General features: G+C 66.9%; 196 protein-coding genes, 1 tRNA gene and 5 pseudogenes (1 of these 202 cut by a window edge). 121 read left to right on the forward strand and 81 right to left on the reverse strand.

From position 1 onward, the window contains the following. Both HPY32_RS10360 and HPY32_RS10365 read right to left on the reverse strand, forming a co-directional pair. Nucleotides 1-1,823, reverse strand: partial view of a hypothetical protein gene (locus HPY32_RS10360; protein WP_067590764.1) — the 5' portion only. The gene continues 337 nt to the left of window position 1, outside the view; the window shows 1,823 of its 2,160 coding nt (coding positions 1-1,823); it begins with the start codon at nucleotides 1,821-1,823; its stop codon lies off the left edge, out of view. Between the two features lie 71 nt (nucleotides 1,824-1,894). Next, nucleotides 1,895-2,485 carry a TetR/AcrR family transcriptional regulator gene (locus HPY32_RS10365; RefSeq protein WP_067590761.1) on the reverse strand — a complete coding sequence of 197 codons (591 nt, stop codon included), beginning with the start codon at nucleotides 2,483-2,485 and terminating at the stop codon, nucleotides 1,895-1,897. 78 nt (nucleotides 2,486-2,563) lie between these two features. Between HPY32_RS10365 and HPY32_RS10370 the strand changes: the two genes are divergently transcribed. From HPY32_RS10370 to HPY32_RS46800, 4 genes and pseudogenes are all read left to right on the forward strand, one after another. Beyond that, nucleotides 2,564-3,265: an NAD-dependent epimerase/dehydratase family protein gene (locus tag HPY32_RS10370; RefSeq protein WP_197696555.1), complete on the forward strand. Its 702-nt coding sequence runs from the start codon at nucleotides 2,564-2,566 to the stop codon at nucleotides 3,263-3,265. 50 nt (nucleotides 3,266-3,315) lie between these two features. Beyond that, entirely contained in the window at nucleotides 3,316-3,762 is a 447-nt protein-coding gene (locus HPY32_RS10375; protein ID WP_067596023.1) for a TIGR03667 family PPOX class F420-dependent oxidoreductase, read from the forward strand. A 60-nt stretch (nucleotides 3,763-3,822) separates the two neighbouring features. After that, nucleotides 3,823-4,980, forward strand: coding sequence for a glycosyltransferase family 87 protein (locus HPY32_RS10380; RefSeq protein ID WP_156674573.1), 1,158 nt, complete (start codon nucleotides 3,823-3,825; stop codon nucleotides 4,978-4,980). Between the two features lie 375 nt (nucleotides 4,981-5,355). Then, nucleotides 5,356-5,727 (forward strand): annotated as a pseudogene (locus tag HPY32_RS46800) (transposase); the annotation flags it as partial. 36 nt (nucleotides 5,728-5,763) lie between these two features. On the opposite strand, the gene HPY32_RS10390 reads toward HPY32_RS46800, so the two are convergent. After that, nucleotides 5,764-6,363: a cation efflux transmembrane domain-containing protein gene (locus tag HPY32_RS10390; RefSeq protein ID WP_082871886.1), complete on the reverse strand. Its 600-nt coding sequence runs from the start codon at nucleotides 6,361-6,363 to the stop codon at nucleotides 5,764-5,766. A gap of 703 nt (nucleotides 6,364-7,066) precedes the next feature. Here HPY32_RS10390 and HPY32_RS10395 point away from each other — a divergent pair. Continuing rightward, nucleotides 7,067-8,257: a serine hydrolase domain-containing protein gene (locus HPY32_RS10395; protein ID WP_082871564.1), complete on the forward strand. Its 1,191-nt coding sequence runs from the start codon at nucleotides 7,067-7,069 to the stop codon at nucleotides 8,255-8,257. A gap of 291 nt (nucleotides 8,258-8,548) precedes the next feature. On the opposite strand, the gene HPY32_RS10400 is transcribed toward HPY32_RS10395, so the two are convergent. The 3 genes from HPY32_RS10400 to HPY32_RS10410 are packed head-to-tail and all read right to left on the reverse strand — an operon-like array spanning nucleotide 8,549 to nucleotide 11,840. Further along, nucleotides 8,549-9,340: a DeoR/GlpR family DNA-binding transcription regulator gene (locus HPY32_RS10400; RefSeq protein ID WP_067590751.1), complete on the reverse strand. Its 792-nt coding sequence runs from the start codon at nucleotides 9,338-9,340 to the stop codon at nucleotides 8,549-8,551. Continuing rightward, complete coding sequence (locus HPY32_RS10405; RefSeq protein WP_231951734.1) at nucleotides 9,337-10,092, reverse strand: triose-phosphate isomerase family protein; 756 nt, start codon at nucleotides 10,090-10,092, stop codon at nucleotides 9,337-9,339. Before HPY32_RS10405 ends, HPY32_RS10400 begins: the two co-directional genes overlap by 4 nt. Before the next feature lie 38 nt (nucleotides 10,093-10,130). Beyond that, a complete protein-coding gene (locus HPY32_RS10410; protein ID WP_067590745.1) occupies nucleotides 10,131-11,840 on the reverse strand; it encodes a dihydroxyacetone kinase family protein in 1,710 nt (569 codons plus the stop codon). A 138-nt stretch (nucleotides 11,841-11,978) separates the two neighbouring features. Between HPY32_RS10410 and HPY32_RS10415 the strand changes: the two genes are divergently transcribed. Then, a complete protein-coding gene (locus HPY32_RS10415; RefSeq protein WP_067590743.1) occupies nucleotides 11,979-12,455 on the forward strand; it encodes a ribose-5-phosphate isomerase in 477 nt (158 codons plus the stop codon). 12 nt (nucleotides 12,456-12,467) lie between these two features. Here HPY32_RS10415 and HPY32_RS10420 read toward each other — a convergent pair whose 3' ends face one another. Continuing rightward, a complete protein-coding gene (locus tag HPY32_RS10420; RefSeq protein WP_067590741.1) occupies nucleotides 12,468-13,298 on the reverse strand; it encodes an alpha/beta fold hydrolase in 831 nt (276 codons plus the stop codon). A 77-nt stretch (nucleotides 13,299-13,375) separates the two neighbouring features. On the opposite strand from HPY32_RS10420, the gene HPY32_RS10425 reads away from it, so the two are divergent. Then, nucleotides 13,376-13,921, forward strand: a complete 546-nt coding sequence (locus tag HPY32_RS10425; protein WP_067590738.1) for a CGNR zinc finger domain-containing protein — start codon at nucleotides 13,376-13,378, stop codon at nucleotides 13,919-13,921. Between the two features lie 4 nt (nucleotides 13,922-13,925). Here the strand turns inward: HPY32_RS10425 and HPY32_RS10430 are convergent, their stop codons facing one another. The 6 genes from HPY32_RS10430 to HPY32_RS10455 form a co-directional block, all read right to left on the reverse strand. Continuing rightward, the gene (locus HPY32_RS10430) at nucleotides 13,926-25,565 is read right to left on the reverse strand and encodes a non-ribosomal peptide synthetase (RefSeq protein ID WP_067590735.1); all 11,640 of its coding nucleotides are present in this window, start codon (nucleotides 25,563-25,565) and stop codon (nucleotides 13,926-13,928) included. A gap of 141 nt (nucleotides 25,566-25,706) precedes the next feature. After that, nucleotides 25,707-25,991, reverse strand: coding sequence for a hypothetical protein (locus tag HPY32_RS10435; protein ID WP_156674572.1), 285 nt, complete (start codon nucleotides 25,989-25,991; stop codon nucleotides 25,707-25,709). 631 nt (nucleotides 25,992-26,622) lie between these two features. Continuing rightward, nucleotides 26,623-27,515 (reverse strand): IS5 family transposase gene (locus HPY32_RS10440; protein WP_231951732.1). Its coding sequence is split into 2 segments (ribosomal slippage): nucleotides 26,623-27,200 and nucleotides 27,200-27,515, totalling 894 coding nucleotides; the frame shifts between segments, so codons are not numbered across the junction. Between the two features lie 134 nt (nucleotides 27,516-27,649). After that, nucleotides 27,650-28,696, reverse strand: a complete 1,047-nt coding sequence (locus tag HPY32_RS10445) for a serine hydrolase domain-containing protein (RefSeq protein WP_171982775.1) — start codon at nucleotides 28,694-28,696, stop codon at nucleotides 27,650-27,652. 38 nt (nucleotides 28,697-28,734) lie between these two features. After that, nucleotides 28,735-29,586 (reverse strand): SMP-30/gluconolactonase/LRE family protein, encoded by an 852-nt coding sequence (locus HPY32_RS10450; protein ID WP_067590729.1) that lies wholly within the window; start codon nucleotides 29,584-29,586, stop codon nucleotides 28,735-28,737. Nucleotides 29,587-29,605: 19 nt separating this feature from the next. Then, on the reverse strand, nucleotides 29,606-30,184 hold the full coding sequence (locus HPY32_RS10455; RefSeq protein ID WP_197696554.1) for a hypothetical protein: 579 nt from the start codon (nucleotides 30,182-30,184) through the stop codon (nucleotides 29,606-29,608). A 164-nt stretch (nucleotides 30,185-30,348) separates the two neighbouring features. Between HPY32_RS10455 and HPY32_RS10460 the strand changes: the two genes are divergently transcribed. Together HPY32_RS10460 and HPY32_RS10465 are read left to right on the forward strand one after the other, a co-directional pair. Beyond that, the gene (locus HPY32_RS10460; RefSeq protein ID WP_171982776.1) at nucleotides 30,349-31,581 is read left to right on the forward strand and encodes a sensor histidine kinase; all 1,233 of its coding nucleotides are present in this window, start codon (nucleotides 30,349-30,351) and stop codon (nucleotides 31,579-31,581) included. Beyond that, nucleotides 31,574-32,260 (forward strand): response regulator, encoded by a 687-nt coding sequence (locus tag HPY32_RS10465; protein ID WP_067590727.1) that lies wholly within the window; start codon nucleotides 31,574-31,576, stop codon nucleotides 32,258-32,260. Before HPY32_RS10460 ends, HPY32_RS10465 begins: the two co-directional genes overlap by 8 nt. A gap of 7 nt (nucleotides 32,261-32,267) precedes the next feature. Here the strand turns inward: HPY32_RS10465 and HPY32_RS10470 are convergent, their stop codons facing one another. The 4 genes from HPY32_RS10470 to rox all read right to left on the reverse strand — a co-directional run bounded on the left by HPY32_RS10470 (nucleotide 32,268) and on the right by rox (nucleotide 35,611). Next, nucleotides 32,268-33,089 carry a class I SAM-dependent methyltransferase gene (locus HPY32_RS10470; RefSeq protein ID WP_067590725.1) on the reverse strand — a complete coding sequence of 274 codons (822 nt, stop codon included), beginning with the start codon at nucleotides 33,087-33,089 and terminating at the stop codon, nucleotides 32,268-32,270. Then, on the reverse strand, nucleotides 33,086-33,556 hold the full coding sequence (locus tag HPY32_RS10475) for a GbsR/MarR family transcriptional regulator (protein ID WP_067590719.1): 471 nt from the start codon (nucleotides 33,554-33,556) through the stop codon (nucleotides 33,086-33,088). The genes HPY32_RS10470 and HPY32_RS10475 overlap by 4 nt, the downstream gene beginning before the upstream one ends. Before the next feature lie 56 nt (nucleotides 33,557-33,612). After that, complete coding sequence (locus HPY32_RS10480; protein WP_067590717.1) at nucleotides 33,613-33,915, reverse strand: nucleoside triphosphate pyrophosphohydrolase; 303 nt, start codon at nucleotides 33,913-33,915, stop codon at nucleotides 33,613-33,615. A 262-nt stretch (nucleotides 33,916-34,177) separates the two neighbouring features. Next, on the reverse strand, nucleotides 34,178-35,611 hold the full coding sequence (gene rox / locus HPY32_RS10485) for a rifampin monooxygenase (protein WP_067590714.1): 1,434 nt from the start codon (nucleotides 35,609-35,611) through the stop codon (nucleotides 34,178-34,180). A 293-nt stretch (nucleotides 35,612-35,904) separates the two neighbouring features. On the opposite strand from rox, the gene HPY32_RS10490 reads away from it, so the two are divergent. Both HPY32_RS10490 and HPY32_RS10495 read left to right on the forward strand, forming a co-directional pair. Then, a complete protein-coding gene (locus HPY32_RS10490) occupies nucleotides 35,905-36,402 on the forward strand; it encodes a toxin-antitoxin system HicB family antitoxin (RefSeq protein ID WP_067590711.1) in 498 nt (165 codons plus the stop codon). A gap of 39 nt (nucleotides 36,403-36,441) precedes the next feature. After that, nucleotides 36,442-37,239: a DUF4097 family beta strand repeat-containing protein gene (locus HPY32_RS10495; RefSeq protein WP_067590709.1), complete on the forward strand. Its 798-nt coding sequence runs from the start codon at nucleotides 36,442-36,444 to the stop codon at nucleotides 37,237-37,239. A gap of 30 nt (nucleotides 37,240-37,269) precedes the next feature. On the opposite strand, the gene HPY32_RS10500 is transcribed toward HPY32_RS10495, so the two are convergent. Then, a complete protein-coding gene (locus HPY32_RS10500) occupies nucleotides 37,270-38,733 on the reverse strand; it encodes a xylulokinase (RefSeq protein ID WP_067590707.1) in 1,464 nt (487 codons plus the stop codon). A gap of 52 nt (nucleotides 38,734-38,785) precedes the next feature. Then, nucleotides 38,786-40,342, reverse strand: coding sequence for a PucR family transcriptional regulator (locus HPY32_RS10505; RefSeq protein ID WP_067596019.1), 1,557 nt, complete (start codon nucleotides 40,340-40,342; stop codon nucleotides 38,786-38,788). 147 nt (nucleotides 40,343-40,489) lie between these two features. Here HPY32_RS10505 and HPY32_RS10510 point away from each other — a divergent pair, with 147 nt between their 5' ends. Beyond that, a complete protein-coding gene (locus tag HPY32_RS10510; protein WP_067590704.1) occupies nucleotides 40,490-40,783 on the forward strand; it encodes a hypothetical protein in 294 nt (97 codons plus the stop codon). Between the two features lie 13 nt (nucleotides 40,784-40,796). Here the strand turns inward: HPY32_RS10510 and HPY32_RS10515 are convergent, their stop codons facing one another. Both HPY32_RS10515 and HPY32_RS10520 read right to left on the reverse strand, forming a co-directional pair. Continuing rightward, complete coding sequence (locus HPY32_RS10515; RefSeq protein ID WP_067590702.1) at nucleotides 40,797-41,369, reverse strand: TetR/AcrR family transcriptional regulator; 573 nt, start codon at nucleotides 41,367-41,369, stop codon at nucleotides 40,797-40,799. 132 nt (nucleotides 41,370-41,501) lie between these two features. Then, complete coding sequence (locus HPY32_RS10520) at nucleotides 41,502-42,314, reverse strand: DUF1460 domain-containing protein (protein WP_067590699.1); 813 nt, start codon at nucleotides 42,312-42,314, stop codon at nucleotides 41,502-41,504. A 192-nt stretch (nucleotides 42,315-42,506) separates the two neighbouring features. Between HPY32_RS10520 and HPY32_RS10525 the strand changes: the two genes are divergently transcribed. The 6 genes from HPY32_RS10525 to HPY32_RS10550 all read left to right on the forward strand — a co-directional run bounded on the left by HPY32_RS10525 (nucleotide 42,507) and on the right by HPY32_RS10550 (nucleotide 48,505). After that, complete coding sequence (locus tag HPY32_RS10525) at nucleotides 42,507-43,328, forward strand: 2OG-Fe(II) oxygenase (protein WP_067590696.1); 822 nt, start codon at nucleotides 42,507-42,509, stop codon at nucleotides 43,326-43,328. 1 nt (nucleotide 43,329) lies between these two features. Continuing rightward, nucleotides 43,330-44,025, forward strand: a complete 696-nt coding sequence (locus HPY32_RS10530) for a tRNA-dependent cyclodipeptide synthase (RefSeq protein WP_067590692.1) — start codon at nucleotides 43,330-43,332, stop codon at nucleotides 44,023-44,025. Then, complete coding sequence (locus HPY32_RS10535) at nucleotides 44,022-45,452, forward strand: MFS transporter (RefSeq protein ID WP_067590691.1); 1,431 nt, start codon at nucleotides 44,022-44,024, stop codon at nucleotides 45,450-45,452. The genes HPY32_RS10530 and HPY32_RS10535 overlap by 4 nt, the downstream gene beginning before the upstream one ends. 30 nt (nucleotides 45,453-45,482) lie before the next feature. Beyond that, the gene (locus HPY32_RS10540; protein WP_082871561.1) at nucleotides 45,483-46,265 is read left to right on the forward strand and encodes an acyl-[acyl-carrier-protein] thioesterase; all 783 of its coding nucleotides are present in this window, start codon (nucleotides 45,483-45,485) and stop codon (nucleotides 46,263-46,265) included. Between the two features lie 133 nt (nucleotides 46,266-46,398). Next, nucleotides 46,399-47,775, forward strand: a complete 1,377-nt coding sequence (locus HPY32_RS10545) for an IS1380 family transposase (protein WP_067590689.1) — start codon at nucleotides 46,399-46,401, stop codon at nucleotides 47,773-47,775. A 361-nt stretch (nucleotides 47,776-48,136) separates the two neighbouring features. Beyond that, entirely contained in the window at nucleotides 48,137-48,505 is a 369-nt protein-coding gene (locus HPY32_RS10550) for a hypothetical protein (protein ID WP_067590687.1), read from the forward strand. A 25-nt stretch (nucleotides 48,506-48,530) separates the two neighbouring features. On the opposite strand, the gene HPY32_RS10555 is transcribed toward HPY32_RS10550, so the two are convergent. Genes HPY32_RS10555 through HPY32_RS10565 form a run of 3 tightly spaced genes read right to left on the reverse strand, consistent with a single transcriptional unit; the run spans nucleotide 48,531 to nucleotide 52,817 of the window. Continuing rightward, entirely contained in the window at nucleotides 48,531-49,583 is a 1,053-nt protein-coding gene (locus HPY32_RS10555) for a MerR family transcriptional regulator (RefSeq protein ID WP_171982777.1), read from the reverse strand. 37 nt (nucleotides 49,584-49,620) lie between these two features. Next, a complete protein-coding gene (gene glsA / locus HPY32_RS10560; RefSeq protein WP_373686625.1) occupies nucleotides 49,621-51,423 on the reverse strand; it encodes a glutaminase A in 1,803 nt (600 codons plus the stop codon). Nucleotides 51,424-51,455: 32 nt separating this feature from the next. Continuing rightward, entirely contained in the window at nucleotides 51,456-52,817 is a 1,362-nt protein-coding gene (locus HPY32_RS10565; RefSeq protein WP_171982778.1) for an NAD(P)/FAD-dependent oxidoreductase, read from the reverse strand. Between the two features lie 109 nt (nucleotides 52,818-52,926). Between HPY32_RS10565 and HPY32_RS10570 the strand changes: the two genes are divergently transcribed. Both HPY32_RS10570 and HPY32_RS10575 read left to right on the forward strand, forming a co-directional pair. Then, nucleotides 52,927-53,637 (forward strand): MBL fold metallo-hydrolase, encoded by a 711-nt coding sequence (locus tag HPY32_RS10570; protein WP_067590682.1) that lies wholly within the window; start codon nucleotides 52,927-52,929, stop codon nucleotides 53,635-53,637. 33 nt (nucleotides 53,638-53,670) lie between these two features. Further along, nucleotides 53,671-54,708, forward strand: a complete 1,038-nt coding sequence (locus HPY32_RS10575) for a fatty acid desaturase family protein (protein WP_067590677.1) — start codon at nucleotides 53,671-53,673, stop codon at nucleotides 54,706-54,708. Nucleotides 54,709-54,738: 30 nt separating this feature from the next. Here the strand turns inward: HPY32_RS10575 and HPY32_RS10580 are convergent, their stop codons facing one another. The 9 genes from HPY32_RS10580 to HPY32_RS10620 form a co-directional block, all read right to left on the reverse strand. Then, on the reverse strand, nucleotides 54,739-55,527 hold the full coding sequence (locus HPY32_RS10580) for a bestrophin-like domain (RefSeq protein WP_067590675.1): 789 nt from the start codon (nucleotides 55,525-55,527) through the stop codon (nucleotides 54,739-54,741). Between the two features lie 40 nt (nucleotides 55,528-55,567). After that, on the reverse strand, nucleotides 55,568-55,843 hold the full coding sequence (locus tag HPY32_RS10585; RefSeq protein WP_067590673.1) for a hypothetical protein: 276 nt from the start codon (nucleotides 55,841-55,843) through the stop codon (nucleotides 55,568-55,570). 824 nt (nucleotides 55,844-56,667) lie between these two features. Further along, complete coding sequence (locus HPY32_RS10590; RefSeq protein ID WP_156674571.1) at nucleotides 56,668-57,435, reverse strand: bestrophin-like domain; 768 nt, start codon at nucleotides 57,433-57,435, stop codon at nucleotides 56,668-56,670. 2 nt (nucleotides 57,436-57,437) lie between these two features. Then, nucleotides 57,438-58,844 carry a family 2B encapsulin nanocompartment shell protein gene (locus HPY32_RS10595; RefSeq protein WP_067590670.1) on the reverse strand — a complete coding sequence of 469 codons (1,407 nt, stop codon included), beginning with the start codon at nucleotides 58,842-58,844 and terminating at the stop codon, nucleotides 57,438-57,440. Nucleotides 58,845-58,941: 97 nt separating this feature from the next. Beyond that, on the reverse strand, nucleotides 58,942-60,207 hold the full coding sequence (locus HPY32_RS10600; protein ID WP_082871884.1) for a delta-60 repeat domain-containing protein: 1,266 nt from the start codon (nucleotides 60,205-60,207) through the stop codon (nucleotides 58,942-58,944). A 309-nt stretch (nucleotides 60,208-60,516) separates the two neighbouring features. Continuing rightward, nucleotides 60,517-60,723, reverse strand: a complete 207-nt coding sequence (locus HPY32_RS10605) for a DUF397 domain-containing protein (RefSeq protein WP_067590664.1) — start codon at nucleotides 60,721-60,723, stop codon at nucleotides 60,517-60,519. 50 nt (nucleotides 60,724-60,773) lie between these two features. Further along, nucleotides 60,774-60,980 carry a DUF397 domain-containing protein gene (locus HPY32_RS10610; RefSeq protein ID WP_067590662.1) on the reverse strand — a complete coding sequence of 69 codons (207 nt, stop codon included), beginning with the start codon at nucleotides 60,978-60,980 and terminating at the stop codon, nucleotides 60,774-60,776. Further along, nucleotides 60,977-61,867, reverse strand: coding sequence for a helix-turn-helix domain-containing protein (locus tag HPY32_RS10615; protein WP_067590659.1), 891 nt, complete (start codon nucleotides 61,865-61,867; stop codon nucleotides 60,977-60,979). The genes HPY32_RS10610 and HPY32_RS10615 overlap by 4 nt, the downstream gene beginning before the upstream one ends. A gap of 470 nt (nucleotides 61,868-62,337) precedes the next feature. Next, on the reverse strand, nucleotides 62,338-64,134 hold the full coding sequence (locus HPY32_RS10620) for a phenylacetate--CoA ligase family protein (protein ID WP_156674570.1): 1,797 nt from the start codon (nucleotides 64,132-64,134) through the stop codon (nucleotides 62,338-62,340). On the opposite strand from HPY32_RS10620, the gene HPY32_RS10625 reads away from it, so the two are divergent. Next, a complete protein-coding gene (locus HPY32_RS10625) occupies nucleotides 64,108-65,475 on the forward strand; it encodes a hypothetical protein (RefSeq protein WP_156674569.1) in 1,368 nt (455 codons plus the stop codon). The genes HPY32_RS10620 and HPY32_RS10625 overlap by 27 nt on opposite strands. A gap of 88 nt (nucleotides 65,476-65,563) precedes the next feature. Then, nucleotides 65,564-65,839 (forward strand): hypothetical protein, encoded by a 276-nt coding sequence (locus tag HPY32_RS10630; protein WP_067590654.1) that lies wholly within the window; start codon nucleotides 65,564-65,566, stop codon nucleotides 65,837-65,839. Between the two features lie 7 nt (nucleotides 65,840-65,846). On the opposite strand, the gene HPY32_RS10635 is transcribed toward HPY32_RS10630, so the two are convergent. Further along, a complete protein-coding gene (locus HPY32_RS10635) occupies nucleotides 65,847-66,767 on the reverse strand; it encodes an NADP-dependent oxidoreductase (RefSeq protein ID WP_067590651.1) in 921 nt (306 codons plus the stop codon). 76 nt (nucleotides 66,768-66,843) lie between these two features. On the opposite strand from HPY32_RS10635, the gene HPY32_RS10640 reads away from it, so the two are divergent. The 3 genes from HPY32_RS10640 to HPY32_RS10650 all read left to right on the forward strand — a co-directional run bounded on the left by HPY32_RS10640 (nucleotide 66,844) and on the right by HPY32_RS10650 (nucleotide 68,559). After that, on the forward strand, nucleotides 66,844-67,407 hold the full coding sequence (locus tag HPY32_RS10640; RefSeq protein ID WP_067590648.1) for a TetR/AcrR family transcriptional regulator: 564 nt from the start codon (nucleotides 66,844-66,846) through the stop codon (nucleotides 67,405-67,407). 67 nt (nucleotides 67,408-67,474) lie between these two features. Continuing rightward, complete coding sequence (locus HPY32_RS10645; protein ID WP_067583944.1) at nucleotides 67,475-68,014, forward strand: winged helix-turn-helix domain-containing protein; 540 nt, start codon at nucleotides 67,475-67,477, stop codon at nucleotides 68,012-68,014. After that, nucleotides 67,924-68,559, forward strand: a complete 636-nt coding sequence (locus HPY32_RS10650) for a transposase (protein WP_082870394.1) — start codon at nucleotides 67,924-67,926, stop codon at nucleotides 68,557-68,559. The genes HPY32_RS10645 and HPY32_RS10650 overlap by 91 nt, the downstream gene beginning before the upstream one ends. Before the next feature lie 210 nt (nucleotides 68,560-68,769). Here the strand turns inward: HPY32_RS10650 and HPY32_RS10655 are convergent, their stop codons facing one another. From HPY32_RS10655 to HPY32_RS10670, 4 genes are read right to left on the reverse strand one after another with little or no spacing between them, the layout of a single operon-like run. Further along, nucleotides 68,770-69,672, reverse strand: a complete 903-nt coding sequence (locus HPY32_RS10655; RefSeq protein WP_067596014.1) for an aminoglycoside phosphotransferase family protein — start codon at nucleotides 69,670-69,672, stop codon at nucleotides 68,770-68,772. Between the two features lie 55 nt (nucleotides 69,673-69,727). Next, on the reverse strand, nucleotides 69,728-70,288 hold the full coding sequence (locus HPY32_RS10660; RefSeq protein WP_156674568.1) for a hypothetical protein: 561 nt from the start codon (nucleotides 70,286-70,288) through the stop codon (nucleotides 69,728-69,730). Between the two features lie 59 nt (nucleotides 70,289-70,347). Further along, the gene (locus HPY32_RS10665; RefSeq protein ID WP_067590637.1) at nucleotides 70,348-71,166 is read right to left on the reverse strand and encodes a TIGR03619 family F420-dependent LLM class oxidoreductase; all 819 of its coding nucleotides are present in this window, start codon (nucleotides 71,164-71,166) and stop codon (nucleotides 70,348-70,350) included. A 24-nt stretch (nucleotides 71,167-71,190) separates the two neighbouring features. Next, complete coding sequence (locus HPY32_RS10670; RefSeq protein ID WP_067590634.1) at nucleotides 71,191-72,186, reverse strand: NAD(P)H-dependent flavin oxidoreductase; 996 nt, start codon at nucleotides 72,184-72,186, stop codon at nucleotides 71,191-71,193. A 216-nt stretch (nucleotides 72,187-72,402) separates the two neighbouring features. Between HPY32_RS10670 and HPY32_RS10675 the strand changes: the two genes are divergently transcribed. From HPY32_RS10675 to HPY32_RS10720, 10 genes are all read left to right on the forward strand, one after another. After that, entirely contained in the window at nucleotides 72,403-73,194 is a 792-nt protein-coding gene (locus HPY32_RS10675; RefSeq protein ID WP_067590632.1) for an IclR family transcriptional regulator, read from the forward strand. Nucleotides 73,195-73,204: 10 nt separating this feature from the next. Continuing rightward, complete coding sequence (locus HPY32_RS10680; protein WP_197696551.1) at nucleotides 73,205-74,047, forward strand: PhzF family phenazine biosynthesis protein; 843 nt, start codon at nucleotides 73,205-73,207, stop codon at nucleotides 74,045-74,047. Nucleotides 74,048-74,135: 88 nt separating this feature from the next. Further along, nucleotides 74,136-74,438, forward strand: coding sequence for an ArsR/SmtB family transcription factor (locus HPY32_RS10685; RefSeq protein ID WP_067590631.1), 303 nt, complete (start codon nucleotides 74,136-74,138; stop codon nucleotides 74,436-74,438). Continuing rightward, a complete protein-coding gene (locus HPY32_RS10690) occupies nucleotides 74,428-74,946 on the forward strand; it encodes a YbaK/EbsC family protein (protein ID WP_067590626.1) in 519 nt (172 codons plus the stop codon). The genes HPY32_RS10685 and HPY32_RS10690 overlap by 11 nt, the downstream gene beginning before the upstream one ends. After that, nucleotides 74,943-75,377, forward strand: a complete 435-nt coding sequence (locus HPY32_RS10695) for a thioesterase family protein (protein WP_067590623.1) — start codon at nucleotides 74,943-74,945, stop codon at nucleotides 75,375-75,377. The genes HPY32_RS10690 and HPY32_RS10695 overlap by 4 nt, the downstream gene beginning before the upstream one ends. 142 nt (nucleotides 75,378-75,519) lie before the next feature. After that, entirely contained in the window at nucleotides 75,520-75,711 is a 192-nt protein-coding gene (locus HPY32_RS10700) for a hypothetical protein (RefSeq protein WP_067590620.1), read from the forward strand. Between the two features lie 129 nt (nucleotides 75,712-75,840). Beyond that, entirely contained in the window at nucleotides 75,841-76,044 is a 204-nt protein-coding gene (locus HPY32_RS10705; RefSeq protein ID WP_067590617.1) for a cold-shock protein, read from the forward strand. Nucleotides 76,045-76,118: 74 nt separating this feature from the next. Beyond that, the gene (locus tag HPY32_RS10710; protein ID WP_067590614.1) at nucleotides 76,119-76,412 is read left to right on the forward strand and encodes a hypothetical protein; all 294 of its coding nucleotides are present in this window, start codon (nucleotides 76,119-76,121) and stop codon (nucleotides 76,410-76,412) included. 190 nt (nucleotides 76,413-76,602) lie between these two features. Next, nucleotides 76,603-76,812, forward strand: coding sequence for a hypothetical protein (locus HPY32_RS10715; RefSeq protein WP_156674567.1), 210 nt, complete (start codon nucleotides 76,603-76,605; stop codon nucleotides 76,810-76,812). Nucleotides 76,813-76,843: 31 nt separating this feature from the next. Beyond that, entirely contained in the window at nucleotides 76,844-77,581 is a 738-nt protein-coding gene (locus tag HPY32_RS10720; RefSeq protein ID WP_171982779.1) for an aminoglycoside phosphotransferase family protein, read from the forward strand. Here HPY32_RS10720 and HPY32_RS10725 read toward each other — a convergent pair. The 6 genes from HPY32_RS10725 to HPY32_RS10750 all read right to left on the reverse strand — a co-directional run bounded on the left by HPY32_RS10725 (nucleotide 77,565) and on the right by HPY32_RS10750 (nucleotide 81,852). After that, nucleotides 77,565-78,122 (reverse strand): hypothetical protein, encoded by a 558-nt coding sequence (locus HPY32_RS10725; protein ID WP_067590610.1) that lies wholly within the window; start codon nucleotides 78,120-78,122, stop codon nucleotides 77,565-77,567. The two genes, HPY32_RS10720 and HPY32_RS10725, sit on opposite strands and share 17 nt — an antisense overlap. Continuing rightward, nucleotides 78,119-78,712, reverse strand: coding sequence for a TetR/AcrR family transcriptional regulator (locus HPY32_RS10730; protein WP_231951730.1), 594 nt, complete (start codon nucleotides 78,710-78,712; stop codon nucleotides 78,119-78,121). The genes HPY32_RS10725 and HPY32_RS10730 overlap by 4 nt, the downstream gene beginning before the upstream one ends. Before the next feature lie 102 nt (nucleotides 78,713-78,814). Continuing rightward, nucleotides 78,815-79,669 (reverse strand): GNAT family N-acetyltransferase, encoded by an 855-nt coding sequence (locus HPY32_RS10735; RefSeq protein ID WP_082871555.1) that lies wholly within the window; start codon nucleotides 79,667-79,669, stop codon nucleotides 78,815-78,817. Then, nucleotides 79,641-80,885, reverse strand: a complete 1,245-nt coding sequence (locus HPY32_RS10740) for an MAB_1171c family putative transporter (protein ID WP_082871554.1) — start codon at nucleotides 80,883-80,885, stop codon at nucleotides 79,641-79,643. Before HPY32_RS10740 ends, HPY32_RS10735 begins: the two co-directional genes overlap by 29 nt. A 4-nt stretch (nucleotides 80,886-80,889) precedes the next feature. Then, nucleotides 80,890-81,387: an ImmA/IrrE family metallo-endopeptidase gene (locus HPY32_RS10745; protein WP_171982780.1), complete on the reverse strand. Its 498-nt coding sequence runs from the start codon at nucleotides 81,385-81,387 to the stop codon at nucleotides 80,890-80,892. Nucleotides 81,388-81,447: 60 nt separating this feature from the next. Further along, on the reverse strand, nucleotides 81,448-81,852 hold the full coding sequence (locus tag HPY32_RS10750) for an XRE family transcriptional regulator (RefSeq protein WP_067590603.1): 405 nt from the start codon (nucleotides 81,850-81,852) through the stop codon (nucleotides 81,448-81,450). A gap of 167 nt (nucleotides 81,853-82,019) precedes the next feature. Between HPY32_RS10750 and HPY32_RS10755 the strand changes: the two genes are divergently transcribed. From HPY32_RS10755 to HPY32_RS10805, 11 genes and pseudogenes are all read left to right on the forward strand, one after another. Then, nucleotides 82,020-82,934, forward strand: coding sequence for a ParB/RepB/Spo0J family partition protein (locus tag HPY32_RS10755; RefSeq protein WP_067590600.1), 915 nt, complete (start codon nucleotides 82,020-82,022; stop codon nucleotides 82,932-82,934). 57 nt (nucleotides 82,935-82,991) lie between these two features. Continuing rightward, nucleotides 82,992-84,221: an MFS transporter gene (locus tag HPY32_RS10760; RefSeq protein ID WP_067590598.1), complete on the forward strand. Its 1,230-nt coding sequence runs from the start codon at nucleotides 82,992-82,994 to the stop codon at nucleotides 84,219-84,221. Nucleotides 84,222-84,230: 9 nt separating this feature from the next. Beyond that, the gene (locus tag HPY32_RS10765) at nucleotides 84,231-86,495 is read left to right on the forward strand and encodes a S9 family peptidase (RefSeq protein ID WP_231951728.1); all 2,265 of its coding nucleotides are present in this window, start codon (nucleotides 84,231-84,233) and stop codon (nucleotides 86,493-86,495) included. 2 nt (nucleotides 86,496-86,497) lie between these two features. Then, on the forward strand, nucleotides 86,498-87,730 hold the full coding sequence (locus HPY32_RS10770) for a metal-dependent hydrolase family protein (RefSeq protein WP_231951726.1): 1,233 nt from the start codon (nucleotides 86,498-86,500) through the stop codon (nucleotides 87,728-87,730). 173 nt (nucleotides 87,731-87,903) lie between these two features. Further along, nucleotides 87,904-88,709, forward strand: a protein-coding gene (locus HPY32_RS10775; protein WP_373686626.1) for an IS5 family transposase whose coding sequence is annotated in 2 segments (ribosomal slippage) — nucleotides 87,904-88,234 and nucleotides 88,234-88,709 — 807 coding nt in all. Because the reading frame shifts where the segments join, the coding sequence is not laid out codon by codon here. 21 nt (nucleotides 88,710-88,730) lie between these two features. Next, nucleotides 88,731-89,786, forward strand: a pseudogene (locus HPY32_RS10780) (MupA/Atu3671 family FMN-dependent luciferase-like monooxygenase); the annotation flags it as partial. Between the two features lie 14 nt (nucleotides 89,787-89,800). After that, entirely contained in the window at nucleotides 89,801-91,501 is a 1,701-nt protein-coding gene (locus HPY32_RS10785) for a fatty acyl-AMP ligase (RefSeq protein ID WP_171982781.1), read from the forward strand. Beyond that, nucleotides 91,485-91,808, forward strand: a complete 324-nt coding sequence (locus tag HPY32_RS10790; RefSeq protein WP_067590588.1) for an acyl carrier protein — start codon at nucleotides 91,485-91,487, stop codon at nucleotides 91,806-91,808. The genes HPY32_RS10785 and HPY32_RS10790 overlap by 17 nt, the downstream gene beginning before the upstream one ends. A 1-nt stretch (nucleotide 91,809) precedes the next feature. Then, nucleotides 91,810-98,076: a non-ribosomal peptide synthetase gene (locus tag HPY32_RS10795; RefSeq protein ID WP_067590584.1), complete on the forward strand. Its 6,267-nt coding sequence runs from the start codon at nucleotides 91,810-91,812 to the stop codon at nucleotides 98,074-98,076. 5 nt (nucleotides 98,077-98,081) lie between these two features. Further along, on the forward strand, nucleotides 98,082-102,629 hold the full coding sequence (locus tag HPY32_RS10800; RefSeq protein WP_231951942.1) for a non-ribosomal peptide synthetase: 4,548 nt from the start codon (nucleotides 98,082-98,084) through the stop codon (nucleotides 102,627-102,629). Between the two features lie 28 nt (nucleotides 102,630-102,657). Further along, entirely contained in the window at nucleotides 102,658-104,226 is a 1,569-nt protein-coding gene (locus HPY32_RS10805) for an MFS transporter (protein ID WP_067590575.1), read from the forward strand. A 106-nt stretch (nucleotides 104,227-104,332) separates the two neighbouring features. Here the strand turns inward: HPY32_RS10805 and HPY32_RS10810 are convergent, their stop codons facing one another. From HPY32_RS10810 to HPY32_RS10825, 4 genes are all read right to left on the reverse strand, one after another. After that, nucleotides 104,333-105,289 (reverse strand): AraC family transcriptional regulator, encoded by a 957-nt coding sequence (locus HPY32_RS10810; RefSeq protein WP_067596008.1) that lies wholly within the window; start codon nucleotides 105,287-105,289, stop codon nucleotides 104,333-104,335. 7 nt (nucleotides 105,290-105,296) lie between these two features. Beyond that, a complete protein-coding gene (locus HPY32_RS10815) occupies nucleotides 105,297-105,725 on the reverse strand; it encodes an SSI family serine proteinase inhibitor (protein WP_197696549.1) in 429 nt (142 codons plus the stop codon). Nucleotides 105,726-105,856: 131 nt separating this feature from the next. After that, the gene (locus HPY32_RS10820; RefSeq protein WP_067590571.1) at nucleotides 105,857-106,675 is read right to left on the reverse strand and encodes a maleylpyruvate isomerase family mycothiol-dependent enzyme; all 819 of its coding nucleotides are present in this window, start codon (nucleotides 106,673-106,675) and stop codon (nucleotides 105,857-105,859) included. A gap of 112 nt (nucleotides 106,676-106,787) precedes the next feature. Beyond that, a complete protein-coding gene (locus tag HPY32_RS10825) occupies nucleotides 106,788-107,144 on the reverse strand; it encodes a hypothetical protein (RefSeq protein WP_156674566.1) in 357 nt (118 codons plus the stop codon). Between the two features lie 165 nt (nucleotides 107,145-107,309). Between HPY32_RS10825 and HPY32_RS43840 the strand changes: the two genes are divergently transcribed. Beyond that, nucleotides 107,310-107,525: a hypothetical protein gene (locus HPY32_RS43840; protein ID WP_216675905.1), complete on the forward strand. Its 216-nt coding sequence runs from the start codon at nucleotides 107,310-107,312 to the stop codon at nucleotides 107,523-107,525. A 78-nt stretch (nucleotides 107,526-107,603) separates the two neighbouring features. Here the strand turns inward: HPY32_RS43840 and HPY32_RS10835 are convergent, their stop codons facing one another. The 3 genes from HPY32_RS10835 to HPY32_RS10845 form a co-directional block, all read right to left on the reverse strand. Then, on the reverse strand, nucleotides 107,604-108,062 hold the full coding sequence (locus tag HPY32_RS10835) for an SPW repeat protein (protein ID WP_067590569.1): 459 nt from the start codon (nucleotides 108,060-108,062) through the stop codon (nucleotides 107,604-107,606). A 31-nt stretch (nucleotides 108,063-108,093) separates the two neighbouring features. Further along, on the reverse strand, nucleotides 108,094-108,420 hold the full coding sequence (locus HPY32_RS10840) for a plasmid stabilization protein (RefSeq protein ID WP_067590568.1): 327 nt from the start codon (nucleotides 108,418-108,420) through the stop codon (nucleotides 108,094-108,096). A 316-nt stretch (nucleotides 108,421-108,736) separates the two neighbouring features. Next, nucleotides 108,737-109,051: a hypothetical protein gene (locus tag HPY32_RS10845; RefSeq protein ID WP_067590562.1), complete on the reverse strand. Its 315-nt coding sequence runs from the start codon at nucleotides 109,049-109,051 to the stop codon at nucleotides 108,737-108,739. Nucleotides 109,052-109,209: 158 nt separating this feature from the next. Between HPY32_RS10845 and mbp1 the strand changes: the two genes are divergently transcribed. The 9 genes from mbp1 to HPY32_RS10890 all read left to right on the forward strand — a co-directional run bounded on the left by mbp1 (nucleotide 109,210) and on the right by HPY32_RS10890 (nucleotide 115,639). Further along, the gene (gene mbp1, locus HPY32_RS10850) at nucleotides 109,210-109,455 is read left to right on the forward strand and encodes a microaggregate-binding protein 1 (RefSeq protein ID WP_067590559.1); all 246 of its coding nucleotides are present in this window, start codon (nucleotides 109,210-109,212) and stop codon (nucleotides 109,453-109,455) included. A gap of 13 nt (nucleotides 109,456-109,468) precedes the next feature. Continuing rightward, nucleotides 109,469-110,038 (forward strand): hemerythrin domain-containing protein, encoded by a 570-nt coding sequence (locus tag HPY32_RS10855; protein ID WP_067590556.1) that lies wholly within the window; start codon nucleotides 109,469-109,471, stop codon nucleotides 110,036-110,038. 146 nt (nucleotides 110,039-110,184) lie between these two features. Beyond that, entirely contained in the window at nucleotides 110,185-110,394 is a 210-nt protein-coding gene (locus HPY32_RS10860; protein WP_067590554.1) for a hypothetical protein, read from the forward strand. Nucleotides 110,395-110,636: 242 nt separating this feature from the next. Further along, nucleotides 110,637-111,137, forward strand: a complete 501-nt coding sequence (locus tag HPY32_RS10865) for a DUF6328 family protein (protein ID WP_067590553.1) — start codon at nucleotides 110,637-110,639, stop codon at nucleotides 111,135-111,137. A gap of 88 nt (nucleotides 111,138-111,225) precedes the next feature. Next, complete coding sequence (locus HPY32_RS10870; RefSeq protein WP_067590548.1) at nucleotides 111,226-111,654, forward strand: STAS domain-containing protein; 429 nt, start codon at nucleotides 111,226-111,228, stop codon at nucleotides 111,652-111,654. A gap of 62 nt (nucleotides 111,655-111,716) precedes the next feature. Further along, nucleotides 111,717-112,397, forward strand: a complete 681-nt coding sequence (locus tag HPY32_RS10875; protein WP_067590545.1) for a PAS and ANTAR domain-containing protein — start codon at nucleotides 111,717-111,719, stop codon at nucleotides 112,395-112,397. Between the two features lie 159 nt (nucleotides 112,398-112,556). Then, nucleotides 112,557-112,997: an ATP-binding protein gene (locus HPY32_RS10880; RefSeq protein ID WP_067590542.1), complete on the forward strand. Its 441-nt coding sequence runs from the start codon at nucleotides 112,557-112,559 to the stop codon at nucleotides 112,995-112,997. Nucleotides 112,998-113,063: 66 nt separating this feature from the next. Then, nucleotides 113,064-115,181, forward strand: a complete 2,118-nt coding sequence (locus HPY32_RS10885; RefSeq protein WP_067590535.1) for a catalase — start codon at nucleotides 113,064-113,066, stop codon at nucleotides 115,179-115,181. Nucleotides 115,182-115,219: 38 nt separating this feature from the next. Continuing rightward, nucleotides 115,220-115,639, forward strand: a complete 420-nt coding sequence (locus HPY32_RS10890) for a hypothetical protein (RefSeq protein WP_156674564.1) — start codon at nucleotides 115,220-115,222, stop codon at nucleotides 115,637-115,639. Here the strand turns inward: HPY32_RS10890 and HPY32_RS10895 are convergent. The 3 genes from HPY32_RS10895 to HPY32_RS10905 form a co-directional block, all read right to left on the reverse strand. Continuing rightward, the gene (locus HPY32_RS10895; RefSeq protein WP_067590531.1) at nucleotides 115,616-116,236 is read right to left on the reverse strand and encodes a dihydrofolate reductase family protein; all 621 of its coding nucleotides are present in this window, start codon (nucleotides 116,234-116,236) and stop codon (nucleotides 115,616-115,618) included. The two genes, HPY32_RS10890 and HPY32_RS10895, sit on opposite strands and share 24 nt — an antisense overlap. A gap of 40 nt (nucleotides 116,237-116,276) precedes the next feature. Further along, nucleotides 116,277-116,867: a TetR/AcrR family transcriptional regulator gene (locus HPY32_RS10900; protein ID WP_067596007.1), complete on the reverse strand. Its 591-nt coding sequence runs from the start codon at nucleotides 116,865-116,867 to the stop codon at nucleotides 116,277-116,279. 455 nt (nucleotides 116,868-117,322) lie between these two features. After that, complete coding sequence (locus tag HPY32_RS10905) at nucleotides 117,323-118,600, reverse strand: hypothetical protein (protein WP_156674563.1); 1,278 nt, start codon at nucleotides 118,598-118,600, stop codon at nucleotides 117,323-117,325. Nucleotides 118,601-118,888: 288 nt separating this feature from the next. Here HPY32_RS10905 and HPY32_RS10910 point away from each other — a divergent pair, with 288 nt between their 5' ends. The 4 genes and pseudogenes from HPY32_RS10910 (at nucleotide 118,889) to HPY32_RS10925 (ending at nucleotide 121,445) form a co-directional block, all read left to right on the forward strand. Further along, nucleotides 118,889-119,779 (forward strand): hypothetical protein, encoded by an 891-nt coding sequence (locus HPY32_RS10910; RefSeq protein WP_067590529.1) that lies wholly within the window; start codon nucleotides 118,889-118,891, stop codon nucleotides 119,777-119,779. A 406-nt stretch (nucleotides 119,780-120,185) separates the two neighbouring features. Next, nucleotides 120,186-120,464: pseudogene (locus tag HPY32_RS10915) on the forward strand (DJ-1/PfpI family protein); the annotation flags it as partial. A gap of 49 nt (nucleotides 120,465-120,513) precedes the next feature. Further along, nucleotides 120,514-120,843 carry a hypothetical protein gene (locus HPY32_RS10920; protein WP_309247512.1) on the forward strand — a complete coding sequence of 110 codons (330 nt, stop codon included), beginning with the start codon at nucleotides 120,514-120,516 and terminating at the stop codon, nucleotides 120,841-120,843. Next, the gene (locus HPY32_RS10925) at nucleotides 120,840-121,445 is read left to right on the forward strand and encodes a DUF3159 domain-containing protein (RefSeq protein WP_067590528.1); all 606 of its coding nucleotides are present in this window, start codon (nucleotides 120,840-120,842) and stop codon (nucleotides 121,443-121,445) included. The genes HPY32_RS10920 and HPY32_RS10925 overlap by 4 nt, the downstream gene beginning before the upstream one ends. An 803-nt stretch (nucleotides 121,446-122,248) precedes the next feature. Here HPY32_RS10925 and HPY32_RS10930 read toward each other — a convergent pair. The 9 genes from HPY32_RS10930 to HPY32_RS10970 all read right to left on the reverse strand — a co-directional run bounded on the left by HPY32_RS10930 (nucleotide 122,249) and on the right by HPY32_RS10970 (nucleotide 130,924). Further along, a complete protein-coding gene (locus HPY32_RS10930; protein WP_156674562.1) occupies nucleotides 122,249-123,052 on the reverse strand; it encodes a class I SAM-dependent methyltransferase in 804 nt (267 codons plus the stop codon). Nucleotides 123,053-123,260: 208 nt separating this feature from the next. After that, a complete protein-coding gene (locus tag HPY32_RS46515) occupies nucleotides 123,261-123,701 on the reverse strand; it encodes a lasso peptide biosynthesis B2 protein (RefSeq protein WP_082871551.1) in 441 nt (146 codons plus the stop codon). Then, on the reverse strand, nucleotides 123,698-123,946 hold the full coding sequence (locus tag HPY32_RS10940) for a lasso peptide biosynthesis PqqD family chaperone (RefSeq protein WP_197696548.1): 249 nt from the start codon (nucleotides 123,944-123,946) through the stop codon (nucleotides 123,698-123,700). The genes HPY32_RS46515 and HPY32_RS10940 overlap by 4 nt, the downstream gene beginning before the upstream one ends. A gap of 8 nt (nucleotides 123,947-123,954) precedes the next feature. Next, on the reverse strand, nucleotides 123,955-125,799 hold the full coding sequence (locus tag HPY32_RS10945) for an asparagine synthase-related protein (RefSeq protein ID WP_067590517.1): 1,845 nt from the start codon (nucleotides 125,797-125,799) through the stop codon (nucleotides 123,955-123,957). A gap of 39 nt (nucleotides 125,800-125,838) precedes the next feature. Continuing rightward, a complete protein-coding gene (locus tag HPY32_RS46120; RefSeq protein ID WP_171982783.1) occupies nucleotides 125,839-125,973 on the reverse strand; it encodes a lasso RiPP family leader peptide-containing protein in 135 nt (44 codons plus the stop codon). 327 nt (nucleotides 125,974-126,300) lie between these two features. After that, entirely contained in the window at nucleotides 126,301-127,140 is an 840-nt protein-coding gene (locus tag HPY32_RS10955) for a methyltransferase domain-containing protein (RefSeq protein ID WP_309247513.1), read from the reverse strand. Then, a complete protein-coding gene (locus HPY32_RS10960; protein ID WP_067590510.1) occupies nucleotides 127,137-128,798 on the reverse strand; it encodes a pyridoxal phosphate-dependent decarboxylase family protein in 1,662 nt (553 codons plus the stop codon). The genes HPY32_RS10955 and HPY32_RS10960 overlap by 4 nt, the downstream gene beginning before the upstream one ends. A 4-nt stretch (nucleotides 128,799-128,802) precedes the next feature. After that, complete coding sequence (locus HPY32_RS10965) at nucleotides 128,803-129,885, reverse strand: cupin domain-containing protein (RefSeq protein ID WP_067590508.1); 1,083 nt, start codon at nucleotides 129,883-129,885, stop codon at nucleotides 128,803-128,805. Between the two features lie 16 nt (nucleotides 129,886-129,901). Continuing rightward, nucleotides 129,902-130,924 (reverse strand): pyridoxal phosphate-dependent aminotransferase, encoded by a 1,023-nt coding sequence (locus tag HPY32_RS10970; protein WP_067590503.1) that lies wholly within the window; start codon nucleotides 130,922-130,924, stop codon nucleotides 129,902-129,904. Between the two features lie 509 nt (nucleotides 130,925-131,433). Here HPY32_RS10970 and HPY32_RS10975 point away from each other — a divergent pair. Further along, nucleotides 131,434-132,552, forward strand: a complete 1,119-nt coding sequence (locus HPY32_RS10975) for an AraC family transcriptional regulator (protein ID WP_067590501.1) — start codon at nucleotides 131,434-131,436, stop codon at nucleotides 132,550-132,552. Here HPY32_RS10975 and HPY32_RS45645 read toward each other — a convergent pair whose 3' ends face one another. Both HPY32_RS45645 and HPY32_RS46125 read right to left on the reverse strand, forming a co-directional pair. Beyond that, the gene (locus HPY32_RS45645) at nucleotides 132,553-132,870 is read right to left on the reverse strand and encodes a LysR family transcriptional regulator (RefSeq protein WP_269456517.1); all 318 of its coding nucleotides are present in this window, start codon (nucleotides 132,868-132,870) and stop codon (nucleotides 132,553-132,555) included. Between the two features lie 211 nt (nucleotides 132,871-133,081). Then, nucleotides 133,082-136,894 (reverse strand): WD40 repeat domain-containing protein, encoded by a 3,813-nt coding sequence (locus HPY32_RS46125; protein ID WP_067590497.1) that lies wholly within the window; start codon nucleotides 136,892-136,894, stop codon nucleotides 133,082-133,084. A 559-nt stretch (nucleotides 136,895-137,453) separates the two neighbouring features. Here HPY32_RS46125 and HPY32_RS10990 point away from each other — a divergent pair. The 6 genes from HPY32_RS10990 to HPY32_RS11015 all read left to right on the forward strand — a co-directional run bounded on the left by HPY32_RS10990 (nucleotide 137,454) and on the right by HPY32_RS11015 (nucleotide 141,252). After that, entirely contained in the window at nucleotides 137,454-138,053 is a 600-nt protein-coding gene (locus HPY32_RS10990; protein ID WP_067590491.1) for a hypothetical protein, read from the forward strand. An 8-nt stretch (nucleotides 138,054-138,061) separates the two neighbouring features. After that, nucleotides 138,062-138,478: a hypothetical protein gene (locus tag HPY32_RS10995; RefSeq protein ID WP_156674560.1), complete on the forward strand. Its 417-nt coding sequence runs from the start codon at nucleotides 138,062-138,064 to the stop codon at nucleotides 138,476-138,478. A gap of 93 nt (nucleotides 138,479-138,571) precedes the next feature. Next, complete coding sequence (locus HPY32_RS11000; RefSeq protein WP_156674559.1) at nucleotides 138,572-138,817, forward strand: hypothetical protein; 246 nt, start codon at nucleotides 138,572-138,574, stop codon at nucleotides 138,815-138,817. 184 nt (nucleotides 138,818-139,001) lie between these two features. Further along, a complete protein-coding gene (locus HPY32_RS11005) occupies nucleotides 139,002-139,592 on the forward strand; it encodes a DUF5819 family protein (protein WP_067590482.1) in 591 nt (196 codons plus the stop codon). Further along, the gene (locus tag HPY32_RS11010) at nucleotides 139,556-140,551 is read left to right on the forward strand and encodes an HTTM domain-containing protein (protein WP_269456516.1); all 996 of its coding nucleotides are present in this window, start codon (nucleotides 139,556-139,558) and stop codon (nucleotides 140,549-140,551) included. Before HPY32_RS11005 ends, HPY32_RS11010 begins: the two co-directional genes overlap by 37 nt. A gap of 158 nt (nucleotides 140,552-140,709) precedes the next feature. Continuing rightward, a complete protein-coding gene (locus tag HPY32_RS11015; protein ID WP_156674558.1) occupies nucleotides 140,710-141,252 on the forward strand; it encodes a hypothetical protein in 543 nt (180 codons plus the stop codon). Between the two features lies 1 nt (nucleotide 141,253). Here the strand turns inward: HPY32_RS11015 and HPY32_RS11020 are convergent, their stop codons facing one another. Both HPY32_RS11020 and HPY32_RS11025 read right to left on the reverse strand, forming a co-directional pair. Continuing rightward, complete coding sequence (locus HPY32_RS11020; protein ID WP_156674557.1) at nucleotides 141,254-141,418, reverse strand: hypothetical protein; 165 nt, start codon at nucleotides 141,416-141,418, stop codon at nucleotides 141,254-141,256. Between the two features lie 292 nt (nucleotides 141,419-141,710). After that, nucleotides 141,711-142,259 carry a DUF8020 domain-containing protein gene (locus HPY32_RS11025; RefSeq protein ID WP_067596005.1) on the reverse strand — a complete coding sequence of 183 codons (549 nt, stop codon included), beginning with the start codon at nucleotides 142,257-142,259 and terminating at the stop codon, nucleotides 141,711-141,713. A 1,071-nt stretch (nucleotides 142,260-143,330) separates the two neighbouring features. Here HPY32_RS11025 and HPY32_RS11030 point away from each other — a divergent pair. Beyond that, nucleotides 143,331-143,945, forward strand: coding sequence for a class I SAM-dependent methyltransferase (locus HPY32_RS11030; RefSeq protein WP_171982785.1), 615 nt, complete (start codon nucleotides 143,331-143,333; stop codon nucleotides 143,943-143,945). A gap of 256 nt (nucleotides 143,946-144,201) precedes the next feature. Here the strand turns inward: HPY32_RS11030 and HPY32_RS44530 are convergent. After that, nucleotides 144,202-144,441 (reverse strand): annotated as a pseudogene (locus HPY32_RS44530) (ISKra4 family transposase); the annotation flags it as partial. A gap of 99 nt (nucleotides 144,442-144,540) precedes the next feature. Between HPY32_RS44530 and HPY32_RS46520 the strand changes: the two are divergent. The 3 genes and pseudogenes from HPY32_RS46520 to HPY32_RS44540 all read left to right on the forward strand — a co-directional run bounded on the left by HPY32_RS46520 (nucleotide 144,541) and on the right by HPY32_RS44540 (nucleotide 145,785). Beyond that, complete coding sequence (locus HPY32_RS46520; protein WP_373686627.1) at nucleotides 144,541-144,837, forward strand: thioesterase, FlK family; 297 nt, start codon at nucleotides 144,541-144,543, stop codon at nucleotides 144,835-144,837. A 636-nt stretch (nucleotides 144,838-145,473) separates the two neighbouring features. Further along, nucleotides 145,474-145,545: pseudogene (locus HPY32_RS46525) on the forward strand (hypothetical protein); the annotation flags it as partial. 51 nt (nucleotides 145,546-145,596) lie between these two features. Further along, a complete protein-coding gene (locus HPY32_RS44540; RefSeq protein WP_231951721.1) occupies nucleotides 145,597-145,785 on the forward strand; it encodes a hypothetical protein in 189 nt (62 codons plus the stop codon). A 103-nt stretch (nucleotides 145,786-145,888) separates the two neighbouring features. Here HPY32_RS44540 and HPY32_RS11050 read toward each other — a convergent pair whose 3' ends face one another. Continuing rightward, nucleotides 145,889-146,749, reverse strand: a complete 861-nt coding sequence (locus tag HPY32_RS11050) for an aminoglycoside 6-adenylyltransferase (protein ID WP_171982786.1) — start codon at nucleotides 146,747-146,749, stop codon at nucleotides 145,889-145,891. Nucleotides 146,750-147,088: 339 nt separating this feature from the next. On the opposite strand from HPY32_RS11050, the gene HPY32_RS11055 reads away from it, so the two are divergent. Both HPY32_RS11055 and HPY32_RS11060 read left to right on the forward strand, forming a co-directional pair. After that, nucleotides 147,089-147,469, forward strand: a complete 381-nt coding sequence (locus tag HPY32_RS11055) for a hypothetical protein (RefSeq protein WP_067590452.1) — start codon at nucleotides 147,089-147,091, stop codon at nucleotides 147,467-147,469. A 208-nt stretch (nucleotides 147,470-147,677) separates the two neighbouring features. Further along, the gene (locus HPY32_RS11060) at nucleotides 147,678-148,766 is read left to right on the forward strand and encodes an IS630 family transposase (RefSeq protein ID WP_231951339.1); all 1,089 of its coding nucleotides are present in this window, start codon (nucleotides 147,678-147,680) and stop codon (nucleotides 148,764-148,766) included. A gap of 7 nt (nucleotides 148,767-148,773) precedes the next feature. Here HPY32_RS11060 and HPY32_RS11065 read toward each other — a convergent pair whose 3' ends face one another. Continuing rightward, nucleotides 148,774-150,762 (reverse strand): M61 family metallopeptidase, encoded by a 1,989-nt coding sequence (locus HPY32_RS11065; RefSeq protein ID WP_216675907.1) that lies wholly within the window; start codon nucleotides 150,760-150,762, stop codon nucleotides 148,774-148,776. Nucleotides 150,763-151,189: 427 nt separating this feature from the next. Then, entirely contained in the window at nucleotides 151,190-151,429 is a 240-nt protein-coding gene (locus HPY32_RS11070) for a hypothetical protein (RefSeq protein WP_067590446.1), read from the reverse strand. A 241-nt stretch (nucleotides 151,430-151,670) separates the two neighbouring features. Between HPY32_RS11070 and HPY32_RS11075 the strand changes: the two genes are divergently transcribed. The 3 genes from HPY32_RS11075 (at nucleotide 151,671) to HPY32_RS11085 (ending at nucleotide 155,740) form a co-directional block, all read left to right on the forward strand. Then, the gene (locus HPY32_RS11075; RefSeq protein ID WP_171982787.1) at nucleotides 151,671-152,870 is read left to right on the forward strand and encodes an IS110 family RNA-guided transposase; all 1,200 of its coding nucleotides are present in this window, start codon (nucleotides 151,671-151,673) and stop codon (nucleotides 152,868-152,870) included. 328 nt (nucleotides 152,871-153,198) lie between these two features. Continuing rightward, nucleotides 153,199-154,017, forward strand: a complete 819-nt coding sequence (locus tag HPY32_RS11080; RefSeq protein ID WP_067590443.1) for an amidohydrolase family protein — start codon at nucleotides 153,199-153,201, stop codon at nucleotides 154,015-154,017. 376 nt (nucleotides 154,018-154,393) lie between these two features. Continuing rightward, nucleotides 154,394-155,740, forward strand: coding sequence for a carotenoid oxygenase family protein (locus HPY32_RS11085; protein ID WP_067590440.1), 1,347 nt, complete (start codon nucleotides 154,394-154,396; stop codon nucleotides 155,738-155,740). A gap of 41 nt (nucleotides 155,741-155,781) precedes the next feature. Here the strand turns inward: HPY32_RS11085 and HPY32_RS11090 are convergent, their stop codons facing one another. After that, on the reverse strand, nucleotides 155,782-156,501 hold the full coding sequence (locus HPY32_RS11090) for a DUF8817 family protein (RefSeq protein WP_067590437.1): 720 nt from the start codon (nucleotides 156,499-156,501) through the stop codon (nucleotides 155,782-155,784). A 1,260-nt stretch (nucleotides 156,502-157,761) separates the two neighbouring features. On the opposite strand from HPY32_RS11090, the gene HPY32_RS11095 reads away from it, so the two are divergent. The 5 genes from HPY32_RS11095 to HPY32_RS11115 all read left to right on the forward strand — a co-directional run bounded on the left by HPY32_RS11095 (nucleotide 157,762) and on the right by HPY32_RS11115 (nucleotide 162,519). Next, nucleotides 157,762-158,052, forward strand: coding sequence for a hypothetical protein (locus HPY32_RS11095; RefSeq protein ID WP_067590433.1), 291 nt, complete (start codon nucleotides 157,762-157,764; stop codon nucleotides 158,050-158,052). Next, entirely contained in the window at nucleotides 158,033-158,401 is a 369-nt protein-coding gene (locus tag HPY32_RS11100; protein ID WP_067590430.1) for a hypothetical protein, read from the forward strand. Before HPY32_RS11095 ends, HPY32_RS11100 begins: the two co-directional genes overlap by 20 nt. A 1,263-nt stretch (nucleotides 158,402-159,664) precedes the next feature. Then, nucleotides 159,665-160,093, forward strand: coding sequence for a hypothetical protein (locus HPY32_RS11105; protein ID WP_067590427.1), 429 nt, complete (start codon nucleotides 159,665-159,667; stop codon nucleotides 160,091-160,093). A gap of 119 nt (nucleotides 160,094-160,212) precedes the next feature. Further along, complete coding sequence (locus HPY32_RS11110; protein ID WP_067590424.1) at nucleotides 160,213-161,595, forward strand: helix-turn-helix domain-containing protein; 1,383 nt, start codon at nucleotides 160,213-160,215, stop codon at nucleotides 161,593-161,595. Nucleotides 161,596-161,610: 15 nt separating this feature from the next. Beyond that, nucleotides 161,611-162,519, forward strand: a complete 909-nt coding sequence (locus HPY32_RS11115) for an NAD-dependent epimerase/dehydratase family protein (RefSeq protein ID WP_067590421.1) — start codon at nucleotides 161,611-161,613, stop codon at nucleotides 162,517-162,519. 21 nt (nucleotides 162,520-162,540) lie between these two features. Here HPY32_RS11115 and HPY32_RS11120 read toward each other — a convergent pair whose 3' ends face one another. Then, nucleotides 162,541-162,738 carry a hypothetical protein gene (locus HPY32_RS11120; RefSeq protein ID WP_067590418.1) on the reverse strand — a complete coding sequence of 66 codons (198 nt, stop codon included), beginning with the start codon at nucleotides 162,736-162,738 and terminating at the stop codon, nucleotides 162,541-162,543. A 399-nt stretch (nucleotides 162,739-163,137) separates the two neighbouring features. Continuing rightward, a protein-coding gene (locus tag HPY32_RS11125; protein WP_373686626.1) for an IS5 family transposase occupies nucleotides 163,138-163,943 on the reverse strand; the annotation gives its coding sequence in 2 pieces (ribosomal slippage) (nucleotides 163,138-163,613 and nucleotides 163,613-163,943; 807 coding nt in all). Nucleotides 163,944-164,235: 292 nt separating this feature from the next. Here HPY32_RS11125 and HPY32_RS11130 point away from each other — a divergent pair. The 25 genes from HPY32_RS11130 (at nucleotide 164,236) to HPY32_RS11250 (ending at nucleotide 181,267) form a co-directional block, all read left to right on the forward strand. Next, entirely contained in the window at nucleotides 164,236-164,454 is a 219-nt protein-coding gene (locus HPY32_RS11130) for a hypothetical protein (RefSeq protein WP_156674555.1), read from the forward strand. Then, nucleotides 164,451-164,603, forward strand: coding sequence for a hypothetical protein (locus HPY32_RS11135; protein ID WP_156674554.1), 153 nt, complete (start codon nucleotides 164,451-164,453; stop codon nucleotides 164,601-164,603). Before HPY32_RS11130 ends, HPY32_RS11135 begins: the two co-directional genes overlap by 4 nt. Continuing rightward, on the forward strand, nucleotides 164,600-164,911 hold the full coding sequence (locus HPY32_RS11140) for a hypothetical protein (RefSeq protein WP_067590412.1): 312 nt from the start codon (nucleotides 164,600-164,602) through the stop codon (nucleotides 164,909-164,911). Before HPY32_RS11135 ends, HPY32_RS11140 begins: the two co-directional genes overlap by 4 nt. Continuing rightward, nucleotides 164,908-165,267 (forward strand): hypothetical protein, encoded by a 360-nt coding sequence (locus tag HPY32_RS11145; protein WP_197696547.1) that lies wholly within the window; start codon nucleotides 164,908-164,910, stop codon nucleotides 165,265-165,267. The genes HPY32_RS11140 and HPY32_RS11145 overlap by 4 nt, the downstream gene beginning before the upstream one ends. Continuing rightward, nucleotides 165,264-165,734, forward strand: a complete 471-nt coding sequence (locus tag HPY32_RS11150) for an RRQRL motif-containing zinc-binding protein (protein WP_067590406.1) — start codon at nucleotides 165,264-165,266, stop codon at nucleotides 165,732-165,734. The genes HPY32_RS11145 and HPY32_RS11150 overlap by 4 nt, the downstream gene beginning before the upstream one ends. Next, entirely contained in the window at nucleotides 165,731-166,018 is a 288-nt protein-coding gene (locus HPY32_RS11155; RefSeq protein ID WP_067590403.1) for a hypothetical protein, read from the forward strand. The genes HPY32_RS11150 and HPY32_RS11155 overlap by 4 nt, the downstream gene beginning before the upstream one ends. Further along, nucleotides 165,988-166,518, forward strand: coding sequence for a hypothetical protein (locus HPY32_RS11160; RefSeq protein ID WP_067590400.1), 531 nt, complete (start codon nucleotides 165,988-165,990; stop codon nucleotides 166,516-166,518). The genes HPY32_RS11155 and HPY32_RS11160 overlap by 31 nt, the downstream gene beginning before the upstream one ends. Further along, complete coding sequence (locus HPY32_RS11165; protein ID WP_067590397.1) at nucleotides 166,515-167,219, forward strand: hypothetical protein; 705 nt, start codon at nucleotides 166,515-166,517, stop codon at nucleotides 167,217-167,219. The genes HPY32_RS11160 and HPY32_RS11165 overlap by 4 nt, the downstream gene beginning before the upstream one ends. A 4-nt stretch (nucleotides 167,220-167,223) precedes the next feature. Then, on the forward strand, nucleotides 167,224-168,075 hold the full coding sequence (locus tag HPY32_RS11170) for a hypothetical protein (protein WP_082871544.1): 852 nt from the start codon (nucleotides 167,224-167,226) through the stop codon (nucleotides 168,073-168,075). Beyond that, on the forward strand, nucleotides 168,072-168,362 hold the full coding sequence (locus HPY32_RS11175; protein WP_156674552.1) for a hypothetical protein: 291 nt from the start codon (nucleotides 168,072-168,074) through the stop codon (nucleotides 168,360-168,362). Before HPY32_RS11170 ends, HPY32_RS11175 begins: the two co-directional genes overlap by 4 nt. Next, nucleotides 168,359-169,417, forward strand: a complete 1,059-nt coding sequence (locus HPY32_RS11180; RefSeq protein ID WP_156674551.1) for a hypothetical protein — start codon at nucleotides 168,359-168,361, stop codon at nucleotides 169,415-169,417. The genes HPY32_RS11175 and HPY32_RS11180 overlap by 4 nt, the downstream gene beginning before the upstream one ends. 65 nt (nucleotides 169,418-169,482) lie before the next feature. Next, entirely contained in the window at nucleotides 169,483-170,280 is a 798-nt protein-coding gene (locus HPY32_RS11185; protein WP_067590388.1) for a helix-turn-helix domain-containing protein, read from the forward strand. Further along, nucleotides 170,277-170,672 (forward strand): hypothetical protein, encoded by a 396-nt coding sequence (locus tag HPY32_RS43845; protein ID WP_067590385.1) that lies wholly within the window; start codon nucleotides 170,277-170,279, stop codon nucleotides 170,670-170,672. The genes HPY32_RS11185 and HPY32_RS43845 overlap by 4 nt, the downstream gene beginning before the upstream one ends. Next, a complete protein-coding gene (locus HPY32_RS11195; protein WP_067590382.1) occupies nucleotides 170,669-171,442 on the forward strand; it encodes a deazapurine DNA modification protein DpdA family protein in 774 nt (257 codons plus the stop codon). Before HPY32_RS43845 ends, HPY32_RS11195 begins: the two co-directional genes overlap by 4 nt. Beyond that, entirely contained in the window at nucleotides 171,439-172,245 is an 807-nt protein-coding gene (locus tag HPY32_RS11200) for a hypothetical protein (RefSeq protein ID WP_156674549.1), read from the forward strand. Before HPY32_RS11195 ends, HPY32_RS11200 begins: the two co-directional genes overlap by 4 nt. Next, entirely contained in the window at nucleotides 172,242-174,476 is a 2,235-nt protein-coding gene (locus HPY32_RS11205) for a hypothetical protein (RefSeq protein WP_067590376.1), read from the forward strand. The genes HPY32_RS11200 and HPY32_RS11205 overlap by 4 nt, the downstream gene beginning before the upstream one ends. Next, nucleotides 174,473-175,048 (forward strand): hypothetical protein, encoded by a 576-nt coding sequence (locus HPY32_RS11210; protein ID WP_067590373.1) that lies wholly within the window; start codon nucleotides 174,473-174,475, stop codon nucleotides 175,046-175,048. Before HPY32_RS11205 ends, HPY32_RS11210 begins: the two co-directional genes overlap by 4 nt. A 71-nt stretch (nucleotides 175,049-175,119) precedes the next feature. Continuing rightward, the gene (locus HPY32_RS11215) at nucleotides 175,120-176,658 is read left to right on the forward strand and encodes a hypothetical protein (RefSeq protein ID WP_067590370.1); all 1,539 of its coding nucleotides are present in this window, start codon (nucleotides 175,120-175,122) and stop codon (nucleotides 176,656-176,658) included. Continuing rightward, nucleotides 176,655-177,317 (forward strand): hypothetical protein, encoded by a 663-nt coding sequence (locus HPY32_RS11220; RefSeq protein ID WP_067590367.1) that lies wholly within the window; start codon nucleotides 176,655-176,657, stop codon nucleotides 177,315-177,317. Before HPY32_RS11215 ends, HPY32_RS11220 begins: the two co-directional genes overlap by 4 nt. Further along, the gene (locus HPY32_RS11225) at nucleotides 177,314-178,012 is read left to right on the forward strand and encodes a DUF2786 domain-containing protein (RefSeq protein WP_067590364.1); all 699 of its coding nucleotides are present in this window, start codon (nucleotides 177,314-177,316) and stop codon (nucleotides 178,010-178,012) included. Before HPY32_RS11220 ends, HPY32_RS11225 begins: the two co-directional genes overlap by 4 nt. Further along, nucleotides 178,009-178,215 carry a hypothetical protein gene (locus tag HPY32_RS11230; RefSeq protein ID WP_067590361.1) on the forward strand — a complete coding sequence of 69 codons (207 nt, stop codon included), beginning with the start codon at nucleotides 178,009-178,011 and terminating at the stop codon, nucleotides 178,213-178,215. The genes HPY32_RS11225 and HPY32_RS11230 overlap by 4 nt, the downstream gene beginning before the upstream one ends. Beyond that, nucleotides 178,212-178,463 (forward strand): hypothetical protein, encoded by a 252-nt coding sequence (locus HPY32_RS11235; RefSeq protein ID WP_067590358.1) that lies wholly within the window; start codon nucleotides 178,212-178,214, stop codon nucleotides 178,461-178,463. Before HPY32_RS11230 ends, HPY32_RS11235 begins: the two co-directional genes overlap by 4 nt. Nucleotides 178,464-178,698: 235 nt before the next feature. After that, nucleotides 178,699-179,715 (forward strand): sigma-70 region 4 domain-containing protein, encoded by a 1,017-nt coding sequence (locus tag HPY32_RS43850; protein ID WP_197696546.1) that lies wholly within the window; start codon nucleotides 178,699-178,701, stop codon nucleotides 179,713-179,715. After that, nucleotides 179,712-179,966 (forward strand): helix-turn-helix domain-containing protein, encoded by a 255-nt coding sequence (locus tag HPY32_RS11245; RefSeq protein ID WP_082871543.1) that lies wholly within the window; start codon nucleotides 179,712-179,714, stop codon nucleotides 179,964-179,966. The genes HPY32_RS43850 and HPY32_RS11245 overlap by 4 nt, the downstream gene beginning before the upstream one ends. After that, nucleotides 179,966-181,267 carry a site-specific integrase gene (locus HPY32_RS11250; protein WP_067590355.1) on the forward strand — a complete coding sequence of 434 codons (1,302 nt, stop codon included), beginning with the start codon at nucleotides 179,966-179,968 and terminating at the stop codon, nucleotides 181,265-181,267. Before HPY32_RS11245 ends, HPY32_RS11250 begins: the two co-directional genes overlap by 1 nt. Before the next feature lie 578 nt (nucleotides 181,268-181,845). Here the strand turns inward: HPY32_RS11250 and HPY32_RS11255 are convergent. The 4 genes from HPY32_RS11255 to HPY32_RS11270 all read right to left on the reverse strand — a co-directional run bounded on the left by HPY32_RS11255 (nucleotide 181,846) and on the right by HPY32_RS11270 (nucleotide 185,064). After that, nucleotides 181,846-182,013, reverse strand: a complete 168-nt coding sequence (locus HPY32_RS11255) for a hypothetical protein (protein ID WP_156674548.1) — start codon at nucleotides 182,011-182,013, stop codon at nucleotides 181,846-181,848. Between the two features lie 949 nt (nucleotides 182,014-182,962). Beyond that, a complete protein-coding gene (locus tag HPY32_RS11260; RefSeq protein ID WP_156674547.1) occupies nucleotides 182,963-183,688 on the reverse strand; it encodes a beta/alpha barrel domain-containing protein in 726 nt (241 codons plus the stop codon). After that, on the reverse strand, nucleotides 183,673-184,224 hold the full coding sequence (locus tag HPY32_RS11265; protein ID WP_067590352.1) for a phosphotransferase-like protein: 552 nt from the start codon (nucleotides 184,222-184,224) through the stop codon (nucleotides 183,673-183,675). Before HPY32_RS11265 ends, HPY32_RS11260 begins: the two co-directional genes overlap by 16 nt. Nucleotides 184,225-184,230: 6 nt before the next feature. After that, a complete protein-coding gene (locus HPY32_RS11270; protein WP_067590349.1) occupies nucleotides 184,231-185,064 on the reverse strand; it encodes a P-loop nucleotide/nucleoside kinase family protein in 834 nt (277 codons plus the stop codon). Between the two features lie 293 nt (nucleotides 185,065-185,357). On the opposite strand from HPY32_RS11270, the gene HPY32_RS11275 reads away from it, so the two are divergent. From HPY32_RS11275 to HPY32_RS11330, 12 genes are all read left to right on the forward strand, one after another. Then, the gene (locus HPY32_RS11275; protein ID WP_067590346.1) at nucleotides 185,358-185,843 is read left to right on the forward strand and encodes a hypothetical protein; all 486 of its coding nucleotides are present in this window, start codon (nucleotides 185,358-185,360) and stop codon (nucleotides 185,841-185,843) included. Next, on the forward strand, nucleotides 185,840-186,106 hold the full coding sequence (locus tag HPY32_RS11280; RefSeq protein ID WP_067590342.1) for a hypothetical protein: 267 nt from the start codon (nucleotides 185,840-185,842) through the stop codon (nucleotides 186,104-186,106). The genes HPY32_RS11275 and HPY32_RS11280 overlap by 4 nt, the downstream gene beginning before the upstream one ends. Further along, nucleotides 186,106-186,297, forward strand: a complete 192-nt coding sequence (locus tag HPY32_RS11285; RefSeq protein WP_067590338.1) for a hypothetical protein — start codon at nucleotides 186,106-186,108, stop codon at nucleotides 186,295-186,297. Before HPY32_RS11280 ends, HPY32_RS11285 begins: the two co-directional genes overlap by 1 nt. Continuing rightward, complete coding sequence (locus HPY32_RS11290; protein WP_067590335.1) at nucleotides 186,297-186,929, forward strand: DUF2637 domain-containing protein; 633 nt, start codon at nucleotides 186,297-186,299, stop codon at nucleotides 186,927-186,929. The genes HPY32_RS11285 and HPY32_RS11290 overlap by 1 nt, the downstream gene beginning before the upstream one ends. 16 nt (nucleotides 186,930-186,945) lie before the next feature. Next, on the forward strand, nucleotides 186,946-188,253 hold the full coding sequence (locus HPY32_RS11295) for an FtsK/SpoIIIE domain-containing protein (RefSeq protein ID WP_067590332.1): 1,308 nt from the start codon (nucleotides 186,946-186,948) through the stop codon (nucleotides 188,251-188,253). Then, nucleotides 188,250-188,567: a hypothetical protein gene (locus HPY32_RS11300; protein ID WP_067590329.1), complete on the forward strand. Its 318-nt coding sequence runs from the start codon at nucleotides 188,250-188,252 to the stop codon at nucleotides 188,565-188,567. The genes HPY32_RS11295 and HPY32_RS11300 overlap by 4 nt, the downstream gene beginning before the upstream one ends. 2 nt (nucleotides 188,568-188,569) lie before the next feature. Further along, nucleotides 188,570-188,800, forward strand: a complete 231-nt coding sequence (locus HPY32_RS11305) for a hypothetical protein (RefSeq protein ID WP_156674546.1) — start codon at nucleotides 188,570-188,572, stop codon at nucleotides 188,798-188,800. After that, entirely contained in the window at nucleotides 188,797-188,979 is a 183-nt protein-coding gene (locus HPY32_RS11310) for a hypothetical protein (RefSeq protein WP_156674545.1), read from the forward strand. Before HPY32_RS11305 ends, HPY32_RS11310 begins: the two co-directional genes overlap by 4 nt. Beyond that, nucleotides 188,976-189,611 (forward strand): hypothetical protein, encoded by a 636-nt coding sequence (locus tag HPY32_RS11315; protein WP_067590320.1) that lies wholly within the window; start codon nucleotides 188,976-188,978, stop codon nucleotides 189,609-189,611. The genes HPY32_RS11310 and HPY32_RS11315 overlap by 4 nt, the downstream gene beginning before the upstream one ends. After that, nucleotides 189,611-191,287 (forward strand): replication initiator, encoded by a 1,677-nt coding sequence (locus HPY32_RS11320; protein ID WP_067590317.1) that lies wholly within the window; start codon nucleotides 189,611-189,613, stop codon nucleotides 191,285-191,287. Before HPY32_RS11315 ends, HPY32_RS11320 begins: the two co-directional genes overlap by 1 nt. Before the next feature lie 10 nt (nucleotides 191,288-191,297). After that, a complete protein-coding gene (locus HPY32_RS46530; protein WP_067590314.1) occupies nucleotides 191,298-191,513 on the forward strand; it encodes a helix-turn-helix domain-containing protein in 216 nt (71 codons plus the stop codon). Nucleotides 191,514-191,614: 101 nt separating this feature from the next. Then, nucleotides 191,615-192,718, forward strand: coding sequence for a site-specific integrase (locus HPY32_RS11330; RefSeq protein WP_231951720.1), 1,104 nt, complete (start codon nucleotides 191,615-191,617; stop codon nucleotides 192,716-192,718). Nucleotides 192,719-192,765: 47 nt separating this feature from the next. On the opposite strand, the gene HPY32_RS11335 is transcribed toward HPY32_RS11330, so the two are convergent. Beyond that, nucleotides 192,766-192,839: transfer RNA gene (locus HPY32_RS11335), tRNA-Pro, on the reverse strand. Nucleotides 192,840-192,970: 131 nt separating this feature from the next. Between HPY32_RS11335 and HPY32_RS11340 the strand changes: the two genes are divergently transcribed. The 3 genes from HPY32_RS11340 to HPY32_RS11350 all read left to right on the forward strand — a co-directional run bounded on the left by HPY32_RS11340 (nucleotide 192,971) and on the right by HPY32_RS11350 (nucleotide 195,377). Beyond that, on the forward strand, nucleotides 192,971-193,441 hold the full coding sequence (locus tag HPY32_RS11340) for an RrF2 family transcriptional regulator (protein ID WP_309247517.1): 471 nt from the start codon (nucleotides 192,971-192,973) through the stop codon (nucleotides 193,439-193,441). 81 nt (nucleotides 193,442-193,522) lie between these two features. Further along, the gene (locus HPY32_RS11345; protein WP_082871542.1) at nucleotides 193,523-194,737 is read left to right on the forward strand and encodes an NAD(P)/FAD-dependent oxidoreductase; all 1,215 of its coding nucleotides are present in this window, start codon (nucleotides 193,523-193,525) and stop codon (nucleotides 194,735-194,737) included. A 79-nt stretch (nucleotides 194,738-194,816) separates the two neighbouring features. Continuing rightward, the gene (locus HPY32_RS11350) at nucleotides 194,817-195,377 is read left to right on the forward strand and encodes a hypothetical protein (RefSeq protein ID WP_216675908.1); all 561 of its coding nucleotides are present in this window, start codon (nucleotides 194,817-194,819) and stop codon (nucleotides 195,375-195,377) included. 307 nt (nucleotides 195,378-195,684) lie between these two features. Here HPY32_RS11350 and HPY32_RS11355 read toward each other — a convergent pair whose 3' ends face one another. Together HPY32_RS11355 and HPY32_RS11360 are read right to left on the reverse strand one after the other, a co-directional pair. After that, on the reverse strand, nucleotides 195,685-196,917 hold the full coding sequence (locus tag HPY32_RS11355) for a cytochrome P450 family protein (protein ID WP_171982789.1): 1,233 nt from the start codon (nucleotides 196,915-196,917) through the stop codon (nucleotides 195,685-195,687). 11 nt (nucleotides 196,918-196,928) lie between these two features. Beyond that, nucleotides 196,929-197,913: cytochrome P450 family protein (locus tag HPY32_RS11360; protein ID WP_171982790.1), on the reverse strand; the 985-nt coding region annotated here is incomplete at its 5' end.

Here is a 197,913-nt window from a genome sequence, read left to right on the forward strand (position 1 = left end):
ACATCGGTGGCCAGCCAGGACAGCGAGCGGACGCCCGCGCCCGCCACCTCCGCCAGGCCGGGCGTGTGGGTGAGTACCCAGTCGGCGATCATCATGGCCTCGCCCTCGCAGGAACCGATGACCGCAACATGGCAGCGTCCCGCGCCCTTCATGGCCACGAAAGACGGTGTGCGGGAGTCTCTTTCGCGGCGATCGTCCAGCAGTGTAGCGGCGGCCCAGTCCAGCGAGGCGGTGCCGACGACCCGTCGCTCCTGGGTGTCGCTCGAGGTCGGAACGAGGACCGTGTGGCCCCGATCGGTGAGCGGAAGCGGGAAGGTGCCGGTGAGCACTTCGCTCTCGTCGATATGGACCTTCTTCGGCATGCCGAGTCGGCGCAGCCCGTCGTAGATGGCCGGTAGATCGGTCTCGTTGGTTGCCGAGAGTTCCAGCCTGCGAAGGCATTCCGCCGGTGTCTGGATGCCGAAGAGCTCGGTGTCGAGCAGTGCGCGCCAGATCACGTGCGGCCGGTCCGCCAGCAGCGTCGTCAGATGGTGTTCGGTGCGCCCGGCCGATACCGTCGGACGGTCGGCGCCCACGAGGATATCGAAACTGCCTGCGGTATCGGCGATTACGGCCTCCAGCGTGCACCATGCCCGGGTGAGATAGTCGTCGGCGTCGTCGAGGAGGATCGCGGTGCGGCCGAGGAACTGGTGTATCTCGGTCTCGCGCAGGTCCTGTTCGAACGCCTGCTGTTCGAGCGGGGTGCGGGGCTGCTGCGGCAGACAGCTGTAGTCGTACCAGACGAATACGCGGTCGAGCAGCCGGCGCAGCCGAGGGTGTTCCGCGACCAGGGTGCGCAGGCGGCCGAGATCGGCGTCGGCGTGACCGGCCAGTACGCCGCGGTCGGCGGTTTCCCGTTGCAGCGCAAGGATTTCCGAGTGCAACGCGGTGAGGCTCGATGCGTCCAGGCCGGGTCTGAGGACGTTCACGATGAGCGCCTCGGCGAGGTCCGAACCGAATGGGCCGAGCGGCACGTTCCCGAAGGTACTGATTCTGCGCGGCGTGTGCAGGCCGCGCTCGTGTGCCACGTAGACGGCTTCGCACAGGGCGGCGACGAGTTGCCAGGCGATCAAGCGCGCCTGTCGCCCGTCCGGGTCGGGCAGGGTCGGGGTGAGCCAGCGATGCGAGATGAAGCAGTAGTAGTTGCCGGGAGCCGTGTGCGGCACGAGGTCGGCGGTGATCTCCTGCATCCGCCCGAAACGGCCCGCGTCGATCAGCGCGGGCAGCGGCAGCCAGAATACGCGCGGCACGTTCTGCGGGGAATGCTGTGTCAGCAGCAGCGGTTCATCGCGATCGTCTGCGAGATCGAGAAGTTCCTTGGGCGGCGCACCGAGCGGGAACGACCACATCAGACCGTCGTCGGGCCGACCGGGTTCGGCCACCTGGGTGAGGTTGATCAGATCGTTTTGGATCGTGAATTTCAGTCGACCGTCCGGGATCGCCAGGGGCCGGTGCCGCAATTTCCGGGTCTGTGTCAGCATCAGATCCAGATCGGCCGGTGACGTTCTGCGACGCTCCCGCTCACTGTCCCGGCGCGCCTGAGCGAATGTCTGCAGCGGGACATATCCCTTGACCGGCGTCGCCGCCAGCCACCGAAATCCGATCTTGTCGTAGGGAATCCGACCGCGCAGCCGCGCATACCTCAGCGCCCGCGCGGCGGCGTCCCGCGCGGGAAAACCCCGCACCATCTCCGGGCTGCCCGCCAGTTGCTCCGCCGACAACGCGGGCCACACCCCGAGATCGATGTGCCCCACCGTGTCCCGCACGAAGTCCGCGCCACTCACACGTCCCTCACACCGCCTCCTCCCGAACGGACCGCGTACTACGCATCATGCCCGACGTATCGAGCGCGGTATCAGTTTTCGGATTTCGACGTCGTCGCCGGGGCGGTCGCGGAGAGAGTGCGCAGATCGTCGAAGGCTTGGGCCAGGTGGGTGTCCAGGCTCTGCGACGGGTCGTCGAGCCAGACTCGAGTCGCGTAATGGAATGTCGACCAACCGGTTTGGGCGGCCAGGTGGGCGAGCCGGTTGTCGATACCGCGCTGCCGCAGCGCCTCCGCCATGGCGTCGATCAGGGATGCGTGCTTGGCGAGTTCGCGTTCGCGCAGGGCCGGGGTCGCGGCGATGACGTGCATGCGGGGCTCGGAGAACGCGCGGTTGTCCTCGAGGATGCGCGCGGCTTTTCCGAAGGCGCGGAGCAGTATTTCGAGGGGCGGCAGATCGGCGGGCGCGTCGGCGACCGCTTGTGTGAGCGTGTCGCGCAGGGTGGCTTCGCCGTCGAAGAGCACCTCGCGCTTGTCCGGGAAGTGCCGGAAGAAGGTGCGCTCGTTGACGCCTGCCCGGGCGGCGATCTCGGCGGCGGTGGTCTGGTCGTATCCGCGTTCCCGGTACAGCTCCAGGGCCGCCTGTTGCAGGCGGCGGCGCGCTTCCAATCCGCTCCGTGGCACCCTCCGAGGCTATCGCGGACTCGGCAGTGAGCGGCATCACATTGCGCCAGTTACTGGCGTTAAATGGGAGAGTGTTCCATGCATGTCTTCGTTACCGGTGGTTCCGGACTGACCGGCCCCGCCGTCGTCGCCGAGCTCATCGCGGCCGGTCACACCGTCACCGGTCGGGCGCGCTCGGAGGTCGCGGCCGCTCGGCTGGAGTCGCTGGGCGCCACGCCGCATCGCGGCTCCCTGGATGATCTCGACAGCCTGCGGGCCGGTGCCGAGGCCGCGGATGGCGTGCTGCACATGGCTTTCGGCGATGACTTCGCCGATCCCGACGGCATGATGCGGCGCGATCGGACCGCGATCGAGACGCTGGGTCGGGTGCTGCGGGATTCGGGCAAGCCGTTCGTCGGCACCTCGGGCACGCTGGTCATGCCCGCCGGTCGGGAGAGCGCCGAGACCGACGAGCCCGACCCGGCCGGGATCGGCGGTTTCCGGATCGCGGGCGAGCGGGCCTGCCTGGACTTCGCGGCGCAGGGCGTGCGCGCGAGCGTGGTCCGGCTCGCTCCCACCGTCCACGGCCCCGGGGACTACGGCTTCATCGGCGTGCTCGTCGCCACCGCACGAAAGACCGGCAGGTCGGCCTACATCGGCGACGGCGCCAATCGCTGGCCCGCGGTCCATCGGCTCGACGCGGCCACCCTGTTCCACCTGGCCCTGGAGAAGGCTCCCACCCGACGCTGCTCGCCGACCTGGAGCACGGCGATTACTTCACCGCGTCCCATGCCCAGCTGATCCACTGATCGAACCCGGATGGACTCGCCGGGCAACTAGTGTCGGGGAGCATGGCAGACAGTGCGCTCCCCGACCCCAATACGTCGTTCGGCGAACGGGTTTGGCGTCGGTTACGCGAGGAACAGCTCATCTGGCTCACCACGGTCGGCAAGGACGGGACCCCGCAACCGAACCCGGTCGGGTTCGTCTTCCAGGACGACCATTCGATCCTGGTCTACAGCGCGCTCGGGGCGCGCCGACTCGACCACATCGCCGAGCGGCCCCGCGTCGCCCTGCATTTCGACGCGCGGTTCGTCCCCGATGGCACCGGGGGCGACATCGTGGTCTTCACCGGCACCGCGCGCCGCGCCGACGATATCCCTCAGGCGCACGAGAATCCGGCGTACCTCGCCAAATGTGGTGACGATGCGGCCCGGGTGTTCGGCAGCGTGGCGAAGTTCAGCGAGAGATTCCCGGTGCCGCTGCGGATCGAGATCACGCGGACACGAGGCCATTAGGGCGATGGCCTAGGCTGCGCCCCTGTGCGTGGGCTGTCGTCGGTGTCGAGGTTGTGGTTGGTGTGGGCGGTAACTCGGGTGCTGATGGTGGTGTTCACCGGGGTGACGGCACTGCCGCACAGCATGTGGGATGCTTCGGCCGCGGACCTGACGCTGTATCGGGGCTGGGCCGACCTGATGGTGCATCAGCACTCGTTCCCGCTGCACGACGAACAGTGGCAATATCCGCCCGCCGCAGGCGCTTTGCTGGTGGTGCCCTGGCTGCTCGGTGGCGGACACGCCTACAGCTGGTTCTTCTTCGCCCTGGTCGCCGCCGCGGACGCGACCGTTGCGAGCCTGCTGATCCGGGCCGCACGCCGCGACGGCGGCGTGGCGGCCCGCACCGGGCCGTGGATATGGACGGTGGGTGTGGCGCTGCTGGGCCGGGTCTGCTACGGCCGATTCGACGCCATCGTGGCGGCGACCGCCGTACTGGCCCTGCTGTGGACGGCGCGTCGCCCGATGGCGGCCGGTGCGGCCGCGGCGGCGGGCGTGCTGCTGAAGCTCTGGCCGATCGTGATCCTGCTGGGTTTGCGCCGTCCCGCGCTGCGCCGGGTGAGCCTGGCGGCGGCCGTCGTCGGAGCGGCCGCGACCGCGGCGCTGACGGCATGGGGCCCCGGCGCATGGTCCTTCCTCCGCTTCCAATCCGAGCGCGGGCTGCAAATCGAATCCACGGCCGCCACACCACTATTGGTAGCCCGGCTGACGCACGGCGGCTGGAACATCGCCCACCGCTACGGAGCCGAGGAACTGATAGGCCCGGGCGTATTCACCGTGGCCCGCGGCTGCCTGGCGGCCACCCTCCTCGGCGGTGTGATCCTCTTGCTCGCCTGGTGGCGAATGCGCCCTCCCGCAGCCGATTTGGCCCTCGCCGCCGTCCTACTGGCCCTGACAACCAGCAGAGTCCTCAGCCCCCAGTACGTGGTATGGGCCGTGGCGGTAGCCGCGGTCTGCGCCCTGAACCCCCACACCACCCAACGCCCAATCCTAGGGCTGATCCTGACAACAGCCCTTCTGACCCAAGTCGAATTCCCCTTCGTCTACGACCGCGTCGCCACCGGAAGTTGGCCGGGCGTAATAGTCCTGGCACTACGCAACGGCCTCCTGCTGTACGCCACGGTGTGGTCCGTCATCCGCCTATGGCGGGGAGAGAAAGTGTTCAGGTGGCAGTCAGCCTGACAGTGAAGATGGTTGGGTCGCGCGAGCGACGGAAACGCGGTCCTCGGCGGAGTGGATACTCACGCCGACACAGGCGGTTACCACGCTCTGCTGCGATGGCTGGAGTCGTTCGGGACCGTGACACACGTCGGGGTGGAAGGCACGGGTTGCTATGGCGCCGGACTCACCCGCTATCTGCGATCACGTTCGGTTTCGGTGGTAGAGGTCAACCGTCCCGATCATCCCGCTCAGGCCACGAAACTCGCGCTGCGCAACATCGGCCGCCGCATCCCCGCACTCACCGACGAGATCGACGCCGTGACAAAGCAATCGACCGCATTGCTGGAAGCGGTCGCATCCGCGACGATGGCGTTGTTCGGCGTGTCCACCGACCGCGCGGGCCAGCTGTTGGTCACCGCGGGCGGCAACCCCGACCGGCTGCGCTCGGAATCCGCGTTCGCCGCTCTGTGCGCCGCGAACCCGATCCCGGCCAGCAGCGGCAAAACCCGCCGTCACCGGTTGAATCCCTTCGGCGACCGTGACGCCAACGCCGCCCTGCCTATGATCGCGGTCGTCCGCATGCGCCACGACCCGGCGACCCGCGCCTACGTCGCCAGACGCACCACCGACGGCTTGTCCAAACGCGAAATCATCCGCTGCCTCGAGCGCTCCATCGCCCGCCAAGCCTACCGAGCCATCATGACCGATCTAGCCCATCCGCAGACCCAACCGGACAACCATCAGCAAACTGCAAGACGCACGCGATAGGCGGCAATTGAGGATGTTTCGGGTGCGCCGCAGTGATCAGTGATCTCCGGAGAAGATCTCTTTCACCTCTCGCAGCGCGTAGAACACGAGCACGTATCCGGCTACCGGGTCGGCCCACCACCAGCCGAGCAGGCTGTTGAGTAGCAGGCCGATCAACACGGCGGCGGCGAGCAGGCCGTCTATCAGGGTCACGCGTCCTTCGGTGGTCAGCACCGGGTTGTCGAGTGCCGCACCGGTACGGGCTTTGCCCACCGACAGTGCGAACATCACCGCCGCTGTTACCGCGGTCCACCCGATGCCCAGCGGGGAATGCGCGGGATGAAATGCGGTGGCCAGCACGACGGTCGACTGGGTCAGCAGATAGACCGCCAGCGCGGCGAACCCGGCACCGATCAGCCGCAGCGCGAGTCGTTGCCGTGTTTCCCCGGTGCCGGAGAGTTCCCAGATCACCACGGTCGAGGCACCGATCTCGATCAACGAGTCCAGCCCGAACCCCGCCAACGCGACCGATCTCGCCGAAATCGCAGCGACCGCGAGGATCACGATGCCGAGCACGTTCCACGCGAGGGTGGCGTATTCGAGCGCGAAGCCCCGGCGCAGCAGGTCGGCACGGGTGAGGGCATCTCTCTCGGTCACCACGGCAGTCTCACACAGCCACTCGGCACAATCGGGCGTTCGGCCGAGCGGTCCGGATGCCGTGTCGGCAAACCGATCCGGACCACCTCGGATCGAGTGCCCAAACGCTCGATATGCGGCATACCGTGCGTTCGGTGGGAACTTGACAGTGGCCGCCGAGCGGCTTGGTCGGTCTCGGTCGTGAGGTTGCTCCCGTTGCGAACCAATCCTCGGATGGTTTCTGTTGCGAATGGCTTTGGGGAACTGATCGGTCGATCACCCTGACGTGTCCGATGTAAGCCGACTGAAAGCCGAGTGGATGAAGTCGGTCGGACCTGCGTCGACGTCCACCAGTGACGAAGCCGGGGGCGCGGCCTGCTGGCAAGACCGGATATTCAGCTCCGATGTGCCCCGAATGAACAGGAACGCACGCTCATCGGCAATACCGGACGTTGAAAGTCCCTGTTGGCCAACCTATCTGAACAGTTGACCAATGCGCGCGCAGCGGCATATGCGCGCACCAGCGCCGACTGAAGTCAGCGTGGCTGGGTGCTGGAACGGCTCAGCCACGCTACGAACCTTGCTATTTCGGCTCGAGGTGGCCGTGTCAGCGGCGTATCAGCTCGGTATCTGTCCGGTGTCAGAGCGACAGGCGATTGTCGCTGCGGTGATCAGTACATCGAAACGCGAAACAACCAGGGCTACCAGAAGCAACAGCGGCCGGATGCCGCGGGTCTTGCGGCGGACGGCGGTCACGGCGCTGGCGATCATGCTGCTGACCGGGGTCGCCGTCGGGGACAGCGCGGCGGCGCCGAATGCCCCCGCTGGTCAGGATCGCCCGGAACTTCAGAAGGCCCTCCAGGAGATCGTGGATGCCGGTATCACCGGAGTGCAGCTGCGCGTGCACGATCAGCGCGGCGAATGGGTCGGCAGCGCTGGAGTGCGCAAGCTGGGCGAGGCCGAGAAACCGGCAACGGACGGGCACTTCCGGATCGGCAGCGCCACCAAGACCTTCTACTCGACCGTGGTGCTGCAACTGGTGGGTGAGGGCAAGATCGGGCTGGACGCCCCGGCAGCCGACTACCTTCCCGATTTCGGGCTGGACCGGCGGATCACGGTGCGGATGTTGTTGCAGCACACCAGCGGGGTGCGCGACCACACCGGTGAGTACTTCCCCGACGGGAGGTACGAGCAGGGGATTCCCTGGCAGGGCAAACCGTGGGTGGACAACCGATTCCACACCTACCCGCCGGAGGAGCTGGCGCGGATGAGTTTGTCCAAGCCGCTGAAGTTCGAGCCGGGCACGGACTGGAGCTATTCCAACACCAACTACGTGCTGGCCAAGTTGATGATCGAGAAGGTCACCGGCAGTTCGTTCGCCGAGCAGCTACAGCGGCGGATCCTGGGGCCGCTCGGACTGCGGCAAACTGTGGCGCCGGGCACCTCTGCGGAGATCGCCGAGCCGCACGCGCACGGCTACTACAAGTACGAAGACGGCGGGCAGTGGAAGACGGTCGATGTCACCCGCCAGAACCCGTCCTGGGTCTCCGCCGGCGGTGACATGATCTCGACCACCGAGGATCTCCACACGTTCTTTTCCGCGCTCGTGGGCGGGAAACTCCTGCTGGCCCCGCTGCTGGCCGAGATGACCAAGGCGCACCCGACGCCCGACCCGAAGATGAGTTACGGTCTCGGGCTCGAGGTGCGAGACATCGGCTGCGGTACCGTCTTCTCCTCCGATGGCGGCGTCCAGGGTTATGGGACGCTGGTGCGCAGCACGCCCGACGGCGGTAAGACCATGGAGGCCTCGCTGACCTACGTGGACGCTGACCAACAGCACGCGCCGGTGCAAGCGCAGGGGAAAGCGCAGCAGAAGCTCAACGAGGTGTTCTGCGGCGGGCAGACCGCGAGCTGACCGTCGGATAACATGCGAATCTGGCCACGCCGAGCTTACCGAGTTCGGCGTGGCCCCAGCACCACCAACGCACACACCACGACTGCACACAGCCCACAACCCTGCCAGCGCACCGGGATTCTGCTGCGCCGCCCGCCGAACCGCAGTGACACACGGAAATCGGCATGTGCGGACGTTCGACCGTCTCAGGTCTACAGACCATCATTTGACACGCATTGTCACCGTTGACATCTCGACCAGGGCCGTGCACGGATCAAGACGACAACGGTCACCATTGCCGTTCGCTGAGAGCTACTTCTCCGCGATGACGAGATCGATGCCGCCGTCTCGGATGGCGGCGATGTGATCCCGATGGGTTGCCGCGTCGACGATGACGGTGTCGAAGTCCGACAGCGGTGTCATGGCGTGCAGCGCGCGGTGCTCGAATTTGGTGTGGTCGGCGTAGAGGACGCGGCGCTTCGCGGCGGCGAACATGGCGCGCTTCACCAGAACCGTTTCGTGGTGCTGATGGAAGCAGATGCCGTCGGTGATCGCGGGGGTCGACATGAAGAACACGTCCGCGCGCAGGTTCGCGAGGACCTCGGTGGTCACCGCGCCCATGTAGGCGTCACACCATTGGTAGTGCTGGCCTCCGGTGGAGATGAGCGCGACGCCGTCCCGGTCGGCGAGGGTGTTGAGAACGCGCTGCGAATTGGTGATCACCGTGAGCGGGCGATGCTGTGGAAGAAGTTCGGCGAGTGCGAGTCCGGTGGTGGAATCGTCGAGAATGACGGACTGGCCGGGCTCGATCAGCCGCAGCGCGGCGTGCGCCAGCGCGGACTTCTCCGCGCGCTGCTGCCGCGCGCGGTATTCGATGCTGGCCTCGATGAGGCTGCTCGCCACCGCCGTGACCGTCCCGCGCGATTTCCGCAGAATGCCTTGGGAGGCAAGGCTGTCCAGGTCGCGGTGCACGGTCATGGTGCTGACGCCGAAACGCTCGGCGATCTCCTCGATGCGCACCGACCCGGCATGCAGCACGAGCTCGGTAATGGCGTCGTGGCGCTGCCGTTGGTTCGGCGTGTCCGTGCGGCGCGCACTCGTCATCGGTCGATTCCTTTCTTCGACTGAATTACCCTACGCCCGGTGACGATCTCGGTGAGCGCGGAGCGCAGCGCGCCGGTGTCGTGGACGAAGCGCCCGAACAGCGGGCCGTCGACCGCGGACGCGAGAGCCGGATACAGCCCCGGCCCTGCGCTGCCGCCGTAGAGGATTCGGACGGCGCCGCCACGCTCGGGCAGAGCGTGGCGAATCCCTGCTGCCACAGCTGTAATATATTCGGCCGCAGCGGGTTCGGGTGCACCGATGGCCCAGACGGGTTCGTAGGCGAAGACGAGATCGGCATGGTCGGGCACGGCGTCGATGACGGGCACGATCTGCCGCAGACAGGCCGATACCGCGGCATTGATACCGTCGCGACCGCGCTCGCCGATGCACACGACCGGCGTGATCGCATGACGCACCAGCGCGGCGGCCTTGGCGGCCGTGACCGCGTCGTCCTCGCCGAACAGACGCCGCCGTTCAGCATGCCCGACCATGGTGAAGGCGCAACCGAGTTCACGCAGATCGGCGGGCGAGGTCTCCCCGGTGTAGGGACCGCGGTCGTGGTCGGACACATTCTGGGCACCGTACTCGATCCCACTGCCGCGCAATATATTCCGGGCATCGGCCACGGCAGGTGTCGACGGGAGCACGAACAGGTCGATCGCGTCGGCGGCCCGCAGCTCGTCGGCGATCGTCCGCAGGTCTCGCAGCCAGCGCCGGGTCTGTGCGATCCCGAAATACATCTTCAGGCTCACACCGACGAGCGGACGCACGGGCAATGTGGGTGACATCGTCACTGCGCCAGCGCTTTTCCGACCGCGGTGGCACACAGCGCGAGGGAGACGGCGCCCGCGTCGGGATGCCCGATGCTGCGCGCGGCGAGGGGGCGGGCGCGGCCGAGCCGGGGCGTGAGCCGGGCCGTGTCCCGGGCGGCCGCGGTGGCCGCGGCGGCCGCATCCGCCCAGCGCCGTGCGCCGTCCCGGTCGGCGGTATCGGTTTCGAGGCTGCGCACGAGCGGTTCGAGCGCATCGACGAGGGTCTTGTCGCCGACCACGGCCCCACCGGCGTCGACCACGGCGTTCAGCGCGGCCCGAGCGGCCCGCACCGCCTGCGGCATCGACACCGCGGTGTCATCGCTGAATTCGTAAGCGGCGGTGCGTAATCCGATACCCCACAGCGCTCCGGAGGTGCCACCGGCCTGCGCGGCCCACGCATCGGCGGCGGCCAGCAGTGTCGTCGACGCCCCGGCACCGCGATCGACGGCCGCGCGGGCGGCCTCGACGGCGGCGCGCGAACCCCGGACCATGCCCTCGCCGTGGTCGCCGTCACCGGCGAATGTGTCGATCTCGGCCAGCTCGGCCTCGGCCTCGGCGAGCGTGTGAGCCAGGTACGACAGCACCTCGGCGATCCGGTCGGCGGCGGCCGCGGAGCATTCGGACGCGGCGGGCACGGCGATCGTGTCGGTGCGGGTGGCGCGCGGCGCGGCGGTCACGCGGTCGGCGGGGGAGACCGTGCCGCGATGCAGCGCCGGTGAATCGGCCGGGGCCAGCCACAGTCGCTCCAACTCGTCGTCGAGCCAGCTCACGGTCAGCGAGCAGCCCGCCATGTCGAGGCTTGTCACGAACTCTCCGGCAATGGGTGCGACCGGTTCGAGACCCGCCTCGGCCAGCAGTCGCGCCACCCGGCCCCACAGCAGGAACAGTTCCTCGTACTTGGTGGCGCCGAGTCCGTTGAGCAGCGCGGTGATTCGAGTGCCGGCACCGGCCGGGGCCTCGGCCAGCACCCGGTCCACCAGCAGGCGGGCCAGGCCGTCGGCGTCGGTCATCGCCCGGGTCGAGATACCGGGCTCGCCGTGAATACCCAGGCCGACGTCCAGGGACGCGGGCTCGACGGTGAACAGGGGTTCGGACTTGCCGGGCAGGGTGACCCCGGCGAAGGCGACACCGAGCGATCGGGTGCGGTCGTTCGCCAGGCGCGCCACCCGCACGGCATCATCGAGGTCGTATCCGGCCTCCGCGGCCGCACCGGCGATCTTGTAGACGACCACATTGCCCGCGATGCCGCGGCGGGCGGCCCGCTCGTCGGCGGAGGCGCTGGCGATATCGTCGGTGACCGGAAGGATCTGGGCGGCAATGCCTTCCGTGGCGAGCTGACGCGCGGCCGCGCCGAAGTTGAGCACATCGCCCGCGTAGTTGCCGAAGGCGAGCAGCACGCCGCCGCCGTGCTGCGCGCGCCGCGCCACCTCGACGATCCTGGCGGTGGACGGCGAGGTGAACACCTCGCCGACCGCGGCGCCGTCGGCGAGACCCGGGCCGACATAACCGGCGAACGCCGGGTAGTGGCCCGACCCGCCGCCGACCACCAGTGCCACCTTGCCCTCGGGTGTGCGCGTCGATCGGATCACGCCGCCGTCGACCGGGTGGACGAACTCGGCATGCAGGTCGCAGAACCCGGCCAGCGCCTCGCGGGCGAATGCTGCCGGTCCGCCGTAGATCCGTGTCATGTGCCTATCCCTACCGCTCTCCGTGTTGTGCCTCGGCTCACAAGTTAACACGTTCAATGTGGGAAGTAACCTACTTGACGTTGTTTATAACGAACTCCACGATAGATGAAACAGCGTCGGTGGACGGGAGAGGGAGAGATGACCGATAAGTGGCGTGTCGTCGTCGGCTGCGACGATGCCGGGATCCTGTACAAGGACACGCTGGCCGCCGACCTGCGCGGCGACCCCCGGGTGGCGTCGGTGGTCGACCTGACCGACGAGATCGACCCGGCCACCGCGTATCCGCACACGGCCGAGGCCGCCGCGCACCTGATCGCCGCCGGGCGCGCCGACCGTGCGCTGCTGGTGTGCGGCACCGGGCTCGGCATGGCGATCAGCGCGAACAAGGTGCCCGGCGTGCGTGCGGTCACCGCACACGACAGCTTCTCCGTCGAACGCTCGGTATTGAGCAACAACGCGCAGGTGCTGTGCTTCGGTCAGCGTGTGATCGGGCTCGAACTCGCGCGTCGCCTCGCGCACGAGTGGCTGGGCTACCGTTTCGACCCCGCGTCGCATTCGGCGGCGAAGGTGGCGGCGATCGACGCGCTCGACCGTGGCGGTTACACGGTCGGGTGAGGGCGCGTGCGATCAGTCGAGGAAATCCAGTAGGGCAGTGGCTGTTTCGGCGGGCTTGTCCTCGGGCAGGAAGTGACCGGCGTCGGGGATTCGCTGCTGGCGGGCCCCGGGGATGGCGTCGGTGAGCCGGTCGGCCATGGTGAGCGGCATCCAGGCATCCTGCTCGCCCCACAGCACCAGTGTCGGTACGGCCACCTCGCCCAGGCGGGCGACCGCGGTGTCGGTATCGCGCCAGTCGACCACTTCGGCCTGCCGGACCCAGCGGTGCTGACCGGCGATGCCCGACCACGGACGCAGGTAGGCGTCGGCCACCTCGTCGGACATGGGCAGGTGGGTGGCGGTGCGCATGCGCGGGGCGATGATGTCGGCGAAGACGTGCGGCGGCATGGTGCGATAGGCGTCGCCGTGGCGAGCCAGGTGCGCGGTGAAGGGGGTGTTCCACGGGCCGATCACCGCCCCGTCGAGCAGTGCGATCCGGGTGGCGGGAACCCCGTCGATCAGGTGTGCCCGCATCACGACTCCCGCGCCGATATCGTGGCCGACCAATCGGGGGTTCTTCAGGTTCCAGTGCCGGACGAGTTCGGCCAATGTTCTTGCCTGCCAGGCGATGGTCGGTTCCACACCGGAATCCAGGCGCGAGTCCCCGTATCCGAGCATGTCCCAGACATGGACCCGGTAGCGCGCCGCGAGCACGGGAATCACAGTGCGCCACAGATACGACGAGGCCGGAGTGCCGTGGCCGAGCACGACTGGCGGCCCGTCGCCGAACACATCGACGGCGGCCTCCCCGCCGGACACCCGCACCCGCTGCGACAGCCGCCACGGCCGAGTCGATGTCTGCATCCCAATCCCTCCGTAAGGTCTATTGTTGGCTGATAACGGTTACCCTAGCAGAGAGGTAAGGTGTGTACATAGACTTTATGGATTACGTCCCGGGTGCGGCGCTGGCGACCGACCTGGTGAACACGGCTCCGCTCGTGCGGACGAGCATCGGCGAGGTGTTGGCCGATCCGGCTGCGCTGCGGCGGTTTCTCGACGAGCACGGCGTGGAGGTGTCTGCCGCTCCGCTCGAATCCGATGTCACCCGAACGCATTCGCTGCGCGATGATGTTCGCGCGGTGCTGGAGGCGGCCGACGAGGACGAAACGGTCGCTCGCGCCTCCGCATTGATGATGCGGGGCGCGAGGGGGCCGGTGTTGCATCGCGATTCGGAGGGGCACTGGCAGTGGCATGTCGTCACGGCGCGGAATAGTGACCTGGCCGACGAACTCGCGGTCCGCATCGGCATCGGCCTGCTCGGTGCCCTACACACCCTGGGGCACAAGCGGTTCCGTCACTGTGCGGCCCCGGACTGTGCCGGTTTGTTCGTCGATACCAGCCGTGCGGGCCGACGTCGCTACTGCATGCCCGATCTGTGCGGCAACCGCATCAATGTCGCCAACTACCGTGCGCGTCAACAAAATTAGTGCCCTACCGCAGATGATCGTCCAAGGCTCGGGCGATGCGGGGCAGGACGGCGGGGGCGGTCAGTTCCTGGTGGGTTGCCTCGATGTCGTAGCTGGTGATGGTGCCGCAGACGTAGGGGCGCCAGCTGTCCGGGCCGACGAGGTCGGAGGCGTCGATGGTGGCGCTGAAGTAGAGCATGTCGCCGTCGAAGGTCGGGCGGTGGTATCCCGTTCCGGCCAGGACCGAGGAGTTGTAGGAGTCGGTGATGCGCTCGATGGTGGCCCGGTCGATGATCGGTGCGCCGATTCGGGCGCAGATCAGGTCGGCCGCCTCCTGGGCCGAGGCGTCGGCGGGGATGTCGCCCATGCCGAACAGGGCGCCGAAACTGTGCACGAATTCGCCCGCGGTGAGGGTTTCGGCCGCATCGAGTCCGGTGTCGCGGCCGGGTGCGTCCAGCAGGGCCAGCAGGTCGACCGTGTCTCCGGCGGCCCGCAGGCGGGCGGCGGTCGCGTGGGCGATGATGCCGCCGAGCGACCAGCCGAGCAGGTGGTACGGCCCGGTGGGCTGCACGGTGCGGATCTCGCGGGCGTAGCGGGCGGCGTAGTCGTCGATCGAGCGCGGTGGCGGCTCGATCCCGGCCAGGTCGGGCGCCTGGAGCCCGTAGATCGGGCGGCCCGGTCGCAGCGTGTCCGCCAATCCCCAATAGCACCAGGATGTTCCGGAGGCGGGGTGGATGCAGAACAGGGGCGGCCGATCGCCGTCCGTGCGGATCGGCAGCAGCACATCCAGCGGCAGCGTGGTGGGGGAGTGCGCGCTCTCGCCGATCGCGGCGGCCAGCCCGGCCACCGTGCGATGCTCGAACAGGTGCAGCGGAGCGATGGTCATGCCCTGCGCCTTCGCCCGCGAGATCACCGCGATGGCCGCGATGCTGTCGCCGCCGATGGTGAAGAACGAATCGTCGACACCCACCCGCTTGAGCCCGAGAACGTCGGCGAAGAGGGCCGCCAGGCGCTGCTCGGTCGGCGTTCGCGGCGCTCGATACGCCGTGGCGTCGGCTCCGAAGACCGGTCTGGGCAGGGCATTTCGGTCGAGCTTGCCGACGGCGGTGCGCGGGATCGCGTCCAGGACGACGAACGCCGCGGGAACCATGTACGTGGGCAATGTTTTCGCCGCGGCCACCGTGAGACGCGCGGCATCGAGCTCGGCACCGGGTTCGCCGACGACGTAGGCCACGAGCACCGGGGAGCCCGCGGGGCCGTCGATGCCGACGGTGACGGCGCGGGCGACGCCGTCGATGCGTTCGAGCGCGGCATCGATCTCGCCCGGCTCGATGCGCACCCCGTGGATCTTCATCTGGAAGTCGGTGCGGCCGAGGTAGGACAACTCCCGCGTCGCGCGGGGCATTTCCTTCCAGCGCACCAGATCTCCGGTGCGGTACATCCGATCCCCCGGCGCGCCATACGGATTGGCGACGAATCGTGACGCGCTCAGGCCGGGGCGGTGGTGATATCCGCGAGCGAGCGCGGGACCGGCCAGATACAGTTCGCCGCCGACGCCGTCCGGCACCGGGCGCAGCCGGGCATCCAGCACCAGGGCGGAGGTTCCGCGCAGGGGTGTGCCGATGGTGATCGGCGCATCGGCCGCCAGCGGGGCCGATGCCGTTGCCCACACCGTGAACTCGGTGGGGCCGTACACGTTTCGCATCGTCCGGCCCGACGCCCACCGCTCCACCAGTTCGCCGCCGACCGGCTCGCCCCCGACGACGAGCGTCTGCACGCTCGCCGCCGCGGCGGGGTCCAGGGTCGCCAGCGTGGTCGGCGTGACCGACACGTGGGTGACCTGCTCCGCCGCTATCAGCTCGTCGAGTTCGGCGCCCCCGAACACCTCCGGTGGGGACACGACCAGGGTGCCGCCGGATCCGAAGGCCGACAGTGCCTCGAACAGCGAGGCGTCGAAGGCGGGCGACGCCACCTGGAGTGCGCGTGCGTTTTCGTCCAGTTCGAGCGACTCGCGCAGTGCGGCAATCAGATCGGCGATGCCGCGGTGGGTGACCGAGACACCCTTCGGCAAGCCGGTCGATCCGGAGGTGTAGATCACCCATGCCGGGTTGTCCGGCCGGATGGGCCGCACCAGCTCGGCGGTGGTGAGCAACGAACCGCTGTCGTGCACAGCGAATTCGGGATCATCGAGGGTGAGCCACGCGACGGCGTCCGGCAGCGCCGCCCGGTGCGCGCCGACCGTGAGCCCGATCGCCGCCCCGGAATCGGTGAGCGCGTGCCGGATTCGTTGGGCCGGTTGGGTCGGGTCGATCGGCAGGAATGCGGCCCCGGTCTTCGCGACCGCCCACAGCCCGATCACCAGCCGCGCGGACCGCGACAGCGCCAGCGCGACAACGGTCTCGGTACCGATACCCCGACGGATCAGTATGCGGGCCAGCCGATTCGATTCGATATCGAGCTCGCGATAGCTCAGCACGGTGTCGGCGCAGACCACCGCGGCGCGCTCCGGCCAGGTCGCGGCCGTCGCCGTCAGAATCTCGGGCAGCGCAACCGATTCCACCCCGCCGGGCCGCGCCGCCACCAGCGTCGCCCGTTCGGCGGCATCCAGGATCTCGGCATCGCCGACGGCAATGGCCGCATCGGCGGCGAAGGCCGCCAGCACGCGCCGCCACCGTGTCGCGAGCGATGCCGCGGTTCGCGGATCGAACAGGTCGGTGGCGTAGGTCAGCCGAGCGTCGATACCCGCCGGTTCCCCGGTGCGTGAGAAACGTTCGCGCAGTTCGAGAGTGAGGTCGTAGGGTGACAACGCGCGGTTCAGGTCCTCCACCCGCACCCGCAGCCCGGGAAACTCCAGCGTCGGCTCGGTGAAGTTCTGCACCACCAGCAGGACCTGGAAGATCGGGTGGTACGCGGCCGATCTGGTCGGGTTCACCGCCTGGACGACCCGTTCGAACGGCAGGTCGGCATGGGTGAAGGCATCCAGGTCCACCTCCCGTACCCGGGACAGGAACTCGCGCAGCGAGGCGTTCGCGTCGACGGGCGTGCGCAGGGCGAGGGTGTTGACGAACATGCCGACCGTGTCCTCCAGCGCGGCGGCGCCGCGACCGGCCATGGGGGTGCCGATCACCACGTCGTCGCCCGCGCCCAACCGGGAGAACAGGATTGCCAGCGCGGCGTGCGTGAGCATGAACATGCTGGCGTGCTCCGAGCGCGCGAATCGCGTCAGCGCGGCATGCAATTCGGCATCGATCCGGAAGTCCAGGTCGCTGCTGCGCAGCGACGGGACGGCGGGGCGGGGCCGATCGAGGGGCAGCGGCATCACGTCCGGGAGGGCGGTGAGCCGCCGCGTCCAGAACCCGATCTGCCGGGCCGCCACCGACTTCGGATCCCGCTCGTCACCCAGCAGCTCGCGCTGCCACAGCGTGTACTCGGCGTACTGGACCGCGTGCGGACGCCGGGACAGGCCCGCCGGGCCGTCGAGATAGGCCGCCACGAGATCGGCGGCCAGCGGAGCCGTCGACGCGCCGTCGGCGCTGATGTGGTGCACGACGAGGACGACGACATGGTCGGCCGGATCTCGTCCGGCGATCCGGTACAGCCCGACCCGTAGCGGCGGCTCGTCGGTGAGATCGAAGCCGGACCAGGCCAGTTCGTGGATCCGCTCGTGCAGCGGGTCGCCGTCGGCCACGTCGACGATATCCAGCTCGGGCGTCGCGGTATCCGCGGCCAGCACCACCTGATGCGGTCCGTCCGCGTCGGATGGGAACACCGTGCGGAGGCTTTCGTGCCGCTCGATCACCGCGGCGACGGCCCGCCGCAGCGCGCCCACCTCGAGGTCGCCGGTGAGCCGCAGCGCGACCGCGATATTGTAGGCCGCCGACGCCGGGTCGAGCCGGTTCAATGCCCACATCCGTTGCTGCGCGGGCGAAAGCGGGATTCGGTCGGGCCGGTCCCGGCGTGCCGGGAGCGGTATGCCACGCATGCCGTCGGCCGGGGTCAAGCGTGCGGAGAGCTTGGCGACCGTCGGGGCGTCGAACAGGTCGCGCAGCGTGATCGTCGCGCCGAGTTCCAGATCGATCCGCGCGACGACCCGCGTGGCAATGAGCGAGTCGCCCCCGAGTTCGAAGAACGATTCGTCGACATCGACCCGCTGCCGACCCAGGACGTCGGCGAATATCCCTGCCACCGCATGCTCTTCGGCGGTGCGTGGCGCGCGGTATCCGCGGCCGTTGCCCGCGAAGTCCGGTAGCGGCAAGGCATGTCGGTTCAGTTTGCCGCCCGGTGCGAGCGGAATCCGGTCCAGCACAACGATAGTCCCCGGAACCATGGGCGCGGGCAGCGCCGCCGCCGCGCGTGCCCGCAGCCGTTCGGTATCCAGCTCGATCCCGGCCTCCGGCAGCACATACGACACCAGGACGGTGCCCCCGGTCGGCCCGACACGATCGACGGTGACCACATACCGCACCTGATCATCGCGCGCGAGCACGGCGTCGATCTCGTCGAGTTCGATGCGCTGCCCGCGGATCTGCACCTGGGCGTCGTTGCGGCCCAGATACTCCAGCGCATGGCCACCGGACGGCGAGACGATCCAGCGCACCACGTCACCGGTGCGGTACATGCGCTCCCCGGGAGCGCCGTACGGGGCGGCCACGAAACGGCTTGCCGTCAGGGCGAACCGATCGAGGTATCCGCGCGCCAGTGCCGGGCCCGCGAGATACAGTTCGCCCGGGACGCCGACGGGCACCGGCCGCAACCACGGATCGAGCACCGCGACCCACGCGCCGCGAATCGGGCCGCCGATGGTGACCGGCTCGCCCGCGATCAGGCGGGCCGTGGTCGCCCAGATGCTGAACTCCGTTGGGCCGTACAGGTTGTCCACGGGCACACCGGACCAGCGTCGCACCGACTCCGGCCGGGCGGCCTCGCCCGCGACGGCGAGCGACCGCAGCTCCACCGGCTCGGCCGGATCCATGGTTGCCAGCACCGAAGGGGTTACCGTGCAATGGGTTACCCGCTCGGTGTGCAGGAGCTGCGTCAGCGCCTGCCCGCCGAACACGTCGGGGGGCGCGATCACCAGGCATGCGCCCCAGGCGTGGGCCATCAGCAGTTCGAATACCGAGGCGTCGAAGCTCGGTGAGGCTACCTGGAGAACCCTGGCCGTCGCGTCGATATCGAACGAGTGGCGCTCTGCCGCAACGAGATCGGCGAGACCGCCATGGCCGACCACGACCCCCTTCGGGATGCCGGTGGATCCGGAGGTGTAGATCAGATAGGCCGCGTGCGTCATCCGCAGCGGTATCCGCCGATCCGCATCGGTGACCGGTTCTGCGGAGCGGGAACGGATGTCGCGGGCAAGGTCGGGGTCGTCCCACCGCAGCCAGTCGAGCGTGCCCGGTAGTGTCGGCTCGGTGGCCGTCAGGGTGATGCCGAGGCGTGCCTTCGAATCGGTGAGCATATGGGCGATGCGCTCGGCGGGATAGCTCGGATCCAACGGCACGAATGCCGCGCCCGCCTTGGCGACCGCCCACACCGCCCGGACCCATTCCGGCGATCGCCGCAGCGCGAGCGCGACGAACACATCCGGTCCGGCACCGCGGTCGATCAGGACACGGGCGAGTTGGTTTGTGCTCGTGTCGAGTTCGCGATAGGTCAGTGCGCTGTCACCGAATCCGACGGCGATCGCATCGGGATCGGTCGCGGCACCCGCGCTCAGGATCTCCGGTAGCAGGCGCGGCCGTACGGAGACCGGGCCGCGCATCGGAACCAGGGCCGTGCGTTCCACGTCGTCGCAGTACTGCACGGCGGCAAGAGGATTCGACGGGTCGCCGGTGATCTGGGTGAGCAACCGTATGACGCGAGCACACAGCCGCCGCACGGCCGGTTGCGCCCGCAGGACCGCCCCGATCTTCACGGTCACCCGCAATCCCTCCGGCGTCGGAACGACCATGAGGGTCAGCGGATAGGGCGGCGAATCGACGGTGACGGCATCGACGAGCCGAATCCCGGTGGCATCGAGGGCGCCCGCGAGCGCAGCCGAATCGATCGGGTACGACTCGAAAGCCACGATGGTGTCGAACAATTCGGGTTTGTCCACCCACCGCTGGATCTCGGCGAGCCCGACCTGGTGGTGATCGGCCACGGCGGCCTGTTCGGAGTGGATCCGGCGCAGCAGATCCGACACCCGCTCACGCGGATCCAGTCGTACCCGCACCGGCACCGTATTGATCAGCGGACCGATCATGTTCTCGGCACCGGGCAAGTGCGGCGGCCGGACCGACACGGCGGCCCCGAAGACGACATCCGTGTGCCCGGTGAGCAATGCGAGCACCATCGCCCATGCCACCTGGACGAGAGTGTTCACGGTCGTCCCCGTCGCACGCGCAGTGCTCTCCAGTGCGGCGACGGTCGCGGTCGGCAGCTCCGCCGAGACGGTCTCGCTTTCCGTGGGCGGGCAACTCGGGAGTGCGGAGACGACCAGTGTCGGCGAGCCGAGGTCGGAAAGAGACTGCTGCCACGCCTGTTTCGATGCCTCGGCATCCTGCTCGCCCAACCAGGACAGAAACCGTCGATACGAGTTCGCGGTCGGCAGCACGGACGCCTCGCCCGAACTCCGGTACAGCGCCGCCAGTTCGCCCAGCAGCAGCGGACCCGACCAGCCGTCGAGCACGATGTGATGGTTGGTCAGCACGAGCGTGTAGGTGTCGATGCCCGTGCGGGCCAGGATGAATCGCAGCAGGGGCGGTCGAGTCAGATCGAATCGTGTTGTGCCGTCGAGCGATACGGTCCGATCGAGCGCGCGACGACGCTCGTGCGGGTCGCCGAGCGTGGTCAGATCGAGCGCACGGAATTCGACCTCGGCATCGGCCAGGACCACCTGCCGCGGACCCTCGGCCGTCTCCACGAACCCGGCTCGCAGAATCTCGTGCCGGGTCACCAGCGCCTGTGCGGCATTGCGCAGCCGGTCGGCGTCGACCGGTCCGGTCAGGGTGAACCGTGATTGCACCAGATAGTCGTCGGCCGCCTCGGTGTCGTAGCGGGAATGGAAGAACATGCCCGCCTGCAAGGGCGACAACGGCCACACATCAACGAGATTCGGATAGTCGGCAGCCCAGCGGTCGATCTGCGCCTGATCGACCGCCGCGAGCTCGAAATCGGAGGGCGTATGGCCGCCCGCGCCCGCCGTCCGCGCATGGGCGGCCATCGCGGCCACGGCCCGATGCCACAGCTCGGCGATCTCGTCGACATCCACCCGGCCGATGATCAGCGTGGCATAGGTCCAGGCCACGGCGAGCCGTGGGCCGTCGGCGGTGTCCTCGACCTCGGCGGTGAGATCGACGGCCGCCGACAGCGGCATACGGTCGTCGGCAATGGCGACGAATCCTCGACGGTCGACCGGCCCGTCGGTGACGGTGCGGCCGAGATAGCGGAAGGCGATCTGGGGTGCTCGGGTGTCCTCGAGCAGACCGCGGGACCGCAGCATGCCGAAGCCGATTCCCTCGTCCGGCACGGCCCGCAGCTGTTCCTTCACCGCCTTGAGGGCCACACCGGCGGAGACGCCCGCGGCGAAGGCATCGTCGACATCGATACCCGCCAGATCGATCACGACGGGATAGTCGAAGCCGAACCATCCCACGGTCCGCGTCACCTCCGCGCCCGGCACCGTGGCGGTGTCTCGCCCGTCGCCCTCGAGCGTGAGCATGGTGGCGGTCCGCCCGTCGCCCCGGCGTATTCGCCAGGAATGCACGGCCATGGCCAGCCCGGTCAGCAGGACATCCTGTGGCCCGCAATGGAATCGGGTGGGGATGGTGGTCAGCAGGGCGTCGGTCGTGCCGGGGTCGAACGTCGTGTGCAGCCGCGCCGTCGTCGCGGCGATATCCACGTCCGGATCCATGTCCGCGACACCGATTCTCGGATCACCGGACGTCAGAAGTCGCTGCCAGAAAGGCAATTCGGGTGCGTGCGCGGCCGCCTGTCGATCCAGCGCGCGTGCCCGGCGACGGAACGACGTACCCGTCGGCGGCAGCGGAACATTCGCGCACGCGGCGACCAGATCCGACAGCAGGATGTGCCACGACGCCGCGTCCACGACCAGGCGGTGCGCGACCACCCACAGCAGGGACGGGCCGTGGGCCGGTTCGATGAGCACGAACCGTGCCACCGCACCCGCGACCGGGTCCAAAAGGTCTGCCGCACGCCGCAATTCGCGTTCACGCACCGTGTCCGGGTCCGGCCCGGCCGCCGCGACCGTGATCGAGGCGTCCGCATCCACCGAACCGCGCGGGCGCACCGTCGCCGCCCAGCCCGCGTGCTGCCGGTGCAGGCACACGCGCAGCATGTCGTGCTGGTCGGTCACCGCGCGCACGGCGGCCGCCAGCCGGGCCCGGTCGATCCCGGCGGGCAGCCCGATCAGCACCGCCTGGCCGAGTCGGAGCCAATACTCGTCCGGGTCGACCATCGCCACCATGGCCGGGGTCGGGTCGACCGGTCCGACCCCGCCGCCCGGCAACTCCGCCAAGGCACGATCGTCGACCTCGACCGCCACCGCGGCCAGCCCGGCAATGGTCTTGTGCTCGAACACATCCCGGGCGGAAAGCGACAGGCCCGCGGCCCGGGCGCGCGACAGCAGCCGGATGGCCACGATGCTGTCGCCGCCGAGCGCGAAGAAGCTGTCGTCCACGCCGACCGCATCGAGACCCAGCACCTCCGCGAACAACGCGGCCACCGTGGCCTCGCGCGGTGTCGACGGCGCTCGCCCGGCGGTCACCCGTGCATCGAAATCCGTGGCGGGCAATGCCGTTCGGTCGACCTTCCCGGACGGGGTGCGCGGGATCTCCTCGACGACGGTGATCACGGCCGGAACCATGTACGCCGGAAGGTCCGCGCCGACAGCGGCTTTCAGCGCCTCCGGCCGCACCTGTGCGCCCGGCGCGGCGACCACGTAGGACACCAGGACATCGCCGCCCGCGTCCGTCCTGGTCCCGAGGGTGACGGCCGCGGCGAGCTCGCCGTGCCGTCGCAGCGCCGCATCGATCTCGCCGAGCTCGATCCGGAAACCCCGGACCTTGACCTGAAAGTCGGTGCGGCCCACATACTCCAGGACCGGCGTGCCCTTCTCACCCAGGGACCAGCGCACGAGATCGCCGGTCCGATACCGGCGAGCGCCCGGCTCGTGCGGGTCGGCGACGAATCGGCAGGCCGTCACCCCGCGGCGGTCGTGATAACCGCGAGCCACCCCCGCGCCGCCGATATAGAGCTCACCGATCGTCCCGAGGGGAACCGGCCGCAGCCACGGATCGAGCACGGTCGCGGTCGCACCGCGCACGAGGCTCCCGATCGCAATGGGCCGATCGGCGCGCAGCGGATCGCTGAACGTGGAGGTGATGGTCGTCTCGGTGGGGCCGTAGGCATTGACGAGCCTGCGACCGGACCACGCCGCCACGAGTTCTCGCGGGCACACATCACCACCGACCTCGACGGCACGCAGATCCGGTAGCTGCCCCGGGTCGAGCGTGGCGGCAACCGCGGGCGTCGTATCGAGATGGGTGACGCGGTGGGCGCGGAGGATTCGCGCCATGTCCTCCCCGCCGTACGCCGACGGCGGAATCACCACGAGCGTCGCACCGGTCGCGAAGGTGACCAGCAGTTCCTCGATCGACACGTCGAAACTCGGCGGTATCACATGGGCGACCACGGAGCCGGACGAAACACCCAGCGCGGCACGGCAACTCGCGACCACACTGGTCAGCCCCCGGTGCGGGACCTGGACGCCCTTCGGCCGCCCGGTGGAACCGGAGGTGTAGATGACGTAGGCGATCTGATCGACGGCCGGGCATCCGAGCCGCTCGGCATCGCCGATCGGGACGCACGACCGCGCGGCGATTTGCGCCGCGGTGTCGGGATCGTCGACGACCGACCAGCACACCGTGTCCGGCAACCGATCTCGCGCCGAGACCACCGTGAGACCCGCGGCCACCCCGCTGTCGGCGATCATGTGCTCGATCCGATCGGCCGGGTAATCCGGATCGATCGGCACGAACGCGGCCCCGGTCTTGGCGACGGCCCACACCGCCAGCACCGACTCGACCGAGCGCGGAATCGCGATCGCCACCGTCCGCTCGGGGCCCGCCCCGTCGGCGATCAGCATGCGCGCCAGGCGATTCGAGTACTCGTCCACCGCACGGTAGGTCAGCGCGACGTCGCCGCCGATGAGCGCCGTCGCGTCGCGATCGAAATCCGCTCCGGCGGCGAGGATTTCGGCGAAGGTCCGGCAAGGCTCGGCCGCGGCGCCGCGTGCGGGCAGCAGGACCGCGCGCTCGGCGTCGGACAGCGCGTCGAGCGTCACCAGCGGCGCGGTGTCGTCGGCGGACAGGAAGCGATGCAGGAAGTTCAGGAAGCGCGACCGATGCGCCGCCAGCTCGTCGGAGCGGTACAGCGCGGGGTTGGCCTGGAAGTCGATGTGCGTGCTCTCGCCGCCCACCCCCGGATAGAGATTGACGAACAGATCATCGATCGGCCCGGAGGTGAGCACATGCAACCGGCCCGTCACCGGCCCGAGGCCGATCCGGGTGTCGGCCAGCATGAGATTCACCGACGGACCGAACGAGGCGACCCGGTCCATCGGCCATCCGAGGTCACGCACGATGTCCTCGCGCCGATAGCGTTGGCGGCGCAGGGCTCCGGTCAGTTCGGTCTGCGCCAGCCGGACGATCTCGCGCACGCTGGCGTCGGGCCGCAATCGCAACCGCAGCGGCACCACATTGGCGACCATCCCGCCCGAGCGGCGCAGCGCGGCCGTGGTGCGCGCCGAAACCGGCAGGCTCAGTACCACTTCCGCGGCGCCGGTCATGGTTCCCAGGTAGGCGGCGAACGCGGCGACGACGATCGGCGCCACACTTGTCGACTGCGCCGCCGCGACCGCATCGAGCAGTTTCGCTGTCTGGCAGGGCAATTCGCCACCGGACAGGATCGGATGGGCGTCCGCGGCGGCGGAGCGCCCGGCCAGGCTCACGGGATCGGCCATCCCGGCCAGGTGTTCGCGCCAATAGTCCCGGTCGGCCCGGTATCGGTCGGAATCTCGGTATGCCACATCGTCGTCGACGATGCGCGGCAGTTCACCGGCCACCGACGGTGGCGCCGGGATACCGCGAAATGCGGCATCGTACAGTCGGGCCGTGCGCTGGGCCATGGCCAGTGCGCCCATACCGTCCAGCACGATGTGATGGAAGCGGGAATACCAGAACCATCGGTCATCCGAAATTCTCAATAATGCGGCTGAAACTAGACGGTCGCCCAGTAAATCGAGTGGTGTACAGTATTCCGCGCGCATCCAGTCTCGCGCGGCTAACTCGGGATTCGTATTATCGCGAAAATCCAGCAATGCGTAACCATCGTACAGGCTGGTGTCGACTACCTGAAGTAATTGATCTTCGTGCTCGACCAGGCGCAGGTAGCCTGTACCGAACTCGCGCCCGGCTTGGCGCGCCGAGGCCGCCAGCAGATCGATATCGATCTTCCCAGCAAGTTCTATATATTGAGCGATGGATACTGGTAAATCTCCAGCTAGCTGCTGAGCGAACCAGATGCCCCGTTGGGCCGAAGACAGCGAAAATGTACCGCCGAGTATTGCCGAGCAGAATTGCGCGGACGGAATCGATCGATGCCGCATGATCAATCTCACGTTCGAAGAGAAGGAGCCACAGAAACGATAGCTCACCCGCTGTCATTTCTGAATTCTTCGTTATGTAACCTGCTGTCTACTGTCGTCGGGTGCGTCCCGAGCGGCTAGGGACCAAAGTCCTTCGAAGGCTTAGCAACCGACCAGCATAAAATAGCGATCCGGCCTACGGACCAGGGCGGCGCGTCTGCGGGAATGCAGGTATCGGCGTCCATAGGCCACTTCGTGGAAGGTCACCGGCAGCCATCTGCCCGGCCAGGAACCGGTCCTCGGCGACGGGCACCAGGCGCATCTCGGGCGTGGGCTGGCCAGCAGCCCGGTGAGCGTCATCCGCACCACGAGCCCGTCGGCGATGTCGACCACCTCTTCCCGCAGCCCCTCCCGTTCGTATGTCCCCCGGTAGCGGTCCGGGTTCACCGGGACCGTGTGGTCTGGGCGCCCGTGGTCCGGGGACGCGTGGTCCGGGGCGCGAACGGTGTCGGGGGCGTGACACCCGCCAGCGCTGCGATCTCCTCGGCCAGTTCGGCGAACGCCCGCGGGGCTGCCACAGCGACCGGGGATCCCGATCACCGCCACGATCCACGGTGGGCAACACATACACCACGCGTCCGCCGTCCGGGGGCGACGGCCAGATCCGATGGCACCGCCAACCGCTCCAGATCGACGAGATCCAATGGCCGAGAACCCATCACGTTCGTGCTCCTTCTCCGAGGGCGTGTCCCCTTGACGGTCAAGGACATTCGGGGCGGCCTCGTTGCGATCGCCGGATCGACGGCCTCGAATTCGTCTGCGGGCACGAAGCGCGCCGCCATCGCCGGTTCGATGCTGGACGTGCGCGGGGGGTGCCGGAAATCGTTTCGGCGCTGATGGTTTCGGTCTGGCCTGGTGCTAGGCGTCGGCGTAAGTCTCTACTAGCCAGTCGATTACGGCGGCCGTGGTCTCGTGTGCCGTGTCGCCCCCTCGGTTGGTTACCGCGGCGAAGATGAGGTTCTTCTTAGGCCGTGTGTCATAAGTGAATGTGGGCGGGCGTCGCGCGCCCTCATCTGTGTCATAGCCACTGGTTGATCGCTGCTATGTGGACAGTGGCTTGGTAGCGGACGGCGAGTTTGTCGAATCTGGTTGCCACGGCTCGGTTTTCCTTCAACTGGCCGATCCCGCACTCCACGGCGTGACGCAGCGTGTAATCGTTGGCGTCGAAGGCTGGTGGACGTCCACCGGCGGCGCCTTTCTTCTTACGATTGGCGGCTTGATCGGTTTTGATGGGGATGGTGGCCTTGATCCCGCGCTCACGCAGGTGCGCGCGGTTGGCGCGGGAGCTGTAAGCCTTGTCGGCACGCACCCGCTCCGGCCGGGTCCGCGCCCGGCCTGTGCCCAGGCGGGGCACCGCGATACCGTCGAGCACGGCCGTGAACTGTGGGCTGTCACCACGCTGACCGGCGGTGATCACGATCGAGAGCACTTTGCGGCCCTGCTCGCAGGCCAGATGCGTCTTGGTGGTCCAGCCGCCGCGGGATCGGCCCAGCCCGTGATCGACGGGCTCGACCTGCACCCCGCCGGGCGGCTCGCGCTGGGCGTAACCGTTGTGGCGGGCACCGGCGGCGTGCCGGTGCGCGCGGGCGATGGTGGATCCACGCTCACCTGCCAGAAGATCGCACCGGACGCGTCGGCGAACGCCTGCAGCATCTTCCAATTCAACGCCCAGACCCCGGCGCGCTGCCAGCGGCGGAACAGCCCGTACACGGTCCGCCAGTGCCCGTAGTATTCGGGCACGTCGCGCCACGGTGTCCCGCATCGGGTCCGCCACCGAATCCCATCGATGAGCTGTCGTTTCGTCCATTTCGGCGGGCGGCCCGCCTTTTTGCCACGAGGCAGCAGCGGCTCGAGCCGAGCCCACTGGGCATCGGTCAGATCCGCGCGCCTCGTCACCGATATGCTGGTCACGAGGTCTCCGGTATTCAGGTTCTTGCTTGGTCGCTGAACCATCTACCGGAGACCTCGCCATATCAGGTCATCGACACTCCCACGCAGACAACACCTTCCGCATCACCAGTTGAGGGCGCCGCGCAGCGGCGCCCTCAACCCAAACCACTTATGACACACGGCCTAGGAGCCAACCATGTCTCGGCGGTCCAGAGGTTGTTGCTGCCGACGTGGGTGAGGACGGGGCCGTCTGCCCACTCCCGGGTGGCGACGATCCAACCGGCCGCGTAGTCGCCATCGGGGGGTGGCCGGTGGAGTCGGGACATGGTGGCGGGAGTGAGGATGGATTGTTCGCCGCGGGCGCCTGCGAGATGTTGACGGAGAAATTCGGCCCAGTCCGCGAGTGCGCAGTGCACGGTTCCTGCCGGGCCGTAGGCGGGGGGATTGTCGGAGCGGGGGTCTGCCGGAGGCATTGGCTCGAGGTTTTCGGTGTGGCCCCACGGTTGGTCGACGGTTGCGGGATCGCCCGGGGGGCCGAACCCGGCGGAGTCCATCCGTAGCGGGGTGAAAAGCTCTGTGCGCATGAGGGATTCCCAGGAGGTCCCGCCCTTCCGCTCCAGGATCACGCCGAGGATCATGTAGCCGACGTTCGAGTAGGAGTACTTTCCCGTTGCACCGGCGGGTGGGCGGGCGAGGATCGCGCGTACCACCGCGGCGCGGGCTGTCGACGGGTCGCCGTCGGTCAGGAGCCCGCCCAGGTCGTCCGGCACATCCGGGGGTGTGCCGCCGCGATGTTGCAACAGCAATTCGATGCTCACGCCCGCGTATCCGGGGTGCGGGCGCCAGTCGGACAGCGCCTCGCCCAGAACGTCTTCGAAGCGCAGGATTCCGCGGTCCACGAACAGGCCGACCAGCGTTGCGGTCATCGCCTTGGTGTCCGAACCCAGATGCCACTGGTCGTCGATGGTCACCGGGGTCGGATCATTGTGCTTGCGAACCCCCGCGGCGGCCGCTGCGACCCGCACGGGCCCGCGCCACACTGCGGCGGCCAGTCCGGGCATTCGATTCTTCTCGCAGAGATGCTCCAGGGTCTCGTGCAGATCGGTCGATTGGGCCGCACCCGCGCACGCTGTGGACAGCAACGGCAGGGTCAGACCTAGGCGCACCATCCTGCGGCGGTCGAAACGTGGTGTACCGGACATGCTTTCATCATCCTCCTGGCGCCATCGGCGCTTCCGGGTCATGGGCGGCCGACGCCTGGGATGGAGACCCGGAGGGTGAGGATTTGGCCGGTGCGGGGGCCGGTGGTCAGGCGGGTGAGGTTGGTGGGGATGGGGTCGGTGGGGCGCCATTCCGCGGTGAGGATGAAGAGGGTTCGGTGGTCGGGGCCGCCTAGCATCAGGGCGAAAGGGGCTCGGTTTTCGGGGAGTTCGATGTGCTGGAGGATTTTTCCGCCTTCGGCGACTCGGGCTATGGCGGAGCCGCCGGTGGAGGACCAGACTGCGCCTTCGGCGTCGAGGCAGATGCCGTCGGGGCCCAGTCCTTCGGCGAAGACGCGGCGGTTGGACAGGGTGGCGTCGGGGGCGATGTCGAAGGCGGTGAGTCTGCCGGCGAAGGATTCGGCGACGATCAGCGTTCGGTCGTCGGGGGTGATGACCATGCCGTTGGGGAACTCGATGTCGGTGGCGACCTGGCGGAGGCGGCCGTCGGGGGTGAGGAGTTTGATGTAGCCGGGTTTGGGCGGGGCTCCGGCGACGAACTCGAAGTCCGCGCCGTTGAGGTAGATATTGCCGTGGCCGTCCACCACGATTTCGTTGGCGTGCTGGTCGGCGTGCACGGTCATCGACCCGTCGGGTTCCTGGCGTCGCACCTTGTCGCCGGTCGTCAGCAGCGTGCCGTCGGGCAGCCAGTCGATGGAGTAGCCCATCGGATGGCTGTCGGGGTCGCGGGTGGCCATGACCTCGGCCCTGCCGTCCATGTCGACGGCCACGACCTGGCGATCGATCCAGTTGCAGAACCACAGTCGGCCCTCGTGCCATCGCGGGGATTCGGGTATTCCCAGGCCGTCCAGCAGGACCTTCGGTTCCGACATCGAAGCCACCCTCAGGAAACTACCTCGCGTGGTTCGGTTCTGTCGCGGGAAGCAGCAGCAGGTTCAATAGTCCCGCCGAGGCGGCCATCAGGAGTGCGCCGTCGAGGTAGTGGCAGGCCATGGCGCCCAGATAGGACGGGCCGCCCCAGGCGTTGACGGTGAAATTCGGGTCGAGGCCGCCGAGGATCTGGTCGCCTATACGCCAGGGGCTGTACACCAGGATGGCCAGGGGCAGCAGGCCGATCAGCAGGCGCAGGACGGCCGTGGGGCGCCGCCCGGCCGCCGACAGGGTGCGCCGGAGTCGTTGTGCGGCACGGGAACCCAGCGGTGCGAGCAACACGTCGACCGGACGGGGAGAGCGGCGTATCACGACAATGACGAGGGCTACCGCGAGCACGAACAGCGCGAGGTGCGGCCACCATGCCGCCGTGCCCGCGACGTGCGCTTCCCGATGGGGGGATCGGTTCATGTAGGAGAGGCCGCCCGACGCGATGCCCGCGGCGAAGGAGACGGCGGCGATCGAGACCGTCGGGCCCGACAGCCGTGGGCGGTAGCGACCGGATCCGGATGAGATGCGCTCGGCGTGTGGAGTTTGCATGCCATCACCCTCGCTCCCACGGCCCCGCCGCGTCATCGGCCCCAGGTCCAGAAACGACTGCCCGCTCGGGTCGTACTCGGGTGCGAGGTCCTACCTCCGAACGACCCCGAGCTCCGGCCGCGGGGGCGATGCGCGGCGGCGGCCGCGACGGATACCGTCGGCCCATGTCGATCACTCCGTCTCCGCAGCGTCCGTCGGCGCCACCGTGGCATCAGCGGCTCGGCCTCGGCCATCGGGCGGATACCACGGGCCCGGACGCGATCGATATCGCGATCGCGGTCGCCTGTTTCGTGCTGTTCACCGGGCCGCTGCTGGTCGGCATCGCGAGCGGCATCGGATCGACCTGGCAGATCGCCGGATTCGGTCTCGCGGCGTCCGCCCCGCTGATCGTCCGGCGCCGCTGGCCCCTGGTGGTGCTCGCGGTGGTGGCGGCGGTGCTGTGCGCCGCGGCGCTGGCCGATGTGCGGTTCACGCCGTGGGTGAGCAATACCGGCCCGGCCATCGGTGTCGCCGTGCTGACCCTCGCCGATCGGCGGCCGCGCCGGGAATCCGCGATCGCCACCATTGTCGCGCTGCTCGCCCTCTGCGTCGCCGGGCCGATCGCGTTCACCCTGTATCAGGATCAGGACCAGGACTTCGTTCAGCCGCTGATCGCCCTGCCCGCGTGGCTGATCGGCGACATGCTGCGCACCCGGCGCGAGTATCAGCGCAGCCTCGCCGACCAGGAGCGGCAGCGCGCCGCCGAGGCCGAACGCCGAATCCGGGCCGAGGAACGCCTGCGGGTGTCGCGCGACGTGCACGACCTGATCTCGCACACGCTGAGCATGGTGGCCGTCCGGTCCGGCGTCGCCCGGCTGCTGCTCGAGGAGAATCCGGGCGAGGTGCGCCGGGCGCTGGGGACCATCGAGACGGCCAGCCGGTCCGCGCTCACCCAGCTGCGGTCGGTGCTGTCGCAGATCCGCGAACCCGGGCAGCGCGACGAACCCGCCGAGCCGGGCCTGGCGGAGGTGGCCGAACTGGTGGACGGGCTGCGGCACGATGGGCTCATGGTGGAATATCGGGTGCTCGGGACGCCTGCGGACTGTCCGGCACTGCTGCAGACCACGGTGTATCGCATCGTGCAGGAGGCGCTGACCAATGTGGTCAAGCACGCGCGCACCGACCGCGCCCGGGTCGAAATCCGGCATACGCCAGGCGAAGTGACCGCCGTCATCACCGACGACGGTCCGAGCGCCGCCGCGCCCGCCGGAATCGATGTCGGCGGTTCGGGTCTCGGCCTGGAAGGCATGCGGGAGCGGGTGTCGCTGTTCGGCGGCCGGTTCGAGGCCGGTCCGCGCGCGGCGGGCGGATTCGCCGTGACCGCGAGCCTCCCGATCGATCGGGACCACCATGCCTGACGCCGCGCCCGACCCGATCCGCGTCCTCATCGCCGACGACGAAGCGTTGGTGCGCGCCGGTTTCCGGGTGCTGGTCGATTCCGCGCCGGATCTCACCGTCGTCGGCGAGGCCGGTACCGGCGGGGAGGCCGTCCGGTTGACCCGGCAGCTGCGGCCCGATGTCGTCCTGATGGACATTCGGATGCCGGTCATGGACGGCCTGGAAGCCATGCGGCACATCGCCTCCGACGGCGCCGACGGCCCGCACGTGCTCATCGTGACCACCTTCGATCAGGACGAGCACGTCTTCCGGGCATTGCGCAGCGGGGCGGGCGGTTTCATCCTCAAGGACTCGCCACCCGAGCAGCTGCTGCACGCCATCCGCGTGGTGGCCGGTGGCGATGCGCTGCTGACGCCGAGCATCACCCGCCGGATGATCAGCGCATTCGCCCGCCAGCCGACCGCGCCCGACCCCCGCCCGGACGCCCTCACCGCCCTGACCGACCGGGAGCGAGAAGTGTTGCGGCACATCGCCGCCGGACGCTCCAATGCCGAGATCGGCACCGCCCTGCACGTCAGCGTCGCCACCGTCAAAACGCACGTCGGCCGCCTGCTCACCAAACTCGGGGCCCGCGACCGCGCCCAACTCGTCGTCTTCGCCTACGAGTCCGGCGCGGTGGTACCCGGCGGATCCGGCTGATCCGACCTCAGAATTCGAAGCGGTTCACGACGTCGTAGTTGCGCAGAAACGTCCCGTAGACCAGTCGGCTCAGCACGCGCTGTCGGGCGGAGGGAATCTTCTCGAAGCCCGTCATGGCCGAGGTGCGCTCGAGCAGGCGCAGCCGCGGATTCCAGCGCTCCAGTGCGCGGGCGTTCGAGATGCCCCAGGTGATAATGCCTTTGGTGAACACCTTCGACAGGCGCGGGGCTTGCGCCGACAGGGTGTCGAAGAGGAGTTCGCCGCTGGGGAAGCGATCCGTCAGGCGCCCGAGCAGCGCGCGCACCTCGGGCTCGTGCAGATACATGAGCAGGCCCTCGGCGACGATCAGGGTGGGCCGGTCGGTCGGGGTCTCCGCCAGCCAGCCCGGGTCCGTGACCGAGGAGCCGATCATTCGGTAGCCGTCGCGGTCGTGGTACAGCTTGCGCCGCAGCTCGATGACGTTCGGCTGGTCCACGTCGAACCACTGCACGCCCTGCGGCGGATGCAGCCGGAACGCGCGGGTGTCCATCCCGCATCCCAGATGCAGCACAAGGGCGTTCGGATGGCGGCGGAGAAAGTCGGCGCTCCAGGTGTCCAGGTGGTGAGCGCGCAGCGCGACCGGCCACTGGTTCAGCCCCGGCCGTATGACGCGGTGCAGGCGGGCCCAGTCGTAGTCGATCCGGTCCACCGCCTCCGCCGCCGCGTCGTCGCCGAGAATCCGTTGCGGCGAACGGCTTTCGCACGCCCGCAGATACAGCGTACCGAGGTTCGTCCACTGCACCGACCCCCACCGCACGTCACTGAAATCGACCTTGCCCACCTGTGTCATGACCGTCTCCTGGCTGCGCGGTAGTCGATCCACCGCTGCATGAACTCGTCGCGATAGTCTTGCGCGCAGAACTGGTAGAAGTCCCGGAAGTCCTGGAGTCGTTCGCGTTGCTCGGCGCGTTCCGCGCCCAGCATCGACAGCCCGAATTCCGCTGTGGCGACGCCCATTTGCATCCGAGCCAGCTGGACATTCATCACCGCGGTGAACCCACCCGCCGTGACCCGATAGGTATGCCGCCGCCCCGCACTCGGCAGCCGCTCGAGCAGCCCGCCCTCCTGAAGCTGCCGCGCGGTCGTGCTGACCGACGCCTTGCTCACCGACAATGCCTCGGCCAGTTCGGGTAACGACTGCTCCGGCGGATCGCAGATCATCAGCCACCCGTAAACCCGCCCCATCGTCCGCGACCCACCCAACATCTCGAACAGCAGCCCCATCCGACCCACGAACTCCGCCTCTTCCGGCGACACGTAACCTCCACACGCAACGTTCAGTACGAACTGAACAAACTATACGCGGCATCCCCTCACTCGAGCCAGACCCGCCCCCGAAACCCACCCCGCTCCATAGCCTTATCCGCAGCCACGCGCCGAACATCATCGAACGTGAACCCATAGAACTCGGCCATGGCCACCAACACCTCCAGCACATCGGCCGCCTCACCGAGCCGATCGCCGCGGTCGTCGGCGGCACGAAGCTCGGCCACCTCCTCGAGCAACTTGTCGTGCAAGGCGATTTCGTACGCGGGCGCGTCGAGCACACAGCTGCGCGCCGTACCACCGTTCGCCCGAATGATCTCGGGAATCCTGTCTCTCACGAGCTTTCCCATGTGTCGGTCCCTCTCGGCATACTTCGTTTCATGCAGTTCTATCGCGACGAACCGACAGCGCGAACCTCATGGCGACTCGCGATCCTCATGGGCGTGAACACGCGAACCTACGAGTTCGCGCTGGGCTCGGCGCTGCTCGTCCAGCGCCCGGCCGCGTCGCAGGCGTCGGCCGCCACGTCGTTGGGGGACAACGACTTTCTGTCCGTGACGTGGCCGAGCGGGCTGGATGGTCGTTTCCGACCGAGCGTTTCGCGGGTGACGGTCAGTCGGCCGCCGTGCCGAACCATCGAGGCAGATGTGCTAGCAGGTTCTGCTGATCGTCGCCGACCCAGGCCACGTGGCCGTCGGGGCGCAGGAGAACGGCGGGGGCGTCGAGTTCCTCGCTGACATCGACGACGTGGTCGATGCGGTTCGCCCAGCCTGCGATCGAGAGTCGGCCGGTCTGGTCGAGCAGCATGCCGCGGCCCTCGTGCATCAGGTCGTAGAGGCGGTCCTGCTTCAACTGCACGTCCCGCAGCCTGCGGCCGAGCAGTTCGTGCCCGGCGCCGAAGTCGTAGCGGACACCGACGGCGGTGATCTTCTCGATCAGGTATCGGTTCACCTCCTCGAAGTCCATCAGCTCCGACAGCAGTCGGCGGACCGCCTGGTGGTTCGGTTCGGGGGACATCAGAACCGCTTGTGCGCGAGTGTTGTTCAGGACGTCGGCGGCCACCGGGTGCCGTTCGGCGTGGTAGCTGTCGAGCAGTCCTTCCGGCGCCCAGCCGTCGATCTCGGCGGCCAGTTTCCAGCCGAGGTTGAACGCGTCCTGAATGCCGAGGTTGAGTCCCTGCCCGCCCATCGGGGGATGGATGTGCGCGGCGTCCCCGGCCAGCAGCACCCGCCCGGTCCGATAGCGCTCGGCCTGGCGGGTGGCATCGCCGAAGCGGGACATCCAGCGCGGCGAGTGCACACCGAAGTCGGTGCCCGCGGTGACCCGCAGCTGCCGCCGGAACTCTTCGAGAGTCGGTGGGACAGAGCGATCTTCGGCCAGCCCCTCGGCGGGCACGACGACACGATACGTGCCGCCTCCCCCGGGCACGGGCCCGATGCCGAACCGCTTCTGGGTCTTGCGGACCTCGGCCACCACGGCGGCCACGGTCTCCGGTTCCGCCGTCGCCTCCATCTCGCCCAGCAGCGTCTCGGCCGTGCTGGGCTCGCCCGGGAAGCCGACGCCGAGCAGCTTGCGCACCGTGCTGCGGCCGCCGTCGCATCCGACCAGGTAGCGCGAGCGCAGTGCGGTGCCGTCGGCCAGCTCGACGGTCACCGCGCGGTCGTCCTGACTCAACCCGACCACCTCGCAGCCGCGCCGGAGCTCGGCGCCGACCTCGAGCGCGTGCTCCTCGAGCAGGCGAGCGGTAATGGTCTGCGGGATGCCGAGAACATAGCCGTGCGCGGTGTCCATCCGCTCGGGCGCGGGCTTCTCCATCCCGGCGAAGAAACCTCCGACCGGATACTTCTTGCCCTCCGCGAGAAACCGCTCCAGCAGCCCGCGCTGCGCCATCACCTCGATGCTGCGCACATGCAGGCCGAGCGAGCGGACATGCGCGGGCGGCTCCACCTCCCGCTCCAGCACGAGCACGCGCACACCGTGCAGCCGCAGCTCACCGGCCAGCATCAATCCGGTCGGCCCGCCACCCGCAACGATCACATCGAACATGAACCATCCATTCGCCTAGGTTGTTTTTTCCGACCACGCGCACATGCGTCGCGAATCCCCTGATTTCCGCAGGTTTCTGGCCCAGGCCGGATATTCTGCGCCACCACCCCGGCCTTGCCGCAAGGCCCCCGGTACGTTATATGTTGAAAGGGGAGGGGAATTTCTTTCTTTTTCGTGGGCTCTCACCACACTCTCGATCGATGGGCGCGCATGCTGCGGGATGCGCCCTGCCTGTGCGCCATCGTGACGCCATGGGTATTGAAGTGGCGCCACTTTGGCGCTACCGTTGCGCCATGGATCTCACGCCCTACGTCGACGGTCTTCGGGAGGAGCTGCTGGCGGCGGCCGAGCCGGGGGAGGCGTCCGAGTTGGCTCGGCGCCTGGTCGCCTCGGTCGCGTCGGCCACCCGGTTGACCATGCTCGATGTGCTGTCGGCGGCCGCGGACGAGATCACCAGGGAGCTGGTGCCCGGCTCGGTCGAGGTCCGGCTGCGCGACCGCAATCCGCACTTCGTGGTCACCCCCGGCGCGATCGGGGAGGCGGAGGCTGGTGCGGCCCCCGAGGCGCCGGATGTGCCCGCGCCCGTGCCCGGCGGGAAGGACGGTGCCGTGTCGCGCATCAACTTTCGCCCGCCGGAACAGCTCAAACAACGCATCGAGGCGGCGGCCGGGGAGGCGGGACTGTCGGTCAATGCCTGGCTGATCCAAGCGGTCGGGGCGGCCCTCGCCGGTGACCGGCGGACCGGACGAAACGGCGGTCGTACCGGACGCTTCACCGGCTGGGTCGGCTGAGTCGCCCACGGAAAAGGCTCGAGAGCAAGGGGATTCGTAATGCCACGATTCGATACGCCGAAACCCATCGCGGTCACGGTCGATGCCTGTAGCGCCGAGGTGCGGCTCGTCGCGAGCGAACGGTCCGACACCGTCGTGCGCATCGAGCCCGTCGATACGGACAACGGCTCGGACGTGACAGTGGCCGATAAGACGAAGGTCGATTTCTATGCCGATCGGCTGACGGTCACCGTGCCTCCCGCGAGCAGCTGGAAGAAGGTGGGCGAGCGCAGTTCGGTCGCCGTCACGATCGAATTGCCTACCGACTCCGGCCTGATCGTGAAGCTGACCCAGGCGCGGCTGTACGCCGAGGGCTCGCTCGGGGCGTGCGAGGTGCGTCTGGAATCGGGCATAGTGCGGCTGGATCGCATCGGCGCGCTGCGGGCGCAGATCACCAACGGCGACATCGCGATCGAGCACATCGCCGGGTCCGCCGAGGCCGACGGGGTGTCGGGCCCGATCCGGATCGGCACCGCCGCGGGTGATCTGAGACTGAGCACCGTCAACGGCGGCCTCGATCTCGATCGCGCCGACGGCAAGGTCATCGCGAAGACGGTCGACGGCGCCCTGCGCATCGGCCGATTGAACGGCGGCACAGCGGAATTGATGAACGTCACGGGGAACATCGAGATCGGCATCGGAGAGGGCACCGCCGCCTGGATCGACGCATACAGCCGAACGGGATCGGTGCGCAGCCACCTCGCAGCACAGGAGGACCCCGGCGAGTTCGACACCACGGTCCAGGTACTCGCCCGCACCCGAGACGGCGACATCGCCATTCGGCGAGCAACGGCATGAAAGGACGCGACGCCGAGGTTCGGTGAGCGGTCAGCGGGGCTCCGCCGACCGTCGCCAAGCGGCGAGACTCGTATGCAGGTCGTGCAGCGCGGAATACGCCGAGCGGTAGATCTCGTACAGCGGGCGTAATCGGTCGGCGTCCGGTGCGGGCAGATGGGTCTGTTCGACCTCGACGGTCGCGGCGGCGGCCGACTCGATGTCCGGATAGATTCCTGCGCCGACCGCGCCCAGCAGCGCCGCGCCCAGGGCCGCGCTGTCGTGCACGCGCAGGCGTTCGACGGGGCGTTCCAGAATGTCGGCGTGGATCTGCGCCCATAGGGGGCTGCGCGCTCCGCCGCCGGAAAATGTCATGCGGGGCAAGGGATATCCGCACGCCGTCTCGACGGCCTCGAGCACGTGCCGACCCGACATGGCCACACCCCGCAGCACCGCCAGCGACAGGTCCGCCGTCGAGGTCGCCGAGCTCAGGCCGAGGAAGCTCGCGCGGACGTCGGCATCCCACAGCGGCGCGCGCTCACCCGACAGGTACGGCGTGAAGACGACCCCCGGCGATCCCTCGGCCGCGGACTCGAACACCTCCGCGAGGCTCAGCCCACTGACCTGGCTCCACCACCGGACGGCATCCCCACCGGCCTGGGTGGGCCCGGCGTGCACGTGCAGCCCGCGCCGCGGCGGGAAGCTGACGATGCCCCCGGCTGGATGCGCGCTCTCCGCCGCCCCGGCGACCACCAATGACGTTCCGCAGCAGATCATTCCGCGGCCGGGCTCGGTCGTCCGCGTGCCGAACACCGCGCTGTAGGCGTCCATGGTGCCGACCGCGACCTCGGTGCCGTCGACCCGGCCCAGCAGCGTCTCCGGTTCCAGGATCTCGGGCAGCCGGTCGGCGAGCCCGTCGACCAGGGCGACCGCCTCGGGGAGGTAGCCGTTCGGCCCGGCCACGCGCACCGCGGCGAGCAGATCCGTCGCGACCCGGCCCGTGAGCTTGGCCGCGACGAAGTCCTTGGGGCCGAGCACCCATCGCGTCCGCGCCCACAGCGACGGATGGGTGCGGGCGAACCAGGCCGCGCGAGCGCCCACGAACGAGGCATCGAGGGTGACGGGGGAGCCCCAGATCCGGATCTTGTCCTCGTCGGTGAAGCGCGCGTCGAGCTCGCCCGCGATCTCGGCGCAGCGCTGGTCCTGCCAGACGATGGCCGGAGCGAGCGGCCGCAGCGAATCATCGGTGAACACATGCGTATTGACCTGACTGGTCAGGCCGATCGCCCGCATCGACCGCGCGGGCACGGTGGACAGCACCGCGCGCATCCCGGCCGTGCAGCCGTTCCACCAGTCCAGCGGATCCTGCTCGGCCCACCCCGGCCGCCGCCGATCGATCGGATACGGCGTCGTGTGCGCCGCGACCGGCCGCCCGCCCACGGTGAACGCCACCACCTTGACCGCGGTGGTGCCCACGTCGATGCCCAGCATGAGATCGTCGGTTGCTGCGTCGCTCATCGTGGCAGTCAAACATGACACGACTGATCGTTTGCTGAGACAATCCGCACGATCACGCGGGCCGAGCGGCGTTGTCCGGGTGCGGCCAGGCGGTGAGCGCGATGAGCGCCGCGAGTTGCTGCCGGGGGTCGTCGAGGCGCAGATCGGTGATCTGCGTGATCTTCTCGAGGCGGCGCCGGACGGTATTGGGGTGGACCTTCAGCTCCTCGGCGGTCGCGGTCAGGTCGCTGTGGGTTTGCAACCAGGTCGTGAGGGTCGCCGTGTAGTGGGTGTTGTGCTCGGCGTCGTGGCGGATCAATTGGGGGACAGGGCCGTAGGTGGGGAGGCGGCCGACCGTCGCGGCGGATTTCAGGCGGTGGAGGAGGATTCGGTCCCAGCATCGGTCGTAGCAGATCGGCTCGGGGGTGTCCGCGCTCGCGTGCAGGGCGGCGCTCTCGTCGGCCTCGTGGCGGCTCGCGGGGACGGTGCGGGCGTCGGCGGGGCCGCCGATTCCGGCGTGGATCCGCAGGTGCGGCGGGAGCCCGGCGGTGAGGTCGCGCAGCCAGCGCAGCGCCGGTTCGGGGTCGTCCCCGGCGGGCAGGACGGTGTAGACGGTGTTGCCCAGCAGGGCGCTTCGGCCTGGACGGGACCAGCCGAATCCGGCGGTGGCCCGTTCGAAGGCGAGCAGGATCCCGGGGTCGGGTTCGTGGCCGCTCGGCGTTTGGACGGCGATGACGCGGACATTGCGGGTGGGCATGCCCAGCTTGCCCGCGATCGCGTCGGCGTCGGGACTGCCCTCGATCCACCCGATGACCAACTCCGACTCGATGTGTCGTTCCAGATCGGCGCTGACGCGGGCGCGCAGCATGTGCAGGGCGACGGTGTGGGCGCCGTTGTCCAGCAGCTGGGTGCGCGGCGGGTCCAAGGGGTCGGCGGCCGACACCCACACCGAGCCGAGCAGCTCGCGTCCGGCCCGGATGGCGATCGCGGTGCGGCCGTGCAGGCCGAGCTCGGGCGCGGGGGGAATGTAGAGGGGCGCGTCCGACCGGGCCAGGTGCTCGAATGCGCCCGCGCGGTCGAGGAATTCGCGAATGCGATCGGGTTTGCGGCGGCCGACGATGGTGTCCTGCCGGGCGGGGTCGGTGTAGTGCTGGGCGGTGGAGTATGCCAGCACGCGCGACGAGCGGTCCTCGATGGTGATCGCGGCGTCGAGGGCCGCGGCGATGGTGTCGGCGAGCGCGGGCAGATCGCTGGGGCCGCGGCCCGATTCGGTTTCGCGGCCCTCGAGCACGAGGCCGTACACCATCACCGCGATCTGGCTCCACGGCACGCTCGGGTCGGCCAGCAACACCGCGGACTCGGATTCGGCCAGCGCGTCGAGCAATTCGCGGCCCGGGGTCTCGGTGGTGCGCGCGATGGTGAGCACCGCCCGCGCACCGGCCCCCAGGGCCACCGCCTCGGCCAGGCTCGTGACGCCGACCGCGAGGAACACCTCGCCGACCACCGGCGCCGCCGAGGAGGTGTCGTGCACGGCCACGCTGCGCAGCTCCCGGTCCCGCGCGGCCGGGCATCCGTACAGGCGGGTTCCGTACACCCCCAGCGTGTTGACCAGCCGATCCACCGTGACCACCGCGAACACGCTCCTGACCTGGATATTCCATTCAATGCGGTCGGGATTCTACCGTTGCGGTATTCGAGATGGTGGATTCCCTACAACGCCGACGGGGTTCGGCTGGGCCATGCTCGACACGGCAATTCGGTCGACAGGAGTAGGTGGATGGCTTCGTTGGTTCTGCAGATCGCTGCGATGGCTGCGCTCCCGGTGGTGCTCTGGCTGGTGCTGACCGCGGGGAAGGTGCCGCGGCGGTCGTGCGCGATCTGCGGTCACTCCAACTACATTCACGACTCGGCCACCGGCGAATGCCACAGCCGCGTCGGCCTCGGCTCCCGCAGCGAAGGCGAATGGCCCTACTGCGATCACGACTTACGCTGCCCATGCCCCGACTTCACCGAGGACCGCCCCGACCTCACCTATCGCGAACCCACCCTGCCGACCTCCGGCGCCCGGTGAGCTCCGATCCGGTCTATCGGCAGCCGTCGAGCAGCAGTCGAATGGTGATGCGCGCGTCGTAGTTCGGGTCGGGCAGTTCCCCGCCCGCGCAGATGTCGCCGATGGCGCGCATCAGTTGGTAGGCGGTGACATCGGTGGTGACCTCGCCGGAATCGCGTGCCGCGGACAGGAGGTCGTCGAGGACCGGGACGAGGCGGTCGAGGAACAGGGCGTGCAGGGTGGTGAAGCCCTCGGGGTCGGCGCGCATGGCGGCGGCGAGGCCGTGCTTGGTTGCCAGGAAGTCGACGAACAGGTCGACCCATCGGCGCACCGCGGCGAATGGCGATGTCGCCGTGGCGAGCAGGGTGGGTCCGGCGGCGGCGCAGGCGTCGACCTGGTGGCGGTAGACGGCCACGACAAGGTCCGCGCGGGTGGGGAAGTGCCGGTAGATCGTGCCCATGCCGACGCCCGCCGCGGCGGCGATGCGGCGCACGGGGGCGTCCACCCCGTGCGTGACGAATACCGACGCCGCGGCGTCGAGCAGGGCCTTCTCATTGCGCCGAGCATCGGCGCGCTTGGCCGAACTCGCGGGCGTCGGCTCGCTCACGCGGCGGTCCTTCCTCTCGTGCCGATCGGGCGTTATATTTGGAGCAGCGTTCCGCTTAAAAGTCTATCCGGATCGACGGGCCGCGGCGAGTTCGCGTCGGTATTCCTGCTGCCCGTGTTCGAGCAGGCATCGTTATCCGTTGGGGCGCAGGACAACCAGGCCGGGGACGGTGCGCAGATAGTCGGTGAGGGGGGTGTCGACCACCTGGTAGGCGGCCAGGGAGGTGGCGTTGCGGAAGATCGGGCCGTCGGGGGTTTGAACGAAGATGCCGACGTGGGTGACGTCGAGGCCGGGGCGGTCGGCGTAGGCGGCCAGGTAGTCGCCGGTATGGAGTTGGGAGACAACCGCATCGGTCACGGCACCGCTCGGGATGTAGGTGACGTTGCGGTCCACCACGGGCAGGCCGGGGAGGTAGTTGGTGCCGTCGGACTTCAGGTTGAGGTGTTCGGGCACCGTGACCGCCGCCGGGGTCAGGCTCGAAGTGATATCCGTGGCAGCGGTTTTCGGCGTTACCGCCCAGTCGGTGAAGAAGTGCTTTCGGTGCGCGAAGTCGACTTTCCCGTCGGTGTACCGGGTTTCGACGAGGTTGGCGAGAAAACTCGACCGATCGGTCGACCGGGTGAGGGCCTGGACGTAGTCCAGGAAGGTGAAGCAGTCGACCCGGCGGAGATCGACGACCAGCCGCTCGGGTTCGGTCGCCGAGCCCACCAGCATGTCGGCGCCGTAGGGGGTGCCCAGGAAGCGGGCGGAGAGCAGGCCGATCAGATCGCCCTGGGAGATGCCCGCGGGCGCGGCCCGGCGCACGGCCAGCAGCTCGTCGAGCTTGCTCGCGGTCGCCTCGTCCAGGCTCGGGTAGTCGGGGGCGGCGAGCGCCGCCGTACTCGGAAGTCCCGTGCCGACGGCCAGGGCCAGCACGATCAGCAGTAAGCGAGCGAGGGTACGCAAGTTTCCTCCACGAAAAGGGGTCGAGCAAACGAGCAGGGGGGCGTATCTACCGTATCCGATGGCCGTTTTGTCGGGTTGCAATCACGCGTAGCCGAATGGTTCGCCCGGCGCGGCATGCTGCGTAATCTGGTCTGCGCCTGGGGGATTCCGGGTGCTTGACCACTGCTGTGAGCACTTTCTTGGGGAGATTCGATGAGTAATGCGGCATCGGCCGTGCAGTCCGGGGTGGACGCGGGGGCGCATATCGAGGTGACGACGCGGCGTGAGTTCTCCGCCGACCATCTGCTGAAGTTGTTGAAGGGGGAGGTGTTCGCGCTGCGCATCCGGGACGCGGTCACGGGTGCAGCGCTGACCGGGTTGCGGGAACGGTTCGTCGGGCGGGAGGACCACGGGCCGCTGGCCACCGATCCACAGTTCCGGCGGATCGGGTACGCGTTCTCGGAGACCTCCGGCGTCGAGCAGCAGGAGGCGTACTTCGCGCAGGCCCGAGACCATCTCGCCACCGTGCGCGGGATCGCCGAGCCGTATCCGTATCCGGCCGATACGCTGCGGCTGCTGCTGGACGAGGTGTGGCCGACCGGCGCCACCGTGCTGGCCTCGGAGAGTCGGAAGTTCTTCGCCGGGGTGGTGCGGTATCAGCGGGCCGGGGTGGACCTCGAGCCCCATACCGACAATGTCGGGCGCAACCTCCCCGACGGGGTGACGCTGGGAATTCTGCGGCAGCTGTCGGTGAATGTGTACCTCGACGTTCCGGAATCCGGGGGTGAGCTCGAGATCTGGGACGACTATCCGAGCGAGGAACAGTATCGGGAGATTTCGGGTGCGCGGGTGTGGGGTATCGACCGGGATCGGGTCGGGTCGCCCGCGGTGACGATCCACCCCGAGGTGGGTGAGGCGATCTTCATCGATCCGCGGCGCGTGCACGCGGTGCGCCCGTCGGGGGATCGCCCGCGGGTGACGGTCGGACTGTTCGTCGGTGTTCGCGGCAGCGAGCCCCTGGCCGTGTGGAGCTGAGATGATCGCGACTCTCGAACCGCCGCTGGCCTCGGCGTCGCACAAGGCCGCCTTCGACCTCAAGGGGGAGCGCGGCGACTACGCCGGACGCACGGCGATCCTGCTCGTCAGCGTGGGCGCCGCCTACCACGAGGGCGAGAAGCTGGGCGCCACAGTGGATCTCATCAACCGCAGCGGTTTCGGTCAGGTGACCGTCGCGGTGGCGGACACGCTCCAGCGGCACAATCTCGACGTGCCCGCCGCCGAGGCGTACGGATCGGCGCGGCGGCGCGGTGACCAATGGCTGGCCCGCAACGAACCCCTGCTGACGCAGATCCACACGGACACAGCCGTTCTGCGGTGGGACGACGCCCTGAGCCATCGCCGCTACCCGTCGCTGCTCGCCCGGGTGCGACAGGCGTACGAATTCGATGCCGGATATCGGTCCGCGATCGAGGCCACCATCGATCGGTTCGTCGCCCGGCGCGGCGGCCCCGAGGCGCTCGACGATCCCGAGCGGGTGCGCGCCGGCTGCCTGACCTATCTCCTCGAGGAGTGCCCGATCATCCAACCGCTCTGGGCGGGAGAGGGTTTCGACTACGTGATCTATCCCCAGCAGATCTCCGTGGCGATGCGGGCCACGCGCGACCGGTTCGTCGACGGCGCCGGCGCGAGCTGGCTCCCGCTGCGCTTCAAGAAGAGGAATTCCGCCCGATGACCCCGACCGACATCGGATTCACCCGGCGCACAGTGGGATTCGCGGGGCTTGCGGTCGCCTCGTTCCTCGGGTGCATCGACCTGACCATCGTATCCACCGCCCTGCCGGTGATCACCCGGGACCTGCACACCACGCTCGCGGTGTCGCAGCTCGTGATGGGCGGATTCCTCACCGCCCTCGCGATGTTCATGATCACCGCGGGTCGGCTCGGGGACACCCTGGGCCGGAAACCGGTGCTGCTCACCGGACTCGGGGTGTTCGTCCTCGCGTCGGTGGGGGCCGCCGCGGCGCCCGCGATCGGCTGGTTGATCGCCGCGCGCTTCGTGCAGGGCCTGGCGTGCGCCGTGCTGTACACGGGGACCTCGACGCTGGTCGAATCGTTGTTCCCGGACGGGCAGCGCGGTCGCGCCATCGGATTGCTGTACGCGATCAACGGTGTCGGCCTGGCCATCGGGCCGGTGCTGGGCGGGCTGCTGGTTCCCGCGCTGGGCTGGCAGTCGGTGTTCTGGCTGAACCTGCCCGTGGGCGGGCTGGCGCTGCTGGCGATCGCGTACGCGGTACCGAGCCCGGCGGCGAATCCCGGTGTCGGACTGGACCTCGGCGGGCAGGCGGCGTTGGCGGTCACCGTGGCCGCCGCCGTCGCGGTCGTCTCGCTGCCGGAGACCACGGGCTGGCTGTCGGTTCCGGTCCTGGTGGCCGCCGTGCTCACGATCGTGGGCGCGGCGGTGGCGGTGATCGTCGAGCGGCGGGCCGCCGCGCCGCTGCTGCGCCCGGATCTGTTCCGCCACCCCAAATTTGTGAGCGCCCTGTCCTCGGACTTCTTTCTGGCGGCGTTCTACGCGTCGGCCCTGGTGGCGCTGCCGCCCTACCTCGGGGCCGAACATCGTCTCGACGCGCGGGCCACCGGGCTGATCCTGTTGCTGGTGAGCGTGACGATGGCCGTGCTCTCGCCGCGCGTCGGCAAGGTGGTCGACCGCACCGGCCCGGCCGGACCGTTGCGCCTCGGATTCGCGGCCTTCGTCTTGTCCGCGGTGGTGACCGTGATCGCGGCGTTCACCGGCTCGCTGCTCGTGCTGTCGATCGCGCTGATCCTGTTCGGGGCGGGCTGGGCGGGCATCCTCGCCCCGGCGACCGTCGCCGCGCTCTCCTCGGTCGACCGGGACGAGTCGGGATTCGCGGTGGGCGCGTCGTGGACGTTCCACAACCTCGGCGGCGCCTTGGGCGCGGCGATCGCCGCCGGTCTCTACGCGGCATCGGAGCATCCCGGCGGGGGACTGCTCCGCGTGGCCGTCCTGCTGTTGATCGTGGCGGCATTCGGGCTCACGGCCAACGTGCTCACCGCGCGGGTGCGACGCGACGATCAACATTCCGGCGCGGTTGGCCAGAGATCCGTGTCGAGCGAGGTGATCGAACGGTCCGGTCGGTAGGCTCGCGCGTGACCTGCGAAAGGAGCGTTCATGAGCGCCGCCGCCGTCGACCGGTTGGCAGACATCGCGTTTCCGCTGTCGCCGTGCCCGGACGAGAGTCTGGCGTTTCATGAGCACTGGCCGGTGCGGCTGGGCGACACCGACGGCGATCAGCGGCTGCGGCTCGACGCGGTGGCCCGGTATCTCCAGGACATCGGATACGACCACCTGACGGTGGTCGAGGAGGGCGATCTGCACCCGGGCTGGATCGTGCGCCGCACCGTCATCGACGTGCTGCGGCCGATCGAATTCGGCGACCGGGTTCACCTGCGGCGCTGGCCGTCCGCCCTGTCGAATCGCTGGTGCAATATGCGCATCCAGGTTCGCAGCGAGAACGGCGGCCTGATCGAGACGGAGATGTTCCTCATCCACGTCGACATCGACGCGGGCCGCCCGGCGCGCATGAGCGACCGTTTCATGGCCCCGATGCTCGCGGCCACCACGGAACACCGCCTGCGCTGGCGTCCCGCCCTGCACGAGCACCCCGGCGCCGACGGCGAGCTGTGGCCATTTCCCCTGCGCGTCACCGACATCGACCACTACGGACATGTCAACAATGCCGTGCACTGGGAAGCGGTGGAGGAGGCCCTCGCCCGCTTCCCCGAAGCGCAACGGCTCCCGCACCGGGTAATCGTCGAGCACGTCGGCCCGGTCATGGCGGGCGACAACGTCCTGATCCGCGCCTGGCGCGACGACCCCATCCTGCACGTGCAACTCGAAATAGACGGCAGCGCCCGAACATTGGCCCGCATCGAACCATGCGGTAACCACTGAGCCCGGATCCACCGGTCGTGTTGTGATTGATGGTTGAGAAAGTGGACGGAGATGCCCTGCCAGCTGCGATGATTCGGGTTGTCGAGGCTCGAATCATGTGGTTGGAAGGTGCATCTCCGAGGTGAAGTCTGTCATGTCGGCGGGGTCGGTGTCTGCTCGGTTCGATGAGCCGAATCTGATCGGTTTCGCGGGGCTGGTGCCGGTGGTGCGGCTGGCCGAGCGCTGCGGGTTGCCTGAATTGTCTGCTGAGCTGCTGCGATGGAAGTCGTCGCCGAACTCGGCGGGCGCGTCGCCGGTGGTGAAGATGTTGACGCTGGTGTTCGGGATGGTCGCTGGTGCGGATACGATCGACGGGATGGGCCGGTTGCGACACGGCGCGATGGGCAGGGCGTTCGCCGGGGTGCGGGCGCCGTCGACGCTGGGATCGTTTCTGCGGGCGTTCACTCACGGGCATGTGCAGCAGCTGGCTGCGGTGTGCCGGAAAGCGCTGCCCGCGTTGGCATCTCATGCGCCGTTGCTGCCCGGTGCCGACGCGATCGCCTATGTCGATATCGATGACACGATCCGCCGCACCTACGGCTACGCCAAACAGGGTGCAGGGATCGGGTATTCGAAGATCAAAGGGTTGAATGCGCTGATCGCGTGCGTGTCCACACCGATAGCGCGGCCGGTGATCGTGGCCGCGAGGTTGCGGCGCGGGGCGGTCAACTCCGCACGTGGCGCGGCGAGTTTCGTCGCCGAGGCGGTCAAGGCCGCTCGTGCCGCGGGTGCGACGGGGCTGCTGGTGGTGCGGGCGGATTCGGCGTTCTACGCCGAACACGTCGTCGCGGCCGCCCACGGGTTGGGCGCGCATTTCTCGGTCACCGTGCGCATGAATGCCTCGATTCGCGCCGCGATCAGCTCGATCAGCGAAAACGATTGGATCCCCATCAAATACCCGCAGGCGGTGTGGGATGCCGACGGGCAGTGCTGGATCTCCGATGCCGAGATCGGCCGCGTCCGCTATACCGCGTTCACGTCCAAGCCGAAACGCTGCCACGTCACCGCGTGGCTGATCGTGCGACGGGTGCCGCGGCTGGGCAGCGGCCACACCCAGGGCCAGGGCGAACTGTTCGCCACCCACCGGTTCCACGCCGTGTTCACCGACTCACCGTTGCCGCTGGTCGACGCCGAGAAATCCCACCGGCACCATGCCATCGTCGAGCAGGTCATCGCGGATTTGAAGGGCTCAGCGCTGGCACATTGCCCTTCCGGTGTGTTCGCGGCCAACGCCGCCTGGCTGCAGCTGGCGTGCCTGGCCTACAACCTCACCCGCGCCGCCGGCGCGATCGCCTCGGTGTTCCACGCCAAGGCCACCACCGCGACGATTCGCGCCGATCTCATCGCTGTCCCTGCCCGGCTGGCTTCGTCTGGGCGCCAACAGATCTGGCATCTACCCACCGACCGGCCCGCCGGACACGCCTGGCAACAGCTGTTCGACACCGTCCACGCCCCACCTGCTGCGGCCTGACCCATCAACCACGTCCGAACCCGGACCGACCAGGACAAACAGTGGAAGAGCTGGACAGACCAGCGGCCACCCCACGCCTCACACCCCGTGGTCTGCGCGCCGCAGACGCGCAGACCACTCACAACCACACCGGTGGATTCGGGCTGAACGACGGTCGGCGTGAATTCCGGTTGACTGGATGACCGCGCCGACACGCTGTGCCGAGCGAACCCGGCCGCCTACACTGGGTATAGGGGTATATAGGGCCGCAACTTCACACCCATCCGACCGGCTGACTGGTCTTGTTCTAGGTGGTGGCCCGATGATCACCATTCACCAGGCGACGAGTCGCCCTGTGCAACGGCGCTGGAGGTTTCCGGAGATGTTCGAGGAACTCGTTACCCGGCGGGCGCGCAACCGGTTCCTGGGCTGGTGGCGCTACCGACGGCACTGGGTGCAGATGCTGGACGACTGCCACCTGACCGTCACCTATCCGGACTGTACCAAATACCCTGTCCTGCAACAGATCTCGATCGGCCGCGGCGAGGACGTGCTCCAGGTGGGCATGCTCCCCGGCCAATGCCCCGCCGACTGGGAGAACCGCACCAGACGCCTGGCCCGAGTGTTCGGCGCCTCGGAGTGCGTGGCCCGCCTGATCGGCCCGTCCCGCTTCGAACTGACCCTGCGCCACGGCAAGGCCCTGGCCGAACCCGTCCCCCTGCCTTATGGCCAGGGGAAAGGGGCGCTGTAAGCCGTTCGTCGCCCGGATCCGGGAGTTAACGGACGTCGATCACCACGGTGGTTGCGTTGTCGGCGGATTCGCGGTCGACTGCGCGGGTGACCAGTTGATCGGCGACGGCTTGGGGCGATACCTGCGATGCGAGTAGGGTTTTCAGCTCGTCGGGGGACAGGGCGGTGGAGACTCCGTCGGTGCACAGTAGTAGGCGGTCTCCCGATTGGCAGGACAGGCCGGTGTAGGCGATGTCGACGTGGGGAGCGACGCCGAGGGCTCGGGTGAGGATGTGGCGGTGGGGGTGGGTTCGGGCGTCGTCGGGGGCGAGTTCTCCGCGTTGGATCAGTTCGGTTGTGGCGGTGTGATCTTCGGTCAGTCGGGTCAGGCGGTGGTGGCGCAAGCGGTACAGGCGGGAGTCGCCGATATGCAGGACGGTGGCTGCGGCGTCGGTGGTGAGTGCCAGGGCGGCGAGGGTGGTGCCAGTCGCCCGGTCGCCGCCATCGGTGCGGGCCAGCTGCCAGACGTGGTGGTTGGCTTCGTGGCAGGCCGTGAACAATTCCGAGATGGTGTGGTCGGCGGCGAAGGCGGAATCGAGTGTGTCGAGGGCGAGTCGGCTGGCGGTGTCGCCGTGGTCGCCGAAGCCGTCGGCCACCGCGAACAGTCCCTCGCGGGCGAGCGCGGAGTCCTGGTTGGTGTCGCGTCCGCCGGTGCGGGTTGCCGTGGCGGCGCGGAAGGTGCGGGGCATGGGGTGTCCTTTCGACGGTGGCGCCGGGTCGATCGCCAGTGCGGCCCGGGCCTGGGCCAGTGCGCGGCGGCGGGCGGCCGAAGCGCCCGCGATATCGCGGTCCCAGCGATCGAGCCGGGCCGGATCGGGCTCGGCGAAGAAGGTCGTGATGTCGCCGACCGCGATCCCGGCCCGGCGGAGTAGTGCGATGACCCGTGCCCGATGCACCTGCCCGGGCGAGTAGTAGCGGTAGCCCGAGAAGCCGTCGACAGCGGCGGGAACCAACAGCCCCGCGGCGGCGTAGGAGCGAAGCATCTTGGCCGACAGGCCACATCGGGAGGCGAATTCGCCGATGCTCAGTAGATCATCCACAGCTCGAGGGTGGATCCTGCCCATAGGGCAGAGTCAATCAGTAGTCCCCGCCGCGTACTGCGGCGTCCATTTGGGCGTAGGCGTTGGCCGCGAGGCGTTCCAGGAGGGCCAGTTTCAGGTGGGGGGCCTGGTTGGTGAGGCGGTCGAAGCGGGTGGGGGGCAGGACGGCGAGGCGGAGGGCGGTTTCGGCGCGGACCTCGTTGGCGAAGGGAGTGCCTACGAGCATGGGGATTTCGCCGAAGGACATGCCTGCCGAGAGGGTCACCAGGCGATGGTTGCGGCCGTCGGCTCCGTCGAAGCCGATGCGTACCCGGCCCTCGAGAATCAGGTACAGGCCCGATCGGGTGCTGCCGCGTTCGGCGACGATCTCGCCCCGGGCGATGGTGCGGATCTCGAATTCCGTTGCCAGCCGGGAACATTCGACGGGCCCCAGGGCGGCGAGCGCGGGATGGTCCTCCACCGACAGCGAGGTGCAGGTGGGTGCGTCGGCGGGCCGGTACTCGGCGAGCACGATGTTCTCGCACCACTCGGTGGCGGTATCGCGGTCGACGAACACCCGCCCGCGCGGATCGGTCGGGTCCAGGCTCGACACCGTGTGCCCGAGCTTGCCATCCGGGTCGACAATCGCGACTTGGCAACCGGTGGCGGCCAATTCGGCCTCCAGGCCGTTGAGCATGCGCACCGCGATCGCGCTCACCTCACCCACCCGGTGCAGATCCACCACCAGCGCCGCCAGCTCGCCCGCCTGCTCCTCGATGATGCGCACGGCCCGCTCGGCGCCCGCGAACAGCAGGTCACCGTGGAGTTCGTACACCCGGGCCCGATGCCCGTGCTCGGCCAGCACCGCCATCTCGTCGGTGCTGCGCCGCAGCCGCGACGGCACCTGGGTCACCGTGTACTCCGACCGGATCGCCGTCCGCGCGGCCCGGGTCACGTGCAGGAAGTGCAGTTCGAGTCGTTTGGACAGCTCCCGGCAGGCGGCCACGCCGCGCACGCTGTTGCCGTGCGCGTCCAGGCGCGGGGAGTAGACGGCGATGCCGATCTGCCCCGGCAGCACCGCCAGAATGCCGCCGCCCACACCGCTTTTCGCGGGCAACCCGACCGTGGTCACCCAGTCGCCCGCCGCGTTGTACATGCCGCACGTGGTCATCACGCTGAGCACCTGCTCGGTCAGCGCGGCCGAGAGCGCCCGCTCCCGGCTGAGCGGGTTGACACCGTTATTGGCCAGCGTCGCGGCCATCACCGCGAGATCGCGGCAGGTGACATCGACCGAGCACTGGCGGAAGTAGCGATCGACGGCCTCGTCCGGATCGGAGTCGATAATGCCGAACGAGCGCAGCATGTAACCGATGGCGCGATTGCGGTATCCGGTGCGCGCCTCGGACGCGTAGACCGCCTCGTTCATGGTGAGATCACGCCCGGCGAAGCGGGAGTAGCAGCGCACGATGCGGTCGAACCGCTCGGCGGGATCGCGGCCGTCGATCAGCGAGGCCGCGGTAATGGCCCCCGCGTTGATCATCGGATTGCGCGGCCGCTCGGTGACCGGATCCAAGCTGATCTCGTTGAAAGGCTCGCCGGAGGGCTCCACATCCATGCGATCGGCGACGGCGGCCGGACCGCGGTCGGCCAGCGCGAGCGCGTAGGTGAACGGCTTGGAAATCGACTGAATGGTGAACGACGTCGTGTCGTCACCGCTCCCGTAGATCTGACCGTCGGCGGTCGCCAGGCACAGCGCGAACGAATCCGGCTGCACCGCAGCAAGTTCCGGAATATAGTCCGCCAACTCACCGGACCGTTCGGCGAGGCAGAGCCGGTAGACGTCGTCGACGATCCCGGCCACCACGCCGGGCCGGGAAATCGCCACGGACGACGTCACCCTTTCCCGCCGAGCGCGTCGAGCATCGGCGGAACCTCGTCGGCCGGAAGATAGCAACCCGTCTGCTCGAAGCCGCCGATGGTGTGGGTCCCGTAGTCGCCGTAGCCGATACGCAGGAAGTCGTCGCCGCTGAGCCCGTGGACGGTCCAGTCGAAGGCCACCCGGGCCCGCGCGACGATCGTCCGCAAGGCCATCAGGTGATAGCCGCGCGTCACGAATTGCGCTGGCACACCGCGCAATCCGACCTTCAACGGCCGGGCCAGCGCATCCTTGCCGCCGAGATCCACCACCATGCCCAGATCCGGATGCCGATACGGCTCGCGCCGCCCGCCGCGCAGCTCGGCGACCAGATTCTTGCCGAGATGGCGTCCCTGCCGCATGGCGTGCTGCGCGGTGGGCGCGCACACGGCGCCGCCGCCCGTGGCCAGATCGGGCACCGCGGCGGCATCGCCGCACGCCCACACGCCGGTCATCCCCGGCACGGCGAGATCGGCGTCGGCGACGATGCGGCCCTTGTCGGTGTCCGCCCCCAGGTGTCCGGCCAGCGGACTGGGCGCGACACCGGCGGTCCACACCACCGTCCGAGTCCGGATGGTCCGGCCGTTGGTGAGCGTCACGCCGTGCGCGGTGACCTCCTTCGCCGAAGCACCGAAGATCAGCTCGATACCGCGTTCGGCCAGATGACGTTTCGCGTCCGCCTGCAACCGCTCGCCGAGCTCCGGCATGATCCGGTCGCCGTGGGTGACCAGATGCCACCGCACCATGCCCGACTCCAGCTTCGGGAAATAGCGCCGGGCCGCGGCCTGGGTGACCTTGTTGAGCACCGCGGTGGTCTCGGTTCCGGCGTAGCCCGCGCCGATGGTGACGAAGTTCAGCCGCTCGCGATCCTCGTCCTCCTCGCCCCGCACCGCCGCCACATCCAGCTGCTGGAGCACGTGGTCGCGCAGGAACATGGCCTCGGCCAAGGTCTTCACGCCGAACCCGTGCTCCTGCAACCCCGGCACGTCGAGCACGCGGGTGATGCTGCCCGGAACCAGCACCAGATGGTCGTAGTCGAGGGCGCATTCGCCGCCCGCGGAGCGGCGCACCACCACCTGCCGGGTCACCGGATGCACCCCGATGGCCATGCCCGGAACCACCTCGGTGCGGCGCAGCACCCGCCGCAGCGACACCGATATCGAGCGCGGATTGAGCACCCCCGAGGCGACCTGCGGCAGCAGCGGCAGATAGAGCAGACCGGCGTCGGGCGTCACGAGCTGGACGAACGCCTCCTCCGGCCGCAGGTGGCGTTCCAGATACCGGGCGCACTCGACGCCGGAGAAACCACCGCCGACGATCACGATCTTCGTGGGTGCCATGGTGCCACCCTAACGACTCGGGCTGTGCGCGAGCGCTCTTCGATGCGCAGACGAGACACCGGGTGGGTACGGTCATCGGACATCACATCAGCGCAGACGGGATACCGGCATGAAAATCGACCAGGTCGCCGACACCGTTTACGTCGTCACCGGGACCAACGTCAACTGGTCGTTGGTCACCGACGGCTCCGGCGTCACGCTCATCGACGCCGGATACCCCGGCGATACCGACGCGGTGATCGAATCCATTCGCGGCATCGGCCACGACCCGGCCGACCTGGCGGCGATTCTGCTCACCCACGCGCACCTCGATCACATCGGCGCCATCCCCACCCTCGTCGAACGCACCGGCGTCCCCGTCTACACCGGAGCCCGCGAGGCCGCGCACGCCCGCCGCGAATTCCTCCAGCAGATCAGCCCTTCGGAGATGGTCGGCCAGCTGCTCACCCGGGGCGGGCCGCGCTGGGTGGCCCAGACACTGCGCGCGGTGCAGGGGCGCATCGGCATGACCGTGCCCACCGCCACCGCCTACGACGACGACATCCTCGCGGCACTGCCGGGCGGTTTCGTCGCCGTCCCGACACCCGGTCACACCAGCGGCCACACCGCCTATCTCATGCCGTCCGAGGGAATCCTGTTCAGCGGCGACGCGCTCGTCACCGGCCACCCCCTGCTCCGCGACACCGGGCCACGGCCGCTGCCCACCGTGTTCAACCACGACGAATCGCTCACCCGGCGCACCGCGAAATCCCTACTCGACACATCACCCACATTGCTCGTGCCCGGGCACGGAACACCTTGGTATAAGACGTTTGTATAGAACAAATGTCTAAAACATGCGTATGATTGCCGCATGAGTTATGCACCGGGCGCGGCCCCCTCTTCCTTCGAGTCGCCCCACGCGAGCGACTTCAGTCGATTGGCGGCCGATGTCCGCCGGGCCGGGCACTTTCGGCGCCGCCCCCTCTACTACACGGTACGGCTCGCCGCCGTCTTCGGGCTCTATATCGCCGGATGGGCAAGCTTTTTCGCGCTGGGAGACTCGTGGTGGCAGCTCGTCGTCGCCGGGGGGTGCGCGATTGTCTTCGCTCAAATCGCCCTTATTGGACACGATCTCGCGCATCGCCAGGTTTTCGGGCAGCGGTGGATCAGCGATGCGCTGGGCCGGGTGGTGGGAAATCTGGCCATCGGTCTGGGTTACGGCTGGTGGATGAACAAGCACACCCGCCACCACGCCAACCCCAACCACGAGGACCTCGATCCCGATGTCGCCCCGGACATTCTGGTGTGGTCGCTCGATCAGGCGCGCGACAGCCGCGGACTGGTCCGCTTCGTCGGCCGGTGGCAGGCCCTGCTGTTCTACCCGCTACTGCTGCTGGAGGGCATCAATCTGCATGTGGGTGGTGTCCGCGCGCTGCGTGAGCCGTGGATGAAGCAGCGCGGGCTGGAGGCGGCCCTGCTGTTCGCGCACTTCGCCCTCTACCTGGCCGCCGTGGCGTGGGTGCTCTCGCCGGGTAAAGCGTTGCTGTTCATCGCGATTCACCAGGGCCTGTTCGGCGTGTACATGGGCTGCGTCTTCGCGCCCGGCCACAAGGGCATGCCGACCCTGACCACCGGCGCCCGGCTCGACTTCCTGCGCAAGCAGGTGCTGACCACCCGTAATGTGCGCGGCGGCTGGCTCATCGACATCGCGATGGGCGGCCTGAACTACCAGATCGAACACCACCTCTTCCCGAGCATCTCGACCCCGGGCCTGCGCGCGGTGCAACCGCTGGTGCGCACCTACTGCCTCGAACTCGGATTGCCGTATCACGAAACGGGTTTCGTGGCCTCGCACATCGAAGCGCTCGGCCACCTCCACCGCGTCGGCGCCCCGATCCGCAACGGATGATCCCTGCCGCCTTGGCTATTCGCGGCGATCTCAGTGGCCCATGACGTTGGTGTACATGGTGTGGAACGGCTCCGGGCTGATGCTGAGGTCGCCGCGGAAGGGGAAATCCATTGCGGCGATGAGGTAGATCATGGTGGCGAGGAAGAAGGCGAACAGGCCCGCCAGCAGCAGATGCGCGGTGCGGTGCTCGAAGACGAACAGGCACATGAGTGCGATATTGACCGAGGCGCCGATGATGATGACGACCCACAGCACGGTCGGAATGCCGCCGGAGGAATCGTTGATGCGGTGCCGCCGAACCTGATCGAACTGGGCGAACTGGGTGATGACGGCGGAGTGCACGATCTTGTCGGCCTCGGTGTGCGGCTGGAAGTCGAGCATGTGCTGCTGGAACCGGGTGACCAGCGCGGTGCCACCCATCGGCTCGACGCCGTTCTGTAGCGCGGGCCACGCCACATTGAGCACATTGTCGGTGTAGTCGATCAGATCCCTTTGCAGCACAGTGCGTTGCGGGTCCGGATAGGCCGACACCTCCCGGTACAGGGTGCCCAGCGCGGCGGCCTCGTCGGACACCACGCTGCCCGCCGTGTCGTAGGACTGATAGGTCGCCGCCGCCGTCAGCCCGAGCAGCAGGCCGTAGAAGACACCACCCACGGTGAGCACCATGGTGACCATCTCGTTCATGCCGTGCTGGTCACCGAAGACCTTCCGCACGGCAGGCCGGGTGATCAGGACGCTCACACACGTCACGAGCACCACCACCCCGGCGATGATGATGAACGACAACCACGACGGCAACCCATAAATCCAGGTGAACACGGTGACTCCCAGGCTGGAGGACTGATGACGACGAGAAGGGTCAGCTCGGCCTGCGGCGGCCGACAGCGGGTGCCCCGGTCGCGATAACGACGACCACCAGCAGCACCGTCACCCATTCGGTGAAATTCCAAGAATCCGTTTCGATCTCGGATTCGGCACTGTGCGCCTGCGCGGGTCGCACCGGCTGCGCCGCAAGCGGAATGCGGGGTTCGATGACCGGCGCAACCGGCGGAGGCGTCGCAATGACGGTCGCGGGATGCGGCGGGGGAGCGGGCGCGCCGACGAGCAGCGGCAGACCGGGGTCCCTCAGCGGCACGGGCGGCGGACCGCCGAGAGCGAGCAGACACGCCAGCGCGGCCGCGGTAGCAGCACTCCCGACCGCAGCACTCCCGATGGCCGCACTCCCGAAAACAGCACTCCCACCAGATGATCCGCCCCCAACAAGCGCCGGTCCCCCCGACCCACTCCCCACAGCACTACCGAGCCCCGCCCCGAGCAAACCGACCGCACTGCCGAGAGCGCTTCCAGCGGAAGCACTTCCGCTTGCACTCCCAATGGCGGCACTACCGAGAGCAGCGCTACCGAGAGCGCTACCGAGAGTGGCGCTACCGCCCGCGCTTCCAACTGAGGCGCTCCCTACGTCAGCGCTGCCAGCCGCGCTTCCGGCAGCGGCGCTTCCGATGGCTGCGCTGCCAGCGGCGCTTCCGATCGCCGCGCTTCCGGTAGCGGCGCTGGCCAGGCACAGCGGTAGTACTCCCGCGTCGAGCGTGGTCGCGTTGGCGGAGGGGTTCGGCCGCACATCGATGTCGGTGTGCGGATCCGATTCGGCCCGAGCAACATTGGCGTCGGGATCGGCGGCGCGAGCCCTGCCCAAGGGCCTGCCCAGGTTGGGCCAGTGGGGACCGGGTTGGGCGCTGCCGCTCGGCGGGCCCAAGCTCAGTTCCGTGTCGAGTCCGGCGCTGCCGCTGGCGAGGCCGGTTTCCGGCAGGGTGCTGCCGGTTGCGGGGCCGGGGAGGGCATGGGGGAGCGGCTCCCACCCGGCGGGGGGATCGGCGGTTGCAAGCCCGCTCGCCGGGAGCCAGGTGATGGCCGCGGCGGCGAGAAGCGTTGTTACTCTTCGGGAAACCATCTCTGCCTCATTCACGAGATGTTCGCGTAGCGCGATACCGCCGATTCGAAGGCATCCTTGGGGACGGTGTAGTTGCCGGAGAACGGGTGGTCGAGGTTGTGGATTACCACGATGGCCGAGCCGACCACCACGCCGAGCAGCGTGATCATCATGATGCTGCGCCGACCCACGCGCACCCCGGACAGCACCGGGCTGAGCAGCATCATGGTGGCGCTGAAATACAGGAGCGCGTAGAGGAATGGGGGAATTCCCTGCCGGGTGGCCACGGCGCGGTCCTGCCGGGCCTTGGCGGCCTGCGCGAGCCCGGTCAGGGCGCTGGCGCGGAGATTGCTGGCGTAGGGATCGACCGGGTGCGCCGACTCCACGGCATCGCGCAGGGTGTCGAATGTGTGCTGCGTCCGCTGGCTCAGCCGACGCTCGTGATTCATTACCGGCCACTCGGTCTCGACGATGCCCACCGTATAGTCGTGCAGCAGTTCCTGAATCCGATGGTGTTCCGGGTCGGGCATCTCGTGCGCGATCCAGTACACATCGAGCAGTGCGTTAGCCTCGCTGGTGGTGGTGCGGCGCGCGGCGTCGTACTGCTGCCAGCACAGCACCACCATGAACGCGACGACCGCCGTGAAGAACGTCTTGCTCAGGTCGAGAACCGGTGTGCCCGCGGCCTCCTCGCCGGTCTGCTGCCAGGTGGCGGGCCGCAATCGAGCCCCGACCAGGAACACCATCACCGCGAACGCGGCGATGCCACTTGCGATACCGATCTCCTGGACGATTCCCACGATCACTCCGCCTGCCGGGCGACGAGAACATTGTCGAGAATCCCGAGCGCGTCGGGCACCAGCACGGCGGCGGAGTAGTAGCAGCTGATCAGGTAGGAGATGATCGACTGGTCGTCGATGCCTTTGAAGCGGACATTGAGGCTGGGCTCGTATTCGTCCGGAATTCCGGTCTGGTGCAGGCCGATCACGCCCTGGTCCTGTTCGCCGGTGCGCATGGCCAGAATGGAGGTGGTCTGGGTGTCGCTGACCGGGATCTTGCTGCACGGAAAGATCGGCACCCCCCGCCACGCGGGCACCCGATGCCCCTCGACCTCGACCGGGTCCGGGTACAGTCCCCGCCTATTGCATTCGCGCCCGAATGCGGCGATCGCCTTCGGGTGGGCCAGAAACAGTTTCGTACTGCGCCGCATGCCGAGCAGATCGTCCATATCGTCGGGCGTCGGCGCGCCCGATTCGGAGTAGATGCGCTGCTTGAGATCGCAGTTGTGCAGCAGCCCGAAGTCGGTGTTGTTCACCAGGTCGTGTTCGCGGCGTTCGTAGAGGGCCTCGATGGTCAGCCGCAGCTGCTGTTCGATCTGGTTGTGCGGCTCGTTGAACAGGTCCGCGACGCGGGTGTGGATGCGCAGCACGCTCTGTCCCAGGCTGAGCTCGTACTCGCGCGGGGAGGCGTCCAGATCGACGAAGGTGCCCTGCAACAGCGGCTCGCCGGAATGCCCGGAGGAGATCTCGATCTCGGCCTCGCCCTTGGCATTCTGCGGTGCGGCGAATTCGGCGGCGGCGCGGGACAGTTGCTCGCGCAGCGCGGGCGTGTCTTCGAGCATCTGCTCCAGCGACCGCCGGGGCAGCACCAGCATCGTTGTCCGAGTGACGGTTTTGACGGTGACCGGCCAGACCGCATCGGCGTCTGTCAGCATGGCGTCGCCGAAGAAATCGCCGCCGCCCAGCATGCCGAGCCTGGTCTGTTCGCCGAATTCACCGACACCGAGCCTGCTCAGCTTGCCGTGCACGACCAGCACGACCCGATCCATCGGGTTACCGAATTCGGCCACCACCACGCCGGGATCGAGATCATGCTGCTCGAAGCGTTGCGCCAGCGCGCTCAGTATCTCCTCGTCGTCGAAGCCCCGCAATTGCGAAAGTTCGGTGAGCTCCCACGGAATCACCCTGGCTCGGGACCCGTCGACGACGAATTCCACCTCACCATTGCCCAGCGTGTGGGTCAGTCGGCGGTTGACCCGGTAGATACCGCCGTCGACCTGCACCCACGGCAGCATGCGGGTCAGCCATCGGGAGGTGATGCCCTGCATCTGCGGTTCGGACTTGGTGGTGTGCGCCAATTGATGCGCGGCACCGGTACTGAGGCTCTTGCGGGCCTGATTGTCCCGCTGGGCTGGCAGTGCGATCGTCATGGGTGATCCTCATCTCGAGAAAATGGGCAGGCGAAAAGCGCGCACGACACCGATCGAGAAGTGTTGTGCGGTGGTGATTTCCGATATTTGGAGCTGGCTATCCCTGGTAGCGCAGCAGGAGGAATTCGTCGCCCTGCACCGGGTCCGCGGTGGAACCGGCCACGAGGATCTTGCCGTCGGGCTGCACGGCCACCGCATCGCCGTGGTCGGCCTTGGTGCCAAGATCGGTGGAAACCTTTCCGCCGCTGCCGAATCCGGTGTCGAGTTTGCCGTCGGCGGTGTAGCGGGCGACAGCAACATTATCGCCGGTGGCCGTCCCGCTGCTGGTGCCAGCGACGACCAGTGCGCCGCCGGGAGCGAGCGCCAAGCCGTGCGCGATATCGGCCTTACCGCCGAAATCGGTTGATACCTTGCCCTTTTCGCCGAATGCGGTGTCCTGCTTGCCGTCGGCGGTGTAGCGGACGAGCACGAAGTTGTCGCCCTGCCCCGGATCCTGCGTGGACCCCGCGACCACGATCTTTCCATCGGATTCGAGCACGACGGCATTGGCGTGGTCGGCCTTGGTGCCCAGGTCGGTGGACACCTTGCCGCCGTTGCCGAACGCGGTGTCGAGTTTGCCGTCGGCGGTGTAGCGGGCCAGGGCAATATTGTCGCCGGTGTCGGTGCCGTGGCTGGTGCCCGCCGCCACGACCTTGCCGTCCGGCTGGAGGACAAGGGCATTGGCGGCATCGGCCTTCCCGCCGAAATCGGTGGACACCTTGCCGTTCTCGCCGAAGGCGGGGTCGAGTTTGCCGTCGCTCGTGTAGCGCACGACCACGAAGTTGTCGCCCTGCGCCGGATCGTGTGCCGACCCCGCGACCACGATCTTTCCATCGGGCTCGACCGCGACCGCATTGGCGTGATCGGCCTTGGTACCCAGGTCGGTGGAAACCTTGCCGCCGTCGCCGAATCCGGTGTCGAGTTTGCCGTCGGCGGTGTAGCGGGCCAGGGCAATATTGTCGCCCGTGTCGGTCCCGTGGCTGGTGCCCGCCGCCACGATCTTGCCATCCTGTTGCAGGGCAACGGCATTGGCGATATCGGCCTTGCCGCCGAAGTCCGTGGCGGCCCTGCCGCCGTCGCCGAATGTGGTGTCGACCTTGCCGTCTGTCTCGTAGCGCACGACCGCGAAATTGTCGCCCTGGCCCGGATCCCGGGTCGTGCCCACCGCGACGATCTTGCCGTCCTGCTGGACCGCCACGGCACGGGCGCGGTCGTCGCGCGAACCGAGATCGGTGGTTACCTTGCCGCCGGACCCGAATCCAGGGTCCAGCGTCCCCGCCCCGGCCCCGGCCGATGTGGAGTGCGAGCTCGAACACGAGGCCATCGCCAGCACGGCTACTACGCCGAAAACCGATCGGCACAGCAATCTCGATCGTGGTGCACACAGCATCCGGCTACCTCGCTTCACATCGATGACTGAGGACGGTAGAGACTGGGGACGGTAGAGCGAGCGATCAGCAAACTCGGAGTGAGCAGAAACAGTATCGCCCCGAACGATCATCGACGGTGCGGTATGAACACGTTGCAGATCACGGCTGGCTATTACCAACCGGTCCGGATGCAACGGCTGGGCATAAGAGAGCCCCACCGGATCGTGGTGTCCGGTGGGGCTTCTCGAGGGAGGCTCACATGGTCAGGTGCGGTCGAACTCCCCGTGCTGCACGTCGGTGGTGAAGGCATCCCACTGGGAAGGGGTGAAGACGAGCGCCGGGCCTGTGGGGTTCTTCGAGTCGCGCACGCCTACATGGTCGTGGTTCAGGTGTGCGATCTCTACACAGTCCTTCTGTGGACCGCTGCGGCTGGACTTGAACCACTTTGCCCCGGATAGATCGATGCTCATTCGCATGCTCCTCAGCTGTTTCCGGTTGTCCGGCAGGGCTTTTCGATGGGTCAGGCTCGGTCGAACGCCCCGCCGTTGACACCCGCGGTGAAGGCGTCCCACTCGGTGGGGGTGAAGACGAGCGCCGGGCCTGTGGGGTTCTTCGAGTCGCGCACGCCTATATGACCTTGGTTCAGGTGTGCGATCTCGACGCAATCCTTCATCGAGCCGCTGCGGCTGGACTTGAACCACTTCGCCCCGGATAAGTCGATGCTCATTCGGCATACTCCTCAGCTGCTTCCAGGATCTCTCGCCTGGACTGGTCTTGATCCAACGCTACACGGCCGATGGCCTGGAGCGCGCGTTCATAACGCGCCACCTCTCCCTCGCGGTCCAGGTAGAGATCACCCGCGTACTCCTCGATGTACACGATCGGTGGTTCGACGTGCTTGGACTCGCCCAGGGCCGGGAACTCCAGATAGCTGAACGATCCGACGTAGCTACCGAGATTGGTGGGGCCGCCCAGGGGGACAATGCGCATCGAAACATTAGGCCGTTCGGACATATTCACGAGATGGCGCAGCTGATCGTTCATCACCGCCGGACCGCCCACCTCGTCGCGCAGGACGGCCTCTGACAAGAACACGTCGAGAGTGAAGTTCGGATCCTCCAGGCGCGCTTGCCTTCTCGTTGCCCATTCGATTCGCTTCTCGATATCTTCGGCGGGGGCGTTGGGTGACTCTGCCCAAGCGATTGCTCGTCGGTACTCAGGCGTCTGAAGCAGTCCAGGAATAATGGTCACCCGCCAAGCCGTCAGACGGCGAGCAGCATCCTCCAGAGCCAAATAATGATTGAAGTCGTCCGCGAGCTGATCGAGATAGGCTCGCCACCAACCGTATTTGCTCTTCTCCGTGGACCGGATCTCGGCAACCAAGCCCAGGAGCATCTTCCGCTCCTCCTTGGTGGCCCCGAACAGATTACACAGGGCATTGGTCTGGAGGGCCGTGATCCGGGTGGCCAGCCCCTCCTCGGTCCGCCCGATGGACTGCGGCGACACCTCGGCCGCCCGGGCGGCATCGGCCTTGGTGAGATCGTTCTTCGTCCGCAGACGCAGCAGCTCGCGGCCCAGCGCCCGGCGCGCGAGAGTGCTTCCGGCATCGGTCATTTCTTATCCTCACTATTCTTCGATGGTGGTTTTTGAACGCCTCCATGTGGTCGCCCCCATACGGGACAATCCACGGAACTTGCCTGGCAGAAACCACACGAATATAGCCCCGGATCATTTCCGACACATCGCATTCGGTGTTAGACCTGAAGCCAATCGAACCCACCCCTCCACGAGGTGATGGGAAGTGCCCCACTGCCTTCCGGCCGCCGCCGGATCACCGACACCGGAGACGAATATGAAAAGTGACAATTTCGGAGCCCGCTGCCCACACCAGGTAGACCTGAACCAGCCCCGCCCGAACGCAATCCCCCCACTCCTGTTCAATTACCAACTCCACCAGGGCCACGAGTGCAGCACCGAAACCACCCTCCGCGAAATATGCCGCCGCCGCGGGTATCTGCCGTGAGTGGGATCTGCTGCGGCAGGGTGGATTCCGGACATTAGTGTGCCGGAAGGGCGAGGAGAGCCTAGTTAGGGGAGGCGGCGATGTGCTGGGTGTCGGTGGTGAGGGTGCCGTAGGGGTGGAGGGTTACGGCGGGTTCGGCCCGGGCGCCGAGAGTGGTGTGCAGCCAGTTGTATTCGCGGTTGGTTTTTTTCAGCTTGGCGGTGACGCAGTCGCGGATTTCTGTCCGGAGCCGGTGGTTCATCTGCTTTCCGGGCTGGACTTCGACGCGGAGCCGTAGCGATTGTTCGAACGAGGCGTCCACCTCGGTGGTGAGCTGGAAACGGCCGCTGAGCCTGTTGGCCAGGGGCTGGCGGCGGAGCGCATCCTGGACCGACTCGGAATGTATCTTCACCGCGTAGAACAGGGTGACGTCGTCGGTGCGGCCTCGGACGCTGACGAATCCGCGCTCGTGGCACGAGGAGTCGAGAATTCTTGCGTTCTTGCCGAGGGCATGGGCGAGTTCATCGGTGGTATTGATCGATCCGGCATCATTGGATCGGTAGCGCACCAGCGGAATGGCCGAGTCGATACTGAACAGCAGCGACCCGTTCGCCAGGGTTTCGATATAGCAGCGATTCGGGTTGTACTCGACGAATGTAGGTGGCGACGAGGCGTCCCAGGACAGTGCCGCGGCCAGGGCGCGATTGTTGCGTGCCAGTCGGCGGATTTTGATGGTGGCGGGAGTTTCGTGGCCGATCGGCCCGGTCGCCGCCGTCACGTACATGACGCTGACGCAGTCGGGCCGGGCCCGGGGGCCGAGCCGGGCCAGCATGTAGCTGCGCCAATCCTCGGTAATTCCCTCGCCCGCCAGCAGGATTCGTATTCGGTGGGCGCGCAGATCGCCGTGTGCCTGGTCGAGGACGTGTTTGATGAACGACGGATATCCGGCCAGCACGGTCTGCTCGTAGTGCGGCGCCAGCCGATCGAGACAATTCAGCAGGCTGTCGGAGTCGATACCCGGTGTCACCACGGAGACGTGATGACCGCGCTCGCGCAGGGCCAGAGCGGCCTGGAGACTGTAGGTGCCGCCGACCCAGCTGCCCATGGCGAAGCCGACGATGAACAGCGTCGAGCGCCGGTGCGACTGGAACGCCTGCCGGAAAACCCGCTCGTACACCTCGATGCTGTCGTCGGGCGCGGTCTCGCTGCGCGGCCAGAACAGCGGTGGGCCAACGGAACTCGACGCGGTCGACCAGATGCTCGCGGCGGCGAGGTCGCCGTCCCACATCAGCGCATCCAGCGGATACCGGTCGAGGTAGTTCTGCCGCGTCACCACCGGCACCTCCGCGAACGCCTCCGGTGTGCGGACCGAGGCGGCGCGAATCCCGTTCTCGGCGAGGAAATCACGGTAGGCGGGAACGCGGCGGGCAACGCGGCAGAACCGCTCCAGCGCACGTTCGAAACCCGGTGTCCGACCGGCGTGCGTGACCGACCGCGCATGCAGGTGTGTATTGCCCTGTGCGACAGGTCGATTGCGGTCGTCCGGGCCGGGGAAGAACATCTCGCTCCACGAGCCGTCGGTGGCGTGTCGATGCAAGGTGACCGAATAGGTCAGCACGTCGACGGCGAGCTCGTCGAACTCGTCGAGCATCGTCCGGTCGACGCCTTTGACCTTCATCAACCGGGTCAGGCGACACCGTGTCGTATTGGCCTCGGCCACCAGGAACACACACACCGTCGACAACACGTTCCGGACCACGCGGACGTGGGGTTCGGGCTCGTCGAGCGGCGACCGCGGCCGGGCCGCGCAATGCGTGGCGTCCGACGTGGTTTTCCATTCGAGCAGATCGGATTGGCGCTCGCCGAACAATTCGATCATCAGCTGGCGCCACCGGCAGGAGGGCGAGTCGGCGGCGCCGTCGCCCTTTTCGCATTTATCCAACTCGATGAGGGTCAGATGTGCTTCCGTGAGAGGTACGAGAACCGAGCAGGTACGGCGTTCGAGCTGTTGCCGAACTACGGCCGCGACATCGATATCGAGCGGACCATATTTGGTGAGGACCTGATCAGCCACGCACCTACTGTCGAGCCTGCGCACCCTTCCGGTCAATGGTGCCGGCGCCCGGGATTCATGAATCTCCGGCAAAAACGGGATGGGATGCATGAACGGGTCCGCCCGATATTGACGCCGTGCGTGAATCGGGCCGACACTGCCGCCATGACGACATCGGATCGCCGCGCGGATGCTCGCGCTGCCGACAGCCGCACCGGATCTCTCCGGTACGGCGGCCCCGTTCTGGTGATGGAACCGCACGGGAACATCGCCGCCGCGGCGTGTGCGGCCGCCCGCCGCCAGTGCCAGGCCCGCGGGGTCGATGTCGTGGTCAAGCTGATCGACGAATTACCGCACCGGCGTCGGCTTTTCATCTACCCGGGCCTGATCGCGGTGCTGCCGTCGCATCTTCCGCTGCCGCCCGCCGCGGTGGGCACGCTGGAACGGATCGGCGAGATCGTGACTCAGTACCGCACGTTTCGCCCGGACGGTATCACCGCGCTGGCGACCGGGCAGGCCCAGTGGTTCGAGACCGGAATCGTCCAGATAGCCGGTCTCGCAACGGTTTTGAACCATCCGAAGATGAAGCCGATCATACCGCTCGCCTGTGCGGCGCACACCCTCTCCGAGCAGTCCACCTCCCCCGAGGTGGACTTCTTTTCGATCTACGGCCTGTCCGATGCCGGGGCGGCGCTGCTGCCGCGGTCGATCAGCGACCAGAGCCTCGACTCCGCGTGGCTGTACCTGCACGGCTGGGGTATCACCACGCCCGAGCAGGCGCTGGCCGTGCGTCAGGTCATCGAAAGCTGCCAAGAGGACTTTCGGACCGGCGACCGGTATCGCCCGCCCATGCAGCGGCCGATCGAAGGCAGCGACCTCACCCGCCTGGACTATATCCTCGGCGACCCGAACCACCGCGGCCCGAAAAACCATCGGAAAACCTGGATGGAAAACGGGGCGCGTGCCGTGCGGATCACCGTCGAGAAAATCCAGCAGGTCGTTCCGGAAGTCGCGCGGCCCGCCGATCGGAACGGGACGAAGGGCGCCCAGGCCGATCTGCATCAACTGTATGCCAATCTGCTCGTTCTGACCAACTCACCGGAGTTCGGTGCGAGCATCGATAGTGTCACCGTCGCGTCCGCCGAAATACATGAACGGAGCAGGTGATCATGACCGGGTGCATGATCATGAATTAAATGCGTGATTAATGTTCCCGGATTTGCCTACCATTGATTGTGGTCGGTTATCTGGTGGCATGCGCGAAATCCACACCCCGGTCACCCCCGAATTCCTGCACCGCCTCGATGCGGTATTCGTCCTGGCCGCCCGAATCACCCCCGGCCTCCTCGACGCCACCGCACTCACGCTGACGCTGGCCGGTTACCCCGAGGCCGCGATCGTGCTCCGATTGGCCTCGGTGCTCACCCGCACCGCCGCCGCCCAACTCACCGCGCCGCCCCGGCCGCACAGCGCGCCGCACCGCGCCGCCCGACGATCACGACGCGCGCGCCGCCAGCGGCGGCACCGGTAATGGGACGTTACAGCGTGACCACGATCTTGCCGTGGACGTGGCGTCCGGCCTGGAGGGCCACCGCGTCGCGGATCTGTTCGATCGGGAAGGTCGCGGCGATGGGCACGGTGAGCTCGCCGGTGAGGATCGCGTCGGTGATTCGCTTCAGGGCGCCCGGTCCCGCCTCGGCGCCGCCGGTGGGACGCACGCCCTCGGGAACGTCGAGGCCCGCGGCGATCACGGAGATCCGTTGCGGCGCAACGCCGAGCGCCAGCGCGGCCTCGGCCGTCTCGGTGCCGAACAGGTCCGTCGCCGCGGTCACCGCGCCGGGAGCCAGCGCCCGCACCCGGTCGGCGAGCCCGGGTCCGTAGGCCACGGGCCGCGCGCCGAACCGCCGCAGGAACTCGAAGGTGCCCTCAGAGGCGGTGCCGATCACGCTGGCACCGGCGAGTTTCGCGAGCTGGACGGCGAATACGCCCACGCCTCCGGCCGCGCCGCCGATCAGGACGGTGTCGCCGGAGCGCAGGTCGATCGCCGCCAGGGCGGCGGCCGCGGTGGCACCGGCGATCGGCAGTGTGCTCGCCACCTCGTCGCCGATGCCCTCCGGTGTGGGAAACAGCGTGTCGGCGGGCGTCTTCACCACCACGTAGTCGGCGGCGGCCCGTGCCACCGCGCCGCCGTAGACGCGGTCACCGATGGCGAAACCCGTGGCGCCACTGCCGATCTCGTCGACGACTCCGGCGAAGTCGTAGCCGAAACCGGCGGGCAGGGTGAGCCCGAATCGTGCGGCCGCCTCGGGCTGCGAGGTCAGGATCCAGTCCATCGGATTCAGCCCGATGGCCGTCACCCGGACGCGAACCTCCTCCGACCCGGCGTGTGGCTCCGGAACCTCCCGCAACTCCAAAACCTCCGGCCCTCCGAACGTCTCGTAGATGACGGCTCGGCTCATGACAACCTCCCAGCGATAGGACTTGGTCCCATCACTGTACGCCTGGTGATGGGACCAAGTGCCGTAAACTTCTCGCATGGCCCGCTGGGAACCGAACGCACCGCAACGACTGGCCGTGGCGGCCCTCGATCTGTTCGCGGAGCGGGGCTACGAGAACACCACGGTGATCGACATCGCCCGGCGCGCCGGTCTGACCAAGAGCACCTTCTTCCGGCACTTCCAGGACAAGCGCGAAGTACTCTTCGGCGACACCACCATGTACGACCTGCTGGCCGAGGCGATTACCGCGGCACCGCCGACCGCCACGCCCTTCGAGGCGGTGGCGCTCGCCCTGGATGCGGTTGGCAGAGAAGCCTTTACGCCCGCCCGGCGCGAATTCGGCGCCCGTCGACGCGCGGTCATCGCCGCCAATCCCGAACTGCAAGAACGCGAAGCCTTGAAGGGCATCGGTCTCACCGCATCGATGATCACCGCCCTCGAGCGCCGCGGCGTCCCCGCCCTGACCGCCTGCGTGGCCGCCGAACTGGGCGCACTCGCCATGAAGATCGCCTACGAGCGCTGGAGCGATCCGGCCACTGGCGAGGAGTTCGGCGACATCGCCCGGCGAACACTCGACGAGGTGCGGGCGGCCACCGGTTAACCCGGTTCCGGGTGTGATGTCGCGGTGGGGTGACGCTTGATCGCGGTTGCTGCGGTATGCCGGTGTGGTGAGGTATCCCCAGGGCGGTGGGTTGACCACCGAGCGGCGGATGTTCCGGGAGGGTATTCGCCTGCGGGCGGCGGAGATGTTCGCCGCGGGACAACGTAATTCGGTGATCGCTGGGCAGCTGCGGGTCAGCCTGCGATCGGTGCAGCGGTGGCGGCGGGCATGGCTACTCGGCGGGCAGCGGTCGTTGCGGTCGAAGGGGTCGCCGGGGCGGCCGAGGCTCTCCGATGCCTTGTTCGCGGTGCTCGAGACCGAGCTGGCGCGCGGTGCGGCCGCGCACGGCTGGCCGGATCAGACCTGGACCCTGGCCCGGATCCAGACGCTGATCGGGCGCCGGTTCCACAAGCATCTGTCGCCGGCGAGCATCTCGGAGATGCTGCGCCGGCACGGCTGGAGTCACCAGATACCGGCCCGCCGCGCGGTCGAGCGTGACCCCGACGCGGTCACCGGATGGGTGAAAACCACGTGGCCGCAGGTAAATCCACCGCGGCGGCGCTCGGGGCCTGGCTCGTGTTCGAGGACGAGGCCGGGTTCTCGATGACGCCGCCGACGCGCCGCACCTGGTCTCCGCGCGGGCACACACCCGTGGTCACCGTCCGGGGGCGATCCCAGCGCCGATTCTCCATCGCCGCCCTGACCTGCTACAAGGACGGGGAACGCTCCCGGTTGATCTACCGGCCGAAGCGACACCCGGACGCGAAGAACGCCGCACGCCGCAGTTTCGCCTGGACCGATTACCGGGACCTGCTCATTCGCGCCCACGTGCAACTCGGCGGCCCGATCGTGCTGGTGTGGGACAACCTCAACGTGCACCGCGATGCCCGCCTGCAGGCATTCATCGACACCCGCGACTGGGTCACCTGCTATCGGCTGCCACCGTATGCGCCCGACCTCAACCCGGTCGAAAGCATCTGGTCGCTACTACGACGCAGCAACCAGGCCAACACCGCCTTCGACGATCCCGCCCACCTGATGCACAGCCTGCGACACGGCCTGCGACGAATCCAACACCGGCCCACCATCATCGATAGCTGCCTCGCCGGGACCGGCCTCACCCTCACGACATCACACCCGGAACCTCGTTAGCAGCCCGTGTGCGCCTAGGCCGTGGCGCGGGCCTACTTGTCGGTGCCGTCCAGTGTGGCGAGGAGGTTCCGCAGCGTCGCGCGTTCGGCCGGGGTGAGGGTCGAGAGGAGGTCGGCGTGGGCAACGGCCGAATCATCGAGCGCGGCAGCCACTTCGAACCGATGGAACGCGGCGGCCGGTACGCGGAGCTGGTGGCCCGCGACGATACGGTCACGGTGGCGGCGCGGTGAGCTGCGCCCCGGCCTTGTCGAGGGTGGCGTAACCTGCCGGTTCCCAGGTCGGTTTGCCTCCGGGTAGGCCGAGCCTGCCGTTGCGTCCGATGCCGATCAGGCCCAGGGCGCGCAGGACGGCCCAGCCGCGGGCGCGGGTGATGGTCGCTTCGTCGGGGTGTCCGTAGGCGTCGAAGAATCGGTCTGCCGCGCCTGCGGGTAGCAGGATCCAGGCGGCGGAGAGGTCGGCGGCGGGATCGCCCGCGCACATATCGCCGAAGTCGATGACCCCGGCCAGCATTCCGTCTCGGACAACCACATTCGCCGGATGTAGGTCGCCGTGCAGCCACAGCGGCGCGTCCTGCCAGGCGGGCGCGGCGACGGCCTGCTCCCAGATCTCGCGCACGCCGTCGGCGCTCGCGTGGTCGGCAATGAGCTCGAACGCGCTGTCGAACCCCTCCCGCAATTCGGCCAGCGGGATGCCGCGCGTCGAGCTGATCGGCGCGTCGGCGGGTGCCTGATCATGCAGTGCGGCAAGGAAATTCGCGAGGACCTCGGCCGCATCGAGATGGGTGATCGGTGCCCGGTCGGCAGGCTCGCCCTCGACCCACCGCGCGACCGTCCAGGTGTGCTCGAACAGACTCGACGGCGCGCCGATACGCACCGGGACGGGCACCGGCAGCGGCAGCCGCTCCGCCAGCACCGGCAGCCAAGTCTGCTCGGTGTGCAGCAGCTCGGGCGCCCGCCCGGTCCGCGGCAACCGCACGGCCAACTCCTCCCCGAGCCGCCACTGCTGATTGTCCCAGCCCCCGTCGACATCTCGAAGCTCGAGCCCGGCAAGATCCGGATGCTGCTCCCGCAGCAGCGCCCGCACCAGCCCCTGCCCGAACCTGAACTCTCCCACCGACAACCCTCCGATCCGTGCCCGCCGGTCAGCGTAGCCGGTGCCGCCGATCGCCCTACCGGTGCTCGATGGAACTCGGTAGCGGCGTCGCCGTTCCGGTGGCGGAATTCGGGAAGCAGGGGGAGGTTCCCGCTAGTGCCAGCCCGTCCTCGCGGTTCGGGTCGCTGTTCTTGAACCGTGCGACGGCGAGCAGGTAACCGTCGTGGGTCACGGTGTTGGATTGGGTGTCTTTCATCGGCCATACCTGCCACAGTCGGTCACGCCAGATATGTACGACGGCGGTGAAGTAGTCCCCCACCTTGCCCGCGGGGACACCGGTCAGGAAGTACCAGACCTGAGCCTTTTTCGGGCCGGTGGTGTCGTTGGGGTCCCCGTCGCACGGGGCGGGGCCCAGGTTCGCGACATCGAATTCGGGTTTCTGGCCGTTCGGTTCGCGGGGAGGGAGTGTCAGGGCGACTCCGGGCGGTAGGGCGTTCAGGGTTTCGGTGAGGTACTTCTGGATCTTGTCTCGCGCCGTGGTTTCGTTCAACTGCCCGGTTGACGAAGGGGAGTGCCCGCTGCATCCGGTCAGGACCACACCGCATGCGGCGACGGCGACGATGATTCGGCTTCTCATCCTGATCGTCTCCTCCTGGGTCGGTGACTACCTCCGTGGGGACTGCCGGAACGAATGTGTCACAGCTGGGGCAGCCGGGCCGCCAAGGCGCGCATGCGGCGGGCGAATCCGTCGATTGGGCCGAAGTGCAGGCCCAGGTCGTCGGGGGCGACGCGGTGCCAGTCCTGGATTCGGGCGAGCACGGTGTCGAGGGGCTGGGCGTCGTCGTTCCAGGCGTCGCGGGCTCCCGCCGAGACATGGTGGCCGCCGAGTTCGCGCAGGCGGTTTCGCCGGGCGGCGAACTCGGCGGGGGTGAGGGTGACGGCCTGCCACATGTCGCCGATGAGCGCGGCGCGGCGCAGGGCCGCGTCGGAATTCCCGCCGATCAGGAAGGGGACCGGTGTCGCGGGGACGGGCTGGAAAACCGCGCGTTCATCGAAAGTGCGGTGCTTGTCTGTGTAGGGGCCGGTGGCTCCGGTGTGCAAGCGGCGGATGAGATGGAGTGCCGCGGTGGTGGTGGCTCCGCGCTCGGCGAAATCCGCTCCGGCGGCGTCGAATTCGTAGGCGTCCCAGCCGGTTCCGACGCCCAGCACGAACCGGTCGCCGCTGAGGTGGGCCAGGGTGGCCGCCTGCTTGGCCAGGACCAGGGGTTCGCGCAGCGGCAGGATGAGCACCGAGGTGCCGAGGGTGACTCGGCTGGTGGCGGCCGCCAGGTGGGCGAGCGTCATCAGGGGTTCGTACACGCCGCCGTACACCGGACCGTATTCGCCGGGCGGCAGGATGTGGTCCGGCAACCAGACTCCGGCGAATCCCAGCGCCTCGGCCTCCTGGGCGAGTTCCACAAGCTGGGACGCGGGCATGGTGGCCGACTCGTCCGGAAGGACGACGTGCAGACGCATGGGGCGAGTACAGCACACTTCGCCTCAGCTTCGCGACCGAGCGGCGAACACCCCCTCCGCCTCGGCCGCGATCTCGGCGACGATGTCGGCCGCGGGTTGGGTGCGGTGCACCGATCCGGCGCTCTGGCCCGCGTACAGGGCCATCGCCTCGGTATCGCCGGTGGCGCCGATCAGCGGTGCGCGGTCGGCGTATCGGGGCACGGATTGCCCGTCGAGCCAGGTGCCGACGACGTCGTCCTCGCCGGGCCGCTGCCCCGGCGCCGGTCGACCGGCGGCCTCCCAGGCGCGAATCGTGCTGTTACGCAGGGCGCGATGGGGCGCGTCCGGCCAGCCCTTGTCGAAGATGATGCCGTGCACGGTGTCGGTCTCCGCGGCCGCGGCCACCGCCCGGCGGTACGCGTCGGCGGTGGCGGCCTCCTCGGCGAGCAGGAAGCGCGTCCCGATCCACGCCGCCTCGGCGCCCAGGGCCAGCACGGCGGCCAGCCCGCGGCCGTCGGCGATCCCCCCGGCCGCGACAACCGGAACCGGCGCCACCGCGTCCACGACGGCGGGCACCAGCGGTAAGGTCCCGACCTCGCCCCACACGTGCCCACCGGCCTCCCGGCCCTGGGCGACGATCACATCGACACCCGCCGCGACCGCGGCGCGCGCCTCGGCGGCGGAGGCGACCGTGTGCAGGTGCACCGCCCCCGCATCGTGGATCATGGCGGTGTACGGCGCGGGGTCGCCCCAGAAGGTGGAGACGATCCGCACCCCGGCCGCGAGGCAGTGCGCCACCCGCTCCTGCTGCGGCCAGTGCAGAATCACATTGACCCCGAAGGGTTTTCCCGTCGCCGCGGCGGTGCTCGCCACCCGTTCGGCGAGGCGTTGCGGGTCGTCCCAGCTCACCGCCAGCATGCCCAGCCCACCGGCATTGCTGACCGCGGCCGCGAGCGCGGGCACGCACGGCCCGCCGATCGGAGCCTGCACCACCGGCAGCTCGATACCGACGAGATCACAGAAACGGGTTCGGAGACTCACAGCGCGCCTTTCGTTGCCTTGCTTGTCATAGCGAATCCGGTTCGGGGACCGGGCTTGTGGCCGGTATCGGTCCATGGGAAGTCGGCGGGACCGGTCGCGAGGTCCATGGGATCACTTCTCCTAAGCAGAAATCAATACTGCGAAGAGGAATCTACTCCCGAAAGACGCTCACCCACAAGGGTTTCGAGACTGGTAGGTGCCTGCTATGTTTCTGCTGTGAAGAAAGCGGCTTCGGCGACCGGCCCGGGCGCACGGCCGCCGCGGTACCCGATCGAATCGGTCGACAACGCGCTTGAGGTGCTGCTGCTGTTCGGTGAGCGAGAACAGTTGCGGCTCACCGAGGTCGGCCGTCATCTGGGCGTGGCGTCGTCGACGGCGCACCGGATTCTCGCGATGCTGCACTACCGCGGATTCGTTCGCCAGGACGGGCGCGGGGCGGCGTATCGTCCCGGCCCCGCGCTCACCACGGTGGCGGCGGCGATCATGCAGCGCTTCGACATTCGCGCCACCATGCGGCCGTATCTGGAGCGCCTGCACGCCGACCTGGGGGAGACCGTGCACCTGAGCGTCCTCGACGGCACCGCCGTCCGGTTCGTCGACGCGATCGAGAGCCGCCAGCCGGTGCGCGTCGCCTCTCGGCTCGGTCGCTCCCTGCCGGCGACCGCCACCTCCTCGGGGAAGGCGATGCTGGCGCAGTTGCCGGTCGAGCAGGTGCGCGCGCTGTATCCGGCGCAGGAGCTGGAAGTCCTCACCGACAACGGCATTCGCACCAGGGATCTGCTGGAGCGCCGACTCGCCGAGATCCGCCGCCGCGGCTATGCCACCGGTACCGAGGAGAGCGAGCCCGGTGTGTCCTCGGTCGCGGTGGCTGTCGCCGTGGACGCCGCCGTCCGCATCGGGCTGAACGTGTCGGCGCCGACCTTTCGCATGTCCGCGGCCACGCGCAAGACCATTGCGCAGGCGCTGCTCACGGTTGCCGCCGAGGCCGCCGGTGCGCCGCACGGCTAGTCTCGGTGTGGTGGGTACCCGGGTGACGATCGTGCACGCCTGCCAGCGAGACGGAGAGGGCGGCAGCCCGACCGCGGTGATCGAGGAGACCGCGCCGCTGATCGACGCGGAGCGCCAGGCGATTCCGGCCGCGGTGGGTACCTCGCACGCCGTGTTCATTCGGCCCGACCGCGACCGGTCCGTGTCGCTGCGCTTCTTCACCGCCACCGGCGAATTGCCCGCCTGCGGGCACGGGACGGTCGCCGCGCTGGCCCTGCTGGCCGAACGCGCCGGGGCGGCGGAGTACGAGACCGTGCTGCGGGCGGGCGGGCGCACCTTCCCCGGCCGCGCCGTCGCCGACGGCAATCGCCTTACGGCACTGTTCGATCCGGGTCCCGTGGAACTGAGCACGCCCACCGACATCGAGCCCGTGCTGGCCGCCGTGGGCATCGACCGCGCGTCCGGGTGCCGCATCGCCTCGGTGGGACGGCCGCGACTGCTGGTGCGGGTTCCCGATCGCGCGGTCCTGGCCGGTCTGGCGCCGGACACCGGGCGCCTGCGCGATGCCTGCGACCGGCTGGGGTTGCTGGGCTGCTACGTCTACAGCGCACCGGCCTCGGCCGGGCGTGCCGCGGCACGCATGTTCGCACCCTCGATCGGCGTTCCCGAGGACATCGCCAACGTCAACAGCACCGCCTGCCTGGCCGCGCATCTGAGCGAAAACGGTATCGCCACAGTGGAAGTCGATATGGGCGACGCGCTCGGCCATCGCTCCACCATCGTGGCGAGCGCCCGTCCAGGCCCGGCGATCGAAGTCGGCGGCGCCGCAGCGGTTGTCGCACAGCCGATCTCGGTGGGTCAGTCCGTCGCGTAGAGCCTGAGCACGGCGTCGACCACGGATCGCACACGGCTCACGCGATCCCGGCATTGACAGGTAATTAGCTAATTCCCATAATGATCGGGTGCTCGAAGTAGATCTGGTCAAGGCGTTGGCCAGCGACAAGCGGCTGCTGATCCTGGAGTGGTTGCGCGATCCCGAGCGGCATTTTCGGCCGCAGCGGGACGGGGATCTGGTTCGCGACGGGGTGTGCTCGCTGTTTCTGGCCGAGAAGCTGGGCGTGAGTCAGCCGACCTGTGGTGCGCACCTGAAGATCCTCGCCCAGGCGGGACTGGTCGAGGGTACGAAGATCAAGCAGTGGGTGTTCTACCGGCGCAACGAATCTCGGATTGCGCAGGCGAAGGAGTTGTTGAGCGGTGAGTGGTGACAATACCGATCGGTACCGGCGGTTGATCGCGGATCTCGATGCCGCACAGGCGCGTTACCGCCTCATCGACCACCCCCCGGAGGGGCGCACCGACCTGGTCAGCGCGCTGCGCGGGCACGATGTGGCGCACGCGGCCAAGTGCCTGATCGTGATGGTCAAGATCGGCAAGAAGCAGACCCGGTACGTCCTGGCCGTGGTGCCGGGCCATGCCCGGGTGGATTTGCAGGCGATCAAGTCCGTGCTGGGTGGCAGCTATGTCGGCGTCGCAGGGAAGGACAAGGCCGAAGAGTTGGCGGGCAGCGTCAGCGGCACCGTCCTGCCGTTCACCTATCACCCGCAGCTGGAACTCATCGCGGACCCGACGCTGGTGGAGGCGCCGGAACTGTATTTCAACGCCGCCCGCCTGGACCGCTCCATCGCCTTGGCCGCCGACGACTACACGCGCATAGCGGTTCCCCGGCTCGAGTCCATCGCCCTCGCCGACGTCCTGCCAGGGGGGCAAGCATGATCGAGGTCGGTGCGCGCTCGCAGTTGAGTTACCGGATACCGGCGGGCCGGACCGTGCCCGACCTCTACCCGGACTCGCCCGAATTCCAGCAGATCCCAGCGGTTTTCGCCACCGGCTACCTGGTGGGACTGATGGAATGGGCCTGCGCGCGCCACCTCGTTCCGCACCTGCCCCGCGGCCGGACGAGCGTGGGCACCCACATCGATATCACCCATGTCTCACCCTCCCTGCCCGAGATGACGGTCACCGTCGAGGTCGAGGTGACGGCCGTGCTCGACCGGACCATCCGGTGGTCGGTACTCGCCCGCGACGATCGCGACACCATCGGCGAGGGCACCCACCGCCGGGCCGTCATCGACACCGACCGATTCATCGCCCGGGTCAACGACAAGGCGGCCGCGGCCTCGGTGACGCCACTGCTGCGCCGGTAATCGCCTACCGCGGCGGCCGAGCGGGTAACGTCTGCACCAGCCGAATACGATCCACGGCCGCCGCGCAGGGTGGTTGTGGTCGGGATCGGCCCTCGATCGCAGGCGTCAGGCATCCGATCGGGGCTACAGGCAAGGAGCCTTCATGACCTCGGCCCGAAGCAGCCGTTTCGTCGATCCGGTCGTCGCGTTCGCGGACATCCGCGCCGCCGAGAAGACGGCACACCTCGAGCGGAACGCGCTGGCCGCGAAGACGGTCGCCGTCTACGCGCAGGACGCCGCCGAGTGCATGGAACTGCTGGCCATGCTCGGGCTCGATCTGTCCGAATTGAAGTAGGCGCGGGAGCGAAATAGGCGCGGTCGACGGGGCCGCCGCAGGCCGTCGCACACGGGTGTGGCATGCTGTGTGGCGAGCACGGGTTGTTGATGTGATCGCTCGGCTCACAACAGGAAGTAAATACAAAGTATGTCGCAAGGCAGTGTGAAGTGGTTTAACGGCGAAAAGGGCTTCGGGTTCATCGCGCAAGACGGTGGCGGTCCCGACGTTTTCGTCCATTACTCCGAGATTTCCGGCTCCGGCTTCAAGTCCCTCGAGGAGGGGCAGCGCGTCGAGTTCGAGATCGGCCAGGGTCAGAAGGGCCCGCAGGCCCAGAGCGTCCGCGCCATCTAGGAGCCGACAGCCAGAGACCCGCGCCGGTGGCGCGGGTTTCGTGCTTTTCCAGGGTTGTCGGTACTGTTGGTCCGGTGGGAACGGAACTCGGCAATCAGGTGCTGGTGCTGAAGTTCCTCGCCGCCTCGATTCTGCTGATCATGCTCCCTGTCGCCGTCGGCGGCACCGCACAGGCGTTGGCGGCATTGGCCATTGCGCTGCTCGCGGTGACGATGGTCGCGGTGATCGGGGCATCGACGCAGACCGCGGGCAGGTCGCCCGCCAGTTGGCGCGATCGCACCACCGTCGGGAAACCGTGCGGGCACACTGCGCCCGATGCCGCCGGTCACGTGCAGGCGCGAGCCCCAGGACGGGGCACCGGCTCGTAGATCTCTCCGGGAACAGATCCCGGAGGGCTTGCGGCCGGACTCATTTCGTCCCGTCCCGTTACGCACCCGCGGTCGTCGTCTCTGCCGCGGTGCAAGTCGACCCCTGGGGTATCCGATGGCTCTTCCCACCAACTCTTCCCGCACGCGATCGGCACAGCTACGAGCACTGATTTCCCGTGTCAGTGGCTACGTGTCCGTCGCGTATTACACGGCACAGCAAGCGATGTCGGTCGCCACGCTGCGGATCGGCGCGCTGCTGCTGATAGCCGTCCCGATCGCCGAACTCGCCGTCGGCGTGGACCTGATCACCACCCTCGGCCTCATCGCACCCGAACTGGCCGTGGTGGTCGCGATCGCGCTGATCGGCTTTTTCGCCTACCGGCGAGCGTCCCGCAAATAACCCGGCGACAATCGGTGATCATCCCGCGATAATGGCCGACGTGGAGGAGGTCGAGGTCGTTGTCGCCCACAGCGAGCGCGCGACCCTCCGCGTCGGCGACGTGTTCCTGAAGATCGACGCCGACCAAACGCGCCTCGACGTCGAGGTCGAGGCGATGGCGATGGCGTCGATCCCGACTCCGAAGATCCTGTGGCGCAAGCCATCTGTGCTCGCACTCGCCGCCGTCCCGGGCACGGCACTCGGCCGCCTCGGCGAGCCGTCGACCGCATCGCCAGCGGCATGGGCCGCGGCCGGTGCCGCCGTGCGGATGCTGCACGACCTCCCGCTGCCGCCCTGGCCCGGCCGCAGCCGCGACGAACTCGCCTCGCAACTCGACAGCGAATGCGAGTGGCTGCTCACCAACGACGTCCTTCCCGCCGACCTGGTCACACGCAACCGCCTGCTCGCCGAAACCGCACTCCGCCCGTGGACACCATCGTTCACACACGGCGACCTACAGGTCACCCACGTATTCACCGACGGCGACAAGGTCACGGGCGTCATCGACTGGTCCGAAACAAGCCAGGGCGACGCCCTGTTCGACCTCGCCACCTTGACACTCGGACACCAGGAGCACCTCGCCGACGTCGTCACCGGCTACGGCACCCCCGTCGACCTCGACGTAATCCGCGCATGGTGGTCATATCGAAGCCTGAAGGTAATCCGCTGGCTCATCGAGCACGGCTTCGACCCACAGCCGGAAATCTCCGTACTCAGATCCCAGCAGTGAGTTGTTCGGGCTGGAGGTGGGCGAGGAGCAGTTTGATCAGCAGTACCGGGACGAACCAGGCTGCCGCCGCGGGGATATGGGCGATGGCGAGGATTATCGATAGCGACAGCGCGGTCAGGGCGAAGCCCATCGGGCGACGCAGTGGTCGCGGCGTGGCCAGCACGACGGCCGCGGCGGCGAGGGTCGTGAGGTAGACGGCGAGCGCGGTCCACCAGCCGAAGGCCGGTGTGGCCCAGGCGATCAGGAATGGGTGCACGTGGACGGCGACGAAGGCGAGGTGGTGGCGTGGCGTCTGCCCGGGGCGGTGCCACCAGCGTTTGGCCGAATCCATGGCGTTGACGGTCGCTCCGCCGAAAATGTCGAAGGCGACCAGGCCGAGCACGACCAGGGTGAGTGGCTGCCACCCCGCGACTGCCCCGGCGACGACGGCGAAGGCCGCGCCGCTCGCCGCCGCGCCGTAGCCGAGCAGTCGTTCGGCGGGTGTCGCATCGGGGGCGATGAGGTTGGCGTCGAGCCGCCGCAGCGCCGGAGTCGCCATCATGAGTTCTTCTCCGCTCCAATGCCGTTCACACAGACATCGACGATCGTGTCGGCCAGCGTGGCGACCGGCAGGGCAGGATCGATCAACCACTGCAAAAGGCAGCCCTCGATGGCGCCGACGACGACGGCCGCGTGACCGATTCCGACGCCGGGACGCACAGCACCGTCCGCCTCCGCCGCTCGGAGCAGATCGGCGATGGCCGTCCGATACCCGTCGTAGACCGTCGCCATGTCCAATGGCAGGTCGGCGTCGACCCCGCGGCCGATCGACCACAGGTCCAACAACATTCGGGACAGTTCGGGCGCACCGGTCAGCAGCGCGAACGTCGATCGAATCAACCCGGTCAGCCGATCGATCGCAGGCCCGCCCCCCGTGGTCGCCCGCCGCAGCTGCGCCGCGGATTCCGCAGCGAACTCGTCGAACGCCGCGCGCAACAGCGCCTCCCGGCTCTCGAAAGCCAAATACACACTGCCCTTGGCAATCCCAGCCTCGGCAGCAACATCCTCGATACGACTCGCCGCAAACCCTTTACGCGCAAACACCCGAACAGCAGCGCCAAGAACCTCGGCCCGCCGCGCCTCAGGATCCACCTTCCGAGGTGCCATACCTACCCCTATGACTGACTGTTCAGTCATTATCGGCGACATCCGGTCGCCCGTCAACCGAACGAGTCGCGTTGTGGGGGAGGGGGTTCAGAGGAATTGCCCGGTGGCCAGGTAGGGGGACGGAGGGGGCATGCCGCGGACGGCGAGGTAGCCGTGTTGGCCGATATCGAGGCCCGCTGCCAGTCCGACGTCTACCGCCCATTCGTTGGTGGTGGTGATGCGGTTGACGAGGGTGTCTGCCTGTGCGCTGGCGAGTGCTTCCCAGAGCAGGTTTTCCGCGGTTCGCGGGTCGGCGGCGGCCAGGAGGTTCGGGCGTCCTTGATTGTCGATGTAGACGTATCCGGGCTTGTCGTTGGCGCGGGAGACGACCAAGCGGTAATTGTTCAGCAGGAGTTGATGATCGGGGCCGTGACCTGCTCCGCGAAGCCGCTGGTCCAGGCGGTCCATCCAGTCGAAGTCGGCGGCCGAGCCGTCGGCCAGGCCGGTCACCGGCGGGAGGGTGGAGCGGTCTACGGTGCCGGTCATTCGCATCAGGGGGTGCAGGGAGAAACCGGCCAATCGGTAGCGGCGCGTGGCCGCGGGATGCACGGTGGAGGCGAACATGCCCTGGCGACCGTCGGCGTGGGTCAGGACGGCGTCGAGCAATCGTTTCCCTATGCCCTGCCCCTGCCGGTCGGACAGGACGCCGTAGGTGGCCAAGTACCACAGCCGATCTCGATTCTGGGAGATGGCGAGTCCGACGATCTGCTCGCCCTCGGCCGCGACCCAGCAGCCGTGCGGGTCGACCTCGAGAAAGTGGCGCACGCGGTCGATCCACCGCTCGGCGACCTGGGCCGATCGAGGTTCGGGCTCGGGATCGCCGACTCGGCGAGTACGCCGATCGTATTCGAGAAATACTGCCGCAGAAGTGCGTTCAGCGGCGGGCACGTCGTCCGCGCGCATCGGTCTGACTTCTACGCGATCCATTCGCCCACGGTACGAAGAACTCGGTAGGGAAAGGAACTGATTTTCCGCCGGTCGCGTACGATCGGCCGACCTGGACCAGCCAGGCGATGTCTTCGTCGAGGTCGTTGGTTTCCAGGCGTTCCAGGGTGCTGGGGCCGGAGTCTTCGTTGGGGGGCTCGTGGTTGCGGCGGGACGCGAGGGCCGTGCGTAGCGAGTTTGCCGCTGCCGCTGCGAGATCGGTGTCGTCGCCGATTCGGTCCGGCGGTGGGGGGAGATAGGGGCGCAGTGCGCGCCAGCAGTCGCGGATTTCGATTACTCGGCGGCGGAGTAGGTAGCCGAGTTCGTCGGTGTCGAGATAGCTGCGCCAGCCGATGGTTTCGTGGAACAGGCTGACCTCCGGGAAGGCTCGGTGCAGGTCGCGCCACAGGGGATACAGGGCGTGCAGCAAGCGGAGGTGCCGCCACCAGTGGGTGGCCTGGGTCCAGTGCGCGGCCGCGGACGGGAGCATCAGGCCGACGATGATGCCCGCGAGGCCGATCCGGGAGGCCGCGCCGTTGAATGCCTCCCATCGAGCGGGATGGTGGGTCACCAATTGCACCGGCACCGCGACCAGCCGGTCGAGCGACAGGAACAGATAGCAGCCCGCGCCGACCGTGGCGGAGATCAGGCCGCGGCGCAGCCACCGGTCGGGACTGACCCGGGCCGACGACAGGCTGAGGCGGATGAGCATCACCAGACCGGCATTGAAACTCACGAGGTAGAAGACCAGGTAGGCGATGACGGACGGCCGACTCATGTCCGCGACCGGATCGGTTCCCTTGCCCGCGCCGACCGCCGCGACGGTCCACAGCCCGACCATGACCACCCCGACGACGAGCCCGTAGCCGATCGTCCACCAGATCTTGCGGGTGGCCGCGGCCGGTGGATTCGACCAGGTGGTCACCGCGATGAGCAACGCCGGGCTCAGCACCGCGGCGGCGAGCAGTTCCATGATCAACGTCGACACGTTGACCAGCCCCGTCCATGCCTGCAAACGCCGACCGACCACGGGCGTGGTGACGATCCAGCTGACGACGCCCGACGCGGTCGCGACCAGCAGCGCGACCGCGGCCGGGTCGCGATACATCCTGGTCGTCCGCACGAGCTGGTACAGGAATGCCGCCGCGCACAGGGCGACGACCAGCGGCCGGGTGGCAGCGAGGAAGGCCGTCACGAGATCAGCTCAGCGAGCGGCGGATTCGGACCAGGACCTCGTCGGCCGGTGTCGTCCCATCCGCCGCGGCGCCGTCGCTGCGCAGGCTGTCCTGGATGATCGTCGCCATCACCTCTGCTTGCTGTTCCTGGCGTTCGGTATACCCCGAGCGGCCGAGCAGATCGCGGACCAGGGCGGGGTCCAGATCGGGGAAGAGCAGGCGCGAGGTCTCGGTGGCGACCGCCGATATTCCGGTGTGCCCGTAGATGATGTGCCCGAGTTCGTGCGCGATGATGTGGTGCTGATGTTGTCGGCTCGCCGCCGCCTCGTAGATGATGAAGTCGGTGGCCGAGGTGGACAGCCAGAGCCCGCACGGCGCGGTCGGGCGGATCGTGATCGCCAGCAGTTCCAGCGGAATGCCGCGCTTGGCGCTCAGGGCCGCGGCGAACTCGAAGACATCGCCGCACGCCGGCAACGCGAGCGACTCCAGTTTTTCCTTCGCCGCCCGCCGCATCGCGGACACGGACTGCCGGCTACGCGAGCGTCCGGCGGTATTCGCGATCCACATCTGGCCTCACGGGAGTTAGCGTCGCATGTGCATACGGGTGATCTCCTCGATGATACGTGAGACCGACTGGCGCCCAGGGCCATCGAGCTCGAGCGCTCGCAATGCAATATTGCGGATGTCGGAATTGCGCAGGGCGGCCACCAGCGCCAGCTGCGTATCCACCCGTTCGGAGGTCTCGTCGTCGAAGAAATACGCGGCCGGGACCCGGAAGAAGGCGGCCAGCGCCTCGAGGTGTCGCTTGGTCGGATTGTCGCGCTGGCCGGTGCGCAGCTGCCAGACATAGGTCTTGGAGAAGGTGCCGCCGCCGAGCTCGGAGCAGCCCTTCGCGACTTCCTCGTTGGAGTACTCGCGGCCGAGCGGCTGGACGGTCTTGAAGAGCTTCTCGATCTTCGACGCCAGTGAGGGAGTTGTCTCGTCCACTGTCCTGCCACTCCTCGTGTTCGCTGTGGTGAACAGATGTTAGTGCATGTATCACGCCAGTTGACGCGAGGCCGCGTTCCGGATAGGCTCCACACTGTTCGCTGAGATGATCGGACAGCTTCTGTTCGATCATTCGAGTTTATCTCAACCGCGGAGCCGGGGGAAAGATGAGCGGTGTCGGGAAGATTGAGTCGACGGTCGTGTCCGTGCCGATCTCGGAGCTCGCACCGCTGACCATATCGCCCCGCATGTCCGGTGAGAATGCCGACCATGTCCGGGCGCTGGCCGAATCGGCGGTCGCCCTGCCGCCGATCGTCGTTCACCGGCCCACCATGCAGGTCATCGACGGACTGCACCGGCTGCGCGCGGCGCAGCTGCGCGGGGAACCGACCATCGCGGTCGTATTCTTCGACGGGACGGCCGCCGAGGCGTTCGTGCTGGCGGTGAAATCCAATACCGCACATGGGCTTCCGCTCTCGCTCGCGGATCGCAGGGCCGCCGCGCAGCACATCCTCCGGTCGCATCCGCACTGGTCGGATCGCGCGATCGCGGTGGTCGCGGGGCTGTCGCCCAAGACCGTCTCCGCGATCCGGCGGCGGACGGCTGTGGAAATTCCACAGTCGTCCGGGCGGATGGCCCGTAACGGGGTGTTTCATCGCGGCATCGGCACGGCGGGTCGGCGGGCGGCCGTCGAACTGTTCACCACCGATCCCGACGCCTCGGCCCGGAAAGTGGCGCTGGCGGCGGGCATTTCGGTGACCACGGCCAAGGATGTGCGGCGACGCCTGCGCCAGGGGCAGGACCCGGTGCCGTCTCGGGTCGCCGACCGCTCCAAGCCCACGAGACAGCCCTCGGACCCCACCCAGGTGTTGCAGCGCCTGCGCCGGGACCCGGCGCTGCGCTTCGCCGATTCCGGTCGCACCCTGTTGCGCTGGCTGGAACCGCCGGTCGGCGATGGCGCCGATTGGGGCGTGATCGTCGCGGCCATTCCGCGGCACTGCGCGCCGAGCCTGGCCGAGCTGGCGCGTCGGCGCGCCGACGATTGGCAGCACATGGCGCGGCTGCTCGACCAACGCGCCTGATCGACACTCCGGCGGCCGTCGTGCCCTCCGGCGTGGAATGTCTCGAAGGGTTCAGCGATGTCTCGTTCCGCCCGGCTCGCGATTGCGCTGCTATTCGTCGCGTGGGCCGTCGATTTCGTCGATCGGCTGGTCGTCAATTTCGCGCTGACACCGATCGGTGACACCTTCCGTCTCGATCACGCCGAGCGCGGACTGGTGGTGTCGGTGTTCTTCGTCGCCTATGCCGCCATGCAGATTCCGGGCGGATTGCTCGCCGACCGATTCGGTGCTGTCCGAATGTGCGTGATCGGCATGGTGGCGTGGTCGGTGTGCACCGGATTCACCGCGGCGGCATGGTCGTTCGCCGCGCTGCTGGTGGCCCGCGGTCTGTTCGGCGCCACCCAGGGGGTATTTCCGGCGGCCGCGGTGAAGGCCCTGGCCGAGCGGGTCGAGCCCGTGTGGCGCAATACGGCCAACGGGTGGGTCAATACCGCCAGCGCCTGCGGTGTGACGCTCGCGGCGGGGCTGGCCGGACTGCTGCTGCCCGTGATGGGTTGGCGCGGCATGTTCGTCGCCATCTCCGGAATGGGGGTGCTGGCGGTGCTGGCGTGGCTGCGGTGGTTGCCGCGGCCGCTCTCCGGTATCGCGTCGCCGGTTCGTCGGCCGGCGTGGCGGCTGCTCGCCTCGCCCGCGATAATCGGTTGTGCCGCAATATCTTTCGGCTACGGTGGGCTGACCTGGGGGCTCACCACCTGGGCGCCCACCTACCTGGAGGAACGACACGGGGTGGCAGGCGGTGCGGCGGCCGCGTTGTCCACCGCCCCGATCCTCGCGGCCGCGATCACGACCGTGGTCGGGGGCTGGTTGTCCGATCGCCTTCGCGGCCGCCCGCGCCTGATCGTGGTGCCCGCCATGACCGTTTCCGGGGCTCTGGTGATCGCGCTGCCCTACACCGACTCCGTCGCCCTGTTCACGGTCGTGCTCACCGCGCTGTCGGGCACCGCGGCACTGTCCGCGATGGCGGCGCTGTCGGTGCCGCTGCACGCGCTCGACGCCGGGGAACTGGGGGCCGTCGCCGGGCTGACCATGTTCGGCGCCCAACTCGCGGGCATTGCGTTCCCGCTCGAATTCGGCATCATTGTCGATGACATGTCCTATACCGCCGCATTCGCGTCGCTGGCGCTCGGACCGGTGGTCGGTATCGTCGCCGCGAGTCTGATTCCGCAAACAGTCGAGACCTTTCGGGATGCTGTGAAATCTCGTCTCGACCGGTCGTCGGCCATCGCCACATCGTCGGCTTCATTGTAGCGTGTGGGCGTGGAGCGGAATTACACCCCGCAGGAATACGAGCGTGCCGAGCGCATGCTGAAACATCGTCGGGCCGAACTCCTTTCGGGCCTGATCGATCGTTACGTCCGGCTGGAGAAAACGGAATCGTTCTGGTACAGCACCTCGGGCAAGGCGGGTGTGGAATACGTCCTGGTCGATCCGGTCGCCCGCACGCGGCAGCCGGCGTTCGACCACGACCGGCTGATCGCCGCCGTCGCGGCGGCCGCCGGTCGGCCGAAGGGGTCGGCGGTCCCGTATCTCCTGGAACTCGAACCCGGCGAGTCGGCGTTGGTCGCGGGCCCGGAGGGGCTGTGGCGGTGCGCGCTCGACGACTACTCCTGCACACCGGGACGACTGCCCGCGACCGCCGCGCCCGGCGAGTCGCTGTCGCCGGACGGGCGCTGGACCGTGTTCGTCCGCGACCACAATCTCTGGGCCCGCGACGAGGACGGCACGGAATTCGCGGTCACCACGGACGGCGCCGCCGACAACGCCTACGGCGTCGGACCCACCTTCGGCCAGTTCCGTTCCGTCGCCAGGGCATTCGGGGTGGTGCCCGGCCCGGTGGTGCGATGGGCGCCGGACGGTCACCGGTTGCTGACGCACCGGATGGACGAACGCGACGTCGAGACGCTGCACCTGCTCGAGTCGACGCCGCGGACCGGCCGCCGCCCGGTGACCCACACCTACCGGTATCCGATGCCGGGCGAGCCCGGCCAGCCGCAGGCCCACCTGGTGGTGGTCGATCTGGAACGCCGGACCGTGACCGCCTCGGACGGTGGTCCGCTGCATACGCCCTATGTGTCGCCGCTGTCGGTGGGCCGGGCCTGGTGGTCGCCGGACGGTACGACCATCTACTACCTGGACTCCGGACGAGACGCTCGCACGCAGCGCCTGATCGCACTCGATCCGGCGACCGGCCACACCCGGACGGTCATCGAGGAGTCCGGCGCGACCCGGGTCGAGCCGACCCAGGTGATCCTCGACCCGGCCATGGTGCACACCCTGCGGAACGGGCAGATTCTGTGGTACTCCCAGCGGGACGGCTGGGGGCACCTGTATCGCTATTCCGCGGCGGGCGAGTTGCTGAACCGGGTGACCACCGGCCCGTGGGCGGTACGGTCGATCGCCCACATCGACCAGGACGCGGAGGTCGTGTACTTCACCGCCGCGGGCCTGGTCCCGGCCGATCCGTACGTGCGGCAGATCTGCCGGGTCGCCCTGGACGGCACCGAATTCGCCCGGCTCACCGACGATTCCGACGATCACACGGTGTGGCTGCCCGGCTCGGGCGCCTACCTGGTGGACACCGCGTCCCGGGTGGATCTGCCGCCGGTGGCGGTCGTGCGGGATCGGTCCGGCGAGGTCGTGCTCGAGCTGGAACGCGGCGACGCCACCGCGCTGGCGCAGGCGGGCTGGAGCCCGCCGGAGCGGTTCACCGCCAAGGCGGCCGACGGGGTCACCGATGTCTACGGAATCCTGTGGCGCCCCTACGGATTCGATCCGGCTCGATGCTATCCGGTGATCGACCACATCTATCCCGGCCCGCAAACCTTCCGCGCGCAACCGGGTTTCGACAATTCCTGGACCGGCGAGCCGGAGGCGTATGCCGCCCTCGGGTTCGTGGTGGTCGCGGTCGACGGCCGCGGAACTCCGGGGCGGGACAAGGCATTCCACGACGCCTCGTACGGGCACCTCGACGAGGCGGGCGGGCTCGCCGATCATGTCGCCGCCCTGACCGAGCTCGGAAGCCGGTATCCCTGGCTGGATCTCGACCGGGTCGGCGCGACGGGCTCGTCCGGCGGCGGGTTCGCCACCGTGCGCGCGATGCTCGAATATCCGGACTTCTACACGGTGGGCGTGGCGTCCTCGGGCGGCCACGACTATGGTCGCTACCTGTCGATCTGGGGCGAGATCTACCACGGGCCATGGGATCCCGAACGCTACGAGGCGCTCGCCAACAGTCGGCTCGCCGCGAATCTCGCCGGGCGGTTGTTCCTGATCCACGGCGAACTCGACGACAATGTCCCGATCTTCCAGACCTTCACGCTGGTCGACGCGCTCATCGCGGCGAACAAGGATTTCGACCTGCTGGTCGTCCCCGGCGTGGGGCACGCCATGTTCCACCGCGAATCGTATGTGCTGCGCCGCAAGTGGGACTTCTTCGTGCGCCACCTGATGGGCGCCGAACCACCGGCCGGATATCGGCTCGCGGACATCCCGATGCGTTTCGAGCCGGGAGCACAGTTTTGACCGTGATCGTTCTCGAGAACGCCTCGGTTCTCGACCCGGACCGGGGCACGCTGCTGCCGGATCACTCCATAGTGGTGTGTGACGACCGCGTCACCGAGGTCGCGCCCGGCCCCGAAGTGCGGGTGTCCGAACCGGATCGGGCGATCGACGTGCGCGGCCGGGTGGTGATGCCGGGGCTGATCGACGCCCACGTGCACGTGTATCTGCAAAGCCTGGACGTTGGGCGGCTGGCCTCGTGGCTGCCGTCCTATCTGGTCCCGAAGGCGGCGGTCGCGCTGCGGGACATGCTGCGCCGCGGGTTCACCACGGTGCGCGACACCGGCGGCGCCGACTTCGCCCTCGCCCGGGCCGTCGCCGACGGCCTGATCGAGGGGCCGCGGCTGATCTTCGGGGGACCGGCGTTGTCGCAGACCGGCGGGCACGGCGACGCCCGCGAACCGGGCCAGCAGACCATGGAGGGCTGCCCGCGCTGCCCGACGGTGGCGCGCATCGCGGACGGTCCGGACGAGCTGCGCAAGGCGGCCCGCGACATTCTGCGCACCGGCGCCCATCACCTGAAGATGATGCTCACCGGCGGGGTCATCTCGCCGCTCGACGACATCACCTCGGTGCAGTTCGGGCCCGACGAGATCGCCGTGGTGGTGCGCGAGGCCGCGGCCACCGGCCGGTACGTGCTCGGCCACGCCTACCAGGCGGCGGCGATCAATTCCGCACTGCGCCAAGGGGTCCGCAGCATCGAACACGGAAATTTCCTGGACGAGGAATCGGTCTCGCTGTTCGTGGCGAACGACGCCTTTCTCGTACCCACCCTCATCACCTATCAGATGATGGACCGGGTGGGGCGGCAGCTCGGGATGAGCGACGCCGCGTATCGCAAGAACGCCGAGGTGCTCGCGGCGGGCCTGAGCTCGCTGGAACTGGCGCATCGCGGCGGTGTCGATATCGCCTACGGCAGCGATCTCGTCGGGGAGTTGCAGGACCGGCAGCTGGACGAATTCCTGATCCGCGCGCAGGTGCAACCACCGCGCGAGCTGATCCGGTCGGCCACCACCGTGGCCGCGCGACTACTCGGTATGGGGGACGAGATCGGGCTCATCCGGCCGGGTTATCTCGCGGATCTGCTGGTGCTCGACGGAAATCCCTTGGAGGACATCGCCGTCCTCGCGCAGCCGGACAAGAATCTGCGGGCGGTGATGCGGGGCGGTCGAATTCTCGTCGATCGGTCGTTAGAATGACGCTGACGGTACGTATTCGGGGGAATGCCGCCAGCGCGCGAACGGGACAACATTTTTGGGGGCATCGAGTTCCATCATGGATTTCGGTTTAGACCGTGTCTCACATGGATGTAATCCGTTTTGCCTGCACCGAGATTGGTTGTGTTGCATGATGTTCGGTCGTGACGGATGTGTTGTCGCAGCGGTTGGTGCCGGACGAGTTGTGGGAGCTGGTCGAGCCGCTGCTGCCGGAGTTCGCCTCGCGCCCGCAGGGCGGCGGCATCGCCCCGACCGACCAGCGGGCGGTGTTCACGGCGGTGGTGTATGTGCTGACCAGCGGTTGTGCGTGGCGGATGCTCCCGCCGTCGTTCGGTGTGAGTGTGCCGACGGCGCATCGCCGGTTCACGGTGTGGACCCAGGCCGGCGTGTGGCGGCGACTGCACCGGGCGATACTCGACGAGCTGGGCAGCCGGGGCCTGATCGACTGGTCGCGGGCGGTAGTCGATGCGGCGAGCGTACGGGCGAAAAAAGGGGCGATCTGACCGGGCCGAACCCGACCGATCGCGGCAAGCCCGGCTCCAAGCAGCACATCCTGTCCGATCGGACGGGAATCCCGTTGTCCGTGGCGGTTTCGGCCGCCAACGTCCACGACTCCCAAGCGCTCAAACCGTTGGTGAAAGCGATCCCGGCAGTCCGGTCGCGACGTGGCCCGCGGCGACGCCGGCCGGGCAAGTTGCACGCCGACAAGGCATACGACCAGCCCGAACTGCGGCGGTGGGTGCGCCACCGGGGCATCGCAGTCCGCATCGCCCGCAAGGGAATCGAGTCCAACCAGCGACTCGGCCGCCACCGGTGGGTGATCGAACGCACCGTGTCGTGGCTGACCGGCTACCACCGGCTCAACATTCGCTACGACCGCAAGGGAATTCATTATCTGGGCTTCCTGACGCTAGCCGCCGCACTCACCTGCTTCAAGAAGCTGATGAAAGCGGCCATATGAGACACGGTCTTATTCTATTTCGCCGATGCCGGTCACAGCGACCGGCACGCATACGATCTGCTGATTCGCGGCGCGAAATTCGCCGACGCGAACGGATTCCGCTCGGTGTGGACGCCCGAGCGACACTTCCACGAATTCGGGGGAATCTACCCGAATCCGGCAGTGGCCGGGGCCGCGATCGCCGCGGTGACCGAACGCGTCGCGATTCGGGCGGGCAGTGTGGTCGCGCCGCTGCACCATCCGATCCGCATCGCGGAGGAGTGGGCGGTCGTGGACAATCTGTCGAACGGCCGGGCGGGCATCGCCTTCGCCTCCGGCTGGCACGCGGGTGATTTCGTGCTGAGTCCCGGCCGGTACCACAGCCGTCGCGCGGACACCTATGCCGCGATCGAGGAGGTGCGTCGGCTGTGGCGCGGCGAGTCGACCACCGGCCCGGACGGGATCGGCCGCGAGGCCGAGGTGCGCATCTTTCCCAGCCCGATACAGCCGGAGCTACCCACCTGGCTGACCACCGCGGGCAGCGTCGAATCGTTCCGGGCCGCAGGCACACTGGGCACCGGCGTGCTCACTCATCTACTGGGCCAGGATATTTCGGCGATCGGCGAGAAGATCGCCGCCTACCGGGCGGCCTGGCGGGCCCAGCCGGGGCGCACCGGGAACGGCCACGTCGCGCTGATGATCCACACCTATATCGGCGCGGACCGGGCGTCGGTGAAAGAGATTGTGCGCGAACCCTTCACCGACTATCTGCTGAGTTCCTTCGATCTGGTCATGCGCGCGGTCGACAGCGCCGGCGCCACCGACGCCGCGGCGGATATCGCGGCGCTGACCGACGACGATCGCCGGTTCCTGGTCGAGGCCGCGTTCGATCGGTACTTCCTGACCAACGGCCTGTTCGGCAGTGTCGACGACGGCATGGCGATGTGCGCGGCGCTGCACGAGGCCGGGGTGGACGAACTCGCCTGCCTGATCGACTTCGGTGTCGACCACGGCCGGGTGCTGACCGGGCTCGACGATCTGGCCCGGCTCCGCCGAGCCTGGGCCGAGCGCGAACAGCTGCAACCGGCCGCGCGCTGAGGGGGGACATGTCGATGCCGAAGACCATTGTCGATGCGCTGTACGACGACACCGGCGACACCGGGCCCGCGCTGACCTTCCTGAGCGACGGCACCCCGGCCGGGGCGACGAACTGGTCGCGTTCCGAGCTGCTGGATCAGGTGGAGCGTTACGCCACCGCATTTCTCGAACGCAACGTCGGACGCGGCGATCGGATCGTGCTGGCGGTGGGCCCCGGCCTGGATTTCGTTGCGGCCCTGTACGGAATCCTGTCGATCGGCGCCGCCGCGGTGCCCGCGTTTCCACCGCTGCGGGGCAAGGATGCCGACCGCTTCGCGGCGATCGTGCGCGACTGCGATCCGGCGCTGGTGGTGCTCGACGAGCTGCTGCTGCCGCGAACGGCGGCGCTACAGGACGCGGACCACCGGTTCGCCACGCTGTGCCCCGCGGACGTGGCGCGGCTGGGAACGGTGTCCGGTGTGCGGGTCGCCGCGCCCGCCGCGGAGACGACGGCGCTGATCCAGTACACCTCCGGGTCCACCGGACAGCCCAAGGGTGTGCTGATCACGCACGAGAATCTGGTCAGCAATTGCCTGTCGATCCAGCGCAACGTCGGGACGGCGTCCGGCCCGGGGTTCTCGTGGCTGCCCCCGTACCACGACATGGGGCTGATCGGGGCCCTGATCTACCCGCTCTACCACGGGTATCCGATCGTCACCATGTCCCCGCTGCACTTCGTGCAGGCTCCGCTGCGGTGGCTGGCGGGGATGTCGCATTACCGGTCGGTCATGACGGCCGCGCCGAACTTCGCGCTGGATCTGTGTGTGCGGGCGGTGGCGGCCGAACCGGTCGCCGACCTGGATCTGTCGGCATTGCAATCCCTGTGCTGCGGTTCGGAGCCGGTGCTCGAGCCGGTCGTGCGGCGATTCGTCGACACCTTCGCCGACTACGGCCTGGCGCCCACGGCCGTGCTGCCGTGCTACGGCATGGCCGAGACCACGCTGTTCGTGGCGGGGAAACCGGCGGGCACCCGGTATCGGGTCATGCCCGCCCCGGTCGGGAACGGCGAGGCGAGCGGGCCTGCCACGACGCTCGCGGTCAGCAGCGGGCGGGTGGACCCGGCGCACACGGTCGTCGTGGTCGATCCCGCGTCCCGCCGTCCGGTGGCCGACGGTGCGGCCGGTGAGATCTGGGTGTCGGGTCCCAACGTCGCGGCGGGCTACTTCGGCAGGCCCGAGCTGTCGGCCGAGAAGTTCGGTGCGACAATGGATTCCGAAGACGATACCGGGTACCTGCGCACCGGGGACCTGGGTTACCTCGACGGCGGCGAGCTCTTCGTGCTCGGCCGCATCGACGATCGGATCGTCATCTGCGGCCGCAACATCTATCCGCACGACGTGGAGGCCGCGCTCGCCGCCGCGCATTCCTGGATCGCGAAGGTGGCCGTGGTCGGCGTCCCGGTCGACGGCGAACAGCGGCTGGGGGTGCTGATCGAGGTGAGGTCGGAGGCGGCCGAGCCCGACCTGCCGGTCCGCGCCGAATCCCTGGTGCGGGAGACCGTGATTCGCCGGGTCGGTATCAATCCCCACATCATTCGAATCGGTGGCCGGCGCACGGTGCCGACCACCACCAGCGGAAAGCTTCGCCGAGCGGAGGTGCGCGCCCTGCTGGCGGCGGGTCGGTCACCGCACGAGTCCGAGAGTTCGAGAGGTCGGCAGGATGTCCCTGTTCGCTAGCGGTAGCACGCGGTCGTTCACCGGCCCGGTGAACGATCACACTCTCCGGCGCTGGCTGGTCGAGGAACTGGCGATGCGGATCGGGACCGCGCCGCGGGCGGTCGACCCGATGCGGTCCTTCGAGAGCTACGGGCTCGATTCCCGGACGGCCGTGGAGATTTCCGGCGCCCTGGAGAAGATTCTGCACCGGCGGCTGTCGCCCGCGGTCCTGCTCGACCATCCGACCGTCGACGATCTCGTCGGCCACCTGGTCGCCACCGGCGTCCTGCCGAGGAGCGCCGACGACGACCCGGCGGGCGGGGCCTGAGATGCGCGCACCCGGCAGACTGCGCCTGTCCTCGGCGCAGGAAGCGCTGTGGCTGGCGCAGAAGATCCGGCCGGAGGTGCCCAACATCATCGCGATGTACTGGGACATCGACGGCGAGATCGACGTGGTCACGATGCGCGAGGCGCTCGCGGATGTGGTGGCCGAGATCCGGCCGTTCCTGGTCAATTTCGGTGAGGACGAGCACGGTTCCTACCAGTTCCGCCGCGACGATCACCCGGTCGCGCCGGTGGTGGCCGACGTCGGCGGGCGGGCCGATCCGGTGGCCGCCGCCCGCGCCATTGTCGCCGGAAATGCCGGTGCGACAGTCGATCTCGGTACCGGAGACCTGATGCGGCTGGGCATCGTCGCGCTGGGCCCGGCTCGGTATTTCGCGTTCCTCGCGGTGCACCACCTGCTCATGGACGGTTACGGCACGGTGTTGTTCATGCGCCGCGTCGCGCAGGTGTACACCGCCAAATGCCAGGGCGCCCGGGCGGTTCCGACCGCGTTCGGTGGCCCGGAGGATGTCAACGACGCCGATCGTTGCTATCTGGAGTCCGCGGTCGCCGCCGCCGACGGCCGATTCTGGTCGGAGCGGCTGGCCGGTGTCCCGGAGCCGGTGACCGTCGCGCGGCACCACGATGCCGATCGCACCGGAGTCGTCGGGTACCGCCTCGACATTCCGGCCGCCGAGGCGGCTCGCTGGCTCACCGGGGCGACCGAGGTCGGGCTGTGGCTGCCCGACTATCTCACCGCCGGGGTCGCGGTGCTCGTCCAGCGGCTCACCGGCGCCGACGATTTCGTGGTTCGATTCGCCGTGGCCAACCGGAGCGGGGCGGCGCGGCTGCAACCCGGCGTGCACGCGAATTTCGCTCCGCTGTGGGTGTCGGCCCGGCCGGATACCGTCTTCGCCGCGCTCGCCGCCCATATCGGAGACGACCTCCGCGCCGCGGTCGAGCATGCGCGGTACCCGATTTCGACGGTGCTCGCCGACGCCGGGTGGTCGGGGCGCGGCGGTCTCGGGCCCGCGGTGAATGTCATCCCGTTCACCGAGGTGCTCGAATTCGCTGGCAGCCCGGGACATTTGGAGGTGCAGTCGGTCGGCGCGGTGGACGATCTGCTGATCACCGTGTACGAGGATCAGCGGCGCGCCGGGCTGGTCGTCCGGTTCGACGGAAACGCCGCTACGTACAGTGAGAACGATCTGGCGGTCCTGGCCGAGCGGTTCCTGGCGGTGCTGCACCAGGTGACCGCCGATCCGCGCATCGCGATCGGCCGCGTCGACGTGGTCACCGACCGCGAACGCGACCTGCTGCGCCGATGGTCCGAATCCGAGGCGCCGCAGCCGGATTCGACGGTGCCGGAGCTGTTCGCGGCACAGGTGGCGCGCTCGCCCGGGGCCGTGGCCGTGGTGAGCGGCGATATCGAGGTGACCTACCTCGAGCTGGCCGACCGGGCGGACCGGCTGGCCGGGGCGCTGCGCGGCCGGGGGGTCGGCGCGGGCTCGGTGGTGGCCGTGGCGCTGCCCAGATCGGTGGATCTGGTGGTGGCGCTGCTCGCGGTGCTGCGGGCCGGTGCCGCCTACCTTCCGATCGATCCGAATTACGCGAGCGAGCGGGTGTCGTTCGTGCTGGCCGATGCCGCACCGGCACTGCTGATCTCGGATTCCGGGACGCTGAAGGTGTTGCCGGACACTGAGATACCGGTGCTGCGCATCGATGATGCTGCCTACCCGCCGGTCGCCGGTCTCGGGAACGGTCCACGTCCGGGCGATCTCGCCTATGTCATCTACACCTCCGGGTCCACCGGAACGCCGAAAGGTGTTGCCGTCGAACATCGCACCGTCGCGAACCTGGTGCCGCAGATGCGGTCCCGGATGGGACTCGAGCCGGGGACGAGAATGCTGGCGGGCACCTCGGTCGGCTTCGATGTGTCGGTCTTCGAGATCTTCGCGCCATTGTGCACCGGCGGCACGGTCGAGCTGGTTCGCGACATTCTGGCGCTCACTGAGTCCGGCGCCCGGACGGGCGGGGCGATCAGTACGGTGCCGTCCGCGTTCGCCGAGGTGATCGATCGCACGGACGGGGCGATCGCCCCCGCTGTCGTCGTCTTCGCCGGTGAGGCACTGCCCATGGATCTCGTTCGCCGCGTGCGCACCACGATGCCGGGCGCGACCGTGGTGAACGGGTACGGGCCCACCGAAACCTTCTACTGCACCAGCCACATCGTCGGTGCCGCGGACCTCGGGGAGACCTCGGTGCCGATCGGCACCCCGCTGGGCAGCAACCGGGCCTCTGTGCTCGGACCGGGGTTGCTGCCGGTTCCGATCGGTGCGACCGGCGAACTGTATGTGTCCGGCGCGGGATTGGCGCGCGGGTATCGCGGACGGCCCGGGATGACGGCGTCCCGATTCGTCGCCGACCCGTCCGATCCCGCCGGGGGCCGCATGTACCGCACCGGTGATCTGGTGCGATGGGGCGGTGACGGACTGCTCCGGTACGTCGGCCGCGCCGACGATCAGGTGAAGATTCGCGGATTCCGAATCGAACCGGGGGAGATCGAGGCGGTGCTGGTGTCGCATCCGGCGGTCGCGCGGGCGGCGGTGCTCGCGCATGCGGTGGCGGGCGAGCCGACGCTGGTAGCGTACGTCGTCGCCGAGCGCACCGCGCTCGACGGCGGCGAGCTGCGCCGGTTCGCGAGTACTCGGCTGCCTGGCTACATGGTGCCGTCGGCGATCGTGGTGCTGGACCGAATGCCCTTGACGGCCAACGGGAAACTGGACCGTCGGGCCCTGCCGGAGCCGGTCTTCGCCGCCGCCGAGTACCGGGCGCCGGAGGGCGTCGAGCAGGAGGCCCTGGCGGCGATCTTCGCCGAGGTACTGGGGGTCGAACGGGTCGGCATGGACGACGATTTCTTCGATCTCGGCGGGCATTCGCTGCGGGCGGCGCGACTGGCCGCGCGGATCCGCGCGGTGCTGGGTGTGGAGGTGACGATTCGGCAGATCTTCGACACACCGACCGTTGCCACCCTGCTCGAGCGCATCGACCGGCAGGCGGCGGTCCGTCCGGCGCTGATCCGGCGGCCCGGCGCGGACCCGGTTCCGCTGTCGTTCGCCCAGCACCGGCTGTGGTTTCTGGACCGGTTCGAGGGCTCCTCGGCCACCTACAACATTCCGCTGGTGCTGCGGCTGACGGGCCGACTCGACGTCCCGGCGCTGCGGGCCGCGGTCGCGGATGTGGTGATGCGGCACGAGAGCTTGCGGACCGTCGTGGTCCCGGACGGCGATGGCGCGGCGTTCGCGCGGGTGCTGCCGGCCGAGTCGGTGGCCGTGCCGGTGAGTGAAATGGAAGTCGCTGCGGCCGAGCTGAACTCGGCGATCGAGGCGCGGACCCGGTACACGTTCGATTTGACCGCGGAGATCCCGATCCGGGTGTCGGTGCTGCGGTCGGGCCCCGAGGAGTTCGCGGTCCTGCTGCTGATGCATCACATCGCGGCGGACGGCTGGTCCATGGCGGCGCTGACCCGGGACGTGTCGACGGCGTATACGGCGCGCCGCGCCGGGAACGGACCGGAGTGGTCGGCACTGCCGGTGCGGTACTCGGACTACGCGGTGTGGCAGCGCGAGCTGCTGGGTTCGGAGTCGGATCCGGACAGCGTGCTGGCCCGGCAGTTCGAGTACTGGCGAGCCGAGCTGGCGGGCGTACCGCAACCGCTGCGGTTGCCCTTGGATCGGCCTCGGCCGCAAGCCCTCTCGTATCGCGGCGACGCGACACGATTCGTCGTCGACGCCGCGCTCTACAACGCGGTCGGAGACCTGGCCGGACGTCGGGGCGTGACGATCGCGATGGTGTGGCAGGCGACGCTGGCGGTGGTGCTGTACCAGCTCGGCGCGGGTGAGGACATCGTGGTCGGCTCGCCCATTGCGGGCCGGGTGGACGACGCGGTCACCGACTTGGTCGGCCTGTTCATCAACACCTGGGTGCTGCGCGTCGATCTGTCCGGGAATCCGTCGTTCGCAACGGTGTTGGAGCGGGTTCGGGGAAAGGCGTTGGCGGCCTACGATAATCAGGACGCGCCGTTCGAGCGGCTGGTGGAACTGCTCAATCCGGAGCGGTCGACGGCGTATACGCCGCTGTTTCAGGTCATGCTGGCCTGGCACAATACGCCGCTGCCGGAACTGGCCCTGCCGGGCGTGCACGGCACCGCCGAGATCGCCGATGCCGGTACCGCGCGCTTCGATCTGTCCTTCGACCTGGTCGAGGATGTCGATGCGGACGGCGGGCGAGTGGTGCGCGGGCGGATCGAATTCGCGACGGACCTGTTCGACCGCGCGACCGTCGAGGCGCTGGGGCGGCGCTTCCTCACCGTGGTGCGGGCCGCGGTCGCCGATCCCGAGGTGCCGGTGGGGCGGATCGACATTCGCACCGCCGAGGAACGGGAACTCTTGCGCCGCTGGAACGATACGGCCGCCGAGTTGCCGGTGACGACGCTGGCCGATCTGTTCGCGGCTCAGGTCGGTCGCTCGCCCGGGACTGTCGCCGTGGTCGACGGTGATACGGAGCTGACCTACGCCGAACTCGCCGACCGGGTCGAGCGGCTGGCCCGCGTGCTGCGCGGGCAGGGTGTCGGCATCGAATCGGTAGTGGCCGTGGCGCTTCCGCGGTCGGTGGATCTGGTGGTGGCGCTGCTGGCCGTTCACCGCTCGGGCGGGGCGTATCTGCCGATCGACCCGAAATATCCCAGCCAACGCCTGGAATTCATCCTCGCCGATGCCGCGCCAGCACTCCTCGTCTCCGATGGGGAGACACGGAAGTCGCTGCCACACACCGGAATACCGGAGCTGCTGCTCGACGCGCTACCGTTCGACGCCGGTTCGGATGCCCGGTTCGAGGCCCTGTCGCCGCGCACTCTGGCCTATGTCATCTACACCTCCGGTTCGACGGGACGCCCGAAAGGCGTTGCCGTCGAGCACGGTAGTGCCGTCGCGTTCGTCGCGCAGGTGGCCACGCGTCTGCGCGTTGCCGCCGGAACCCGGGTGCTGGCAAGCACTTCGGTGAGCTTCGATGTGTCGGTCCTCGAGATCTTCGGCGCGCTGTGCACCGGGGGCACCCTCGACCTGATTCCCGACATCCTGGCGCTCGGGGAGCTGCGGTCCTGGTCCGGTGGCGTGATCAGCACGGTCCCCTCGGTATTCGCCGAGCTGCTCGATCGGCTCGACGGCTCGATCGAGGCCGGAACGATCGTATTCATCGGGGAGCAATTGCCGCTGTCACTGGCCCGGCGGGTCCAGGCGGCCATTCCCGGTGCAGTCATCGTCAACGGTTACGGACCCACCGAAACAACTGTTGCCTCAACGGAATACGCGCTCCCGGCCGGATCGGGGCTCACCGGAGATCCGGGCGAATCCACGGCCAGGTCGGTGCCGATCGGTACGGCGCTGGGTGGCGAACGGGTCCATGTGCTCGGTCCGGGGCTGGTGCCGGTTCCGGTGGGTGTGGTGGGTGAGTTGTATATCGCCGGTGCGGGAGTCGGTCGGGGATACCGGGGGCGTGGGGGATCGACGGCACTGCGGTTCGTCGCCGATCCGTTCGACTCGATGGGTGGGCGAATGTATCGGACCGGTGATCTGGTGCGTTGGGGTCGTGATGGATTGCTCCGGTACGTCGGTCGGGTCGATGACCAGGTGAAGATCCGTGGGTTCCGGATCGAACCGGGGGAGATCGAAACGGTTCTCGAGACCCATCCGGCTGTTGCGCGCACGGTGGTCGTCGCACGCGGCCGAAACGGTAGCGCCGACCGGCAGCTGGTCGCCTATGTCGTCGCGGTCGAGGGCACGGCACCCGACAGTGACGAACTACGCCGATTTACCGGTGCCCGATTGCCGGAGTACATGGTGCCCGCGGCGGTGGTCGTCCTGGAGGGATTGCCGCTGACCGCCAATGGCAAGCTCGATCGCCGCGCGCTGCCGGACCCGGTGTTCACCGCCGGGGAGTACCGCGCCCCGCGCACGGAGCAGGAAAAGACCCTGGCCGCGATCTTCGCCGATGTGCTCGGCGTGGAACGTATCGGCCTCGACGACAACTTCTTCACCCTCGGCGGACAGTCGGTGCTCGCGGCCCGGCTCGTCGGGCGGATCCGGTCGGTGCTCGGCGTGGAGGTGCCGATCCGGCTGGTCTTCGAGGCGCCGACGGTCGCCGGGCTGGCCGAGCGATGGACCGACCTGATCGCGACCCGACGCCCGCAACTGCGCAGCCGGGAACGGCGGTGAGCGCGATGATTCCCCTGTCGTTCGCCCAGCGTCGGCTGTGGTTCCTGGACCGATTCGAGGGCTCGTCGTCGACGTACAACATTCCGCTGGTGCTGCGATTGACGGGCCGATTGCAGGTCCGGGCCCTGCGCGGCGCGCTGGCGGATGTGGTGGCGCGACACGAGATTTTGCGGACCGTCGTGCAGGAGGACGCCGACGGCCCGCATGCGCGAATACTCCCGGCGGGCTCGGTCGAGGTACCGATGGCCGAGGCGGAGGTATCGTCGGCGGACCTGGACGGCGAGCTCGCGGCCTGTGCCCGATACGAATTCGACCTGACCGCCGAGATCCCGATCCGAGTGTGGCTGTACCGCATGGGATCCGATGCGTTCGCGGTACTGGTGCTGCTGCATCACATTGCGGCCGACGGCTGGTCGATGGCCGCGCTGGCCCGCGATGTCTCCGCCGCCTACACCGCACGGCTGGTCGGGGGCGCTCCGGCGTGGCCGGACCTGCCCGTCCAGTATGCCGACTACACCCTCTGGCAGCAGGACCTGCTCGGCTCGGAGACGGACCCGACGAGTGTGCTCTCCCGCCAATTCCGTTACTGGCGCGAGGAACTGGCGGGCGTGCCGCAACCATTGCAGCTGCCGCTGGACCGGCCCCGCCCGCAGACACCGTCGCATCGCGGCGACACCGTCGCCTTCGTCCTCGACCCCGGCCTCACCGCCGCGGCCGAGGACCTGGCCCGGATCCGCGGCACGACCGTGGCCATGGTGTGGCAGGCCGCCTTCGCGGTCGTGCTGTACCAGCTCGGCGCGGGCGACGACATCCCGCTCGGCGCACCGATTTCCGGACGCACCGAGGACGAGCTGGTCGATCTGGTCGGCTTCTTCGTGAACACCTGGGTGCTGCGCGTCGATCTGTCCGGGAATCCGTCGTTCGCAACGGTGTTGGAGCGGGTTCGGGGAAAGGCGTTGGCGGCCTACGATAATCAGGACGCGCCGTTCGAACGGCTGGTGGAACTGCTCAATCCGGAGCGGTCGACGGCGTATACGCCGCTGTTTCAGGTCATGCTCGCCTGGCACAACAATCCGCGGCCGCGGCTGGATCTGCCCGACCTGACCGGGACCGCGGAGCTGGTCTCGACCGGCACCGCCAAGTTCGACCTGACCGTCGATCTGATCGAAGGGTTCCGGGACGGGCGGGTCGTGGAGGGCAGCATCGAGTACGCGACAGACCTGTTCGACCGCCCCACCATCGAGGCGCTTGCCCAGCGGTTCGAGGCGGTGATCCGGGCCGCGGCCGCCGATCCGGACCGGATCGTCGGCCGGATGGATGTGCGAACCACCCGGGAACGAGAACTCCTGCGCCGCTGGAACGATACGGCTGCCGAGTTGCCGGTGACGACGCTGGCCGATCTGTTCGCGGCGCAGGTTGTTCGCTCACCTGAGACGCTCGCCGTGGTCGACGGGGATACGGAGCTGACCTATACCGAACTCGACGACCGGGTCGAGCGGCTGGCCGGAGCATTGCGCGGGTTGGGCATCGGCATCGAATCGGTAGTGGCCGTGGCGCTTCCGCGCTCGGTGGATCTGGTGGTGGCGCTGCTGGCCGTTCACCGCGCCGGTGGGGCGTATCTGCCGATCGACCCGAAATATCCCAGCCAGCGCCTGGAATTCGTTCTCACCGACGCGGCACCGGCGCTGCTGATCACCGATTCCTCGGTGCGACAGACGCTGCCGCGCACGCCGATTCCGGAACTGCTGCTCGACCGGCCCATCGCCGATACCGCGAACGATATGGTTATCGGCCTGTCGCCGGGAAATCTGGCCTACGTCATCTACACCTCGGGCTCGACGGGACGGCCGAAGGGGGTCGCCGTCGAGCACGGCAATGCCGTCGCGTTCGTCGCGCAGGTGGCCACGCGTCTGCGCGTCGCCGCCGGAAACCGGGTGCTGGCAAGCACTTCGGTGAGCTTCGATGTGTCGGTCCTCGAGATCTTCGGCGCGCTGTGCACCGGTGGGACCCTCGAACTGGCCCAGGACGCTTTGCGGCTCGGCGAGCCTTGCGGCTGGTCCGGCGGTGTGATCAGCACGGTGCCATCGGTTTTCGCCGAGATTCTGGAGCACGCGCAGGGTTCCCTCGAGGCCGACACCGTCGTATTCATCGGCGAGGATTTACCGTTGTCGCTGGCGCGGCGGGTGCAGGCGGCGATTCCCGGCGTGGTCGTCGTCAATGGCTACGGACCGACCGAAACCACCGTCGCCTCAACGGAATACACGCTCACCGACAGCGAATCGTGGAGTGCCACGGATATGTCGGTTCCGATCGGGCGGGGGCTGGGTGGCGAACAGGTCTACGTGCTCGGCCCGGGTCTGCTGCCGGTTCCGGTTGGTGTGGTGGGTGAGTTGTATATCGCCGGTGCGGGGGTCGCTCGCGGGTATCGGGGCCGTGGAGGTTTGACGGCTTCGCGGTTTGTGGCCGATCCATTCGGCTCGGCGGGTGGGCGGATGTATCGGACGGGTGATTTGGCGCGGTGGGGTGGTGATGGGTTATTGCGATATGCCGGTCGGGCCGACGATCAGGTGAAGGTCCGTGGATTCCGGATCGAACCCGGGGAGATCGAAACGGTTCTGGAAACCCATCCCGACGTCGCCCGGGCCGTCGTCGTCGCCCGCGGTCGGAACGGCACCGATCAGCGCCAGCTGGTCGCGTATGTCGTTGCCGCGGAAGGGCGGACGCTCGACGACACCGCAGAGCTGCGGCGGTTCACCGGAATTCGATTGCCGGAGTACATGGTTCCGGCGGCGATGGTCGTCCTTGACCGTTTACCGTTGACCGCCAATGGCAAACTCGATCGCCGCGCCCTGCCGGACCCGGTGTTCACCGCGGCCGAGTACCGAGCGCCGCGAACGCCCGAGGAACAGGCCCTGGCCGCGGTTTTCGCCGAGGTATTGGGGGTAGACCGGGTCGGTCTCGACGACAACTTCTTCACCCTCGGCGGCGACAGCATCGGATCCATGCAGGTCGTCTCCCGGGCCAAGGCCCGCGGGCTGCTGGTGCACCCGCGCCAGCTCTTCGAATTCCGCACGGTCGGCGAGCTGGCCGCGGTCGCCGTGCCCGACGACTCGGGGCGCACCGGCCTGGCGGAGTTCCCGGGTGGCGGCCTCGGGGACGTGCCGCTGCTGCCGCTGTCCGCGTCGTTCTTCGCCGATGGTCACGGCTATCCGCAATTCGCGCAGTGGCTGACCTTCCGTCTTCCGCGCGGCACCACGCGCGCGGTCGTGCTGGCCACGCTCGACACGGTCATCGCCACCCACGACGCGCTCCGGGCCCGGCTGGTGCCCGGTACCGGCGCGGCCTGGTGCCTGCGCATCGAGCCGGAACTCTCGGTCGGCCTCGACGGCCTCGTCCACGAGGTGGACCATGACGCGGCCTACGACTCCCCGGACCGGCCGCGGCTGCTGACGCACGAAATCGACACGGCCACTGCCAGATTGGACCCCCGAAACGGAATCATGCTGCAATTCCTGTGGTTCCGCGCCGCCGACTCGGACGACCGGCTGGTCATGATCGCCCATCACCTGGTGGTGGACGGCGTCTCCTGGCGGATACTCGCACACGACATAGCGATCGCGTCCGGCCGGGCAGCGCAGGGGCTTCCCCCGATTCTGCCCGCGGCGGGAACCTCGGTGCGGCGCTGGACGCACGCCCTGACGGCGTGCGCCGACACCGACCCGATCGTCGATGAACTGCCCTGGTGGCGAACCGAACTGGGCCGACCCGATCCGCTGATCGGCAGCCGCCGCTGCGATCCCGCCGTCGACGTCGCCCGCGATATCGCGGACGTCACCGCCTGGGCCGCACCGGATGTCACCGAGGCGGTACTCCTCCGATTGCCGGGCCGGGCCGTCGACGGCCTGCTGGCGGCGTTGGCGGTCGCGGTGATCGGCTGGCGCGACGCGGGTACGTCCGCGGACCCGTCGATGCTGGTATCGCTGACCGGTCACGGCCGCGACGAGGAGCTGGCGCCCGGCGCCGACCTGTCCCGGACCGTGGGCTGGCTGGCGACGAATTTCCCGGTTCGCCTGGATCTTTCGGGCATCGACCGGAACCGGCCGCCGGTGGAGGTGATCGCCGACGCGGTCGAGGCGGTGCACGCCCGGATGCGGCGGCTACCGCACAACGGCAGCGGGTACGGGCTGCTGCGGTACCGCAACCCGCGGACGGCACCGGAACTGGCGTCGTACCCGGTCCCTCAGGTCGGGTTCAACTACCTGGGCCGGTTCGGGTCTCACGACGCGGCGGACGGTCACAACGGACGCGGCTGGACACCGGTGGCCGAATCCAGCGGCGGCCGACGCGATCCCGATACCCCCGTGACGCTGGCACTCGACATCAATGCGGCCGTGGTCGATACGCCGGACGGCTCTCGCCTGTGCGTCACGTTCGGATTCCACACCGCCGTCCTGGATTCCGCTCGCGTGCAGGACCTGATCGACCACTGGAACGCGGCCCTGCATGCCCTGGCCCGGTACGCGGCACAGCCGTCCGGGGCGCTCGTCCCTTGACACCGATTCCCCATCCGGAAAGTGGAGCATGAACATACCTGTCCGATCACCGAATCTCGTTCTCGCCGTTCTCTGCGTCTGCGTCTTGGTCATCAATATGGACGCGATGATCGTGAACGTGGCGCTACCGAGCCTCGTCGAGCAGTTGCATTCCAGCACAAGGGAACTCCAGTGGATCGCCGACGCCTACAACCTCACGTTCGCGGCGCTGGTCCTGGCCGCGGGTAGCCTCAGCGACCGGTTCGGGCGCCGCGGCGCCCTGCTGTGGGGCCTGGGGCTGTTCGCCGTGGCCTCCGGGCTCGGCGCGTTCAGCCGGACGACCGCCGAATTGATCGCGGCGCGTGCGGTGATGGGTATCGGGTCGGCGCTGATCTATCCCGCGACGCTGTCGATCCTCACCAGCGTGTTCGTCGAGCGGCGCGCGCGGGCCGCCGCGATCGGCATCTGGGGTGCGGTCTCCGGGGTCGGCATCGTGCTCGGCCCGGTCATCAGTGGTGTTCTGCTGCAATACTATTGGTGGGGCAGCGTGTTCATCGTGATGGCGCCGATCGGCCTGGTGTGCCTGGTGCTGAGCGCCACGATCGTCCCGACCTCGCGGGACCCGCAGACGCCGCCGCTGGACCGCAGCGGCCTGGTGCTGTCCTGCCTGTCCACCGGCGCGCTGGTGTACACGCTCATCGAGGCGCCGCGGCGCGGCTGGGAGAGCGGGTACACGCTCCTCGGATTCGCCGCGGCCGCAGTACTTTTCGCGGCGCTCATCGTGCGCGAGACCAAGGCGACCAGCCCGATGCTCGACGTGGGATTGTTCCGCAATGGGCGATTCTCGGCGGCCTGCGGTGCGATGACGATAGCCTTCTTCACCCTGTACGGCTTCACCTTCCTGGCCACCCAGTATCTCCAGTTCCTGAAGCTGTATACGCCGATGCAGACCGGCTTCCGGTTGATTCCGGTGGCGATCGGCATGGTGTTGGGTTCGGTGCTCGGCGGGCGGCTGGCCCTGATGTGGGGCACCAGGGTCATCGTCGCGGGCGGGTTGGGTCTGCTGGCCGTCGTGTACGCCTGGTTCACCGTGGAGACCGCGGGCACGAGCTATCCGATCCTCGCCGCGCAGATGACCCTCATCGGAATGGGGCTGGGCAGTGTGGCGGTTCCGGCCACCAACGCGATCATGGGCGTGGTGCCCGCCGCGAAGGCCAGCGTGGGATCGGCGCTCAACGACGCCACCCGGCTGCTGGGCGGCACGCTCGGCATCGCGGTCATCGGCAGCCTGTTCCAGTCCCTGTACACCCACCGGCTCATCGAATCGGCGGTGCCGGGCCTGCCCCACGACTCGCTCGCCAATGCCCGGGACTCACTCGGCAACGCCCTCACCGAGGCCGGAGCCCTGGCCGACAGCGGCCGTGCGGCCCTGGCGAAAACGCTCACCGACACCGCGCAGTCGAGCTTCCTGCACGGCTTCCACACCGATTGCCTTGTCGTCGCGGGCATCACCGCGGTCACGGTGGTGGCGTCGCTGTTCTGGCTGCCCGCCGAGGCGCCCGCCGCCGACGAGGCGGACGACCCGGCGTCCTCGGCCGTCACCGGAGTCCGGGACTGATCGCGCCGACACCGGCCCCCATGGCAACCGGCCGCAGCCGCCGAGGGGACGGCTGTCGCCGGTGCGGGTCTCCACGGTCGATGGCCACGATCGTGGAGACCCGCGATCAGCCTGGTGTTCCGTGGCGGATATCGCGGGGGGTGACGCCGAAGCGGCGGCGGAAGGCGGTGCTGAAGGTGCTGGCGGAGCCGAAACCCAGGTCCAGGGCGAGGGCTGCGATGGACTGGTGGCGGTAGGTGGGGTTTTGCAGGCGGGCACGGGCGAGTTGCAGGCGTTCCTCTTTGATGAGTTCGCGGGGTGTGGTGCCGCCGTGCTGAAGGGCGAGTTGCACCTGGCGCAGCGACCAGCCGAGCGCGCGGGCCACATCGGCGCCGACCAGTTCGGGATCGTCGGCATGTTGCCGAATATAGTGGCGGACGGCGGATTCCACGGCATGTAGATGATGCGGTTCGGTGGGCTGGTCGCCGAGAATATGCATGCACAGCAGGTCGACCAGTCGTTCGGCGATCGCGTCGAATTGCTGGTGGGTGAGGGTGTCTCGTTCGGCGATCAGACCGGTGGCGAGATCCGAGATCACCCGTCCCATACCCGATTTGAAATTCAGTAGCCCCGCCGGTTGCCTGTGGCCGAGGCGATGATCGATCTCGCCGCGGGGAATGGTCATGGTCAGTCCCGCGGTGCCATCGATCTGGCTGAAGGCGAACGGTCGATCGATGGTCACCAGGCAGCCGATGCCGGGCGTCAGGGCCGCGGGCCGATCGGGCTGCCAGATCGCGACGCGGCCGGTCGTGGGCAGCATGAGGCGGTAGTCGTCGTCGGAATCGGTGCGCACCTGTCCCGGAGTGCGGTAATAGGTGACCGCATCCGCTCGCCAGCCGATGATCTGATATTTGGCGGTGCGCCGAAGTGCGGTGCGCCCGTGGAAGTCTCGTCGGCGCGGGAATGCGTGACCGATACGCCGACGATGGTGCGATTGAATCAACTCGGCCCAGTAGTCGGTGCGTTCATTCGGAGCGACCGTGTGTGTCGTCGCGGACTCGACCAGATCGACTCCGTCGTTCATCGGCATCCTAGGCAATGCGCGGCAACAACGGCACCAGCCGGTCCCAGCGCGAGATCTGGCATCCGTCGGTCCGATTGACGGTGGTGTCGAGCGGCTGGCCCAGCCAGGTGCCGACAATATGGGCGGTGGCCGGTCCGCCGTCTATTCGGGTGCATACCGCCCGCGGCGCCACGGGCGTAAAGGGATTGCTCGAACCGCGATGCATCTCGGCGGCCAGCTGGTCCAATCGGTCGCAGACGGCGGCCGCATCGGGATAGGTGCCTCCGGCCGGGTGGCACTTCAGCTCGTACAGCCCATCGCGATTTCCACTGTGGCCCACCGTCACCGTCAAGTTGTCGGTGAATACCGGCTGCGACGGATCGGCGGCGGCGATGCCGGCGGCGAATCCCGCAGCACCGGCGGCCACAACGAATGCGAATGCGACAGTACGTAACACCGTGTACTCCAGTTCCTGCTGATCGTCGGTCCGCCATCGGACATCATAACCCGAGGCCCGTCGACCACCTCCGCCGACCGAGGCGTTTCGGGCTGTGTCGCTTGGTCCTAACCAGCGGCAACCCCACCGGCTCAGGCCACCACGGCCAGCAGCGTCGTCATTGATTCGGTGAGTTCTGGGTCGCCGTCCAGTTCGCAGCGTCGGCGAGCGTCGTCGATGGTGATGCCGCGGGTGGCCAACCGCCAGAACGTGTCCGGGTCGGTTCGCACGGTCGCGGCCGGTTCGGTGGCGGCCGCGTCGGTCAGGTCCCAGTTCGCCCCGTCGGAGACGGCGGTCCAGCGCCCGCCCGCCGGACCGGTGATCTCGACCCGAACCTCGGTGCCGCGCGGTCGAATTCGGTCATGCAGGGCGACCGGCAGCGCGTGCAGGAACGCGACCAGCACCGGCCGCATCAAGACCACCTCGTCGGCGCCCGGACGCGACACCGCGTCCCGGATCTGCTGCTGATGGACCCAGAATTCGGTGTAGTCGCGGGCGATATCGAGCCACGCCGGACTGGCGCCGGGCCCGGCCCACGACACGTCCAGGTGCGCGGGCCCGGCGAGATCGGTTGCGGCCCAGACGGTATCGAGCTGCGGCCCCAGATGATCGAGCAGATCGACGAGCAGGCGTGGGCTGCATTGCCCCATCGCGCGCACGAATTCATCATTGACCCGCGCCAGATAAACGGGCAGGGTCTCGCCGTCGTCGAATACCGCACCGCCGTACCGATCTCGGCTGCCGGAGATCCGCCGCAGGTAGTCATTGAGGACGTGAGCGGCCACATCATGCACGGTCCAGCCCGGACACACCGTCGGCCTGACCCAGTCCGCCGAATCCAGCGACCGCAGCAACTCGAGCAGCGCCCGCCGCTCGAGCGGAAACAATGGCCGAGTATCGAGCGGAATCATGATCGTCAGTAGACCAACGAAGGCGGTACCAACGCCAACGATTTTCCGGCCACACGGGTGACGCCGAGGAGCGTCCACGAGCATGCCGGGAATACTGTCGAGCATGGGCGACTCACGCATCGAGATGCAGCGGCAGGACGATTTCGATGTCTACCGACCGGCGGACGCGGTGGAACCGTTGCCAGCGGTGATACTCGTGCACGGTCCCGCCCGCCCCGGCAGGCGGCCACGCGAGTTCTACGGTCCCCACGGCGCACTGCTGGCCGGTCGCGGCCTGGCTGCGGCGGTGGTCGGGGTGCGATATCAGCGACTGGACGACTGGCCTGCGGACACGGCGTGGCCGCCGCATGCGGACTGGACAAGCACGGCGCAATGGCTGGCCGCGGTAGTGCAGCGCGTGCGCGGTGAACCCGGGATCGGTCTCCTCGCGGGAGTCGTGCCCGGCGGCGATGACCGCGATCGCGACCATAGCCGAACATGTCGACAGCTGACTGTCCTGCACCACGTGCGGCAGCAACCGGGTCCACTTCGCCGCGCCGTCACCGCTCGCCGCCGCGACCGCGCGCGAACGGGCACTGGACCTGGCCGAGAGCGGACCATACCCAGCGCCCCTGCGGCGATCACCAATTTCGCTGTGGCGCCAGGGAATTCACCGATCTTCAGCGAGGGCAACACCTATACGGCTCTCGCGACCGCGAACCCGGGCGAATACATCAGCTTCTACGACAGCCAGGACGGCGAATTCGATCCACCCGGCGCCATCCAAATCGGCAGCGAGCGAACGATCGGCATCGAGGTCCATGAGGCTGATCCGACGTATTTCCCAATGTATACGGCGAACATCCGCTGACGGCCAGGGGAGAAGCGGCTCGCCACCGCGAACCGGATGTCGGTGTCCGCGGTGGCGGCTGTGCGGTTGTTGGGGCGGTCAGTGGCTGGTTGCGAGGGGGTGGCCGCGGTGGCGGAGTTCGGTTGCGGCCGAGACGAGCAGGCCCGCTGCGGCCAGGCCCAGGAAGGTCATGATCGCGCCCATGATGACGTTGGTCCAGATGACGCCGTCGGGGTGCTGGCGGACAATCCAGGGGGAGAGGATCTCCCAGACGCCGATCGGGATCAGTACCCAGCTGAGCGCGTAGCCGCGGGCGGGGACCGTTGTCAGTACCAGGCCGATGATGGCGACCGCGATCCCGAGGATCAGATTGCCTATGACCAGGCGGGGTGCGAGGGCGAAATCATCGAATACCCAGGGTGTGATGGCGGTGAACAGACCGGCGAGCAGGACCAGGCCGTCGACCGTGGTCGCCGGGGCATTGCCGAGCCGGTGGTCGTGTAGTTCCCGAGTCCCCCGCGGGTCACCCGCCGAAGGCTGAGTAGTGTAGTCGGACATAGTGTTTCGCCTTCCTTTCTCTTCTCCGTTCTCAATCCTTGCCGAGGGCGTGGGCGAGTTGCGCCTTGCTCATGCCCGAGCGTCCCTTGATGTTGCGCTGTTTGGCCTCGTTGTAGAGCTGATCGCGGGTCGGGCCCTGGCTGCCGCTGTGGGACCGCTGCCCGCCGCGCTGCTGCGGCGACTTGTCTCGCACCGAGGTGCGGCTGGCGGTCTTGGACTGCCCGGCCTGCGCGCGATTCTTGTTGACCGTGCGCGCGGCGATCTCCTTTGCCCGCCCGGTCTTTTCGCCGCGCTCCTGGGCGGAGTCCTTGATGTGTTTGTATTGCCGTTCCTGCTTGTCGGTCCATTCCTTCGGCATGACGAACCTCCTCTCTACCGCGTCGCGATACCCGGCTCGGGCACCGGCAAACGCGATAGGCGCCTCCGTGCGGGGCCGGGAACGGGTCGAGCCCGGTGCCCTGCCGGGCGGTTACCCGCGCAATGCGGTGGTATCCGACGATCGTGGCACCGGCGTCGGTGGGTCCCCGCGGGGCATGCCGTGGCCCGGGCACGAAAACCGAAGTGCAGGAGTTCATTTCGACACAGGTATGCCGGTCCCGGATGTACGGCCGGGTGGAGCAGCGTCGACGATGACGTGCTTCTCGACGAGGAGAAGGCGCTCGACCCGGCCGCACTCACTTCTTCGGCACCAGGATCCCGGTGAGGTCGGCATCGCGGATCGGGGTGTTCGGATTGGCCTGGGCCCGACACATCAGGGTGATGGCCGCGATGGACGCGTTGACCTGGTCGTCGTTCGGCGCGGGGGTGACCTTGGTGTCCTGCTCGAGATATTTGCGGACGGTGATGTGCTGGGTGTTGTCGTCCTGCGCGATGAATTCGCTGCACGGCGTATTGCCACCCTTGTTGACGACTTCCTCGGCTTGATCGCAGGCTCCGAGCAGAACCGTCGAACACACGGCGGCGATCGTGACGAACAAGCGGCACGTCATGAGCTTCTCCTCCGCAGGGGCATCATTCCCCGCCCGAATGCCCGGTCCGCCCGTCATCAAACAGTGCGACGAAACAGGCTGCGATGGTCGCTGTTTCGGCCTCGAACTCGCGGGTAGGTCCGGGACGTCCCTGCATATCGATTCGGGAGGTATATCCCATGTCCGAACACGAGAAGAGCGGCATCCGAGAAGGCGCCGAGGGCCTGGTCGAGGACGTCAAGGGTAAGGCCAAGGAAGCCTCGGGCACCGTCTTCGGCAACGAGGACCTGCGCGAGGAGGGCCGCACCCAGCAAGAGAAGGCCGAGGCCCAGCGTGAGGCCGCCAAGAAGGAGGCCGAGGCCGAGAAGGAGCGGGCGGAGGCCGCGGCCCAGGAAGCACGCCAGCGCAACCAGCAGAAACAGTAGGGGGCGCGTGGTCATGGCAGACCGAAACGATACCGATGTGATCGATCTGCTGCTCGCGCAGCACGGTCAGATCAAGAACGCCCTGGAATCGGTGCGCACCGCCAGCGGGGCCGACAAGCAGCGCAACTTCGACGAGTTGGTGCGGCTGCTCGCGGTTCACGAGAGCGCCGAGGAAGAGGTCGTGCACCCCGCGGCCCGCCGTCATTCGGTCGCCGGCGAGATCGTCGAGGGCCGACTGCACGAGGAGGAGGACGCCAAGCAGGTGCTGGCCCGCCTCGCCGAAATGGGCGTCGACCACTCCGAATTCGACGCCAGTTTCCGTGCCTTCGCCGAAAAGGTCGTCGAGCACGCGGAAATGGAGGAGAAGGAGGAGTTCGGCCAGCTGCTCGTCCACGCCTCCGTGGACGAACGGGTCCGTCTGGCGAATGTGGTCCGCTTCGCCGAGGCGCTCGCGCCGACGCGGCCCCATCCCGGTGTCGGCGAATCCGCGACGGCCAACCTGTTGGTCGGCCCGCCGCTGGCGGTCTTCGACCGCATTCGCGACGCCGTTCGCGACTGGCGTCGTCGAAGCGGCGACGCCTGACAGCCGAACGGGCCGGTAGCCAACGACGTCACCGGCCCTTCCGCTAGCTGGCCGAATACCTCGGGGGAGGCCGGGTAGGGCTGGAATGTGGGCGGCATCCAGTTCGCGCCACGCTCGAAAACCACGATCCTGAAAGAGTTTTCGCCATGCCCGATCCCGAGAACCCGGGTCAGTTCGGCAACCGTCCGGACACCAGCGAGCAAGCCAGCAAGGGAGGCAAGGCCAGCAGCGGCAGCTTCGGCTCCGAGCAGGGGGCCGACCCGCACGAGGCGGGCCGCAAGGGCGCCAAGGCGCAGCCCACCGAGGCCAAGAGCGCGGGTGGCCAGCACAGCCACGGAGGTCGCGGCAAACAGTGACCACGCTCGACGATCGCCGGGCCGGGTGGGATTTCCACCCGGCCCGGCTCGTCTTCGCTATGCCGCCCGTCGGAATAATCGAATTACTTCTCTGATCGGTGAAAGTCCGAATCAGTAATAGTGCGTGATGCCCAGGATGATCATGTGAGCTCCGCTGTGCGGGCGGGTAGGATAATTCGGCAGTTCCCGGCACACCCGCGCTGAAACACGGGTATGCGAGCCGAGGGCAGGGAGGTGCGGCCATGCCCGCCGCAGAGCGACCCGGGTCGGGTTACGGCGACGACGGCCGCGCCGAGACCGAGACCGAACGGCTGGACCGCAATTGGAACAGCCTGATGCAGGAGCTGCGCGTGGTGCAGACCGGCGTGCAACTGCTCACCGGGTTCCTGCTGACGCTGCCGTTCCAGGCCCGGTTCACCACGCTGTCGCAGCCGATGCGCTGGCTGTACCTCGGCGTCGTCGCCGCCTCGATCGGCGCGACCGTATGCCTGATCGCGCCGGTCGCCGCGCACCGCATGCTGTTTCGCCGCCATCGCATCGCGAAGGTCGTCATCGCGGCCCACCGCTACGCCCTGGCGGGGCTGGGACTGCTCGGTCTCGCCCTCACCGGCGTCGCTTTCCTGATCTTCGACACCGTCGCCGGTGCCGTCCCCGCGAGCGTCGTGGGAACCGTCGCGGCCTGCCTGTTCGTGTGGGTCTGGCTGGTGCACCCGTGGCGACAGCGACCCGAACACCAACCCTGACGCGCCGGGCGGGGGTAGCTGTCGCAGCCGTGAAGTGACAGACTGGGGAGAGGTTGAGACAGCAGCCGCCCCCTTCGTGAGGACTGTCATGTCAACCATCTCCGTCATTCCCGGTCGGCTCACCGATGAAGTTCCGGCCACCGATCATCACCTTCGGCGCACCGTCGGCGGTCATTACACCCGTAGCGTCGACGCACCGGACTGCCTGGTGGTCTACGTGGACGGCGAACTCGACATCATCAACCTCGAAACATTTCGGGGTGCGCTGTCGGAGGCCATCGAGGGCAGCGCGCCGACCGTCGTGGTCGATCTGCGCCGGACACGATTCCTGAGCTTGCGTAATGCCCTCGCGCTGGTCGAGGCGATGGAGGAGGCCCGGCGCGTCGGTGTCGAGGCCCACCTGCTCGCGGGCCACCGCGAGATCGAGCGGGTCCTGCAGGTCACCGGTGCTCGCACGCGGGCGCACCGCACCCTGGCGAGCCGGCCGCAGAGTCGGGGAAGCGCTGTGGCGCAGTAATTTTCGAGAGGTATCGCCGTTCGACTCGCGTCCCGACCCGGTTAGCGCATAATTCTGTCGTGATGAAAGGTTCGAGCGCGTTCCCGGACGATTCGCTCGCAGTCGAGAAGGTGTTCGCCGCGGGCGCACCGCTCCGGTTCGGCGCATTCCGTTTCTGGTTCGCTGACCAGCGGTGGGAATGGTCCGACGAGGTGGCGCTGATGCACGGGCATCGGCCCGGCGAGGTCCGTCCCACCACCGACCTGTTGCTGGCGCACAAGCATCCCGAGGACCGCGAGCAGGTCGCCTCGATTCTCGAGCGTTCCCTCGAGAATGGGGAGCCCTTCTCCAGCCGCCACCGGATCGTGGACACGGGAGGCGAGGTTCACGAGGTCATCGTCGTGGGCGACCACCTCACCGACGAGCGCGGTGAGGTGGTGGGGACCTCGGGGTACTACATCGATGTGACCGCCGCGATGGCCGACGAGCGGCAGGAGGCGCTGGAGGAGACGCTGCCGGAACTCTACGCCTCCCGCGCCGTCATCGAGCAGGCCAAGGGCGCGTTGATGCTGATCTACAGCATCGATGCGGACCAGGCCTTCCGGGTGCTGACCTGGCGGTCACAGGAGACGAACACCAAGCTGCGCGCGCTGGCCGCGCAGCTGGTGACCGAGCTGCGCGGGTTCGCCGGGGACGCCACGACGCTCCGGACGCGTTTCGATCACCTGCTGCTCACAGTGCACGAACGGATAGCGGGTGATTGAATCCAGCCTGTTTCGGCGCTGCTCCGCTGGGTAGCCGACCAACGAAACGGAGACACGCGAAGGCATCGAACGGTGGTGTGTGTGATGCAGACGCCGTCGCACAGTGACCGATCCGGGCGCTGTAGGTTGTCCGAGATCGGGATGTTGCACCATGGGGGTATGGACAGGTTCATCGAGGAAGCCGAATCAGCGTGGCAGTCACGGTCCGGTGAACTGGATGTGCGTGTCCCGGCGCGGCTGGAGCAGTTGTCCATGCTGCGGGCGGTCACCGAAACCATCATGCTGCAAGCGGACTTCACCCTCGATGTGGTGGTCGACCTGCGCGTCGCGCTGGACGAGGTGGCGACCACCATGATTCTGTCCGCGACGCCGGACGCGAGTGTCGACTGCAGCTTCCGGTACGACACACGTCAGGTGATGGTGCGGGTCGAATCGGTGCTCCGATCGAATGGCGCCTGGGATGGTAACGCTTTCGGGCGCAGTTTGCTGGAGACCTTGACAGATTCCATGGAAACCGAGCTCAGCGCGTTCGACGACGCGCTGGGCGGATACCCCGTGGTGGTGCGGCTCCGCCGACTACGGGGTGCGGAGCAGGTGTAGACACCGAGCGGGCGGGTAAGGCGGTGCGGAGACCACCGTGTTCCCGTCAGGCTAGGAGGAGCCCGCATGGATGGCGCAGCCGGCGCATCGAATGACAAGCAGCGACAACTGGATTCGTATCGGGTCGACCGCCGGGCCGGGCGCCTGACCACTCAGCAGGGCGTTCGGGTGCCCAGCACCGACGACGCGCTGAAGGTGGGAGAGCGCGGACCCACCCTGCTCGAGGACTTCCATGCGCGGGAGAAGATCACCCACTTCGACCACGAGCGGATTCCCGAGCGCGTGGTGCACGCACGCGGCGCGGGCGCCTACGGGCACTTCCGGCCGTACGACAGCTGGCTCGATCGGTACACCACCGCAAGGTTTCTCACCGATCCGAGCGTGGAAACTCCTGTGTTCGTGCGCTTCTCCACCGTCGCCGGGTCGCGCGGCTCGGCGGACACGGTGCGCGACGTGCGCGGGTTCGCCACCAAGTTCTATACCGCCGAAGGCAATTACGATCTGGTCGGCAACAACTTCCCGGTGTTCTTCATCCAGGACGGCATCAAGTTTCCCGACTTCGTGCACGCGGTGAAACCCGAGCCGCACAACGAGATTCCGCAGGCCGCCTCCGCGCACGACACCCTGTGGGACTTCGTGGGCGAGCAGCCGGAGACCCTGCACGCCATCATGTGGCTGATGTCGGATCGCGCGCTGCCGCGCAGCTTCCGGATGATGCAGGGGTTCGGGGTGCACACCTTCCGCTTCCTCGACCGTTCCGGTGCGGCCACCTTCGTGAAGTTCCACTGGAAGCCGAAACTCGGTGTGCATTCCCTGCTCTGGGACGAGTGCCAGCAGATCGCGGGGCACGATCCGGACTTCAATCGGCGCGATCTGTGGGACTGCATCGAGGCGGGCCAGTTCCCGGAATGGGAACTCGGCGTGCAGTTGATTCCCGAGGACCAGGAGTTCGGGTTCGACTTCGATCTGCTGGACGCGACGAAACTCGTTCCCGAGGAACAGGTCCCGGTGCGCGCGGTCGGAACCATGGTGCTCGACCGCAATCCCGACAACTTCTTCGCCGAGACCGAGCAGGTCGCCTTCCACACCGCGAACCTGGTGCCCGGCATCGACTTCACCGACGATCCGCTGCTGCAACTGCGCAATTTCTCCTATCTCGATACCCAGCTGATCCGGCTGGGCGGACCGAACTTCGCGCAGCTGCCGATCAATCGGCCCGTCGCCGACGTGCGCAACCATCAGCAGGACGGGTACGGCCAGCACGCCATTCCGCGCGGTGAGGCCGCCTACACCAAGAACACCATCGGCGGGGGCTGCCCGATGATCGCGGACGAGGGAACCATGCGGCACGTCGCGGAACCGTTGTACGGCACGCCGGTTCGCGAGCGCGCCGAAACCTTCCGGGAGTACTACAGCCAGCCGCGCATGTTCTGGCGCAGCATGTCCGAACCCGAGGCGGACCATATCGTCGCCGCCTTCGCCTTCGAACTGGGGAAGGTGGAACGCCCGGCCATCCGCGCCAAGGTGCTCGAACGGCTCGAGAGCATCGATCCCGATCTCGTGGCGCGGGTGGCGAACGAGCTCGGAATGCCCACCCCCGCAACCGATTCCGATACATCCAGCGCGGTGATCTCACCCGCGCTGTCGCAGCTGACCGAGGCGGCGGAGACCATCGAGACCCGCAAGATCGCGATCCTGACCGCCGACGGCGCCGACACCGCCGCAGTGCGCAGCCTCCAGACCTGGCTCACCGACCGCGGCGCCGTACCGGAAGTCGTTGCACCGCACGGCGGATCGGTGACCGCGCTCACCGCTGCCGAGGAGCCGCTGCCGGTGCGGCGATCGCTGCCGACCGTCTCGTCGGTGCTCTACGACGGAGTGATCGTGGCCGGGGGCCCCGACGCCGCCGACACCCTCATCCGCACCGGCCCGGCCATGTTCTTCGTGCTCGAGGCATTCAAGCACGCCAAGCCGGTCGGCGGCGTCGGCGCCGGGCTCACCGTCCTGCGCACCGCGGGCATCACCTTCCACCTGCCCACGGACACCGACCTGGTCAGCGAGCACGGGGTGGTGGTCACCTCGACCTCGGGCGACGGGGTACCGGAGAGGTTCGTCGAACTGTTCGCGAAAGCCCTGTCCCAGCACCGGATCTGGCACCGCCGGACGGCGATCGTCCCCGCCTGAACGCGGTTCGGGTGCCGGTGGCCGGGTATGCGGTCGATATGGGTGTGCCGCATCGTGCTCGGATCCGTGAAGTCACCGAATGGCTGCCGGTACTCGCGGCCGTGCTGCTGCTCGCGGGCTGCGACCACCAGGTGGTTCCGGCGCCGACTACCTCACATTCCTTGTCGCCCACCGGCATACCCACCACGCCGGGCGAACTGGTGCCGCCGCAGAGCTCCCGATCGGTGTCCGTCCCGTCGGCCATCTCACCGGCGCAGCTGCGCCGCAAGACATGTGCGGACCTGCTGCCACGGATGAATCATCTGCGCACCGACTCGGGCCAGGCGGCGGTGGACCGAGCGGTCGACGACGCCATCGCCAACTTCCCCACCACCCCCGACTGGCCCGTCCTGACCTCGGAACAGCGGCAGGCAGCCATCGACGGCGCCCACGACTCAGCCACCGGCGCCTGCCGGTGACTCCTGGGCGTGGCGGTCGTAGGCGAGGAAGGCCGCTCCGCTGTCGAGGACGGTGTGGTCGGCGAGTGTCCAGGCGTTGGGTGTGAAGGTCGCGGTTTGTCCGAAGAGGGGTATGCCGGTGCCGATGGTGAGTGGGCTGAGCTTGACGATGACGCGGTCGATCTCGTCGTAGAGCGCACCGGCGAGGTCTCCGCCGCCGACGAGCCAGATGTCTTTGCCGCCTTCGCGTTTCAGCTCCCGTACCGTCGCGACCGGGTCACCGGTGACGAGTTCGACGGCCGGGTCCGGGCTTTCGGTCAGTGTCCGGGAGAAGACCAGGTGCCGGAGGTGGGGGTAGGCGTCGGTCACACCGGCCGCGAGCCCGACCTCGTAGCTCTTGCGGCCTTCGACAACGGTGTCGAAGTGGTCGCCGTCGGCGGTGACACCGAGAGCGGCGCGGGCCGGGCAGGGCAGGGTTTCGGGGTACTGACGGATGAGGTGTTGCAGGTAGTCCTCGGACGGGGTCCAGAAGCCGCCGGGACCGGACGGATCGGAGCCGTCGGGACCGGCGATGAAACCGTCGAGGGTGGAGGCGATGAAATACACGAGCTTGCGCACAGTAGGTCTTTCGTCGATCGGTCGGGGTGTCACCGGGATGTCACGGCGTGGCGGTGGGAAACGGTGTGAGGATGCGCTCGACCGCCTGCGTGACCAGGTCCTCGCGCTCGGCGTCGGTGAAAACATCTGGGAGGGTGAGCTGTTCGACGATCAGCCAGTTCATGGCCAGGTACATCAACGCGACGGCGGTCGCGCCCCCGGGCAGGCCCGCGGCCTCGTGGCGGGTGATGTTCTCATCGATGTCGGCGCGGACCCGCTCGGTGAGCAGCGTCCGCAACTCCGGACGTCTGGTGGCCTCCAACCGCAGCTCCAGCATCGCCAGATACCCCGACCCGAAAGCGGCGACCCTGCCGACGCTGTCCCGCAGCATCGTGGCGTACGACGCGGCATCTCGCGCCTGGTCGAACAGCGCGGCGAGCGTGTCTTCCGCGGGCCTGAGCCGCTCGTAGACGCGCGCACCGGCCTGAACAAGGAGATCATCGCGGTTGCGAAAGTAGTTGGACGTGGTCCCGACCGGCACCCGCACCTCCTTGTCGACCGCGCGCTGAGTCAACCCGCGCGCCCCCTCCCGGGCAAGAACCTCGATAGCGCCGTCGAGCAGCGCGGCCCGACGGGCCGGGTTCTGGGTCATGTCGGACCCCCTTCTTTCCTTGAAGTACGCCAAGCAAACCACTTCATACGAAGTACGTCAAGTGGAGTGGTTAAGTATCCAGACGCAACCAACGCCCACGCGCCGATGGGGCGATCGCAGTACTTGGCTCGACGAGCACGCCGAGGACCTGAAGGAAGCCGACGCCCTCTCACGGGCCACCGCCAGTTGGGAACACAACAGCCGCGACACTGCCTGGTTACGGGAAGGGACGCGCCTGTCCGACGCCGAAGCCCTGGTCGCCGAACCGGGCTACCGAGAGCGGCTCGAAACCGTTCGCACCTTCCTCATCGCCGCCCGCCGACGGAGGATGACCGTGCCGCTGCGGAAAGGTGCCGCCAGCAAGCCGAACTCGACGCCGCCCGTGCCCATGCCGCCGCGTTGCAGACACACGGGTACCGGCGTCGTATCGAGCCTATTGCAGTCGGCGGCTGCAATCACACCTCTGAACGAGTCTCCATGGTGGTCGGTGTTTCGGTGCCGTGGGTTTCCCTGTTGAGGTAGGCGAGGGCGAGGGTGAGGGTTGCGAGGGTGGTCAGGGTGGTGAGTGTTGCTGTGACCGGGGTGGGTATCCGGTGGTGAAGTGTGAGGGCTGTGGCGGTAGTGGTTACGGTCGCCGCGATGCCGGTGGCGGCGGTGACGATGTGGCGGGGGTGGGCGGGCCAGTGTTGGATGACCCGCGGCGGTTGGTCTGTGGCGGGTAGTGGGTGGGCTATGAGCGCCCACACCATGAGGATTGACGTGAAGGCGATGTAGCCCAGGCCCGCGGCCGGTGGGAAGCCGTGGGCCTGGGGCGTGGTGCTCCGCAGCAGGTAGCTCATGTCGGAGGCGGCGGCGGCGAGTAGTGCCGTGGTCAGGAAGGCCGAGCCGATGATCCTGCGGCCGCAGATCAGGGGTACGAGCGCCGCCAGGCTCAGGGTGATGTCGGTGGCCGGGTAGGCGGCGAACACGAGTGTGGCGGGGGAGCCGATGTCGTGGTGGCCGACCACGAGTAACCACAGTATCGCCGCGTATGTCCCGCAGAACACACAGAAATAGGCGGCGGCGTTGTCGATGTCGTGGCCCACGCGGGAGACTCCGAGTCGCCTGGCGCGCATCCAGAGCGCCGCCGCGGCGAAGGCCGGCATCGCGAGATATCCGATGTCGTGGATATGTCCGTGGGGGATCGGCTGATGATGGATGGCGCGGGCCACGAACCAGGCGATCTGTCCGCCGGTCCACGCGGTGACCGCCGCTGCCAGCAGCGCGAAGTAGGTGGTGTTGAGCTGGTCACCACGTCGCCGGGAACGCCATGCGCGCGCCAGCAGGATCCCCGCTGCCCCGCTCCCGAACACGATCTGCGTCAGGTCGGTCACCGCGACCCCGTGTGGCTCGCCGGTGTCGGCGGCTTGTGACACGGCGACGACGATCATGCCCACGCACAGCGCCATGCCCAGCAGCAACAACATGATCCGTACCGGGGGTAGGGGTGGTTCGGCGTCCCCCGCCGTCGTTCCCTGCCCCGGCCCGTGGGCAGCGGTGATCGGTGTGGACGCGCGGTCCCACAGTCGGCGCGCGTGTTCCTCGTCCGCCCGCAGCGATCGGGCCACCTGCTCGACGATCGGCCAGGACGGTAGCGGCGCGGCGGGGTTGAAGACCCGCGCGACCGTGGTGTGGCTGTAGACGGTCTGAGCTGAGATTGCTCGTAAACTCGGCGCCCCTCTCGATTGACGCACCTCCGCGAGATACCTCACCAATGCGTGATGTGCGTCACTATCTAATTCCATCGACTCCTCTTTCATCACTGTAACGCTCAGTAAACCGTTTTTGACCTGCGTAAACGTGTACTTTATCAGTTGCTTTCCATCAGGTGAAGAAGTTCGGATAGGTGGCAGATCGCGAACAGCGGTTCACGGTATCGGCCATCTGTGAGCACCCATAGAAGCCGATAGCTGAAGATTTGCACAGCCAGAGGAGTTTCCCCGATGAAAAAGAGCATGTGTGTAGCAACCGGTGGCGTGTGTATGGCTGCGGCCTTGTCCCTGGTCATCCCGGCGGCTACCGCCAACGCGGATGTCATCATCAACAACGCACCCGCGGTGACACCGGCGAATCCGGTGCCGACACCGATGAATCTGCCGGTTGCCCCGCCGTCGTGGACCAACCTCGACGACGGCCGCACCGCCCTGCCCGGCAACCCCCGCACGACGTCGGATGCGACGAACAACCCGCCGTCGCAGGCCGAGCAGGACCAGGCTCGCAACCAGCTGCACGACGACGCGGTCCGTGACGGCGCCGTCGACGGGGCAGCCACCGGGGGTGTCAACGGCACCGCCCTCGGCGCCGCCACCGGTGCCGGGATCGGTGCCGGGATCGGCGCTGCTACCGGCGCTGCCGCCGGTCTGGTCGCAGGCCCCGCCATCGGCGCACTCACCGGCATGGGCCTCGGCTGCCTTGTCGGTTTGCCTGCGCTGGTTGTCGGATGCCTGCCCGGCGCTGTCATCGGCGGCATCATCGTCGGCGTGGCCGGGACCGTCTACGGCCCCATCGTCGGTACCGCCGCTGGTGCGGCTGTCGGCGCCGGCGTCGGTGCAGTCATCGGCGGAGCCATCGGCGGGCCCATCGGTGAAATGAACGGAGCCAACACCGGTGCCGCCACCGCCGACTCCCAGGCCAACCTGCAACGCTCCCGCGATGCCGCACAAGCCAAATCCGTTGCGGCGCAGGTCGAGACCACTCCTGCCATCGAGGCGGCGGCCTCGCCCGAACCCATCACGCCAGCATCCGCCCCGGTGAACGCCCCGGACATTCCCGCCCAGATCGGCAACATGATCCACGACGCCACGACCATGATCCCGAAGGAAGTCGCCACCATGATCCCGCAGGATGCGACCGCTCTCATCGGCATCCACTGACCCACGCACCACAAACTCGGGAGGGGAAAGGAGGGAACCACCGTGGCGGTGGTTCCCTCCTTCGCCACCGCATGGCCCGCCGAACGGTGGCCACGTCAGAGCACCCATCGTGTTCGGAGGCTGTGTGCTGAATCGATTCGTGGCCTTGGGATGCGGCGGTCGGGGCCGAAGCGGTTCGAGGATCGGTACGTGACTGGTTGGCGAGATCCCGTGGGAATTGTGTCGTTCGGGGCTCTCGTCGCCGCGTGCATTGGTTCCTAGCGTTGAGTCGCGGCCGGTAACCACCTGGTCCTGATGAAAGGCAGTGCATGCACGTTCGGATCGCACCGTTCGAGGTTCTGCACGCGGGTGGCATCGCCTCGCAGGGTGTGGTCAGTGTGGAGTTGGTCAGCGCCGAGGGGCGTCGGGAGGTTGCGTCCTGGCGATGGCCGGTCTACTCCAGGGGCGCCACGCCACCACTCACCATCTGGGCCTGGACCTACTCGACGCGACCGGCGCTCACGTCGTCCGAGCGCGCGTCGTCGACGATGGTGCCCTGGTCACCGCGGCCGGGGTCACCTCGGGACTCGACCTGGGCCTGTATCTGCTGGAGCGCGACGTGGGTCCGCGGATCGCCCATGCCGTGGAGACGCTGTTCGCGCATGAGCGACGCGGCATCACTTGGCGCCCCGACGGGCCCGAGCCCACGGTTTCTGAACGCCCCCAAGACGTTACGAGCAAGGAAAGCGCTGATCGTGTCCACCGAAATCGATGGTGTCTGGGATTTGACCATCATCACCCCCATCGGGCCGATGCGCCCGGTCATCGAGCTGCGCACGGTGGAGGGGCTGCTGGTCGGCACCGCCCACGGCGCGGGCGAGGACTTATCCCTGACCGACATCAGCCTCGACGGTGATCGGCTGAGCTGGAAACAATCCATCACCAGCCCGATGCGGTTGAATCTGACCTTCGCGGTCACCCTTGACGGCGATACCCTCACCGGCAGTTCCCAAGCCGGTCGCCTGCCGTCCTCGAAAGTCACCGGCCGCCGCCGCACCCCCACCGCCGACGAGCCGACGCGATGACACGACGCGACGTCATCGCTGCCACCACAGCGACGGTGGCGGCCGGGGCGCCGACCCTCGTCTTCCTGGCCGCGAACCAGATCGCCGGTCTTGGGCCCGCTGCCGTCGCGGCGACGGTGACCGCCGCCGTCGTGCTCGCATGGCGGCTGCACGCCCGGCGGCATATCCGGCACGCGGTCGGCGGAGCCCTGCTCGCGACCGCCTCCGCGGTAGTGGCCGCCGGAACAGGACAGGCGCGCGGATTCTTCCTGCTACCCATGCTGATCCCAGCCGTTGCCACCGCCGCATGCCTGCTGTCTCTCGCGGCTGATCGCCCCCTGGCCGGTCTGATCGCGAATCCCATCGTGGGCGGCCCACCCGAGTGGCGCTCACGCCCTGCCCCGCGGCGCTTCTACGCGGCGTCGACAACAGTGCTCGCGCTCGCGAGCTTCGGAAGTTTGGTCGCGCAAGTGTGTCTGTACCGCGGAAACCAGGCAGGCTGGCTGGCGCTGCTGCACATCCTGATGGGGCCGCTATGGGCCGCCATCACGACACTGTCCATACTGCTCGCCCGCACCACGGTCGCACGCGAACGACACACCGCCGACGTCGGCAATCACTGACATCGGCGACGTGCGGTGGCTGATTATCGTTGCAAGTCAACGCATCTCGCGGTTCGGCAGAACTCGCAGTCTCACGGCCGACCGCTAACTGCGGTCGGTAGTGCGGATTCGAAAACCGTCGGTACGCGCACGGCGTTTAGTGCGATGAACGCCGAGATCAGCTCGGCGCGTTGATCTTCGGATCGCGCAATCAGCGGCATGGGTGCGCGCCAGAGTGCTCGGTCCCGGGTCCCTTGCGATTCTGCCGACATTCCCGGAACGCACGCTCGAGGTCGCCATCGCGGTGGTCGATGGGTTGGTTGTCAACGGCCTCGGCGGCACATTGTTCTCACTCGTGCTGGGTGTCATCGAGGTTCCGAGTCGCGGCTGGCTGCCGCTACTGCCGTTGGGACTGTTTCGTTCCGGGTCCCTGAGCGCCGGGGTCGTGCTGCTGATCTGCCTCGGGTTCGTCACCTTCAGCAGTGCGTTCTATGTTCGGAGCCGCACACACGATCGGCGCGCTGACGGGGGAGGGCGCCGCACACCGCAGGTTATGACACGAACCGGCACTCGACCCGGTGGGGAACGAATTGCCATGCCACCAATCCACTGCCGCAGGTGCGTTGCACCTGTCGGCCGTCGGCGCATTCGTGATAGAGGGGGGACATTCCGGAGGCGAGCGCGGACTGCTCCCCGTTTCTGCACGATCCCACCGATGCCGGTTGTGCTTCGGCCGATACCGGGAACCCCGTGGCTCCGACGAACGCTGCTATGCCGACGGCAGTCACTCCTGCGAGGGTTTTGACGTATCTCATGCGGATCTCCTATCGTGATATTCTGCGCCAGAATGAAATTCTGCTCGGAATGCCGAGCCAGGTGAAATGGGACGGGCTTGTGCCCACTCGGCGCCAGTCCCGAGCCAGGCGGTCGAAAAATTCACTATCGGCCGTGCATCCGCCACGGTCCGAGCCCACATATATCAGTGTCTCCCCGGAGTATGCGTCGAGAGCTCGGGCCGCATAGGCATTGCCGTCTGTGGGCCAGACGAGCATCAATGCTCGGTCGGGGTGTTCGGCGGCCTTTCGTGCATCGCCTGGTTCGACGTGATGATAGAAGCGGCCGAAGTGGCTACGGTGATCGGGATCGACGTGCAGATCGTAAGCGATCACATCGACGCCGGCTCGTGCCAGCTGCCATGCCCAGTATCCGCTGCCGGCGCCGATCTCGACAATACCTTTGCCGTAGAGCCGCTCGACGATCCAGCCTATATCCCCCGGAGAAGGGATGGCGTGGGCGAATGTGCCGACCAGGCTTCGCCAGTCCGGTCGAGGCAGATGCATCGACCAATGGGGAAACCGAGGGAATTCCAGTACTGCGGGGCGGCGATCCCGGTCGTTCATATCGGAGACGGAAGGCATCAAGCGGATCACCTCCCAAAATGGGTTGCCGGGGTCGTTCGGGCCATGCGCTGCGAGCGGCACGAGACGCATCCACTCCCGCTCCCGCCAACCCTTGCGCCAGTATTCGGCGAGGGCCGCTCGTGTCGATTCTATATCGGTAATGGGCGACTCGGACGGTACCGGGATCATCTCGCCTATCGACTCGATCTCCCAAATTTCGGCCCTCATTCCGTCCGGATTCGCTTCGGACCAACCGTTGCGGCGGAGAGTGGCCGGAAGGCCGAGGACCGACAGGCATGGAGCGACATCGGCGGGTAGTTTTCCGGCGTCCAACCATACGGAGCCGAGAGACCTCAATGGAAACCGGGGAGCGAGATCGGGAGATGGGCCGATTGCAACATATCGAGATGTCGGAGAGGAATAATGTGCGGAGTTTTCAACCTTCATTTTCTCCGCCTCGTACCGTGGTCGGCTCGACCGTCATGATCGGCTGGAAATCCCCGGCGATGTAGGGCTCGCCGATCGGATTGTCTCCGACTGCCACCCATGCATGAGCAGTGAATGGCGCGGTCCGAACTCCCACACACCATGTCGGCCAGACTCCATGAATTCGGCACAACAGAGCGGTAGCCACGGAGCGCTGTACACAGTATTCGCCGGCGCAGCGAAGGCTGGCGGTTGTGATCATGTCGCGAGCCGTGTGAACTTCGACTTCGGTCGCGGCGACTGCGCGATTGCGGATCAGTCTGAGAAATCTATACAGATACCGTGGAGGTAGAGCGGAGACGACCCGTGCGGTTTCAACGGCAAGAAGGGCTGGTATCCGCTGTGACAATGGCAGTCGGCCGCGGCGCTCGAGTGCAATCGGCGTACTCATGAGACAGCCACCAGCCTTGCCCGGGACAATCGGTCGATGAGTTTTCCGACATCGGCACGCGCCCGATCCTGCCCGATTCCATGGCTTGCGGTGAGCGCGGTGACGGCGGCATCGATCGTGCTGCCGTCGAGAAGAGTCCGAAGAATTTGCGAGCCGGTGACGTTGAGTTGGAAATAGCGCCCGGTTCGCCGATCCAGCAGAACCACACCGTCCTCGGTGTCGGCAATGGTCACGGTGGAGCGCAATCGAACGATCATGGAGTTTCCATTTCCGGTGTCTGGGCGGACATGCGGGTAACCTCTTGTAGCCAGCGTTCGCACGCAAGGGTCCACTCGATCGCTGCGAGTGGGGTCGATGCCGGTGCTGGATCGAGGCAGGCGGCCCGGAACATTCCGGGATCGATCAGACCCCGTTCGGCAAGTAAGGATTGATCGCACAGCGCGGCCAGTTCCGTACGCCGCTGGCGAATGCCTCGAAACCATTCGGTGCCACAGCTGTCCTTTGTGTTGCGAGTCAGGACTTCCGCAGGTACAAGACCGGACATGGCCCGTTTCAGCACGGGCTTGTATGCGCTCGGGGTCGTGCGCTCGTGGAGGCGTACTGCCAGGCACGCCTCCACGACCCGGTCGTCGAGATACGGGAAACTGATCGGAACACCCGCCCTGGACAGGATTCGCTCGGCCTGCGCAGCGCCGGAGGCCGTGTTGAGCGCTGCCCCGAGTGCTGCGTGCTGCCCTCTCTGTGTGGCGAGTGGTTCGGCAAACTCGGCTCGGGTGCGGAGAACGGAGCGTGCCGTCAGTGTCGCGTCCGGCGTAGCCCAGGGTGGCATCCGAACGGGATACCACCAGGCTCCCGGGAGCGGGGCGCCCACAAACTTTCCGGACAGTTCGTCGGCACTGTCGGCCAACCAGGACCGGTACGACTGGCGGTTCATGAGTCCGCGCAAAGTCGTGGACGCCGGCCAACGCTGTCGTGCGCGGAAACCGCGGGCATGCATGAGAGCCATCCAGGGATGGCGTCGCATCGTGTCGTTCAGGTACGAGGCCGGCGCTTGGACGATCTCGTCTCCACCGACGCCGGACATGTGTAATCGTGAGCCGCGGGTGGCGAGTTCGCGCATGATCGCCACATATCTGGCCCGGTCGTGTACGCCGAAGTATGGCTCGTCCAGCGGGGCCCCGACCTCGGCTACGTCGTCGAACATCATCGGGAGCTGTGTCGCGTCCAGGACCAGACGTTCGACCCCCGGAAGGTGCCGGGCCGCCCGGTCGGCGAATACCATATCCTCGTTGCCCGGCTCGTCCCAATGTTTCGTGATGGTAATCAGTCGCGCCTCGGATTGTGCCGCCAGAAAACACAGCGACGTCGAATCCAGGCCGCCGGACAGATCGCTACTGACAGTGCCGCCTGCCGAAACTCGCGCGTCGACGGCCGCCGCCAATGCGTCTCGTACGGCCGCCGCGCCGGCGGCAATGGGCATTTCGGGCTCCGGTGGACTCCACCAGCGTCGGAATCGAGCCGCGCCATGATGATCGATCATCAGCCAGTGATCGCCGGGAAGGTGGTGAATTCCGCGCCACAAACACTCCCGGGCCAAAGGTGCTGCCGGCTGCGGCATCAGCAGTCGAGCGGCGAGTAGTTGTTCGTCCAGCTCGGCTCCGGTGACCAATGCCAGCACATCTGCCCGATCGGCGGCAACGGTCACTCCTTCGACCTGCGTGTAGAAAATTCGCCGCACCCCAGACGCGCTGCCCTGGATTCGAATACAACTGTCGACCGACGCCATCAGATGAAAGCTCCCCGCTAAACTTGTGGCAAGTCGATCGAGGTCGGATAATACCCGGACTCGCTCGAGCTGTCGGATGAGACCGGCGGTGGCCGAGAATGTTCCGACCACCGCCGTTCGCGCGGATCCGGCAGCACTGCCGACGATACGGTTCCCGGTCCATCGGCCGATCAACCATGGCCGCCCCGATGGGTGCCGCACTTCATCGGAGACATGCGAATCCAGTCCACCAACCACCGTCGCAGCCTCATCACAGTCCGGCAGGACCACGAACCATTCCTCGCCATCAGCGCGCAGGTATCCGCTGCTCACCTCGAGATCACCTCATTGTTTTCTAGGAGTGGTTCCTCATCAGACAGCGCGGAACATAAATCCCTCCGGCTCGGTGACATGCGCGCCGTGAGTGTCTTTCTTGAACTCGCCCACCTCGACCAGAACGGGCGACTGGTAAGTACGGTCGGCCTGCTGGTTGTCGAAGTTCTCCACGGTATCGCTCCTTGTGATCGGTGTTCTCTTCTTTTCTCCGGGCACGCCGATGTGCCCAGCTCTCACGGTCACCTCGGTCGGGTGCCGCAGATCTTCACAGAAATGGGTGACGATTATTTACTCGACTGCGGGCCCGATATGCGCACAACGAGTAAGAGATCAGGTCTGCCGAACAGCAACTGTTCGAAATGGGCGTCGAATGCCTGATGATTGACATGTTAGATGTGGGTGACCGATATGTCAAACTTCCCTGCGTGCGGTTCGGGTATTAATCGAAAATATTTGTCAATCGACCGAGTCCGAGCGCTGACTTTGCAGTTCAATGTGTCATGGCTCTGCGATCATGAAGATTCGTCGAAATGGGAACAGGGTCGTGCCGGTGGCTGTGGCCGGGTAGACTTCGCGGAGGCGGTTCCGGTATTGTTCTCGGACTTCCGGATGGACTTCGGCGGGTAGTCCGGCGAGTACCGGGCGCAGGCCGGTCGTCGATACCCATTCGAATACGGCGTCGATTCCGGTGAGGGCATGTAGATAGTCGATGGTGAAAATATCCGTCCGGAATCCACTATCGCTCAGTATGCGATGGTAGTCCGGTCTCGGAAGCAGTGCGGGACGGCACAGGAAGTCTCGGACCGGCGCAGCCTGGGGAAGGCCGGCGAATCGTCCCGTAGACACGAGTGCGATCATTTCGCGGTACCACGGCGCATCGATGGCATCGGGTGCCTGCACGGCCAGTGTTCCGCCCGGTGACAGGTAGCCGCACCAGCGGCGCAGGATTTCTTCATGATTGTCGATGAGATGCAGTAATCCGCTGGCGACGATCACGTCGACCGGTTCGGGTGGTATCCAGTCGTCGACCGAGCCGGAGACGTATCGGGCGCCCGGTGTATTGATGCGAGCCGCCGACAGCATGTCGGGTGAGTTGTCGACGCCGGTCACGTCGGCGCCGGGCCAGCGCCGCAGGATCAGGTTCGTGCCCTTCCCCGGGCCGCAGCCGAGATCGGCGACGGTCGTCGGTCTCGTTCGGACGCGGTCGAGCAGATCGTGGATCGGGCGCATCCGTGCGTCCTCGAACTGCCCGTACCGTGTGACATCCCAGCGGGTGTTCAGGCGAATCGCGGTCAGTGCGGTATCAGCCGAATCCGGTGGCATGGCATGTCCTTTCATTCGGGTGGGTCGACGGCCTGTTCGACCAGCACCGCCTGCAGTGCGTGGAGTAGCGACATTCCGGCTTCGGTGATCTCGGCGCTGGTCAGATCGTTCATGAGACAGCTCCGCAGTGTCCATTGCGGCCTGCCGTCGATGATGAGCCGGTTCGTCGACAGCCACAGGCGCGACTTCCACGCCGGATCGGGTCGGCCCGCGAGAGTTCGGATCAGCCGACCGGCGTTGTCGTCGTCCACGGTCGGTCCGGCGATGCCGATGTTGACGATGGCGAGATCCGGTTCGAAGCAACTGAACAATCGAACCGGCTGACCGGTCGTGGTTGTCGCCGCCGGGAGCCGGTCGACATGAGCGCTCCATCGCCTGGCCGCACTGCGACGAGCCGCGAGAACCGCGCCGAGACCCGTCCGGTCGAGCGGATACAGTCGATGCAGTGCCCATACGCCGGCCGCTGCGGCGCCCGGGCGTCCGCCCTCGAGCGTGTACGGCGCGTACGGCATCCGCGGATCCTGTTGTCCGTCGGCGAAGTACGAGCCGATATCGGTTCCGACAGTGACACACAGGGCACGGTCACGGATGACGATCGCACCGGCCGGATATGGCGCGTGAGCATTCTTGTGCGGATCGACGGTGACGGTGTCGGCCGCCGGCAGTGATCGCAGCGCCGCGGCCACGGGATCGGAAGGATCGACGGGCATGAATCCGCCCGTCTCGTCCAGCCACATGCTGCGGAAGTAGCCGCCGTAGGCGGCGTCCACATGCAGGTGGAACCCGATGCCTCGGGTTCGCTCGAGGTCGTCGCGCAACTCGATGATGGCGGGGAGGTCGTCGACGCTGCCTTCGCCGCTGCTGCCCACGCATGCGACGACCGCGGCGATCGGTCGACCGGCATCGGCGAGTTGCACGACTTCATCCCGCAGGGCGGCGACATCGATGGCGTGACGATGATCGGTGGGTATTGTCCCGAATTCGCGCAACGCGAGTAGATCGGCGCATTTCGACCAGGCGTAGTGCGCGTTCGCCGAGGCGAGCAAGGTCGCGGCGGGTATCTCGCCGGTCCGGCGCAGGCGCCGGGCGGTGGCCAGCACCTGTGAATCGGCCCCGAGTCGTGTGGCCGCACTCAGCAATGCCAGTACCTGCTGGACCGGCAGATTGGCGAGTTCGGCGGCGGTGCGCCCACGAACGAGATGATGGGTCACGGGGGTCTCGGCCACCGCGTAGGGGATGGCGCGTAGATTGCGCGCCATCCAGATCGCCTCGTAATTGGCGGCGTGGCCGCCCGAACACAGATGTGCCCAGCCCTCGCCCGGTCGGTAGCCGATCAGTCGGCACAGGTCCGCGGCGACCTCGTCCTCCAGCCGTGTTGTTACCGGAGATGCCTCTGGCACAACGTTATTGGGGTTGTACAGCATTGCGCAGAAGTAGGCCAGGGCGACGGATTCCGGGATCTCGCCGGTCATATGTGCGAGATAGAGCGGGGCCGCCCAGGGCGTGGACTCGTGGCTCAGGTTCGCGGACAGCTCGGTCAGCAGCTCGTCGACAGCCGGGCGGGTGTAACCCGCCAGCGGTCCTTCTCCCCAGCCATCGGTCGGAGCACCGCACCGTTGCCGCCAGGAACGGTAGTCGGCGACGATCCGTCGCAGCCGCTCGCCGGTGTCCATCGGGTCACTCCGCCAACGTGTATGCCGCGATCCGGTCGTGAACGAGATCCATTTGATCCCATGCCTTTTCGCAGATCGCCCGGAGCTCGCGCAACCGAGCTTCGGATAGATTTGCCAAATATTCTTGTCCGAGACAGGCATGTCCGTCGTCGGCCTCCGCGTGAACGTCGAAATACGAGCCTTCGGCGGCGCGGGTCTCGAAGATCGGCTGCGCCGCCGTACCGAACACGTGGCCGCTGGCTTCGACGACCATGTGCACGATGACGATCTTTTCGGCTTCGTCTCGGCCGTACATCTGTGCGACGAACCAATTGGAGGCCGCCTCCAGAATCGGGTCGTAGGCGGGGGCCCGCACTCCGAATCCAGTGGACAGCAATTCATCGTGGCCCAATTCTTCGGCGAGATGTCCGGCGTACTCGAGTCGTAGAGCGTCGTCGATCACCAGCGCCTGACGGGTCAGGACCATACGTTGGAAGCAGCGGGAAAAGGTGTACAGGGCGGAAAAGAACCGGCTTCGCAGATTGCCGTCGTTCTGCAGTTTCCCCGAGGCGAAGAGCCTGAACAGTTGCCCCTGCTGGTGTTTTCGGCACCGATCGGCGCTGTAGGCTCGTAATTCTGTGAGGGCTGCACGCGTCGACGTCATGGCAGGGGAGTCGAAAGAGTTCTGGAAGGTCACGCGGGCTTCCGCTTCATTTTCGTACAAACCGTTACCTTCGAACTGCACCGACAAGCCGTCGAACGACTGCCCTGTCAGAGTACGGAATCCGTGCAGGCGACCGGCGGGGACGCAGACGATATCGCCGGCCTCGACGAGTTGCTCGGTATCGCCGGTGAGGCGAACCGAGCCGGTGCAGATGATGATCATCGACTTTGTCGGGTGCGCATGATCGCCGAGGATCTGTCCGTCCTGTAGCCGCACCCAGGCCAGCGACGTACGTCCATCTTCGGGAAGGAATCCGGACAGCCGCTCGTCGCGTCGGAAGTCGCGTTGCTCACCCAATTCGTGCCGTACTCCGTCGATCGCGACCGAATTGATCGCACGGACATCGGTACGCCGAACCACGAACGGAACATCTTGCTCGGTCATGATGCCGCCTTTCTGCCTACTGAACTCCGATGGTCAATGCAGATACTGCGCGATCGTTGTCTCGAGGTGTGCCGATAGAAAATCGGATCGTGCCCGGACCGGTGGTTACCGCAATATTGGCGGCAGACAACTGCGTGGTTGCCCACGATTGATCGGTGACCTCGACAGTTATGAATCCCGCCTCGGCGTGTACTCGGGTGACCACCGGCAGGCGAGCGAGTTTCGTGGCGAATTCGGTTCGAGCATCGATCATACGATGCAATCGATCGGCGATCCGAGGTCCTTTCAACGCCTCGATCGCCGCCTCGACCACCGGTGTCGGCAGCAGGAACGGAAGACTTTTCCGACGGAGGGCGTCGATATGAGGTGGCGCGGCGATCACCGCCCCGACTCGCAGCGCCGCCAGCCCGAATGCCTTCGACAACGACCGAACCACGAAAAGATTGCCGAAGGTCCGGATGTCACGGGCTACCGACGAATCCGGGCAGAATTCGGCATAGGTCTCGTCCACGATCACCGGACCCTCGAACACCGACGCCAAATCCGTGATGTCCTTCCTCGACAGGGCAACGCCGGTCGGGTTTCCGGGATTGCACAGTAGTACACAGTCGGCGCCGCTCTCGCAGATCCCGTCGACATCCAGGCGATCGGCGGCGGGCAAGGGCACACGGACAACGGTCATGCGCTGGTGGCTCGCGTGCCGGTCGAATTCGACGAATGTCGGCGGACAGACCGCCATCGTGTCCGGGCGCGGGTCCAGCGATCGGAGCACGAGATCGAGACCGTCGTTCGCACCCCGGCACATGAATACATTGTCGGCGAGCACGCCGGACACCGATTGTGCATCCAGCGAGCGGAGCACGTCGAGGTACCGGTCGACGAGCTCTTCGGAACGGTTTTCCGGATACTTCCCGATCGTCCCGGCGAACGGATTCTCGTTGAACGCCAGATTGATCTGCCCCTGAGACTCCGGGCGACAATCGAACACACGCGAGTCCAACTCGATGCACTCACCCGCGGCGGTGGAGGTATCGATCATCGATTTCTCCTGTCTCGATCATTGATCCGACGTGTCTGCCGTATCCAACGGTAGGCATACCGATGGCCCATGACAATCCGCACGAGAGATAGATCGTCAAAAACTGTAAATCCATAAATTGTCGGAATCTGTCGCAGATGCCGATTGATTGCTGCGTTTGTCAAGGAAACGTACGTTAACAGTATGTTAACTATATCCGGATCCGGAATACTGAGCGGATGGTTCTACCTGCGGAAACTGCATGTATAGGTAAAGCCCTGCTTGCTCGCGGCCCGGTCCCGAGCAAGGATTGATCCATCCAGTGATCGGATTGGTGTGCTCGCCGATGGGAACGCGGCCGGGCATCGGGCCTGCGACCGATCATGAGCGCCCGAGTATGTAATGGGCGTATCGAATTTCTGTTACGAATCTGGTCCGGCCCACGCGTCGGTGTATCGCGCGACTCGATCGAACGGCGAGCAATTCGATCTGCACAACGAACGATGGCACGACCGAAGGAGGCGTCTGAAATGGGCCGATTCGATCCGCAGTTCAGTGCGGCGAACATCGCGCCGACTGCTCTGGTGAGTTTGTGTGCATTCGCCACCGAGCGCGGCGTGGATCCCGAGCCGTGGTTTCTGGGGACGGGTATGGCGGCCGAGAAATTGGACGCCCCTGGAACATGGGTATCGTACCGGCAGGCGACGTCGATCATCCGTTGCGCGGTGCGCTCCATGTCCGAAAGATCGATCGGGCTCGCTGTGGGAGCGCGTAATGCGATCGTCGGATTCGGTATTCTCGGGTTCGCGATGCGTTCCTGCCGGACCGTCGGGGAAGCGGCTGTGCTCGGAAAAGAAATGCGCCGGTTGGCGGGTTGCCTGACGGACTTCGATCTGATTCGCGATCGTGAGCTGACCGCTGTCCGGGTATTGCAGCCGATGCCGGACCCCGAACTGGTGCGTTTCCTCACCGAGCATACGATGTCGGCCGCGCTGTCGTTCGGCCGGTCTTTGGTCGACGACGAGTTCGGACCCATTGTTGCTCGATTGAGCTATGCGGAGCCCGCGTACTCGGCCGAGTATCGCCGCTACTTTCGCTGTCCTGTCGAATTCGACTGCGCGGTCAGCGAACTGGTCTTTCCCGTCGAACTGTTCAGGCGGCCGATTCCGACCCACAGCCGAGCCAGCTTGGGTGCTGCGCTGGATACCTGCAGGCGTATGATCGGTGCTGCCGATCCTCGCTATGACATCGTGGCGTCGGTCGAATCCATCCTGGACGAGCCCTCTCGAACGTCGATGTCCATGGCTGAGGTTGCTGATCGGTTGTTCGTTACCGAACGTACGCTGCGCAGGCACCTGCATACCGCGGGGGAGAGGTTCAGCGATATCCGTGATCGCGTCCGGCAGCGGCGTGCCTTGCGCTTGGTCCGAGGGACGAGAATGACAATCGCGCAGATCGCCGTGGAGACCGGCTACAGTGATGCCCGTGAATTTCGGCGGGCCTATGTGCGTTGGAACGGCGAGCCGCCGAGCCGGACGCGACGCTCCGCCGAGCTACTGGACATCGGATGCGATACCAAGTTCGGTACAGCCGTCGGTCCGTTCCGAATCGGTGGGATCATCGGCGAAGGAGCGGCGACGTATTCGTGATCAGTCGGAGGGTCGAGACGTGTTGTCGGCCTGCTGGGTCCGGGTTGTCACCTCACGGGAAACCATCAGTAGGGTTCTGGAGCCGTCGCGTAGGGCGCGGCCGGCGTCGGTCAGTACGACCCGGCGGGTCGTGCGCTCGAAAAGCGTGACGCCGAGCTGCCGTTCCAACCGCTGCACGGCCGTACTCAGCGTCTGCTGAGTGACGTGTAGTTTGCGAGCCGCTCCCGTGAAACTCAACTGTTCGGCGACCTCGAGGAACTGCGCCAGCTGATATAGATCGAGCATTTCTACGGTGGTCGGCCGCGGCCCGGATTTCATTTCTCTTCCTTCTCGGCAAAAATGTACATTTTCTCGGCGAGAAGGGGCTGACTTGTACCACTGATTTTCATAGCGGCAGCCTATGCGGACGAAATCTGTGCATGGGAGGGGACGGATGGCCAAAGTGGTGCACTTTCACGGACAGGCTTATCGGGCCGTCGGTATTTGTTTCCGGGGCCCGGAAAGAATTAAGTCGTTCGCATACCCGTGATCAGGTGGGGCACAGGTCGATACCGGAATGGAGTGTCGGTGAGTCGGCCGGGTTTCCGTTGTCGGGGCGGGCTGCGGAGGTACGGCAGAGTTGGGCCGCTACTTCCGCTGGGTCGGTGGTCCATCGCTCGGAGGCCAGGTCCGAGATGCCGAAGACACGGCTCTCGTTCGTTCCGTCGAAGCGGACGAACCAGCGGGCGCCGAGGTCGATGACGGAGATCGATCGACCGAGCGGTTCGGGCCGTGCGGAGTTGGTGACATCCCACAGCCGGACGGACTGATCGACACCGGCGGACACCAGTTTCCGGCCGCTGTGGTCGAGTGCCAGGTCGGTCACCGATGCGGTATGGACGACCGTTTCATTCGCGGGACGTCCGGCGGCGGCCTTGTCGAGGTCCCAGGTACGGATCGTTTCGTCGTCCGCGCCGCTGAACAGGTGCCGTCCGTCGGCGGCGAAGACGAGGGTGGAGACCGGGCCTCGGTGGCCGGTGAGTCGTGCCTGCAATACGGGTTTGCGTCGATCGCCGATACTCCACAGGAAAATCGTGGCATCGTCGGAGCCGGTCGCTGCCATGGTGCCGTCGGGCGAGATCGCGAGGGATCGGAGAGGTCGGCCGGTGTCGGCCGATGCGGTGCCCAGGGTCCGCGGGTTGGCCGGGTCGCCGACGTCCCACAGCCGGATCGAGTGGTCGTCGTCGCCGGTGACGAGTATCCGGTTGTCCCGAGTGAACGCGGCAGCCGTGAAATACCGGGTGCGAGTGTCGCGTGGCGGCCCGAGCGGGGTGGGATGTGCGGGGTCGGCGAGGTTCCATAATTGCAGGCTGCCGCCATCGGAATCGGTAGCGGCGAGCACCGCGCCGTCCGGCCGGATCTGTACTACGACACCGTGATACGGCGGCACGGCAGCGCGCGCGGCGGCCGCGAATGTGACATCGTCGGGGCCGACGTTCCATATCTGGAAGCCGCCGTCGCTGCCACCGGTCACCAGTCGTGATCCCTTGGCGTCGAGTTCCACCGAGGTGAATGGTGCCGGGGTTGTCACGGGGATGTCTGCCGCCGGGCGGGTCCAGATTCGGATTCGGCCGTCGTCGCCCGCGGAGATCAGGTGGGTATCGGTGGTCAGTTCCAGGCTCGAGATGGGACCGCGGTTGCCGCCGACCGGACGTCCGAACGGTTGGAATCCGGACGGTGTTTGTTGCCAGAGGCAGACCGTCCCGTCGGCGCTGCCGGATGCCATCTGGCCGTCGGGTCCGAAGAGCAGCGCATGGACGGCAGCGCCGTGCACCGTTCGGGGCACGCCGAATTCGCGTGGCGCGGCGGGATCGGTGAGCGACCACATGCGCACCGTTCCGTCCACGGTTCCCGCAACGAGCTGATCGTCCGGCCCGAGCGCGAGGGACTTCACCGCGACGCTCGCTGTCAGGGGTTCGCCGATCGGCCGGAGGTGCTGCGGATCGGCGAGGCTCCAGATGCGCAGGGTGCCATCGTCACTACCGCTGGCGACCCGGGCGCCGTCGGTGCTTGTCGCCAGCGCGTTGATCGCATCGGCGTGGGCGGGGATCTGTTCGCGGATGCGCGGCGTCGCGGGGTCGGTGACGTCTGCCAGTGTCAGCTGGCCGTTTTCGTCGGCGGTGATGATCGAGTGGCCGTCCCGGGTGTACGCGATCGATAGCACCGGTGCGGAGATGTTCAGAACACTCAGTGGCCGAGGCTGTTTCGGATCGTGGATGTCCCAGAGCCTGATCGTCTGGTCGTAGCCTGCGCTCGCGAGCACGGTGCCGTCGGGGCCGAAGGCGACCGATGTCACCGAATTGTTGTGTCCGCGTATGGCGTTGCCGAGGGTGGTGGGCGGGCCGGTATCGGTGAGTGTCCACAGGCGGACCAGGCCGTCGTCGCCGGCGCTGGCCAGCATCGCTGGAGCTGGGCGGTAGGCGAGTCCGCGGATTTTTCCGGCGTGCCGCTCGGTGGATGTGTTGATGACGGGGTATGCCTGGGTGGAGGTGAGGCGTGCCTGGGTTTCGGGGTCGTTGGGGCGAATTCGATAGGCCGCCAGTGCCATTCGTTCCGATGCCGCAGGGTCGAAGTTCTCGATTCGCTGTGATTCGTGGATCAGGGCGGCGACTTGTGCGTCGGTCCGTTCCTGCACGATCACCCGACGCTGTGAAGATGCCAGGACGGCCGCGAGGAGTGCGACGACTCCCAGCAAGGCCGCGACCGATCGTAGGGTTCGCCGTCGTGAGGAGGACGCGCGTTGGTGGCGCAGCGATTTCGCGACGAATTCCTGGGCGTTGCGGTTGATCGTCCCGCCTTTGCCGGTCACCACGTCGACGGTCTCGAGGCGTTTGGAGTCATAGAGCAGTGCCGTGGGCTTGCCTTCGGCGAGCCAGGTTCGGGCGTCTTCCTCGATGCGGTGTCGGGCCGGGCCGAATTCCTTCTCCTCCGCGATCCAGTCGGCCATGCGCGGCCATACTCGCGGTACCGCCTCGTGTAGGAGTTCGATCTCGTCGCCGTCCACGACGACCAAGCGGGCGTTGACGAGGTGGGCGATGACTTCCTCCGCCAGAGCGGGATCGGTGGATTCATCGACGATGATGGCTTGGGGCACACGATTTCGTGTCACGGACCGCGGCCCGATGACGGTGAGCGTCATCAGGATCGAGCGTGTGAAATGTTGTTGTTCGGGTGTGAGCTCGCTCCAGGCCCGCTCGGCTGTCGCCGCGACCGAACCCGCCATCTCCCCGGCCGCCCGGTATGCATCCAGCGAAAGGATGCGGCCCTGGCGGCGTGACCAGGTCGCATCGAGCACGTGGGACAGCAGTGGCAGCAATGCCGCTTTACCGTCGTCGGAGGTCGCGGCGTCCAGGTCGCGCAGGATGATGTCGACGAGTGCGGGCTCGACCTTCAGCCCACAGGCTCGGGCGGGTCCGACGATCACATCGCGCAGCTCGGCCTCGGTCATCGCGCCCACGATGACCGAGGCATCCTTCATCGCCCGGGCCAGGAGGGGATATTGGATGATGTCGTTGAAGAAGTCGGAACGGAACGCCATGACGACCGTGACCCGCCGTTCGGCGTCGGATGCGGTGAGTCGCCGTATGTCGTCGAGGAAGGCCCGGCGGGCCGTGTTGTCCGTGCAGAGGGTGAACAGCTCTTCGGCCTGATCGATCAGCAACAACAGATCGCCGTCGGCGGGCGTCCGGCCGAGGGCGGTGCGCAGGGCCTCATCGGGCCGTGTGCCCGGACTCATCGGTACCGGTGTTCGAACGTCGGCGTTCGCCTGCAGGCCCACGGCGAGCAACGACGATTTCCCGGCCCCCGAAACGCCGACCACCAGCACGAGCCGGGGGCGGTCGCCGTCCTCGACAGTGGCGATCGCCTCGACGAGAGCCTGGCGGGCGCTGTCCCGGCCGAAGAACAGATCCGCGTCTTCCGCGCGATACGGGGACAACCCTCGATACGGCGGATGACCCGGCTCGCGCGCACACCGTGCCGATTCCCCGGGGTCGTTCCTGGCCTGCTGCCAGGCATTCCGCCAGCGATCGAGGTCGAGCAGGCTTCGATCGGCGCTCGCGGCGTGCGGGCGGGTCTTCGCGTCATCGATCAGAACGGTGAGAACCGGGAATATCGCCTCGAAAGTGGCGGGCACCGTGGTACCGCGTCGCCAGTCGCTGAACCGCTGCGCGGTCACCGGGGCGGCGCCCGGAACGCTTCTTGTATTCGCGCGGCGCACAACCGTTTTGATGACGGGCGATCCCGCGAGCTTGAACAGTGCGGTCAACCGTTCGGCGAAGCGCTCACGCGCACCCGCTACCACGTGCGGACTCCCGGAGGGCCCGGCGGCAGGAGCTGGTGGTAGGTGCAGGGACCGGTGCACACGACGATTTCCTCCGTTCAGAGCCGACAGTCGCGAGCAATCTAACAGCTACTTCACCCGACAATACGATCCCGATGCGCTCGCGGAAAGGGTGGCCGTGGCCAAAACGGTGGTTCGAGTGGCCAAACCTGCACTGCGCCAACGATTTCGCGCATCGACACGGTCCGGAGGTCAAGCGATGACGTGTAACGGGTGTATTACAGTATTCCGGGCCGGATTTCGCCGACCAGGGATTACGTGAAATTCCAATGCATGGACTGTCCGGGTGAACTGAATCGTGTTACCGTGTTGATCGCGGTCGACCGCAGCGCGGTATCGAATGCGACAGGGCGCGCAACCTCATCGACAGGCTACCTTCGGAATCTTCTCGGGTGGTGAGGTCATCCCATGCCCCAGGAATCGGCTCATATGCTGTCTATAAAGCTGTGCTGGGATCCATTCGGCGCGGCCGGTGGGTGATCCTGCGGCCACGACGTAATCCACGGAAAGGTGTTGAGGTATGAAAAGATTTGTCATATCGTCAATCGCGTTTTTTGGTGCGCTGGGGGCGATATCGGCCGTCTCGGTTCCGGCGAACGCACTGACGGATGCGCAGGTCCAGGCGCAATGTGACAGTGGCGTCGTGAGCTGCACGTACGATGCCGTGAAGCCTGCCGGAGACCCGTACATGGGAAAGCCGCAGAAGGTCTCGCAGGAAATGACGAACTGTTCACCCGCGGACTCCGGCTATCAAATCAGCTGGTCGCAGACCACGTCGACGACGGACACCGCCGGGGTGGCGGTGACGGTGGCGATGGGTACGACCATCCAGGCCAGCATCCAAGCCAATTACTCCAGGTCGTGGAGTGCGACGAGCAGCGAGACCTCGAGCATGTCCGCCACCGCCAAACCCGGCCAGCGCATCTGGCTCGAACGCCAGGTGCCCGTCCAGGCGGTCAAGGGTAATCTCACCGCCCGTTACGAGAACCGCATGGACGGCCATTACATCTGGATCATCAAAGACAAGCAGTATATCGGGCCGCCGATAACCCCGACGGATCTGAAGCCCACGATCGTTGTCAGGTCCGCACCCGCAACCTGCCCGAAACAAGCTGCGTGAGGAGCGACATGAAAATCGGCCAGCGTATCGGGAGCCTGATCGCCGTCGGTGCACTGACATTGCTGCCCACGGTCGTCGCGGCGCCCGATGCCGATGCGGTGATCACGGGTTGCAATGAGAAGGTCAAGTTTACGAACAGGGCGGCCGTCGTCGTCGACAAATTCATGTTGAACGACGGGAACGGTGATGTCTGGACGAGCACGGGCAAATATGCCGTCTTGCAGTCGGTGACGGTTTCACTCCAGGACCTCGGTGTCACGGAGGGCGCTTCGCTCAGGGCGTTCGCCAGCGAGGTGTCGACATCGCCCCCGTACATCCAGGGAGACAGAACTTTCAAGTACTGCCGAAATGGCACAACGGCGACGTTCGATCTGTGGGGTACTGCTTTCAAAATGTGGTTGACCCAGGGAGACGATGTCTACTAGCGATCCATCGGTATATTTGGGAACCGATTCCCGGATATGTTCGCACGGATCGTGCCTCTGGATCCCGCTATCAGAATTACGGAAAGGGAACACATGAACAAGACTGTCGGTATGAAGCAGGCGGCCGCATTCTCGGGGATGTTGGCCGTTGTCGGGATGGCTTTCGCCGCACCGAGCTTGCTGGGCGGCAATGAACAGGCCGCACAGTCACGCTACGTCGAGGCATCGAATCAAGCTTCGAATGCCGCCTCTCTGGGGAATGCACAGATCGGCACGGACTTCGATTGGCACGCCGCTCAGCGTAATCAGCAGTTCCAACAGAACCAGAAGCGAGGCTAGCCTGTAATCCAGGAATGCGGTCGCGGGTGACGCGACCGCATTCCTCGGTCACGAGAATCGTCGGCTCGATACCGGATGGTGAGCACCTTTGCCGAAGAACGTGCGGACACGATTACGCCGGAGGGGTTCGGTATCGACTGTCGTCCTGGCTGTTGCCCTCGCGGCGCATTTCACCGTCGTACTGTTGTCCCTACTGCCCGAAGGCCCCGCGCACAGCAGGGTCGAGCGTGTCGCCCGCTGGTACACCGATCCGCTGTTCAACCAGGACTGGCGCCTGTTCGCCCCGAATCCGGTGCGTGACGATCAAGGGACGCTGCTCCGCGTCCGGTATCCGGACGGCAGCGTTTCCCGGTGGGTGGATCCGCTGTCGCCGTTGATCGCGAAGAATCATTCGAACCCGCTCCTGGCCACGAAGGATCTGGATCTGTTGCGGAGCGTCGGGCTGCTCGAATCGACCTGGGAAGATCCTGAACTCGCGGATCGGCGTGACAGGCGTGTCGCGCAGGCGCCGGAATCCTCGCGCAGCGATCCCGCCTATCGGTTCGAGGTCATTCCGTTGACCGATCCGGAGAAGCGGGCGAAGGCGGTATCGGACGGATTTCGGGCGACCATCGCCTCGCACTACGCGACGATGATCTTCGGCGCCGGATACTCCGATGTCCAGATGCGGACGGTCATCCTGCCCGCACGGCCCTATCCGATCGGCAAGCCGATCATTCCCGAGTCACGACCGGAGAAGTGGGATTTCGATTGGCAGCCCAAGGTATCGAGTTGAGCGACAATACCTACCTGGATTACTTTCGGAGGTATTTTACGATCCGACGGCTGAACCTGTACGGGGCCGCGCTGGCACGGATCGGAATCGGAGCGGTAATACTCCAGCTGTGCCTGGTCAACTATTTCGACCGCCGGCTGCTGTGGGGTCCGGACGGCCCGTGGTCGCTCTCGCGGTTCGAAGAGTCGACGGACCGGAACCTGTCGCTGTATTCGCTGAATTCCGGTCCGGCGTGGTTCGAATTCCTGTTCGGCCTGCAAATCGTGGTGACGGTGTTGTACATCGCCGGGTACCGGGGCCGTATGGTATCTCCGTTGTTCGCGGTGCTGACCTTTTCGCTACTGCAGCGGAATGGTTATCTTCTCAATGGTGGCGAAAATCTCCTGATCACGATATTGCCGTTTCTGGCGTTGCTGGATTCGACCCGGCGGTTGTCGGTCGACAGCCTGCTGCGCCGGGGAACCGAGGTGCGGCGGATTCGACTCGCACCCGCGGTGTATTCGACGATCGTCCACAATGCCGCGGTGGTCGCGATTATCGTGCAGGTCTGCATCGTCTATGTCGTGGCGGGCATGTACAAGGTGCGGGGGACGATGTGGACGAGCGGAGAAGCGCTCTACTACATCATGGGTGTACCGGAGTACGGCTCCCGTCTGCTGCAGGGATTCCTGGCCGAACATCCGTTGCTCATGTCGGCGATGGCATATTCGACGATCGTGCTCCAGGTGACATTTCCGGTTTTCGTTTTCTTCCGCAGAACCCGCGTCTATGTCCTGCTCGCCGCGATCGTGTTTCATCTGGCAATAGCCGTCGTCATGGCGCTGCCGGACTTTTCCTTCATCATGATCGCAACAGAGATGCTTCTCCTCGACGACCCGCACTACCGCTCCCTGGCCGGTCGGCTGGGATTCGACGCCCCACGGAAGATACCGCCTTCGACCTGCTCGCCGAGCACCTGACGATATGAGCGGGACAACCATCGTCGCCCGGCTTTCGCATCTGGCCGTTTCGCCCCCCGCTATTGGCCGCTGGGGACCTGTGCGAAGTTGTTGTGGTATGTGAAAATTACATACCGTGTGACATACACAGAAGTGCGATTTCCGAACCGGGAGGATCTATGACCATCAGAGTAATCGCAGCGCCGGCCGTGACACTTGCAATTGCTGCTACTACGGTCCTGCTCGCCACGACCGCAAACGCAGCACCACCGATATACGCCCAGGCCGGACCGCCGGCAAGTGTCGATGGAGCTCCCGGCGCGAACGTAGAAGCCAAGGTCCTCTACAAGCTTCAGAATCCGGGGACATATTCTGTGACCTTCGGGCGCGATCCACTGGATGTCATCTTCACCGCCGCCTCGCCGAAGGTGACCTTCCCCGCCCAGGACAGTATCGCGGTGGACGGAATACCCGGAGGTGTCTCTAGTTGTGCGGTCAAGCCCGACACCGGAGGGAACGAGCTGCTGTGTAGCATTCGGCCGATCGGGGATTCCGGCCCGGTACAGTTGTCGGGGGACATTCTTTTTCGTCCCAAGGTGCAGATCGCGGACGACACCTCCAAGGGAGAAACCTATACCGGAGGCAGCGTGCTCTACTACGGGGAAGCGGGCGCTCCAGGAACTGTCACGGCGGCGGTGAATTTCCAGGTAGCCGTATCCTGACTCAGCTCGCTCGAGACCTCGCCGCGCACGAAAAGGTCGGCACCCATCCGCCGATGCGCCCGTTCTCGCCGCGGAGCTGAGCCTGCGCGGCGAGAACGGGCGGGAAGACCTCCTCGACCGCCACCTGCCCGGCGTCGATCGACCGGCTCCATCGGGAAGTCGTCAACCGTGCGCTGCGCTCCTCGGCTGATCGCGGACATCGCGTCATCTCCTCCGATCGCGGAAGACCTTGGGCGGCCCTCCTGCTGACGGAGGCGAAGCTGTCCGCGAGCGTCTTTCGTGTCATGCCTCCAGCATCAATCGCAGTAGCTCGCGTAAGGATTCGCGTTGCTCGGTGGTGAGGCGGGCCGATACCGCGTGATCCGTCATCGATCAACTATGAGTGGACCGCCGACCTGATGGCCTGGCAGGTCGGCGGTCCGGTTCTGGCGACCGAGGCGGCGGTCGCGGGATCTAGATCACGGCGAGGGCGTGAAGAACCCGATAGCGCCGCCGATGACAGCGCCGACGGCGCAGCCGACGATCGCGCCGACAACGAAGAAGAAGACGCCGATCACCGCGCCGATACCGCAGCCGATGGCCACACCGGCCCCGAGGGTGACGAGACCGATGTTCTGCAGTGCAACGGTTTCCGGAGTCGGGGCACTGATGTCGGCCGGGTTGGCCGGGCGCACGGTCAGCGTCGTTCCGGCCGGGTCGACCTGCGGGACCACGTGCACCTGACGCCCGGCCACGTCGTATACCAGCGGTACCGAGCCGACGAAGGTGCCGGTGGGCGACAGCACCGTCGCCGCCGTCCCGTCCGGAGTCACCTGGAACCGGCCCGACGCCAGCGTGGTCGTCACCGCCGACCGGTCCGGTGCCAATGTCGTGGTGTACGCGATACCCTGATCCGCACCGCTCACCGTGGGCGTGGCGACACCCGCTTCGCCATGTGCAGTTACCGCAGAGATACCCAGTGCCGCAGCCGAAAGCACAGCAGCCGCCGCCAGCTTCGCAATTCGCATGATTGTCACCTGCAATCGTGAGTCGATCCGCCCCGCTGCACGGGTGCGCTGTGATCGGATGCGATCACGGTGAACCCGATCGGCAGCGGCGACGAATCGAACATAGAATCCAACTATCCTGCCCCCGAACAGGACTCAATTGTCCGGCAGCAGCAAGCCGATGCCGGGTATTTCTTATTGTCCTCTTGATTGCCGGTGCCGCATAGCGCGGTTTTCGGACACAACTGATCGGACGTTCGATTTAATTCGGTTCGGTGCCTTGGAAACTGAATTCTGCTCATTCCAATTTCTTTTTCGGTCTCCGGGTGCCCAGGCGACCAAGACGCGTCTCGCGGACCATTCGTCGCGGCCTCGACGGATCGCGCGTCATCCCGCCAGATTGCCACGAGAATCGCGAGATCCTGTTCGGCCCAGGTGATTTCGGCCGCGAATCCGCCCTCCGACAATCACTGCAGCTGGTCGGCGACAGTATCGGGCCGATCATAGTCACCGATGTTCCGATTTGTCCGCGTCATCGTTGCCACACGCGCCAACCCGCCCCGACGCTGCTTCCCCGAGCCGATCGACTGGGTCGCACCGTAGAAGCTCGCAGATGCGGAGACGGCAGCCGGACCACAGTCCGGAAAGTGTGCGCTCATGCCGCTTACGGGGCGATCCGGTGGACGAGAGTTGTTGTGGCACAGAACGTCCTCAACTGCCGAGTTGAGTGCGTTCGGCTGGCCCACGGACCGGGGATGCACCAGCCGGTTGCAAAACGTTCCGGCACCGAAGTCGTGGCGACCCAGCATTCGGCGCGGGCGGTATCGGGCATCAGGGCGAACCCGGATATGTACCCGGAGATCGATTCGGCGGCAAGGTCGTTCAGGGGTCGAGGTAATCCAGGGTTTTCCTGGAGGCTCGGGGACCGCCTGCGCTGCCAGAATGAGCGGGCGAAATCGTTTGGTGTGCTGGTTCTGTCGGTACAACGATGCTTCTGGGGATACGGCCCTGGGACAAGCATCCGGCGGCTACGGGCCCGGCATCGCGTGGCAAGCCGCACATCCAACTAAGAACGTTGATAGTGGGAGCATCATGTCTGGTTCAGAGCAGGGCATCAACGAGTACTTCGAGTCTGTCTATCGGACACAACCGCCGGACGGCTCGGTGGTCGAGGCAGCGGCCTGGGATATCGGCGAACCGCAGCCGACGGTGATCGAGTTGGAACGCGGCGGAGCCATCCAGGGCGAGGTGCTCGACGCGGGGTGCGGTACCGGCGAGAACGCCCTGTACCTGGCGGCCTGTGGATACGCCGTGACCGGTGTCGATGCGGCGCCGTCCGCTCTCGCCCATGCCCGGGCCAAGGCCGCCCAGCGCGGGTCGACCGTCGAATTCGCGGTCGCCGATGCCCGTGAACTGGCCGGTTACGACGGCCGATTCGACACGGTCGTCGACTCTGGCCTGTTGCATACCTTCTCCGACCCCGACTCCGCGCGCTATGTCGCTGCCCTGCGGCGTGTGTGCCGCCCCGGTGGCTTGGTTCACGTCCTCGCGATCAGTGACGCCGCCGAGGATTTGCCCGGTCCCCGTCGGCTCTCCGAGCAGCAGATGCGCGCGGCATTCATCGGCGACTGGGTCATCGAACTGCTGCGCCCGACCACGATGCACGGTCCGCTACCTGCCTGGCTGTTGACCGCCCGCCGCCCGTGAATCCGGTCCCAGCCTCGACCGGTCCGTTCCGCCGCAACATGAGTCGCCGGTGTTCACAGGGATGTGCAGTCTGTCGATCTCGGATCGCTGCTGACCGTGCCCCAGTGGAAGTGTCCCGACAGAGACCGGTGGCAAGCTATCGGGCGCGGACGAGTTCGGGCAGCTGATTCACAGGTGATTGCGGACGGCAGCCGCCGTCAGGGCGGCAGGCATGGTGATTCCCGGATGGGTGTAGCGCCGCTGGAGGGACGGATTATCAGGCTGCGTGTTGGTAGTCGTTGGGGTGCCCGCGTTGGTGTTCTTGGGTGAGGTGGTGGTTCCAGTAGGTGGGGAAGTCGCCGATCCCGATCAGGGCTCGCAGGCGCAGGATGGCTTCGGCGCCGGTGAGTCCCCATCTGCTGCCGGTGATTTCGAGGCGGTCGGCGATCAGGTGGCGGGCTGCGCCTTCGATCAGGCCGGTGGCGATGGGCCAGCCTGTGGCCAAAGCTGTGTCGTAGCAGATTTCGGTGGTTATCCACTCGTGGATGATTCGGGATTTGAGGTCAATGATCCCGACGGCGTGGATGTCAGCCATGTCGCGCCGTCGCTGCCCGGTATGACGGTCATCGTCGAGGTCGAGGTGACCGCCGTGTCCGGTCCCCGAATTCGATGGTCGGTCCTGTCTAGCGACGATCGCGACACCATCAGTCAAGGCACTCACCATCGCGCCGTGATCGACACCGAGCGGCTCATCGACCGAGTGACCGACAAGGCGGCGCAGGTGTCGACGCTCCGAGATCGACCACCCGGCAACCTGAAACAGCAGCACCGGGCGTTGCCGAGAACACCCGCTCATCGGCAGTTGCGGACGTTCTGTGCCACAACGACTCTCGGCCGCCGGACCACCCTGTAAGCGGCTACTCAGCATTGGCGGCGGGGCCAGTTCCCGGCCTGAATCTGGTCCAGGTGCCCGGTGGGCCGCTCTGTAGGCGGCTGCCCACCGTTGTCATTGGTGTGGTTCTCTAATGGCTTGCAGCCCACCGGGTGCCGTGCGGGGTGTGGCTGAAAAGGGACGTGCCCTGGCTCGAAGTAGCGGTGCCTTCCCGCACGGTACCTGCTCGGTTCGACGAAAAGGACACCGGTGACGGTCATCATCGGCATGGACCCCCACAGACACTCGGCCACCATCTGGCGCACCGCCTGGTGCACGACGGGGAAACCGTGATCGATGTGCCAGCGAAACTGTCGGCGCAGGTGCGGGTGTTCGCCACCGGCACCGACCGCAACACCGACCCGGTGGACGCGCACTCTGTGGCCAGGTCCGGGCCGTGGCCTAGGATGTTGCACCTACCGGTCCCGCGGTGCGAATCCGGCTGCGGGTCGTCGGTGAACTGATCGACGGCCTCGAGGGGGTCGATACCCGGATCAAGGCTGCGGACAAGGAATTACGGCAGTCGGTCGCCGCGACCGGGTCCACGCTGATGGAGCTGCCCGGCATCGGCCCGGCGCGGCCCGGCTGCTCGCCGATGTCGGCGATATCCGTCGCTTCGTGGCCCGGGACCGGTTCGCGTCCTGGAACGGCACCGCGCCGCTGGATGCGTCCTCGGGAGATCAGAAGCGGCACCGGCTTTCTCGTGCCGGAAATCGCAAGGTCAACCGAGTGTTGCACATCATGGCGGTGATCCAGCATGGTGGCTACGGCGGTGGCCGCGCTTACATCACGCAGCGCAAGGCTGCGGGCAAAACCCACAAGGAGACGCTGCGCGCCTTGAAGCGACGCCTGTCCAACACCGTTTACGCCCGGATGGTCGCCGATGCGCGGCGAAGCGCGGGGCAAGTCCGGGAGGAAACTGCCCCTTGACGCGAAATACAGTGCGTTCGGGACGGCTGCGTTGCAAGACAACCGATCTGTGGCCGGGCATGGACGGCCGACCGGACGCCTGCTCGGTGGCGATGCAGAACGTTCATTGTGGCGAAGCGGAGAACTGCAGGATCCGGTTGATGTGCTCGGTGACCGCGGGAAGGAGCCTGAGGTCCGGAAGCGGGTGTGCGGCAGCGATTTCCGCGACCGCGTCCGCGTAGAGCTCGGTCGCGGCGCGTAGAGCGCGAGCCAGATCCTCGCGGGTATGGTGGGCGAACAGCTCAGGCAGCCGGTCCCGATAGGCGGGGGCCAGCCATTCGCCTATGTGATGGCCGTTGTGCCAGGTGTCGACCGGGCGTGTGCTCAACAGCCGGGTATGCCATTGCAGCATCTCCAGCAACAATGACCGCAGTTCTGCCATCCGCAGTTGAGCCGGCCACAGATCACCACGTGCGATATAAATCGGGACCTGAGTGGCCTCGAACCAGAATTCCCGCTCGTTGGTGACGAATTCGAGCTCGGTCGGTCCACTCCCCACTGGCGGGCCCGCTGCGGCGGGAAGCCCGTCGGTGAGCCCGGTCTTGTCCAGACGGACGAGGTAACCGCGCTGGTAGAGTTCGTCCAGACCACCCTCGATCATCCGGGTGATCCGCTCAGGACCGGCGAGGGTCAGGTCGACCTTTCGGCCGCCGGCCAGGACGATCAGGTAGGTCGGCCAGTCCGGCTCGTCGTCTTCCTCGTTGGCCAGATGAATGCTCACCAGCTGGTTCCCGAGTGGGGCCGCCCAACTGTCATCACCGGCCAACGCGGGCGCTGCGGTGCCGATGAGCTCGATATCGAGATCGGAGAAACGATCGACACGCTGGTTGCGTGCCCGCGACCCGGTCTGGATCATCGCCTCGATGCCGTCATGGGACGCCGCGAACGCGACGATACGGTCAAGTACTTCCGCAGCAGACTCCACGCACAACTCTTATCACGAACCCTTGATGCCACCCCGATCGCCGGAACCGACCTCGCATCCTCGCAGATGCATTGCACGCACATCGGCAGTTGCGGACGTTCGTGCCACAACGACTCTCGTCCGCCGGACCCGATGCTCGAGGTCGCGCTCCGGATGGAGCTCCACAGCGACCAGGATATTTGTGTACTTGTCCATTTCTCCAAACCGTCGCTCCGAGCTACGAATTCGCAGTCCAAGCATGGAATGGAGACCGAACCCGGGACCCTCGAACCGAGGCGGCGCGCCATGCGGCGTGAAAAGACGTTCGGCCCGCCGCGACCACAGGTGCATGCTTGGTGAATGAGCCTTATCGTGCAAGCTTTCGTCGTCGAAGACGATGGCACGGAACGAGACCTGGACCCTCCCAAACCCGGCGGGAACTTCGCCGGGTTCGAAAAATGGCGAACAACCGTATGGGGCTCGGCAGCCGTCCAAGCATTGGGCGCCTACTGGTTCCCGCTCCTGGCATCGGGCAATCCCTTCACCGTGCCTCCTGACGCAGTTCCCGAACTTCTCGAAGAGTGCGCGCTGCTTCGAACACACCTGGACGCAATCGCACCACAGGGCGACCAGTCGCACACCCGCGAGTGGTACGTAGACGGCATCTCCGAGCATCTGTCGAACATCGAGGCCGTCGCCGAACAAGCCCTGCACGCCGGCGGCGGCGTCTACTTCTGGTAGGGGCAATGCAGACCCCACGGTAAAGGCGCAGGTCAATGCTGATAGTCCGAGGCTCCTAGTGAAGAACTTCGCAGCAGACCTCCGGTGATGCAGCTCGGCCCGGTGTGGCGCTAGTGCCTCGTCCGGAAAGGTTGATGCGTTAATCGTCGGGGTGTCGGGTTGCTCGCCACTGGTCGGCCGGTGATGCTGCCTGGCGGAGGTGGTGCCGGTGGCTCGGAAGCCGGATGTGTTCGTCAGAGCGGTGACCCCGCAGGAGGGTCGCAAGCTGGCCCAGATCGCCCGGCGCAGCAAGCAACCAGTGCGGATGCGGCGGGCGGTGGTGGTGATGGCCTCGGCGCAGCATCAGCCGGTCGGGTTCATCGCGAAGCTGATGCAAGTATCGGAATCGTATGTGCGGCAAGTGATCCACGATTTCAACGAGAAGGGCTTCGAGGCGCTCGACCCAAAATGGAGAGGGGGCAGACCGGCGAAGACCGATCAGGCGATGCGTGATCGGATCTGTCGGATCGCCCGGTGCTGCCCCCTCGATCTAGGCTGGCCGTTCACGACGTGGAGCCTGTCGAAACTGCGAGAGGTATTGGCGGTCAACAGGATCGCCGAAATCAGCCGCGAGACGCTGCGCAGGATCCTGAAGGCCGGTGGGGTGTCGTGGCAGGCTACCAAAACCTGGAAGGCCAGCAACGATCCCGAGTTCACCGAGAAGATGAACCGGGTGCTCGACCTCTACGACCATCCACCCGCAGACGGGCGCGTGATCTGTGTGGACGAGTTCGGTCCGTTGAATCTGCAGCCGCGGCCCGGTCGCGGCTGGTTCACGCGTCGCCGGCCCAAGCGGCTGCGAGCGACCTACAACAGAACCCAAGGCGTGCGGCACATGCTCGGCGCCCTGGACCTGCGCAGCGGGCAGTTGTACTACCGGATCCGTGACCGCAAACGCTGGACCGAATTTCTGGCCTTCCTCAAGACCTTGCGGGCCCGCTGGGCGGGCGAGAAGTTGTACCTGATCTGCGACAACTACTCGGTCCACAAACGGCGTGAGGTGCGAGAGTGGTGCGCCGCCAACCAGATCGAGTTGGTGTTCCTGCCGACCTACTCCTCATGGCTGAACCGCATCGAATGCGAGTTCGCCGCCCTGCGCTACTTCGCGCTGAACGGTACCGATCACCGCAGCCATGACGAGCAGGACGCGGTCATCGGCGACTACATCCGCTGGCGTAACCAGCACGCCGGACCTGTCCGCAACTTCGCTGTCGGCTCCAAGATCCGGCGACCCGATTACCTACCGAAGGTTGCGTGACAAGGCACTAGTTCCGTGCGGCCAGGATCTGAGTGAGGTAGTCCGGGGTGCCGTCGATGCGTTGCAGATGCGGGTAACGGAGGCCGTCGTGATAGTCCAGTTCGACGGTCCGTGTCTGATCGAAGTCTTTCACCTGCAATCGGATCGGTGCGGGGTCTGTCTTGGCCGCCTCGATTGCGGCTTCCATTGTGGCTTGGGAATAGGGGGCGTCGTTGACCGAAACCACCGTCATCCCGGAGCCGACTTTTGCCTTGAATGCGGGTCCGTCCCATCGCACGTCGGTGACCTTGCCTTCACCGGACACGTTGAGACCGATCGAGTAGGTGTAGTTGACCGCGCCCTCAGCCTGTTTCATCTGAGCCGTGAGGAAGGCACCTGGGTGGTTGTCGTAGACCAACTTCCACCCCGTCTTCTCGACACTTGCGGCGAACGGTTCCTTTCCGTCGAGGCGATCGCGCAGGTACTTCGACCAATCATCGGGGACCACGCGATTCAGCGTCGAGACGACGGCGTCGAAGCCGTAGGTGTTCTGTGACGCCCACTTACCGTCGTCGACACCGAAGAACGCGCGAGCGAAATCATCGAGTGACTTTGTGTTTCCCGACAGTTCGCGGATACGCGCGTCCACCCCCAGCCACACCAGTTGCCCGCCCTGGTAGTAATCCTCGCTGAGCTGCCACGACCGGTACGGCTTCGGACGCCGCTGCGCGATAATGGGATCGTTGGTGGTGTCTTGCAGACTGCGCCAGGTGAGTCCGGGCCGGTTGTCGGTGTATGCGGCGACTACCGAAGCCAACGCATCGCGAGAGACTTCCGCAGGTCGCAGGCCGGACCGGCCGGTGAGCACGTTGCCCCAATACTGCGTCTGACCCTCGTAGACCCACAGCAAGCTGTCCTGCATCGGGACGTTGTAGTTGGGTGTCCACAGGTCTGCCGGGCGTCGAAACTTACCGTTCCAGGAATGGGTGTACTCGTGCCCGAGCAGATCGTCGCTGCCGACCGCGGGGTTCCACCCGGTGAAATAGTCCGTGGGTTCACCGTCCTCGCTGGATCGTTGGTGTTCCAACCCGTTGGAGCTGAGCTGATCCGACAACGACAGCAGGAAGTCGTAGTGGTCGTAGTGTTGTGAGCCGTACAGTTTCACAGCCTGTCGCACCAGAGCCCTGTGCAGCTCGATGTGCTCGGGCTTGGCCTTGAGCTGCTCCGGTGCGTCTGCGAATACTTGCAGCCGCACAGGCGTTTTCGCGCCGGGAGCCAGGTCGAACTCTTTGTGATAGCGCCCCGCATACACGGGCGAGTCGACGAGGACGTCCAACGGAACAGTCTTGTATTTCACGGTGTCGCCGTCCTTACCGGCGACCTCCAGCGCGGTACCGGCCTCGAATCCCGGCGGGTAGGTGACGCTCGCGTTGAAGGGAATCTCACTGACGGGAGCACCGGCCGGATACAGGACCACGGCATTCCACTGCAAATTCAGCATATTCGGCGTCATCACCACGCGGCCCTGAGCGGAATCGGTGGGAGTGAAGTACTGGAAGCTCGCGTCGATCGATTCTACGCCGTCGGGCACGGTAACCTTGAACGCATACACGTTCAGCGGATCACGCTTCCACTCCAGCTTGTTCCCGGCGCCGGTGAAGGCGATGCCCGCGATCTTGTCGATCGGACCGGACGGAGAGTGGTTGCCGGGCAGCCACTGCGGAAAAAGCAAATCCACCTTGCCCGGCCGAACGGGGATCGTCTGTTTCACCTGGATCACGCGCTGCGGCAGATCGGTCACGTCGACCGCCACGGAGATCGCTTTCCGAGTCACCGGAGCTTCTTCGGGCTTGTTGCGCAAGCCGAAGTACAGCGAGCCTGCCAGGACAATGAGAACGACGACGCCAACAGCACCGATAATACGAAACTTGGACAACGACACTCCCCGAGTCACACAGACCTTCTTGTCGACACTACGAATCAGACGCAATGCCCGCCCCCGGCGGCTGGTGTTCATCAGCCAAGGATAGGACCTACCGATTGTCGTTACAGATAGTCAGTCCATAGCGGCAACAAGTTTGCGTACGGTGCGGTCGCCACGACCGCCTGCCCCATCCCCTCCTCCGACGTCGACGCTTCACATGGTTTGTACGGGTCGGCGAGCGTCCCTTCGTTGCTGAACTAATTGTCCATACTACGAGGTTTGGTATCGCGGTGTGCGAGGAGCGTGTGTGGGCTGCGTCATACCTGTCGCGCGGTGCGGTGACTGGCAGGATTTCGGGTGGATGTGGCGTAACCCGCTGGTAGGCACTGGTTTTGGCGCTCGAAGGCAGTGCTCGTAAGGACGGCAGGTTGCGCAGCGCGCGGAGGAGAGAGAGCCCTCGGCCCCGTTGGGTCTGGGCCGCCGGTGGCCACTCTCGCGAAGACAGCTTCGCAATGACCGTTCAGCGAGATGGTCCGATGGCGGTCGCGTCGGCGTGCACCCCACCGCCGGTCTTCGCCACCAGTCCGTACTCGATCGCTGTCGCAGCGGGTTTGGCCGAAGCGCCAGGCGCCGGTGCCGTGTCGGTAGTCGTCGCCTGTACGTGGATCACACCGTTGTCGGCGGCGGCCGATCCCGCCGTGATCGCGACTCCTGCCGCAATCGCCCCTACGAACACAGTGCCCGCGATGATTCGTTTCATGGTTTCCTTACCTTTCTTCTCGGGTGCTGGAAGCTACTGGCTGCCATAGGCTTTCCTGCACCCGGGAGCGTCGGGTATGGCTTTCATGGTGCAGCCGCTGATGGCCCAGGGGGATTGGCCGCCCGGCGTTCCGCGACGACTCGACCGCTGATTGAGATACGCGACCCGATCGCTTCGTAAGGACACGACGGCGCAGTCGTCTGCCGGACAACCGAACAACGTGTGGAGAACGGAAGTGGTCGTGCGACAACATCTGTGGGCTGGTATTGACGCCGGTAAATCGGCGCATCACTGCGTCGTCATCGATACCGACGGCAAGCGACGGCTCTCGCGCCGGATCGCCAACGACGAACCCGCTCTGCTGGATCTGATCGAGGCCGTCACGGGCCTGGTCGACAACGCCGAGGTGACGTGGGCGATCGACCTCAACCACGGTGGGGCCGCGTTGTTGATCGCCCTGTTGCTCGGTCGGGACCAGCGGCTGCTCTATATTCCCGGACGGACGGTGCACTGGGCTTCGGGCACCTATCGGGGCGACGGCAAGACCGACGCCAAAGATGCCGCGATCATCGCCGACCAGGCCCGTATGCGCCGCGACTTGCAGCCACTGCGCGTGGGTGACGAAGCAGCGATCGAGTTGCGGATCCTCACCTCGCGGCGCACCGACCTGGGCTGCGACCGCACCCGCGCGATCAACCGATTGCGCGCCCAGCTGCTGGAATACTTCCCCGCTCTCGAGCGCGCGTTCGATCTGGCCCACAACAAAGCGGCGTTGATCCTGCTCACCGGCTACCAAACCCCCGACGGGCTCCGCGCGATCGGCACCGCCCGCCTCGAGGCATGGTTGCGTAAACGTAAGGCCCGCAACAGCGCCCGCGTCGCCAGCGCCGCGGTCGAAGCGGCTCGATCGCAGCGCACCGCGGTGCCCGGCCAGCGACTCGGCGCAGCGATGGTGGCCCGCCTGGCGCAGGAGGTGATCCAGCTCGACATCGAGATCGCCGAGATCGAAGCGATGATCGAGCAGCGATTTCGCCGCCACCGCCACGCCGAAACCATCGTGAGCATGCCCGGCTTCGGAGCCTTGCTCGGCGCGGAATTCATCGCCGCGACCGGCGGGGACATGACCGTCTTCAACAGCGTCGATCGCCTCGCCGGTGTCGCCGGTCTGGCCCCGGTTCCCCGGGACTCGGGCCGGGTGAGCGGCAACCTCAAACGGCCGCGCCGCTACGACCGGCGCTTGCTGCGAGCCTGCTACCTCGCCGCCCAAATCGCGGCCATCCACGACCCGGTCTCCCGGGGCTACTACCAGCGCAAGAGAACCGAGGGCAAAAACCACACCCAGGCTGTTATCGCCCTGGCCCGGCGACGCCTCAATGTCTTGTGGGCGATGCTCCGAACGAGAACCCCATACCAGCCCGCCCCGGGGACCGTTCCGGCTTGACAAAGTCATTGAGAATCCCCCTGTGAGCGAACTCCCTCAATGAACACGTTCGAGCCAAAGCCCGGGTTCACCCCCGAATCATTCCCAGACTTTCTGCGCCGCAGTTGATCTCGCTGCGCCGAACTCCCGCCCGGCGGCAATAGCGCACGTTGCTGCCGACGGTGACCGGCCGCTGGGTCAGGTCGGATGCGGTGGTGCGAACCACGGGAAGTGTTCGCCGTCGCCGAGTTTGCCTCAGGCGCCCTGGATGAATCCGCGACGAGTGTCGTTGAGGCGTCGGTGAAGCCGCCTGGCAGGCTGGTCTGATGCGAGGAAGGAGCCGCACTTCATGACCATCGATGTCTGGATGCAACACCCCACCGTCCGCTTCTCGCGCCACGACATGTTCGATTCCCTGCGCCGCTGGACCGGGCAGCAGGCACTTACCGAGGAGTTGCCGATCGAGTTCACCCTCGCCGCGATGGATGAAGCCGACGTCGGTTTCGGTCTGCTCAGCGCCTGGCACGCCCCGCGCGAGGGCGCGCTGATCTCCAACGACGAAGTCGCTGCGTGGGTGGCGGCGTATCCGGACCGGTTCGCTGGGCTGGCGGCTGTCGACCTGGCCAGGCCGATGCCCGCGGTGCGTGAATTGCGGCGGGCGGTCAGCGAACTCGGGTTCAAAGGGTTGCGGGTGGTGCCCTGGTTGTGGGACGCCGCGCCCACCGACCGCCGCTATTACCCGCTGTATGCCGCCTGTGTCGACCTCGGTGTCCCGTTCTGCACCCAGGTCGGGCACACCGGGCCGCTGCGCCCGTCGGAGACCGGCCGCCCGATCCCCTACCTCGACCAGGTGGCCCTCGACTTTCCCGAACTGGTCATCGTCGCCGGGCACATCGGCTACCCCTGGACCGAGGAAATGATCGCCGTGGCCCGCAAACACGACAACGTCTACATCGACACCTCCGCCTACACCCCCCGCCGCATCCCTGCCGAACTCGTCGCCTACATGAAAACCACATCCGGCAGCCGCAAAGTGCTTTTCGGCACCAACTACCCGATGATCACCCATCCCGCCGCCCTCGACGGACTCGACGACCTCGGCCTCGACGAGGCCACCCGCCAGCGCTACCTGCACGACAACACCGCCCGCGTCTTCACCCTCGACTGACCCGGGGACGCCCGACGACGCAGTCCTGCCGATAACCTCGTCACACGCTCGGCACGGCGTTGTGGAAACGATCGGTACCCTTTGGCAAAGCCCGCTCACCGGCATGCCCGGATACTCTGAGCCGCAGCACATCTCACACCTCGACGAGCCACCCATAAGCGGCAGAAGAGTGCGTGCCGCTCGGGTTGGGCGAACTCCACTACCGGAGGGTGTCCTGGTGAGCGTGTGGGTCGTTCGAGTCTGCGGTGTGGGCCGGGGTGGTACGCGGCTGCGGGTTGTCCGGGCGGCTGACGGGGTGGGTAAAGACAAGACTGTTTCTGTGGTGTTTGTTCCGGCATCCTGGCGTGGTCGAGTCGAGGACAGGAGAGTCCGGCTGATGGCGATCACATCCGATGATGACGTGCCGCTGCATCTGGCGGGGAACAATGCTCCGGTCACCGAGGAGGTGACGGTGGGACCGTCGGAGGTGGTCGGCGTGATCCCCGAGGAGTTGAACGGGGTGTACCTGCGTAACGGCCCGAACCCGCGGACCGGGTGGTCGCCGCATTGGTTCGCCGGTGACGGCATGGTCCACGCGGTCGCCCTGTCCGGCGGCAAGGCTTGCTGGTATCGCAACCGGTATGTCCGCACCCCGCTGTATCGGCATGGCGGGCAGTCCCGGTTTGCCCTCGCTGTCGATCCGGTCACGGGGCAGGTCGATTATCGGGTCACGACGGCCAACACGCATGTGGTCGCGCACGCGGGGCGGTTGCTCGCGTTGGAGGAGGGCGGGCTGCCGTATGAGATCACGCCCGAGTTGGAGACGGTGGGGCCGTTCACCTTCGGTGGCGCGTTGCAGGCTCCGATGACCGCTCACCCCAAACGGTGTCCGCGCACGGGGGAGCTGTTGTTTTTCGGGTATCGTGTGCGGCCGCCGTATCTGACCTATTACCGTGCCGCGCCGACGGGTGAGTTGCTGCTGGCGCAGGTGGTGCCGATCCCGCGGGCGGTCATGATGCACGACTTCGCCATCACCGATCGCCATGCGATCTTCATGGACCTTCCGGTCGTGTTCGACCCTCGTGCGGGCGTCGGCGGGTTGCCGTGGCGCTGGGACGACGACCACCGGGCCCGGTTCGGTGTGATCGCCCGAGGTGGTGGACCGGTGCGGTGGTTCGACATCGAGCCCTGCTACGTGTGGCACACCATGAACGCTTGCGAGGGCGACGGCGCGATCACCGTCACCGGGTGCCGGGTGCCCACTCTGTGGCGCGCGGGTCCCGACGATCTGGCTGGCGGGCTGCCTCGGTTGTATCAGTGGCGGCTGGAACCGGCCACGGGCCGAGTCGTCGAGCAGCCTCTCGACGATGTCCCGATCGAGTACCCGCGAGTCGCGGATGCCGATGTCGGACAACGCTATCGGTACGGGTACGTCACCAGCTTCGCGCTCGAGCCCGTACCGGAGCGGTCGCAGATCTACCGCTACGACTTCACCGACCGGACATCCCGGCGAGCCCACCGCCTCCCCGCCGGGCATACCTGCAGTGAGGCAGTTTTCGTGCCACGACCGGGCGCGGGCGACGACAACGGCTACCTCATCGCCTTCGCCCACAACCACTTTCGTGGTACCAGTTATCTGCTGATCCTCGACGCCACGGACCTGACCGCACCACCGGTCGCCGAAGTACATCTACCCGTCCGCGTCCCTGCGGGCTTCCACGGAACATGGCTACCCGACCACTGAACCACCACCGACATGTCATCTGAGTTGTGTGCGGCGGCAGGTCATATCTTGCGAGCGGCCGTTTCCAGGTCACACACGGTCAGGGCGTCGGCGAGGCGTTCGCGGGATTCGTCGTCGAGGGTGGTCTGGTGGATGCGGGCAAGCACGGCCCGCGCGTGTTCGCCGTCGCTCAGCCGTAGTGCCAGCTTCGCGCGGTAGACCAACGCTTCCACGAGTTCGACGACCGGTGCGCGATCCTGTTCCCGGGCCAATGTGGCGTCCAGGATCTTCGCCGCTTGATGACTGTCGCCCTTGGAGTCCGCGAGCACGACGGCGTTCTCCAACGCTCTGGCCAGCTTGCCGGTCACGGGCGCATCGGTGTTGCCGACACCCGGGGACGGGAAGATCCGGATCCAGTTCCCGCCAGGGTCGACGAGCGTGAATCCGGCCAACCCGCTGGCGTTCTTGCGTTTACGTGGCCGGGTCATCCTCGGAATGCCGGAAACCAGCAGTTTGCCGTAGGTCCTGCGCATCCCGGCGGCGAATGCCTCATAGAGTGCACCGGTGTCGGGCACGTATACCAGACACGACCCGTAGGACTTCTCCGGGTCGAAGTCCGGCATGCCGAAGAAGTGCAGGTGCAGGTCCTCGCGGCGCAGCGCGAGGTACGGGTTCGGGCGAACCTGGCGGAATGCCTGCTCGAAACCCAACGCCAGGTAGAACTTCGCTAAGTCATCGATGGATCCGCACGGCAACAACGGCACTGTGGTCTCGCCAACCATGTTCTCCCCCAGTTCATTCGGCGGCTACCTCGTACACCGGAAACTCTACGAGAGTCCGCATGTCTTCCGGTAGTGCCTGCAGGCGCCTACGGTGACGAGGGCAGTAGCGCCCCACGCCTGCAGACAGGATCGTCGGCCACACATCGGCATTTGCGTGCATTGGAAAGTATTGTCGTCCAAGCAATCTGAACGATCGATTAACGCCCACAGCGGCGGAACCCACCCGGCCCGGGGTCGGGCCGACCGGTCCGCTCAAAGAACCGGCACCCGCTATTCCGCTATGACGTTGGCATATGGCCAGACGGTCTGAAACCATCGCCGAATGTCTCGAGATCGTCGGCCGGGTACATCATGTGGTGGATTCGGTGGTGGGCGAATCGCATCGGGTGTCGGGCGGGTGTGGACACCGATCGAGGTGGGCGCTGTGCGGCGGGTGAGGTGGCAGTGCTGTCGGGAGGGTGTCCGGGGAAGTCGCGGTGGTGCGTTGTGCTGCAGAGGATTTGGTTTCAGCTGAGTGCGAGAGTCCGCCGTCGACTGATTCGTCCGGCTCCGTGGTCTCGGTTACCGGGAAGCCTCGCAGAAGCTGGAGCGTTCTTCCACGGTAAGCGGACGAACGGGGCGTCTGCAACCTACCGGGATGCCGATGTTGTTTCGGACAGGTTGGGCTGGATGTGTGGGGATCTGGAGGCCGAACTCGGCGGGAGAAAGATGGCCGGAACGTTCGACGTGCCCGTCGAGAGTGCTCGTGCCCGCTCGGCGCGATACGCCCGGGTGATCTCCGTGGTCCACGATTGGTCCACGAAACGTGACCGGCGGAGGAGGAAACCCCCTCCGACCTGGTCGGGCTGACAGGATTCGAACCTGCGACCCCTTGACCCCCAGAAATCCGGATCTTCTATTTCCGCACGTCACGCATGTTTCGCGCCGAAGTATGAAGCGTGTGTGAGCTGGGAGCGTTCGGTGTCGCACATGACGTGCGGTCCCAAACTGGTCCCAAGCGGGACGGCGTGGTCGCGGCGGAGTGCAACCCGGTCGCTGTGCCGAGCGCACTTCCTTCTACCGCACTGGGGGTGGCCCTGGGGCTTGAGTCGTACTACATCCTGAAGAGCCCCAGATCCTATGGGGGAGAGGATCTTCAGAGCGACGGGTGCGGTCGGCTACCTGTGGGCCACAATCCGCACCTCGAAGTTGTCCTCACGGAACACTAGTCCCCCGCATTACGACGCGATCCGTCATACCCGGCGGGTAGGGTCGCCAGTCATGGGTTACGACCTGCCCGAGTGGGCAGAATCCAAACTTCGGGGGATCACTGCGGCCGAGGTGTTCGAGGTGCTGGGTGCGCGCCGTCGCTGGGCGCGTCCCTCGCTCGGCGGCCCGATTCGGGTGACACTGGTAGCAGGACGCACCGCCGCTGGCCGTCCGCTGATGGTTGCGGTCCGCGAGATCGAGCGATTCACCTCGCTGATCATCGCGGCTCGGGAACTGACTGACGCAGATTTGGCCGCGTTCGAGATATGGGAGGCTGAGACCGATGAGCCGTTCGAAGGATGACACCGCCGCCCTCGCTCGCCGCGCGAGCGAGGTACACGCCGAACTGCTCGCTGCATACGGCGAGGACTGGCCCGACCACCTCTGGAACGACATCCGACCCGATGACGACGCCGTGCCGGTCGACCTGCCGCCACTGGAGAGCTCGGATGACGTGATGGTCCCGTTCACCGCGGAACTGCGGATCCCGCGCGCTGCCTACGAACGGCTCATAGCCCGCGCAGAAGAGGCCGGACTCGAACGCGACGAGCTGTTGTCGGAATGGATCACGGCCGAAGCCAGCGCCGACGACACCGTCAGCCGCGACGAGATCCTCGCCCTGCTCGCCCGTCGGCAACCGCGCACGGCCTAGCCCTTGGGGTAAAGGACTTCAGTTGACGCGCTTACAGGTTCGACCCTCCAACAATTATCCAGATTCGTTGCGCGGGCGGCTACGCCAAGGCACTCTAGCCATCCGAACTTGTTTGACGGGTTGCGCTGCCGAATACGCCTCACGTGCCGCTCGTTCGAGTTCGAACAGTTCCTCAGACATTTCGTGAAAGTGTTCATGCAGGACGCGGGTAGCCATTTCGCTGTTGTCCTCGCTTTCTCGGCGAGCCTGAACGGCCTTTACGGAGTCAACCCGCAGCCTTAATGAATGAGCCTTGAGAGATACCACGTGAACATAGACTCTCCGGTCCTCGACTATCAGTATTGCTCGGTTATATGCGATTGAAAACGAATTGAATGCCTCGTTAAAGTCTTCGAGCTCAGAGCGTCCATTCCGTCGCATACTAGGATCAAGCGCGTGAGCGGCATCGAGTACCGAAGCGATAGCTTCGCGTTGCTCAAGGCGTAATTTGTCCTCAGCGGTTCGCCGATATGTCCATCGCTGACCAATCTGAGTTACCCAAGGATTGGCGAACGCGTCGCGCTTCGGCTGCGGTTCTTGCGGTAGTTCTACATGACTGGACCCGAAGGGCCGGACGTACAGGGAAGGTTTAGTGTCCGCCCCCTGGAGTCCACCCCGGTTTGCTCCGCCGACCAGCAGTTTTCGTGGGGGTGTCTGTCTGGCTGCCGCACGGACACTAAACACACCCTGCGGGCGCATTTAGTGTCCGTGCGGCAGCCAGACAGACGGTTGGGTGCAGAAGGCTGGTCGGCGGGGCAAACCGGGGCAGGTTGCGTACGAGATACTGAAGGGAGGGGACTGGATGAGGGAGAACTAGACCGAGGGAGGACCGGCACCACGAGGCGACGCCCGGCATAGGGGACCGGCACCGGGCGGAGTACCCGAGGTGGTTGCGTCGAATATCCGGGGATTATGGCGAGGCTGATTCCATCGAGTTGGGATGACGCGCATCTGGGGCTGCTCCGTTGGCCGATCTTGTCGGTGGGTGCGTGGATGATTGCCAGGTATGGCACAGCTCAACGCATTTCGGCCCAACCCGCTCATCCCGCACCGAGCCGTGATTGATGACTTCCTGCATCCCGACTGTGGGCACCTTACCGACCTAACGTGCGACGGGTGCGTCACGTGCACCGCGTGTGATGGGTGCTATTGCAGCTCGACCGAAGAAGATGAACCGCCCCTATCTGCCCGATTTCGCACGCTGACTGCACCGGAGGTCACTCGATGACCAGCGTCCTCGGCGCCTACAAGTCAGCACAACGGCTGGCCCAGCGCCTAAATCGCGATGTGCATTCCGACGACATCCGTGTGCTCGCCGAGAGGGGACAGCTTGCGGTCGCCGACATGTATCTTCCTCCCGACAGCACTGAGCCTCACGCCGTGTTCGCAGTGGTCGACATCGACCGGCTCACTGTCGATCAGGTCGACGCGGTCATCGCCGCTCGTAGTCAAGGAACCCTCGATACGGTCAACTTCAACGAGGCATGCGACCTGTTGGGCTGGACGTGGGAATTCCACGTCGCTGTACACCTCCATAAGATCCAGCCGAACATAGTGGGCCGATACGCTCGCGCCGACGTCGCGGCGCTGACTGTCGATACCGAGCTTGCCGAGCAACTGCGCCAAGTTCGGGAGCAAATCCCTCGTAGCTAGGTGCGGCAAGGCTCGTCACAGGATCGGCACGACGATCGCCGGAATCGCTGGCAGCAGACTCGGCATGAGTGATACCGTGAGGTGGATAGCCACCCGCGACGATCGGAACGGCCGATTCCATGGCGAAGTCTGCATACGATTCGCGCCTTCAGGATGTGATCAAGGCGTACATGAGGGCGCATGGGCTGACCAGACACGAGGAGATGGCGCGTGTTCTCGGCATCGATCGCACATTGGTGTCGAAGTACCTCAGCGGCACGCGGACTTGCCGAGACGTTGGTCAGCTGCGTCGGTTCGCGCAGGCGATGGACCTTCCGCCCGAAACGTTCGGGTTGCTGGAAGCGCCCGATCAGCTGCAAGAGACGTACGACGATGCTGTCACCGATTGGCGTCTTGTACGGCAGACGCTGAACCGGAATCGTCATGCGCTGACTGCTGCGGCCGCGCGGCTGTACTGGGATCCCGTAGCGATCGAGGGGACAACCTGTATCACGCGACCGGATTGGATGCTCTCGGAGCCATTGGATTTGGATGCTATCCGTCTTGATTTCGACAGTTCTGCTCCGGCTCCGCTGATTACGGGCGGCGAGTCCGAATCGGAAGCATGTCGACCAGTGCGTCCGAACGGTGCGCGATTTGGGCGCTACAGCCAGGCAATTCGAGCGATCGCTCGGCCGACCCTTTTCGAGAATCGGACTTCATACCGCCTGCTCGACGTGTCCTTCGACGCGACCGGAGCGCGTATGCGATACGGCCTCACCACCTATTTCGACATGGTCGATGTCTGCGAGGTGATTGCACACGAGACCACCGCCGCATGGATCTCCCGCCAGGGCGAAGGAAGGCTTGATCCCGACGACTTGCCCTTCCGCAGTTTGATCGGCGATCTATTCGACCTCAGCAGGCGCCCCGTACTGCCCAGCATCAATACGTTGACCATCCGACGGGCCCCCGACGGCGATACCTTCTTCCTTCATCGCCGCGGCGCGGCACAGGTAACGCTCGCGGCTGGGCTGACCCACATCATTCCTGCAGGCGTCTTTCAACCTGCGGCGATAGGGCAGGAGAACATCGAGCGCGACTTCAGCATGTGGCGCAACGTGCTCCGCGAGCTGTCCGAGGAGTTCCTCGACGCACCCGAGCACGACGGGAGTAGTGGAACCCCCGTCGACTACGACGCTGAACCATTCCGAACACTCACCGAGGCCCGCCGAACCAGCAAGGTGCGGGCGTGGTGTTTCGGCATCGGCCTGGATCCGCTCGCACCGGCTGGCGAGATCCTGACTGCTTTGACCGTCGACTCGGACATCTTCGACATTGTGTTCAAAGGCATGGTCTCCCAGAATGCGGAGGGAGAGATCTACCCCTCCCAGGAGGGAACAGTGGGCATTCGCTGGACGCCAGCCAATGTGCGCCGAGTCATGAATCATGAGCCCCTTGCGGCGGCAGCCGCCGCCTGTATCGCGTTGACCTGGAAGCACCGCAACCGGCTGCTGCCGTGATGCCATGATGGTCCTGTGCGCGTACTTGTTACCGGAGCGAATGGCTATGTCGGCCGTGCAGTCGTTGCTGCGCTCAGTGCCTCCGGCCACGATCCGGTGGCAATGGTCCGCAGGGGAGGCCCGGTCAGTGATGCTAGGGAAGTGCGTGTCGCTGACCTGCTTGACGATGCCGCATTAAGGCAAGCAGTCGCAGGCGTCGATGCAGTGTGCCACCTCGCGGGACTGACTCGGGCGCGCGAATCAATCTCTGAACCCCTGCGGTACTTTCGCGTCAACACCGCCGGGACGATCGCGCTGCTCGACGCAATGAACTGGGCTGGTGTACAAAAGCTGGTTTTCGCCTCGACCGGTTCGATATACGGGACTCCGGATCGCCAGCCGATGAGCGAAAAACTCCCAGACGCCCCGCCCCACCCCTACGCGAGCAGCAAGCTCGCCGCCGAGATGGGGATCGAAGCCCAGTGTCGCGCAGGGCATCTCGCAGCTGGCATCATCCGAATGCTGAACGTCGCTGGCGGCGCTGACCCTGACCCCACTCGACTGGTACCTCGCGCGCTCGCCGCAGCGGCGGGTCAGTCGGTTCTGGCAATCAACGGGCCCGGCACGGCAGTCCGGGACTACCTGCACATCACCGACGCGGCCGACGCTTTCGTAGCCAGCCTCGAGCATCTTCCGGCTGTCGGCAAGGCCGAGAGGTACAACATTGGGAGCGGATCCGGGAAGAGCGTCCTCGATGTGGTCGCTGCGGTGGAACGAGTGACGGGCCGCCGTGTTCCATTGGAGCATCGACCACCCGCCGCCGAACCGATAGCCCTGATCAGCAACTCGTCGAAGGCGAGGTCCGAAATATTCTGGACACCAAAGCATTCGGACATCGACGAGATCGTTCGCGACGCGTGGCGCACAAGCTTCGTGGCGCGATGAAGCTACTCGGCTGGTCCCGGGTCAGCTGTCGCTTCGGCGCGACTTGGGCGGCGTCGGCCGAGTAGGAAGCTCATCCGTGTCACCGGCGAGCCAGCGGAGAAATTCGACGACGTGCGCGTTCATGTTCGAGCCGACCTTCTTCACCGCCAGCTGAGCACGCTCGTACAGCTCCGGGTCGGGCCGGTAGACCCGTGCTGGGTTCAGGTGCTTGCTCGGCATACGCAATAGCTTGTCACGGTGGCTAGCCATTCGTCCACTACCGGAGTAGCATTAGAGGTGGATAGCCACCTTGAGCAGCGGTGACATTTTGGCACGCGGAACCTCTCTGGTTATAAGCAAACTCGTACATATAAGAATCAGCCAGCAGATACGAAAGGGCTTCTTGTAGATCGGCTTTCAGCCCGACTATCACATCTGGCGGGTTGATCGTTCGTCGGTTTGGACTGTTCCAGCGGCCCGGATCGATGGAAATAGAAACTCCCCGGCAGTTCCAGCTACCGGGGAGTCAAGCACCAAAGCGGTTCCAGCCGCTTCAGCAATTCACACACCTCAGTGACGGGAAGGTCCCTGAAGCATGTCCAGTGTATCTGGCCGTTCGGCCACGTCTAAGACCGTGTCTCATATGGCCGCTTTCATCAGCTTCTTGAAGCAGGTGAGTGCGGCGGCTAGCGTCAGGAAGCCCAGATAATGAATTCCCTTGCGGTCGTAGCGAATGTTGAGCCGGTGGTAGCCGGTCAGCCACGACACGGTGCGTTCGATCACCCACCGGTGGCGGCCGAGTCGCTGGTTGGACTCGATTCCCTTGCGGGCGATGCGGACTGCGATGCCCCGGTGGCGCACCCACCGCCGCAGTTCGGGCTGGTCGTATGCCTTGTCGGCGTGCAACTTGCCCGGCCGGCGTCGCCGCGGGCCACGTCGCGACCGGACTGCCGGGATCGCTTTCACCAACGGTTTGAGCGCTTGGGAGTCGTGGACGTTGGCGGCCGAAACCGCCACGGACAACGGGATTCCCGTCCGATCGGACAGGATGTGCTGCTTGGAGCCGGGCTTGCCGCGATCGGTCGGGTTCGGCCCGGTCAGATCGCCCCTTTTTTCGCCCGTACGCTCGCCGCATCGACTACCGCCCGCGACCAGTCGATCAGGCCCCGGCTGCCCAGCTCGTCGAGTATCGCCCGGTGCAGTCGCCGCCACACGCCGGCCTGGGTCCACACCGTGAACCGGCGATGCGCCGTCGGCACACTCACACCGAACGACGGCGGGAGCATCCGCCACGCACAACCGCTGGTCAGCACATACACCACCGCCGTGAACACCGCCCGCTGGTCGGTCGGGGCGATGCCGCCGCCCTGCGGGCGCGAGGCGAACTCCGGCAGCAGCGGCTCGACCAGCTCCCACAACTCGTCCGGCACCAACCGCTGCGACAACACATCCGTCACGACCGAACATCATGCAACACAACCAATCTCGGTGCAGGCAAAACGGATTACATCCATGTGAGACACGGTCTAAGTCTCGTACGTCTCGCGCTGGCCGGGGTAAGGCCCGGCTGGCCTCCACGGACCGTCTGGAGCGGGTGGTCGATCCCGACAAGTTGCTGTCTCCGGCCGAGCGTGCCTGGCGCGCTGAGCAGTTGCGTGCGATGCGCAGGCTTGCTCGGTTCGCCCGCCGATCGGAGGCGGTGTGATGCGCACCGTTTACGGGTCCCATAGGACCGGGGTGGACGACGACGTTCTCGTCACGATGGCCGCGCGTCACGTGTCGTTCGAAGTCCATTACTTCCGCGGCAAGGTGCACGTGGATCTCGGGTCGAGTTGCGGGATGCAGCTGACGGTCGAGCAAGCCGTCGCGCTGCGGCAACTCCTCGACGCTGGTATCGCCGACGCGCTTGCGGCTGCCACGGTGCTCGAGCTGCCCGCCGGGGGTGATCCGGCATGAGGTTGGCGTCCGAGGTTCTTCTCATTCTGTTCGTACTGGCGTTCGTGCTGTTCGTCGAATCGCCGGGCACGGTTTTGATGGTCGTGTTCCTGGCCGCGCTGTGGGCCGGGTGGCGGCGTCGGCCGCGCCGGATGGGGGTGCGGCGATGACCGAGCCGGAGCGCTACTTCTACACCCTCGATCGGCACACGGGCGAGCCGATGGGGGTCTTGGATGCCTGGGCCGGTTCGGAATTCACCGGCGTCGGAGTCGCCGCACGTGGTGGTCTGTCGGCTTCGCAGTTGGGTGCGTTCGTGCTGCTGGCATTCGTGTTCGCCGCTGGTGTCTACGGCGGGATGCTGCTGTTCGGCCGTCACGACGAGTCGACGACCACGGTCGTGGTGTGCCCCGGTCCGGGTTCGGCTCCGGTCGCCGTGCTGCCCGCCGAGTGTGGGCCGTCGCAGGGGGTGGCCCGATGAAGCTGCGGATGCATTGGGGCGCGGCCGGATGGTTACGCGCTGCGGCACCGGCGATTCCATCGATCACTGTCGATCACGGGGTGATGCGGTCCGAGGCCACCGGGCATCGGGCCGTGGATGTCGGCGACGGCAGATGGGTGTTCAGCGGGCTGCCGGGGCGGCAGTTCACTCCGGATCAGGCAAAGGCCGGGATGCGGCTGGCGGTCGCACCGGACCGGCTGGAGGCCGGGGACTGGGCCGGATCGCTCGGGCTGACCGTCAACGAGGCTGTCGGCCTGATCCGCGCGACCATGCCGACGATCGAGAAGTCTTCGAATCCGGTTGCGCTGGACCGGGATTGGGGGCTGGGTCGATGATCGGGCCGAAGGATGTGCATCGTCGGGATCTGCCTGACGTCACCGGTGAGCGATTCGGAGTGCCCACCTACGAGTGGGGTACCGCACCGGCGGGATATGCGACTCGTCGTCAGCTGCGGGGACTGCGGCTGCGGCCGAATGGGCAGGACATTGCCGCCTTGGTGGTGGTTCCTCGGCGTGACGGCGGAGAGCCGCTGCGTGCTGCGTATCTGTATCGGATCGACTTGGCTGCGCCGAAACGCGAGCCGACGTCGGCGCAGCGGGAAGCCGTGGCGAACGCGACCCGTGCGCACCAGCTGCGGGCGTGGGAGCGGCACGGATTCGACCGTCGCGATGCCGGTGAGATCGGTGATCCGGGCCCGCAGTGGGACTCCGCGTGTCCGATCGATGGCCAGCACCGGCTGGCGGCGCTCGCTGATGCCGTGGATCTGGTTCACCCCGAACGGGATTGGGGGCTGGACCGATGACGGCCGCACCCGAGTTCGTGGCGGAAGCCTCGGCTATCGACGACGCGCGGGTCGCGGCCTATGCCGCATTGCGCGCCGCCAGCCGCCGCGGTCTGACCGGCACCGATGTCGACGCTTTTCACGACGCCATGGATGAGATCACTGCGCGATGTGAGGTGCTGCGGCGGCGTTTCTACCCGCGGCGGCACCGGCTGATCGTCGCTTGCGGGGTCGCGATGGTGGTGTCGAGAACTTACCGCTCGCGCGAGGTCGCGTGGACACGGCCGGACCGGGGGCGGCGATGACGGCCTCCGGTCGTGATCAGGCCACCGGGATCCGGGCGGAAGCGGATCGGATGTGGTTCGACGAGCTTCCGCACACCGCACGCCGCAGCCCCCAGGGCTGGCAGGTGTCGTGGTTGCCCGGCCGTGACGACCTGAGTGCCGAGCAGGCGCGTGACGCGCTGGTGGTGGCGAAGCTGTCGACCGGTTACCGGATGCGCGAGTCTGCGCGCCGGGATTGGCCGCGCATCAAGAAGCTCGCTTTCGGTCTCGAGGTCGACCCGCGCGACGCGGTCAAGCTGGTGCGCGAGGCCGAGGCCCTGGCTCGGGAGCAGGCGATTCCCACACCGGTGCAGCAGATCCCGCATCTGGCGGTTCATCTGCCTGAGCATCCCGAGTGTCGGGATCGGGTGGTTTTTGTCGACGCGCCGGTACCGCCGACGGTGCGTACGCCGAACCGGGTTCCGGGCCAGTGGCTCGGGTCGGGCGAATTCCTGGACCCGGATCGGGGGATGGATCGATGAACCCTGAACCGATCACGGTCGAATCGTCCACCAGCGAGGCGCTGACCGCGCAGGGCGCGCGGGAGCTGACCGACCGCATCAAATCGCATGTCGAGCAGGCGTGGGAGCTGATCAAACAGGCGTACGCGGCCCGCGCCTGGATTCCGCTCAACTACGGCTCGTGGGACGACTACTGCGCTGCCGAGTTCGATCGCGCCCGCATCCGCATCCCCCGGGAAGAACGCACCGAGATCGTTGTCTCGCTGCGCGACATCGGCATGAGCACTCGCGCCATCGCCGCCGCCACCGGGATGGCGAAAGGCACCGTCCGAAAGGAACTCGGGCAGGTGGGTCAAATTGACCCACCTGACGCGGTCACCGGTGTGGACGGCAAGACATACCCGCTGAAACCCACTGACCGCGAACCGATTCCGAGCGAGGAGCCTGTCGGCTTCTTCGTTCTCGAGGAGCTGGAATCGGGCGCCGACAAGTCTGCTCCGTCACGGAGGCGTGCACCGCTCACCGAGTCGTTCGATACGGCTCGCCGCGACTTGCTCAAAGACGTTCAGCGCCTGGAGCGCCTGGCCGACGACGACCGATTCGACCGCCGCGCCAGCCAACTGGCGCACCAGCACCGCAGCGACCTGATCCGGGCCCGCGATGCCCTGCAGGGAGTCATCGACCGGCTCCCCGACACCACCAACCACCCCGAGGAGCGATAGCCCCATGCACCTGATCCACTCCGACCCCACCCCTGCCCTGCTCACTACCGAGATCGTTGCCGTCGATGCGGCGCTAGCCCGAAAGTGGTTGCAGCACAACCACAACAACCGACCGATCCGCCAGGCGCGTGTCCAGCAGTACTACGACGACATGGTCTCGGGCCGCTGGCGCTGCAACGGCGAGGCCATCAAGTTCACCGCCGACGGTGAACTGCTCGACGGCCAGCACCGGCTGACCGCCATCGCCCGCACCGACGGGTTCTCGTTCCCGATGCTCGTGGTCCGCGGTTTGGACCCCAACAGCCAGGTGACCATGGACCAGGGCGCGAAACGCACCGCCGGTGACCAGCTCACCCTGTCCGGGATCTGCGGGCACAGCACCACCATGGTCGCCGCCGCGCTGCGGGTCTACCTGATCTGGATGGAGGGTGACCTGTTCAAGGACACCACCCACGCCAGCGCCGCCGTGTCCACCACCAAGGTTGTCGAGTTCGCCCACGCCTACCCCCAAACCGTCGCCACCGCAGAACGATTCACCACTGTCGCGGCGCGGTTGAAGTGCCGTCCCGCGGTCGCGTGCGCGGTCGCGATCCGGCTCACCGAAATCGACACCGACGCCGCCGGTGAGTTCGTGCACCTGTGGGACTGCGGCGCCGGTTTGGCCGAAGGCTCCCCGATTCTGGCGTTGCGCGAGCGGCTCGACCTGATCCGCTCCACGCGGATCCGCACCAGCGACCGTGACCAGATCGGGTTCATCGTGACGGCCTGGAATCACTGGCGGCGTGGCAAGCAGGTGTCGAAGCTGCAGCGCCCCAGGGGCGGATGGACCGCCACCAACTTCCCGGAGCCGCGATGAGCGGGCACAGCCAGGACATCGCGGCGCTGATTGCCGAGAGCCGCCGCCTGAATGTGGTCAGCGAAGTACTCACGGACATGTTGTTCGCTGCCTGGGATTCCGGGCAGGCCAAGGGATTTCGCGACGATGCGGCCGAACGATCGAAGATGGCCTACGTCCGGGATGTCGGCACGCGCGTCCATGCCGACCTGCACGCCAACTGGCATCGGCTGATCGACGCCCAGTACGGGCCGGAGAAGCCGACGGGGACCATGCGGCACCTGCCCGGTCGAGAGGTGTCCTCATGACCGGGCATTCTCACGGAGCATCCTTCGACCGAGTGGTCGACGCGCTGCGGCAGGTGACCACCGAGGCCGCCAACCAAGCGGGGGAATGGACCAAGTTTCGTTGCCCGGTGCCCAGTCACGGGCGGAGCATGGGCGACCGGAACCCGTCGCTGGGGGTGAAGTACGACCCGCGCCGGGAAAAGACGATCGTCACCTGCTTCAGCGGCTGCCAGCAGGAAGACGTACTCACGGTGGCGCAGTTGCGGGTCCGTGATCTGTTCGACCACCTGCCCGAACGCAGCCGGACCGGCTACCGGCCGACACAGCCACGCCAACCGCAACCGGCGACGCCGACACAGCGCACTCCGCGGTCGGCGCGGCCGACGCCGACAGGCGACCTGGGTGCGGTGACCGGAGCGAGAACGCGGGTCGCGACCTACACCTACACCACGGCAGCGAACGAGCCTGTCGGGCAGGTGATCCGCTATGCGATCCCGCACGAGCACGGCATCGAGAAAACATTCAGCCAGCGCCGCTGGGAACCCGAACGTCGAGAGTGGGTGCCGGGCGGGTTCGCGCCGGTGGTCTATCAGGCGCCGATCGTGGCGTGGGCGATCGATCAGGGACACCCGATCCTGGTGTGCGAGGGCGAAAAAGACGTCGACCGCGCCATCGCCGCCGGATACCCGGCGACCTGCAACGCCGCTGGGGCGGGCAAGTTTCGGCCCGAGCATGCCGAACAACTGCGCGGCGCAGCGCATGTGGTGATCGTCGCCGACCGCGACCGACCCGGATTCGACCACGCCCTCCAAGTCCACGACCGAGTAAATGGTCTGGTCGGACGGGTCGACGTGATGCAGGCCGCGACCGGCAAGGACTTGTCCGATCACTTCGACGCCGGGCACGACATCAACGATCTGACCTGGATCCCGCCGGATCAGCTCGCCCTCTACCGCGAAAGCCCCACCCGATTCGCCGCACCGCGCGGGACCGGCCCACGGCAACCGTCGGCGACCTCGATGCCCCGACGGTCGGCAATGCCTGCGCCGGAGCTGGATTGGGGGCTGGACCGGTGAAAACCCCCGACCAGTACCCGATGTGCCGGTGCGGCTGTGGCCGTCCCGGCGACCAAGGACTCGGCATGTGCAAGGCCGCCTACAGCCGGTACCGGCGCCGCGAACAGGCTTACGGCCGTTGGGAACCGCGCGTCTCCCCGGACCAAGCCCGCGCACACGCCGAGCAGTTGGTCGCGGCCGGGCTACGGCCCGCGCATATCGCCGAACTCGCGGGCGTGGGCCAGTCGACAATGACCAATCTGGCCAAGGCCGGGCGGCAGATCAGCGCCAAGACCGAACAAGCCATCCTCGCCGTCGCAGTGCCCGAGCGGGCCGGGGATGTCACCGTCGATACCGCGCTGGTGCCGATCATCGGAGCGCGGCGTCGTATCCAGGCCCTGATCGCGTACGGGTATCCGCAAACCCACCTGGCGCATGAACTGGACATCGAGCCCAGTCACGCGACCATGGCCGCGTTGGTGGAGCGGGCGCTGCCCGAGGGACACACCGGGCAGTCCATCCCCGCGGACCGCGACCGCGCAATCAAGGCATTGTTCGACCGGTTGCAGATGACTCCCGGCCCGTCCGACCGAGCCCGCGCCTACGGCCGCGACCGTGAATGGGCATTGCCGTTCGAATGGGACGAAGACGCCCTCGACAACCCGGACAGTCACCCCACTCGCGCCCGGTGGACACCGCCGACGGCGACACAGGCGCGGCAGGACCGCTGCGCGCAGATCGTAGAGCTCACCACGCGTGGACTGTCCGCTCCACAGATCGCCGACCGCTTCGGTATCACCGTGCGCACCGTCGAACGCGTCCGGCAACACACGCGCGCCGGGGCACCGGAGCGGCCGGAGTTCGATTGGGGGCTGAGCCGGTGACCGAACCCGTGGTGTATCTACTGCATTTCGACCGCCCGTACCGGCACGCCGCGCATTACACCGGCACCGCAACAGATTTGGATGCTCGGCTCGCCGACCACACCAGCGGGCGCGGCGCACGGCTGATGGAAGTCGTCACCGCCGCCGGGATCGGATTCCGCTTGGCCCGCACCTGGGTCGGCGGCCGGGCACGGGAGCGGCAGCTCAAACGCGAAGGCGGCGCTTCCCGGCATTGCCCCGAATGTGGTGTCACCCCAACAGGTTCACGGTTCGTCGGCACCTCGGCCGCCGAGAACGCCGCCCGCCGCCGGATCGAACTCGACACCGTCGCCGACACCTACCGCCGGATCCCGCCGACCCGGCCCGAACTCGATTGGGGGCTGGACCGATGAAGTTCTACCTCGGCACACACCAGCCGCAATGGCTGACTCGCGTGGATGTGCCCTTGTTCGTGTCTGACCGGACTCTGCGGCAGCGCCGCACGCTGCGGCGGGCGATGGGCCCGTGGGCCTTGGACTCCGGCGGATTCACCGAACTGTCAACCCACGGCAACTGGTCGAACGGACCCACACCCGCCGAATACGCCTCCCGCGTGTGTCGTTACCGCGAGACGGTTGGGGGCCTGATCTGGGCGGCTCCCCAGGACTGGATGTGTGAGCCGTACATCACCGCGAAAACCGGGCTGACTGTCGCCGAACGCCAGCGCCGCACCATAGGTAACTTTCTTGAATTGCGTTCGCTGGCACCGGTTTTGCCGTTCGCGCCGGTCCTGCAAGGCTGGCGCCGAGACGACTATCTCGCTTGCGTGGATCTCTACACCGCCGCTGGCGTGGACTTGTCGGCCGAACCGATTGTCGGACTGGGGTCGGTGTGCCGACGGCAAGGAACCAGTGACGCCGCCGCGATTGTGACCGACCTGGTCGCCGCTGTGCCGGGAATCCGGTTGCACGGCTTCGGGATCAAAATCACCGGGCTTCGCCGCTACGGCGCGTTGCTGACGTCAGCGGACTCTATGGCCTGGTCATACACTGCGCGGCGGCAACCCGCCCTTACGGGCTGCGCTGGGCACCGCAACTGTGCCAACTGCCTGCGATACGTACTCGCTTGGCGGACCCGCATTCTCGCCCAGCCTCTGCAACAGCGACTGGGGGTGCTTCGATGACCCGCCGCCCGAAACCGAACCCGAGGCTGGTGTGGACCGGTGGAGACGAGCAGGTTACCCGGTTCGTATGCCAGCAGTGGTGCATCGACTTCCAGACGCTGCAGTTGCTCCGGGGTACCGGGCGCAGCCGCACCTACGAATTGATCGGCCGATGGCGGGACGGGTTTGGTGTGCTGCGGTCGGTGTCGATCAGTCCCGACAACATCGAGCGCGACGTCACCGTTGTATGGCCGTGGCCGACCGTGGCTGCGGAGCGGCTCGGGCATCCGGTGTCGGGGTGGAACCCGACCGGCACCAACATCTCTCACAAGCTCGCGGTTTCTCGTGTTCGTGCCGCGCTGTGCGGGCTGGATGAGACGTTGTGGGTGCCGGAGCGGGAGTTGTTGCGGCAGTCGGCAATTGCTGCCGGGCAGCGGCCGGGCGGGCTCATGGTCGTGGACCGGGGCGGGTTGCTGTCGCGCCCGGCTGCAGGGCTTGCTCGCGCGCATGTGCACGATGGCCATTACCTGTATCGCGGGAAGTGGCTGGCCGTCGAGGTCGAGTTGACGTTGAAGCGGCCGTCGCGGAAACGGCTGGCCGCCACCGTGTTCAACGCCTACCAGCGTGCTGCCGCTATCGACGCCGGGCTGCTGTACGTGTACGGCACCGAGGTCATCGGCCGCGCCCTCGAACGCGCTGTTGAGGATCTCATCGCGGTGGGCCGCCTGCCTGAGCGTCCCGACATTCGGCTCCGCCCATTGAACGACGTGATCGCGCACCGCTCCATCGAGCTGCCTACGACACGAGCGGAGCGCACCGCATGAACCCCTTCGACAAGTTCCTCATGCCGACCGATACCGACTGCCAGCCGCTGATCACAGCGGCCGACTGCGGCCCGGCCACTGCGCCCGCACCGAATCAGTTCCCTTCGGCGGCACCAGTTCCGATGCAGGCACCGGTCGGCGGTTGCCGTCCGATGATCACACCCACCGATTGCGGCACGGCACCACGCCCCGGGGTCGAGCAGCGCCCGGTGCTCGACCTAACCCCGGCACCGACGTCGCAGCGTGAGTCGGGCTGGGTGCACTTCATGAACAGCCACGACCCGAGCATGCATACCGACACCGCATGGGTGCACCACCTGGCCGGGTTTCTCGCCGACACCGGCGCCGGGGCCGGATTCACCGCCGCGGTGTTCGCCGCTGCCGCATGGCAGATCCACCGTCGGGAGTGGGAACCGGCCCGGGTGCGGAACTACGCGGCCGGGTCGCTGATTCTGCCCGCCGCCACCGCCGCGGTATCCACCTCGCTGTGGACACCGTTCGAGTTGTTCGCCCACGGCACCGCGCTGGCTGCTGAGGGCGACTGGCTGCCCGCGATGCTGGACATGAGCGTCACCGGGGTTCCGGCTGCGCTGCTGGCGGCAACCTGGTGGTGGGCGCGGCGCTGCTATCGCCTGCACACCGTCGGCAAGAAGGACATTCCCGCCACCGAACGCGCCCAGCGGCACGAAATCGACGCCAAATTCACCCAAGCACGCGAACTCGCGACACGCGCCACCCCGCTCACCGTGGTCGACGGCCACGGTCGCCGCCGCCGCATCGTGATGGGTCGCCAAGCCGCCACCGTCACCCAGCACCGCAAATCCGTTGCCGGACAGCTGGCCTCGTCCACCGACACGCTACTCACGATCCCCTACAGCGCGGTCCGCAAACACGTTGGTGTGCTCGGTGGTCCGGGGACCGGGAAGACCACTGGGATGATCCGGTTGTCGGTGGCGGCGCATTTCGCCTCCCATGAGCGGTATCTGGCCGCTGCCGCCTTGCCGAAGGCGGCGCGGAAAGCGTTGGGTATCAAGCCGAAACGTGCCGTCGGGATCTTCCTGTCGTGCAAGGGCGGTATCGAGGACCTGGTTACCTTCGCCGACCTCAAGGCCGCTCTGCTGGCCGGGGGCGTGCATCCGTCGAGGATCGCGATGGTGCCCGCCGAGAAACTCAATTTGTGGGGGCTGATTCCGGCGCCGCTGCGGCACGTGATCGAGGATCTCGCCCCGACGGCGAAGGCCAGCGACTCGGCGCAGAAGTTCTACGAAGAACTGCGAATCTCGCTGGTGCACTTGATCGTCGATGCCCCCGACCCTGACGCCGGGAAAGGTCCCGGCGAGAACAAGCCCGCCAATTCCAAGGAATTCATGGCCCGGTTCGATCCGGCCTGGCTGTGGTGGGCGTGGGGCGGTGCGTTCGACGGTGAGGGCCGCTTCGTCATCCCGCCGGACCCGAAGCATCGGCCCGAACTGAACGCGATCATCGCCGCCAACGACGGCAAACAGCCCGTGCTGCCCGCCGAAACCGCCCGTTTCGACAACCTGTTTCGCGAGCTCGACGGCGTGTTCGACGGTCCGTTCGACCTATTGGACAAGGACTACTGGTTCATTACCGTCCCGGGCACCGCGCAGAAGAGTGTCGCGACCTCGCAGGCCAAGGCCGTGATCAAGCTGGTCGAGCAGGTTGCAGCCATCCCGCACGGCTGCGAGATCACCTTCACCATCGACGAGTTCTCCCGCACGTCCGACGGAGCCAGCCTCACCGACGCCTGCGAAGCCTTGCGGTCCCAGGACGTGGCGGTCATCGTCGGCGCCCACTCCTTCGAATCCCTCGCTGGCACCGACCGGGACGCCAAACAACTGATGAAGGCATGGTCGGGCGGGCTGCTGTGCTTCGGCATGGAAGGCCCCGACGAGGTCGTCACCCTGTACGGCACCCGTCGCGCCTTGGAACCGTCCCGGCACACGCTCAAGGACCGCCACGGCGACGAGGGCCAGGTGCGCATGCAGGACGCCCTGCTCATCGATCCGAACCTGTTGCGGCGCTTGGAACCCGGCGATTGCGTCTACGTCCGCGGCGGGACCGCCGTGTGGGGCCGGATCACCCCGCTCAACCCCGACGACATCGAGCTGTTGCCGATCCAACCCACCCCGAAACGCGCCGCGGCCCGCAACCGGCGGTGGCTACGCGCCGGTACCGCCCTCATCCAGGGCCCCGGAGCACCCGCATGAGTCCCGCCCGCGACTTCGGCGACAACGCCGACCAATCCGGCGACCGCGACCCCGACAACACCGACCACCCGACCGACAAGGAGGACCACGACATGACCACACCCGACCCCATCGACCCCCACCAGACCGGCCCCGAACGAGCCATCGAAGCCCCCAAACCATCCAGCGGCCCTCGCGACGTCGACGCCCCCACCGCCGGACAGCTGTATCAGATGTTCCCCGACGCCTTCCCGGCCAACAGTCCGGAGCGGCGCAAGCGCCACCTTGCCGCCGTCCCGGATTCCGGCGACGTCGCCACTCTGCCCGCCGAACCTTGTGACGACGACAACGACCCGCTCATCGCGACCGCCCTGCGCTGGCGAGCCGTCATCACTTTCTGGTGGCGCCCCGCCGCCACCGCCGTCGTGTTCGTCGTTGTAGCGGTGGTCGCGTTCTTCGCCGCCGGGACCGCGGTCGGCGTCGCCTGGTGCGTTCTTGGCATCGCAAAGACCGCCCACACTATTTGGCACGTCCACGGCCGCCCCAGCCTCCGCCAGTTCACCCGCGCCCGGCGAGGAGGCGGCGCCTGGTGAGTACCGACCCGGGCATCACCTACTTCGCCCATCGACGGCTGCCGACCTCAATCAGTGAGGAGTGAATCATTATGTCCGACACCACATCCGAAGTCGATCAGATCACCCATGCACTCAGCTCCCTGGGGCATCGGGTCCATCACGTCATCAGCACGTGGCGGGCGGCCAACCCGACCGCTCGCCGGGTGCCGCGCAGCGTGCGGCGCGAGATCAACCATCTGATCAAAGCCGATAACCAGGAGCGGGAGTTCGCTCATGCTCAGGAGCGGGCTCGCATCGAGCGGCAGGTGATCGAGTACCGGTCGAATCTGTTGCGCGACCGTGAGATCCGCTCGTGGGACACTCAGGCCACCTGGTTCGAGCGGCAACGGCAGCTGGCTGTCCGGCACGAGCAGTTGCGTGGCAGCATCTACACCACCGGCCATCTCACCGCCATCGAACGCGGGCGAGCCGACCGCGCGCTCGCTATCGCCCACACTCACCCGCACATCCCGGTCAAGGCTGTGTTCGGCAAGCCCCGCGGTCTGGAGGCGCTCAAGGCGCGGCTGCACGACGGATTCACCCGGCTGCGCGCCGGACTGGCCGGTCCCGCCGAGCAGCGGCGCCTGCGACAGTGGCAGCAGCTACACCACGAACGCGCCGCACAAGCGATCCAGACCCTAGACCGTTCCGAAGCACTGGCACGGGACTGGGAGAACCAGCCTATCGACCTGGTTCCGGTCGAAATGCCGACCCGCGCAACCGCTCCCACGTCGCCACCGGCTGAGCCGGAGGTGTCGTTGAGCGAGCTGACCGCGCGTATCGATCTCTACGCCGAGGTGCTGCGGTACCGCGACCAATACCGCGGCGACAACCCGGAAACGATGAAACCGTTCGACCACGCCAACGCCCGCATGCGCGACCGCATCCTCGCCGACGCCCGCAAGCTCGGCCCCGAACAGGCCGCCCTGATCAATACCGCGCTATCCCACATCGATCACGTCCATCGCGACCAGCCTGCCCCCGGCACCGGGCCCGCCGAACAGGACCGAGCCGACCGCCACATCGACCAGAACCCGGTCGGCGATGGTTCCGGTCCGGCCCGGCCGCAGCAGGTCGACGACCGCGGGTACCAGGTGACCGTCGCCACCGCCGAGTTCCTGAGCAAGCATCCCGAACTCGCCGACCGCACCGAGGTCACCTCCCTCACCGACGGCTACACCTGGGCTTTGGATCAGCTGGCCGACGACGCCAAAGGCTGGCCCGATCAGGCCGATCTGGTTGTCGAGATGCGCCGCCCCGGCGATAAAGCACCGATCTATCAGGCGACCGGGCCGCGCGGCATGGTCATTGACGAGGTGGTCTCCTGGCAGATCGAGCACGACAAGACCCCACTGGCCGAACTGGAGCAGCTGCGCACCGAGTTGCGCGCCGCCCGCGCCGAGAACGACCGGCTCCGCGTCGAAAACACCGATCTGGTAAGGAAATTCGCCGACAACGACCTCACCCGCCAGCCCACACCCGGCACCGCCGCCGCCGCGCCGAGGATGCCGGGCGGGCCGAAGCTGGCGCAGCCGATCTTCGCCGGACCGATCATCACCCGGCCCGTCGTGAACGGACTCGACCGATGACCGACCCCAGCGGGCGGTGGCGCATCACCCACCGCACCACTCCGGCGACGATCGCTGACACCATCGACCGATCGCGGCGCTTGGATGCGATCAGCCAGGCCATCGATGCCGACCTCGACCTCAGCGGGAAAGCGGTCGAGGCCCGCGATTACGGCCGTGCCGACTATCACGACCGCGTCCGGGGCCTGCTGACCGGCATGGTCACCCATGTGCCCGCCACCGACGCCGAGCGTCGGCAGGCCCTCGACGCCCTCACCGCCTCTGCCGACGAAGCCCGGCAGTGGCAGGGCGCGGACCGGGCCACCCTGTACATGCACTGGGATCAGACCCGCAAAGACCTCGACCACGACATCGCCGACGTCGCCGGGGTCGAGCTGCTGCTGGGCATGGTCGAGACTCGGGACTACCTCATCGCCGACCTGGACAATCAGGTCTGTCAGCTGAAACAGCAACTCCGCGAACGTGACCGGCGCATCGGCGACCTCAACGACCAACTCGCCCACCTCGAGCAGGACCGCGCGGTGCCCGCCGACCAGATCGACCACACCCCGGCGCCTGATCATCGTAAGCCGGATGCGGGATCGGCCACGCCGCCAACCCTCCCGGTGCCGGTCATCACCCGCCCAGTGCTGCCGCAGATCGGGGGCCTGGATCGGTGACCCCCGACCAAGCTCGCGCCAAGGTCGACAAGCTTCGGGCCCACGCCGCCAGCGTTGCCGGTACCCCCGAAGCCGCGCTGTTCTACGCGAAAGCTGATGAACTCGCCCGCGAACACGGCCTACCCCTCACCGAGCCTGCCCACCCGCCGCGCCCCACCCGGGCCCGGCCCGCGAGCGAGCCGCAGTCATCGACCACCACCCCGACGACGAGGAAGGCCACCGCCATGACCAACACAACCACCAAGACCAAGCCCTCGCGCAAGGCCACCGATGGCACTCTGCGGCAGGCATTCAGCCCGCGCGCCCGCGCCGCATTCGGCCGCAACACCGAGCCCGGTACCGAGATCACCTTCTACATCGTCGCCATCGAGGAAGAACCCGACCTCGAATACCACACCAAGGCACCGAAACTCGACGCCGACGGCAACGAGCGCACCATCCCCATTCTGATCATCCAGACCGACGGCAGCACCAAACCGTACGGGCCGGGCTTGCGGAAGCTGTGGGTACGCACCGGCGTCGCCGACGCTTTGATCGGTGCCTGCCTCGATGCTGGTGTGGAACAGGTCGCGATCGGCGGCACAGGCCGCATCCGCTACGACGGCCTCGGAGAACCCCCGGCCCCCAACTTCTCCGCCCCCAAGCTCTACAGCGCCGTCTACGAACCGCCCGACGGCCAGGAGGTGTGCCGATGAGCGGTCCCGACCGAATCCTGCACCTGATCAACGCCGCCGTCGCCACCTACAGAATCGGCGGTCAGGCCGCACTCGAAGAGTTCCTCAGTTACCTCAACGACGACGACCTCCAAACCCTGATCCTCCATTTCACCCACAACATCGGCGCCAACGTCCGTCTCAACACCCCCGAAGACGGCTGGCGCGAAGGGAGGCCGCAATGACCGACACCGTCAAGTTCCGCCTCATCGGAGAACGCCAGAACGTCAAAGCCATGATCACCGCGCTCGACCCGGTACTCGACATCGTCACCGACTGGCGAATCTTCCCGCAACGCAACGGCATCGGCGTCAGCGCCTACCTCGAAGCACGTCCCCGTCACGTCGCCGACGGAAGCAAAACTCCACCGGCACAGGAACTCTCCCCAGCGGAACAACAGACCGGCGACGACCGAAGGAATGCCGAAGAATGAGAAGGGGATTCGTCGTCGTGGATCATCTCCTCGCTTGCTGCACGCGGTGCGGCCGATGGTGGCACTGCAACGACCCGGACTGCCGCCGCGAGGCATGCTGTCTGGGCGGCAACGACTGCGATACCGACATCACGGAACGGCTCAACGCGAGCGGCTGGACTGTCGGCGATTCCGGCGAAGGCGGTGGGGGACAGGTGATATGCGCGGCGTGTGCGGGCGCAACGGGGAGATTGCAATGACCAACTCTTTGCCGATGCCTGATCATTTCGAACCTGTCGAGACGGGTGCCGGGGTTCTCTATCTACCCGGGCAACTGCGCAAGGCGGACCGTGCCGACACCGCAGGTGCGCAGACGGTGCGCAGCAACGACGCTGCGCACCGCAACGCACTGGACAGTGCGCAGCCGGTGCGGAGGGTGCCGCGGGCGTGGCCCGTCCTGCTGTTGGCGCTTCCGGCGTTCGTCGCGATCTGGTCCGGCTGGGTTGGGCTTGGGCAGCTGACCGGGTTCGGGCCGGTGTGTCCGCTGCCGGGAATTTTCGATCGGTTCACGCTCAACACCGCGATCACGCTGCCGATCGGGATGGAGACCTACGCCTCCTACGCGCTGTACGTCTGGTTGTCGGGGCGCATCCGATCCGGCCGAACCCGCAGCTACGCCAAGTATTCCGCGATCGGCAGCCTGATCCTCGGTGCCACCGGGCAGGTTGCTTACCACCTCATGCGCGCCGCTGGCGTTACCGCAGCGCCGTGGGGTGTGACTGTGCTCGTGGCCTGCCTGCCGGTCGCGGTCCTCGGTATGGGTGCCGCCCTGGCGCACATGATTATTCGAGAACACTACGACACCGACCTGCGCGCTGGTAGTGCACCGTCGGTGCGTAACGACCCGAATCCGGTGCGTAGCTCGGATCCGGTACGCGCCGTCTCGGTGCGCGAGGTGCGGACCGAGACGCTTTCGGCCGCAGCCGAATTGACCGCTGCGCGCCAGATCCATCAGATTGAAGCAACACCGCAGTGCGTCAATGGCGTGGTTGGTGCGCAGGATCGGTGGGCCGGACTCGCTGAGGTGATATGCAGCGCTGATCCTGCCGGGCGCCGCGACCCCGATAAGGTCGCCACCATCCTGCGGCTGCGGTTCGAGCAGAACTGGCCGCATGCACGCATCGCTGAGCACGTCGAGCTAAGCGCTTCTGCGGTCACGCGGACCATTACCGCCGCGCGCGAGCACATCAGTACGGGAGGAGTACCAGAATGAATGGAGTTGAATGGGCCAACGCAGAGCAGTCTAGGCCGAACCGAGACGAGGTCGTTGAAACAGGCTGGTACACAACGGAGGAGGTCGCCGTCATCCTGAAGGTCGATCCGTCGAGCCTGCGGCGCTGGCGAACCGCTCGGCCGCCACAGGGCCCGCCGTTCGTGCAGATCTCGGGCAGGGTGATCCGATACAACGGCGGCGACGTTATCGCTTACCTGAAGGGCAAGCGGATCGATCCGGCGGTCGCTTGATGGTTGATGGTGAGATTCATGTGATTCCGATCGGCGCCACGATTCGCGGCGATATCGAGGTGCGGGGGAAAGGCCCGTCCTGCCGGGCCCGGGTGCGCTGGTCCGATCCGGTGACGAAGAAGCGCGGCTCGAAGTCCCAGACCTTCGCTACGCGTGAGGAAGCCGAGGAGTGGATCGACAAGATCCATCAGGCAGCTGCCCGGGGTGTCGACCCGAAGACTGCGACCGCGACGCTGAAGGACTACGGCACCGCGAACTGGGATCTCGCCATGCGCGGGATAGAGCTGAAGACGCTCGATCCCTATCGGGCCGGTTGGCGGCGCCGTATTGTGCCGACGATCGGGCATCTCCCGGTCACCATGATCACTGCGGGGGTGGCCGACCGCGCCGTGGCTCAGTGGATTGCACAGGGTTGCAGTCGGTCGACGATCAAGAACACCTTGGCGGCGCTCGGCCGGATTATGGAGCAAGCCGTTCGCGATGAACTGATCGATCGCAATCGAGTCGAGGTCAGCGGGTGGCAGAAGCAGTACGACAGGTATGAAGACGAACTCGATGACCCGCGTTCTCTCGCGCTGCCGGACTGGGATTCCCTGACCGGGCTGGCCGATGCGTTGGTGGCCGCTTCGTGGGACCACGAACGTGTGTGGGGTGAGGTCGTTATCTTCATGGCCTGCACGGCGGTCCGGATCGGTGAAGCATCCGGGTGCCGCGTGCAGGACATCGACGTCGATCAATGGATCTGGCAGCTGCGTCGGCAGACCACTCCGGGACCGGGAGGATTGAAGGACAAGGGCACGAAGGGCAAGCGGCTCCGTCGGATCCCGATCATCGAGGAACTTCGCCCGCTGGTGCTGCGGAGAATCGCTCTGGCGCGTACTCGTGTGGCGTTGGACCCGGCCCTCGCGACCGCGGACGCGGGCGCGCGCGAGGGCGCACTCCGGAATGCTCGCCTGTTCGTCGGGCCGCGGGGTGGTCGAATCGACACGAAAGGTCTTCGGCGCGCGACGCATTGGGACGACGTGGTCACCGATCTGGGGTATGAGCACCTGCGGCGTCATGACCTGCGGCACACCGGGTTGACCTGGTTCGCCGACGCCGGGGTGCCGTTGCACCGTCTCCAGCAGATCGCGGGGCACACCGATCCGAGGATCACGCAGCGGTACCTGCATCCCGACATCGATTCCCTGCAGAACGATGGTGTGCTGCTGTCGCGGCACCTGACCGGTCAAGCGCCGAAGGCGACCGATTCGTCCGGGTCTGGTCCCAAAGCGGTCCCAAGGCTCCGAGTGGTCGAGTAACAGCAAACACCCTCCGACCGAGGTCGGAGGGTGTTTCTCTGTGTCGGGCTGACAGGATTCGAACCTGCGACCCCTTGACCCCCAGTACGGTCAGGGGGCTAAACATGCAGGTCAGCAAGCTATTTCGGAAGTGCGTCCACAGGGGTTGACCTGCGGGTTGTTCAAGTGCGCTCGTATCGTGTGGTCCCGTTCTGGTCCCGCTCTGACCTGCGGATAGGTCGCTCGCCTGTCCCGTGTCCTACTCCTCCCCACCTTCCTCATACTGGCCATCCCTCAGCGGAAGGCGGGCGGGTCAAGGATGCCGATAGGCACCGCGTAGCGGACACCGAAGGTGGTCCTTGATGCGTCCGGCTGGAGCGAGACAATCGGGCCATGAGGAAGGCGGGGAAACCACGAGCACGAGAACCATGCGGCGAAAGTCATTGGGTGCCTCGCTATCCGGTGCGGTCCGGGAAGGAGTTGGGCCGCACCGGATAGCGGGCTGTCCGGTGTCCGGGCCTGGAGTCGGCATCGGTGGCGACTCGTCCGGCATCGTTGCCGGTGGCCCGGAGAGGGAGGGGGCCGGAGCCCCCTGGCGGTTAGCTGTAGTCGTCGCGGTCGGACTCGATGCAGGCCCAGTAGGCCGCGAGGCATTCACCGCACACCACGTCGTTCTCGTCGCTGGGGATGTGGACGGGGAGGGTGCCGATAGCGGGGTTGGGGCAGTTCGGAGTCGAGCACTGGATGGTGGGGGTAGTGGCGGTCATGGTGGGCTCCTTCCCGGTGACGATCGATCTGGGCTTGCCCAGACCACCCAGTTGGGGTGCGGAAAAGGGTGGGCGAATGCCCATCACGGAGTGACGCGAATGCGCCCTTTGGAGTGCCCCAAGTGGGTGGTATGCCTTCGGCAGATCGTTCGTCACCGGGAAGGAGCTGGTGACCGCTCCCCCGCTCTCCGTGCGGTCGAAACAGGTTGTGTCCCAACCCCGCTATCGGCACCCGGACGCAGCGATTCGACGAGAACGACGTGGTGTGCGGTGACCACAGCCGGTGGACCGGGCAGAGTGCCCGGCCGATTCGGGATCGGCTGCGGGAGGCAAGTCGGGTACGGCTCCACTTCGTGCCCAGCACTGCTCGGTCGTTGCAGAAGGTGAGCCGATCAGTATCAGGCGTTTCCTGCGAGTGTGGCGCGTGCGCGGTGCCGACGTGCCGACGCGCCGCGGCGACGCTCCTTCAGCCGCGGTTGCGTGTCGCCGCGCGGCGGCGGCGCGCATGCGCCGCCGCGCAGCGGCGCTCTTGATCCTGTATGGCTGAATTCGGCAATGGTCCGAATCAGTCGTGAGGTACGGCGGAAGCCAGGCAAGAGCGCGCCGACTAAGACGACCACGGTTCGAGCGTGCCAGCTCCGCGGCGGAACCAGTTGTGGTTCAACGATTCCGGTCGGTGACCTGGCGTAAGGTGATGGGCACCTCCGGCCGAGGGGCGGTGGACTTGGTCCACACACCGCGCCCAGGAAGGAGGTGGTGGGGAATGGCGAAACATCGCCGGGCAAAGAGTGAGGCCCCGGTCGACTACGGCATCTGCTTGCTGGCTACTGCCGTGATCGCCGGGGCGCTCGTAATCCTGGTCCGCTGGTTGCGGGCTAGGTAAACCCACCAGATGGGGCGTCGGCTGCACGGCGTCCCATCGCCAGCATCACTTGCGTGACGGCCCCAACTATACGCCGTGGGTGCTCGCCCGGCGAAGCAGCTCGTCTGTCCGTGCCCTACGGGATGACAGGGCGTCAAGGGCCTCCTGAACTGGGTCCACGGCGGCTTGCACGCTCACTGCATCCTTGGTTGGAAAGGCGGGCGGAAACGGGCTGAGTGGAGTAGCTACGACGCCAGCGGCTCCGGCTGCCAAGGATGCAGTGATGCGTCGTGATGAACCATCCCACAGCCGAAAGGCGTCGCCGGTGACGGCGCGGATGCTGGCAACGTCCACGCCGGTGACCTTCGCGAGCTTGCCCCCAGCGGGCAGCGCGTCGTGATCACGGGCGTCACGGGCAAGGGCGTGATCGAATACTGTGCCGCCGAACATCGGGTGGCTGTAGATGGTCGAGCCTTCAGGGAGATCCCGGAGAAACGCTAGGGCTTCGCGACGGCCGTTGCGCCGGAGGACGGCCATCGGGGTAAGCGAGCGGTCGACGGCGTGCGCGAAATCCCTTGACTCCCAGCAACATGCCAAGAGTCTCGAAGGATCGGCGACTTCAAGCCAGAGTTCGAGAATGGCGGCACGTTGGTGCGATTCGAGTAGATGACCCTGCGTGGTTGACCCGGAGAGGATGAACAGATCTACCCAGGTGTTTGCCGCCCTCACGGCGTAGCGCCGTGTCGCATCGAAATCGACTGTGCCATCGGTTTTTCGGAGGGTAAGGGCTGGGACGACTACGTCGAATGACATGAGGACTCCACAACGTGCAGGATCTGTTGAGCGGATTCGGCTGGCGAATGCGCTGACGTATCAATGCGGAGATCGGCCATACCCTGGGGGATGGCTACTGTTGCATCCCAGGCGGCTAGCCGTGCATCGGTGTCGCCGGTTGTGCGTGCGCGAATTCGCTGCTCGGCGATATCGCGCGGACACCAGAGTTCGACTGTCGTCCACCGAAGGTGCGGCATCGCGGCTAAAACAGCCTCGATGGCCTCGACCTGCCCGAGATGCAACACCGGAATCTGGTCGGCATTGACCATCCGATTGAGTTCGGGCCGGTCGACGGCATATGTGGCGTCATATCGGCTGTTCGACCAAATGACATCGCCTGAATTCTCCAGCGCGGCAACATGATCGAAGGTAGTCATTCGGTACGTGGCGGTCCTACCGGTGCCGACCTTCAAGCGACGGAACAGCTGGAAGGCGGGATTCGCAGCGATCATCGCATCGGTGATCGTGTCTTTTCCGGATGCCGGTGGGCCGTAGAGGATTACAGCTGCGTCCATCGCTGATCACTCGGACAGCGAGCGAAGGAACGCCTTCGCTTGGGACTGGAGGGGCTCACTGTCGCGGTTATTGATCACGACAGTGTGCGGCCATGGCGGACGGAACGTCGGCTCCACATCGCGCGCGAGGTACTCATCCCAATGTCCGAGCTTCCAAGTGTCTCGGATAGCGCCTCGACGCTTGATATACGACTGCATCGAGGCTGGAACGCACTCGATCCAGATCACCGACATGTCGGCACCGAGACCGCGGAGCGCGGCTTGGGTGCGTTCAAACCATGAGCGCTGCTTGAATTCACGAAGATACGGGGCGGTGCAGATTACGCTCACACCGCATTCGATGTTCTCGAGCATTGCAGCCTCGACGCACTCGTATTCCGCAGGCCGGATCGTGTTGAGATACAGATCGCTGTCACGATCCTGCATTGACGAACCCAATGTGACCAGCGCAGCGTCTACAACCGAGCGAGTGATGGTGTCCTTGTCGACCATCCCCCAGCCGGTTTCGCGTGCAAGGATGCGGCCGAACTCGGTCTTGCCGGAGCCCGCATAGCCTCCGACGATCACCGCTCGGGGCCGCCGACGTTCCGGGGGTTGGGTGGGCGACGTGACGGTGTCCGCGACGATCCGACCTGAACGAGGGCGACTGTAGATCAGTCCATCTTTGGTGAGGATCTCCATCGCGTCGTTGATCGCGCCGACCGAGACATCGAACTGTGCTGCAAGTTCGCGTGTCGACGGGAGGCGCTGGCCCGGCTGTAGTCGACCAGCTTCGATGTCGTTCCGAAGTTGTCGAGCTATCTGCCGATGGCGTACTTCGCTCGTCTCTCCATCTGACATCTATCTGTTCGCCTTTCTGATCGCTGCTGCTCGTAGCTGTTCGCTGCACTGAATGTATCAGTTGCCGCATCCAACGCTGATGCCAGCTGATTCATTCCTGGTGGTAGCTGGAAATTTGTCAGGAAGAGATCCCCGTCACCTCTAGCGATCAGAAGCGTTCAACTGATAGCTTAGAGGTAGTTCAGATGTGATCCACATCTCGAACTGGCGAATAACTGCCCGGTAGGACAGATCCAATGAGGCGATCAGATGGAGTGATCTGAACGCTTCAACAACTCGAAGGAGTTCACAACATGGCGATTCCGAAGGGGTTTCAATTCCCGATCGAGCACGGCAAGGCGTTCCCGCAGCGGTTGATGCTGATGACGGCGATCACTCCGGCAATCAAGTACAACCCGGACCGGAATGCGTTGCAGGAGCAGCTGATCGACTTCGACCCGAAGACGGGTGAGGGGTCGATGCTGCCGCTGTGGAAGGCGACGGTAACAGATCCGCACGAGGCCAGCGACGGCAAGGGCAAGCGGGCATCGTTCGAGATCATCTTCGTTGCGCAGCACCAGCCGATCCCGGCCGGTGAGGAGGTCGCACCGGGCACCGGGCTGTGGTGGATCGAGCTGGAGGGCCTGACCGCGGAGCCGAAGGTGATGGGCCAGGGCGAGTACAAGTACCTGGGCTACCAGTACCGGGCGACCGGGATCAAGGGAGACAACTCCGGTGCCAAGCAGCCTCCGGCCGATCCGGGTGCGTCGCGTCCCTCCACCGGGAAGGCGGCTGCGTGATGTCGTCCTTCCTCACTGCCACAACGCATTTCACATTCGAGTCGGCCGAGTACTGGCCAGAGAAGGTGAACCGCTACGGCCCGGACGACCGGTACGAGTCGCGTGTCCCGGCCTACATCTACGTCCGGTTGGGTGCCGTCACGGTGATGCTGACCATCGAGGACGCTCGCGCCCTGGCGGATGCGCTGCCGAACGTGCTGGCCGAACATGAGTACGCCGATTACGTGGCCGATGCAGCCGTGCAGGTGAAGGCGGTGGCGTGATGGCGAATACGTCGATCGCTCATCCGTTCCGGCTGCTGGCTTTGATCGCAGTCATGGTCACATGGGCGGGGACCTGCTATGCCTCGGCGTACCGCGCCTATGGCTGGCCTGGCGTAGCAACCCTGGCGGTGCTGTCGGTTCTGCTGGGCGTGCTGTCGCGCTCGGTGGCCGTGGATCGGCGCGGTGCGTGATGCTCATTCGTGAGCGCTGGATGCTGGCAGCGCGGGTGTTCGCGGTCCTGGTGATCGTGGGCGTCGGCGCTGCCGCGTTCCGGCTGTCGTTCGCCACGCTGCGGGACCTGGCGGTGCTGGCACATATCCCGGCCTCGGATGCGTGGCTGTTCCCGCTGATCGTGGACGGCACCATCCTTCAGGCCACCGCGGGCGTGCTGGTCCTGGCGAACACCGCCAAGGCCCGCCGCTGGTTCACCTGGGTCCTGATCGCGGGCGCGGTGGTCTCGGTGGCGGGCAATAGCCTGCACGCTGTCGCCGCCGGTCATGATCTGCCCGGCCCGCTGTGCGCGCTGGTCGCGGCTATCGCCCCGGTCGGCCTGCTGGTGGACACGCATGGCCTGGTGATGCTGTTCCGCACAGCTCGCACCGAGTCGATACCGGTTGTCGAACCAACTCCGGAAGCGACTCCCGCCTCGGAACCCACTGCGGCACAACCGGTTTCGATCACTTCAAGCTCGTCGCGACCGGTCACGCCCGAGCCGGTTGCCTCTCCCAATCCCGCACTCGTGCAGCCGGTTCGGCCTCGGGTGCGTCCCATCCATCCTCCGCGTCCGGCACAGCAACAGGCCCTGCCGTTCGCGGTGTCCTGACAAGGAGTCACTGACAATGATCGTGTTCATTCCCTGGCTGGTCGGCCTCGTCGGCGGCCTGGCCTTCCTCGCTTGGCTGATCCCGTGGCCCGGTCGTCCCCGCGCTGCCCGTGAGCAGACCCTGGAAGAGATCGTCGCGGCAGCTCCGGCCCAGTTGCGGCCCGCGGTGCTGGTGCTGTGCGACCCGATGCATACCGCGCTGATGCTGCGGGCGGTCGGCCTCGGCTCGGTGGAAACCGGGTTCCCGGTCCTGGAGAGCTACGACTACGACCGGCAGGGCCTGGTCGTCGAGTTCCAGATGGTGGGCGGGCAGTCGTTCAAGGACTGGAGCAACGACGAGACCCGCGACAAGCTCGCCCATTACTTGGGGGTGGCTCGGGTGACGGTGACCTCGCCTGAGCCGGGCTGGGTCCGTCTTCAGGTGCGCGTGTACGACACGCTCGCTGCCTCGGCAACGGTGCCGACGGTGGTCCCCAATGGTGTGGACCTGGAGGCGGTTCCGGTCGGCGTCCGCGAAGACGGGTTCGTGTGGCTGCTGAAGGTGCTCTACGCCCACATCCTGCTTGCCGGGGCGATGGGTTCGGGGAAGGGCTCGGTGCTGTGGTCGATCATCGCCGGGATCGGCCCCGCCATCAAAGCCGGGATCGTCGATATCTGGTTGGCAGATCCCAAGGGCGGCATGGAATTCGGGCGCGGCCGTCGCCTGTGGGTCCGTTTCGAATACGAGGGCGACCGCATTATCGGCATGCTCACCGAGGCGGTCACTGTGATGCAGGAGCGTGCGGCCCGGTTGATGGAAGCCGGTGTGCGCAAGCATATTCCGACCGTCGACGAACCGCTGATCCTGATCATCATCGACGAGGCCGCGGCACTGTCGTCGTATGCGACCCGTGAGCAACAGGAGGAGTTCCGCCGGTTGACAGGCCTGCTGTTGTCGCAGGGCCGCGCGGTCGGAGTCTCGGTGATCGCCGCGTTGCAGGACCCGTCGAAAGAGACCATGCCCAACCGGCAACTGTTCCCGGTCCGTATCGGCCTGCGCCTGGACGAACCGACCCAGGTAGCGATGGTGCACGGCCAGGGTGCCCGCGATCGGGGTGCCCGCTGCGACGAGATCCCGGACACCACACCGGGTGTCGGCTACGTCGGGGAGGACGGCACCAGCGAGTTCGTTCGGGTGCGGGCGTTCTGGGTGTCCAACGAGGACATCGACGCCATCGTCGACGCCTACGCCCCCGAACAGCCCGACTTCGCCCCGCAGGCCGACTACAGCGACTTCGATCCCGATGACCTCGGCGACGAGAACCCCGGGCAGGTGGCGGCATGAGGACCGGGTTCGTGATCGAAGCGCACACGGTGATCCGCTGCGACGGCTGCGGGGACCTGTTCAGCGAGAACGGCTGCCAGGCAGCGTGCTTCGGTTCCACCAATCAGGCCGTCGCCTACATCACCGCCCGTACCACGCCGGGTGGCTGGGTCTACGACGGGGACCGCGTTCTGTGCGACGGCTGCACCGCCACCGCCGAATGCCAACAACACGGCCACACCTTCCCCGAATCCCGGCGCTGGCCGCTGGCCGACAAGAACCGTCCCCGCACCTGTTCCCGGTGCGGCATCTCCGACACAGAAATCGAGGAATGACCATGTACGACAACGATATTCACCCGCTCCGCTCTCGGCTGGCACAGCGGCTGGAAGACGAAGCGATCGACGCTGTCGTCGACGTTCGCGCTCGTCGGCGCTGCCACTACAACCGCGCCGGACTGGACCCAGTGACCGCGGCCGTGCAGCTGTGGGCCGAGACCGGTCACGCGCCCGGCTGGAACACCAACCTCGACGACGCTCTCGACGACGGAGAGGAGTGGGCGGCGTGACCAGCAAGAAAAAGCCTCCGGACACGAAAACCACTCAACCGCAAGTCAATCCGATCGTCGCGAAAGCCGCGGCCCAGGTGCGCAAGGCCAAGGACCGCCACCGCAAGCTGCCCGATGTCGGCCGGTGGGACTGCGACGGACAACTCCCCCTGTTCACCCCTGAAAGGCCGAAACGATGAACCAGAACCGAAACACCCAGCACGCCAACAGTTCTCACGACCCGACAGACATGATCGCCGCCGCGGTGATGGAGCTGGTGTGGCAGATCATCCGCGCCGGGTTCGTGGCGGCGTGGTGGGCGCTGTTGTTCCCGATGGTCTCGATCCCGCTCGGGGTGGCGGTGGCTGTCGGCGTGTGGGTGTCGTGGGTGCTGGGCGTCGTGGTGGTCGGGGTGTTCATCGCGGGGATGGTGCTGTGGCGACTGCGGAGTCCGCAGACCTTCGAGCGGTGGATCACCTCGCGGGCACGCGCCCGGTTCCTCACCTGGTGGCGCTACCGCCGTTGCTGGGCGAAGTATCTGGGCTCCTGCAAGCTCACGGTCGTCCGTGAGGATTCGACGCTGGTGCCGCGGCTGGTGACCGCACAGATTGGTACCGCGCTGGATCGGGTGCGGGTGCGGATGCTGGAGGGCCAGTGCCCCGCCGACTACGAAAGCCGTGTCGACCGGATCGCTCACACCTTCGGCGCGCACGAATGCCGTGCCACCATCGTCGGCCCCGGTCTCGTGGAACTGGTCCTGCGCCGGGCCGATTCGCTCGCCGACACCATCACTCTGCCCCGCCTCGACGGCTACCGGAAGGACGCTGCCTGATGACCGAGATCAACGACACCACCCCGGCCCGGCAGACCGCCGCGGAACGCCGTGCCCAACCGAACCTCATGGATGTCGCGCACGCCGCGGCAGAGAAGTTCGATGTCTGCCAGCGACCGATTCCGATGCGGGTGGAAGACCCGAAGACAGGCACGGTCACCTACGAGGGCGCACCGTGCAAGTCCACCATCGAATCGGTGTGCCCGGCCTGCGCGAAAGCCCATCGGCTGCTGCGGATCGCGCAATGCCGGGAGGGCTGGCACATCGCGACCGAGCCCGTGCCCTACGCGGTGGAGCCGACCGAGTGGCAAACCGAATTGCTCACTGCCCGAGCCGATCTGGTCACCGAGTACCGGCAGGCCACACAGGACGGTGACGAGGGCCTGACGGGCGGGCTGCGGGAAGAGATCCAGTGGCTCGATCAGCAGCTGCGGGAAACCGGCCTGCGTGGTCGTCTCCCGGCCGTGGATGCGGTGGCCAAGGACCGCCGTCGGCGTTCGACTCGCAGGCGGCAGGACGCCCCGAATCTGCCGCGGAAGAAGGTGGAGCGTCGCACGCTGGGCAAGGTGTTCGCGGAGCTGTACCGGCCGAGCATGTTCGTCACTCTCACCATGCCGTCGTACGGGCGGATCAACCAAGACGGCGCGAAAGACGACAAGGGCAAGCCGTGCTCGGACGGGTCGCCGGTCAACCCCGGCGGCTACGACTACACCACGCAGGCACGGGATATCGTGTTCTTCGCCAAGCTGGTGGACCGCTGGATTCAGAACCTGCGCCGCGCGGTCGGTTGGGACGTGCAGTACTTCGCCACGGTGGAGCCTCAGCGTCGCGGTGCCCCGCACTTGCATATCCTGATCCGAGGTGCCATCTCCCGGGAGATCCTGCGCCAGGTGACCGCGGCCACCTATCACCAGGTGTGGTGGCCCTACTTCGATCCGGAGAACCGCATCTACGGCGGTGAGCATCAACCGGTGTGGGACCACCGCAAAACCACCTTCGTCGACCCCGTGACCGGCGAACCGCTCACCGACTGGGATACCGCCCTGGATGCCCCGCAGCGTCAACCCGCGCACGTGGTCCGCTTCGGAGAGCAGATGGACCGCAAGCATATTCAGGGTGTGATCGCGGAGAAGGCGGGCAAGACCATCGGCTACGTCACCAAGTACCTGGTGAAGTCCATCGGCGAAATCGTCGAACCGCGCTCGGAGCGGGCCGCCGAGCATTACGACCGGTTGCATGCCGCGCTTCAACATGTGCCGTGCTCCCCGCGCTGCCCGGTCTGGCTCGAGTACGGCATCGTTCCGCACGGTGCCAGCGACAAGACCGTTCCCGGCCGGTGCAAGGGCAAGGCCCACCGCCGAGACACCCTCGGCCTGCCCGGCCGTCGCGTGCTGGTGTCGCGACGTTGGTCCGGCAAGACCCTTCCGGACCACCGGGCCGACCGAGTGGAGTTCGTTCGGCAGATGCTGGCCGCGGTCGGCATCGTGAAGCCGGATACCTCGCATCTGAAGGTCACGCCGGTCGAACCCGGTGACACACAGCGACCCGTCCGCGAACACCTGATCCTCGGCGCGATCTCACGCCGATCCGCATGGCGCGCGGAATACCTGAGAGCACGGATGGCCGCCGAACCACCTGGCAAATCAGATAGTTCGGCAATATCGACAGCGGCGTGAGGGGTGGAGAATGGACACCAACCTGGTTCATGGCGAATGGTTCACGACGAGACAGGCTGCGAAGGTGCTCGGTGTCGATGCATCCAGTCTGAGGCGGTGGCGTACTGCCGATCCGCCGTATGGCCCGGCGTATGTCCGGGTGTCCCCCCGCGTGGTGATGTACAGCGGGGCGGACATCGAGGCGTTCCTCCGAGCGCATCGGACTGACCCGGCTGCGGCAGCATGATGGCTGACCCGGTGAATCTCCCTGTGGGAGTGCGTATCTCGTTCGATATCGAAGAGCGAGCGGATTACGGGAAACGGCCGTTCAAGGCTCGGGCGCGTTGGATGGTGCCGGGCACCAAGAAGCGTTCGGCAATTGTGCAGCCGTTCGCGACGCGGGAGGAGGCCGACGAATGGATCGACTACCTGAAGCGGAAAGCAGCTCAGGGTATCGACCCGAGAACGGCAACCATGCGGCTGACGGAGTACGGCGATACGAATCTCGAACTCGCGCTGCGTGGTTTGGAGAAGAAGACGGGCGATCCGTACAAGGCGGGGTGGCGCAAGCGGATCGTTCCGGCTCTCGGTCACCTTCCGGTGTCCATGATCACGAACGGTGCCGTGGACCGCGCCGTGGTCGGATGGATCAACTCCGGTGCCAGCAAATCGACGGTGAAGAACAGTCTCGCGATGCTGGTCCGGGTGATGGAACAGGCCAAGCGGGATGGGCTGCGGTCGGACAATCCGGCACACATTCGGGGCTGGCAGAAGCTGTATCAGCAGATCGAAGACGAACTCGACGATCCGCGGTCGCTGGCGCTCCCGGACTGGGCTGCATTGACGACGCTGGCGAACGCGCTGGTGGAACGGTCGGCCGATCACTATCAGGGTTGGGGTGACGTGGTGGTCTTCGGCGCGTGCACCGCGGCCCGTATCGGGGAAGTCTCCGGCTGTCGGGTGCGTGACATCGACACGAAGACGTGGACGTGGACGGTGCGCCGACAGACCACGCCGTCACCGGGCGGACTGGATGACAAGGGCACCAAGGGGAATCGCGCGCGGGTGGTCCCGCTGATCGAAGAGGTGCGCACGCTGGTGTCGGCGCGGATGGATGCGGCAGGGCGAGACAAGCCAGATGCCCGGCTGTTTCGTGGTCCGCGCGGCGGCCGGATCGCTACCGGCGTGCTGCGGGATGCCACGCACTGGGATGAGGTGGTCGGCAAACTCGGCTACGACTACTTGCGGCGGCACGATCTTCGACATACCGGGCTGACGTGGATGGCCGACGCTGGCGTGCCGCTGCATGTGCTGCAGAAGATCGCCGGGCACGCCGATAGCCGCACGACGGAGAAGTACCTTCATCCCGATCTGCAGGAGGTCACCGGGGCGGGTGACAAGCTGTCGAAGCACCTGCGGTCCCGTTCTGGTCCCGCTCTACGGGTGGTGTGAAATGCAAAGAACCCTCTCCGACCGAGGTCAGAGAGGGTTTTTCCGTGTCGGGCTGACAGGATTCGAACCTGCGACCCCTTGACCCCCAGTCAAGTGCGCTACCAAGCTGCGCCACAGCCCGTGGCTCCCGCTCTTGCGGGTGCTGGATGAGATTACCCCAGGACCCCCTGGTTGTTCCAAATCGGCACGGTATGGGGGGTTGGGGGAGGGTTCACAAGGTGAATGGGGATATGTAGTATCCCGGTTATGAAGATGGGTGTGGGGGTTGAGTGGGCTTTGCACTGTTGTGTGGCTCTGGCTTGGCTGGAGGGGGATCGGCCGGTGTCTATCGGGTGGTTGGCGGGGTGGTTCGGGGTGCCGCAGGAGTATTTGAAGAAGCGGCTGCAGGGGTTGGTGCGGGCGGGGATTCTGGAGTCGACGGCGGGGGTGGGGGGTGGGTTCGGGTTGGCTCGGGCGGCGGAGCGGATCACGGTGATGGATGTGGTGGTGGCGGTCGAGGGTGGGGCGGAGCCGTTCCGGTGCACCGAGATTCGGCAGCAGGGGGTTGGCGGGGCGGGGAGTGTGTCGAAGTTCACGCGGCCGTGTGGGGTGGCGGTGGCGATGCGGCGGGCCGAAATGGCTTGGCGGCGTGAGCTGGCGGCGCAGACCATTGCCGATCTGGTGCGGGTGGCGCCCGCCGAGACCGCGGCTCGGGCGCGAAAGCACTTCGCGCAGAACGGCTGACGAAAGCGTGCCGTCATCGTTTGGCGGACAACCATATTAGAAAAAGGGATAGAAAGTATCCCTGTTAGGGAGGTTGCGATCATGTATGAGATCCTTGTTGCCGGTGGTGGATTCGCGGGTGTGTGGAGCGCCGCGGCGGCCGTGCGGACGGCCAGGCTCGCCGGTATCGCGGACGGTGAGCTCTCGGTGACGCTCGTCTCCGACGGCGACGATCTGGTGATCAGACCCCGGCTGTACGAGTCGGATCCGGAGAGCAAGCGGCTGCCGCTGAAGGGGATTCTCGGGCCGATCGGGGTCGAGGTCGTGGCGGCCACCGTGACCGACATCGATCCGGCGGCCCGCACCGCGCGCACGGTGGACGCGGCGGGCGGTGTCGGCGTCCTGCGTTACGACCGGCTGGTGCTGGCGACCGGGAGCCGGGTGATCCGGCCGTCCTTCCCGGGTGCCGATCTGGTGCACGACGTCGACACCGTGGGCGCGGCCGCCGCCCTCGAGGCCCACCTGCACCGGTTGCCGGGCGCGCCGGAGCCGGGGCGGTTCACGGCGGTCGTGATCGGGGCGGGCTTCACGGGGCTGGAGATCGCCACCGAACTCGTCGACCGCCTGCGTGCCATCGCCGCGCCGCACGGGCGCGCCGAGTCCGTGCGGGTGGTGCTGGTGGATCGGGGGGAGACGATCGGCTCGGGGTACGCCCCGGACGCGCGTGCCGTTATCGCCGACGCTCTCACCGCGCTGGGCGTGACGCAGCGGCTGGGTGTGTCGGCGACGGCGGTGGACGAGGCGGGCGTGGAGCTGTCCGACGGCTCGCGGCTCACCGCCCGCACGGTGGTGTGGACGGCGGGTGTGCGGGCCAGTGACCTCGCGGCGCACGTCTCGGACCGGCGCGACGGCCTCGGGCGTCTCGCGGTCGACGAATTCCTGCGGGTGCCGGATGCTCCGGGCGTGTACGCCGCCGGTGACACCGGCGCGGCCACGGCCGAGGCGGGTAACCCGGTGACGCAGAGCTGCCAGCACGCCATGCCGATGGGCAAGTTCGCCGGGCACAATGCCGTCGCCGATCTGCTCGGGGTGCCGCTCGCCGCGTTCCGCCCGGACCCGTACGTCACCTGCCTGGACCTCGGCTCGGCTGGGGCCGTGACCACCCGGGGCTTCGAGCGCACGCTGAATACGGTGGGGGAGATCGCCAAGCGGCGCAAGCTCGCGGTCAACGAGGTGTGGATCTACCCGCCGGTCGACGACGCGGAGGAATTGCTGCGCCAGGCCGACTTCCGGGTGTCGGCGCGGCGTAGCGTTTGACTCCTATCTACTAGGTAGGTACATAGATAGTGGAAGGGGTCGTCGAACCGCCGTCCGTGGCGAGAGTGGAGTGTGGTGCATGAGCTCGAACCCTCCGGCCCGTCGTGACCGCAGGGCCCTGCTGCGCAGGTCCACCCTCGCCGTGCTGGCGTGCGGGCTGACGGTCGCCGTCGTCGCGGTGGGCGCCACCATGGTCGGGCACTCCAAGGCCAGGACGCGGACGGCGCCGCGCGCGGTGACGGTGATGTTCGGCAAGCCGACCAAGATGCAGCGGTTCCGGTATTCGGTGCTGTACGACAAGAAGCCGTTTCCGGACGCGGTGATGCTCTACTACGACAATGGGATGTACGCGATCCTGTCGGAAGGGGAGCATCACTACGGAACCTATGTTGCCCAAGGGGGTTTCGGCGATCCGCGTTATACGGTGAGTTTCATTTCGCTGCCGTCGTCGGATTGGGAGGGGATCAGTGTGTTGCATACGCTCGAATTCGACAGTGCTGCGGGGACTTTCACGCAGCAGTTGATCAACCCGCGAGATCCGAACGTGCCCAAGCAATCTGGGACTTTTACCATTGCCGACAATCCGGTGGCCGATCCGACGCGGCTGTCTTGGGAGCATGCGCGCGACCTGGGGCAGTGATCCCGGCCAAAAGCATGCCGGGATGACGAGGGTGGAGCATGCCGGGATGACGAGGGTGGTGCCGGGACGACGAGGGTGGAGCATGCCGGGATGACGAGGGTGAAGCGTGCCGGGATGACGAGGGTGGTGCCGGGATCCCGGCCAAAAGCGTGCCGGGATCATTGGTGAGGCATACCGGGATCATTGGGGAGGCGTGCCGGGATCATCGGGGAGGCGTGCCGGGATTATTGGGGAGGCGTGCCGGGATCATTGGTGAGGCATACCGGGACTATTGGGGAGGCGTGTCGGGATGATGGGAGGGGCGGTTCTACTGTGCCGCAGTCAGATACACCGGTAGGTGGGCGTGGCCGTTGGAGATGAAGCTTCCGACCGGGGGGAGGTCGGATGGGTTGGTGGCCAGGTGGAGGTGGGGGAAGCGGGTGAACAGGGCGGGGAGGGCGATGGAGGCCTCCAGGCGGGCCAGGGGGGCGCCTATGCAGTGGTGGGCGCCGTGGCCGAAGGCGAGGTGTTGGTCGCGGGTGGGGCGGTGCACGTCGAACTCGTTCGTGGTGTCGCCGTGGATCTTCGGGTCGCGGCTGGCGGCGGCGTAGGAGGCGAGGATGGCGTCGCCCTTGGGGATGCGCACGCCGTCGACCTCGATGTCGTCGACGGCGTAGCGCAGCGGCAGGTGCGCCACCGGGGCCTGGTAGCGCAGCGTCTCCTCCACCAGGTCCGCCCAGTCGACGCGGCCCTCGACCAGTTCGGCGCGCTGCTCGGGATGGGTGAGCAGCGCGAAGATCGCCTGGTCGAGCAGGTTCACCGTGGTCTCGTGGCCCGCGTTGATGACCAGCATGAGGGTGTCGACGAGCTCCTTCTCGGTCAGCTGGGAGCCGTCGTCCTCGGCGCGGGTGGCGATCAGCACGGTGGTGATGTCGTCGCCGGGCCGCTCGCGCCGGTAGGCCACCAATTGACTGATGAGCCCGTACATTTCGAGGTAGTTGGCCTGCGACTGCTCGGCGGTGAACGAGCCGTCGAAGAAGCCGTCCACGCAGCGGTGGATGTCGGCGCCCAAATGCTCGGGCACGCCCATCAATTCGCTGATCACCTGGATCGGCACCGGGTAGGCGTAGCGGGCGCGCAGATCGACGGATTCGCCCGGCGGGGTCGCGGCCAGCTCGTCCAGCAGCGCCGCGACGAGCGCCTCGATGCGGGGGCGCAGCGCGGTGGTGCGGCGGTGGGTGAAGGCCGGGGACACCAGCTTTCGCAGCCGACGATGCTCGGCGCCGTAGGCGGTGAACATATTGTCCGCGGCCACCCAGGGCTGCAGCGGCCACTCCTCGGTGATGTCGCCGTTGATGTAGGCGGCCCAGTGCTGGCGCGGGTCCTTGGATACCCGCGCGTCGGCGAGCAGGCTCCGCAGCACCGCCTGATCGGTCACCGACCAGGCGGGCACGCCGCCGGGTAATTGCACCAGAGCAACGGGTCCTCGGCCCCGGATGCGCGCCGACTCGCCCTGGATGTCGGCGCCCGTGAGGTCGAGGACGATCGGTTCATGCTCCATCGTGCACTCCTTTATCCGATATTCAACGGAGGGGACGGGGGGAAGACGACCGGCAGCGCGGCCATCGCCCGGTGGAACGGCCCTGGCCGCCACGTGATCTCGTCCTTCGGCACGGCCAGCCGCATCTCGGGGAGGGCGTCGAGCAGCTGATCGATCGCGTCCTGCACCACGAGGTAGGCCACCGACCGCGCGGGGCAGGCGTGCGGCCCGGCGCTCCACGCCAGATGCGAGCGGTTGCCGGTGCGGTCGCCGCCCGCGATCGCCGGATCGTTGTTGCACCCGGACAGGCTGATGACGACCGGCTGATGGGCGGGCAGCCAGGTGTTGTCGATCAGGATCGGTTGCCGCGGGTAGCTGATGGAGAAGTTGGCCATCGGCGGGTCGTTGAACAGGACCTCGTCGAGGGCGTCGCGGGTGGACAGGCTGCCGCCGAGAATGTCACCGCCGAAACGGTTGTCGGTGAGCATCAGCAGCAGCGTGTTGGTGATCAGGTTCTGCTGCGGCTCGATGCCCGCGCCGTAGAAGCTGATCAGGTTGTAGAGCATCTCGGTGTCGTCGAGCCCGGCCGGGTGGTGGGCCAGCCGCGAGGTGACGTCGTCGCCGGGTTCGGCGCGGCGCATGGCGATCAGCTCCATGAGCGCCTCGCTGAGGGTCTGCATGCCCCAGGCCGCGTTGACCGTGTCGAACAGCGCCGCCATGCCGGTCGCGACCCGCTGGCCCAACTCGGCCGAGCAGCCGACCATCCGGTTGAGCACCTCGAAGACGAGCGGAAACGCGTACTGCGACACCAGATCCGCCTCGCCGCTCTCGCAGAAGGTGTTGATCAGCGGGACCGCGACGCGCTCGACGGTGGTGTGTAACGCGTGTAGGTCGATGCCGTCGATGCTCGCGACGTAGGCCTGGCGGTAACGGGCGTGGATGACACCGGCATTGCGCAGCGCGTTCGGGTACCACTGCATCATGGGCCGGACGGGGCAGTCGTCGGGCACCGTCTCC

This window comes from Nocardia terpenica (assembly GCF_013186535.1).
Taxonomy (GTDB): Bacteria; Actinomycetota; Actinomycetes; order Mycobacteriales; family Mycobacteriaceae; genus Nocardia; species Nocardia terpenica.

Excerpts from the sequence above, each read along its gene's own strand:
- HPY32_RS10370 (WP_197696555.1), top strand. The coding sequence starts at position 2,564 with ATGCATGTCTTCGTTACCGGTGGTTCCGGACTGACCGGCCCCGCCGTC.
- HPY32_RS10375 (WP_067596023.1), top strand. The coding sequence starts at position 3,316 with ATGGCAGACAGTGCGCTCCCCGACCCCAATACGTCGTTCGGCGAACGG.
- HPY32_RS10395 (WP_082871564.1), top strand. The coding sequence starts at position 7,067 with ATGCCGCGGGTCTTGCGGCGGACGGCGGTCACGGCGCTGGCGATCATG.
- HPY32_RS10400 (WP_067590751.1), bottom strand. The coding sequence starts at position 9,340 with ATGACGAGTGCGCGCCGCACGGACACGCCGAACCAACGGCAGCGCCAC.
- HPY32_RS10410 (WP_067590745.1), bottom strand. The coding sequence starts at position 11,840 with ATGACACGGATCTACGGCGGACCGGCAGCATTCGCCCGCGAGGCGCTG.
- HPY32_RS10415 (WP_067590743.1), top strand. The coding sequence starts at position 11,979 with ATGACCGATAAGTGGCGTGTCGTCGTCGGCTGCGACGATGCCGGGATC.
- HPY32_RS10420 (WP_067590741.1), bottom strand. The coding sequence starts at position 13,298 with ATGCAGACATCGACTCGGCCGTGGCGGCTGTCGCAGCGGGTGCGGGTG.
- HPY32_RS10425 (WP_067590738.1), top strand. The coding sequence starts at position 13,376 with ATGGATTACGTCCCGGGTGCGGCGCTGGCGACCGACCTGGTGAACACG.
- HPY32_RS10430 (WP_067590735.1), bottom strand. The coding sequence starts at position 25,565 with ATGCGGCATCGATCGATTCCGTCCGCGCAATTCTGCTCGGCAATACTC.
- HPY32_RS10445 (WP_171982775.1), bottom strand. The coding sequence starts at position 28,696 with ATGTCCGGTACACCACGTTTCGACCGCCGCAGGATGGTGCGCCTAGGT.
- HPY32_RS10450 (WP_067590729.1), bottom strand. The coding sequence starts at position 29,586 with ATGTCGGAACCGAAGGTCCTGCTGGACGGCCTGGGAATACCCGAATCC.
- HPY32_RS10455 (WP_197696554.1), bottom strand. The coding sequence starts at position 30,184 with ATGCAAACTCCACACGCCGAGCGCATCTCATCCGGATCCGGTCGCTAC.
- HPY32_RS10460 (WP_171982776.1), top strand. The coding sequence starts at position 30,349 with ATGTCGATCACTCCGTCTCCGCAGCGTCCGTCGGCGCCACCGTGGCAT.
- HPY32_RS10465 (WP_067590727.1), top strand. The coding sequence starts at position 31,574 with ATGCCTGACGCCGCGCCCGACCCGATCCGCGTCCTCATCGCCGACGAC.
- HPY32_RS10470 (WP_067590725.1), bottom strand. The coding sequence starts at position 33,089 with ATGACACAGGTGGGCAAGGTCGATTTCAGTGACGTGCGGTGGGGGTCG.
- HPY32_RS10480 (WP_067590717.1), bottom strand. The coding sequence starts at position 33,915 with ATGGGAAAGCTCGTGAGAGACAGGATTCCCGAGATCATTCGGGCGAAC.
- rox (WP_067590714.1), bottom strand. The coding sequence starts at position 35,611 with ATGTTCGATGTGATCGTTGCGGGTGGCGGGCCGACCGGATTGATGCTG.
- HPY32_RS10490 (WP_067590711.1), top strand. The coding sequence starts at position 35,905 with ATGGATCTCACGCCCTACGTCGACGGTCTTCGGGAGGAGCTGCTGGCG.
- HPY32_RS10495 (WP_067590709.1), top strand. The coding sequence starts at position 36,442 with ATGCCACGATTCGATACGCCGAAACCCATCGCGGTCACGGTCGATGCC.
- HPY32_RS10500 (WP_067590707.1), bottom strand. The coding sequence starts at position 38,733 with ATGAGCGACGCAGCAACCGACGATCTCATGCTGGGCATCGACGTGGGC.
- HPY32_RS10510 (WP_067590704.1), top strand. The coding sequence starts at position 40,490 with ATGGCTTCGTTGGTTCTGCAGATCGCTGCGATGGCTGCGCTCCCGGTG.
- HPY32_RS10525 (WP_067590696.1), top strand. The coding sequence starts at position 42,507 with ATGAGTAATGCGGCATCGGCCGTGCAGTCCGGGGTGGACGCGGGGGCG.
- HPY32_RS10530 (WP_067590692.1), top strand. The coding sequence starts at position 43,330 with ATGATCGCGACTCTCGAACCGCCGCTGGCCTCGGCGTCGCACAAGGCC.
- HPY32_RS10535 (WP_067590691.1), top strand. The coding sequence starts at position 44,022 with ATGACCCCGACCGACATCGGATTCACCCGGCGCACAGTGGGATTCGCG.
- HPY32_RS10540 (WP_082871561.1), top strand. The coding sequence starts at position 45,483 with ATGAGCGCCGCCGCCGTCGACCGGTTGGCAGACATCGCGTTTCCGCTG.
- HPY32_RS10545 (WP_067590689.1), top strand. The coding sequence starts at position 46,399 with ATGTCGGCGGGGTCGGTGTCTGCTCGGTTCGATGAGCCGAATCTGATC.
- HPY32_RS10550 (WP_067590687.1), top strand. The coding sequence starts at position 48,137 with ATGTTCGAGGAACTCGTTACCCGGCGGGCGCGCAACCGGTTCCTGGGC.
- HPY32_RS10565 (WP_171982778.1), bottom strand. The coding sequence starts at position 52,817 with ATGGCACCCACGAAGATCGTGATCGTCGGCGGTGGTTTCTCCGGCGTC.
- HPY32_RS10570 (WP_067590682.1), top strand. The coding sequence starts at position 52,927 with ATGAAAATCGACCAGGTCGCCGACACCGTTTACGTCGTCACCGGGACC.
- HPY32_RS10575 (WP_067590677.1), top strand. The coding sequence starts at position 53,671 with ATGAGTTATGCACCGGGCGCGGCCCCCTCTTCCTTCGAGTCGCCCCAC.
- HPY32_RS10595 (WP_067590670.1), bottom strand. The coding sequence starts at position 58,844 with ATGACGATCGCACTGCCAGCCCAGCGGGACAATCAGGCCCGCAAGAGC.
- HPY32_RS10600 (WP_082871884.1), bottom strand. The coding sequence starts at position 60,207 with ATGGCCTCGTGTTCGAGCTCGCACTCCACATCGGCCGGGGCCGGGGCG.
- HPY32_RS10605 (WP_067590664.1), bottom strand. The coding sequence starts at position 60,723 with ATGAGCATCGATCTATCCGGGGCAAAGTGGTTCAAGTCCAGCCGCAGC.
- HPY32_RS10610 (WP_067590662.1), bottom strand. The coding sequence starts at position 60,980 with ATGAGCATCGACTTATCCGGGGCGAAGTGGTTCAAGTCCAGCCGCAGC.
- HPY32_RS10615 (WP_067590659.1), bottom strand. The coding sequence starts at position 61,867 with ATGACCGATGCCGGAAGCACTCTCGCGCGCCGGGCGCTGGGCCGCGAG.
- HPY32_RS10620 (WP_156674570.1), bottom strand. The coding sequence starts at position 64,134 with ATGATCGAATTGTTCGGCGAGCGCCAATCCGATCTGCTCGAATGGAAA.
- HPY32_RS10630 (WP_067590654.1), top strand. The coding sequence starts at position 65,564 with ATGCGCGAAATCCACACCCCGGTCACCCCCGAATTCCTGCACCGCCTC.
- HPY32_RS10635 (WP_067590651.1), bottom strand. The coding sequence starts at position 66,767 with ATGAGCCGAGCCGTCATCTACGAGACGTTCGGAGGGCCGGAGGTTTTG.
- HPY32_RS10640 (WP_067590648.1), top strand. The coding sequence starts at position 66,844 with ATGGCCCGCTGGGAACCGAACGCACCGCAACGACTGGCCGTGGCGGCC.
- HPY32_RS10650 (WP_082870394.1), top strand. The coding sequence starts at position 67,924 with ATGGGTGAAAACCACGTGGCCGCAGGTAAATCCACCGCGGCGGCGCTC.
- HPY32_RS10660 (WP_156674568.1), bottom strand. The coding sequence starts at position 70,288 with ATGAGAAGCCGAATCATCGTCGCCGTCGCCGCATGCGGTGTGGTCCTG.
- HPY32_RS10665 (WP_067590637.1), bottom strand. The coding sequence starts at position 71,166 with ATGCGTCTGCACGTCGTCCTTCCGGACGAGTCGGCCACCATGCCCGCG.
- HPY32_RS10695 (WP_067590623.1), top strand. The coding sequence starts at position 74,943 with ATGATCGAGGTCGGTGCGCGCTCGCAGTTGAGTTACCGGATACCGGCG.
- HPY32_RS10700 (WP_067590620.1), top strand. The coding sequence starts at position 75,520 with ATGACCTCGGCCCGAAGCAGCCGTTTCGTCGATCCGGTCGTCGCGTTC.
- HPY32_RS10705 (WP_067590617.1), top strand. The coding sequence starts at position 75,841 with ATGTCGCAAGGCAGTGTGAAGTGGTTTAACGGCGAAAAGGGCTTCGGG.
- HPY32_RS10720 (WP_171982779.1), top strand. The coding sequence starts at position 76,844 with ATGGCCGACGTGGAGGAGGTCGAGGTCGTTGTCGCCCACAGCGAGCGC.
- HPY32_RS10725 (WP_067590610.1), bottom strand. The coding sequence starts at position 78,122 with ATGATGGCGACTCCGGCGCTGCGGCGGCTCGACGCCAACCTCATCGCC.
- HPY32_RS10735 (WP_082871555.1), bottom strand. The coding sequence starts at position 79,669 with ATGCGCGCGGACGACGTGCCCGCCGCTGAACGCACTTCTGCGGCAGTA.
- HPY32_RS10755 (WP_067590600.1), top strand. The coding sequence starts at position 82,020 with ATGAGCGGTGTCGGGAAGATTGAGTCGACGGTCGTGTCCGTGCCGATC.
- HPY32_RS10760 (WP_067590598.1), top strand. The coding sequence starts at position 82,992 with ATGTCTCGTTCCGCCCGGCTCGCGATTGCGCTGCTATTCGTCGCGTGG.
- HPY32_RS10785 (WP_171982781.1), top strand. The coding sequence starts at position 89,801 with ATGCCGAAGACCATTGTCGATGCGCTGTACGACGACACCGGCGACACC.
- HPY32_RS10790 (WP_067590588.1), top strand. The coding sequence starts at position 91,485 with ATGTCCCTGTTCGCTAGCGGTAGCACGCGGTCGTTCACCGGCCCGGTG.
- HPY32_RS10795 (WP_067590584.1), top strand. The coding sequence starts at position 91,810 with ATGCGCGCACCCGGCAGACTGCGCCTGTCCTCGGCGCAGGAAGCGCTG.
- HPY32_RS10800 (WP_231951942.1), top strand. The coding sequence starts at position 98,082 with ATGATTCCCCTGTCGTTCGCCCAGCGTCGGCTGTGGTTCCTGGACCGA.
- HPY32_RS10805 (WP_067590575.1), top strand. The coding sequence starts at position 102,658 with ATGAACATACCTGTCCGATCACCGAATCTCGTTCTCGCCGTTCTCTGC.
- HPY32_RS10810 (WP_067596008.1), bottom strand. The coding sequence starts at position 105,289 with ATGAACGACGGAGTCGATCTGGTCGAGTCCGCGACGACACACACGGTC.
- HPY32_RS10820 (WP_067590571.1), bottom strand. The coding sequence starts at position 106,675 with ATGATTCCGCTCGATACTCGGCCATTGTTTCCGCTCGAGCGGCGGGCG.
- HPY32_RS10825 (WP_156674566.1), bottom strand. The coding sequence starts at position 107,144 with ATGGTCGCGATCGCGGTCATCGCCGCCGGGCACGACTCCCGCGAGGAG.
- HPY32_RS10835 (WP_067590569.1), bottom strand. The coding sequence starts at position 108,062 with ATGTCCGACTACACTACTCAGCCTTCGGCGGGTGACCCGCGGGGGACT.
- HPY32_RS10840 (WP_067590568.1), bottom strand. The coding sequence starts at position 108,420 with ATGCCGAAGGAATGGACCGACAAGCAGGAACGGCAATACAAACACATC.
- HPY32_RS10845 (WP_067590562.1), bottom strand. The coding sequence starts at position 109,051 with ATGACGTGCCGCTTGTTCGTCACGATCGCCGCCGTGTGTTCGACGGTT.
- mbp1 (WP_067590559.1), top strand. The coding sequence starts at position 109,210 with ATGTCCGAACACGAGAAGAGCGGCATCCGAGAAGGCGCCGAGGGCCTG.
- HPY32_RS10855 (WP_067590556.1), top strand. The coding sequence starts at position 109,469 with ATGGCAGACCGAAACGATACCGATGTGATCGATCTGCTGCTCGCGCAG.
- HPY32_RS10860 (WP_067590554.1), top strand. The coding sequence starts at position 110,185 with ATGCCCGATCCCGAGAACCCGGGTCAGTTCGGCAACCGTCCGGACACC.
- HPY32_RS10865 (WP_067590553.1), top strand. The coding sequence starts at position 110,637 with ATGCCCGCCGCAGAGCGACCCGGGTCGGGTTACGGCGACGACGGCCGC.
- HPY32_RS10870 (WP_067590548.1), top strand. The coding sequence starts at position 111,226 with ATGTCAACCATCTCCGTCATTCCCGGTCGGCTCACCGATGAAGTTCCG.
- HPY32_RS10875 (WP_067590545.1), top strand. The coding sequence starts at position 111,717 with ATGAAAGGTTCGAGCGCGTTCCCGGACGATTCGCTCGCAGTCGAGAAG.
- HPY32_RS10880 (WP_067590542.1), top strand. The coding sequence starts at position 112,557 with ATGGACAGGTTCATCGAGGAAGCCGAATCAGCGTGGCAGTCACGGTCC.
- HPY32_RS10885 (WP_067590535.1), top strand. The coding sequence starts at position 113,064 with ATGGATGGCGCAGCCGGCGCATCGAATGACAAGCAGCGACAACTGGAT.
- HPY32_RS10890 (WP_156674564.1), top strand. The coding sequence starts at position 115,220 with ATGGGTGTGCCGCATCGTGCTCGGATCCGTGAAGTCACCGAATGGCTG.
- HPY32_RS10900 (WP_067596007.1), bottom strand. The coding sequence starts at position 116,867 with ATGACCCAGAACCCGGCCCGTCGGGCCGCGCTGCTCGACGGCGCTATC.
- HPY32_RS10910 (WP_067590529.1), top strand. The coding sequence starts at position 118,889 with ATGGCTGCGGCCTTGTCCCTGGTCATCCCGGCGGCTACCGCCAACGCG.
- HPY32_RS10925 (WP_067590528.1), top strand. The coding sequence starts at position 120,840 with ATGACACGACGCGACGTCATCGCTGCCACCACAGCGACGGTGGCGGCC.
- HPY32_RS10930 (WP_156674562.1), bottom strand. The coding sequence starts at position 123,052 with ATGAGGGCCGAAATTTGGGAGATCGAGTCGATAGGCGAGATGATCCCG.
- HPY32_RS46515 (WP_082871551.1), bottom strand. The coding sequence starts at position 123,701 with ATGAGTACGCCGATTGCACTCGAGCGCCGCGGCCGACTGCCATTGTCA.
- HPY32_RS10955 (WP_309247513.1), bottom strand. The coding sequence starts at position 127,140 with ATGAAAGGACATGCCATGCCACCGGATTCGGCTGATACCGCACTGACC.
- HPY32_RS10960 (WP_067590510.1), bottom strand. The coding sequence starts at position 128,798 with ATGGACACCGGCGAGCGGCTGCGACGGATCGTCGCCGACTACCGTTCC.
- HPY32_RS10965 (WP_067590508.1), bottom strand. The coding sequence starts at position 129,885 with ATGACCGAGCAAGATGTTCCGTTCGTGGTTCGGCGTACCGATGTCCGT.
- HPY32_RS10970 (WP_067590503.1), bottom strand. The coding sequence starts at position 130,924 with ATGATCGATACCTCCACCGCCGCGGGTGAGTGCATCGAGTTGGACTCG.
- HPY32_RS10975 (WP_067590501.1), top strand. The coding sequence starts at position 131,434 with ATGGGCCGATTCGATCCGCAGTTCAGTGCGGCGAACATCGCGCCGACT.
- HPY32_RS45645 (WP_269456517.1), bottom strand. The coding sequence starts at position 132,870 with ATGAAATCCGGGCCGCGGCCGACCACCGTAGAAATGCTCGATCTATAT.
- HPY32_RS10990 (WP_067590491.1), top strand. The coding sequence starts at position 137,454 with ATGAAAAGATTTGTCATATCGTCAATCGCGTTTTTTGGTGCGCTGGGG.
- HPY32_RS10995 (WP_156674560.1), top strand. The coding sequence starts at position 138,062 with ATGAAAATCGGCCAGCGTATCGGGAGCCTGATCGCCGTCGGTGCACTG.
- HPY32_RS11000 (WP_156674559.1), top strand. The coding sequence starts at position 138,572 with ATGAACAAGACTGTCGGTATGAAGCAGGCGGCCGCATTCTCGGGGATG.
- HPY32_RS11015 (WP_156674558.1), top strand. The coding sequence starts at position 140,710 with ATGACCATCAGAGTAATCGCAGCGCCGGCCGTGACACTTGCAATTGCT.
- HPY32_RS11025 (WP_067596005.1), bottom strand. The coding sequence starts at position 142,259 with ATGCGAATTGCGAAGCTGGCGGCGGCTGCTGTGCTTTCGGCTGCGGCA.
- HPY32_RS11030 (WP_171982785.1), top strand. The coding sequence starts at position 143,331 with ATGTCTGGTTCAGAGCAGGGCATCAACGAGTACTTCGAGTCTGTCTAT.
- HPY32_RS46520 (WP_373686627.1), top strand. The coding sequence starts at position 144,541 with ATGACGGTCATCGTCGAGGTCGAGGTGACCGCCGTGTCCGGTCCCCGA.
- HPY32_RS44540 (WP_231951721.1), top strand. The coding sequence starts at position 145,597 with ATGGCGGTGATCCAGCATGGTGGCTACGGCGGTGGCCGCGCTTACATC.
- HPY32_RS11055 (WP_067590452.1), top strand. The coding sequence starts at position 147,089 with ATGAGCCTTATCGTGCAAGCTTTCGTCGTCGAAGACGATGGCACGGAA.
- HPY32_RS11065 (WP_216675907.1), bottom strand. The coding sequence starts at position 150,762 with ATGAACACCAGCCGCCGGGGGCGGGCATTGCGTCTGATTCGTAGTGTC.
- HPY32_RS11070 (WP_067590446.1), bottom strand. The coding sequence starts at position 151,429 with ATGAAACGAATCATCGCGGGCACTGTGTTCGTAGGGGCGATTGCGGCA.
- HPY32_RS11080 (WP_067590443.1), top strand. The coding sequence starts at position 153,199 with ATGACCATCGATGTCTGGATGCAACACCCCACCGTCCGCTTCTCGCGC.
- HPY32_RS11085 (WP_067590440.1), top strand. The coding sequence starts at position 154,394 with ATGGCGATCACATCCGATGATGACGTGCCGCTGCATCTGGCGGGGAAC.
- HPY32_RS11090 (WP_067590437.1), bottom strand. The coding sequence starts at position 156,501 with ATGGTTGGCGAGACCACAGTGCCGTTGTTGCCGTGCGGATCCATCGAT.
- HPY32_RS11095 (WP_067590433.1), top strand. The coding sequence starts at position 157,762 with ATGGGTTACGACCTGCCCGAGTGGGCAGAATCCAAACTTCGGGGGATC.
- HPY32_RS11100 (WP_067590430.1), top strand. The coding sequence starts at position 158,033 with ATGAGCCGTTCGAAGGATGACACCGCCGCCCTCGCTCGCCGCGCGAGC.
- HPY32_RS11105 (WP_067590427.1), top strand. The coding sequence starts at position 159,665 with ATGACCAGCGTCCTCGGCGCCTACAAGTCAGCACAACGGCTGGCCCAG.
- HPY32_RS11110 (WP_067590424.1), top strand. The coding sequence starts at position 160,213 with ATGGCGAAGTCTGCATACGATTCGCGCCTTCAGGATGTGATCAAGGCG.
- HPY32_RS11120 (WP_067590418.1), bottom strand. The coding sequence starts at position 162,738 with ATGCCGAGCAAGCACCTGAACCCAGCACGGGTCTACCGGCCCGACCCG.
- HPY32_RS11135 (WP_156674554.1), top strand. The coding sequence starts at position 164,451 with ATGAGGTTGGCGTCCGAGGTTCTTCTCATTCTGTTCGTACTGGCGTTC.
- HPY32_RS11140 (WP_067590412.1), top strand. The coding sequence starts at position 164,600 with ATGACCGAGCCGGAGCGCTACTTCTACACCCTCGATCGGCACACGGGC.
- HPY32_RS11145 (WP_197696547.1), top strand. The coding sequence starts at position 164,908 with ATGAAGCTGCGGATGCATTGGGGCGCGGCCGGATGGTTACGCGCTGCG.
- HPY32_RS11150 (WP_067590406.1), top strand. The coding sequence starts at position 165,264 with ATGATCGGGCCGAAGGATGTGCATCGTCGGGATCTGCCTGACGTCACC.
- HPY32_RS11155 (WP_067590403.1), top strand. The coding sequence starts at position 165,731 with ATGACGGCCGCACCCGAGTTCGTGGCGGAAGCCTCGGCTATCGACGAC.
- HPY32_RS11165 (WP_067590397.1), top strand. The coding sequence starts at position 166,515 with ATGAACCCTGAACCGATCACGGTCGAATCGTCCACCAGCGAGGCGCTG.
- HPY32_RS11170 (WP_082871544.1), top strand. The coding sequence starts at position 167,224 with ATGCACCTGATCCACTCCGACCCCACCCCTGCCCTGCTCACTACCGAG.
- HPY32_RS11175 (WP_156674552.1), top strand. The coding sequence starts at position 168,072 with ATGAGCGGGCACAGCCAGGACATCGCGGCGCTGATTGCCGAGAGCCGC.
- HPY32_RS11180 (WP_156674551.1), top strand. The coding sequence starts at position 168,359 with ATGACCGGGCATTCTCACGGAGCATCCTTCGACCGAGTGGTCGACGCG.
- HPY32_RS11185 (WP_067590388.1), top strand. The coding sequence starts at position 169,483 with ATGTGCAAGGCCGCCTACAGCCGGTACCGGCGCCGCGAACAGGCTTAC.
- HPY32_RS11195 (WP_067590382.1), top strand. The coding sequence starts at position 170,669 with ATGAAGTTCTACCTCGGCACACACCAGCCGCAATGGCTGACTCGCGTG.
- HPY32_RS11200 (WP_156674549.1), top strand. The coding sequence starts at position 171,439 with ATGACCCGCCGCCCGAAACCGAACCCGAGGCTGGTGTGGACCGGTGGA.
- HPY32_RS11205 (WP_067590376.1), top strand. The coding sequence starts at position 172,242 with ATGAACCCCTTCGACAAGTTCCTCATGCCGACCGATACCGACTGCCAG.
- HPY32_RS11210 (WP_067590373.1), top strand. The coding sequence starts at position 174,473 with ATGAGTCCCGCCCGCGACTTCGGCGACAACGCCGACCAATCCGGCGAC.
- HPY32_RS11215 (WP_067590370.1), top strand. The coding sequence starts at position 175,120 with ATGTCCGACACCACATCCGAAGTCGATCAGATCACCCATGCACTCAGC.
- HPY32_RS11220 (WP_067590367.1), top strand. The coding sequence starts at position 176,655 with ATGACCGACCCCAGCGGGCGGTGGCGCATCACCCACCGCACCACTCCG.
- HPY32_RS11230 (WP_067590361.1), top strand. The coding sequence starts at position 178,009 with ATGAGCGGTCCCGACCGAATCCTGCACCTGATCAACGCCGCCGTCGCC.
- HPY32_RS11235 (WP_067590358.1), top strand. The coding sequence starts at position 178,212 with ATGACCGACACCGTCAAGTTCCGCCTCATCGGAGAACGCCAGAACGTC.
- HPY32_RS43850 (WP_197696546.1), top strand. The coding sequence starts at position 178,699 with ATGACCAACTCTTTGCCGATGCCTGATCATTTCGAACCTGTCGAGACG.
- HPY32_RS11245 (WP_082871543.1), top strand. The coding sequence starts at position 179,712 with ATGAATGGAGTTGAATGGGCCAACGCAGAGCAGTCTAGGCCGAACCGA.
- HPY32_RS11250 (WP_067590355.1), top strand. The coding sequence starts at position 179,966 with ATGGTTGATGGTGAGATTCATGTGATTCCGATCGGCGCCACGATTCGC.
- HPY32_RS11255 (WP_156674548.1), bottom strand. The coding sequence starts at position 182,013 with ATGACCGCCACTACCCCCACCATCCAGTGCTCGACTCCGAACTGCCCC.
- HPY32_RS11260 (WP_156674547.1), bottom strand. The coding sequence starts at position 183,688 with ATGTCATTCGACGTAGTCGTCCCAGCCCTTACCCTCCGAAAAACCGAT.
- HPY32_RS11265 (WP_067590352.1), bottom strand. The coding sequence starts at position 184,224 with ATGGACGCAGCTGTAATCCTCTACGGCCCACCGGCATCCGGAAAAGAC.
- HPY32_RS11270 (WP_067590349.1), bottom strand. The coding sequence starts at position 185,064 with ATGTCAGATGGAGAGACGAGCGAAGTACGCCATCGGCAGATAGCTCGA.
- HPY32_RS11275 (WP_067590346.1), top strand. The coding sequence starts at position 185,358 with ATGGCGATTCCGAAGGGGTTTCAATTCCCGATCGAGCACGGCAAGGCG.
- HPY32_RS11285 (WP_067590338.1), top strand. The coding sequence starts at position 186,106 with ATGGCGAATACGTCGATCGCTCATCCGTTCCGGCTGCTGGCTTTGATC.
- HPY32_RS11290 (WP_067590335.1), top strand. The coding sequence starts at position 186,297 with ATGCTCATTCGTGAGCGCTGGATGCTGGCAGCGCGGGTGTTCGCGGTC.
- HPY32_RS11295 (WP_067590332.1), top strand. The coding sequence starts at position 186,946 with ATGATCGTGTTCATTCCCTGGCTGGTCGGCCTCGTCGGCGGCCTGGCC.
- HPY32_RS11300 (WP_067590329.1), top strand. The coding sequence starts at position 188,250 with ATGAGGACCGGGTTCGTGATCGAAGCGCACACGGTGATCCGCTGCGAC.
- HPY32_RS11305 (WP_156674546.1), top strand. The coding sequence starts at position 188,570 with ATGTACGACAACGATATTCACCCGCTCCGCTCTCGGCTGGCACAGCGG.
- HPY32_RS11315 (WP_067590320.1), top strand. The coding sequence starts at position 188,976 with ATGAACCAGAACCGAAACACCCAGCACGCCAACAGTTCTCACGACCCG.
- HPY32_RS11320 (WP_067590317.1), top strand. The coding sequence starts at position 189,611 with ATGACCGAGATCAACGACACCACCCCGGCCCGGCAGACCGCCGCGGAA.
- HPY32_RS46530 (WP_067590314.1), top strand. The coding sequence starts at position 191,298 with ATGGACACCAACCTGGTTCATGGCGAATGGTTCACGACGAGACAGGCT.
- HPY32_RS11330 (WP_231951720.1), top strand. The coding sequence starts at position 191,615 with ATGGTGCCGGGCACCAAGAAGCGTTCGGCAATTGTGCAGCCGTTCGCG.
- HPY32_RS11340 (WP_309247517.1), top strand. The coding sequence starts at position 192,971 with ATGGGTGTGGGGGTTGAGTGGGCTTTGCACTGTTGTGTGGCTCTGGCT.
- HPY32_RS11345 (WP_082871542.1), top strand. The coding sequence starts at position 193,523 with ATGTATGAGATCCTTGTTGCCGGTGGTGGATTCGCGGGTGTGTGGAGC.
- HPY32_RS11350 (WP_216675908.1), top strand. The coding sequence starts at position 194,817 with ATGAGCTCGAACCCTCCGGCCCGTCGTGACCGCAGGGCCCTGCTGCGC.
- HPY32_RS11355 (WP_171982789.1), bottom strand. The coding sequence starts at position 196,917 with ATGGAGCATGAACCGATCGTCCTCGACCTCACGGGCGCCGACATCCAG.